The following is a 229448-nucleotide window of genomic DNA, read 5'->3' as shown; positions in this document are numbered from 1 at the left end:
GCAAACGTGTGGCGCATCAGGCAAGCAGGTATCGATATGTCAGTTGACTTCAATGGAATTGGCCCCGGCCAGGTCAACACCCAGAGAACCACGGCCGACAAGGGCGCTGGCGCTCAGAGCAGCCAGCCGGCGACCAACGAGCAGGCAAAAACTCAGACCCGGGGAGCCCGGGGTGAAAACGTGAGCCTGAGCAGTCAGGCCAGGAATCTCAAACAGCTGGAACAGAAGCTGGGTGATTATCCTGAGATGGATGATGACCGTATTGAGCAGATCCGTTCCGCTCTCGAAAACGGGACCTACAAAATTGACGCCGAAAAACTGGCCCAGAAAATGCTTGAGATGGATGAAAGCATTTTCGGGTGAGTAAATCATGGCAGCAATCGATGATCTGAAGGCTCTTCTATCCCAGGATGTCAGCCAGCTGGACACACTCGCTGACATTCTCGGCAGGGAAAAAACCTGCCTTGCCACCTCCGATCTCCAGGCTCTGAACGAATTGACCAGAGAGAAAAACGATCTTCTCGGGGCCATTCGTGAGCGGGCAAAGCAGAAAATCCGGACGCTGGTTCAGATGGGCTATCGCCCCGAGAGCGGAGAGCCCTCCCGCTTTATTCGCAGTGCGGGCCTTTCTGAGCTTTATCAGCTCTGGCAGGAAGCGGACCAGAAACTGCGAGCCTGTCAGACCCTGAACCAGAACAACGGTCGGGTGATCACCCATCTGCAAAAACGCCTGACCCGGCTGGCCGACATTTTCCGGGGCGCCAATAGCCAGCAGAAGCTCTACGGAGCACGTGGTGAGCACACGACAGTTTCAAGCCGGACAGTGCTCGCAAGCGCCTGAAAACCGCGCTGGCCTTGGCCCATAACCGTTTCTATCGGGTGTAAATGGTCATCCGGGAGTCCGGGTGGAACCGGATATCCTGAATGGTCACGTTGCCCATTGACGCGCCCTGGCCTCCGGTAACACGGATATTGTCCATGCGGATTTCTTCAATACGTTCCGGAAAGGCCAGCATCAGCGCCCCGTCTTCCCGAACCGCGTAACGGGGCTCACCCTCCCGGTAGTGAACGCCGGAAATGGTAAGGTCTGAATCCAGGAAGTTCAGAACCGGCACGAAGATATTTGCCGTCAGTTTCATCCCCTCAATAACGTCAGCCGCCGGGCTTCCTCCCTGGCTGTCGCCACCGGCCGGATTCTCTGCCATCGCCCCGACCAGTCCGATCCGGTCTAGCAGGGTCGGATCACCCTGCCCCGATACGGCCGCCAGCTCGGTCTCGGTCAGCGGCGCAAGATTCCCTCTCTCATAGAGTTCGCCGGCTTCCAACGCCGACTGGGAGGTATCTGCACTGTTACTGGCCGCAAACGTCACCAGCGGCTGGAACGGAAGCGTAACCATGGTCACCAGGGCCGCCGCGTTACGATAGCGGGACTGGTGCTTGAGAACCCGGTGAAGTTCCTTATCCGTGATCCAACCGGCCTGAATGAGCACTTCACCGAGGCGTTGGCCGGTTTCGCGCTGAATTCTCAGGCCTTCATCCAGCTGGCCTTCAGACAGATACCCGCGATTGACAAGTAATCGCCCAAGGCGTGACTTTTCTTCAAATCCCTGGCGGATTCTCACCCAGTTTCTCCTTATTCAACAGTGAAAACCGTACAACCCTGCCCGGCGAATGTGATGCACTCATTCCTGCATCCGAAAAGGTTAGCTGATCACAATCAAATGTGCGTGGATACAGTCCCCGTTTTACAATCACGTTCTGCTAAGATCACGCACCGGAAAACAGAATTCACTGAATTGTCGCAGGAAAAGCCCCTGCGAATAACACAGAGAGCGGCCGAAAATGACAAATCTGGTAAAACCCTTGAAAAGTGTGACTCCCGTACTGTTGATACTTCTCTCTTTGCTTTTGCCCGCTGGCACTGCTCTGGCCCAGAGCAGTGGCCAACCAGCCGATGAACCGCTTCCGAAAGTCCGGATGGTGACCAGTGAAGGTGCCCTTGAACTGCAGCTCCGCCCGGATGTTGCCCCTGCAACCGTTGCCAACTTTCTGGAGTACGCACGGGCCGGATTCTTCGACGACACCATCTTTCATCGGGTCATTCCCGGCTTCATGATCCAAGGTGGCGGGTTTACCGATGACCTCTCCCGCAAACCGACCCGCGCCCCCATCAAGAACGAAGCCAGATCCACACTTCCCAACCTCCGTGGAACCATTGCCATGGCCCGGACCAGCTCTCCGGATTCCGCCACCTCACAGTTCTTCATCAATCTGTCAGACAACGATTTCCTCAATGCCGGCGTCCGTGGCCCTGGCTATGCCGTCTTCGGCAAGGTGACCGAGGGCATGGGTGCCGTTGATGCTATCGCCCGCAAGCAGACGACCCGGAAGCGGGGCATGGCCGATGTTCCGGTTGAAGCCGTGATCATTAAGAAGGTAACCGTGCTGGATACTGCTGACTGACACCATGCGCTCACCAATGCTGCCTCCCGGAATCGAGCCCGCAGAGCTGGCCTGGCGCGAGGGTGTGCCAGAGTCTGTCCGGTTTGGTGATGTCTACTTCAACCGTGACAACGGGCTGGAGGAAACGCGCCATGTGTTTCTTCGGCACAACAATTTGCCGGAGCGGTTTGCCAGTGTCGCCCAGGGCGGCCACTTTGTTATCGCGGAGAACGGGTTCGGGACCGGCCTGAATTTTCTGGCAGCGTGGCAGGCCTGGCAAAACCACGGCCCGGCGCATCAGGCAACCCTCCACTTTGTATCCGTTGAGCGATTCCCCCTGATCCGGGAGGATCTCACCCGCGCGCTGGCACTGTGGCCGGAGTTGCACCCCATGGCTCGGGAGCTCATTCGAAAATACCCGCCGCTGGTCCGGGGCGTCCACCGCCTGGTACTGGCACAGGGGCGGGTCCGCCTCACCCTCTGTTTCGGCGATATCGCCGACGCCTGGCAATCTCTCGATTTTCTTGCCGACGCCTGGTTCATGGACGGCTTTGCCCCTGCCCGCAATCCATCCATGTGGCTGGACGAGACGATCGACCAGGTCCGCGCCCACAGCAAGCCCGGCACCACCCTGGCGACCTTTACCTCCGTTGGCAGGGTTCGGCGCGCCCTGGCAGCGGCCGGATTCGACGTGCGGAAGACGCCCGGCTTTGGCCGCAAGCGGGATATGCTCCGGGGCGTGTTACCGGCAGACGGACAAACGGAAGCAAACCGGCCCGGTTCCATTGCAATCATCGGAGCGGGTATTGCGGGGTGCACCCTGGCAAGAAACCTGGCCGAACGGGGGGTCCCGGTTACCCTGATTGATTCCGCCAACGGGCCCGGCACCGAAGCCTCGGGCAATGTTCAGGGCGCCATGTACGTGAAGCTTGGTGTCGAATTCAATGATCAGACCGAACTGGCATTGCAGGCGCTGACCTTTGCCCAGCGGTTCTACGAAACCTGGCGCGGAGAATACTGGCATCCGACTGGCCTGCTCCAGCTCGCTCAGACAGCCCAGGAAGCAGACCGGCAGCATCGGTTCCTACGGCGCAATCTCTACCCACGGGAGGTTCTGTATCCGGTGAACAGAGAGCAAGCCAGCGAGCTTTCCGGTGTGCCTACGGAATCTGGAGGCCTCTGGTTCCCCGGCAATGGCTGGCTAGAGCCAAAGAGGCTGTGCCAGGCGCTGGCCGACCATCCGATGATAACCCACGCGTGGGGTGTCAATGTGGACCGGTTGCTGCCTTGCAGTGGGAAATGGCACATCTCGGGTGCCGACGGAACGACCATCGTTGCCGACCGCGTAGTGATCTGCGCCGGACACCTCAGTGCCGGACTCATTCCGGTCAAGGGGAAATTCCGACTTAAAAGCATCCGGGGCCAGGTAACACACCTGCCGAAGACTGGCCTCCGGAATCCGCGGGTGGTCATTTGTGGCAACCGGTATATGAACCCTGCCTTGGGGCAAATCGCAGTAACCGGAGCCACCTTTGATCTGCATGATGCAAACCCTTTAACCACGAGCGAGAGCCATCAGGAAAATATCCGTGAACTCACGGCGATGTTGCCGGCCGTTCTGAAGCGAAAAGATGCTGAAAAACTGGACACCTCCAACCTGGATGGCCGGGTAGCCTTTCGCAGCACAACCCACGATTATCAGCCTGTGGCCGGCCCGGTTTTTAATGGACAGGACGATGAACTTGAGGACCTGTTTTTGTTGACAGGCCTTGGCAGCAAGGGTTTGACCTACGCCCCCTTACTGGCCGAATACCTGGCCGACCGACTGACGGGGCAGCCCGCGTGTCTGTCGGCAAAGCTCGCGCGGCGCCTGGAAACCCGACGCCTGTACCAGACGGATGTGGTGATTTCGTAATAAACCTGGTCTGGAGATTTCGGTCTGACTGCCGATAACCGATGATGATAAGGTGTTGTCAGGGAGAACCACATGTCCATTTTTGTCAGCGAACCCGGCCGGCCGCTCGGAACCCGGCTACCGGAAGCATTCCGGGCCCGGCGCGTGGGCGATGTCACCGAGCTGGCAGAAACCCAGGCTACGAATCCAGGCCGAAGTGAACCAACAGATTCGGAGTTTCAGCTCGCCGCCAATGCAGGCCGGCACAGAGCCCTTGAGGAATATGGCGCTGCCGCCGGAGAGCAACGGGAAGACCGCCCTTACCTTCCGGTATCGAGGATTTCTTCTCCTGCGCTCTATTCGGTGCCCGCTACTGCAACCATTTCCGAGGCGTTATCAGTGATGGACGAGCACCAGGTCAGTCACCTGGTGATTACGTCGGGAGACAACATTGCAGGCCTTGTGGATCTTCGCTGGCTGCTTGGCTGGCTCCGCGAACAGGAAGCCAATGCCATGAGCGAGAGCCTGCTGTATATCGAACTTCCTGCTTTCCTCACCGCGTCACCGGAGACAGACGCCCATCAGCTTGCGAGGCTGATGCTCGCCCACCAACTGAATGCCGCTCTGGTCGTCAACGCCAAGGGCGCCGCCGCCGGTATAGTCACCAGCACCGACTACCTTCGCCTGTACGCCAACGCAGGCCGGCACGAGGGAATCGTCTAGTTCCTGCCCGGCTAGTTCAGCGGTGTCAGGAGTTCGCCTTCAGGGCTGAACAACAACACGAACCAGTCGCTCCCCACCCGGGACAGGGCAACCACCTCGTCGTCCCGGAAATTCTCCAGATCCAGAATTTCCGAGTTATCCCCATCAAGCTGGTAACGCCAGTTATTCCTGAAGGTAGTGTCTTCGGTGTCGCTGCCTGCCTCCGGAACCAGCGATACCCGGGCCAAAATGCCCTGAGTTGTGCCGGAAACAACACCATCGTTGGCAAAATCGCCATCGGTGGAACCGGCAACGACCATGTCGCCATCAAACCCGGTAAGCCCCGAAAGCCGCACGTTCGCCTGATCATTCTCATCATTGAGGGAAAACACCCTGCCCGGGGTGCCGGTGGAGGAGTAGCCAAGAAGGAAACCGGCCGTGCTGGACAGTGGATCCCTCTCAAGAACGGGATCCTCTTCTTCCCGTTCCAGAACCGAGTAAAGACCATCACTGCTGCCGATCAGCCACAGAGCGCCGGCAAAAAACAGCCCGCCGGAGACGACCTCGTCGCCTTCTGTGCCAACCTGGTACACATTGAGTTCAGCGTTCGCACCGAAGGTATTGTAGAAGAAGGCATCAATACCTCCGATAACCGGAGCTCCTTCCACCGACCCGGCAGCGGAGCCGAACAGCAGCGGCATCACTGAATCGGCGCTGCCCCCGGCAACACTGTCGTCGGCTGCGGATCCGGCCTGGCGGGTCCAGGCCACAGCAGGAAGCTGGCTGTTGCCGTCAAGCTCGGTGTCGATCCTCTGGAGGAAACTGTCCCGGCCCCCCGATCCCTGCTGGCCATCGAAAACGCCATTGGTTTCGCCCGCCAGCAACACATAACCGGCGTCCCTGCTGATTCCGGCCCACCGGACCTGATCTTCTGCAGCGGTGCCTGTGCGGATGCTCCAGGACGAGACATACTCACCACCGTTGCTGGCAACGTCAAACCAGTAAAGAGATGTCACGATGTCCTCTGCCCCGAGCGCGTTTGTCCCTGCAACCGGCTGGTCGGTACTGTAGGAAACAACGAACTCGAAACGGTCGACTTTGATGTTGCCCTGGGAAACCTTACGCTGAACGACGTTGATCACAGGATTCGGTGTCACCAGGCTGTCGCCGGCGGCAGACACCGCCACTTGCTGCAGCAGGTTACCCCGCTGGTCAAAAATCCTTACCTGCACCCGATCGTTGTCCTGACCATCATAACCGGAAACAAACACTCGGCCCTCGTGTCCCACGGCCATATCAGTGGCCACAAACCCGTCAGCCCCATTCAGAGCGAGCGGTGTTGTCAGTTCGTTGAGACTGACCCGGATCAGGTTGTCGCTTTCACCCCGGGCATAATCCTCTCTGCCAGCCTGAAAGTCCTGGTTGACTCCCAGCAGTATGAACCGGTCACTGAACGCGGGATTCGTATAGCCGGCTGCAGGAACGCGGATCCGGAACGGCACCTCGTCCGTCCCGTTCGGAAAAACCAGTTCATCGTTTTCAACCCAGTTACCGTCTTCCAGGCGCTCAATCACAAATTCGGTACCAAGCCGGGCTGTCGAGCCTTCGGTGTGGGTCAGTTTGGCGAAGATATCCCGGTCACGCTCACCCGGGAGTCTGGCCAGGTACTCCCGCACATCGCCAACATTAAGGGTATCCCGGGAGCCACCTTTGACGGTCTCAATCGAAAGAACCGGCTCGTTGTCCTGAATTGACAGATTGGAAACCACGCCGCCGTTGCCACTGCCCAGGCCCGCCAGACCAGAGCGCACCTCGGTCAATGCCAGCCTGAGTGACTCTGCAGGTTCGGGAAAGCTGTCTTCAACAACCTCCAGGGGAAGATAACACTCGGTAATGCCGGGCTCGAGCGTGATGACGCCACGGGTAAAGAAACCCTCTTCATCCAGTTCATAGTCGATGTAGCTGAGCTCATTTTCTCCGGACTCGTCCCGCGGCATGGGGCTGTTGCTTCCAAGCCCGACAATATCCTTGCCCGGAGTGGCATCGCCCACATTGGAATTACTCTGCTCGCAATTCTGGTGCGGGGGCGAAAAGCCGGCATCGCAACTGGTCGCGTCGTAATCCGACTGTAACTCAAAGGCAACTGCAACCCGGGTCACGGAAGGTTGGTCCAGATTCACCTTCACGAAGACCCTGCGTGTTGGCAGAGTCAGCTCGCGGGTGCCGGACACAGAACCATCATCGTTATACAGGTTGACCGTAAAACTGTGTTCGCCCTCTGTTTCCAGGTCCGGCAAGGCACACTGTTCCCGGTTGCTTCCCGGGATTTCAGGGCTTTCACCTTCGGTAAAGGGCTCAGATTCCAGGGACATCACGTTGTACTTGACATCAACCCCAAAGGGCTGAACGCCTGACATCTGCCCGTCTGTTGTCACCAGATTGATGCCTTCGGTCTTGCCAAGATCCGCCTCACCCCGGTTGCCCCCCGTTAAACCCGGAACGCCCCGCAGGATAATACCCTGCCGGGCCTTGTTGCTGATGTCTTCCAGGGCCAGCCAGGAAGGCGCGTTGGTCAGGGAGTAATCAAGTATACCCTCTCCCCCGTAGGCGCCGAAGTTGTAGGAATACTCCACTCCCAGATAGGCAGACACCGGGGGCACACCCAGAACCGTGGGTTGATCGGCGTCTTTCTCGGTTTTGCAGGCGGAGAGCCCCCAAAAAAACAGACCAAGAATGGCAATGCGAACGACGGGATGAATGCGGGAGTAAAAATCGGCGCCCATGAAAAAATCCGTTTAAACCGTTGTTGTTATGGCTGCGACGCCCGATGGAAACACCGGGCGATTTACACACCGTTACAGAACAACACCATGGTAGCCAATTTGATCTGCAGGGGATCTGCGCGAGTTCTCAGATTCAGTCAGCCCGGCTCCAGGCCATGTTCTTTCAACAACGCCAGCAAACCCGCTTCATCCAGGACCGGCACTTCCAGTTGCTCGGCCCTGGCCAGTTTGGAGCCGGCGGCTTCACCGGCCACAACGCAAGCCGTTTTCCTGGATACGCTTCCGGCCACCCTGGCGCCAAGGGACTCCAGTCTTTCCCTGGCCTCATCCCGGGTCATTTCCGAGAGCGTTCCCGTCAGCACCCAGGTCTGGCCCTTGAGGGGCTGATCGCCCTGTTGTATCGGTTCTTCCTGCCAGTTAACGCCCGCTTCCCGGAGCGCATCCAGCGTCTCCCGGTTGTGGGTCTGATCAAAGAAACTCCGGATATGCCCCGCCACAATGGGACCGACATCCGGGACCGTTTGCAGGGTTTCCTCGTCTGCGGCGGCAATGGCTTCCAGGGTTCCAAAATGGGAAGCCAGGGCTTTTGCCGTAGCCTCTCCGACCTCCCGGATTCCGAGCGCGTAGAGGAACCGCCAGAGTACTGGGTTTCTGGCGCGGTCGATGGCATCCACAAGATTCGAGGCAGATTTCTCGCCCATCCGTTCCAGGCGCATCAGATCGTCGGCGGTCAGGCGATACAGGTCCGCAACGGTCTCAACCATGCCCCGATCGACCAGAATATCGATCCACTTGTCCCCTAACCCTTCGATATCGAGGGCCTTGCGGGAGGCGTAGTGCCGGATCGCCTCTTTGCGCTGGGCCGGGCAGAACAGGCCGCCGGAGCAACGGGCCACGGCCTCCCCTTCAATCTGGATAACATCGGAATCACAAACCGGACACGTTGCCGGCAGCTCAACCTGCCGGGCGTTTACCGGCCTCTTTTCCGTAACGACCTTGACCACTTGAGGAATAACGTCACCAGCCCTGCGGATAAACACGGTGTCGCCAATGTGAACATCGAGACGGCGGATTTCGTCCATGTTATGCAGGGTGGCATTGCTCACTGTGACACCGCCTACAAATACCGGCTTCAGCCGCGCCACAGGGGTTACCGCGCCGGTCCGGCCAACCTGGAATTCAACGTCCTCAACGACGGTCAGCTCTTCCTGGGCCGGGAATTTTTGGGCGATGGCCCAGCGCGGCGCCCGGGACACAAATCCCAGCGCTTTCTGCTGATCCAGGCGGTTGACCTTGAACACAATGCCATCAATTTCGTAGGGCAAGGTGTCCCGTTTTGCCATCAGTTCGTTATAGGCCTCAAGACACTCATCCACACCCCGCGCCTTGCGCATCTCCGGATTGATCCGGAACCCCCAGCTGCGGACCCGCTGAAGACCATCCCACTGGGTCTCCGGAAGCAGGCTTTCATCCGTAACTGCCACACTGTAGGCGCACATTTCCAGAGGACGCTTGGCGGTGACCGTGGATTTTTTCTGTCTCAGGCTACCAGCCGCCGCGTTTCGGGGATTTACAAAGGTTTTCTCGCCGCGGTCGGCAAGCCGGCGATTGAGCTGCTCAAAGCCCTCCCTGGGCATGTAGACTTCGCCCCGCACCTCGACAAGCTCTGGCACATCGTCACCACGCAGTTTGAGCGGAACCGACGGAATGGTCCGGATGTTGGCGGTGATATCTTCACCGGAATAGCCGTCGCCACGGGTTGCGGCGGTTGTCAGCGAGCCATTTTCGTAATGCAGGCTGACTGCCAGCCCGTCCAGCTTGGGCTCACAGACGTATTCCACTTCCTCGCTGACGCCCAGCCGATCCCGCACGCGCCGGTCAAAATCCCGGAGTTCATCGTCACTGAACGCGTTGTCCAGAGACAGCATGGGCAACCGGTGAACCACTTCCTCGAAACTGGTTTCCACGGCACTGCCAACCCGGCGGGTTGGTGAATTGTCCGATGCCAGCTCCGGGTAATCCGATTCCAGCCTCTGCAATTCCCGGAACAGACGGTCGTACTCCGCATCCGGAATACGGGGATCGTCGAGGACGTAGTAATGGTAATTGTGGTCGTCGATAACCGAACGGAGTTCTTCAACACGCTGGATGGTCTCGGGCGTGGCTTTGCTCATGGACTGGCACTCTCGTCTGTCAAAAAAATGCCCGGATCAAACCGGGCATTACTCAGTCTTGTTTCGCCTGGCTTCAGGTCCGTTGGGAGCGCTGTTTGCGCTCAAACTCCCGGATCCGTTGGCGGCAGTGCTCTATGGTTTGCGGGGTCATGACACTCCGGCGCTCATCCTTCAGTTCTCCCCCCAGGTTCCGAACCACGCATTGGGCGGTCTCAAGCATAAAATCAAAGGCCTGCAACGCGTTGGAGGGCCCTGGCATACTCATGAAGAAACTGATGCCCGGGGTCGCCAGTGCCGGCATGTCCCGAGGTTTGAACGTGCCGGGCTCCACGGCATTGGCAACACTGAACTGGACCGGGCTGGTGGTATCTGACTGTTCATGACGGTGGTAAATGTCCATGTCGCCATGCTCAAGGCCGCAGGCTTCAAACAGCTTTTTCAGAGCCGGCCCCTTAAACTCTTCGCCGTTACGGGCAAGCACATTGATAACCACCACTTCCCGGGCCTCCGGGCGATTGGCTCCCGCCAAAGGCTGGCCACTGTCGGGGCGGGAAGGCTCGCGCCGGGCCGTGTCTTCTTCCACTTCCGTGGTGACGGTCGGCGGTACCGCTCCGGTGTCGTCATGTCCGGCTTCGGGCTCACCGGCGGCCGTGTCCGGCTCGGAAAGCTGTTCCGACCGGATTACCCGCGGCTCTCCGACTACTTCATCATCCGGCTCAATCTCATCCTCCGTGGCACCCCAGCCGGAATCCGGCTCCATCCCGGCGGACTCGTGGTCGAAGGGCTCGTGGCTGGACAGACCATAGTCCAGATCGGTGTCGGACAAATCGTGTCCGGATTCAGGGGCAGCACCCTGCTCTGGAGATTTGTTACTGGCCGCTGTGACGGGACGGGTCGGTTTGGGCTTGGGGGAACCGAATCGGCTCGATTTCTCACGTTTGACGTAGCCACGCTCTTCAAGCGTATCCCGGGAGATGGTCCGTGCGCCGCCGTTTGGCAACTCGGGATTGAATTCGTCATCCAGTGGCGAGTCCTTGAGCTCATCTGCGCCCATCCCCGATGAAATCGCCATGGATTCCTTTCGGGCACGCCGCATGCGGCGGACTCCGTCAATAACAATGCCGATGATAACCAGGGTACCGATGGCAATTAACCATTCCCTAAGTGACATAGTGCTGCTGTCCTGTTTGCAGATCCCGTAACATTGTTACTCTAAGAAAAGCCCGTAATGAATACAACGCACACCCGGGCCAGATGGCCGTTTTGTCATGCTCGCCGGTTTTGTAGCCAGCCGGCCTCAGGCCTCCGCCAGGGCTGCGGCCTCGTCCACATCCACGGATACCAGCCGCGAACAGCCCGGCTCATGCATGGTCACACCCATCAGCTGGTCTGCCATTTCCATGGCAATCTTGTTGTGGGTAATGTAGATGAACTGGACCTGTTTCGACATCTCTTTAACCATATTGGCATAGCGACCAACGTTGGCATCATCCAGCGGAGCGTCCACTTCATCCAGCATACAGAAAGGCGCCGGGTTCAGCTGGAAAATGGAGAACACCAGGGCGATGGCCGTCAGTGCCTTTTCGCCACCGGATAACAGATGGATGGTGCTGTTCTTCTTGCCCGGAGGGCGTGCCATGATCGCCACGCCGGTCTCCAGCAGATCCTCGCCGGTGAGCTCGAGATAGGCGTTACCGCCACCGAAGACCTTCGGGAACAGAGCCTGGAGCCCGCCATTGACCTGATCAAAGGTTTCCTTGAAGCGTTGCCGGGTCTCCCGGTCAATCTTGCGGATGGCGGTGTCCAGCGTTTCCAGCGCTTCCATCAGGTCTTCGTGCTGGGAATCCAGGTAGCTTTTCCGTTCGCTCTGGACCTGGTACTCCTCGATGGCCGCGAGGTTGATGGCACCAAGGCGCTGTATCCGGTTACCGATCCGTTCGAGCTCCTCCGCCCAGTCTTCCTCGCTGGCTCCCTCCGGCAACTGCTGCAAGATATCCTGCAGCTTAACATCCAGCTCCCTGAGCTGGTCGATGTGGTTGCCGGAACGGATTTCGAGGGCCTGGGATTCCATTTTCAGCTTCTCCAGCCGGGACCGGACATCCTGGATTCGGTGATCGGTGCCGCTTCGGCCCTGCTCCTTTTCCCGCACTTCCCGGTCTATCTCCTCAAGCGCGTCGCGGGCCGCGCCGAGCTTTTCTTCCTCTGCCAGACGCCGGTCCAGCAGGCCTTCGAGCTGCATCTGCAGATCCTCGATCGGCTCCTCGGCACTCTCCCGGGATTCCCGCAGAATCTCCAGGCGCTCATCAATGCGTTCCTTCTGCATCTGCATCCGGTCGATGGTCTGCCGCAGGCCTTCGCGCTGGCTGTGCAGTGACTGCAACTGGAGTTGCAACTGGTGGGCATGATCCCTGTCGTGCCGGGCTTCCTGACGAAGACGGTCAAGGTTCTCGCGGAGGCTGTCCCGCTGCTCAAGCAGTCGTTCTTTCTCTTCGTCGCTGTCTTCGGTGGAAGCCAGGGCCTGCTGCCACTCCTCACGGGCGTCCTGCAGGCACTCCTGCTGGCCTTCAAGATTCCCGGCAATATCCGAGACATCTTCCCGGATTCGCTGCAGCCGGGCGTCAATCTGTTCGGCGCGGGCACGCAGACCACTGACCCGGGATGACAGGGCACTCAGTTCCCGGTCGGCCTCGCTCAGACGGGCCTGGGCTTCGTCCCGGGCCGATTCGGACCGCTCGGCACGCTCCTGGAGGCTGTCCATGTGCTCACAGGCGGATTCCAGGGTTTCCTCGGCCTCCGCCAGTTGCGAGGTCAGTTCCGTGACTTTCTTCTGCCTTTCGATAGCACCGACCTGGCCGGCGTCTGAATCCGGCATCAGTACCCAGTCCCGGGACACCCAGACCCCCTCTGGAGTGATCACACTCTGGCCATCCTGCAGTCCGGATCGCATGCCCATGGCATCGGAGAGAGTCTCTATCGCATCAATACCCCGAAGCAAAGCAGCAACGGCCGGAACTCCGGACACTTTTTCCGCCAGCCCGGCGGTCATGTCGCCGGCAGGAACTCCGGAATCAACCAGAGCCAGGCCCTTGGGCGCGTCCTTCATGGCCAGTGAGAGCTGATCGATGCCCGGAAGGCACAAGCCCTGGGTAAACCGCCCGATCACCTGCTCAACCGCAAACTCCCAGCCATCATCAATCTGCAACTGGCTGGCAACACGGGGCATATCGCTCAACGAATTCTCTGACAGCCAGGTTTGCAGGACATCGTCCTGGGACCCCATCTGCTCATCCAGCAGCGCCTGCTGCGATTCCAGTGACGCCCGCAGGCTCTGGACCCGCTGGCGCTCTTCAGACACGGATTGCTCGGCATCACGCTGGCTCTGGCGGGCTTCATAGAGCTCATCCTGAATTCCGGCGATCCGTTCGGCAGCCTCTTCCCGTTGCAGCTCCAGGGTTTCCTGCTGTTCCAGCAATTCTTCCAGCTCAGCCCGGTCCATCTGGCCTTCCAGCACTTCCCGTTCATCCTGGAGTTTGCGCTGGCGATTCAGCAATTGCTCAATGGCATCCTCGAGGGACCGGATCCGGGACTGGGCGAGTTCGGCCTGGCGGCGGGCATCCGAGGAGCGAGCGCTGAAATCTTCCCATTTGTGCTGCCAGTCGCCCATGGCATCTTCGGCCTGCTGCAATTTCTCGCCGGATTCCTCGGAGCGTATGGTGAGCGCCTCCTGTTCAGGCTCCACCATGTCCAGCTCTTCCTGGATACCGGCCAGCTTGTCCTGGTCCTGTTCCAGTTCCCGGGCCAGTTCGCGCTGGTTCGCCAGGGCCTGATCAAGCTCCGTGGCCATCTGGCGGCTGCGCTCCCTTTGGTGCTCGAGACTTTGTTCAATACGGGCAATATCGGCGCCAGCCTCATAATAACGGGCCTGGGCGCGATTGAAGTGTTCGGTGCGATCCTGGTGGCTGTCTCGCAGGGATTCCAGCGACGTTTCCAGGCTGACCCGCTCGGTCAGATACTTCTCCAACTCGAGTTCGGTGTCGCGGATTTTACCCCGCCAGGTCTGGAGGTCGTTGTCCAGGGATTGCCAGCGGAGAACTGCCAGCTCGGCCTTTTTCTGGCGCTCTTCCTGTTTGTAGGCCTTGTACTTTTCCGCTGCAGCTGCCTGGCGTTCAAGATGCTGGAGCTGGCGCCCAAGTTCTTCACGCAGATCCGTCAGGCGCTCCAGATTCTCCTGGGTCCTGCGTATCCGGTTTTCCGTTTCCCGGCGACGCTCCTTGTACTTGGAGATGCCGGCGGCTTCCTCAATGTAGATTCGGAGCTCTTCGGGCTTTGCCTCAATCAGCCGGGAAATCATGCCCTGCTCAATGATGGCATAACTGCGGGGCCCGAGGCCGGTACCGAGGAACAGGTCAGTGATGTCCCGGCGCCGACACTTGGAACCGTTCAGAAAATATTCGGACTGGCCTTCACGGGACACCCGGCGGCGAACTGAAATTTCGTTGAACCGAACAAATTCACCGGGGGCGGAGCCGTCGCTGTTATCAAACACCAGCTCAATGGACGCCTGACCCACCGGCTTCCGGGCGCTTGAACCATTGAAGATCACGTCGGTCATGGACTCGCCGCGCAGGTATTTCGCGGAGCTTTCGCCCATCACCCAACGGACCGCGTCAATAATGTTGGATTTACCGCACCCGTTAGGCCCGACGACGGCGGTCATATTCGATGGAAACGGCACGGTCGTCGGATCGACGAACGATTTGAAACCGGACAGTTTGATGGACTTCAGACGCATATCAGGCGCTCTCCTCCTGTCGGAGAATGGTCAGGACCTGCTGTCGCTGATGTTCTCCGAATGCCTGGATAACTGCCTGTAAGCGCTCGGCATCGTCGCTGACCGCGGCGTCTTCCAGTTGCCGGAAGAAGGTCGCCGTTTCCCCGGTTTCATCCCGGAAATGTTCGAGTGCCACAAAATAGGTGCGACTGATGGCGGGACGGAAATTCTCGAGGGTTTCCTCAAGAAACGGGTTCTCAACCAGACCATAGGCATAGCGCATCACACCGAAGCCGGCGTCAATCACCTGCTCGGCCGCATCTGCCCTGGTGGCATTCAGGGCGTCAATTACCGCCTGCAGTTCGCGCACCTGCCCCATTACCCCGCCAAGCTCCTTACCGGACCAGCGCTCCAGGACCTTGCGCCCGAGCATGCACAACAAATCAATGTAGATATCGTACAGGCTGTTAACGCTTTCGGGGGTCAGGCTTGAGACCACCGCTCCCCGGCGGGGGAAGATCTCTATCAGGTGGCGTCTTTCGAGAATGAGCAACGCCTCGCGGACCGAACCACGACTGACATTCAGCTCCCCCGCCACTTTCAGTTCCTGAATGCGCTCTCCGGGTTTGAGATCTCGCGTGATAATCCGCTGCCCGAGATGCTGGGCAATTTGTTCGGATAGACTTTCCGGGGCCTGAAACCTCATAAAGTTGGTCGCTCACTTCTGCAGACAGCTCAATTACAAGCGCAGAAGTTTACCACACGCACTATTCAGCCCCATCCCCTTGTCTGATATTTTGCTAAGGCGTTGAAGAAGCAGCGGCAAAACGCTGCCGGTTTTTTGACGACGGCGTGTGTATTAAGCTCCACTACCTGGCCCCAATTCTTGGACACCATCCTTACTAACTGTTTTTGTTACTTTTTTATCCTTCCGGAATGGTTTCTGCAGAAAATTAGAACACTGTAAACTTCTGCGACAGAGTGAGCTGTAGTGAAAAACATACCGTCAATCCACAAGTCGGGTTCTCAGCCCCAGAAACTGGCTGCGCTGCGCCAGGCTCATCAGGATTGGAATAGTACCCCGGATGTCCTCACCAGGCTGACCCGTCGCCTGTCTACCACACTTTCCCTGGAACAGCAGCTTGCGATTCTGGCCGACGAGCTGGGCGCGATTGTGCCCTTCGACACGCTCAATTACCGTCACAGAATCGGAAACCAGGATTTCATTTACGCCACCGGCATGGGCGGCCCCCACCGTTGCGAATACCGTTTGGGACTTGAGGGAACGAATTACGGAACTCTGGTATTGCACCGCCGGCAGAGGTTCTCCGAACAGGAGCTTGAGGGTGTCGAGATGATTCTCAGTGCCGCCATCTGCCCGATTCGGAATGCTTGCCAGTACATTGCCATAGAACAGGCCTCCCTGACTGATTCACTGACCGGCATCCCCAACAAGCGTGCAATGGACGACGCCTTGCGGCGTGCCAGCCTGTTATCCGAACGGCATAGTGAGCCCTACTCACTCATCCTGTGCGATCTGGACCATTTCAAGGCCGTCAACGACACCCACGGGCATGTGGTCGGCGACCATCTTCTCCAGATTACTGCCGCAGAACTTGAAAAGGCCGTGCGAACGTCCGACAGCGTCTACCGGTTTGGCGGCGAGGAGTTTGCCATTCTCCTGCCTCACACTGCTGAGCAGGATGCCAAAGACGTAGCCGAACGGGTTCGCGAGGCAATTGCGGCGATTCGGATTGATGGGGGCGAAAAAGAACTTCGGGTAACAACCAGCTGCGGGGTGGCCACCTTCCTGCCCAAAGAATCGGCCCAGGAGTGGCTGGCGCGGGCCGACGAGGCCCTTTACCGCGCCAAACACCAGGGCCGGAACTGCACCCGGGTGTTTGCCACCATTTCCTGAGCCTCAGCTCCGGGGCGTTTTGCTCCGCGGCCGATCGGATTTTGAGGCTCGGCCGGCAGGTTTGGCCGGCCTGGTATCACTGACCGCCCATTTGTTGCCTGACGTCTTCTTGCCGGATCGCCCCGGACTCTTCCGGCGCGAGCGATCATGGGCCGCCTTCTCATCCGGCGTCTTCTGTGGGATATCAACGGTATCGAGCCCGACGCTGCGGCTGAGGGTATCCACAGCCCTCTGGTCGAGTTCCTCCCACTTACCCACTGTCAGGCGACTGGGCAGGAAAACCGGTCCGTAGCGCACCCGCTTCAGTCGGCTGACCCGAACGCCCTGGGATTCCCAGAGACGACGGACTTCCCGGTTACGACCTTCCAGCAAGGTAACGTGGAACCAGCGATTCATGCCACTGCCACCCGCCGGCGAAAGGTCGGTGAACTTAGCCATACCGTCTTCGAGCAAAACACCCTGAAGCAGGCGCTCAATCATGGCATCGTCCACTTCCCCGAAGATACGCACCGCATATTCCCGGTCAATCTGGCTGGAGGGATGCATTAGCCGGTTAGCAAGCTCTCCGTCTGTGGTGAAAAGCACCAGACCGGTGGTGTTGATGTCGAGCCGGCCGATGGAAATCCAGCGGTGTTCCTTCAGCCTTGGCAGGCGATCAAATACCGTCGGCCTGCCCTCCGGATCCTTTCGGGTAGTTACTTCGCCTTCGGGCTTGTTGTAGATCAGCACACGACGCAGCACTTCCGAGGCGCCGGAAACCTCGAGACGTTTGCCGTCAAGTTCAAAACGGTCTTCCACGGTGGCTTTCTGGCCCGGAGCAACGGCCAGGCCGTTTACCGTCAGGCGGCCGGCTTCCATCCAGCCTTCAATTTCCCGGCGTGAACCGATACCCGCCCTGGCAAGCAGCTTCTGGATGCGTTCGGGGCCCTCATGGGTAACCTTGTCTTTTGCGTGTTTAGCTGGGTTTTTCGCCGCTCTGGCGGGTTTTTCGGGGCGCTCTGCCGCCATGAAATCAATCCTTAGTCTCTGACTGATACCCGAATGGCATCAGTGAAGTGTCTGACCCGGAGACTCGTCATCGTTCTCCGCGGCGGGCGACTCAAATTCGATCTCCGCCTGCATGTTCTTTTCGATTTCCCGGCCAATTTCTTCGAGATCCCGGACGTCAGACAGAGGCGGCATCTGATCCAGCCCCGTCAGGTTGAAATAGTCCAGAAACTGCCTGGTGGTCGCGTACATGGCCGGCCGGCCGGGAACATCACGATGGCCGACAACGCGCACCCACTCTCGCTCAAGCAGGGTACGAATGATATTGCTGCTTACCGTAACACCCCGAATATCTTCAATTTCGCCCCGGGTAACCGGTTGCCGATAGGCGATCAGCGCGAGGGTTTCCAGCAATGCCCGGGAATAACGCTGGGGCTTCTCCTCGAACAGGCGGCCAACCCAGGGTGCATACTCCTGCCGGACCTGAAGACGGTAACCGCTGGCCACCCTTTTCAGCTCGAACCCACGGCCCTCGCAGGCACTTTCCAGCAGCACCATGACGTGCTCCATAACCTGCCGGGCCGGCCGCTCCTGTTCAGGAAACAACTCCCGCAACTGGTCAAGAGACAACGGCTTGCCGGCCGCCAGCAGGGCGGCTTCGGCAATCGCCTGGATTCTCAGCAGATGTTCTTCGTTCATGATGATTATCCGTGTTTCCGTGCTTTCGGCCTTGAACAGGACGCTAACTGACCGCCCGGGCGCGTACATGAATCGGCCCCAGGACCTCGGCCTGCACAACCTCAATCAATTGCTCTTTCACCAGCTCAAGCGTGGCCAGGAACGTCACAACAACACCAAGGCGTCCCTCTTCCGCGGTGAACAGGCTTTCGAACGTCACAAAGTGGTCATCCTGCAAAGCAGACAGAATGGCGGACATACGCTCGCGGGTCGACAGCCGCTCCCGTTCCACATGGTGGCTGGTAAACAGGTCCGCCCGCCTCAGTACACCCTGCAGGGCGAGCAGCATTTCCCTCAGATCCACATCCGGATGGGGCTGACTTGAGGGCATTCCCGGCAAAGCCGCAGAGGCGGCAAAGGAATCCCGTTCCAGACGGGGCAACGCGTCAATATCCTCGGCCGCCTGCTTGAACCGCTCATACTGCTGCAGCCGGCGAATCAGCTCGGCCCTCGGATCGACCTCCTCGTCATCGTCGCTCTCCTGCCTGGGGAGAAGCATTCTGGACTTGATCTCTGCCAGGGTTGCTGCCATCACCAGGTACTCTGCCGCCAACTCGAAGCGCATGGCTTCCACGGCGCCGATGTAGTCCATGTACTGCCGGGTGATCTCGCTGACGTCGATATCCAGAATGTTCATGTTCTGGCGGCGGATGAGATAAAGCAGAAGATCCAGGGGCCCCTCAAAGGCCTCCAGGAAAACCGCCAGGGCATCTGGCGGAATGTAGAGATCCCTGGGAAGATCCACCACCGGTTTGCCGGAAACCCGGGCCAGCGGCGACGGATCGGGTGTCGCTTCCTGCCCTTCTGGCGTTACCGGATTAGTGGATTCTTCCGTCATAACCTCTCCCTCCGGACCGGGACTGCATCGTGCAGCACCGGATGGCCGGCCTGTACGGATTCAGCGGTGATGAAGCCCCATGGCCGCCCGGACTTCCTCAAGGGTATCCCGGGCGGCATCACGGGCGTGCTCACGGCCTTCCTGCAGAATCGAATGGACCAGATCCGGGTTGCCCTCATACTCACGCGCACGCTCGTGCAAAGGCCGCTGCTCCTCGACAATGGCGTCGATCACGGGCTTCTTGCAGTCAAGGCAGCCAATACCGGCGCTCCGGCAGCCATTCTGGACCCATTCCTGGGTGTCGGCGTCCGAATAGATCTTGTGCATACCCCAGACAGGGCACTTCTCGGGCTCGCCCGGGTCGGTGCGACGAACCCGCTGAGGATCCGTCTGCATGGTGCGGACCTTCCGGGCAACACTGTCCGGCTCTTCGCGCAGGCCAATGTAGTTGTTGTAGGACTTGGACATTTTCTGCCCGTCCAGCCCGGGCAACCTGGATTCTGGCGTCAGCAACGGCTGCGGTTCGGGCAGAATCACCTTGCCACCACCTTCGATGTAGCCATACAGGCGCTCACGATCGCCCAGGGAGATGTTCTGCTGCTCTTTCAGCAGAGCGCGGGCGGTTTCCAGCGCTTCCATATCGCCCTCTTCCTGATAGCGTTTCTTGAGGGCGCGATACAGTTTGGCGTTCTTCTTGCCCATCTTGACGATGGCGCCTTCCGCCTGTTCCTCAAACCCTGGCTCACGGCCGTAGATATGATTGAACCGACGGGCAATCTCACGGGTAATCTCAACATGGGACACCTGATCAGCACCCACCGGCACCTTGCCTGCCCGGTACACCAGGATATCGGCACTTTGCAGCAGCGGATAACCCAGGAAACCGTAGGTAGCCAGATCTTTTTCCCGCAACTTCTCCTGCTGGTCCTTGAAGGTCGGGATACGTTCCAGCCAGCCAAGAGGCGTGATCATGGACAACAGCAGATGCAATTCAGCATGCTCGGGCACCTGGGACTGAATGAACATGGTGGAGGAACCAGGGTTCACACCGGCCGCCAGCCAATCAATAACCATATCCCACACACTCTGCTCAATCCCCGAGGGATCGTCGTAGTTCGTGGTAAGCGCATGCCAGTCTGCCACAAAAAAGAAGCACTCGAATTCGTGCTGGAGTTTCACCCAGTTTTTCAGCACACCATGATAGTGGCCAAGGTGAAGCTTGCCGGTCGGACGCATGCCGGACAAAACCCTTTGCTGGGAATCTACAGAACTCAAAGCACGAACTCCTTATTTGGTATCGGAACCGCCATCATAGTTCAGGCGACCCGGCATTATAAATAAAAAACCCCCGCTCTGCAGGGCAGAAACGGGGGTTTTTACTGAAAGAAGGCCAGCTTACCAGCCAGTCACTTCCTTCAGGGCCTTGCCGATCTCGGCCAGGCTGCGGACAGTGCGCACACCGGCGTCTTCCAGGGCTGCAAACTTCTCGTCTGCCGTACCCTTACCACCGGAGATGATGGCGCCAGCGTGGCCCATGCGCTTGCCCGGAGGCGCAGTAACACCCGCGATGTAGGAGACCACCGGCTTGGTGACGTTCTGCTTGATGTAGGCCGCCGCTTCTTCCTCGGCGGTACCGCCGATCTCGCCGATCATCACAATGGCTTCGGTTTCAGGATCTTCCTGAAGCAGCGCCAGGATGTCGATGAAGTTGGAGCCGGGGATCGGGTCACCACCGATACCGATACAGGTGGACTGACCGTAACCGAAGTCCGTGGTCTGCTTGACCGCTTCGTACGTCAGGGTGCCTGAACGGGACACGATACCAACCTTGCCCTTCTTGTGGATGTGGCCAGGCATGATGCCGATCTTGCACTCGTCCGGAGTGATAACCCCCGGGCAGTTGGGACCAATCATGCGAACGCCCTTGCGATCCACATATTCCTTGGCGTACAGCATATCGATGGTCGGGATGCCTTCAGTGATACAGACGATCAGCTGAATACCGGCATCGGCCGCTTCGATGATGGCGTCTTTACAGAACGGCGCCGGAACGTAGATAACGGTCGCTTCGGCACCGGTTTTCTCAACCGCGTCACGCACGGTGTTGAACACCGGCAGTCCCAGATGCTCAGTGCCGCCCTTGCCGGGGCTTACACCGCCAACCATCTTTGTGCCGTAGGCAATCGCCTGCTCTGAGTGGAAGGTGCCCTGCGCGCCGGTAAAGCCCTGACAGATAACCTTGGTGTCTTTGTTGATCAGGATGCTCATTATTTACCCCCTGCGGCTTTAACGACTTGCTCTGCCGCATTCGACAGACTGGTGGCGGCAATGATATTCAGGCCGCTTTCGGCGAGTACCTTGATGCCTACTTCGGCGTTATTGCCTTCAAGGCGAACCACCACAGGAACCTTAACGCCCACTTCCTTGACGGCACCGATAATGCCCTCTGCGATCATGTCGCAGCGAACGATACCACCGAAGATGTTGACCAGAACCGCCTGGACATTGTCGTCAGACAGGATGATCTTGAACGCTTCGGAAACGCGCTCTTTGGTCGCACCGCCCCCAACATCCAGGAAGTTGGCAGGCTGGCCACCGGACAGCTTGATGATGTCCATGGTACCCATGGCCAGGCCGGCACCGTTAACCATACAACCGATGTTGCCTTCCAGGGCTACGTAGTTGAGTTCCCACTTGGCCGCTTCCGCTTCACGGGAATCTTCCTGGGAAGGATCGTGCATCTCGTGGATTTTCTTTTGACGGTACAACGCGTTACCGTCGACACCGATCTTGGCGTCCAGGCAGTGCAGATCACCGGCCGGCGTGATCACCAGCGGGTTGATCTCAACCAGTGCCAGATCGCACTCTTCAAACAGCTTGGCCAGACCCAGGAAAATCTTGGTGAACTGTCCGATCTGCTTGCCTTCGAGACCCAGCTTGAACGCCAGTTCGCGGCCCTGGTAAGGCTGCGCGCCGACCAGCGGATCGATTTCCGCTTTCAGGATCTTCTCGGGGGTTTCCTCGGCAACCTTCTCGATCTCAACACCGCCTTCGGTGGAGGCCATGAACACGATACGGCGGGTGCCACGGTCTACAACGGCTCCGAGGTACAGTTCCTGGTCGATGTCAGTGAGGGATTCAACCAGAATCTTGCTGACCGGCTGGCCATTTTCGTCAGTCTGATAGGTTACCAGCTTCTTGCCCAGCCAGTTCTCGGCAAACTCACGGATCTCGTCTTTGCTCTTGACCAGCTTGACACCGCCAGCCTTACCACGGCCACCCGCGTGCACCTGAGCCTTGACCACCCATGCGTCACCGCCGATTTCACCGGCTGCGTCGACTGCTTCTTTCGGAGTATCACAGGCAATGCCCTTGGATACTGGCAGGCCATATTCAGCGAAAAGCTGCTTGCCCTGATATTCATGCAAATTCATAGTTAATGTCCCGAATTAAAAAATTCCTGGTTTGCGTTACTTCTTCTTGCGGCGGTTGGCAATATGAATCGCGCCACCACCGACGGCCAGAGCTGCCTCATGCACGGACTCGGACAGAGTCGGATGTGCGAAGCAGGTCAGGGCCAGATCTTCGGCACTGGAACCGAATTCCATGGCGATTACGCCCTGGGCAACGATCTCTGAAGCCTGGGGACCAACCACATGGAACCCGACGATACGGTCGGTTTTCGCATCAGCAATGATCTTGACCAGGCCGGATGCCGAGTTTGCAGCCATGGCACGGCCATTGGCGGCAAACGGGAAGGTACCCACGTTGTATTCCTCACCTTCGGCCTTGAGCTGCTCTTCAGTCTTGCCGACCCAGGCCACTTCCGGCGCGGTGTAGATCACGTTCGGGATGCAGTCGTAATTGACCTGAGGCTTGTGCCCGGCAATACGCTCGGCAACCATAATGCCTTCTTCAGAAGCCTTGTGAGCCAGCATCGGGCCACGAACCACGTCACCTATAGCCCAGACACCCGGCGCTTCGGTTTTGCAGTTATCATCCACGAAGATAAAGCCACGCTCGTCCATCTGGACACCGGCATCCTCAGACAGCAGGTTGTCGGTGTAAGGACGACGACCAACGGCAACAATCAGCTTATCGAACTTGGCTTCGTGCTTGCCCTTGGAATCCTCATAGGTCACGTTCACCAGCTTGCGCTTCACTTCCGCGCCAGTCATTCGCGCGCCCATGACAATGTTCAGCCCCTGTTTCTGGAACTGCTTCATTGCGTCCTTCGCAACCTGCTGGTCCACCACCGGCAGGAAGGTGTCCTGGGCTTCCAGGACGGTTACTTCAGAACCCAGACGGGCCCATACACTGCCGAGCTCGAGGCCGATAACACCGGCGCCGATAACACCAAGACGCTTGGGTACTTCGCTGAACTCCAGAGCACCCTCAGAATCGACGATGTAGTCGCCATCAAATGGCGCAGGCGGAATCTGGATCGGCTTGGAGCCGGTCGCCAGAATCACGTTTTCGGCTTCGTAGGTCTTGGCCTTGCCGTCTTTGTCGGTTACTTCCACCTTTCGGTTTGCCAGCAGTTTGCCGTGACCGTGGATGGATGTCACACCGTTGGACTTGAACAGACCCGCGATCCCGCCGGTCAGCTGCTTAACGATGCCACTCTTGCGCTCCATCATCTTCGAGATGTCCATTTTGACATCCTTCGCGATGATGCCCTGCATCTCGTAGTCGTGGTTGGCCTCCTCAAACTTGTGAGAAATCTCCAGCAGCGCCTTGGAGGGAATGCAACCAACATTCAGACAGGTGCCGCCAAGCACCTGCGCTTTGCCGTCTTCTGCGGTCCAGGATTCAACACACGCGGTCTTGAGACCGAGCTGCGCCGCTTTGATGGCGGCCACGTAGCCCCCCGGGCCTGCACCAATGACAATGACGTCGTACTTATCAGACATAATTAATCCCGTTTTCCGATTCGTTAAGTGTCGGCTCAGACGTCCAGCAGAATACGTGCCGGGTCTTCAAGCATTTCCTTGATCGCAACAAGGAACTGAACTGCTTCCTTGCCATCAATCATACGGTGGTCGTAGGAAAGCGCCAGATACATCATTGGCTGGATTTCCACCTTCCCGTTTACTGCCATCGGACGCTCCTGAATCTTGTGCATACCCAGAATAGCGGTTTGCGGCGGATTCAGGATTGGCGTGGAAATCAGGGAACCGAAAATACCACCGTTAGTAATGGTGAAGGTTCCGCCAGTCATATCCTCAATGGCAAGCTTGCCCTCTTTGGCCTTGGTGCCGTACTCGACAATCTTTTTCTCGATGTCGGCCAGACCCATGGCGTCGGAATCGCGAAGTACCGGAACGACGAGACCACGATCGGTGGATACCGCCACACCAATATCCTGATAACCGTGGTAAACCATGTCGTTACCGTCAATAGACGCGTTTACCGCAGGGAAGCGCTTCAGGGCTTCGGTCGCCGCCTTGGTAAAGAAGGACATGAAGCCCAGCTTGATACCGTGGCGTTTGACGAAGCTGTCCTGGTATTGCTTGCGCAGCTCCATGATCGGTGCCATGTTGACTTCGTTGAAGGTTGTCAGCATGGCAGCGCTCTGCTGCGCGTTAACCAGTCGCTTGGCGATGCTGGCACGCAGGCGGGTCATCGGGACACGCTTCTCCGGCCGTTCGCCGGAGGACACACTCACCTCTGGCATATCGGCAGCCGGCTTGGGCACTGCTGCACCGCTGGAAGACTTCGCGCTTTCCACGTGGCTCTGAACGTCTTCCTTGGTTACACGGCCATCTTTGCCGGTACCCTTGACCGCGTTCGGGTCAACGTTGTTTTCTTCGGCCAGCTTACGGGCCGCCGGGCTCAGGATGGCATCGCCGGAAGCGGCATCGCTCTTGGCCTCTTCCTTCGGAGCCTCTTCCCTGCTCTCTTCTTTCTTGCTTTCCGCAGGCTTGGATTCGCCCACTGCGCCTGCCTTGAACTTGCCGACGACTTCACCGCTTTCAACGGTATCGCCTTCGTTCTTGAGAATTTCTTCAATAACGCCATCAGCAGGCGCTACAACTTCAAGAACGACCTTGTCGGTTTCGATATCGACAATCAGCTCGTCGCGTGAACAGGCTTCACCCGGCTGCTTGTGCCAGGTCGCGACAGTACCCTCTGCGACCGACTCCGGGAAAACGGGGGCTTTAATCTCAGTTGACATTACAGATCCTTAGTTCGGTAGCTCGTCAAATTTCAAACGCGTCGTTAACCAGTTTCTTCTGCTCTTCAATGTGCGCAGACATATGCCCACAGGCAGGCGCAGCGGAAGCATCACGACCGGCATACTGAAGGTACAGCTTGGGATTCTTGCGATGCAGGGCATTACGCATGTGATGCTGGCTGCAGTACCAGGCACCCTGGTTCATCGGCTCTTCCTGGCACCAGACAACGTGCTTGAGCTTGCTGTAATGGCTCAGGAGTTCATCAAGATCATCACCCGGGAACGGATAGAGCTGCTCGATGCGAACGATGGCGACGTCGTCGCGCTCGGCGGCTTTCTTTTTCTCCAGGAGATCGAAATACACCTTGCCGCTGCACATGATCAGGCGCGTCACTTTCTTCGGGTCCGACGGCTCCTTCTCGGGAAGTACCGTCTGGAAGGTGCCGCTGGTCAGATCATCCAGATCAGACGTAGCTTCCTTGTGCCGCAACAGGCTCTTCGGCGTAATTGCGACCAATGGCTTGCGCAGTGGGCGCTTGACCTGACGACGAAGCATGTGGAACACCTGGGACGGCGTTGTCGGCACACATACCTGGATGTTGTGTTCGGCAGACAGCTGCAGGAACCGCTCAAGACGTGCCGAACTGTGCTCTGGCCCCTGACCTTCGTAGCCGTGCGGCAGCAGCAGGGTCAAACCACAGAGGCGCCCCCACTTGTGCTCACCACTGGTCAGGAACTGGTCGATCACCACCTGGGCGCCGTTGGCAAAGTCACCGAATTGCGCTTCCCAGACCACAAGGCCGTCCGGCGCGGTGGTTGAATAGCCGTACTCGAACGCCATGACGGCTTCTTCAGAGAGCAGTGAGTCGTAGAGCTCGAACTTCGGCTGGTCTTCGGACAGTTGCTCAAGCGCAATGTGCGTTGAACCATCTTTCTGATTATGCAACACCGCGTGACGATGGGAGAACGTACCCCGGCCGACGTCCTGACCCGTAATACGAATCGGATGGCCCTCGTTTATCAGCGTTGCATAAGCCATAACCTCGCCATAACCCCAGTTAATGGGCAAGGCACCTGCCGTCATCTTCTCGCGATCTGAAACAATCTTGGAAACCTGACGCTGGATACTGAACCCCTCCGGAACCGAGGTCAGCTTCTTACCGAGCTTCTGGATCGTCTTCAGGGCCACACTGGATTTGCACTTGGCGGTCCACTCGTGACCGAGGTACGGCGTCCAGTCGACATAGAGCTCCTTGTTGGGCTCCTTGACCAGCGACTTGACCACGTGCTCGCCGTTATCCAGCGCATCACGGTAGTCGTTCTCCATCTGCTTGGCTTCGTTCTCGCTGATCACACCAGCCTCCATCAGCTGGTCAGCATAGAGGTTGCGGGTCGTTTTCAGCTTGCGGATCTTCCCATACATGACCGGCTGGGTCGCTGCAGGCTCATCCGCTTCGTTATGACCGCGGCGGCGGTAGCACACCAGATCAATAACCACGTCGTTTTTGAACTCGTTGCGGTAATCCATGGCCATCTGGGTAACGAACATAACCGCTTCAGGATCGTCCGCATTCACGTGCAGGATCGGTGCCTGGATCATCTTGGCGACGTCGGTACAGTATTCCGTAGACCGCGCGTCTTCCTGCTTGCTGGTGGTGAAGCCGACCTGGTTGTTGATGACGATATGGATGGTGCCGCCAACACCGAAACCACGGGTCTGGGACATCTGGAAAGTCTCCATCACCACGCCCTGACCGGCAAAGGCCGCATCGCCGTGCATGATGATCGGAACGACCTTGCTGCCTTCATTGTCATTGCGACGGGTCTGGCGGGCGCGAACAGAACCTTCAACCACCGGAGACACGATCTCCAGGTGAGACGGGTTAAAGGCCATGGCAAGGTGAACCTCACCGCCGGGGGTCATCACGTTGGATGAGAAGCCCTGATGGTATTTCACGTCACCGGAACCGGAAGCAGCCAGCTTCTTGCCTTCAAACTCGTCGAACAGTTCTTTCGGGTTTTTGCCGAGGGTGTTCACCAGAACGTTCAGGCGGCCACGGTGTGCCATACCAAGAACAATCTCTTTGGCGCCGTATGAGCCTGCACGCTGGATCAGCTCATCCAGGCAGGGAATCAGACTCTCGCCACCTTCAAGGCCAAAACGCTTCACGCCCGGATAACGGGAGCCCAGGTATTTCTCCAGACCCTCGGCGGCGGTCAGGCGCTCCAGGATATGCTTGCGGGTCTTCGCCTCGTACTCCGGCCGTGAGCGAACCGGTTCCATACGCTGCTGAAACCAACGCTTGATGCGGGTATCGACGACGTGCATGTATTCCGCGCCGATACTCTCGCAATAAGTCTGACGCAGCCCCTTAACGATGTCTCCGAGCTTCATGGTCTCGGAGCCAAGATTCAGGGAGCCGGTATGGAATTCGAGATCGTTATCGGAATCCGAAAGTTCGTGAAACGACGGATCCAGATCCTCTACCTGAGGACGCTGCCATACGCCGAGCGGATCCAGCTTTGCTTCCTGATGACCACGGAAACGGAAGGCGTTGATCAGCTGGAGAACACGAATCTGCTTTTTGTCTGCGTCGGACGTAGCACTGGCGGGAACACCGCCGCTGGTGAGAAAGCGCTGATTGCGAGAGATGTGTTCAAACTGTTCGCGGATGGAAGAGTGCGCAATGTCACGGCCCTGATAGCCATCGACACTGGGAAGCTTGTCAAAATAGCTTCGCCATTCTTCAGGAACGGCATTGGGGTCTGTCAGGTAGGTTTCAAAAAGCTGTTCAACATAGGCGAGATTACCACCCTGCAGGTGGGAAGTCTGCCATAACTGCTCCATTATGCTTTCGTGCATCTTGAATAGCTCACCTTGGGCTGGTGCGGGGAGCCCGGTATGGTCGGCCAGGGGTAATTCTCAGTCAATACGGGTTTTTACGGGATCGACTTTGGCCACCACACCCGACATGGATGTTTTCCGTTCCCCGGTGGTTTTTGTACTCAGCAAAGCGGGGTGAAAACTTGATAAGTTCCCGCCACGGCTTGCGTAGTGTGCACCCGGGTAAGACTTTTGACTATAAGCCTTTGGTTGAAGGCCCCGCAAATTGCGGGGCCTTCCGGGTACTAACCTTGTCAGAACAGTATAGCGTCTGTCTGAACTCCTGCCGCTTAAGTGGCCCGTTGCAGCAGAAGATTCCGAATGTGGCCGATAGCCCTTGTGGGGTTCAGGCCCTTCGGGCAGACACTGACACAGTTCATGATGCCCCGGCAGCGGAAAACACTGAACGGGTCATCCAGATTGGCAAGACGCTCTGCCTGAGCGGTGTCGCGGCTATCTGCGAGGAAGCGGTAAGCCTGCAGCAGCCCTGCCGGGCCGATAAACTTGTCCGGATTCCACCAGAACGACGGGCAGGCTGTGGAACAGCAGGCACAGAGAATACACTCGTACAGGCCGTCCAGCTTTTCCCGGTCCTCGGGAGACTGAAGGCGTTCGATGGCTGGCGCCGGCTTGTCGTTCACCAGGTACGGCATGACCTTTTCGTACTGCTTGTAGAAGAGGCTCATATCGACCACCAGATCACGAATGACAGGCAGACCCGGCAGCGGCCGTAGCACCAGCTTGTCATTCTTCACAACCTGGGAAACGGGCGTGATGCAGGCCAGGCCGTTCCTGCCGTTCATGTTCATGCCATCCGAGCCACAAACGCCTTCACGGCAGGAACGGCGGTAGGCCATCGAGGGATCACGCTCCTTGATGAGGTTCAGAACATCGAGGACCATCAGATCCTTACCTGCCGGAATCTCGACATCCACGTCCTGCATATAAGGCGCATTGTCGGTTTCCGGGTTATAACGATAAAGGCTTACTAACATTTTCAACGTCCCCCTTAGTAAGTCCGGATCTTCGGCTCAAACGTGTCTACGGTCTTCGGCGCAAAATTCACATCACGCTTACCAACACGCTTGTCCAGCGGGAAGTACATGGAGTGCTTCAGCCAGTTTTCATCGTCACGTTCGGTGAAGTCATTCCGGGCATGGGCACCCCGGCTTTCCTTACGCTCAATGGCTGAAATGGCGGTAGCCAAAGCCACTTCGTACAGGTTGTCCAACTCCAGCGCTTCAATGCGGGCAGTGTTAAAGGCGTTGCTGGTATCTGCCAGTCTGGTGTTACGAACACGCTCACCGATGGCTTCCAGCTTTTTCAGACCCTCTTCCATGCTCTTACCGTCACGGAATACACCAAAATACAGCTGCATGCAGTTCTGGAGATCCTTGCGAACCTCGGCCACACTTTCACCCTCAGAGGCATTGCTCAGACGGTCGAGGCGAGCCATGGCACGCTTGATGTCCTCCTCGCTGGCGCCGTCTACCTCGAATCCGCCACGCAGCTGCTCTTCGATGTGCAGACCAGCTGCGCGACCAAACACAACCAGATCCAGAAGGGAGTTACCGCCCAAACGGTTGGCACCGTGTACCGATACACAGGCCGCCTCACCACACGCGAACAGCCCGGGAATTGCCTTGTCATTACCATTTTCGTCCTGGGTCAGGGCCTGACCACCGACGTTGGTCGGGATGCCGCCCATCATGTAGTGACAGGTCGGAACCACCGGAATCGGCTCTTTCACCGGATCCACATGGGCAAAGGTACGGGACAGCTCGCAGATGCCTGGCAGACGCAGATTCAGGGTTTCTTCACCCAGATGGTCCAGCTTCAGCAGAACGTGGTCCTTCTCGGGTCCACAACCGCGCCCCTCCAGAATCTCGATGACCATCGCCCGGGCGACAACATCACGGCCCGCCAGATCTTTTGCGTTCGGAGCATAGCGCTCCATGAAGCGTTCACCTTCAGCGTTGATCAGGTAACCGCCCTCACCCCGACAACCTTCCGTTACCAGCGTACCGGCACCGTAGATACCAGTCGGGTGGAACTGCCACATCTCCATATCCTGCATCGGGAAACCGGCGCGCAGCGCCATGCCGGCTCCATCACCAGTATTAATCAGGGCATTCGTTGTCGATGCGTAAATACGGCCTGCACCGCCTGTCGCCAGAACCGTCGCCTTGGACTTGATGTAAACCACTTCACCGGTTTCAACCTCAATGGCAACAACACCAACAACCTCATCCTTGCTGTTCTTGACGAGATCTACCGCATACCACTCATTAAGGAAGGTGGTCCCACCCTTGATGTTGGCTTGATAGAGAGTGTGCAGAAGCGCATGACCGGTACGGTCGGCCGCGGCACAGGTACGCGCCGCCTGAGTCGGGTTATCCGGACCCTTGGACTGGCCACCAAACGGACGCTGATAGATACGACCCTGTTCGGTACGGGAGAACGGCAGCCCCATGTGCTCCAGCTCAAAGACGGCCTGAGGGCCGACCGAGCACATATATTCAACGGCGTCCTGGTCGGCGATGTAGTCCGAACCTTTCACCGTGTCATACATGTGCCAGCGCCAGTCGTCGTTGGGATCGGCACTTGCGATCGCGCAGGTAATCCCGCCCTGGGCAGACACCGTGTGCGAGCGGGTCGGGAATACCTTGGTAATACATGCAGTATTGACACCAGACTCTGTCAGCTGCAGCGCAGCACGCATTCCAGAACCGCCACCACCGATAACGATCGCGTCGTAAGACATGGTCTTGATATTAGCCATCAATTAAAGCCCCCAAAGAATCTGAATGCCCCAGACCACATATACAAACATGGTCAGACCACAAGCTGCCTGCACTATAAACCTCGGGCCCACGGCCTTGATGTAGTCAGTGGTTACCGTCCAGAGACCTACCCAAGCGTGCGCACCGATAGAAAGCAGTGCCAGCAGGGTAAAGATACGGAACCAGGTCTGATCAAACAGGGCCGACCAGGTGTCGTAGTTGACATCAGAGGTCAGCAGAAAGCCGAACAGGAAAATTGTATACAAAGCAAGTACGTAGGCAGTTACCCGCTGGATCAGCCAGTCGAAAACACCACTGCGACCCAGGTTCGTGACGCTGTTTACCATACCCAGACTCCTGCCAGAACGATGAGAATAACGGAAACCACAATCGTGATCTTCGAGGCGAGGCGCCCGCTCTCGAGCTCTTCACCAATGCCCATATCCATGAACAGGTGCTTGATACCTGCAACCAGGTGGTACAACAGAGCAGACAAGATGCCCCAGGTGATCAGCCTGGCAAGGAAGCTGTCCAGCAGTTCACTTACGCGGCTGAAGCCCTCTTCCCCGGACAGGGAAAGCTGGAGTCCGTATAGCATGAACGCAACACCAACAAAAATGATGATGCCGGTGATGCGGTGCAATATGGACGTAATGGCTGGCAGCGGAAAATGAAACTTGCTGAGATCGAGATTTACTGGTCGTTTGCTATTCACAGCGCTCTCACACTCTCTCTTGGATCCGCGGGACCGGAAAACCGGGTGCGGATGGTTGGTATGTAAGGATCAGCGTGCAGATACGAAACCGGCACACGATTGGCTCAGGAGGGAGGAAGTCTCGCCGGCAACCCGCCAATTACAGGCACCGTAAAAAGATTTATCCCCGATTCCGGGCTAGGGATTATAAGGAGTACCCTAAGCAATTACAAACCTGCAACGTCGCACAGGCCGGGTATTTCAGGGGGTTAAGCAAGCCTTATGGATGATTGACAAATTTTTTTCCTGCCCGGATCCGCTGCTATTCGGGATATCCCTCATTTACATCCGCCGTCAAATTCCGGCTTTTCCTGACTCTTCCATTGACAAAAAAAGCCAACGCCCTATATTTTGCCGCCAGTTTTGCGATAATACGCGCCTTCTAGCGCATCTATAAATGTAGATAAAGCTGTCAAAGCTGATAAATAGGAGAGCACCATGACCGACAGGAAAGCCACGCTCTCGGTGGGGGACAAGTCCATTGAGCTACCGGTTTATTCCGGCACCGTCGGCCCTGACGTTATCGACGTACGAGGCCTAGTCCAGGAAGGCGTTTTCACATACGATCCGGGATTCGTATCCACAGCAGCCTGCGAATCGGCCATTACTTACATTGACGGTGAAAACGGTGTTCTCCTGCACCGCGGCTACCCGATTGAACAGCTGGCCGAGCACTCGGACTACCTTGAGGTCTGCTATCTCCTGCTCCATGGCGAGCTGCCCAGCGCCGAAGAGAACAAGCAGTTCCACGACACCATCAAGAACCACACCATGCTGCACGACCAGATGCGGAACTTCTTCCAGGGTTTCCGCCGTGACGCGCACCCGATGGCCATCATGTGTGGTGTTGTGGGTGCATTGTCGGCGTTCTACCACGACCAGATGGATGTGACCGACGAGAAACAGCGCCAGATTACGGCCCATCGCCTGATCGCGAAAATGCCGACCATCGCTGCCTGGTGCTACAAGTACAGCCTCGGCCAGCCATTCATGTATCCGCGCAATGATCTGTCCTACTCCGAGAACTTCCTGCAGATGATGTTTGGCGTGCCCTGCGCGGAGTACAAGCCAAATCCGATCCTGTCCAAGGCCATGGACAAGATCTTCATCCTGCACGCGGATCACGAGCAGAACGCGTCCACGTCCACCGTACGCCTTGCCGGATCTACCGGCGCCAACCCCTACGCCTGCATTGCGTCCGGCATTGCAGCCCTCTGGGGGCCGGCTCACGGCGGCGCTAACGAAGCCGTTCTGGACATGCTGGCGGAAATCGGCGACGAATCCAATATCGAGAAGTTCATTGCCAAAGCCAAGGACAAGGACGACCCGTTCCGGCTGATGGGCTTCGGTCACCGCGTTTACAAGAACTTCGACCCGCGCGCCAAGGTCATGGCCGAAACCGCTCGCGAAGTCCTGACCGAACTGGGCCTGGAGAACGATCCGCAGCTGAAGATCGCCCGGCGCCTCGAGAAAATTGCGCTGGAAGACGAGTATTTCGTCCAGCGCAAACTTTACCCGAACGTGGACTTCTACTCCGGCCTGATTCTCAAGGCTATTGGCATCCCCACATCCATGTTCACCGTTATCTTTGCCATGTCGCGGACCATCGGCTGGTTCTCGCACTGGAACGAGATGGTCAGCGGCGATTACCGCATCGGCCGTCCGCGCCAGCTGTATACCGGCTCAGACAAGCGGGACTACCCGAAAACATAAATCCGGCCCACCGGATTCGCCATGCAAAGGCCGCTGATTCAGCGGCCTTTTTTATTCACCGCCTGCCCCACTCTTCTATGATAAGTTAACCCGACAAAAACACAGGAGGAGAAAGCAATGTCTACAGCAGCATTTATCGGCCTGGGGGTCATGGGGTATCCGATGGCGGGTCACCTGGCCAAAGCCGGGCTCACCGTCAGGGTCTGGAACCGGACATCCGCCAAATCCGGGCAATGGGCCAATGATTACCCCGGAACCAGCTGCGCCACCATTGCTGAGGCGGTTAAAGGCGCGGATATCGTCCTGACCTGCGTTGGCGCCGATACCGACCTGAAGGCCGTGTACGAAGGCGATGAAGGCATTCTTGCCAATGCCCCCGAGGGCGCTGTCCTGGTCGACCACACCACGGCCTCCGCCAGCATTGCCGAACACCTCGCCGAGGCCGCCCGCCGCAACGGGATGGGTTTTGTCGATGCGCCGGTTTCCGGTGGCCAGCAGGGCGCTGAAAACGGCAAACTGACCATCATGTGCGGCGGTTCCGAAGCAGACTACGCCAAAGCCGAACCCGTCATGAAACACTACGCCCGTGCGCTCAACCTGATGGGCCCTGCCGGCAGCGGCCAGAAAACCAAGATGGTGAACCAGATTGCCATTGCCGGCCTGGTACAGGGCCTGTCAGAGGCACTGCATTTTGCCGAACAGGCGGAACTGGATGTCGCCAAAGTGGTGAACGTCATTTCCAAAGGCGCCGCCCAATCCTGGCAAATGGAAAACCGCTCCGGCACCATGATTGCCGGGGAGTTTGAGCATGGCTTCGCGGTGGACTGGATGCGGAAGGATCTGGGGATCTGTCTGGAGGAGGCGCGCAAGGTGAACGCGTCGCTGCCGGTGACCGCTCTGGTGGATCAGTTCTACGCCGATGTACAGTCGATGGGCGGCAAACGCTGGGATACGTCGTCGCTCATTCAGAGGTTGAGGAAGTTCCGGTAAAGGCTGAAAACGGGGTCAGATGAAACGGGGTCAGATGAAAGTTTCATCTGACCCCGTTTCATCTGACCCCGTTTCATCTGACCCCATGTTCAACCGAACTACTTTTTCTTGTCCTGCGGCTGCCATTTCCCGTTTACATACCACGCAGACCAGCCCGTCGCCTTGCCGTCCTTCTCGGACATGACGTACTGCTCCCTGGTCTTTCGGCTGTAGCGGATCACCGTCGGATTGCCTTCCGGATCATGCTCGGGCGCATCCATCAGGTAGTCGTATTTCGGGTCGATCTCCTTCCGGTGCGGTTTGATCTCCATCACCAGCGGCGGCCGGGTTTCCCGGTTTTTCGGGAATTTGCTGGCCGCGAGGAACAAGCCTGAGGCGCCATCCCGGAGTACATAAGTGTCATCCACCTTCTGGCACTGCAACTCCGGCATCGGCACCGGATCCATCTTGGGCGGTGCCGGCTCCCCGCTTTTCAGTAGCTTACGAGTATTCTTGCACTCAGTGTTGGTGCAGCCAAAATACTTGCCGAACCGGCCTGTTTTAAGCTGCATTTCGGAACCGCACTTGTCGCACTCGAGTGTCGGACCGTCGTAACCCTTAATGCGGAAGGTGCCCTTTTCCACTTCGTAGCCTGAACAATCCGGGTTGTTACCACACACGTGCAATTTTCGGGTTTCGTCAATGAGGTAGCTGTCCATGGCAGTACCGCATTTCGGACAACGCCGTTTCTTCCGAAGCAGGCGGGTTTCACCTTCACCCTCGACATCATCATCCGCACTGACCACTTCATCACCTGAAACCAGGTTAATGGTGGTTTTACAACGCTCTTTCGGAGGCAATGAATACCCAGAACAGCCCAGGAACACGCCCGTGCTGGCGACCCGGATCTGCATGTTGCGACCACAGCTGGGGCATGGAATATCGGTTTCTGTAGGCGTGTTGGCGCGCATGCCGCCATCTTCCGCACTTTCGGCCTTTTCCAGCTGTTGCCGGAAACGGCCGTAAAAATCATTCAGTACCTTTTTCCACTGGACCTCACCTTCGGCAATCTCATCCAGCTCGTCCTCCATCTTCGCGGTGAAGTCGAAATCCATCAGGTTCGGGAACGACTCCGACAGTCGCTCGGTAACGATTTCGCCCATCTTTTCGGCATAGAACCGGCGGTTCTGTAACCGCACATAGCCACGATCCTGGATGGTGGAAATGATGGAGGCATAAGTCGAAGGACGGCCAATACCCTGCTTTTCAAGCTCTTTAACCAGACTGGCTTCCGTGTACCTGGGTGCAGGCTTGGTAAAGTGCTGGCTCGGGTCCAGTTTTTTCAGATCCAGAACGTCGTCCACCTGAATATCCGGCAACGAGACGTCCTCGTCTTTTTTGGCAGCCTGGGGGGCCGCCTTGAGAAAACCGTCAAACCTGATGATCCGGCCACGGGTACGCAGCTCGTAATCTCCATTCGCCACCACAATGGATGTACTCAGGAACTCGGCATCCGACATCTGGCAGGCAATAAACTGTCGCCAGATCAGGTCGTAAAGCTTCTCTGCATCCTTCTCAAGGCCGCTGATATCCGCCGGGCGACGACTGACTTCGGTTGGGCGAATCGCCTCGTGGGCCTCCTGGGCACCCTCCTTGCTGCCGTAAACCCGCGGCTTCTCTGGCAGGTACTTGCCCCCGAACTGCTTTTGAATGAAATCCCGGCAACCGTTGACCGCGTCCTGACTCAGGTTGGTGGAGTCGGTACGCATGTAGGTAATGAAGCCAGCTTCGTACAAGCGCTGTGCCAGCATCATCGTTTTCTTGACACTAAACCCCATGCGGTTGCTTGCAGCCTGCTGCAGCGTAGAGGTAATAAAGGGTGCCGACGGCCGGGACCGGGTCGGTTTGTCCTCGCGCTTGGCAACCTTGAAGTCGCCGGCCTTCAGGCGATTAACGTGCTCGGTGCTTTGTTGCTCGTTAACGGGCCGGTAGGGCTTGTCATCATAGCGGGTTACTTCAAACCGAACCGGTTGGTCAGCTCTTTCGGACGCGAGGTCGGCATGGAGCTGCCAGAACTCCTCCGGTACAAATTTCCGGATCTCCCGTTCCCGCTCCGCAATCATCCGCACTGCGACCGACTGAACCCGGCCCGCCGACAAGCCACGGGCAATCTTGGCCCACAACAGCGGAGATACCATATAGCCCACGACACGGTCCAGGAACCGCCTTGCCTGCTGGGCATTCACACGGTTTGTGTCGAGATTGCCGGGGTCCTTGAACGCTTCCTGAATGGCGCGCTTGGTGATCTCATTGAACACCACGCGCCGGTATTTTTCCGGCTCACCACCAATCGCTTCCTGCAAGTGCCAGGCGATGGCCTCCCCTTCACGGTCCAAATCCGTTGCCAGATAGATATGGTCTGCAGACTTCGCCAGGCGCTTGAGTTCGCTGACCACCTTTTCCTTGCCGGGAAGAATCTCATAACGGGCACTCCAGTCCTGATCCGGATCCACACCCATCCGCGCGACCAGCTGTTCCCGGGCCTTACGCTTCTTGTGCGTGGCCTTCTCGTCCGGGCTCATCTTCCGGGTGGCCGCAGCCTGTCTGGCCCGCTCCTTGGGATCGGACTGCGACCCGCTACCACTGACGGGGAGATCACGAATATGCCCGACGCTCGACTTGACGATGAAGTCGGAGCCCAGGTATTTGTTGATGGTCTTCGCTTTCGCTGGCGACTCGACAATAACGAGACTTTTACCCATATCAGAGATCTGTGTCCTTGGCGATAATCGGTTAAAAAATCAGCAAACCGTAAACTCGCTGTAAAATCAGTCGGCTAGAAAACACTCAATAGCCGCCACATTGGTATAGGTGCATTGTTTTACAGGGTCAAGAAAAGCAAGACAACCCATTCTTCTGTTTATGACCGGCTTTTTTACACGGTCAGAGACAGGAAAGCCCGGCATTTGCCGGGCCTCCTGAGAGCTTGTTTCCAATTCAGCTTACCGAATCAGAGCCGCTCCCACACAGTCGCAATGCCCTGACCAAGGCCGATACACATGGTGGATACACCAAGCTTACCGCCTTTGGCCTGCATGACGTTCAGCAGGGTTGTGGAGATACGTGCACCAGAGCAGCCCAGCGGATGGCCCAGGGCAATCGCACCGCCGTTCAGGTTCACTTTCTCCTCCATGACACCCAGCAGCTTCAGGTCTTTCAGCACCGGCAGGGACTGACCAGCGAAGGCTTCGTTCAGTTCCCAGAAGTCGATATCCTCAACCTTCAGGCCTGCACGCTTGAGCGCCTTCTTGGTAGCCGGAACCGGGCCGTAGCCCATGATTGCGGGATCACAACCGGCAACGGCCATGCCGCGGATTCTGGCAACCGGTTTCAGGCCCAGGGCTTCAGCACGTTCTGCCGACATGAGAACCATGGCGGCAGCGCCGTCGGTCAACTGGGAAGAAGTACCGGCAGTCACCGTGCCGTTCTTCGGGTCGAAAGCCGGCTTCAACTGGCCAAGCGACTCGGCAGTTGTTTCCGGACGAATGGTCTCGTCTTCTTCGATCAGCTTCACAAAACCATTTTCGTCGTGACCCTGAATGGGCACGATTTCATTCTTGAAGCGGCCTTCTACGGTCGCTTCGTGGGCCAGGCGGTGAGACCGGGCGCCGAACTCATCCTGCTGCTCACGGGTGATGCCGTGCATCTTTGCCAACATCTCCGCGGTCAGGCCCATCATGTTGGACGCCTTGGCGGAGTATTTGGACGCCGCCGGGTTGTGGTCGAAACCTTCGGTCATGGGTACGTGCCCCATGTGCTCGACACCACCAACAACGAACACATCGCCGTTGCCGGTCATGATGGCCTGGGCAGCGGTATGGATCGCGCTCATGGCAGAACCACACAGACGATTCACGGTCTGGGCCGCGGACTCGTGGGGAATGCGGGTCAGCAGGGAAATCTGGCGCGCCACGTTGAAGCCCTGTTCCTTGGTCTGGTTCACACAGCCCCAGATCACATCTTCAACTTCTTTCGGGTCGAGCTTCGGGTTGCGCTCAAACAGCGCTTCAATCAGAGCGGCGGACAGGGTTTCTGCGCGCACGTTCCGGAAACAGCCGTTTTTGGCACGACCCATCGGAGTCCGCACGCAATCGACGACGACAACGTCTCTCGGATTAAGGCTCATAGATCTTTCTCCGTTCGGAATCAGGGTTAGCCAAAGAACTTTTTGCCAGTTTTGGCCATTTCACGCAGTTTCTCAGTCGGATGATACAGAGGACCGAGATCTGCAAACTTGTCTGCCAGTTCGACGAACTTGTCTACACCCATGTCATCGATGTAGCGCAGGGCACCACCACGGAACGGCGGGAAGCCGATACCGAAAATCAGGCCCATATCAGCATCTGCCGGATCTTCGACAATGCCGTCTTCCAGGCAGCGAACGGTTTCCATGCACAGAGGAATCATCATGCGGGCGATGATATCTTCCTCACTGAACTCGTTTTTACCCTGAACAACCGGCTCGAGCAGCTTGTAGGTCTCTTCGTCGACGACCTTCTTCTGCTTGCCCTTGCGGTCCAGTTCGTACTTGTAGAAGCCCTTCTCGTTCTTCTGTCCGTAACGGTTGTTGTCGAACATCACGTCAATGGCGGTTGTGCCTTCGTGCTTCATCCGGTCCGGGAAGCCTTCGGCCATCACTTCGCCGGCGTGCTTGCCGGTATCCATGCCAACAACGTCCAACAGGTACGCAGGACCCATCGGCCAGCCGAACTTTTCCATCACCTTGTCAACATGCTGGAAGTCAGCACCGTCACGCACCAGGCCAATAAAGCCACCGAAGTACGGGAACAGAACGCGGTTAACCAGGAAGCCCGGGCAATCATTAACAACGATCGGAGTCTTGCCCATGGCTTTGGCGTAGGCCACGGTGGTCGCGATGGCGCGATCACTGGTCTTCTCGCCGCGAATAACCTCAACCAGCGGCATCATGTGTACCGGGTTGAAGAAGTGCATGCCACAGAAGTTTTCCGGCCGCTTCAGGTTCTTGGCCAGCAGGTCGATGGAAATGGTAGAGGTGTTCGAGGTCAGGATGGCGTCGTCGCGAACCGCATCTTCGGTCTCACGCAGAACAGCATCTTTTACTTTCGGGTTCTCGACAACAGCCTCAACAACCAGGTCTACGTTCTTGAAATCACCATAGTTCAGGGTTGGCGTGATGCTGTTGAGTACATCGGCCATCTGGTCAGGTTTCATCTTGCCTTTTTCAACCCGCTTGACCAGAAGCTTCTTGGCTTCCTTCAGACCCAGTGCGATACCGTCCTGGTTGATGTCCTTCATGATGATCGGGGTGCCCTTCAGGGCAGACTGGAATGCGACACCACCACCCATGATGCCGGCGCCGAGGACGGCAGCCAGGTTCACGTCATTGGCTTCCTTCTCCCAGGCCTTGGCCTTCTTCTTGAGCTCCTGATCGTTCAGGAACAGGCCAACCAGGCAAGCCGCAACGTTGGTTTTGGCCATCTTGGCGAAGCCTTTGGCTTCCACTTCGATCGCCTTGTCGCGGGTCATGCCGGCGTGTTTCTGCATCACCTTGATGGCTTCAACGGGCGCCGGGTAGTTCTTGCCAGCCTTGCCGGCAACAAACGCCTTGGATATCTCGAATGCCATCATGCTTTCCATGGCATTGAGTTTGATCTTGCCCTTCTTCTCTTCACGACGGGCTTCGTTGTCCAGCTTGCCTTCGTTGCACTGGCTAATGATGGCAACGGCGGCTTCGACCAGCTTGTCGGACTCAACCACGGCGTCAACGGCACCAACCTTCAGTGCCGCATCCGCGCGGTTCTCAGTGCCGCCACTGATCCACTCAACCGCGTTGTCGACACCCACCAGACGGGACAGACGCACAGTACCGCCGAAGCCCGGGAAGATCCCCAGCTTCACTTCCGGAAGACCAACCCTGGCCGTCTTGTCCATAACCCGATAGTCGGTCGCAAGGCACATCTCGAAACCGCCACCCAGGGCCATACCATTTATAGCGGTAACGGTCGGGAACGGCAGGTCTTCAACGGCGCTGAAGACTTCATTGGCCTTGAGGTTGTTGGCTACCAGATCCTCTTCCGAACCGGCAAACAGCTCGGTGAATTCGGTAATGTCGGCACCAACAATGAAGCTGTCCTTGGAGCTGGTAACCACCAGACCCTTCAGGTTCTTTTTCACTTTCAATGCGTCAGTCGCGGCGCGGAGCTCTTCAATAGTGAGACGGTTGAACTTGTTTACGGACTCGCCCTGCAAGTCGAAGTTCAACTGAGCGATCCCGCCTTCGATCTCTTTAACCGTGATGGCTTTACCTTCGTAAATCATCAACTGATCTCCAGTCTGTGTTTGGAACTGCTTCCAGCCAGGTGGCGCTGTCAGTTCGCCAGCGCGGCCGGCTGTTTGTGCAGCGAGATTTCGGTCACTGCCCGGTCATTCGATTCAAAAAATTCATACAGTCGTTTGAATCGTGAGGGCACACGATGAAAAAAAACGGCGCGTTTGTCAATTTGTTTCTTTCGGACGGGCTGCAAAAGTCCCCGAAAAGCTGGAGGCAGCCGAAGAAAAACGCAGCAGAATTGTTATGATTCAGTTAACTGGAAGCCACTTCTAAGAAAAAACCGGAACTTCATCACGCAAATTTCAAAGTTGTTTACATTTACAGACACCGAGGCCGCCAAAACTGCTTGATTGGCCGGCGCAGTTACTTTACCTTCGATCTACGACTTTGGTCCACAATAATAAAACCGCATGTACGGAGACCCATCCGATGAAAGACGCTAACCTGCGGATACGCTCTCTTGTAGCCGCGCTTATTCTCCTTGCACTGACTTCCCTGGGTGCCCGCGCCCAGGATGGCGCCGACGGATTCCTCTCCGACCTCCATAATTTCCGGGTCAGCAATTACATGGCCCTGGACGCCTACTACCGTTTCAGTGGAACCGGCGATACCGATACCCTGAACGAGATTGTGCAGGGCATCAACTCAGCCAACGACTCCATGAATTCTATCGCCGGCAGTAATTCCGGGGTGCTGTCTGCCGAAGATATTGAAGGGCTGAACCAGGAGTTCGACAAGTTCAAGAACCTGATGCGCAGCAACATCAATGATGTGCGTAACCAGGGCTATCCGGACTTGCGGCTGGTTTCCGATATGGCGAACCAGGCCCTCACCATGAACGAGAAGGCGACCGGGTTATATCGGGTAGCCCAGGAAAGCTCCCAGACGGCTACAAGCCCCCGGGTCGAGGCGGCGCGTTCTGCCGCTGTAAAAATGGCCCAGATGATGGCCAAGTATTCGGTACGCACCAACTCCTCGGTTTCCCAGACCTTCCAGGGCTCCTCTACCGAAACACCGCTCGACGAGCAAGCCAGGGAACTGGATGCATTGCTGGAATCTGTTATGCAGGGCCAGGGCTCGCCGGAATTAAACGCGGCACTTAACAGCATCTCATCCAAGTGGCAGTTTATCCGCGGCTCTTATATCAACTATAACGAGAAGAATGTGGGCTTCGTGATCGACCGGTATTCCAAGGGTATCCTGAAGGGGCTGGCCAACATCATAGAGCTCTTACAAGGCAACGTCTGACCCTCTCCTCTTTTTCTGGCGGGCCTAATTGCCTGCCAGAAAAGCGCTTTTCCGCCGTCTTTATTGATACCCGTCAGTTTCCCGCTACACTTTTCCGATTAGATTTAAAGTACTATCCTCAAGACAATATCACCCCGCGCGCGAAGGAGCGATGCCATGTCCGCCTACAAGAAAATGCTTGTTGCCATTGACCTGACGGAAGAAGCCCCACAGGTGCTCAACAAGGCGAAAGCCATGAGCGAGGCCCATGGGGCGGAGCTGATGCTGGTTCATGTGGTTGAGCCCGTTGGCTACGCCTATGGCGGTGATATACCGATGGACCTGACCGAACTTCAGGATCAGCTCGACAAAGCCGCCCGTGAGCAACTGGGCACCTACGGTGACCAATACGGAGTTTCCAGGACAAACCAGGTAGTTACGGTCGGGCGCCCGGAATCAGAAATTCACAGGCTTGCCAAAGAGCAGGACGTGGACCTCGTGATTGTTGGCAGCCATGGGCGAAAGGGCTTCCAGCTTTTGTTGGGCTCAACTGCCAACGGTGTTCTGCACGGTACTGAGTGCGACGTTCTGGCCATCAGGATTCACTAAGGGTTCCGGAACCGAAAGCCCGGGCGTTGTCCCGGGCCTGGTCTGTCGCCCGGGACTGCTACCCCCCTTCCCCGCCCATTTTTGCCTCGAGCTTCCGAAGCTGGCTTTCCAGGGAGAAGCTGACGCTCGACGCCATCGAAAAGAAGTTCAGTAACGCTTTCAGATTACTGTCGCCCTTGCAGACCGAATGAATACGCTGCCAAAGGGCCTGATTGACCAGCTGCAACCTCTGGTTCCTTTCAACAAGCCCCGTCAGATCCCAGTCCGGCGCCTGGTGATTGCGCTTGGCGAAGTACTGCTGCAGCAGATAATGGGACACACTGCGCATAATAAATTCATCGGTATTGGCAAAAGGCAGGTGGTGCACAGCCATCGGCTTGAGCTCTGACAGTACCGGGCACCCGCTGGTTGCCATTTTCAGCCCGAGCAAAGACCTGAGGGCTTCTTCCAGGGCAGTCTGTTTCAGGTAGCTGCGCCGCTCATCAGTAACCTTCACCTCAACCTTCTGGTAGGCATCTTCCGCCTGAAATGCTTCGACAACAGGCAGCATTTCAGTGGCTGCAGGGCAATAAGGCGTATCTGAAGCCTTCAACGGGCAGTTACTGCACTGACAATGCCCGAGTTTGGTCCACGAGGGCAAAGGCCCGGACGCCGGTGACGGTCGATCAGTGACTGTAAACTCGACGGTACGCCCGTCCTGAAACCTGAAATCGTAATTGATATTCATTGGCTTGCCTGTTCTTCCAGCTCCATCCACCGCTCGATAACCTTCTCCAGACGGTTTTCCTTTTCCGTCAATGCTTCCAGAGTGGCCGAGACTTCGTTCGGTGGGCCTGAGTAAAAATCAGCCGAGGAAATCTTTTCCTTCAGGCCGGCGACTTCCTGCTCCAGCGCCCCGATCTGCCCGGGCAGCTGTTCGAGCTCCAGTTTGAGTTTATAGCTCAGCTTGACAGGCTTGCTCTTTTCCGAGGGCGCTGCCTGTCTTGCGCTTCCTGGCACCTTTTGTTCACGTTCTTTGGCGGTTTCCTTACCGGATTTTCTGGCTTTGTCCTGTTTGTCCGGCCTATTACCCGTCGCTTCCGAGGGGAAACGCCCGCCCTGCCGGCGCCAGTCGGTGTAACCACCGACAAACTCCCGCACTTTGCCCGATCCATCCAGGAAAACCGTTTCAGTGATCACATTATCAAGAAACTCCCGGTCGTGACTGATCACGATCACTGTTCCGGCAAATTCCGCCAACTGTTCTTCCAGCAGTTCCAGGGTTTCCACATCCAGATCGTTGGTCGGTTCATCAAGCACCAGAATGTTCGCTGGCTTGCTGAACAGCTTGGCAAGAAGCAGCCTCGCACGTTCACCACCAGAGAACACACTGACCGGTGACCTGGCCCGCTCCGGTGTGAACAGGAACTCCTGCAAATAACCAAGCACGTGCTTGCTCTGACCGTTAATATCAATGAATTCCCGACCCTCGGAAAGGTTATCCAGGGCATTCCGGGTCAGATCCAGCTCCCCGCGAAGCTGATCGAAATAGGCCACTTGCAGATTGGTACCCAGACGCACCGACCCTTCAGTTGGTTCCAGGTCTCCGAGCAAAAGCCGAACCAAAGTCGTTTTGCCGGTTCCGTTTTCCCCCACAAGGCCGATCTTGTCACCCCTGAGGATAGTCAGGTTCATATCGCTGATCACCGGCGTACCATCAGGATAGGCGAAGCCTGCATCCCGGGTTTCAACAACCAGTTTGCCGGAACGGGCTGCATCCTCCACCGCGAAGCTTGCGGTACCGCCACGGACTCTCCGTTGCCGGTGTTCCTCGCGCATGGCCCGGAGGGCGCGCACCCGGCCCATGTTGCGAGTTCTGCGTGCCTTGATACCCTGGCGAATCCAGGCTTCTTCCTGCTTAAGCCGCTTGTCGAACAGCGCGTTCTGACGCTCTTCCTCTTCCAGCGCTTTTTCCTTCAGTTCAAGGTAGCGGTCATAGGTGGCGGCAAAGCTCACGAGCCTGCCCCGATCCAGCTCAACAATCCGGGTGGCCATGCGCCGGATAAACGCCCGGTCGTGGCTGACAAACAGCATGGCGCCACGGAACTGGCCCAGAGCCTCTTCCAGCCAGGCGATGGCAGGCACATCGAGGTGGTTGGTGGGTTCATCCAGCAACAGGATGTCCGGATCCGCAACCAGGGCTTTTGCCAGCAACACACGGCGTTGCCAGCCGCCGGACAGCGTGTTCAGTGTCTGATCGGGATCGACACCGTACTGACCGAGAATGGTGGTTACCTTCTGATCCAGCCGCCAGCCATCCAGGGCTTCCAGACGCTCCTGGACTTTCATCAGGCGGTCCAGGCTGGACTCATCCGCATGCTGGGAAAGCTGATGGAATTCCGCCAGCAAGGTTCCGGTTTCCGGAAACGCACCGGCAACCACTTCATAGGCTGTGCGGGAATCCTCCGATGGCAGGTTCTGCGGCAGCACTGCAAGCACTGCGCCGTCGTCCAGGCGCACCACCCCGCCATCAGGCACCACTTCCCCAGTGACAATCCTGAGCAGGGTCGACTTGCCTTCGCCATTGCGTCCCAACAGGCACACACGCTCTCCGGCGTCGATTACCAGCGATGCCTGGTCCAGCAGCGGGTGCATTCCAAAAGCCAGGGAGACTGAGTCCAGCGTTAACAAAGGCACGTTTATTTTGACTCCGATTTGTTGATGGTAACAGGATCACCAACCCGGATACTTCCCGGTGATTCATGAATGGCGTTCTGGCCGAAGATCACGCCGTCCGGCGTCCTGCGATAGCCTGACAGGGTTCTGAGCGGCTGCAAGGCGGCGTCCTTTTTGCCCGTTGCGGGATCCACGGTGGTCACCACACAGCGGGAACAGGGCTTCACAACACTCAGACGGTTGTTGCCAATGGTCAGCTGCTGCCAGCTGTCCTCATCCCAGGGCTGCGCACCCTCCACCACGATGTTGGGCCGGAACCTGCGCATCTCTACCGGAGCATCGAGGCGCCCGTTCAGCTCCATCAGCGAAGCGGTATTGGTAATCAGGAACGGAAAACCGTCAGCAAAGCCTACACGCCGGTATTCATCCACCCGTCCGGCATCAACACGGCGAAATGAACTGTCCGGCATATAGACAAACCGGAGAGACTTGCCGCAGAACCGGCTTAACGCCTCGCCGGCTTCAGGCTGTCCCATAACGGCCTTGACCCAGTCACGCCAGACCAGGACCCGAACCTCTGCGCCGGCCGCATCTGTCTCATCAATAGCCATCAGGGGAAACGCACCCTCACCCGGAATGTCGACAACCACATTGCCACCCTCCAGCGCGGTAGCAACCAGCGCCAGCTCCGGATGCTCCCTCTGGGTCACAAAACGGCGGTCATCGTCGACAATCATCCAGCGTCTGTCGGCGACCGGGCCGAAATCATCAGTGTCAAAGCTGCTTACCTCAATGCCGGACAGGGACTTGACGGGGTATATAAACAGTGAATGTACCTTCATGGCGGACATGCCTCCCCCACAGAATCAGGATATGAAACAGGCTGCCGAGTATACCTGACCACGAGCCATGGCGCCGGGTTTGTGGTGGTTGAATACGAAAAAACCCGGCCTTTTTCAAGACCGGGTTTTCTGAATCTGGAGCGGGAAACGAGATTCGAACTCGCGACCCCAACCTTGGCAAGGTTGTGCTCTACCAACTGAGCTATTCCCGCAATGCTGATCGGCTGTTACCGACAACGGAGGCGTATTCTACGGATCCAACCGGCGCCGTCAACCACTTTTTTCCAGGTTTTTTCCCGCCAGAGTTGTGTTGTCGCACTTGAGGAAACCTGAACTGTGCAGCCACTCCTGATCGGGATAGTACTTGAAAACAAGCTGACCACCCTTGAGATTATCAACCACCTGGCGGATGGCCTGATTGTCCACCGCAGGACAACCGTGGCTTCGGCCTATCCGGCCGTATTTGCTGACCCAGCTGTCACTCACATAGTCCGCACCGTGAATAACAATCGCGCGCTGCCGGGCGTGATCGTTGATGCCAGGTTCAAGTCCATCGAGCCGGACGGCATATCCATGTTTTCCGTAGTAGGACTCTCGCGCCTGAAAGAGACCGATACTGGACTTATGGCTGCCTTCGACGTTGGAGAACTCGGTCGGCTCGAAATTCCCGGAATTCTTACCATGGGCCACAAGATCCCGGAGCAGCAGCTCGCCTTTCTCCAGATCAAAAATCCACAACCGCTCTTCACTGGAGGGTAACGAAAAATCGATAACCGCCAGCCGCTGTGGCATCTCGACACCACTGGAAACAGCACAGCGTGATGCCTTAAACGCCGTCTTGAGCACAGTCCTGTCGAGCTTTGGGGCTGCGCCACTCAATTGGTCCAGCAGCTTATCGTCGAGAGAAGCAGCAAACGATGAAACAGGAAGCACAGCCCATACGGCCGCAAAAAGCCCGGCGGGCAGGGAACGCCGCGAGTTCACCATCACAAATCCCCGATAGAATACGTGCAGGTGGCGGCGAAACGCCGCGCACCCGGTTCAAAGTAAGTGTTGCGTATTCTATCAGGCAAAATAGCCAACCCCGTCAGAATGTACATTTTTCATACAAAACCTTAAGGAAGCCGCCAATTCCGTCATCTGGCCAATCAGGGCTGACAAAAAGCAGCTCTATTGGCCAAATCGCCGGCCAATCTGTAAGTAAACCTCTTCTTCTGCCGTAGACGCACGCCCCAGAGCCTTGTTCCGGTGTGGGAAACGGCCAAACCTGATGGTAATGTCGCGGTGATCCCGGGCGGACTGAAGAAAGCTACCCATAAAATCTGCCAGGAGCCCCTGGGTACTCCGGGCAAGCTGCTCGTAGCATTCCACAGATGTGTCCTGGTCTTCCTTACGCTCGGAGTGCTGCAGGGGCATATATAGGAAAGCCCTCTGAACCGGAGGAAGCAGCATATCCTGCCCCTTCCGCATGGCCTGCCTGCAGAGTTTCCGGGCCTGCCGATCCTGATCAAATGCCATAGCGCCGCCCCGGAAGATGTTTCTGGAAAACTGATCAAGCAGCAGAATCTCTGCCAGTATGCCACCGGCTTCCCGCCGCCAATGCTCCAGCCCCTGCTCCGAAGCGAACAGCACCAGGGAAAGAAAGCGGCGGCGGATCTCCTGATCGAACCTACGGTCTGACCGGAACCATTTGTTTCTGTGGTCACTGTCTGGCAACCCGTGCTCATCCAGTTCACCAAACCAGAAATCCAGAATCTCTTTCCAATCGAACATTCTGTGTCACCCTGTTACTTTAGATTCTGTTATACCCGCTTCCGGGGCTGACGCTCCGGACTTACGACAGGCCCCATCAAACTGACCACTCAGGAGAGGCAATGAACAGCCCCCGCATTATTCTGTTGGCACACGGAAGCAGTGACAAGCGCTGGTGTGAAACCTTCGAACAGCTTGCCGGACCCACACTCAAGGCTGTCGATAATGCCCGGATTGCCTACATGGAACTGGCCGATCCATCCATGGACACTGTCATTGCAGAAGGAGTCGCGGAAGGGGCCAAAAGCTTTACCATCGTTCCCCTGTTCCTGGCGGCCGGGCGCCATCTGCGCAAGGATGTTCCCGCGATGATCGAAGAACTCGAGCGCGCCCATGGCACCAACATCCACCTGGCGCCGCCGATCGGCGAAAATCCACTTCTCGGACAGGCCATCCGGGATGCTGTTATGCTTGAACTGGAACAGACACCGTCCTGAACCGGACGCTTGGAAAGCACGCGTGTCGACCAGACCGCGACGGGAGGGAACATCATGACAAAGAGGATTCTGATTACCGGCGGTACCGGATTTATCGGGCACGTACTGTGCCGTGAACTGCTGGCGCGCGGCCATGAACTGACCGTTTTCAGCCGGCAACCGTCAGAAACCGTCAAGGCCTGCTGCGGCCGGGTTGAAGCCGTCCGTGATTTGCAACAACTCCGTTCCCACCCCGGGTTCGATTCCGTCATCAACCTGGCTGGTGAAGGCATTGCTGACAAACGCTGGTCCAAAGCTCGCAAACAGCAACTCCGGGACAGCCGGATCAATGTCACCGAAACACTCGTTGACGTGATACGCAGCTGGAAACAGGCTCCCGAGGTCATGGTCTCGGGCTCGGCGGTCGGTTTTTATGGAGACCAGGGCCCGGCCATGGTAACGGAAGAGACCAACCCACATGATGAGTTTACCCACCGCCTTTGCCGGGACTGGGAAAATGCCGCGCTCCGCCTTGCCGACAACGGCGTAAGAGTGTGCCTGTCGCGAACAGGTGTCGTGGCCGGCCCCGGAGGCGGCTTTCTGGAGCGCATGATTCTGCCCTTCAAACTTGGCCTCGGTGGCCGGCTGGGCAGTGGCACGCAGTATATGCCATGGGTCCACCGGGACGACGTTGTCGAAGCCCTGATCTGGATGGTCGAGAACACCAGCGCTTCAGGACCGTTCAACGTGGTCAGCCCCAACCCGGTGACCAACGCCGAATTCACCCGTTGCCTCGGCAAGGTTCTGCACCGCCCCGCTCTGTTGCCCGCACCGGCACCGGTGCTCAAGGTCGCACTGGGGGAAATGGCGCGTCTCCTCCTGACCGGCCAGCAGGCCATTCCGGCAAGACTCACCAAGGCAGGATTCCAGTTCCAGTATCCCGAACTGGAGAAGGCGCTGGCCCATTCCGTTAATCCGGGGGCGGCAAGGTGACAGTAGCCCGCGTATGGACCGACGCCTCACAGCTGCCGGCCGCGGCCTTCAGCTGGGGCATTTCACCAGTCAACGCCCGTAACTTTTCAAAAAAAGGCGTTGACACTCCCCGGAGCCTTACTTAATATACGCGCCACCTCGACGAGGCAAGGTATTGAAAACGTTGCGTCCCCTTCGTCTAGTGGCCTAGGACTCCGCCCTTTCACGGCGGCAACAGGGGTTCGAACCCCCTAGGGGACGCCAATTTTCCTAACCTGATGCTCCGGCAGCTCTTACTTGCCCGGCAAGGTCAAACCGGTTTCTGGCCGTGCTCGCCTTCTTTTCTGCCCTCATGTCCGTGCGCCTTCTGATCCCTCATCACGAAGATGCCAACACCAACGAAAAACCCAACCACCAGCAATACAGTCGCAATACCTGCGATAACAACGGCGTCCATATACATTTTTCTTCTCCTTCCTGCAGTAAACTTGATTAAACTCAGATTACGCCCGGTACGCCTGCATGTTATTGATCCAGGTCAACAGAGTACTTTCAGGTTGTGTACGCTTTAGTACTGAATCACAACAAATTTCTCCCCATTTTTCCTGCATTTGCAAGGCATTCGAAAGAAACTGCTGCTATAGTCGCAATCAAAGGTAATTCTCCGATCTCCTAACCGGTTTGGGTGGCTGAAGTTTACGACATGCCAAAACTGTCGACGCGTCTCCAACGTTTTCGCACAGGCTCTCCCCTGTCCTTCAGGCTGCTGGCCTGGATTCTTTTGTTCAGCTCCGCCTTCACCCTGGTCGCTTCAGCCCTGCAGATCTATTCCGATTACCGCAAGGAACTTTCCCAGATTGACAACCGTATGCAAATCATCGAATCCGGTTATGCATCCAGCCTGGCGCGGAGTCTGTGGGCCCTGGACCAAAAACTGCTGCAGACCCAGATGGAAGGCATTCTCAGCCTCCCCTACGTGATCCACCTGCGACTGCGGATCGAACCGGATTCCGAGCTGATAATGGGTGACATTCCCCGGGGAGCAAAAACCACGTCCCACAGTTTCAGCCTGGCTCACCAGGGCGATGAAATGTTCAAACTGGGCGAGCTTACCGTCACAGCGGGCCTTGACCCGGTCTACGATGAGCTGCAGCGCAAAGTAGGGGTCATCCTGTTCACTCAGTTCCTGAAAACCTTCTTTGTTTCCATACTGATTATCTGGATCTTCCAGCATTTCGTGGTACGCCACCTGACAACGATGGCCAACTATGCCCGCGACTTTTCACTGAAAACCACCTCGAAACCTCTCACTCTTGACCGGCCGAACACCCCAGCAAACCGTCATGATGAGCTCGGGCGGGTTACCGATGCCATCAATCAGATGCGCGAACGTCTCAACGTGGATATGGAACGGCAGCAAAAAGATGCGGCTGAAATCCGAAAATTTTCCAAGGCCATTGAACAAAGCCCTTCCTCCGTTCTGATCTGTGACCGGCAGTGGCGTATTGAATTTGCCAACCAGAAATTCACCCAACTGACCGGTTACGAAGCCCGATCCATTCTCGGCAAGCATCCCGGCGCACTGGGTGAGAACGATATTGAAAACCGGCAAAACCGGCACCTGTGGCAGTCCATTCGACTGCAGGTGCAACGTGTCGGAGTGTGGCAGGGGGAAATAAACAGCGTTCGGCGCAACGGCGAACGATTCTGGGAACAGCTGATTGTTACCCCCATCAAGGATGAGTCAGGCGGCACGACCGGCTACCTGATCCTCGGCGAAGACATCAGCATCAGAAAACGGTATGAGCAGCAACTGCTGCGCCAGGCCAACTACGACATCCTAACCGGCCTGCCCAACCGGATGCTGGCCCTGGATCGCCTGAAGCTGGCGCTGGCCCAGGCTCGACGCGAGAGCACCCTGGTGGGTGTGATGTTCCTGGACCTGGACAACTTCAAGCACATCAACGACACCCTTGGCCACGACGCCGGCGACAATCTACTGATTGAAGCGGCACGCCGGATCTCCAGCTGCCTGCGGGGCACCAGTACGGTTGCCCGACTCGGTGGCGATGAGTTTCTTGTCATACTGCCTGGTTTGACCGGCCCGGAGGCCTCATCTCAGGTTGCAGAACGTATTCTCAAGACGTTCGCACCACCCTACATACTGAATGGTCAGGAAGTATTCGTAACTACGAGTATCGGGATTGCGATCTTCCCGACAGACTCCGACAACAGTGGCACCCTGCTTCAGCACGCCGATGCCGCCATGTACCAGGCCAAGCACAAGGGCAAGAGCTCCTACGCCCATTTTGCCCCGGAAATGACCGAGGTGTCCCACGAGCGTCTGAAGATGGAATCCAGTATGCGGCGTGCCCTGGAGCTAAAGGAATTCGAGCTCTACTTCCAGCCCATCGTGAATACGAATTCCGGCAACCTTTTTGCTGTCGAAGCGCTGCTGCGCTGGAATAATCCCGCCATGGGCATGGTGATGCCGGATCGTTTCATCCCGTTGGCGGAGGAAACCGGCCTGATCACGCCCATCGGCGAGTGGGTTCTCGAGGAGGCCTGCCGGGCGGCAATGGGTTGGAAACAGTCTACCGGTAAGGACATCGGTATCTCCGTCAATGTCTCCCCCCGCCAGTTCCGGGATCCCGGATTTACCGAGACCGTAATGCATGCGCTCTCAGCCAGCGGCCTGGCGCCGGAACAGCTGGAACTGGAAATTACCGAACGCCTGATCCTGGACAACTCCATCGAGACAGCGGAAATCCTGCGCCAGCTCGACAAAGCCGGCATTCGCTTGTCGGTCGACGATTTTGGTACCGGCTACTCCGCGCTCAGCTATCTGAAAAGCTATCCGTTTGATACCCTGAAAATTGACAAGTCCTTTGTCCAGGATGTCATAAAGGAGCCTGAAGATGCCTCCCTTGTCCGGGCGATCATCAACATGGCCCATAGCCTGGGCCTGCGAGTCATCGCTGAAGGAGTGGAAGAAGAAGCACAGACCCATTTCCTGAAAAAGGAAAACTGCGACTTCTCCCAGGGTTATTTCTACAGCCGCCCTCTGCCAGCCCCGGACTTTGATGTCTGGCTCACCAACAATCATCGGGTATAGATTCAAAACCGCCGGAACCTCATTTCCATGGAAGATACCGTACTTGTCGTTAACTGCGGCAGCTCATCACTCAAACTGGCACTGTTTGACGGCCAGCACCGTAAACTGGCGTCGGCTCTGGCCGAGCGTCTTAATCAGAACGATGCTTTTGCCTGCATTGCTGGCGATAAGGACACAATTCCCCTGAAGCCGGGCACATCGCATGATGCGGCACTTGAGGCAATGGTCAGCGCATTCCGGGACCGTCAGCTGATAACATCCGTACCCGCGGCCATCGGCCATCGGGTGGTTCATGGTGGAGAAACCTTTCGCGAAGCGGTCCTTATCAACGAGGACGTTGTCAGCGCCATTGAAGAGTGCGCCGGGCTGGCTCCCCTGCACAACCCGGTCAATCTTTCGGGTATCCGGGCAACCCTCGCGCTGTTTCCCGGTGTCCCCCAGGCGGCGGTTTTCGACACCGCCTTTCACCAGACCCTGCCAAGACACGCGTTCCTATACGCCCTTCCGAAAGCCTGGTATCAGGACTGGGGCGTACGCCGCTACGGATTTCACGGCACCAGCCACGCCTTTATGGCCGTCGAAGCCGCCCGCTTGCTGGGCAGGACACCGGCAACCACGTCCATCATTTCTGCTCATCTGGGCAACGGTTGCAGCATTGCCGCCATCCGCGACGGCATCAGCGTGGATACCAGCATGGGGTTGACACCTCTGGAAGGCCTGGTGATGGGCACCCGGAGCGGAGATATCGACCCGGGCCTGTTTGATTTTCTCGGTAGTAAGGGCATTCCCGGCGACGAGGTTCATCGGGTTTTGAACCAGGAAAGCGGCCTGCTGGGCCTGTCCGGGCAGACCAATGATATGCGCTCATTATGCGAGCTCGCCGACCACGGCCATGAACCCTCTAAAACAGCGATTGATGTTTTCTGCTTCCGTCTGGCCAGATACATTGGTGCCATGATGGCATCGCTCAGGCAACTGGACGCCCTGGTTTTCACGGGCGGCATCGGCGAGAACAGTGCCCGGGTGAGGCAGGACACCATCAGCCATTTGCACCTCATGGGTTTTGAGCTCAGCGAGGATCTTAACAAACACCATGGTGAATTCAGCGACGGCCGGATTGAAAGTGCCGGTTCCCGGTTCCCGGTTCTGGTGATTCCCACCAACGAGGAGCTGGTTATTGCGCGGGAGGCCTCACGGCTTGCCGGCGCGGCAGATCCGGCCTGACCACCACGCGTTACCAGGAACACGATAATGGCAAAAAGTCTCTTTGTTGCACCAACCTCCATGGAGTCCGGCCTGACCTCCGTTTGCCTCGGGCTGTTACGCGCCCTTGAACGGGTTGGCGTGAGTGTCGGTTTCTATAAACCCTTCTGCCAGTCCGTCCACCGTGCTGAATCCATGCATAACGACGGCCAGGATTCATCGACGGCCTTTGTCCGGACCAGCAGTCACCTGAATCCACCGGACCCGATTCCTTTAAAGCAAGCCCAGCAACTGCTCAACCGGGGCAAATCCGATTTCCTGCTCGAGACAGTGGTGGGCGAGTACCAGAAGGTCGCCAAAAAGGTGGATGTGGTGATTATCGAAGGGCTGGTACCCGATCGCAGTGAGGCCTATATCGCACGGCTCAATGTGGAGGTTGCCCGGAATCTGGGCTCAGACGTCATCCTTGTCAGCACCACGAAAACCCTTGACGCACGCCAGATGGATGAGGAGCTGGACTTCGCCGCACGCCTCTTCGCCAGCCCGAGCGATCCCGATGTCATCGGGGTGATCCTGAACAAGGTCGGCGAGCCGGAGCAGTCCGGCCTTGAACCCCGTTCCAATACCAGTCACCCATGCACGACGGCCATCGATTACCGGGCCAGCTGTAAGGTGTTCCTCGAAGGCCGGTTTCGACTGATCGCGGAGATACCCTGGCAGCCGGAGCTTCTCGCGCCACGAGTGTCCGATATCGCCCGGGAGCTCGGGCTACCCGTGCTGAACGAAGGCCAGATGCACTCCCGGCGGGTTCAGAAGGTTTCGGTGTGTGCAAGAAGCATCCGGAACATGACAGAAACACTGAGGCCAGGCACGTTAATGGTAACGCCGGGAGACCGTGAAGACATTGTGGTCACAACAGCAGTTGCCGCGCTAAATGGTGTTCCACTGGCGGGATTGATGCTCACCGGCGGATTCATGCCGGACCAACGGGTGATAGATCTGTGCCACCGGGCCCTGGATACCGGCCTGCCGGTTCTCGGTTCCGATGCCAACACCTACGAGACAGCCCACATGCTGGCTAACCTGTCTTCCGCTATCCCCATCGATGATCCGGACCGCATCGAAAAGGCCATGGAAGCGGTTGCGACCCGAATAGACACAGACTGGCTGCAGCAGCACCTCAAGGTCGAACGCCAGAGCCGGCTTTCTCCCCCGGCTTTCCGGTATCAGCTTTCAGAACGCGCCCGCGCTGCCAATAAACGAATTGTCCTGCCGGAGGGCAGCGAACCACGAACCGTTCAGGCGGCCATCATCTGTCACCAGCGCAAGCTGGCCCGGTGTGCCCTGATTGGGAACGCGTCCGAGATTCGTCGGGTTGCCGCTTCCCAGGATCAGGAGCTGCCGGAAGATATCGAGATCATCAATCCTTCCGAAGTACGTGAGCGCTATATCGGGCCGATGGTGGAACTGCGCAAACACAAGGGCCTTACCCCGGACATGGCCGAAGCCATGCTCGAGGACAACGTTGTCCTGGGCACCATGATGGTGGCTCTGGATGAAGCCGATGGGTTGGTGTCAGGCGCCATTCACACCACCGCCAACACCGTTCGCCCTGCCCTGCAGCTGATCAAGACCCACGACCACGCGAAAGTCGTGTCATCCGTGTTTTTCATGTTGCTTCCGCAACAGGTGGTGGTTTACGGGGACTGCGCCATCAACCCGGACCCGAACGCCGAGGAGTTGGCAGATATTGCCATCCAGAGCGCCGAATCCGCCGAAGCCTTCGGCATTGAGCCTCTGGTTGCGATGATCAGCTACAGTACCGGTGAATCAGGAAGCGGTCAGGACGTCGACAAGGTAAGAGAAGCCACCCGGATTGCCCGCCAGCGCAGGCCGGATCTGCTGATTGACGGACCCTTGCAGTACGACGCCGCAGCGATAGAGAGTGTCGCCAGAAGCAAAGCACCTGACAGCAAAGTGGCGGGCAAGGCCACGGTGTTTGTATTCCCGGATCTGAACACCGGGAACACCACCTATAAAGCGGTTCAGCGCAGCGCCAATGTCGTCAGTATCGGCCCGATGCTGCAGGGCCTCCGGAAACCGGTCAACGATCTCTCCAGGGGTGCGCTGGTCGAAGACATCGTCTTTACCATCGCACTCACTGCGGTCCAGGCAAAACAGGTTGAAAACGCGGGGCTCAACGGAAGCTGAGGCTATACCCCGGAATCAGCGCTTGAGACTCTTCTGGCGCTTTTTCTTCGGGCTGGGCCCCTGTTTCTGGTCGTTATCCTTTTTCACCTTCTGGCGCGGCGTCAGCCGATCAACCTTGCTGGCAAACGGGTTTTCCCCGGCCCGGAATTGAAACCGGATGGGCGATCCGGTAACGTTCAGCACCTTGCGGAAGGTGTTTTCCAGATACCGCTTGTAAGCGCCTGGCAGCGCGTCCACCTGATTGCCATGAACAACAACGACCGGCGGATTCGAGCCACCCTGGTGGGCGTAACGGAGTTTGATCCGCCGCCCCTGCACCATCGGTGGCTGATGCTGGGCAACGGCGTCCTGCAATAGTGCGGTCAGGCGATTGGTCGGCCACTTGGCCATGGCAGAGTCGTAGCAGGCCTCGACCGATTCATACATAACGCCAACGCCGGATCCGTGAAGCGCGGAGATATAGTGCTTGTCGGCGTAATCGAGAAAATCGAGGCGGCGCTTAACCTGCTCCTTCACCCTGGCCCGGTCTTCGGGGTCCATACCGTCCCATTTGTTCACAGCGATGACCAGTGAGCGGCCCGCATCCAGAACAAAGCCGATCAGGTGCAAATCCTGATCCACCAGTCCCTGCCGGGCATCAATCACCAGAATCACTACGTGGGCATCATCAATCGCTTGCAGCGTTTTGATAATTGAAAACTTCTCGACCACTTCGCTGACATTCTTGCGACGGCGAACACCGGCGGTGTCAATCAGCGTGTACTGTTTGCCCTGGCGCTCGTAGGGGACGTACACGCTGTCACGGGTTGTGCCCGGCATGTCGAAAACGACCACCCGATCCTCGCCAAGCATGCGGTTCACAAGGGTCGACTTGCCCACATTCGGGCGCCCCACCACGCCAATGCGAATACCCGGATATCGATCTGCCCGGTCCTCTTCTGCCCGATCTTCCTCGGAGGGCAAGAGAATCTCCAGCATTGACCGGATACCCCGGTTATGGGAGGCAGCTATCAGGAAGGTGGATGCGAAGCCCAGGCTGTAAAAATCGGCTGCCGCAATGTCCGGGTTCTGACCATCGGTCTTGTTCACGACCAGGTGAGCCTGCTTACCAGAACGGCGCATATGATCTGCAATGAGTTCATCGCCCGCTGTCAGCCCGGCACGGCCATCCACCAGAAACAGAACAATGTCGGCCTCTTCCACGGCCTGCATGGACTGCCGTGCCATCTCGAGATCAAGACCCTGCTCGTCTCCCGTGAGACCGCCGGTATCAATCACAATGAAACGCTGGCCCTCGTAGCTGCCCTCACCGTATTTGCGGTCCCGGGTGAGGCCGGGGAAGTCCGCAACCAGGGCATCCCTGGAGCGGGTCATCTGGTTGAACAAAGTCGATTTGCCAACGTTGGGACGTCCGACAAGGGCAATTACTGGGGTCATAATGGGTAATTAATCCTGCGGCTGAACCTGGAATACGGCCATCTTTCCGCTGTTGCCAAAAACCAGCAGGTTACCATTGGCTAGCCGCTGGGCCGGTACGCGGATACCCTCATCATCGAACTCAAGCTGCCCGACCAGGCTGCCGTCTTCACGATCGAGGACGTGCAGATAGCCTTCATAGTCACCGACCACCAGATAGCCTTCGTAGACCATTGGCTGAGTCAGCTGGCGCCACGCCAGACGATCCTGCATCCAGAGTTCCTTCCGGTCAGAGCCGCGAAGGGCAACCAGTTCGCCATTTGCCGATGCGAGGTATATGTCACCCCCGGCTATCATGGGCGAGTATAGGCTGGATGCTTCGCGGCTCCAGATTTCCTGCCCTGTGCGGATATCAACCAGCGCAAGCTTACCCTGGTAGCCTACCACCAACACGGCTGTTTCGATCACTAATGGCTGGCCCGCTACATCAACCAGTCGCTCAAGCTCGGTACGCCCCTTCGGCTGACCGACCTCATATTGCCACAGAGGCTGGCCCGAGTCCGCAGCCAGCGCCATCAGCTTGCCGTTGGCAAATGAAGCGATGACGACATCACCACCCACCAGGGGTGCTGCGGCCGCCCTGATCGAAAGCACGGGAACCGAGCCATCATACTGCCAGCGCTTTTCCCCATCCGCGGCATTGAAACCCAGCACCTGGCCACTAATTGTCTGGGCAACCACCAGTGAACCGTTTGACTGGGGTGCAGAGAGCACTTCAGTCGGCAGTGACTGCCGCCAGACTTCAGAGCCATCCTCTCGGGAAAGCGCAACCAGTTCAGCATTCTGAGTGGTGAGGTAAAGGTGTTCACCGTCGCCCCCGAGGCCGGAAAAAACCCGATCATCAAACTCGGTTTCCCAGATTACGCTGCCGGATTCGGGGTCAACAGCGTAAAGCTCGCCGTCTGCCGCGGCGGCGAAAATCCTGTCACCCGCGTTGAGGGGCGCAAGGTAGAGAAAATCGCCATCATGTCCGTCCCCGACCGACATGCTCCAAACCTTTTTAAACTCGGCGGACGCTTCAATGTCGGGCACCGGAACGGGCTGCTCAAAGGTATCGGTGGTGCTGCAACCGGACAGCCCGGCGAAAATCATCAGCCCAATGAGCAGTGCGCGACTCAACAACCTGTTGCGAAAATCCGGCATCAGGCGTCCTCCCCGACACCAAGGTCAGCCAGTTTCATTTCCAATACACCGCTCCGTCCCTGCTGGTTCTGTTCGCGGGCAGCAAGATAGGCCTCTCGAGCCCCCTCGCGGTTGCCCTGCGCCAGAAGAATATCACCGCGAAGTTCGGAATACATGGCGTCGAAAGCGTCGGCACTGCCTGCGGCATCAATTGTTGAAAGGGCTTCATCGTGCTGGCCGGAAGAAAACTGGGCCCGGGCAAGACGATTCCGGACAACCAACGCCAGAGCCTTGTTTTCGCCGGTCTTCTCCAGTGCCCATTTGAGAGAATCTATGGCCGCCTGAGCATCCGCTGCTTCCATCAGCTGCTGGCGGGCAAGAATCAGATTGCCATATACCGCATAGGCGCTATCCGAGTAGTCTTCCCGCAGTGTTTTTGCCACGAAGGCAACAGTTTCACCGCTGGTTTCATCGGCCTGGTTGCTGAAGGCATTGAGGAGGTTGGCAAACTGGTTAGCCGCTTCGGTCCGTTGCTGCGCCTGGTAGTTTTGCCAGGCCTGCCAGCCAAACACGATGGCCAGTGCGGCACCGATACCGAGAAGCAGTGAGCTGCCATTTCTCTTCCACCAGTCCTTGATCGCCTGGATCTGTTCTTCTTCGGTGCGCATCTCAGCCATGGGGACTCCTGTAGTCGTATTTTTTGCTTTTATATCGTGGATTTTTTATCAGATTCAGTTGGCCAGGGCCTTCGCCAGTGCTGAGGCAAGTTCGTCCTGGGCAATCTCGGTTTGGGGTTCATCGGCCCGCATGGGCTTCAGCCCGGCGGTGCCGTTGGCAATCTCGTTCTCCCCGAGAATCACCGTGTATTTCGCACCACTGCGATCGGCTTTTTTCATCTGGCTCTTGAAGCTGCCGCCGCCGCAATGGGAAACAATCACCCTGTCTGGCAACGCCGCTCGCAGATTTTCAGCGAGCGCCAATGCCGGCGCCAGCACCCCGTCACCCATTGCCGTAACGTAGACATCCGCGTCGCTGTTCACGTAACCGGGAACCAGATCCAGCGTTTCAAGGAGGAGAATAAGCCGCTCGAGGCCCATTGCAAAGCCAACCGCAACGGTTGCTTTTCCGCCAAGCTGCTCAACCAGACCATCATACCGGCCCCCGGCACACACGGTGCCCTGGGCGCCAAGGCTGTCGGTAATCCATTCGAACACTGTCTTGCCATAGTAATCGAGGCCCCGAACCAGCGCAGGATTAACGGAATAGCGGACACCCGCTGCACCCAGTAACGCTTTCAGGCGCTCAAAGTGATCCCGGGATTCGTCATCCAGGAAATCGTCCAGGCTTGGCGCACCTTCAAGGATCTTGCGGGTGGCCGGATCCTTGCTGTCGAGAATACGCAGCGGATTGGTGTCCAGCCGCCGCTGGCTGTCCGCATCCAGTTCAGCCTTGAACTGACCAAGGTAGTCCACCAGTGCCGAACGATAGACCCTGCGGGATTCGGAAGTGCCAATGGAATTGATCTCGAGGCGGGTGTGCCCGGCAAGACCCAGTTCTTTCCACAGCCTGGCCGTCAGAATCAGCAACTCGGCATCAATATCCGGACCGCTCATACCAAAGCATTCCACGCCAATCTGGTGGAACTGGCGATACCGGCCTTTCTGTGGCCGCTCGTGCCGGAACATGGGGCCGGTGTACCAGAGCCGCCGGGTCTGGTTAAACAGCAGACCATGTTCTTCCGCCGCCCGCACACAACCGGCTGTGCCCTCGGGGCGCAAAGTCAGACTATCCCCGTTGCGGTCCTCAAAGGTGTACATTTCCTTTTCGACAATGTCCGTCACTTCACCGATCGATCGCTTGAACAGGTCCGTCTGCTCAACGATAGGCATGCGGATTTCCTGATAGCCATACTGGGCCAACACCTTACGTACCGTGGATTCCACAAACTGCCATACGGGTGTCTGTTCCGGCAGGATATCGTTCATCCCGCGAACCGCCTGAATCTTAGCCAATTTAAACCCTTAACTCTGTCTGGATGGTGGTGCCTGAAAACGGAAACGGATCAGTGGTCGGAACGGGCAATAATCGACTCTTCCTGCTCCTTGCGACGTGCCACTTCTTCACGAATCAGACGTTCCAGATCGTCAGTCAGTGTGGCGTTCTCCAGCTTCTGGCTGGGCTTGCCCGCCATGTAAAACAGGTTTTTCGGGCTGCCGCCGGTCAGGCCGATATCGGCTACCTTGGCCTCTCCGGGGCCGTTAACAATACAGCCGATAATTGCCACATCCAGTGACGTGTTTACATCCTCAAGTCGCGCCTCCAGATCGTTCATGGTCTGAATCACATCAAAGTTCTGGCGGGAACAACTGGGACAGGCAATAAAGTTGATGCCCCGGCTACGCAGACGGAGGCTTTTGAGAATATCAAAACCAACCTTGATTTCCTGAACCGGGTCAGCCGCCAGTGACACGCGGATGGTGTCGCCGATGCCATCCATCAGCAGCATACCGAGGCCGATGGAGGATTTTACCGTTCCTGAACGGAAACCGCCTGCCTCGGTGATGCCCAGATGAAGTGGCTGCTCAATCTGGGACGCGATCTTGCGGTAAGCCGCCACCGTCATGAACACTTCCGACGCTTTCAGGCTGACCTTGTAATCCTGGAAATCGTGACGATCCAGGATATCAATGTGGCGCATGGCGGATTCCACCAGGGCGTCGGGCGTCGGCTCTCCGTATTTGCGCTGAAGGGATTTCTCAAGGGAGCCGGCGTTCACACCGATACGGATCGGAATATTTCCGTCCCGGGCCGCGCTGATAACTGCACTGACACGATCATCACGACCGATATTGCCCGGGTTGATACGCAGGCAATCCACGCCAAGCTCCGCAACTCGCAACGCGATCTTGTAATCGAAGTGGATGTCGGCCACCAATGGCAGCGATACCTGCTCACGAATCTTGCCGAACGCCTCAGCGGCGTCCATGGACGGCACCGAGACCCTTACAATATCTGCACCGGCCTCCTGCAACGCCCGGATCTGGCCAACCGTGGCCTCGACATCACAGGTGTTGGTGTTGGTCATGCTCTGCACCGCTATCGGGGCATCACCACCCACAGGAACATTGCCCACCATGATCTGGCGGGATTTGCGTCTGATAATCGGGGAATCCTGTTTCATGTCTTACTGACCGATATGGAAAATGTGATCAAATTTCAGATTGTCAGGGAAAACTCTGACCGGTTGTTGACGGCACGATAGTCACCCAGATCCAGCGGTTCACCCTGGAAACGGATGGATCCAACGGCATCAACGGCACCGATGACAACCCTGAGCGGTGCCTGACCGGAAACGTCAATCTCGTCTCCGTCACGCAGAAGGGAATTCACCAGCAGGTTCCCGGTCGCATCACTTACCTGAACCCAGCAGTCATCGATGAAACTGATCTGAAGCCGGACAATGTCAGTGGCCTCCGCCAGTCCGGAGCGGTTTTCCAGAACCGGATCCGGAGTCTCTACAACCGTCGGAATCTGTTCCGTCAGAGGCCCGGAGGACCTGTCCTCAGCGACCAGATTCTCAACATCCGGATCCTCTGAAGTGCCCGGTTCGCCTGGTTCCGCAACAGAGCCCGGCAACACTGACTGCCCTGAGGCGATACTTTCTCCGGAATCCGGGCCTGCCGGCACTTCGTCCTGATCTGCAGCGGGAACTTCCGAATTGGCATCGGTCGATTCTGCCAGCGCCGGCACCTCGGCGTTTTCGCCCTGGCCCTGGACGGCTTCGGATGCCCCTGACTGTACCCCGCCCGCTTCAGGTTCCGGCATCAGGAAAGCAAACGCCAGATAACCGGCGATACCCAGAATCACCAGGAAAAAGAGGGTCTTGGCGAGCTGACGTTTTCTGCGCCTGCGGCGTTCAATGTCCACCAACGGGTTGGCCTCGTGCTCCTGCTCACGCTGCTGACGGATCGGCTCCAGTTCCTGGTCAAGATCTGCTATCACTGCGTCGGCATCCAGCCCTACCTGCTTTGCATAGGTCCTGGCATACCCTTTGAGAAAGAGTTCACTGTCAATCTGGCTGTAATCCCCGGACTCGATAGCCTGGATCACCGACGGTCGCAGATGCTGCGCCCCGGCCACATCGCTGACACTTAAACCGGACGCTTCTCTTGCTTTCTGAAGCTGCCGCCCGACGGGCTCTTTCATCGCTGGCTGTGAATTCTCATCAGTTGCCATTAGAAATCAGCACCTTATATTGTTGATATTCCACTGACTCCGGAAAATTGTTTCTGAGCTGAAGCGCCAGACTCCCTTCCTGGTCACCGTTGTTGAAATAACGGGCAATGCGGATTCCGGTGAAAAGACTCTCTGCGGAATGGACGAGGCGTGGGTTCCGCTGCATCATGGACGTCAGCCTTGAGTAATATCCGGCGGCGCTTTCATAGTTGCCCACCTCGACAGACACCCGGGCAAGCGCCAAAAGCGGACGTGCATCGCCTCTCATTAACTCCACCGCCCGCCGGTAAGAAGTAGTCGCTGCTTCCAGTTCACCAAGTCTCTCCTGAGTCATACCCAGGTTAAAAAACACCGAGCCCCGATCGCCATACCCGGTATCCCTTGAAGCTGCGCGAAACTGATCCCTGGCGTCGTCCATCCGCCCCTGAGCAAAGAGAAAAGCACCATAATAGACCCGTGCGCGTGTGTACCCCGGATCCTCGGAGATGGACTTTTTGAAATTCCGTTCTGCCAGCTCGGGCTCGCCCTCAGCGTTGTATATGAGCCCCATCGCGGCCCTTGCGCTGGCGTCGTCCGCATCAAGCTTGAGGGCCCGGTCGAGGTGATGGCGGGCCCGTTCAAGATTGCCTTGCCCGATGTAGGCGGTGGCAAGCTTTACATAATTATCAACAGCTTTCTGGCGATCTGCTTCCCGGGAGAACCGACTGTCAGTGGTAGTGACACAGCCTGTGACAAGCAGGGTGCACAGCATAACGGCCAACACTGAGAAACGTCGGTTTGCTGGTTTGTTTGTCACAGTCTCCCCTTCCTCAATTGGGCTGTTTCAGGTTCCCGGCTCAGGAATTAACCTGCTGAGCCTGGATGTACCGCTGGCTCCGGCGTGTTCTGTCTTCAACCCTTCCCACAAGCTGTCCACATGCGGCATCGATGTCATCACCGCGGGTGGTTCTGATTGTCGCGATATAGCCGGCCTCATTGAGAACGGCCTGGAACCGACGGGTGGCGTTCATGCTCGGCCGGCGGAAATCACTCTCCGGAAACGGGTTAAATGGTATCAGATTGATCTTGCATGGCAGATCCCGTAACAACACCGCAAGCTCCCGCGCATGTTCCGGCTGATCGTTCATTCCCTCAATCACTGTGTACTCAATGGTCACCTTGCGTTTGTCCGGTAACCGGGCAAAGTACCGCTTGGTGGCAGCCAGCAACTCAGCAATCGGGTACTTTTTGTTCAATGGAACCAGCTTGTTACGCAGTTCATCATTCGGGGCGTGCAACGAAATGGCCAGTGAAACATCGGTAACTTCCGACAGGCGGTCCAGCGCGGGAACAAGGCCAGAGGTACTGAGGGTTACCCGACGCTTGGAAATCCCATAGGCCAGATCTTCCATCATCAGGTTCATGGCATCGACAACATTGTCGAAGTTGAGCAGAGGTTCCCCCATGCCCATCATCACAACGTTGGTGATCGGCCGGTCCGGGCCTGGTTCAAACGGCATGAAGGCTTTCCGGGCCACCCACACCTGGCCAATGACTTCCGCCGCCGTGAGGTTACGGTTAAAGCCTCGCTTGCCGGTGGAACAGAAAGTACAGTCCAGACTGCAACCGATCTGGGAAGAAACGCAAAGCGTGCCACGCTCCCCGTCCGGTATCAGAACGGTCTCAACACTGTTGCCGTTGTCCATACGCATCACCCACTTGCGGGTGCCGTCTTTGGACGTCTCGTCGTAAACCACTTCGGGGCCACGGATTTCTGCGACTTCTTTCAGCTTTTCCCGTAACGCCTTACTCATATTGGTCATTTGATCGAAGTCATCAGCGCCACGCTGATGAATCCACTGTAAAACCTGAGTGGCACGAAAGCGCTTTTCTCCCAGGGATTCGAAGAAAGCCTCGAGTTTTGCCTTCGGCATCCCCAGAAGATTGGTTTTTTCAGCGGCCGCTGTCATTTCATAACCTCGATCAGATAACCCATTCGGAGACGACCACCCGGTCGCCTCCGATCAACTAATCAGCCCCGCGGGCAGATTTCGTTGTCATTAAAGAAATAAGCGATTTCGCGCTCGGCAGAAGCCGCGGAATCAGAGCCGTGAACGGCATTGGCATCGATGGAAGATGCGAAATCGGCACGGATGGTACCAGCTTCAGCTTCCTTCGGGTTGGTCGCACCCATCAGATCACGGTTCTTCAGGACGGCGCCTTCGCCCTCCAGGGCCTGCACAACAACCGGGCCAGAGGTCATGAAGGCAACCAGATCGTTAAAGAACGGGCGCTCTTTGTGCTCTGCGTAGAACCCTTCTGCCTGCTCCTGGGTCAGGTGCATCATCTTGGCAGCTACAATGCTCAGGCCGGCTTTTTCAAAACGGCTGTAAATTTCGCCGATCACGTTTTTTGCTACCGCATCGGGCTTGATAATGGAGAGCGTGCGCTCAGTTGCCATGGTCTTTCTCCAGTTTGTTTATGGTAAAAATTCTGGCCTGCGATTATACGCAGTCCGGGGCAAACTTCCTACCGCACTGCACGGAGGCGGCTAACAACATCAACAATTTGCGAGCTGGCAAAAGCGACGTCCTCTTCCGTTGTAAAGCGGCCAAAGGAAAAACGCAGTGCGCGATGGGCCTGCTCATCGTTCAGGCCAATGCCACGAAGCACATAGGAGGGTTCTATTGTGGCCGAAGCACAGGCCGATCCGGAGGAAACCGCCAGATCCCGCAGCCCCAGCATCAGGGATTCCGCCTCAACACCGTCGAACGACAGGTTCACAATGCCGGGCACACGCCGGGACTCGCTCCCATTCAAACTGACACCCTCTAGGGGCCCCAGACCTGCCAGGAATGATTCGCGCAGTGTTTCCAGCTTTCGGACTTCATCCTCAAGCCCGGACTGGGCAATCGAAAACGCCTTCCCCATTCCGACAATCTGATGAGTTGGCAGGGTTCCGGAGCGCATCCCCCGCTCATGGCCGCCGCCATGGATCTGGGCCTCGATGCGAACATTGGGAGAGCGCCTGACATAAAGGGCGCCCACCCCCTTGGGCCCGTACACCTTGTGCCCGGAGAGTGCCAGCAGGTCGACGGGCATCGACGTAACATCGACCGCCATTTTGCCGGCCGCCTGAGCAGCATCGACATGAAACAGCACGCCCCGCTGCCGTAACTCGGAGCCGATAGCCGCGATGTCCGTGATAGTTCCCAGTTCGTTATTCACCAGCATGAGGCTGACCAGCACGGTATTGTCCCTGAGCGCATCCACCACCTGCTGACAGCTGATGGTGCCATCCGGCGCGGGATCCAGCCAGGTCACGTCTGTGCCATGCTGCTCCAGCCACTTGCAGGTATCGAGAACCGCCTTGTGCTCGATTTTCGACGTTACGATGTGGGCATCCTGGCGACCAGCAACAGCCCCCTTGATTGCCAGGTTATCCGATTCCGTGGCGCCGGAGGTCCAGACGATTTCCCGGGGATCGGCGTGAATCAGGCTGGCAACCTGCTTGCGCGACGACTCGACCGCCGCTTCCGCTTGCCAGCCAAAGGCGTGGGAGCGCGAAGCGGGATTGCCAAACACACCATCCGGCGTCAGGTACTTCAGCATTTCATCGGCGACAGAAGGATCAACGGGCGTCGTGGCCGCGTAGTCCAGATATACGGGCTTTTTCATGGCTTCCAGGAGTTTGTTGGTGTCAGGCCGGCGCCTGGTCAGACAGGCGTTCGGTATTGATCGTTTCAGAGCTGCTGTCAGACTGACGGCGGTTCTGCCGGTCCGCAACCTGGCGGATTTCATGTTTTCTCATCAGGTCTCCGAGACTGATCTCGCTGAGAAACTGATGAATCTGATCACTCAGATCAGACCAGAGATGGTGGGTCAGGCACTTCTCGCCGTTCTGGCAATCGCCTTTGTTGCCGCACCGTGTGGTATCCAGTGACTCACTGACGGCATCGACAACCTCGGCAATATAGACATCAGCCGCCGGACGGCTGAGCCGATAGCCTCCACCAGGACCACGAATGCTGGTAACCAGTTTCTGGCGGCGGAGACGGGAGAAAAGCTGTTCCAGGTAGGACAGAGAGATTTCCTGACGGGCCGAAATGTCGGCGAGACTCACCGGCCCCTGGTCTCCATGCAGAGCCAGATCAAGCATTGCCGTGACGGCATAGCGGCCTTTGGTGGTCAACTTCATAATGTCAGCCCCGTGACGGGAATGAATCTCGAAACGCAGGGACGAGTATGAATTGACCCACTAATCCAGTCAAGTATTCAGCTCCGGGTGTCACCTTCATCGCGAACGCAGTCAAAGTCCTCTTCATGCAGCGGTGGCAGCTCCCCATTCTGGTATTCGCTGTTCACCTTGCGGAGGGCCTTGCACATGTTCTCGATACGGTCATCCACCGCGTGCATGTGGTCGAGCAGCGACCGCATGGCCCGGGCGACCGGATCCGGCATCTCTTCGGTAACCCCGTAGGCATCGAACCCCATGCGCTCTTCCATTTCCTTGCGGCGAACATCGTCCTCGTTGTAGCTTTTAACAATAACGCGGCCGGGAATACCAACAACCGTTGCCCCGGCAGGGACCGCCTTGGTAACCACCGAATTGGAGCCGATTTTGGCCCCCTCACCCACTTCGAAGGGCCCGAGGATCTTGGCTCCGGCGCCAACCACCACGCTGTTGCCAATGGTAGGATGACGCTTACCCTTGTTCCAGCTGGTTCCTCCGAGCGTAACGCCCTGGTAGAGCGTTACGTCGTCGCCTATCACGGTAGTTTCGCCAATCACCACACCCATGCCATGGTCGATAAAAAAGCGGCGTCCGATCGTTGCTCCGGGATGGATTTCAATGCCGGTCAGCCATCGGGCTATGGTCGAAATCGTACGCGCCAGCCACTTCAGACCGAGCCCCCACAACCAGTGGCAAAACCGATGGAAGAGCAGCGCATGCAACCCCGGATAGTTGGTCAGCACCTCAAAGGTGTTCCTGGCGGCAGGATCCCGATGGAACACGCTGTTAATATCTTCCCGCAAACGCTCAAACATGGCCATTGTCCTGTTCCGTCGCCGTGCTACCGGCCTCAGCTGGTTTACTGTTGCCCCGGGCGCCCGCTGCCTTCTGTACGGCAGTAAGAATGCCCCGGAGAATATTGATTTCCATCTGATCAAGTCTGGCTCGCTGAAACAGTCGCCGCAAGCGTGTCATCAGTTGCCTGGGATTCTCGCGTCGATGAAAATCCACATCAATCAGCATCTGCTCCAGGTGCCCGAAAAACCCTTCCACATCCTCAACTCTGGCCGGCGGCACATCCCAACCCTCATCCCCGGGCCGGGTCATCGACTTCAGATATGGGCTCCCCTCCCCACCTTCAAGGCTGCGCAGGTAATACATCCGCAATTCATAGCACATCACCTGCACCGCCATCGCCAGATTCAGGGAGCTGTAATCCGGATTGGAGGGTATGTGAATGTGATAATGGCAGCGCTGCAACTCGTCGTTGCTCAGGCCATGGTTCTCCCGGCCGAACACCAGGGCAACCGGCCCGTCTTCCGCATGCCCGGCGGCGGCAGCGGCTGCCTCTGGCGGCGCGCAGACCGGCCAGGGCACCTTTCTTCCCCGGGCGCTTGTACCCATCACCAGAACACAATCCGCCAGCGCCTCATCCAGCGAGGAAACCACCTGCGCACGATCGAGAACATCGGATGCGCCCGCTGCACGGGCATAGGAGGTCTCATCCGGAAAAGTGCACGGATTAACCAGCCAGAGATTACCCAATCCCATATTCTTCATGGCCCGGGCCACAGCACCAATGTTGCCCGAATGGGAGGTCTCCACCAGAACAATCCGGATCTGATCCTGAAATGTCTCCGTCCCTTCCTGTGGAAGTGCGCTTTTGTGCATTGTAATCGGGCCCAAGGTTGTTGATCAGGGCGGCAATGATATCAGAAACCACCGGCACCCTGCCCCTCCAGAGAACCCGCAACCTCTGGTTATCCGTGCTATTGCTGAGTCAAAAAACATACAAGCGGGGTGATCTTTTGCTATCATACCCGGCCTCCACACACCCGGATAATGAACACTCAGATGCAACCAGCGATTAAAATGGCCCTGCGCGTCGCGCGTCAGGGGTCCGATTATCTGAAAGCCCATTTCGAGCGCCAGGAACCCACCGGCAAAGACGACTCAGAACACCGTCTCCAGCTGGAGCGGGTTGAGCAGTCAATATACGACAATTTTGCCGAGCAACTCGAAAAGGCCTACAAGGACCACAGCATCGCCCCTCTGAATGAAGCGAATGCCGGCACCAGCGAGAAAAGCTGGCATATTTTCCCGGTTCTGGGCCGTGAAAACTTCCTCAGGGGCATCCCTGAATTTGCCCTGGCCCTTGCCCAGAAAAAGAATAACCGTGTTGAAAACCTGCTTCTGGTGAACCCCGTCACCGGCGAGGAATACTCTGCCAGCCGGGGCCATGGCGCTGCCCTGAACAGCCGTCGCGTACGCGCGTCGGAAATCAGGCAAGCGGGAAATGCAGCCATCGCCACCAACCTGCTCGACCAGGCACGCAAGAGCGAAGATCCTCTGCTCTGGGGTGAAATGGCCGCGGTTCTCGCGCGGGACTCCGGCATGTTCCGCACCTCCGGCTGCGTGGTACTCGATATCGCCCGTGTATCTGCCGGGCTTATGGACGCCGCAATCATTTTCCGTCCGGAAGCCGCGGAACTCGATCTCGGTGTCACACTGGCGATGGAATCCGGCGCACTGACTGGCGATTTTTCGGGCAACCCATCCACCGGCAACGCACGCCAACTGGTGGTAGCCAATCCGAAACTGTTCCGCGAAATCCTAAAGGTGCTTCATCCCTTCCGGGGGCGTTTACCCCGCTAAGACTTCAGACTCTTCCGGACACAAAAAAACCGCCAACGTTATGTGGCGGTTTTTTTGTGTCTGTGTCTACTAAGGGCGCAGAAGCTCCTATCCTACATCCGGTTCAGCCACTCCGGCGGCTGCTCTTCCTCGTCCGCATCCGCAACACCTTCTTTCGGCGGTATGATCAGATCTTCACGGGAAACACCCATCACCATCAGGAGGTTTGCAGACACATAGATCGACGAGTAGGTACCAACCACCACCCCGATAATCAGGGCAAGCGCGAAGTTATTGATCGCCTCACCGCCCCAAAAGTACAGCGCAAGCAGAACCACCAAGGTAGTCCCGGAGGTATTGATTGTCCGGCTAATGGTCTGGTGAATGGACTGGTTGATAACATCCCAGGGCTCACCAACCCGTATCTTCCGGAAGTTCTCACGAATACGGTCAGCGACAACAATGGTGTCGTTCAGAGAGTAACCGATGACCGCCAAAAGTGCCGCCAGAACGGTAAGATCAAACGTCCACTGAAACAGTGCGAACACACCAAGTACAATAATGACATCGTGAGCCAGCGGCAAGACCGATGCGATACCGAACTTGAACTGAAAGCGCATGCCCACATAAATCAGCACCACCGCCAGAGCGATCAGCAACCCCAGACCGCTGTCCTCTTTGAGCTGTTTGCCCACCTGAGAGCCAACGAACTCGGAACTGATCAATTCAAGCTCAACTCCGCCGGCTTGGAGCGTGCGGGTAACGTCAGGGGCAAGCTTATCGTTGCCGCCCTCGGCCATCCGTACCAGAACAATGGTGTCCGCGCCGAAATTCTGCACGGAAAACTGGTCATAACCCGCGGCGTCCAGCCTGGAGCGTATTTCATCGAGCTGCGGCGCCTCCGCATACTCGAACTCGACCGATGTGCCGCCAGTGAAATCCATGCCAAAGTTCAATCCACGGGTGGCCAGCAGGGCAACGGACACCAGGATAAGTGCGATCGAGACGACGGAAGCAATCTTCCGAAGCCCCATAAAATCAAACGGTTGTTTCTGATCTTCAGACATTGGCGAGCTTTCCTCCGATCGACAGGTTCTCGACCCTTCGGCCGCCATAAACCAGGTTAACAATGCTGCGGCTGATCATCAGGCCAGAGAACATTGACGTCAGGATACCGATACACAATGTTATCGCGAAGCCTTTGACCGGCCCGGAGCCCATGGCAAAGAGGATAACGGCCACCAACAGCGTAGTGATATTGGCATCAAATATAGACACGAACGCCCGGGAGTAACCGGCGTTGATCGCGGTCTGGGGCGGAGCGCCGGCCTTCAGCTCTTCCTTTATCCGCTCAAAGATAAGCACATTGGCATCCACGGCCATCCCGACCGTAAGAACGATACCGGCAATACCCGGCAAGGTGAGGGTGGCTGACAGAATGGACATGGACGCGATCAGCAACATCAGGTTGAGGGCCAGTGATGTATTCGCGATCATGCCAAAGCCCCGGTAGTAGGCCAGCATGTAAAGCATGACCAGGCCAAAGCCGAGTAAAACTGACATCATCCCGGCGTCAATATTTTTCTGCCCGAGGCTTGGCCCTATGGTGCGTTCCTGAACGAAATACATGGGAGCGGCAAGCGCACCGGCACGCAACAGAAGCGCCAGTTCCGCAGCCTCCGGGATCGAATCCAGCCCGGTGATACGGAAGCTGCTGCCCAGAGCGGATTGCACAGTGGCAAGGCTGATAATGCCCTTCTCCACAACGCGCTCTTCAAATTCTTTTGGTTCACCGTCGACCATGCGGGTTCCGGTCTCTGTCCGATACTCGATAAAGAGTACCGCCATCCTGCGGCCGATCGCGTTGCGCGTGGCCCGATTCATCAGGTCGCCACCTACCGAATCCATGGTGATATTAACCTGGGGCTGACCGTTTTCATCGAAGGCCTGCTGGGCGTTGGCCACGTTATTACCAGTGGCAATAACGTCCCGCTCAAGTCGTGCGGTTCGCTGGGGCTGGTCCCGGAAACTGAACTGTTCCGTTTCACTGGCCGGCGCATCCGGACGGGCTTCCATCCGGAATTCGAGGTTCGCCGTGGCACCGAGAACCCGCTTGGCCTGGGCGGTATCCTGCACGCCCGGAAGCTCGACAATGATTCGATCATTGCCTTGCTGCTGAACCAGCGGCTCGGCCACGCCCAGTTCGTTAACCCGATTCCGGATCGTTGTGAGGTTTTGCTCCAGAGCGTAATCCTGGATGGCCTGGACCTCAGCTTCGGACAGCCTCAGCTCCAGCAGGAATTCATCCCCCTCGGTCTGTTCATCCAGCAGAAACTCATTGTACTGATCGCGCACCAGATCGAAGGCTTCCGCACGGGAAGCTTCATCCCGGAAGGTGAGAACAATCTTGCGGTCGTTCTCGAGATCACCGCCGCGATAACGAATGCGCGCTTCCCGCAATTCCCGCTTGATCTGGCCGGACATGGCCTCAAGGCGCTGGCTTACCGCCGTTTCCATATCCACTTCAAGGAGGAAGTGCACGCCACCACGCAGATCAAGACCAAGCTTCATCGGACCTGCACCGAGGCTTCTCAGCCAATCGGGTGTGGACGCTGCCATATTCAGGGCAGCCAGATACTCATTACCCAGGGCGGCCTGCACAAGGGGGCGGGCCCGCAGTTGGTCATCAGAACTGGTCAGGCGGATCAGAGCATCCCGATCCTGAAGAGTACTGCTTTTCACCTCAATTCCCTGACTCTCGAGGACATTAACGGCCCTGTCGAGCACACCGGCATTCACTTCGGTGCTGCTGCGCGCGCCGGTAATCTGGATGGCGTAGTCGTCAGGAAAGAGGTTGGGTAAAGCGTAGATAAACCCGATCACAAGCGCGACCAGGATAACCAGGTTTTTCCAAAGCGGATACTTGTTCAGCATGGGATCCCTTGTAGCCGACCAACGGGCCGGCCTTGGTGTTTCAGCCAGGAGGATTCAGTCCGGCCACCATGGATGGCCGGCCAAATGGCCCTCGCTCAGATGTCCTTGAGCGTGCCCTTGGGCAGGGCTGCGGCAACAGCGACTTTCTGGACCTTGATTTCGACATTGTCGGCAATTTCAACAACGATAAAATCGTCCGTTACCTTGGTGATCTTGCCGGCAACACCACCGGAGGTCACGACTTCGTCACCCTTGTTCAGGCCAGACATCAACGCCTTGTGCTCTTTCGCACGCTTGGACTGCGGACGCCAGATCAGGAAGTAGAAAATCAAGATGAAGCCGCCGAAAAAGATTACCTGACCCATAACGCCCATCCCCGGCGCACCCGGGTCCTGAGCCATGGCCAGCGCAGGCATCAGAGCCATCAGGCCGGCAACGAGCATTTTAATTGATTTCATTGAATATCTCCGTTGGTTAAGCGAATAGATCAAACATTGCCCAATGGCGGAGCTGTCTCTCCGCGCTGAGTATAGAAGTCGGTTACAAAGTCCGACAATGTACCTGCTTCAATGGCCCCACGCAATCCGGCCATCAGGTTCTGGTAGAACCGCAGGTTATGAATCGTGTTCAGTTGAGCGCCCAGCATTTCTCCACATTTATCCAGATGATGCAGATAACTTCTCGAAAAATTCTGGCAGGTGTAACAGTCACAACGCTCATCGAGCGGCGCGGTGTCATGACGGTGCCTGGCATTGCGGATCTTGACGATGCCGGTGGAGGTAAAGAGGTAGCCATTTCTGGCATTCCGGGTCGGCATTACGCAGTCAAACATATCGACTCCGCGCCGCACTGCCTCAACGATATCCTCAGGCCGACCAACGCCCATCAGGTATCTGGGCTTGCCTTCCGGCATTTTGGGCGGCAGATGGTCCAGAATCCTGATCATGTCTTCCTTTGGCTCGCCAACGGAAAGACCACCAATGGCATAGCCATCAAAGCCAATGTCTGTCAGTCCTTCCAGGGAACGGTCACGCAGGTTCTCATACATACCGCCCTGAACAATACCGAACAGTGCCGCCGGATTACCTTCGTGGGCATCCTTGCTGCGCTGAGCCCAACGCAGGGACAGCTCCATGGAATCCCTGGCCTGGCACTCTGTCGCAGGGTAAGGGGTACACTCATCAAAAATCATGACGATGTCCGAGCCCAGGTCACGCTGAACCTGAATGGCGATCTCCGGAGACAACTCTACAGGAGAGCCGTCAACCGGTGAGCGGAAAGTGACGCCCTCTTCCGTAATCTTGCGCATTTCCCCCAGGCTGAATACCTGGAAGCCACCGGAGTCGGTCAGGATTGGTCCCTGCCACTGGGTGAAATCGTGCAGATCCCCATGGGCCCTGACCACCTCCGTACCCGGACGCAGCATCAGGTGAAAGGTATTGCCCAGAATAATTTCTGCACCAATTTCATGGATGTCCCGCGGTAGCATGCCCTTGACAGTGCCGTAGGTCCCCACCGGCATGAAGGCAGGCGTTTCAACCGTGCCCCGCGGAAAGGTCAGCCGGCCGCGGCGAGCACGGCCATCCTCACCCAGCTTCTCGAACGACATGAAACAGGTCTGTGTCACAAAGCCTCCCCGGCGTTACCAATACCGGTATCTATGGATTCCACGGCTGGGCCCAGCAACATACCGCGACTGGGTTCCTGGCCGGTAATGAGCATGGCGTCGCCGTAGCTGAAGAAACGGTAGCGTTCCCCGACTGCCTCCTTGTAGGCGCCCATCACATTGCTGTAACCGGCAAAGGCACTGACCAGCATGATCAGCGTGGATTCCGGCAAATGGAAGTTGGTCACCAGGGCATCAACTGCCTGAAAACGGTACCCCGGGTATATAAAAATATCCGTCTCGCCGGTGAATGCCGTGAGACGACCACCACGGCTTGCCGATTCAAGAGAGCGAACAGATGTCGTACCCACGGCGACCACGCGCCCTCCCCGGGCTCGGGTTCGCTCGACAGCATCAACCGCTTCCCGGGGAACGTGCACAATCTCGCTGTGCATTGCATGGTCTTCTATCTTGTCTACCCGCACCGGCTGGAAGGTGCCTGCGCCAACGTGCAGCGTGACAAAGGTACTTTCAATGCCGCAGGCGGCCAGTTTTTCCAGCAGTGCCTCGTCGAAATGCAGGCCGGCGGTGGGCGCAGCCACAGCACCGGCTTCCCGGGCGTACACCGTCTGGTACCGGTCCCGGTCAGTGGATTCGTCTGAGCGATCAATATAGGGCGGCAACGGCATGTGACCAATGCGCTCAAGTATATCCAGTATGGGTTCTTCAGATTCACACACCAAATGAAACAGTGTCTCGTCCCGGCCGGACATCCTTAAATATGTACCATCTTCAAGGATGACGTTCTGCCCCTCTTTCAGCGCCTTTGAAGCCCGGACATGGGCAATAATTTCGTGCTCTCCGGTTATCCGCTCAACCAGCACCTCTACCTGCCCGCCCGTTTCCTTTTTGCCAAACAGGCGCGCAGGAATCACCCGGGTGTTGTTGAACACCAGCAGGTCGCCGGGCTGAAGCAGTTCGGGAAGGTCGCTGAAGATCCGGTGATCGAGCTTGCCGGAAAGACCATCCAGACAGAGCAAGCGGGACGCACTGCGTTCTTTGAGCGGATAGCGGGCGATCAGTTCGTCCGGCAGGTCAAAATGAAAATCGGAGACATTCATGGAATGGACTGTTAACGACGCCGAAGGAAAAAAAGATGGTAGCGGCGGGCGGACTCGAACCGCCACGGGTTTTACCCCAACGGATTTTGAATCCGTCGTGTCTACCAATTTCACCACGCCGCCATCGGAGAGTGTGGGGGATTATACTGAGCTTAATCGCGAAAGCAATAAGCCAGCAGACACAACTGTCCACAGCTTCAGATATTTACAACCGATCAAACAGAGACAGCTGCGAAACCTGCGCAAAGGACTGCTGGGCCGCCTGAAGCACGAAGCTCTGGAAACTCAGGTTACTGATTGCTTCGGCGTAGTCCACATCCTGCAGTTGGGACCGGATTTCGTTGGTATAGACGGACGAATCCTCAAGAAAGGTCTTGGTAGACTCCACGGCGTTCATCCGGCCGCCCAGCTCGGTCTGCTTCAGGATGATACTTTCCTGGGCGTTGTCGAGGTTGGTCAGCGACTCGGCGATCAGGGCATCGTATTCGGCATCACCACGGGGGGAACCTTTGGCAATGCCCTCAAGCCCGTCAATCAGGTTTTTTATGGTGCCGAAGACGGATTGCCTATCGTTAATCCCCAGGGTGAACGAGTCCTGATCTTGCGAATCATTGATGGTGAGCTTTATACCCGCCACTTGAAACTCTTCTCCGACTACGGGATTCAGAGGCTCAGTTTGAATAGTGTTACCTGTTCTCGGATCTGTGACCGTAATTTCTAATACGCCGGAGCCATCATCATCGACACTAACTTCAAGGTCATCTGGCACATCGCTGCCAAAGGCATCCCTTAGATCTTTCGGCGCCACAACCTCAAGCCCCGAAATATAACCAGGAGGAGTAGGAGGGGTTGCACCATTAGACTTTGCCGTTACTGAGACCGCCTTGGGCACGTCTACAAAAATACCCTTACCGTGATCACTGATCGGCACGGTTACGCCATCATCAATTTCCAGTACCCGCTGACCTTCATCACCCTGATATGTCCAGTCACCTGCGCCATCCTTTGCGAAAGCAGGTGTCTGGCCCTGAAATCCACTGAAGATGTATTCACCCGAAGCATCCCGGGTATTGGCGATGTTTGCCAACTGCCCCAGACGCTCCTCCAGCTCTGAGGAAATGGAACGCCTGTCATCGGCTGACAACGACCCATTGCCCGCCTGCACCGTCAGTTCGCGGATGCGCTGGATCACGTCAATCGAGCTGGCCAACGCACTCTCTTCCTGCTTCAGGCGGTTGTCAGCCAAAGTGGCGTTGCGCTGATAGGTCTCGACCCGCGACAATTCCTGATCCAGTTTTAGAATACGGGCGGCCGCCACCGGATCATCTGAGGGCTTATTCACCCGTTTGCCAGTGGAGATTTGCTGCTGGGTGTTATTCAGGCTGGTATTGAGCTCCTGAAGGCGGTTGATGCCGCCGGAAAAAATCTGTTGTGATGAAATTCTGATCATGTCACATCACCTCAACCGTTACCGGAAACTCTGTAACAGGGTATTGAACAGGTCCTGAGCCACCGACATCACCTGGGCTGAGGCATTGTATGCGGCCTGGTATTGAATGAGCCGGCCGGCTTCCTCGTCCAGGTTGACTCCGGACACCGATTCCCGCTGGTTGGTTGACTGCTCCAGCAGGGTTTTGCCGGCATCCACATCCAACTGGCTCTGACGGGTTTTTACCCCGATGTCTTCCACCAGACCGGCATAACCCTCGGTAAAATTCTGGGTGCCACCATTCATGGTGTTCTGGGTACCCAAAGCCGCAAGTAGCTCGGCGTTGCGATTGTCGGATATGCCATTGTCGTTGTATTCAACAGTAAAAACATCGCCATTGGCGGGCTCACCCGTCATCTCGAACTGATAGCCCTGGTAAAGAGCACCGTCTGACGTGTCACCGCCAAAAACCAGATTGATCTTCTGAGGATCATAAGGCACCCCTGTTGGGTAATCAGAGGCACTGATTTCCGTGTCAGACCCGTCGTAAACCCGGTACACGATGTCCGTACCATTATTTTCGAACGCGATTTTCATTGGCCCATTAGCCAGCTCGCCGCTATTCCTGAACCCCTCAAGCAATCCATTGGTATTAGGATTACGGACGTTCAGCATCTTCCCCTGATTAATCTGCCCGGTGCCCAGGTTATTTTCCCGAGTCTCAGTTGTATCGGGGTTATACCCCCCTTCCCTCGCCCGAATCGGGCTGGCAAGCGCCAAGTCTTCCTCGCGTCTCACTTCCAGGCCAATACTTTCGGCCGCATTCCGGCCGGGCTGGATCAGGTATTTGTCACCGGCGCTGAAGGTACCGCCCTCCACCCGGATGTTGAACCCGGGCATACTGATTTCGGACTGCACCGGATCCGGCAAACGTCCCTGGTTTTCGGTCTTGCCGGTTTCCTGATTGATCAGCTCATAGCTCCGGCCGTCACCGCTGAACTGTAATGTCCATCGGCCGGCTGGCAGCGCGGAACTGTCGGTTATTTCCACCGCCAGCTGGCCAGCGCCGGACACCTGATTGTTGCCATTGGGCACCACTCTGCCACGCTGGGCTTCAATTGAGTTGATATCGGTGAAGAACAGCCCCCCCAGGTCGCCCTCCAGATCCATGCCAATTTCATGCTGTTGGTTCATGGTATCCGACAGTGCAATGGCAATCCGGCCCAGCTCATCAAATGCCGGCTTGAGCCCCTCGTTATCAAACCGCAGGAGACCTCCGAGTTTACCCCCGGCAATCTGTTCGTCGACGTTCAATGTGCGCCCGCCATTACTGAGCGTAAACTCCAGACGCGTCGGATCCTCGGCATTTTCCCGGGTTCCGAAGGTTGCCGCGTTGCTGCCAACCACCAGGGAAAGACCGTTCGAGAGCGATACGTTCACCTGGCTGCCATCTGTGGGCGTCACCTTGATATTCACCAGTTCCGAAAGCTGGCGCAGTTTTTCGTCGCGCTTGTCCAGCAACTCATTGGGCATCCTGCCCTGGGCGATGCCCGGGGACTCGGATATCGCCAGGTTCAGTTCTGCGATGCTCCTGATCAGGGTATTGGCATCCTTTACACCCTGCTGCATCTGAGTCTTGATGGATTCCCGCTGCTGGATGAACTCCTGGTTCAGCGCCTGGAACCGGTTAACGACCTGCTGGGCCTCGCTCAGCACCAGTTGGCGCTGAGGCAAAGACGTCGGGTCCTCGGCGGCATTCTGGAGACTGGCAAAAAAGTTATTCAGGGCTGTGTTCAGACCGGTGGACTCGCCCCCAAGCAGGTTATCAAGCCGGGAAAGCTCTGAATTGAGAGCTTCCTGTTCACCATAAAGGGTGCTGTCTTCCCGCACCTGCTGAACCAGATACTCATTGGCAAGGCGGCGGATATTGGCGACGTTAACGCCACTACCAATGGTTCCGGCTCCGGTACGCTGTCCTTTCTGGGTTTCAAACTGGACTTCCTGTCTGCTGTAGCCAGGTGTGTTGGCATTTGTGATGTTGTTACCCGTGGTATTCAGTGCCGCCTGATTACTGAGGATGCCGGTCAGACCAATGCCTATCAGCCCTGCCATAACGTTTACTCCTTCATCCCGTCACTGCCCATGGACAGTGTCATCAGTGAATCACGGTTCATGATCTGGCGGATTTTGCTGCCATAGTTCGGGTCGGTTGCGTAGCCGGCCTCCTGAAGTTTCTCCGCAAACACTTCAGGCTTGTCCGCCGCCGACAGCACTTCCCGGTAACGGGGGTTGGATTCGAGGAACGAAACATAGTCCCGGAAGCTGGATTCGTAATCCCGGTAGGCCCGGAAACTGGCCTGCTCTTTCATGGGCAGACCCTCGCGGTATTCCGTGGTGGTGAGGGAAACGGCATCGCCCTTCCACCGGCCATCCGCTTTGATACCAAAGAGGTTAAAGCTTGGCTCGCCCTGCTCTCCCCGGATCATATGCCGGCCCCAGCCGGTTTCCAGGGCCGCCTGGGCCACCATCAGTTTCGGGTCGATGCCGGTATCCCGGCTGATTCGCTTCGCTACCGGAAGCAAGGCACTCACGAAATGCTCCGGTGAGTCGAACCGGTCCGGCAATTCGGACACGTTTTTTCCCGGGGCCACGGCAGACTCTTGTGCCACCGAGGCGACTTTCTGAACCTGCCCGGGCAAGCTTGCCGAAAGCGCCGGCAAACTCCGGTCATAATCCGCGAGAGAAGCCTTGTGGCCAGCCAGCTTATCGCCTTCACTGTCCAGGCCGGGAATTTGTCGGCTCAGTTGCCGGACCAGCGCCTCGGCGAGACCGGTTCCCTGCCCACCGGCCATGGTCAGACTCATCTGGTTATCGAACATGTCGCGATACAGATCCGACTGATTGCTTTTCAGATAATTACCTTCGGAAAGCACGTCACCGGCCTTGCGCATGGACTTCAGCATCTCAGAAAGGAACAGGCTCTCGAACTGGCGTGCAACTTCTTCCAGCGCCGCCCTTTTGTCGGTTCGGGCCTGCGTTTTCAGCGCGTTCAGGCCGCTGAAATCGGTATACACCCGGGCCTGCTGAAGCGAATAGTCCTGCATCATGCCACCTAGATAACAATCAGCTCGGCACGCAGCGCACCGGCCTGTTTAAGAGCTTCAAGTACCGCCATAACGTCCCCCGGAGCGGCACCCACCTGGTTCACCGCCTGAACAATCTCGTTCAGGGTGACAGCCGGACCAAACTTGAACATCCTGGCCGGCTCCTCGGTGATTGCAATCTGGCTATCCGGCTCGAGGGCGGTGTCACCGCCGGCAAACGGATTAGGCTGTTTCACTGCGGGATTTTCCTGAATGGTCACCGTCAGGTTGCCGTGGGTCACCGCTGCCGGGCTGACTTTGACATTCTGCCCGACCACGATGGTGCCAGTGCGGCTGTTGATCACCACTTTGGCGGCGTCCTGGGCCGGGGCGACCTCAACGTTCTCAAGTATCGAAAGAAAGCTTACCCGCTGGGACGGATCCCGCGGCGCACGCACGGAAACCGATGTCGCATCGTGAGCGTACGCCATGTCCGGGCCGAGGCGTGCATTCACAGCCTCGACCACACGGCGGGCCGTAGTGAAATCTGGGCGCAGAAGGTGGAAGGTAATGGTGTCGCCCTGACTAAAAGGCGAGACCACTTCCCGCTCGATGGTGGCACCGTTGGGAATCCGGCCGACGCTCGGTACGTTCACGGTAATTCTGGAGCCATCCTGCCCCTGGGCACCAAAACCGCCAACCACCAGACTGCCCTGAGCCATGGCGTAGACGTTGTTGTCAGCGCCCTTCAGCGGGGTCATCAGCAGGGTACCGCCGCGCAGGCTGTCGGCGTTGCCGATGGAGGAAACCGTGATATCAATCTCCTGCCCGGCCTTGGCAAACGGTGGCAATGTGGCACTCACGGTTACGGCGGCGACATTGGTGAGTTTCGGGTTCACGCCTTCAGACAGAGTGATACCGAACTGGTTCATCATGTTCCGGAAGGTCTGATTGGTGAACGGTGCCTTGTCGCCGGTCCCGTCAAGGCCAACCACCAGTCCGTAGCCCACCAGCTGGTTGTTCCTTACCCCTTTGATGCGGGACAGGTCCTTCAGCCGGTCCGCCATCACCGGTGCCGCGACCACCGTCAGGGCAAGTATCCAGGCAAAAAAATGCCGCGGGCTCATAGCAGCCACCACTCACTGTTAAAGAAACGGGCAAGCCAGCCCATCTGGTTTGCCTGGTCGAAATCACCGGTACCGCCATAGGCAATACGCGCATCGGCAATACGGTTTGAGGCAACAGCGTTGTCCGGCTGGATATCCCGGGGACGAACCAGCCCGGTCAGGCGGATGTACTCCTCGCCATTGGTCAGCGACAGCCATTTCTCGCCCCGGATCCGCAGCACGCCGTTGGGCAGCACCTCGGTGACCGTGACGGTGATGCTGCCAGCAAGACTGTTGCTCTGATCAGCCCTAGCCTTGGTTTTAAAATCGCGCTCGTTGTTCAGTGAAGTGCCGATCCCGAAGTTGTTCTTACCCAGAATGTTTGGCTCCGGCAGCGTGATTTCGTTGTCCTTGGTGATGCGGGTGTCGGCATTCTTTTTGGCACGGGTGGATTCCTGGAGATTCACTGTCAGTACATCACCCACGTTGAGAGCGACGGTATCCCCGTAAAAGTTATAATTTCGGGAAACCTGGTAAATCGAACCAGACGCCCTGTCTCTCTGTGTCATGGCCTCAGGGCGTACCGGTGCAAACTCGGGATCATCCGGCATCGCCCGGGGCCGGCTCATGGCCGTGCAACCCTGTAGCAGGATCAGCACCACCAAGGTCACCAGGGTACTGGCGCCCCGGGTTATCCGGCTGGATGTCATCGGATTCATGACGTCACCTCTGGCGGCATTAGCCAATGTTGTTGGTAATGAACTGGAGCATCTGGTCCGTCGTGGAGACCACCTTCGAGTTCATTTCATAGGCGCGCTGGGTGGTAATCATGTTCACCAGTTCTTCCACAACCTCAACGTTGGAGGCCTCCACAGAACCCTGTTCGATGGTGCCAAGCCCGAGCAGACCCGCCTCCCCCTCAACGGGGTTCCCGCTGGCAATGGTTTCCTTGAACAGGTTGTTTCCGATGGCCTGAAGGCCCTGGGGATTGATGAAATCCACCAGGGTGATCTGGCCAAGGTTTACCGGCGCCGCCTGGTCGTCCGTTACCGCCGTTACCGTGCCGTCCTTGCCAATGGTGATATTGGTGGCGTTATCGGGAATATTGATGGCCGGCTCCAGGGGGTACCCGTCCGGATTCACCACATCACCGTTGGAGTTCAACTGGAACTGACCGTCCCGGGTGTAGGCAATCTGGCCATCCGGCAGCAGAATCTGCAGAAAACCCCGGCCATTAATGGCCATGTCCAGCGGCTGCTCGGTAATCTGGAGGTTGCCCTGGGAGAACTGCTTGACCGTGCCCACAACCCGGACACCCGTACCCAATTGCAGGCCGGAAGGCAGTTCGGAGTTCTGGGTAGTCAGGCCACCGGGCTGTCGGTTGATCTGGTACAGGAGGTCCTGGAAGACCGCCTTGTCCCGTTTGAAGCCGGTGGTGTTGACGTTGGCCAGGTTGTTGGAAATGGTGGACATGTTGGTGTCCTGCGCGCTCAAGCCGGTCTTGCTGACCCAAAGTGCTGGATTCATGCTGCTTACTCCATACCGGGGGGGGCAATCAGGCGGCCAGTTTTTGCCGCTTCAGGCCCGCCAGGCCAATGTGTTCGGTTGTTACTTAAAGGTTCTGCAACAGCCGTGCCGTTGCTTCGGAATTCTCGTTGGCGGTGGTCATTACCTTCACCTGCATTTCGTATTGCCGGGAAAGCTGCAGATTGGAAATCATCTCTTCCACCGCATTCACGTTGGAGCTCTCAAGAAACCCCGAGACCACTCTGAGATTTGCATCCGGGGGCTCAGGGCCATCGATTGCCTGGTCCGGTTTTCGGCGCATATGCCCGTCTAACCCCTTCTCCAGAGCTTCCGGTGGCGGGTTGACCAGCTTCAGACGATCCACCTCGACCAGCTGATTCGGCGGGCCGCCAACAGGAACAACAGAAATCGTGCCGTCAGTGCCGATTTGCACGTTGTCGAAAGGCGGCAGCGCAACCGGTCCACCATTGCCAAGCACAAGTTCACCATTGGCCAGGCGCACCAGACCATTCACATCAACCTGAAGACTGCCGCTGCGGGTAAACACCTCTTCGCCCTGATCGTTCTGGATGGCAAGCCACCCTTCACCTTCAACCGCCACATCCAGTTTGCGGCCGGTGTCCATCAGGGCGCCTGCGGAAAGGTCCGTGCCGGGTCGCTCTGTCATGGCATAGGCCCGGGTGGGATGGTGTTCCCCGAAGACAGGCATGCTACGGGCCTGGGCGAAGTCCTTCTTGAAGCCGGTGGTGCTGACATTCGCCAGGTTGTTGGCATGGGCTTGCTGGGCCAGCATGTTCTGCTTGGCGCCAGACATACCGATGTAGAGGGCTTTGTCCATGGGAAAACTCCTGCCGGAATTTTGACTGTTTCCAGTCTCCATGCAGGAGTCATGCCATGTTCGCTAGCTCACGAACTTAACGAAGGTTGATGATGGTCTGGGTGACCGCATCGGAGGTTTCAATGGTCTTGGCGTTCGCCTGATAGTTGCGTTGTGCAATAATCAGGTTCACCAATTCAGCAGACAGGTCCACGTTGGATTCCTCGACGGAGCTTGACGCAATCGAACCGAGGGTACCGGTGTCCGGCGCGCCAATGACAGGCTGCCCTGATTCAAAGGTTTCGACCCAGGAGGTATCACCCACCGGAGACAGGCCATCGGTGTTGCTGAATGTGGCGAGCGCCACCTGACCAAGCGCATTGGATTGCCCGTTGGTATACCGGGCGAATATGACACCATCATCCGACACATCCAGCCCGGACAGGCGACCCGTGGTATAACCATTCTGCTGCTGGTCATTGACACCGAATGCCGCGCCGTATTGGGTGGCATCGCTCAGATTCAGAACGAACGCGGAGCTGGTGGGTGGCTCCGGAATCGGGCTCACGACCGAGGTGGGATCTGCCGGAGGACCGTCCGCCCCATTAGGGTCACCGCTGGGATCCTTGGGAATCCAGTCAGCCACGATAATCTCACCACTGGGATTACCGTTGATGGAAGCCAGGACACCGTCCTGATCGAATATTGCAGTGTAAGGAGTCTGATCCGTGCCACCTACCGGCTCGCCGTCTACCTGAAGGTAAACAGACCACTGACTCTGGCCAACACCATTCCCGGGCGATGGCTCTTTGACATAGAACTGAGTCATCTCATGGGCGTTGCCCAGACTGTCGTAGATGGTGGTTGATGTGGCGTGGTTGTAAGTACGCTGATCAATGGGGTTGAAAGCGTTGATGCGCGTGGGCTGCGTGTTGTTATATGTCGCCACGAACTGAGAACCCACGGCGTCAGAGGCCACAGTATCCACACTGCGATTTGTGCTTACCGCGATCTCTCCAACGGTGTTCTCAATCGGGTTCGTACTACTACCGTCTCCCCACTGAACCTCAAGCGGTTCACCCGAACTGTCCCGGACTAAAAGGTTGTCGCCATCCACATTGGCTGAGATGGAGTTATTGCCGAAGCTGGAAATAACGTTCGCCAGCTCATCCAGTGTCGTCACAGCGCTTACATTCAGGGGCTGACCATTGATTGAGAACTCCAGGTTGCGAGACGCAATCGTATTACTGAGAGTATCACCGGTCGTGACGCGATTGGCCGTAGAGTCTATTTCAGCTGTTGTGGTGCCGGAAGCACTGACACCGGAGGCCGCGGAAATCGCATCGGCAATCTGGCCCGCAGACGTTATCGGGCTGGGGATCACAACAGTCTCATCGGCTGAACCGTCAGAATAGGAAAAAGTCAGCGTTTCACCCGCCGTAAAGTCACCGGTCTGCAGGGAAAGGTCTCTCACCCTGCGTTCCAGCACGGATTCACGGGAATCCAGATTCACATCGGTCTGCAGGTTCGTGGTCCTGCGCGGAGCCAGGTTGGCGGTCTCAATCTGCAGGTCACCACGCACACCGGACAGGTTGCCATCACCATCAGCGGTATAACCCTGCACCTTCATGCCCTGGTTGTTGACCACAAAGCCGTCTTTGTCTACTCCGAACTGGCCGGCCCGGGAGTATCGCACTTCGCCGCCATTGTTCAGAATAAAGAAGCCATCACCGTCAATCGCCATATCCAGGCCGCTATCGGTGAAGCTGATATTGCCCTGGCCGAACGACTGCTTCACGCCCTGAACCCGGACACCGTCCCCGATCGGATTGGTGCCTGCGCTCAGGAAACCACTGGCATAAAGATCGCCGAACTGGGCCTTGCTGCCTTTGAACCCCACGGTACTGGCGTTGGCAATATTGTTACCGGTGACGTCCAGATCCACCGATGCCGCGCGAAGACCACTCAAACCCGTATTAAATCCCATGGTTCACCCCTTGGTGTTTCACCGGTATCAGTTAATTTGTTTTACATCAGACAGGGCGATGGAGCCCATACCTGCAAGATTCAGGGTAATGGAGCCACCCTGGCCCAGGGACACGCTGTCAACATTGGCACTTACCATCGTACCCAACTGCTGCGGCCCATCCGGGTAGGAAGCCTCGGCTACAATCTGGTAGGGTCCCGGCGGCAAGGGATTGCCGTTGCCGTCCTGGCCATCCCAGCGGAACGAGGTCACCCCCGCCGGACTACTACCCATGTCAATCTGGCGAACCCGTTCACCATTCTGACCCTGAATCGAAAGCCGAAGCCCGCCGGTCGATGCCGGCACTTCAACGGTGCCACTGATCTCACCGTCCGCACCCAGAATCCCGATCTGGGAAGGGGCAAGCACGGTTTTGCCGACCATGGCAGAGGCCTGCAGCGCCTGGGTGGAACGGAACTGGCCCGCCACATCCTCAACCGTACCGGAGAGGTTCTGCATCTCCTCCAGCGAGCTGAACTGGGCCAGTTGGGAGATGAATTCACCGTTGTCCTGGGGTTCCAGCGGGTTCTGGTTTTTCAGCTGTGCCAGCATCAGTTCCATGAACTCATTCCGGCCAAGCTCACTGGTGCCCTGGCCGCCATCCTGTTGCTTCAGCTGGTACTGGCTCAGAACATCCGACGCGTCTGTTGCATTTACTGCAGTCATGTTGTGCTCCTCACCGTATTACTGCTGACCAAGGGTCAGAATGCGCTGCATCATGGACTTGGCTGTGTTCATGACATCCACATTCATCTGGAAACTTCTGGACGACGACATCATGTCAGCCATCTCCTCAACCACGTTCACGTTGGGATAGAAGACATAACCGTCTTCATTGGCCGCCGGATGGTGGGGCTCGTAGCGCACCTGTAACTCCGCATCACTCTCAACAATGCCTTCAACCCTGACGCCGGCACCGGGACCTTCATCGGCAGCCATCGGCATGCCACCCTGCCCCGGGTTCAGGAGTGATTGCTGAACGGCTGAGAACACCGGCTTTCTGGCCCGGTAGGTTTCACCGGTACTGGAGCTGGCTGTTTCGGCATTGGCAATGTTGGACGCGGTTGTATTCAGCCGCAGCGATTGCGCTGTCATGCCGGAACCGGCGATATCAAAAATGCTGCCCAGTGACATGATAATTCTCCTTCGCTAACCCTGTGACTGCGGCTTATTCGCCCTTCAGGGCTTTGGTCAAACCGCTGAACTTGCTGTTCAGGAACTGGAAACTGGCCTGGAAGTCCATGGCGTTACGCATGAAGCGCGACTGCTCCTGCTGGGCATCCACAGTATTGCCGTCGACCGACGGCTGATGTGGCATCCGGTACAAAAGGTCGCTGTCTGAGGCAGACCGGGAGGTATCCATGTGGGCCTCGTTCGTTTTCGCCATCTGGAAGCCGCTGACGGACTCCTGGGCCTTCTGCATCATCGCCTGGAAATCCACATCACGGGCCTTGAAACCCGGGGTGTCAGCATTGGCCAGATTGTTTGCCAGAACTTCGGCACGCTTGACCCGCGCTTCCACCGCGTGCTGATGAATGCCCAGAGCCTTATCGAACGAAATTGCCATGTTGCCTCCCGAAAACTGCACCAGTACGCCGACCTGATTTTGCCGGCTGTGCTCTCTGACAGAACTAAAGCAAGGTAGATGCCAGAATTCGAAAGGCGCTCTGAAAAGGCGCCCTAAATAGCGCATAACCCCAGTATTGGCGGGATTAGCTGGGCTGTTGAGAGAAAGCGGGAGCGGATAAAGGGAAAGAAAGTCCTCGAAAGCGGCAAACCGCTTCCCCCGCCCACGCCGGGGGAAGCGACAGTTACCCGTTAAGGCCAGTGACGGACAAACTCGTCAACCCCGGGCCGGAGAACGGCAGGCTTTACAGCGGAGACACTCCCCGTATAAAGAAAGCCGACAATCTGCTCGTGGTCATCCAGCCCCAGCCCTTTGTGCACGGCTGAATGATAGGCGACAGCACCGGTGCGCCACATCACACCATAACCGGCATCCTGAAGGGCCAGCCCGAGAAAGCTCATGCCAGCAGCCGCAGACATCACCTGCTCCACTTCCGGAACTTTGGGGTGGGGGCTCGGCGAGGCAATACCAATAATGACCATGGGTGCCCGCAGAGGGGCGCGCCGGAGCTTTTCGATTTCCCGCTCGTCACTGTTGTTGGCACAGGTGGAGGCAAACAGTTCCCCGAGGGCCTCCAGCCCCTCACCTTCTACGACCAGATAACGCCATGGCCGCAACAAGGCATGATCCGGAGCGCGAGCGGCGCAGGCAAAGGCCTTGTTCAGGGTTTCCCTGTCCGGCGCGGGCGCCTCCAGCCTGGGTTCGGAGGACCGGTTAAGCAGGAAATCAGTAACTGCTGTCATATCGTCTCGCTATTTTATGACTGTGTGAAAATGGGCACGGGCACAATTGCTGGCTGTGAATTGTGGGTTGTACGTAATGCTGTTAATCTTTAGTCGTAGTCGGCGCTGCCAACAATTATAAAATGCCGCAGTCCTGCAACGGTGAGAAGCAACACAATGAGCAACCAGCGAACCTTCAACAGCTTTTCCGAATTCTATCCTTACTACCTTGAAGAACACAGCGATGTAATCTGTCGCAGGCTGCACTTTGTCGGTAGTCTTCTGGTTTTTCTGGTCGCTGTCTGGGCGATCACCTCCGGAAAACTTGCGTGGCTTCTGACCCTGCCGGTCATCGGCTATGGGTTTGCCTGGGTCGGCCATTTCAAGTTCGAGAAAAACCGCCCTGCAACCTTCAAGTACCCACTGTACAGCCTGATGGGTGACTGGGTCATGTTCCGGGACATGCTCATTGGCAGGATCCGTTTCTGAAATGATGAGCGTACCGGCCGATCTGCGCAATGCCAGCACCTCCGCTGTCAAGTCGATGGCTGCTGAAGGCCCCGGCAGTCCGATAGCCATACCGCCAATGCCGGATTACAACGGCCGAATACTGGCGTACACGTCTACGGCGGCAATTATCGTAACCGGTGTTCTCCAGGGTGCCTTTCCGCAGCCGTTACTGTGGCTGGTAGCAGGTGCTCTCACATGGCCACACATAGCCCATATACTCACCCGTAGAACCTTCCTGAGACATTCCGCACGCATCCGTCAGAAAATGCTCATTGTGGATTGTGTGATTGGCGGCGGGTTCATCGGTTTCATCGGCCTGATTGTCATACCCTCCCTGTCCGTGGCCCTGATGCTGATGTTCAGTTGCCTGATTGTTGGCGGCATCCGGCAGTGGCTGATCGGCACCGGTTTCATGGCCGCGGCAATTGCGATTGCTGTTGCCATCCTCGGCCTGGCCGACGGCCCCCACGCGCCGCTTTTGACCAGCATGGTGTCGATTCTTTCCACCGGGCTGTATATCTGCGTTACCGCCTATTACTCTCACCAGCAGGCCCGGGCACTGATGCTGGCCAAGACCCAGATCCAAAATCAGCGGGAACAGTCAATTGCCTTGTCCCACAAGCTGTCCAAGTACCTCTCACCCCAGGTGTGGCAATCCATCTTTACCGGGGAGCGGGATGTACGGCTGGAAACCCAGCGCAAGAAACTGGCGGTATTCTTTTCAGACATCAAAGGCTTCACCGAACTCTCCGAAGAGATGGAGCCGGAGGCGCTGACCGAGCTGTTGAATCACTACTTTAATGAAATGTCTGAAGTGGCCCTCAAATATGGCGGCACCATCGACAAATTCGTGGGCGACTCTATCATGGTATTCTTCGGCGACCCCACCAGCCGGGGCCAGCGGGAAGACGCCTTTGCCTGCGTGTCCATGGCCATTGAAATGCGCAAGCACATGAAGATCATGCGCCAGAAGTGGCGAAGCCAGGGCATCAAGACCCCCCTGGAAATCCGTATGGGGATCAGCACCGGTTACACTACAGTGGGTAACTTCGGTGCTGAAAACCGGATGGATTACACCATCATCGGCAAGGAAGTGAATCTGGCCAGCCGCCTTGAATCCCTGGCGGAACCCGGTGAGATCCTGGTGTCCTACGAGACCTTTTCGCTGATCAAGAACAAGATCATGTGCCGGGACAAAGGTGAAATAACCGTGAAAGGATTCGGCAAACCGGTGCCGATTTACGAGGTGGTGGATTTCCGGCGGGATATGGGGCCAAACCGCAGCTTCATGGAACACGAACACAGCGGCTTTGCCATGTATCTGGATTCGGACAAGATCACCGAAAAGGAACGGCAGGCCATTCTCACCGCGCTGGAAGATGCCGCGGACCGCCTCAGGCGGGAAGAAGACGTCTCCTGAGGCGCCGCCGGTGCCTCATTTCACCCTGGTTACTGACGGATCAGCCGCGGCCCGGCACCCTGGCCGGTTTCGGTACTTCTCCAGGGATTGATATCCAGCCCGCCCCTTCGGGTGTATCGGGCGCAGACTGTGAGCGACTCCGGCTTGCAGCGGCCCATCAAATCCGTAAACACGGTTTCCACGCAGTGTTCGTGGAAATCCTGCTTCTGCCGAAAACTCACCACATACCGCAGCAACCCGGCCCGGTCGATTTTCGGGCCGGTGTAATGGATCAGCAGGGTTGCCCAGTCCGGTTGCCCTGTCACCGGGCAATTGCTCTTCAGCAGATGGGAACAGAGGTGCTCTGTCACTATTCCGTCGCCGGCGGAAAGTGAGTCCGGTGCATAGTCATAAACCACATCACTCACCGGTTCATCATCGATCAGCTCAAATCCCCCGGGGCGGCCAACCGCTTTGCCCGACTCATCAACGCTCAAAAGCCTCACCTGCACCGCGCCACCACAGGCACTGGAGAGATCCTGGGTGATCGTCTTCGCCATCTGGTCCCCGGTTGAATAGACAGCCTGATTCAACGAGTTCAGGTAGAGCTTAAGCGACTTGGACTCAATAATTGAGGGCGACGCAGCAGGAAAGACAATCTCTGCCCACGCCACCTCAGGCACGCCGCCCGGCCTCAGCCAGGAAATCTCCCAGGCCTGCCACAGGTCTTCCCCAAACCAGGGCCAGCGGCCATCGTCCAGGCCAAGGCGGCGACGGTTTTCCTCTCTCGCCACGGGGAACAGCAGGCCAGGGTTGTAGCTGTCCGGGTAGTCACTTGTTTTGCCAAGCGGTGCATCATTAAGTGCCATAGGTGTTCCCGAAATCAGTAGCGAATGCCTTTGCCCCGCTCCAGCATTTTCAATGCAATGACTGCCAGCACGGTGATGAAAACCAGAATCATACCAAGAGAAATGAACGGATTAACGTCTGACACACCCAGAATCCCGTAACGGAAGCCGTTTACCATGTACAGGATCGGATTGATCAAGGATACGCCCTGCCAGAACCCCGGCAACAGATCGATGCTGTAGAACACCCCGCCCAGATAGGTCAGCGGCGTCAGTATGAAGGTTGGGACAATGGAAATATCATCAAACTTGGTCGCCAGCATGGCGTTGATGAATCCGCCCAGGGCAAACAGGGCCGAGGTCAGAAACACCGTCAGAATCATCATTGGCAGGTTGTGTATCGAAAGCTGGGTAAATACCAGGGACAGCAGGGTAACAATAAGGCCGATCCCCAGCCCCCGGGCCATGCCCCCGGTCACATAACCGGCCAGGATGACCCAGTTCGGCACCGGTGAAACCAGCAACTCCTCGATACTGCGCTGGAATTTCATCGAAAAAAAAGACGACACCACGTTCGCGTAGGAACTGGTGATTACCGCCATCATGATAAGGCCCGGCACGATAAAGGACATGTAATCGAACCCGCCCATCTGGCCGATACGGGAGCCGATCAGATTGCCGAAAATAATGAAATAGAGCGTCATGGTGACTGCCGGCGGCAGCAGTGTCTGAGGCCAGATCCGGGTAAACCGGCGAACCTCCCGGATAACGATAGTGCCGAATGCCGTGAACAAGGCCTGTGGTGTCATGCTGCACCCTCCACATTCTTGCGGGAATCGACGGCGTTCTGCTCCACCATGCGAATAAACAGCTCTTCCAGTCGGTTGGCCTTGGTTCTCATGCTGATCACCTTGATGCCCATCTGATCCAGCTGCACAAACACCTGGTTCAGCCCCTGGCCTTTCTGGACCTCAACCTCCAGGGCCCCTTCCCCGTCCAGCCGGGTGTGGAAATCGCCCAGCTCGGGCGCGGCATCCAGAGGTGTCTCGGTATCCAGCACGAATGTCTCCAGGCTAAGCTGCTGAAGCAGCGCCTTTTTGCTGGTGTGCTTGAGGATCTTGCCGTGGTCGATAATGGCAATGTTGCGGCAGAGCGCCTCCGCCTCCTCAAGGTAATGAGTGGTCAGGATAATGGTGGTGCCCTGGCGGTTCATTTCCTCAAGGAAGGTCCACATCGAGCGGCGCAGCTCGATATCCACACCGGCAGTCGGCTCGTCCAGGATCAGCAGTTTCGGTTCGTGAACCAGGGCCCGGGCAATCATCAACCGGCGCTTCATCCCCCCGGACAGCATCCGGGCCGGGGTGTTACGCTTGCCCCAGAGACCAAGCTTTTTCAGATACTTTTCTGCGGAAACCGACGCCTGCTTCAGCGGAATCCCGTAATAGCCCGCCTGGGTGGTAACGATATCGAACACTTTCTCGAACTGGTTGAAGTTGAACTCCTGGGGCACAACCCCGAGGTTCAGCTTGGCATCGGAAAGGTGGGTGTCGATGTCGTACCCGAAAACCCGCACCTTGCCGGCTGTCTTGTTTACTAATGAACAGACGATACCCAGTGTGGTTGATTTGCCTGCTCCGTTGGGCCCGAGCAGGGCGAAGAAATCCCCCTCGGCTACGTGCAGATCAATCCCCTTGAGGGCCTCGAAACCGTCACCGTAAGTTTTGGTGAGGCCCTCAATTTCCAGTGCATTGGACATAAACGATCCCGATTCGGTAAAAAAACGGCAGGAAACGGCCCGCGCCCGCCCGCCAGAATTCAGATTGTTGTTTATTGTGACAAAGCCGCTTATTTCAAGGCCTTTGACGGCCTGAAAGTGTTCACCGGCCAAAACCGGAAACTGCGACAGGAATCCCGATATGAGGCAGTCCCCGCCCCTATAATGCGGTTACAATAATTTACAAAAGGGGCTGCCGCACCGCGAGTGCAGGCGCGCTGAATTGAAGGGAATATACGACAAACCATGAGATCCGTTCACCGCATCCGATTGTCACTCGCGCTTCTGAGCGCACTTGCATTCACCGGCTGCCTTGATGACGATAGCGGCTCTGGCGATGACACCAACGCAGGCCGGCTAAACTTCAATGGTTTCAGTGGTCTCAGCTACCAGACAGCCAGCCAGGCCGGTACCACCAACGCCGCGGGGGAATTCCGCTACTATCCCGGCGAAACCCTGGAATTCCGGGTTGGCGACCTGCCACTGAGCCGTGGGGTTCCTGCACAGCAATACGTCACCCTCCTCGAATTCTTTGAGACCACACGTACCACCCTGCAAACGCCCATGGTGGATGAAGAAGGCCTGACAACGCACACCCTTACCGAGCAACAGGTGCTGGAAAACACTACCCTGATGAATCTGACCCGATTCCTGATGCTGCTGAACTGGAGCGAGAACATCCCGGAGGGCGAAGGCATCGAACTCCGTAAGCGGGTCATCAGCCAGTTGAATGCTGCGCTGCCGAATCTGACCGGGCCCATCGACTTTACCGCGAGCGAATCGGAATTCACTGCCACAACCCCCTCGCTCTCCCCGGCCAACCAGCTTCTGGCGGCGATTTGCTTCTATCCGGAAGATGACGAGCGGTGCGAGGAGCCACCCTCCCAGGCTGAGATCGACAACGCGCCACCCAGGCCGGAAGACGCCGATGAGCGCGATCCGGATGTCGAGTACAAGGAAGATCTGCAAGCCAAGAAAGAGCGAATCGACAACTCGGTACGCTCGATGGAGGACACCAGTACCGAAGACGCCCAGACTTACCTCACGCGGGAACTGAAGGGCATCAGCACGGCCGTTGCCAAGCGTTACTACCTGGATGACGATGTTGCCAGCTATCCGGCCAGCGATACCGCCATCAAACAGGTGGCTGTGCGCCGGATTGGCGGGGGCCTGGCACTGGCTGAGCTGGAAGCGATAAGCACCCGCCCTCAGGATATTCAGGTGCATTCAACAGACTGGCAGAGCGCCGAGGTGGAGTACTTTGTGGCGGGCCCCACGGGCGGAGAGTCAGAACTGCTGCTGAGTTTCCGCCCGGAGAACACTTATCGGTGGGTTCGCAAGCAGCTGCGAGTGATTATCCGCTGATCAGCCTGGAGAGATTCCAGCGGGATTCCACTCCCGTCACGTCGTAGCGCGAGGGGTCCAGCCCTTCGGTGCCATGGGGTAGGCAACCCCGGACCCGGATCGTTTCTGCCGCCTCTTTTCCTTCGTTGTACCGGGCAAGATCGATAATTTTGGCGGTTTTAAGGGGCCTGGCGATGTTATCGGTCATCACCATCACCTGAGGCCAGAGCCTGCGCTCGGGAGAATGGGAAACAACAATCCCCCGCTGGCCGTCTGTCAGCTCCACCAGGCTGCCCGTGGGGTATATACCGATAGCCTGGATGAAGCTCTCCACCAGATCTTCCTGGAACTCGATGTTGCGCATCTCGTACAGCAAAGTCACCGCCTTGGCGGGTGTCATTGGCTCGGCGTGATCCCTTGGCCCAATCAATGATTCAAAAAACTCCGCAACCCCCGCAACCTTCGCCAGCAGCGGAATGCGATCACCCCGAACGCCTTCAGGGAAACCTGACCCGTTATGACGCTCCCGGTGGCCCTGAACAACACTCAGAACGGCCCGGGACAGCCCGCTGCCATCCAGCATACGAACTCCAAGGTTCACGTAACCCCGAAAGGTAATATATTCCTCAGCGCTTAACTGCCCTTCCCGGGCCAGCATGTCTGCCGGCAGTGCCGTTTTGCCAACCTGGGACAGCAAACAGCCCAGACCAAGATGGTTCAGAAGACCTTCGTTCAACCCCAGGTGACGCCCACACACCAGTGCCCACACCGCAGCGTTCAGAGCATGCCGGTACAGATAACTGTCGTGTGCGCGGGTGCGACTGAGCCACAACAGGGCATCCGGCTGACGAATCACACTGCTCACCATCTTGCTGGTGATGGTTGCAATGGTCTTCAGATCAGCCACGTCTCCTGAGCGAAGTGCCTCAAACAGGCCGGCCAGCGCAACTTCAACATCATCAAGCAGCCGCTTTGATGTCTTTATTTCCTTCTTGAGGCTGGTGTCCGTATCGTAAGTAACCGGCTCCCGGATGCTCAACGGTGGCAACTGCAGTTGTTCACGCCCACCACCACGCCTATTGGAGCTCTTGCCAAACACCGGCTTGTTACCGAGTTTGACTTCTTTGGATTCCCTGGCTTCTGCAATATCCACCATTACCCACTTGCAGTGGGAAACCAGCGCACGGATATCATCCTGGGAACGGATATGGAAACCCTGAATCGGGAAAGGAGTCTGGTGCCAGGGCCTGTCCAGATCAGACACGAACATGCCCACTTCCAGATCATGTACTGCCACTTTTTTCTGTTGGACACCCACGGCCCACCTCACAAACCAACTTGTCGATGGTTACCATTCTGACTGAACCGCGGGAAGACACAATTACAATATCGTATCGCCAGGCAACTCAAATGAGACAAAGCGTAACGATAATGTTCACGAGGAAACAAAATGTAGCAATGTGATGATGGTCACACATCAACGTCAGAAAGTGTCACTCAGCGTCACATGCCATTTCGTCGAACTCTGGCGGCCGTGCGTGCATGGCGCCACGGGGCGCCTTGCGTACGTAGACGGTGTAGGGCACCGACGACGCCCGGATGTAATCCAGGTTACGCGACTCGTCACCAGAACCTTCAGTAACAACGGCCGGCGTGCAGGAAACCAGCAATTCCAGTTTTCCGCCAACATCCGGGATACGGGCACCGGGATCCTCCGCCTTGATCGCCATGCACCGGGTGGATTCCGTGGCAGGTTTTCCTGTCCTGGCAACGAGGTCCATGCCGCTCTCCCCGCAGGCCCGGATGCCGGTGCTGCAGGAACCGGCATCCGCATCGTCGCCATCCCGCACACGCCAGACCCGGTCGCTGCACTGGGTCTCAACCTTTACCGACGTAGCCTCGTTGCGGGCAAACCACCAGCCAGGATACTCAGCACTCTGCCAGGACAGCCGTACCTGTCTGGATTCGCCGGAGGAATTCTCCGCAGGAAACATCGCAAAATGCGAATAATAGCTGGCACACCCCGGCATGGATGCCGCGATGAGAATTGCGATAACTGGCTTGTAAGCTCTGAAGAAGACTGAAAAGATCATCTGGCTGGCGCATTCCCTGACAGCAAATTCGTTGGCCCGCTCATTATCCACAACGGGCCTCGGGAATCCGCCTATCAGTTACCATTTTGATCAAACTGAAGGCCGTAACCGTCATTGGTTTTGCGCACCACCACCATATCCAGCACCGGAGCCGGCACAGGCAGGCCCTGCACCTGCACGGCCACCTTGTCGCCGATCCGCGGTGCAAAAGGCTCCGTGTCGACGACGACAAATACGCCGCCATCGGAAATATCGCGGGTTGAGAATATGAAGTCCCCAAGCTCCTCATGGACCAGCTTTACCTTCGCGCTCATGGTAGTGCGCATATGCTCTCTTCGATCGTTCCCAGCCATCTGCGGTTTCCACTACTTTTTGCATAGTTTTTATAGCCTTCCGAAGCATAACACCATTTTCAGGAAAATATGCCAAAGGAGATATTGACTACACACTTAATACAAATGAGAATGGTTGACGTTTTTAAAAACCCGTGGATCTCAGCCATGGGCCGAACATTCAGCACCACCCCAAAAGGATGCGACTATGCGAATGAAACTGGCTGCAACCGCCGCAATCGCCCTCACTGCCATGCCGATGTCCGCCTCTGCTGACGGCGAAGTAAACATCTATTCATACCGCCAGGCCTATTTGCTTAAACCGCTACTGAGTGCGTTTGAAAAGGAAACCGGCATCGAGAGCAATGTGGTATTTGCCAAACAGGGCCTGGCCGAGCGCCTTGAGCGTGAAGGCCGCAACAGCCCGGCTGACGTGGTAATGACTGTCGATATTTCCCGCCTCAACGAACTGGTCGAGCGGGATCTGGTTCAGAGTGTCGACAACGAGGTACTGGAAGACAACATTCCTGAAAACCTGCGCCATCCGGACGGCAAGTGGTTCGCCCTGACTACCCGCGGCCGCCTGATCTTCGTGTCCAAAGAGCGGGTTAAAGAAGGTGAAATCACTACCTACGAACAACTGGCAGACGACAAATGGGACAACCGCATCTGCACCCGCAGCGGCAAGCACCCGTACAACATTGCGCTGATCTCTGCCATGATCGCACACCACGGTGAAGCGGAAACCGAGAAGTGGCTCGCTGGCGTGAAAGACAACCTGGCTCGCAGACCCCAGGGTGGCGACCGCGACCAGATCAAGGCCATTGCCGAAGGCGTTTGCGATGTTTCCATCGGCAACAGCTATTACTACGGCAACATGCTGCAGGATGAGAATCAGCGTCCGATCGCAGAGCAGGTGCGCCTGGTGTTCCCGAACGCCGAAGGCCGCGGCACCCACGTAAACATCAGTGGCATCTCTCTGACCAGGAGCGCGCCCAACCGCGAAAACGCGATCAAGCTGATGGAATTCCTGTCGTCACCGGAAGCCCAGCGCATCTATGCAGAGGCCAATGCCGAATACCCGGCTAACCCGAAAGTAAAGCCTACCGGGCTGGTGGCCGAGTGGGGTGAGATCAACCCGGACAGCCTCTCACTGCAGGAAATCGCCAAAAACCGCGAAGCCGCAGTCAAACTGGTTGACCGGGTCGATTACGACGGCGAATAAGCCTCTTTATGGCGGGCGGGGGTGGTTCCGCCACCCTCCGCCCTGCTTTCCCCCGTTCTTTCCGGGGCCAACCATGACGCCAGTCATTGCAGGCATCAGGCCAGGTGTCTACAATCTGCACCCCTCAAACGGACAGCACACCCATTCACACACAGGACAGCTATGAGCGAGGCCGCAACCAGCGTTAACCCCGGGCTATCCCAGCCCCTGCTGGCAAAGCGCACCTCTCGCAAATGGCTTATCAGCGCCTTGCTGACCACCGCCATTGTTGCCTTGCCGGTCCTCTCGGTTATCTTTCTCGCGCTTTCTCCCGAAGAGAATATCTGGCCACACCTTATTGAAACCACACTGCCCCGCTATCTGATCACCACCATCCAACTGATGGCAGGCGTGGGCGCAATCACCCTGGCCATTGGCCTGGCCTCCGCCTGGGCCGTGACCATGTGCGAGTTTCCTGGCCGCAAGTTCTTCGAGTGGGCCATGCTTCTGCCTTTCGCGGTACCGGCCTATGTTATCGCCTATGTGTACACCAGCCTGCTGGATTATGCCGGCCCGATCCAGGGTGCCCTGAGGGATTGGTTTGGCTGGGAAAACGCCTCCGATTACTGGTTCCCGGAAATCCGCAGCCTGGAAGGCGCCACGCTCATGCTTGGCCTGGTGCTCTACCCCTATGTGTATTTGCTGGCCCGGGCTGCGTTCCTGGAGCAGTCACCCTCCCTGTTTGCTGTCAGCCGCAGCCTTGGCCACTCGGCCCTGAGCACCTTCTTCAAGGTAGTCCTGCCCATAGCTCGCCCGGCAGTTGCCGTAGGGCTCTCCCTGGTACTCATGGAAACCCTGAACGATTTCGGCACCGTCGATTTCTTCGCGGTACAAACCCTCACCGCCGGCCTGTTCGATACCTGGATGAATCTCGGCAACCTCGGCGGCGCCGCCCAGATTGCCACCACCATGCTCATCTTCGTGGTGATTCTGGTAACCCTCGAACGCTATTCCCGCAGGCGCCAACAGCAATACGCCGCCCGGGACAACCGGGAACCGATCCACCGTTTCACCATGTCGCTCCCGCGCCAGATGATCTGCGTGGCCGTGTGCGCGTTGCCTGTGCTGTTCGGGTTTGTGATTCCCGGTGCCACCCTCGGTCTCTACGCCTGGGAATACTTTGGTGAAAGCTGGAACCCGGACTTTATCCGCAACACTTTTAACAGCCTGTTTCTGTCTGGCACTGCTGCGCTGACAACCCTGCTGATCGGCATTACCCTTGCCTACAGCCGCCGCCTGCACAATACCCGGGGCATGCAGATACTGATGCGTCTCTCCAGCCTGGGCTACGCCATGCCCGGTGCGGTACTGGCGGTGGGTGTGATTGTGCCCCTGGCCGGGTTCGACAACTGGCTGGATAGCCTGATGCGGGATTTCTTCGGCATCAGCACCGGGCTGTTGCTCAGCGGATCGGCCTTTGCCCTGGTGTTTGCCTATACCGTGCGGTTCCTGGCGGTTTCCGCAGGCAGCGTGGAAAGTGCATTGCAGAAGATCACACCCAGTATGGACATGGCTTCCCGCTCACTGGGCCACAGCCCCGGTAAAACCCTGGTAAAGGTTCACCTGCCCATGCTGAGGGGAACATTGCTGACGGCTGCGCTGGTGGTTTTCGTGGACTGTATGAAGGAGTTGCCGGCCACCCTGATTCTCAGGCCGTTCAACTTTGAGACCCTGGCCACCTACGTGTACCAGTTTGCCTCTGATGAGCGCCTGTACCACAGCGCCCTGCCCGCCCTGATCATTGTTCTGGCGGGCATCATCCCGATTATTCTGATGAGCCGGTCAATCTCCAACACCCGCTCGATTGCCTGAAAGCCGGGCCCTGAAGGTTCAGGGCATCAGGAATTCATCCGTGACTCCACATCCTGCACCACAAACCGTCCCTGGAAGACCGCCACGGGTTCAACCTCCGGCATGGCCCTGGGTTCGCCACAGAACACCTCGGCCGTGAGGTCCAGCCGGCCCTTGCCGTGCCGCGCCAGGCTTTTTCGGAAACGCCCGGGCACCTCATCACCGGGCAGGCGACAGATTACGTAAAAATCCGAACTGACCGGCTCCAGGTAATCAATGTTTCCGCTCTGGACCACCACATTCCCTCGCAACCCCAGATCCCAAAGTGCAAGTTCTGTCAGGCTCCAGGCGGCGGTGACCGCGGCGCAATAGATACTGCCGCCGAACCCGGTGCCCTGATGGTTGCGGTTGGGTTCCAAAGGCGCGCTAAGCAGCAGAGAATGGCCGTCCCACGAATGCAGTTTAATCCCCAGCGCCCGAGACAGAGGAATCTCGTCGTGGATACGTTTCTGGAAAAGAGACAACTGGCTCATAACATCCTCCTGATATCGTTCCAGTTTAGGCCGGCTTATTCCTTTTCCCTATGCGACTAACGTCGGTTTTTCCACTATGAAAAAGGCCCGGCAAAGCCGGGCCTGATTACAGTCCGAAAAACAACCGCAGATGTTTACTGCCAGATAACGGGCTGGCGCTGCGCATACCAGTTGTCCACTTTTTCCTGGTAGGCATCTTCAACCACATTACGTTTGAGCTTCATGGTCGGTGTCAGGAAGCTGTTTTCGATGGACCACTCTTCGCTGACAACGGTGATGAAAGCCAGTTGCTCATGGGGATCCACCGTTTTGTTCACATCGGCGATCAGCTGCCTGAAGCTTTTCTCGATTTCCTTGCGGAAGGCTTCATCAGCCATCTTCGGCCGGGACTCCTCGGACAGCATAACCAGCGCATGTGGCTGGGTCTGATTGGCGCCGGAGACACACACCATCTCAATGGCATCGTGCGACATCAGCCGGTTCTCGATGGGTGCCGGAGCAATATACTTGCCCTTGCTGGTCTTGAAGATTTCCTTGATACGGCCAGTAATCTTCAGGCGGCCCATCTCGTCAATCTCACCCTTGTCACCGGTTTTCAGGAAACCGTCCTCAGTGAAGGCTTCGCGGGTCTTCTCCTCATCCTTGTAGTAACCCATCATGGTTGCCGGGCTATTGATCTGAATCTCGCCTTCTGGGCTGATCCTGGTCTCGACACCGGGCAGGGATTCACCGACGTAACCGATCCGGGAGCGGCCAGGTTTGCTCATGTGCGAGTAGGCAAAATTCTCAGACATGCCGTAGCCTTCCAGCAGTTCCAGGCCCAGATTGCGATACCATTCCAGCACATCGCTGGCGAGCGGTGCAGACCCGCTTCCCGCCAACTTGACTTTGTCCAGGCCAAGGCCCTTCAGGATCTTCTTCTTGATCAGCTTGTTCACCACCGGAATCTTGAGCAACCGGTCCAGCTTCTTCTTCGGCAGCTTCTGGAGCACACCATGCTGGAACTTTACCCACAGCCGCGGCACAGACAGGAAGAGCGTTGGCTGGGCACGCCGCAGATCCTGCACGAACGTCTCCAACGACTCGGCAAAAAAGAGCTGGAAGCCGGCATAAAGAGAAGCCAGCTCCACAAAGGTCCGTTCGAATACGTGAGCAAGAGGCAGGTAAGACAACATGCGCTCCTCGGAGCCGACACCCAGCACCTCCATGCCGCCTTCCGCAGCAAAGGCCATGTTGCCAAAACTGAGCATCACGCCCTTGGGCTTGCCGGTGCTTCCGGAGGTATACACGATAGTGGCCAGCTCATCCGCATCGCGGTGCACGTCCTCCTCGAGGGGCGGGTACTTGGCAACGATGTCGTCCCAGGTTTCAAAATCGTTGGGCGGGCTCAGCGGGAAAGAAATGCAGCGCACGGATTCCGGCACACCCGGCTTCATCATGTCCCAGTCATCCAGCTTGCCGACAAAAAGAACGTCGCACTCCGCATGGTTCAGTATGTAGTTCACGGTATCTGCGTTCAGGGTGGGATACAGCGGCACCGAAATATGGCCGGCCATCCAGATAGCCCAGTCGGTCATAATCCAGTGGGCGCAGTTCTTGGAGATCAGACCGATGCGGCTCTTCTCCGGGAGGTTCAGGGATTTCAGGTAAGACGCCATGCGCCTTGCCTCATCCACTGCCCGGCCCCAGGTATACTCCACCACTTTGCCGTTCCCGATGGGCTGCGTCATATACAGCGAGTTGGTCTTGGATTTTTCCCAGTGGCAGACCATATCCAGGGGAAGCTTGTTTGTTGTGTCCATGGACCTTCCTTGTAGTTCATTATTCGAGTTATTGATGACTTATTATTAGACTTTCGTAGGGTATTTCAACATAACCTGCGGCGTCAAAACGTGAAACAAGCGAAATTATTTTCAACTGCACCTATTTACGTCAAGCCGGGAGCCGGTTTACCGCAAGTTCAGTAGCCCTCAAACCCTGTGCCTGTGGTAAACTTCCGCTCCTTTTTGAAGTGCAACATACCAGTTAACCTACCCGGAGATGGGCATATGGCCAAGAGAACCCTGCGCACCCTGTTTGGTGCCACCCTGCTGGCAATGGCAACCCTCGTTCAGGCACAGGAACCCCGCATTGTCGCCATCACACAGATTGTGGAGCACCCGGCGCTGGACGCCGTCTACCAGGGCGTGAAAGACGAACTCGCAGAGCGTGGCTATAAGGAAGGTGAAAATCTCACCATCATGCACGAGAGCGCTCAGGGCAATGCCGCCATTGCCTCCCAGATTGCCCGCAAGTTCATCGGAGAACAACCCGATGTGATCGTTGCCATCGCAACCCCCTCGGCGCAAACCGTGGCCGCGGCGGCTCGCAACACCTCAGTGGTGTTCTCGGCGGTTACCGATCCGGTCGGCGCCAAGCTGGTCAGCAGCCTGGAAGCCCCCGGCGCCAACATCAGCGGCGTGAGCGACATGCTGCCCATCGACAAACACCTGGATATGCTCCTGCGTGTGATGCCAGATGCCAGACGTATCGGCACCGTCTATAACCCGGGCGAAGCCAACGCCGTGTCTCTGGTTAACCTGCTGGAAGAGCGGTTGAAAGCCCGGGGGCTGACTCTGGAGAGAGCCGCCGCCACCAAAACCTCCGAGGTGCTGGGCGCCGCCCGCTCCCTGGTGGGCAAGGCCGATGCCATTTACCTGACTACCGATAACACCGTGATCAGCGCGGCAGAAGCCGTGATTGCCGTCGGCGAACGGGCGGACATCCCGGTTTTCGCCGCTGACACCGCCACCGTTCAGCGCGGAGCTGTCGCTGCCCTCGGGTTTGACTACTACGATCACGGTCGCCAAACCGGCATGATGGTCGCCCGGGTACTGGACGGCAAAAAACCCGGCGGCATGCCGGTAGAAACCATGGAAAAACTGGACCTGTTCGTTAACCCGACAGCGGCCAGGCGCATGGGCATCACCCTGTCCGATACGCTGGTTGCTGAAGCCGAAAAAGTCATCGACAGCGCCAAGTAACCCCTGAACCCCACGGGCGGCCCTCACAAGGGGCCGCCCGTTTTCATTAATGGTGATACCCGACCATGCTGAGTGACATTGCCCTTTACGGCGCCATCGAAACCGGCCTGATATACGGCCTCGTGGCCTTTGGCGTCTACATTTCCTTCCGAGTTCTGGATTTTCCCGACCTCACAGTGGACGGCAGCTTTCCGCTGGGCGCCGCAGTGGCTGCGATCCTGATAATCGACGGCGTAAACCCCTGGCTGGCCACTGGCGCCGCCGTATTGGCCGGCATGGCGGCCGGCGCAGTAACCGCCATCCTGAACGTAAAGCTGAAAATCCTGAACCTGCTGGCCTCCATCCTCACCATGATCGCGCTTTACTCCGTAAACCTGCGCATCATGGGCCGCCCGAACGTGGCGCTGCTTACCGAAGAAACCGTACTCACACCCTGGTATGACCTGGGGCTGGCCTACCATCAGGTACCGGTGGTGCTGTTTATCATCGTGATCGCCATTTCCCTGGTGCTGCTGTGGCGGTTCATGAAATCAGAAACCGGTCTGGCCATGCGCGCCACCGGCGCCAACGCGCGCATGGCAAGAGCCCAGGGCATTGCTACCGGTGCCATGATCATCCTCGGCGTGGCACTTTCCAACGGCCTGGTGGGCCTCGCCGGCGCCCTGTTCGCCCAGAGCCAGGGCGCAGCGGACGTCACCATGGGCGTGGGCGTGATCGTAATCGGCCTGGCCTCCCTGATTGGTGGCGAAGCGGTTATTACCCCCTCCTCGGTGCTTCGGGCGCTGATTGCCTGCGTGGCGGGTGCCATTATTTACCGCCTGGCCATCGCCTTCGCACTGAACGCCGACATGCTGGGGCTGCAGGCCCAGGATCTGAACCTGATTACCGCCGTGCTTGTGACCCTGGCCATCGTATTGCCGGGCGTGCGCAATTCCGTGGTTAGCAAATTCACGCGCGACAAGGCCTGAGGAGGCAACATGATCAGTGCAACCGATCTCCGGCTGACCTTTGGCAAAGGCACACCGCTGGAAAACCCCGCGCTCCGGGGCATGAGCCTGACGGTTAACCAGGGCGAATTTGTAACCGTGATTGGCAGCAACGGCGCGGGCAAATCCACCTTTCTGAATGCCCTGGCCGGCGAAGTGCTGGTCGACACTGGCCAGATCATCGTGGACAACCTGGACGTGACCAAACTGCCCACCCATAAACGGGCTGGCCGCGTTGCCCGGGTATTTCAGGACCCACTGGCCGGCACCTGTGAAGGCCTCACTATTGAGGAAAATCTGGCCCTCGCCATCAAACGGGGCCAGCCCCTGGGCCTGACCACCGCTGTGAAAAAGCAGTACATGGAACAGTTCCGGGACAGCCTCTCGTCCCTCAATCTGGGCCTGGAGAAACGCCTTGGCGACAAAATGGGCCTGCTCTCCGGCGGCCAGCGCCAGGCCGTGAGCCTGCTGATGGCCAGCCTGACCCCCTCCAGCATTCTGCTGCTGGACGAACACACCGCGGCTCTGGATCCGAAAACCGCTGCTTTCGTACTGGAACTCACTACAAAGATCATCGAGGAACAGGAACTCACCGCCCTGATGGTGACCCACAGCATGAAACAGGCACTGGAAGTTGGCAGTCGCACCGTGATGCTGCACCAGGGCCAGGTCGTGTTTGATATCGAAGGACGAGACCGCGAAGGCCTTGAGGTGAAAGACCTGCTCGGCCTGTTCGAGAAACAGCGCGGGCTGGAAGTGGACGACGACAGCCTGCTATTGGGCTAGACTGATGCATGCAGGGAAGCGGAAAACGGGGCCTTGTTCGGCCCCGTTTTTTGCTGGAAACACTCAGTGCCCGTATATACGCATGGCGGTATTGGATATCGCCAGGTTGTCCAGCGCGACCGAGCCGATGGATGTGCCACCAATCAGCACCCCACCAATTCTCATGTCTGCCTCGAACGTTTCCATATCCACAGCCAGCACCTCTGTACCGGCTGCGTTGGCGGCCTTGTAGATATCCAGCTCCACGTTCGCAAACACCCTCAGCGGCTGCGGTGCAGACAGATCATAATCTGCCCCGGTGAGCTCAAGATCCCGGATGCCCATTGCGAGAAACGGCACGTCGAAATCCATGTCGTCAATCGCGATATCCGTGAGCAGGTTGAGTTTGTCCGTCGCGGTATCGATCCGGATGGTGCCGGAGCCAATCAGCATGTCCATATTGAAGTTATCAAGAATGGTCGTACTGCCTCCGGTTCCGGTCAGATTCCAGGCGCCCGTGCTCATCCGAAAATCCACGGCGTTGAAAGTGATCGGCAGGAGGTTGATGATGGCGTCACCGTCCCGGGCAATATCAATGTTGATCCGGATGTTATCCAGCCGGTCATTGGCTTGACCATTGAGGTTCAGATTCATCTCGGAAAACATGTCGGTTCGGTTGGCACCTCCCACGAAGATATTATTGACCTCCAGCGACCCTTCATCGGTATAGATGAAGCGATCGATGTTCAGCTTGGTTTCCAGCTCAATGGTCACACCGGCCTGGCCGGTGATCATGCCCATCGCTGAATCATCCAGACTGTGGATCTCGGCCATGGCTGCAGGTGGAACACCCGCAACGCAGAGCGCTAGCAAGGTAGGTTTCAGGCCTTTCATTTTTGTTTCCTTGTTTTTAGTCTTTGTCACATCCTGTGGGCCACTGCAGTTTTCGACACCACATCAGTACTTTAGCGACACGTTCAGACCGGGTACGTGCAGGTGTCACAATTTGTATGACTTTTCTAATCGCTTAGGGCCTGACCGGTTTTTTAACCACAACATGTAGTGGTTTTGAACCTTTTCATCCAAATCGCTGTTTTAGAAAAAATTTCCCCTTTTCAAGCCGGTTTTGATTGATTTTCTTTGCCTGGAAGCGTCTGTCAATAGTTGCGTTCTTATTCACAGAACACTATATCCTGTTATACTCATCAAAGAATAAACCCATATATAGTGGTTAAAAAGAAAACAGGGCCCAGGCCCAATGCACGAATTCAAAGGGGTATGGCGCCGCCGGCACAAGGGGGCGCCATCAAAAGAAGACATACCGGAAGACAGAGGGCGGCAATGAACGCTAAGGCACAGGCAGTGGTTACAACAATCCCGATGCAGGAAGCCTCGATCGACATCTGGCACAGCAAGTACCAGCTGAAGACCAAGACCGGCGAGCCCGTGGACAAGGACATCAACGCAACCTACGAACGTGTTGCCAAAGCCCTTGCCGAGGTGGAAAACAAATCCGTACGTACCCAGCACATGAAGAACTTCATCTGGGCCCTGCAGAACGGCGCTATTCCGGCCGGCCGGATTACCTCCAACGCCGGTGCCGAAGCGCACAAGCCGGCCACCTCCACCATTAACTGCACCGTTTCCGGCACGGTTCAGGACTCCATGAACGACATCCTGGAAAAGAACCACGAAGCTGGCCTTACCCTCAAGGCAGGTTGTGGTATCGGTTATGAGTTCTCCACCCTGCGCCCGAAAGGCGCCTACGTGGCCGGCGCCGGTGCCACCACCTCCGGCCCGCTGTCGTTTATGGATATCTTCGACCGCATGTGCTTCACCGTGTCGTCTGCCGGTGGCCGCCGCGGCGCCCAGATGGCCACGTTTGATGTACACCACCCGGATGTCATCGACTTCATCCAGGCCAAGCGTGAAGACGGCCGCCTGCGCCAGTTCAACCTCTCCCTGCTGATCACCGAAGACTTCATCGAAGCCGTGCGCAACGGCGACGACTGGCACCTCTCCTTCCCCGTTACCGAAAAAGAAGTGGAAGACGAGCAACTGGACCTGAGCGATGAAAGCCGGTTTGTCTACCGTGATTTCCCGGTGCAGAAAGGCTATGTAATTAACGATGAGGGCAAGGTTGCCTGCCGCATCTACCGCACCCTGAAAGCCCAGTTCATCTGGGACACCATCATGACCAGCACCTACGACTACGCCGAGCCGGGTTTCATCCTGATCGACAAGGTCAACCAGATGAACAACAACTGGTTCTGTGAAGACATCCGCGCCACCAACCCCTGTGGCGAACAACCCCTGCCCCCGTACGGCAGCTGCCTGCTGGGCTCCGTGAACCTGACCAAGTTTGTGGACTACCCGTTCACCGACAAGGCCAGCTTCAACTACGAGAAATACCGCAAGGTCGTGGGCATCTTCACCCGCATGCTCGATAACGTGGTAGAGATCAACGGTCTGCCGCTGGCCGAGCAGCGCCACGAGATTACCTACAAGCGCCGCCACGGCATGGGCATCCTGGGCCTGGGTTCCACCCTGGCCATGCTGCGCATGCCCTACGGTTCTGAAGAATCCGTACAGTTCACTGAAGAAGTTGTGCGTGAAATGGCCGTGGAAGGCTGGCGCCAGTCCCTCACCCTGGCCGAAGAGAAAGGCGTGGCGCCGATCATGGACGATGAGTTTGAAGTAACGCCGAAGATGCTGGGCAAGTGCCCGCAGCTGTCTGAAGACGGCTACAAACTGGGCGACAAAATCAAAGGCCGCATCCTGCACGCCAAATACAGCCGCTACATGCAGCAGATTGCCAACGTAGAGCCGAAGCTGGTGGAAGAACTGGCCGAAAAAGGTGGCCGCTTCACCCACCACACCTCCATCGCGCCCACCGGCACCATCAGCCTGTCACTGGCCAACAACGCCAGTAACGGCATCGAGCCGAGCTTCTCGCACCACTACGCGCGCAACATCATCCGCGAAGGGCGCAAGACCAAGGAAAAAGTCGACGTATTCTCCTTCGAGCTGCTGGCCTACCGCCACCTGGTGAACCCGGGCGCCATGCCATTCTCCGAAGAGGACGACAAAAAGCTGCCGCCCTACTTCACCACCTCTGACGACGTAACGCCGGCGCAGCACGTAGACATTCAGGCCGCTGCCCAGAAGTGGGTGGATTCCTCGATTTCCAAAACCGCCAACGTTCCGACAGACTTCGACTATCAGGACTTCAAGGGCATCTACCTCTACGCCTACGACAAGGGCCTGAAGGGTTGCACCACCTTCCGCTTTAACCCGGAAGCCTTCCAGGGCGTACTGGTTAAGGAAAAGGACCTGGAGAACACGATGTACGAGTTCACCCTGGACGACGGTAGCAAGGTGACCCTCAAGGGCAACGAACAGGTAGAGTACGACGGCGAAATCCACAACGCCGCCAACCTGTTTGACGCGCTTAAAGAAGGCACCTACGGCAAATACTGACCCGGGAACCGACACAGGACAACGAACATGACCGTTAAAATCAGCAACAAAATCGTCGGCTACCGCGTAAAGAAAGCCGACCCAGAAGCCACCATCGAACACCCGGCACCGGTGCAGGCGGAAGCCAAACCCGTTCAGATGAACGAATACATCGAGCGGCCGGACTTCCTCCTGGGCACCACTTATAAGATCAAGCCGCCGATCGCCGAGCATGCGATGTACATCACCATCAACGACATCCTGCTCAACGAAGGCACCGACCACGAAAGCCGGCAGCCGTACGAAGTGTTCATCAACTCCAAGTCGATGGAACACTTCCAGTGGGTTATCGCCCTCACCCGCGTAATCTCTGCGGTATTCCGCAAGGGTGGCGACGTGACCTTCCTGGTGGAAGAGCTACGCAGCGTGTACGACCCCAACGGCGGCTACTTCAAGAAAGGCGGCGTGTTCATGCCCTCCCTGGTGGCTGAAATCGGCGCTGTGATCGAAAAGCACCTGAAGGCCATCGGCCTGCTGGAAAGCGAGGAAATGAGCGAAACCACCAAGCGCATCCTCGCCGAAAAACGCGCCGAGTTCGAAGCCAGCCACAGCACGGCCACGAACGACGAAAGAGCCAGCGACTACCCGCCCAATGCCACCATGTGCGGCAAATGCAGCACCAAGGCGGTGATCGTGATGGACGGGTGTGCGACCTGCCTGTCTTGTGGCGACAGTAAGTGCGGTTGAGGTGATTGACCTATAAGTGGCGAGAAGGCCTGGAGTGAAAGCTTCGGGCCTTTTTGTTTGGAGTGATTGTTTTTACCAACGACCGGAACGACTCATAGCATTGCGGCAAAAAATGATCGTAACGACCGTTTTTGTCGGCCACTTTGAGACAAAATTCGGCCACAAGACTTTGAACTTACGCGCTTTTCGGCTAAGTTGAACGTAATTTCGTGTTGAAATAGTGGTCGCGGAAAAACGGTCACCGAGACCATGATACAAATGTTAAATCAGTAGTGGTACCGCAGCTGGGCAATGAACAAAGCATCATCCGTGACCTTGTAAACGATGCGGTGTTCTTCGTTAATTCGGCGGGACCAGTAATCAGCGAGGCTATGCTTGAGCGGTTCTGGTTTACCGACACCTTCAAATGGTCCGCGCTTGGTTTCTTTGATCAGCTTGTTGATTCGGTTAAGGATCTTTTTGTCAGTTTTCTGCCAATACAGATAGTCTTCCCAGGCGTTCTCGGAGAAGATGAGTTTCATTCAAGAAGTTCCTTTTCCTGACCACCGCCTTGCTCAAGTTCGGCAACCGATTCCAGCAAACGACGGGCGTTCTTTGGTGTGCGCAGGAGGTATGCGGTCTCTTGCAACGCCTCATAGTCCTCAAGAGAGATCATGACCACGGATTGCGACTTGCTCCGGGTGATGATCACAGGAGAATGGTCTTCACAGACCTGCTCCATGGTTTTTGCTAGATTGGTTCTAGCGGCTGTGTAGCTAATGGCATCCATGAGGTTGCTCCTGTACAGAATGTTGTTCCTGTGCAGAATAACGTACATAAAAGGATTTAATCGGGTAGCCGAGGGTATCTAACCCTCAGCCCCCACAACACCCTGCATGCGGGACCGCACAGGGCGTTTCCCGGAAATGTTTAAAGTAAAATGGCCGATTAGCTCCGCTTACCCCAATGATGGCTTCACCGACTGAGCGGTGATCTTCCCACAGGGGACTTTCACCCCATTAGTTCATGCCCATGCTGGGCGTACACCAAGCCATGCACCGGATGCCGTACCCTCCGCTTCGCTGCGGTTTTGTTACCGGTGATGGCCAAGGCCAGAAAGATGGTCTTCCATACTGGAAGCCAGTTTTGGCTTCTTTCGGGGTATCGGCAACGTGCCCAGGTTGTGGGGCCACACAGGTACAACACCTCAGCCTCCATGAACGCCCACTTCGGATGGGCGTTGCCGATCTTGTTGCCCTGGGTGCCATAGCCCTTGCCAGCGGATTCCGCCTTGCACTTGATGAGTTAGGTGCCATTATACCTCCCGGAGCCTTGCTATTGTGGGCTTTGCAGGCAATTCAAGCCGTGCGAAGTGACGGATTCAGGGTTGTGTCAGGCGGTGTTGTTTATCGACTTCGCGAAGCGGAAGCAATCCGGCATCGGAGGTGATATGGCCGCCGGAAGAACCGGCTTCAATCTGGCGGCGGGACAGTGGCGAGAAGGTCAGTTTTCCAGGTATCATTTTGGATAGCGGCGGTTGGTGTTGGTTCCGTGTGTAGCACCTTGAAATTATAGTACTTTCCGCCGTTTTCTTTTATCCCTTTATGAGAAATCCGGGCTGGGGACCAGGGATCTTTCAAGATGGTCTTTGTCGTTGTTTGTGGGGCGAATCACTTCAGGCTCTACAAACTCCGGCAAACAGAACTATCTGGTTCCAGGCATTCATGCACCACTTTTCAAAGAGTCCGTTGAAACTATGCTTTCCCAATTGTTCCAGGCCATTGATAACCAGGATGCCACCGCCTTCGCCGGTTTTCTAACTGAAGATTGCACCTTCTCGTTCGGCAATCAGCCTGCCGTTTGTGGCAAGGAGGCGGTGCGTGATTTTGTTGCCGGCTTCTTCGCCTCCATCGAAGCCGTGTCTCACAGCCTTTCGGAATCCTGGGAGGTGGAGGACGGCTCCATCTGCCAAGGTACCGTCACCTATACCCGTAAGGATGGCTCTACCCTCACCATACCCTTTGCAAACATTCTGAAATTCAAAGAATGTCTGGTCTGCGACTATCGGATATTTGCTGACACCTCGGAGCTATATCGGCCAAGGTGAGGGAAAAACCGGGACAGATCTATTTTTCCCGTCCTGGCCAAGAACGAAGACCGTCCGGTCACAGAGATTATCAACGGGCTCCGGCCTGAGCCGGACAAATTTCAGGCAGACTGGCCGGATGGATACAGCTACTCGGTAGGCGGCGAAACCGAAGAAGCCGCGGAAACGTTTGACTCCGCTGGGACCGCACTCGTGGTGGCGATCATTCAGATTTTCGGTGTGCTGGTATTGCTGTTTGGCTCCTTCCGTCAGGCACTGATTCTGCTGGCGAGCCTTCTCTTGGCGATCGGTAACGAAATGTGGCGCCCATTGTGTTTTGCGGTCATATTCGGGTTGCTGGCGTCCACCGTGTTGTCGTTGATTATCATACCCTGCCTGTACAGGCTGTTTACGCCGCCAGAAGCCGGGTAGGAAGTCAGCCTTGATTAGTGAGCGAGAAAGCTGATGGCCAAGAAACGAACTCAGCATGGCACTGCGGGGCGTTATTGCGCTGTTTCCGCGTACCTGATTTTAGCGTTGAGTCTGTCAGGTTTTGCACAGGGGGCAGACAGCGCTGAGCCCGTGATGCCTGAGCTTTCCCCTATCGAGGTTCCGGAGGCTCCGGAAACGCCCGCACCGGTGGCGATTGATGCGTTGTCAGAGTCCCGGTCGGGTATCCAGGCAGAGATTCGTTCGTTGGAGGAAGCGCTGACACAGCGGCAACAGGCACTGGAGAATACACGGGAACGACTTGCCTTTGCCGAAACCTGGCGGGAGCGACTGGATGCTGAGTACCAGGGGCTGCAACGGCGGCTTGAAACCGCCGGCCTGGATCTGACCCAAGAGTACGCCAATCTGCTTCGCCGCCGGTTGGACCGGCTGGAACGGCAGCACCTGGCCGACAATCTGACGGCGACCATCAAAAGCCAATTGGAAGCGGCACGCATGGAGCAGTTCCGTCTGGAGGAATTCGATGCCCTCCTGCGGCCACCGGCCACAGCCAATAATCGCCTGGCTCAGCGCAGGGCGGACCTTCTGGCGAAACTCGGTACAGCCGTAACGGCCCATCTTGAAGCACTGAATAACTATTTTGTGTCGGTCAATGCCACCCAGGAACTCATTATCGCCTATCAATCCCTGTTGCGGCAGCGACTGTTCTGGCTGCCCAGCACCGAGCCCATACGCGTTCAGTCTTTCCCAGAGCTGGCCGCCGCCACCGGGTGGTTGCTGAGCCCCACCCAGTGGTACGAGCTATTGCAATCAACGCCGAAGGCATTGCGGACCCATCCGGTTCCGTTGGTGGTACTGACATTACTTTTGGCAGGGTTTGTGGCCACCAGGGCCAGGGCCCGGCACGCGCTGGCAGCGGCAGGGGAGAATATTGGCAACGTCGCCCGGGATCGCTTCCGCCATACCTTTGCGGGCCTGGGTTACTCCATCATCCTGGCTCTGATGGGCACAGTTGCGCTGGTGTTTCTGGCATTACTGGTCTCGCAGGGGGGAGAATTTGGCGCGGCCCTGTCCACGGGGCTCGGGAACGCCGCGTTTCTGTTTTTTCTGCTCAGCATGGTTTACCAGGTTGCCCGTTCCGGCGGACTTGGCGAGCGTCACTTCAAGTGGCATGCCGACACCCTCAAGGCCATCCGCCGCGGTATGCCCAGGCTCATGGTTGTTATGGTGCCAGCGGCAATACTGACCCCCTTGACCGAGGCCGCCATCGGAGAGTCGTTTCGGGACAGTCTTGGCCGTGTCATCTTCGCACTGGCGTCCATCGCGCTGTCGCTGTTCGCCCACCGGGTTCTGAAACCCGGTCTGGCGCGAGATGTGGACGGCAGGGTGCGCCTGATGTCATGGCTGATCTATCTGGCTGTTGTCGCCACACCACTCGTTCTCATGGGGTTCTCGCTCTATGGCTACCATTACACAGCGGTCCAGCTTGAGGGCACCCTGTTTATAACTGCCTGCTGGGTGGCCATCGTCGCCCTGCTTTACTACCTGGCCCTGAGAGCACTGTCGGTGCGGGAACGGCGAATGGCGCTTGAGCGGCTGAGAGAGAAACGCGCCGCCCAGCAGGAACTGGCGGCGGCAAGAGAAGCCGCCGATGCATCCGGAGAGGGGCTGCCGACGACGCTGGACATGCCGGAGATGGACTTGCAGGCCATCAGCAGCCAGAGCAAGGCGTTGTTGCGGATACTTGCTGGGGCGCTGATCGCCGTCGGCCTCTGGCTGCTTTGGGCCAATGTCTTTCCCGCCTTCCGGTTCTTGAATGAAATCACCCTCTGGACCGTTGCGCCCCTGACCGAAGGGGGCCAGGCCCTGGCGGTAACACTGGAAGATCTGCTGCTATCGTTATTGTTCGGTTTGGCAACGGTTCTGGCGGCCCGTAACCTTCCCGGCACCCTGGAAGTGGCGGTGCTCAGCCGAATGAAGCTCGCGCCGGGCACTGGCTATGCCATCACCACACTGGTCACCTACGTGATCATCATCGTTGGTGTTGTGGTGACTTTCGGTGCCCTTGGCGCCCAGTGGTCCAAGCTTCAGTGGCTGGTCGCTGCGCTGGGCGTGGGGCTCGGTTTCGGGTTGCAGGAAATCGTTGCCAATTTTGTCTCCGGCATCATTATCCTGTTCGAGCGGCCCATTCGTGTGGGTGATACCGTGACCGTGGGTGGAAAAACCGGCACCGTTGCGCGAATCCGTATCCGGGCAACCACGCTGATCGACTGGGACCGGAAAGAACAGATTGTTCCCAACAAGACCTTTGTGACTCAGGATCTCACCAACTGGACACTCTCGGATTCCATTACCCGTGTCATCGTGCAGGTGGGCGTGGCCTACGGTTCGGATATCGACACGGTCCAGAGTCTGCTCAACGATGTCGCCACGGCCAACAGCCGGGTGGTCAAGGATCCGCCTCCGGCGGTGTTCTGCGTGGCACTGGCGGACAGCAGCATCAACTTTGAAATGAGGGTGTTCGTGAAATCCATGCTCGACATCATGCCAGTCTCTCACGAGCTGCATGCCGCCATCACCCGGACCTTGCGCGAGGCGGGCATTCAGATTCCGTTCCCGCAGCGGGATATCCACATAATAACCGGCGCTCAGAGCACAGACTCGTGACTCAACATGAGTAGCAACTCGTCCTTGGTTGCCGGCTTGGCCAGATAGTCGTCCATTCCGGCCTTGAGAAACGTTTCCTGATCTCCAGGGATGGTATTGGCCGTCAGGGCAATAATGGGCTTGCCGTTCATTTTGCCGGCATTACGAATAATTCGCGTAGCTTCCAGGCCGCCCATCTCCGGCATGAATATATCCATGAGGATAACATCGTAATCAAGAGTGCGCAGTGCCTCGACGGCTTAAAGATGTCTTCCAATGCCGCCAAGGAATGGTTCGGTACCTTCAAGGAGCTGGGCGAAAAGCGGGACAAGCTGATACAACTGATTCGCCACAATCGGCGTGAACATCACGAACGGGATGAAGCCGAAACCGAAGCTGAGCTGGACCGGGATATCCGCCGGGCAAAGACCGCCCTCTCCCTGGACGAATCCTTGAAGAAAGTGGACCATTTCCTAAAGACGAACCGCCCAAGGATGGGCCAGGGGCAGCTATACTGTCTGGCGCATAGTATTGAGAAGTTGGCGAATTATGGACAGTTACGTCCAATGGCAGATTCAACCAGACTAAGCAGATCGTAGCTGTGAGGAAATCATGAATGAGTCAATCATTCAGAAGTCCGCAGTGGCCTCCATGGTCAAGGATCTGAAATTGCAGGTCTCCGGCGGAGTTCGGTGCATAGCATGGTGTGCAGGGCTGGTGTTTGCGAGTCTTGCCACCCTCACCCTGGCCCAATCACCATGCCCCGGAATTCACGTGAAGATTCTGGACATCAGAAACAGCGCTGGAGCGGTAGCTTGCGCGCTTTTCGAATCACCAGAGGGTTTTCCTACTGAGTTTCTGCGCTCCGCAAGCAATATCATGATAATAAAAGTTCGGGATACGCAGGCGCGTTGCGACTTTGAAGACATCCCGCCGGGAACGTATGCGCTTGCCGTCATTCATGATGAAGATTTGGACGGCAAACTTGGCACCAACTGGCTGGGGATCCCCACGGAAGGCTACGGTTTTTCAAACGACGCAAAAGCCTTTATGGGTGCACCTTCGTTCGATGCCGCCAGCTTTCCGTACGATGGGCGAAACCTGGATCTGACCATCAGCTTGAATTACTGAGTGCTTGTTGTGTGAACACCGGAGGTTTTTGCTTTCCTGCTTCAATCCAGCACACCCATTCACGGTTGTTACTCTTTAGATCAAGTGGGGCGAGACAGAGGTTGCCCGCATTATTGAAATCATTTTTCGGGCATCCTGATCTGATCTATATTAATAGAGTGACATTCGCGTACGTTGTTTCGGATTAGTATCAAGTGCAGGCACGGCGACGCCCTTTACATTGCGCCTTCGTCTCCCTTCCAGGGGCGCGCATGATGCAGGCGCCAGCTGGGAAAAAATAAGGAGCAGTGATGCAGAACCCGACGGAACCAAAATACGTGCCAGCACTGGGCTACCACTGGCTTACTCCCTACTACGACGCTGTCGTTGGAACCACAACACGGGAGCGTAGTTTCAAACACGCCCTCATCAAACAAGCTGGCTTCGAGCCGGGGCAGCAAGTACTTGATCTGGCGTCTGGAACAGGCACCCTGGCAATCTGGATAAAACAATACCAGCCACAAGTCCACGTTACCGGAGTTGACGGCGATCCGGCCATCTTGTCTCTTGCGACCCGCAAGGCACAAAAAGCAAAGGTCTCGGTGCAGTTCGAACGCGCACTGTCCTACAGCCTGCCATATCCGGCGGCACATTTTGATCGGGTTGTTTCAAGCTTATTTTTTCACCACCTGTCATGGGAAAACAAACAACGCACAGTGCAGGAGCTGTTCCGGGTTCTCAAACCGGGAGCAGAGCTGCACGTCGCCGATTGGGGACGTGCCAGCAACATTTTGATGCGAGGGTTGTTTCTGTTCGTTCAGCTTCTCGATGGTTTTAAAAACACCCAGGATAACGTGTCGGGAAAACTCGTCACACTCTTCGAGCAAGCCGGGTTTGTTGACGTAACGCAGCGACAAACCTTCAGCACCATCTACGGAACAATGGCGCTCTATAGTGCGGTCAAACCCTGTTAACACGACGCTCAACCTGACTCGCTGCGTCGGCGTTGATGTTGAGCACACAACCCCTGGCCAGCAAGTCACTGTTAACAGATAGGTTTTCTGGCTTTTTTTGGGCGTCAGGCTGCAACACGAGGTACGCCATGGGCGCAAACAGACAGCACGAAGAGCAAGCGCCCATCGTGAAGGAGTACGCCCGGCTCGCGGTGGAATACGACACGAGGTGGTCATTCTACATCGAGGCCACGACACGGGAGACCATGAAACGGCTAAGCTTGCTGCCGACAGACCGGTTGCTCGATGTTGGCTGTGGCACTGGCGCTTTGCTTCACCATTTGTCGACAACACATCCGGCCGCGCAGCTGTCCGGCGTTGATCCCGTACCGGAGATGCTGGCAATCGCACGCCGCAGGCTTTCGCCATCCATCGAGCTCCGTGAGGGGTGGGCTGAGCACCTGCCATTCGCGGAGCAACAGTTCGATGTCATCGTTTCATGCAACATGTTTCACTATATTCGTAAGCCCGTCGCCGCGTTGCTCGAAATGAAGCGGGTGTTGCGTCCAGGCGGTCAGCTGATCATCACGGACTGGTGCGACGACTACTGGGCTTGCCGGGTTTGCAATCTGTACCTGCGTCTGTTCAGTCGCACCTACGTCAAGACCTATCACGAGCGGGAGTGTGTTCAGCTAATGAAGGAAGCCGGGTACACGGTCAAGACTATTGATCGCTACAAAATCAACTGGCTGTGGGGAATGATGACGGTCAAAGCTACGAAAGACGCACCCAGACAAGTCGGTTGAATACCGGGGTCGGGTTCCCGATACACTGGCGCCTTGGGTTACGAATCCGATTCACGGGACTGTTGTCCCGCCAGGGAACCCGCGGCAAAACAACATTGGTAATGTCCACTGCAAAGAAGGCAAAACGCTATGCAATGCGCTCTCGTCTATGACTTCGACGGCACCCTCGCCCGCGGAAACTGCGCCGAGCATGGTCTGATGCCGGCTTTGGGTTTGAGCGAACAGTCCGATTTCTGGCCCGAAGTGAACCGAAAGAACCGCGAGCGGGATGGCGATGAGATCCTCACCTACCTCGGCGAGCTGGCCAAGCGCGCCCGCGATGTGGGCAAGCACGATGAGTTGACCCCTGAAAGACTCCGGATGCACGGCCAGTCCATTCCCCTGTTCCCCGGTGTGGTGGACTGGTTTGATGCCATCAATCGCTTTGCCAGCGACCAGGGCATTGCCCTGAGCCATTACATCGTCTCAAGCGGGCTGGAGGAGATGATTCGCGGAACGCCGGTGGCGAAGCATTTCAAGAAAATCTTCGGCTGCCGCTACCACTACGATGAAAACACCGGGCACGCGAAGTGGCCCGCCGTTGCCATCGACTATACCACCAAGACCCAGTACCTGTTCCGCATCAACAAGGGCATTGAGAACAGCTGGGATAACGTCACCATCAATGAATACATCGAACCCGGGGAACGCCCCTTCCCCTTTGATCACGTTATTTATTTTGGTGACGGCGACACGGATATTCCGGCCATGAAAATGGTGAAGACGCAAGGCGGATGCAGTCTCGCGGTGTTCGACGGTGAGAAATGGGGCGAGCGGAGCACACAGGAAAAGATCGGGAAGCTCATCTCTGAAGAGAGAGCAAACTATGTGGTGCCGGGTGATTACTCCACAGGCAGTCAGTTGGACGTTACTGTGAGGGGTATCCTTCGGCTGTACAAACGAAAGCACGGCTGAATCTCATATCAACACCGGCGCCCGACCCTCAGGTGGTAGCATTGTGAAGAAACTCTTGCTGATTCTCGGTGTGGCATTGCTGATCGCGCTCATCTCGGCCGTCAGCTCCAGCCCCATGCCCATCGAGGAAAGGCTGATCAGAATTCAGGCGGAGGATACCCTCCGCGAGTTCCCCCGGATCGAAAACGAACCGCTGGAAGTGCAGGCGGCTTTGCTGGACATGGCGGACGACGAATTGCTCCTGCTCAAGGCCCGCGCCGCGTACCTCCGGTACCCGGAAATGACCCGGGAGATCTTTCCCCTGTATGGCCCAGAGGATGAATTCCGTGAAATCCTTCGGCGCTATGGCGAAAACATCCTCCCTCCCATCCACTATTTCCTGGGCAGGCCCATCGGCTCGATCGAGCTGATGAACACCCTGGCCAACAAGTACCAGAAGGCCAAGGGCTACTTCACGGGAAGCGACAAATCACAGTCTGCTGAAGAACAAGGCACCGCTGAAACCGACAACCTGAGTCCGGCGGAGCGTGGCTGGTACGCCGTCCGCTTCATCCAGGAGGAAGGCCACGATTTCCTGGGCCAGTTTGTTGTCAGTGCGCAGGGAGAGATCACCTGGGTAAGGACTGAACGGGTACTGGAGAACATAAACCAGTTTTTCGCCAGCGGAATCCGCAACCTTGAGATCCGGCACCGCACGGGTGAAGACGTGTCCGCAGCGGACATTGGCTGGGCGTCGGTGGATGTGCTCGTGTTCGCCAGCGCATTGAAGGTACTGCGCGTGGGACGCACTGTGGCGGTTTCCACTAAAGGTGCCGCCAGAAGCACCCGCTCAGCAGCCCTCGCCACCCGAGTGGCCAACAGCGGCCGGATGTTGCTGAACAGCGCCCGATACGCGAAATGGCCAGCGGCAATAGCCGTTGGGTACCTTGTGGTCTCCCACCCCAGTATCATTAATGACTTTTTCGCCGAGGTGGCTGACGTGCTGGGCTATCCCGTTAAGCTGGTGCAGTTTCTGGGTTGGTTGGTGATACTGCTGCCGGCGCTTTACGTCGGCAGTTGGGTTATGCGGCTTCTGGTTCGGCCCACGATTGCGCTGCTGCATGTTGGCGGAGGTAAATAAACCACTCCCTGCTACTAACCCTGTTTTACAGGCCCGGAGATATTGAGGATATCGAGGTTCGGCTTGTAAACATCGGTACGCACATCAAACAGCCCCAGCAGCGTGTGGAATACCCAATCCTGATTCATGGTCCGGTCCTTGCTGGCTTGCAGGGCTTTCTCGTTCACGCCGGAAAAGTTGTCGGAGAACCACATGACCACCGGAACATGACGCTGGGCCTCGGGCGCAATAAACAGCGGCAGGCCGTGCAGGTACATGTCAAATTCACCCAATGATTCACCGTGGTCACTCAGGTAGAACAGCCCGGTTTCAAACTCGGCCGTATTACGCCTGAGCACATCAATCACTTTTGACAGAAAAAAATCGGTATACAGAATCGCGTTGTCGTAGGCATTGTTGATGGATTCCTTGCTGCAGTCCTCTAGCTGGTTGGTTTGGCAGACCGGCGTATACTTTTCGAACGCCTTTGGGTAACGCTTGTAATAAGCTGGCCCGTGATTGCCCATCTGGTGCAGCACGATCAGGATATCCCCTTTCGGATGGGCATCAATGTACTCCTGCAGGTCCGTCAGCATTCCGGTGTCCCGGCACTCTTCATCATTACACTCCGGATTGTTCTCCGATGTTTTGAAATCATGGTACGTTATCCGATCGGCCACGCCCTTGGAGTCGGAATTATTGTCGAGCCACAGTACGTTAACGCCGGTGCGAGCCAGAATATCCAGTACGTTTTCGGTAGATTCGGCTTTTTTCTGATCGTAGTCCGACTGGCCATACACGGAAAACATGCAGGGTACAGACACAGCCGTCGACGTTCCGCAGGACCAGAAGTCCGAAAAGCTGATAACATTGTCCTTCGCCAGTTCCGGGTTGGTCTCACGCTCATAGCCATTCAGTGAAAACCGATCCGCTCTTGCGGTCTCGCCAACCACCATAATAATCAGCTCACGCGAGCGCTCCGCCGGTGCGGCCTTAGCATCCTGGGCAATCATTTTAAACGGCAGGCTGCTGCTTTCAATGGCGCTACCGGCAAACTTGAAGGTCGAGACAAGGTAAAAAGACGGATTGGCATAATACCTCAGTATCTTATGTTCCCGGATAAAAGAGGCATAGAAATTACTGAAGATCACGACGGTCAGCACGCCAACACCCAGAGAGATTGACGCCAGTTTGACGGTTGACAGAATATCCCGCCGAACCGTTCCGGTAGTGAGTTGGACGCGGTACACAAACAATGACGGCAGAATACCCAGCAAAATCACGTACACCGCCAGGGTGCCTGACATCAGATCCGACGCTTCAGACACATTAGTCTGCGCCACGTTACGCAGCATGTCGGTATCGATCACCGTGTTATAGCTGTCCATGAAATAGGCGGCAAAGGAGGAGAGCATCAGGATCGTGATCAATACCGGCTTGGTGGAATAGCGATAACACACCAGAGAAAGAATCACGATCAGGGCAGCACCGAAGACTACCGCCAGGGAGACCAGAAACGCGGCATTATCCAGGTTAAGCGGATAGACCTCAGTTATGTTCGAAAAGAACGCACGGTTATCGAACGCCATCAGGAATATGGACACCAGAACAATCAGTGTCGATTTATTCATGACAGTCAGATTCTGCCAGAAACGTTTCATGCTACCTCAGATAAAAAAACAGGTTGTCCGCGACCATCGGGGCGGGACTGCGGAAAACCCGCAGGCCCTTACCAGACGCCGACAGTTTGGCAGACAAACCTTAATTGAAACTTAACTGCGGTCTCGGAGGAATGGCCAGGATTTGATGCTACCCGCCGGCCCGCTCGGAAACCCCCAAACATCCCCGATGGGGTTTTCCAGCAGCCTGTCGGACTTAAGTGATCGTCACGAGCAAGGTGGGAAAGCGAGCGCAAATTTTTTGGAATTTGAGGCGCATAGTGGTTCTATGTAACGAAAAATCCGGAAAATTTGAGCCGCTTTCCCACCGGCACAGTAGATCAGCCTTAAGTCCGACAGGCTGCTGGGATTGAGCAAACGTAAGAACCGGTTCAGCGACACCAGTGATGCTTCCGATGCGTTTCAGGACAATGGAGCCTGGGCTTATAGGTAGGTCTGGGTTACAACTTGTGTTAAAGCGCTGGCTTAAAGAGATGGGGGTCGGGGCCGTTGGCCAGTTGGCCATCATTGGCGCCACGCCCATAGAGCCGCTGGACGCCGCGCAGATCGCCGGGCTGCAGCTCGGCGAACGCTTCGGTATATCGAAACCCCATCACTTGCCCGGATGGTCCTGGGTGATCCAGGCCAATGGCGTGACCGATTTCATGAATCAGCGTATAGCGGATATCGTAGACATCGTTGTCGCCGTCAAACCCGACCTTCCACTTGTGGTCGGGGTTCAGGCACACGAGGGACTGGCCGATGGCGCGCACGCCCTCTTTCTCATCGGGCCCGTAGGACACATTGGCGAAAGCCTGCATGCGCGGCTGACCTTGTGCACCGAGAATGATATCCGCATCCCGGATATCGGCAACCCGGTGGAATGAGAGATCAGCAGCGCGTTCCCAAACCCGAAACGCCTCTTCCGTCTCCCGCACCAGCCTCTCGAAGGGGATATCCTGCCCGGAAAGCGCCTTCATCGGCGCCAGATCACGACAGTTGCGCGCATCATCGAACCGCAGCGTCTCGTCGGCAAAGGCGTAGCTGATGCTTGCCCCTACCCCTAATGTCTGCTCGCCCCACTTGACCTTGTAGCCGTCCAGTTCAAGTAGCCGATAACCGCCTTCTCCGTTATCGGCAGACGATGGAAGCGCCAGTGGCAGGAGAACGGCCATTATCAACGTTTGCTTGAAAAGGCGTGCAGCCGTGACTGTTCGCACTGCAGTCTCCGAACAGAGATAACTGAAAACACCGGAATCGACCCAGTCAGAGCGCTTTTTTGAAGGTGCGTGGGGACTCAGGTACCGGACAACGAGTAGGTGCACCACCGCACCGACAAAGCCTTCGCTTATGCCCAAACCAGATGGGGCATTCCCGCGATATCAAGACTCGAGTCGCCAGGTAAGGTTACTGACAACCCCAAGACGTGTCGATCGTAGATTGGTAAGGAAATGTTGTTCGGAAAACGACCATCCCAGCCGGGTAAAGGCAAACAATCCGGTCAATGAATGCGCGCGGCGTTCGATCTGCGCACGCAGCAAGCCGGCCCTATTTTCTCTTTTTTTACTCTGTGTGATAGCGAACAGACCAGATAACACTAATAACCTATTCTGTGCCTGGATGAGGCGAAGGAACAGCCTAAACAGGACGTTACATCATGCGCCGCAAGGACGAGGGCGCAACCAGGATTCGGGATTTGGAAGCCAAGGAGGTGCGCGTGAACAATATCATCTATATCGTCGGTGCCGTGGTTATCGTTTTGGTGATTCTTTCCTTTGTTGGCATTGGTTGAGTTGGGTGCCTTTAAAGGCCCCTAATAGCAGAATGGCTATGGACCCTCCAAGAGCCTTTTCTCAACGGCCTCGCCCCCAGCGACGGCCGTTTTTTCTTATGAAGCCAACAATCTGCTTTACCACTGTCCGGTTTCCGGATATCCAACTCCTATATTGAGGATGAAGCAGACAGCAGAGGCTTTCGCCCCTGCTGTTTACTCATCCGCCCCCTAAATGAGGGGCCAGGTTTCACTTCTGCTTTTTATACTCCGGTGCAGAGAGCAGAGCGTCACGGCTCTCGTCAATCCGCAGTTCCTGCTTATCAGCAGTGCCGGATTTCATCACTTTATCCCAGCTAATCGCCACGTTTTTCTCACCCATGCCCAGAAATCCGCCGACGCCAACTACGATAGCAACGACTTGACCGTTCTTGTCAATAATCAGGTCACTAACCGACCCCACGTTTTCCTCACCGGTGGTTTTAACCTCAGCACCAATCAGCTTGCTCGCGTGCATACCATTAGCCGGGGCAGCGTCCATATAACTCCGGCTCTGCATGCCGGCCTGGTCGTTCATTTTCTTGTCAGCTTGAAGATTCGCGGTCGTTGACTTGGTCGCGTCCTGATCCTGCTTGTAACCCTGCTGTCCCTGGGAAACCTCCGAGCCAGTCGTTGGCTGGGCAGCAAGTACTACGCCTGAACCTAACGCTATGGTCGGTGTAACCAACACATAAAATGCGAATGTATGTAATCTTTTCATAGGATTCTCCATCGAATTGGGTATGCAAGTCAGACAAAATGTCCTGGATAGGCGGTACGGGGCCGCTCCCTCAGAAGGAGTCAGTATCGAAAATGTTATCCAAGGTGTACTCTGAATAACCGGGCCAGTCATCCGCTCTGATCTCCAGGAGCCTGCCCCATGCCTCAGGAGTTTTTGAAGGTAAACCTGCTGGCATGGGGTAAAGAGCTATGTGTCCGGCGTCTTACTCATAACTTGCAGCCCAACTGGTGCGGCCGAGCTCTGTGGCGCGCGCAACGTCTGTTTCCGGAACCACCGACCTGTCCCCCAGTTCTCTCGGGTCGTAATGAAATACACACAAACGCGAAGCAAACTCTGCGAATGGCAGCGACGCTTCGCCATGGCGCTCACCATTCTTTTCGGTTGAGCAGCTAATGCCCTGGCCCCAATCCTGGCCGCTGTCGTTATTGGGATTGAAAAAGTAGGTGCGCATCTCGCCGTGGCTATCAAGGTTAACCCGGATGATTGTTATGGCATGGCGTCCAACGAGTCGCCCTCCACTATCGGTTACCGCGATGCCGGCGGGTTGCGGATGAATAACGGGAATATTGCCGTTGAAATACGGGTGATAGCAGGCATAGAAGTGGCGGATGAACTCGTCGTACTCATGGATCTTCCCTGTCTCCCGACTAATGACGCTTAGAAAGCCATGCCCTACCCACCAGCCATAAATTTCCGGATTGATCCAGCGATGCAGGTCGTCATCGCGTACCCCGCATAGTCGCCCCATTTCGGCATAAATCCGGTCAAGATGAGGTGTCAGAATCAGTGAAACCGGATCGACATCGGTTGGAGGTTCTTTCGCAAGGCCTGCTTCCAGGTGTTGCGAGGTGATCGTTTGGCCCTCAAAGCGCATAACGACATCGTCATCACGGGCGGCCCAGGCCACCAACTGCAGCAGAAAATCGGCGTCGTTGAACGACCACATGGAAAGGCCGATGACCGATTGGCAGGTCGGGTTATTACCCTGGCCAACACCCAACGGCTGCCCCAGAAGGCTCAGTATACCAGCCAGCAAATACACCCTTGGAGGGTGCGCATCACCGAAAACTGCGCTCAGTCTGTCGGACGCCGCTTGGCACAATTTCAGTTCGAGTTGCCGCCACAGGCCTGCAGCTACTGGAGGTGTGAACAGAGAGCCGCGTTCAAGAAACATAGCCAGGCCATAGACAGCCTGACTGGTTTCCGGATGAACAACTTCGTCAATCAGTTTGAGCACGATCTGACGATAGCTTTGGAGGACATCGTTGCCGGTGATACTCAGGCCCAATGCCAGAGGTATCAGGTCATCCCGGTGTCCCCGAAAGTGTCGTAACAGCATAGGATGATAAGAGGAAACCATGCCCGTATCATGCATCGCGCTGGCAAAGCCTTGCGCCTCTTCAGCTAACGCGTGTTCGTCCATGGCGGCCAGACGTTCGCCGTAGATCGCAAAGCCCGGATCATCGCGGCAGCCTATCGTTGGACCGAACAAAGCGCTGACAAGACGAGCGGCTTTGTCCATGCCCGATGTCTCGATTGCCGGATCAAACAGGCATTTGGCAATCTGGCTGACCATCTGCTTGATGCTGTCTGTTTGTATTGGGCGCTGGGCCAGCAGACGGCGTACTTCATCCACCAGGCTGTCGAGAATACTCTCATAGCCAAGCCTGTTGAGCAGGTACTGGTAGAGCAAATTGACGATGTGTCCAAGCCCTTGTGGCCGCTCTCTATCCGCTTCGCTCATCTGACCTGATAGCAGGTCCAGGTTCAGCGCGGTCACTTGGGTCAGAAAGTTTCTGGCCTGTTCCGCTGAAATTCCGGGGTGGCGATAATCACCCATGGCCACGGCAAGCAGGCGAAGCTCACTCAGGGCTTCGATGGATGTATAGGCCGGAGCCCCATGCCGTAACGTTCGCACGGCCAGCGCAGGCCGCAGAATGACAGGCTGGTCCCAGTCACTGTTGGTAAATACGCCCTTGGCTTCCATCGCCGGTACCCGAGCGTACAACGCGTCTAGTCCGTCGGGCGCTTCTATAACATGAAGTGCCGCTTCCAGCACCTCTGTATTAGGCGCCTCGGGGTCGCTCTGGTGCGTAAGCGCAAGCTGCTCCAGGGCCTCGTCAAACGCCTCTACAATGGCGTTGGTGTCGGGATCGGAACCGGGATTAGCCACAATAATTTCCTTGCCTGCCATAAGCCGTTTGGGATCACCCAAAGATGCTCTTAAGGCGTGTCGGAAGCAAATGATTCCAGGGCTTTCGTTTCTATTTAGTGCCCATCCAGAAACTAACTACGGACAGTATTTTAAGAAGCTGTCAGGTGTCTGCGATGTCGGGGGCTTGCCACAGCCCGGTTTTTACTGCGATCCACTCCGGATATGCAGGTTAAAATTGTGATGAAATTATTACTGAGCCTTCAAATTATGGAATCGCGTTCGTTCCGGTTTCTGGTTGATTCCGGCGGTCATGGCCAGCGTGGATTTCTCGATGACGTTGGCCGCCCTTTCGCAGCCTGTCGGACTTAAGTGATCGTCACGAGCAAGGTGAGAAAGCGAGCGCAAATTTTTTGGATTTTGAGGCGCATAGTGGTTCTATGCAACGAAAAATCCGGGAAATTTGAGCCGCTTTCCCACCGGCACAGTAGATCAGCCTTAAGTCCGACAGGCTGCTGGTGTCCCGTCTCAGTTGGGACCCCGTTTGCACGGCCCTTCAGCCGTATAAACGAAAACATGGCTGATTCGCACATATAAAGGACAGCCTGCAGGTTATTCTTCTTCCTCATCGCTGAAAGCAGAGCGGTGGAATTCTGCCGCATTTTCTGCTTCCCTGACGCCCATTTCCCAGACTTTCGGCACGTCGCCGCCTGCCAGCGTCTCAAGCACCGCATGCACCCCTTTAGAAAGCGACGTCAGGCTGTAACCGCCTTCCAGAACCAGTGCCAGTCGTCCTTCACAGTGCTTTTCGGCGATCTCCTGAACGATTCGGGTGATCACCCGGAAGCCGTCGTAGGTCAGGTTCAGCGCCATATCGTTACGGTGTGGGTCGAACCCGGCCGAGACCAGCACAAGATCCGGTTTAAAGTAATCGGCAGCCAACGTCATCAACTTAAGCCCCGCAGAGTCCAAAATCCAGTTCCAGCCGAAGCCATGGGCGGGGTTTGGTGGCATCATCGTAACGATATCGCGGCAATGAGCGCCAGCTGAAGCGATTTGTTGGGGGATGGACCGGATTTCAGGCGGGTCGTGACCTGTACAGGTGGGGATGCGCGTTTTCAGGGCGAGCGGAAGCCGACCGCTCCGGAAGCAGCCTGTTGGTTGGGTGAGTGGTGGGGTCCGGGTTGTTAACGCAACTTAGCGGGTGGGCTTATACCCCTCGCAGCCTTTGGTGGCGCACCGCCGGCGTTTTCGCGAGCTGGAGCGGCCGGGGCGGATGGCGCCCAGGGCGCTGGCCATCAGTTCCAGCAGGCCTGAGAGCAGCGCGCGGGTGGGGTTGAGCAGTAGCCGGACGAGGCTGTTCTTGAGGCAGGACAGCCCCTGGGTGAAGTTGGGCTGCCAACGGTGTTTGCGCTGGGCGTGACGCCGGTCGATCTCGGGTTGCTGCAGGGTTTGCATCAGCAGTGCCAGGTTCTTGAGCAGGATGCGGGCGTGCAGGTCCTGCTGGACGGCCTGGGGGGAACGGCCACTGAAGTTCTCCAGGTTCAGGGTTTGCTTGAGGCGCCGGTAGTCGGTTTCGATGCCCCAGCGGCGGTGATACAGGTCGGCAAAGTCTGCCGCAGGAAACGCCTGCGCATCCAGCAGGGAGGTGGCGAGCACTTCCGTGGTGCCCCCCGGCAGGTCCACCCGCACCAGGCGCAGGGTCACCGGGCCGTCTAGATCCGTCCCGGACTGCTGGCACACCTGGCGCGAGAGCCAGTTGGTGCAGGTGAAGGTGTGTTGGGTTTCCCGGTCGCCGGACTGGACAAAGTCCCGCACGGCGCGATTGAAGTTCAGGCGCAGGCGCATCACGAACGGAATCCGGCGTTGCGCCAGATCGGCGAACAGCCAGTGGGCGGGATAGCCGCGATCAAACAGGATCAGGCTGCCTGAGGGGGCGTGATCGAGATGGCTTTGGGCACAGCCGCGCTCACAGATCGTCGGGGAGACGAGCAGGCTGTGCAGGGTCTGGCCGTCGCCCAGGTCGATCAACTGGGACAAGCGGGCCACCGGCAGGCCCTGGTGGGTGCCGAAATGGCTGGCCTGTCTGTCTTCCAGGGGGAGATGGACACTGGAGCCGTCGATGCCCAGCAGGCGCAGGCCGCGCCAGCGGTATCGCAGACCCTGCGCATCCAGTTGTGCCTGAACCACCTGGTTCAGGGCCTCGAACACGGTCGGATCCAGCTTGTGGCGGGCCTTGCAGAAGGCCGAGGCGGTCACCTGACAGGATTCCAGGGCCGCGCCGGTGACCTGCTGGAAAAAGCCGTTCAATTCGGTTTGCAAGGCAGACTGGGGCTGATTGAGCAGGAACAGGGCCAGGTGTTTGAAGTTCAGGTGGCAGCGGCGGGTGAAATCCTGGGGACGTTGGCGGTGTTCGGCGATAAAGGCGGGGTCATCCAGTAGACTGGTTATTTTATGTACAATTTTCAGTCAGGATCTCGCTGGGCGTGTCAACCGTTAGTTTTGGCGGAAGTTTCATGAGGCGTTTTCCTCGTGTGTTTGTGAACCGTAATTATATGATATCTCTGGATAAACGTCACTAATTCAATGACGTTGAATCGGCAGCAGGCACCAGAATGTCGCGAAAGACTTTCTCAAAGGCAACGTCACCCGCAGTTTCCGGCAGCGGAACATTGATGGTGTAACCCTCCCCGAGACCGTCACCGACCTCCTCGATGTGGCCCGAACCCGGATAAAAGGGCGCCTCGCAATGGGTGTCAAAGAACAGCACATCCGGCTCTGCCCAGAAGATATCCTGGGTACCGTTACCGTGGTGGGCGTCCCAGTCAATGATCAGGATACGTTCACAGCCCAGTTTGGCCTGGGCATGGGCCGCCGCTACGGCAACGTTGTTGAGCAGACAGAAACCCCGAGCCCGCACCGGCTCAGCGTGATGCCCGGGGGGGCGCACCAGGGCGAACGCGCTATTGCATTCACCCTTCAAGACACTTTCTACGGCAGCAATGGCATTTCCGGCCGCTGCGGTGGCCGCGTTAATGCTTTCCGGTGAAACGGCTGTTGTATCCTTGTCGAGCCAGGCACGCTTGCCCGCCAGTGAAAACATGTGATCCAGGTAGGAGGCGGTGTGTACTCGCGCCAGTTGGTTGTACATTGCAGAGGCGGCTCCGGTCCTGACCTGGACACCCTTTATGGGATGCTCATCGAGGTACGCCTTGATTGCAGTCAGCCGGCCCGGATGTTCCGGATAACTCCATTTGAAATCCAGCCCCTTGAGAATGGACCTGACGCGCTTTTCCACCCGGCTGGGCATGAACGGCAGATCCACCTCAGGGTTGTGTCCCAGCATTACCTCATCATAAAACACATGTACACTGCGATCGCCGATCATGAGACCTTCCCTTTCTTTGTCATTGCCACTACGCCAGGGCTTGTTTCACCGTTGAGGTGAAAGCCGCGGCGCGAATGCCCGTGGGCCTGAAACCCAATTTGGTCCACGCGGCCCTGGCCTCTTCGTTAGAGGCGGAATATTCGAGAATCAGCTCGGGAACGTTGTGGCTCTCCGCAAACGCCACCAAATCCCGAAGCAGAGCTTTAAAAATACCGCGATTCCGGAATTCGGGCTCGACCCAGACATCATCAATCATTCCCGACTTGAACTCCACTGGCTCAGTCTGCGCCCAGATGCCCTGGCTACTCCAGACATAAACGTAGCCCATTCCTACCAGTCCTGCCTCGGTACTATCTGCCACAACCAGGTGTTTATCCTGAGCCTTCAAAGAGGAGCTCAAAGCCTTGAGAAGCCGTTTGCGCTCGCTCTCCCTGAGATCCTGCGGTTCTTCCCCTGAGACATGCAGCGCCAGTTTGACGAGGAAGCCTACCATTAACGGGAGGTCCTCTTCCCGGGCCTCCCTTATGACGAACCCGTTATCAGTTTTCTTTCTGCCCATAAATAACTCCTGTAACCCCATCGCGCAGAGCAAACCGAGGAACAATCGGGGCCGGCTTCGCCTTTTCCAGACAGGTACCAATCCGAGACACTATCAGTAGTCTAGTCGCTCTCCATACCCGGGACAAAAGTCCGGTCCCTGGAACTGCACTTGGCATAGAATCCGGATCATCCAGCGGGTAACAGCGCCGATATGCCAAATGGCCGGTGGTGGTGGGTGGGCTACCTTGTGGTCACCCACCCCGGCATCATTAGTGACTTTCTCGCCGAGGTACCGGAAGTTCTGGGCTATTCGGTATGGCTGGTGCAGTTTCTCGGCTGGCTGGTGATACTACTGCCGGTGCTGTACATCGGCAGTTGGGTAATGCGGCTAATCGTACGGCCCACCATTGCTGTGCTGAGTGGCCTGGTTGCTGGATTGTCGCGGCTGAACCGGCGTAAATCTCTCAACCGGATCGACTGGCAGGCCGGAACCAGGCATCATTGAAAAAAACAGTACTACAACATCTTCATTGGGGAACTAGCTTGACCGTCGCCCTCTGGTTTGTATTGATCGGAAGCCTGTTGATCATGATCGGTCTGCGGTCATCCCTTCTGAAGCGTTACCACCTGACACCGACGCTGGTCTACCTGGCTGTTGGCGTTGCCCTGGGACCGACAGTGTTTGGTGCCTTTCATTTCAACCCGCTGAAACAAGCGCATTTTCTGCAAGTACTGGCCGAAGTCGCGGTGCTGGTGTCGTTGTTCATTGCTGGCATGAAGATGCCAGTCTCATTCCATTGGCGGGAATGGCATGTTCCCGTGCGGCTCGCATTTGTTTCCATGACCATCAGTGTCGCCCTGACTGCCGTTTTTGGTTACTACGTCCTGGCCCTGCCTCTGGGGGCGGCCATTCTTCTCGGTGGCATTCTGGCGCCCACCGACCCCGTGTTGGCGACGGAGGTTCAGGTTCGGCATGCGGGTGATAAGGACCCGTTGCGATTCACCCTGACCAGTGAAGCCGGCATGAATGATGGCAGTGCCTTCCCGTTTGTCATGCTCGGGCTGGCCCTGATTAGCGCCCCGGCAAGTTTTGAACTGCTGGGCACCTGGGTGTTGAAGGACGTATTGTGGTCGACGCTCTCTGCCCTGGTTGTTGGGCTGGTGATGGGGCGATTGTTGGCGCAAATTGCACATAAACAACGCTTTCTGGAAAGCGAGGGCCCGTTGCTGGATGACTTTCTTGGTCTGGGCTTGATCGGAGTGGTTTATGGCATCTGCCTGGTGCTTGATGCCTGGGGGTTTCTGGCGGTTTTTGTGGCGGCTATTTCTCTCCGGCAATCGGAACTCAGACTCGCCGGTGAAAACGCCTCTGACCATAACGCTGACGCGGTATCCGAATATCCTGATGACACGGCGAGACCGAAGCCGCAACTGAACCCCCAGGTGTCCCAAGGTTCCCTGCTTTTCAAGGAACCCCTGGAGCGGCTCTCAGAACTGGTGCTCGTTCTGTTACTGGGCGGGATGCTGTTTGTTAACTCCTGGAGCTTCAGAGCCGTCGGCTTGGCGCTGTTCCTCTTTGTAATCGTTCGCCCTGTCAGCGTTTTCCTCGGCCTGCTGGGTTCCGGAACCCCGTTCAGGCTGCAGATGCTGGTCGGCTGGTTCGGCGTGCGCGGCATCGGCTCGATCTATTACCTGATGTTCGCAATCGTCTTTGGCCTGCCGGAAGAGCTCTCCGTAGAGTTCATCCACATTACGCTGGTTGTTATCGTGCTCTCGATCATCATCCATGGCATGACTGCCAGGCCGATGATCCTGAAATGGTGGCCGTAAGAAGAGCTGTGTGTCAGGCTTCCGGGTGGTGCAAGCAACCTTACGAGGCCCTGTGTGTTTCCCTCCCTGACTACCGGCATTATCGCTTTTGTCATTGCTTCCATCGTCATTGTTACCGCCGGCAGCCGGCTGGCGCGGGTGGCGGATGAACTGGCTGATCGAACAGGCCTGGGTGAGGCGCTGTTCGGGATCTTTCTGCTGGCAGGGGTAACCTCACTGCCTGATTTCGCCGCCACGCTCAGCGCAGCGATGGATTCCAGGCCCGACCTTGCCATGAGCAATATTATGGGCAGCATGGCGGCGAACCTCGTTTTTCTGGGCATTGCGGATATCATTTACCGCAAGGCCAACCTGGAACACGCGGCCGCCTCTCCCACCAACCTGATGCTGGCCGCCTTGCTGATCGTACTGCTGACGCTGCCGCTGCTGGCAATCGCCAGCCCGCCGGTTTCCCTGTGGGGAGTGCATCCGATCACACCGGTGATTGCCGCGGCCTATCTGTTCGGGCTGCACCTGGTTCGCAGCACTGACAGTAAACCCATGTGGTTTCCTCGTCTTACCCATCAAACCGTGCCCGACACGCCCGAGCATTATCTGCGTGGCGGCCTGGCCCAGGCCTGGATCAGTTTCATCGTGCTGGCTGCAGTAACAGGCGTTGCCGGCTGGGTACTGATGGAAGGTGCCAAGGTCATCAGTGACGAAACGGGCCTGTCCGATACCCTGATCGGCGGTCTGTTTACAGCGCTCGCCACATCTTCGCCCGAACTGGTCACTACCATTGCAGCCATTCGCAGGGGCGCTCTCACCCTCGCGGTGAGCAACATCTTCGGCACCAACTGCTTTAATATGCTGGTGATCGCTTCCGCCGATGTGGGCTACCCGGGCGGTTCCATCTATCACGACATCACGCCAATCCAGATGACCTGGGGCCTTGTAACCATTCTGATGACGGCTACGCTGCTGATGGGAATGGTGCGGCGCCAACTATATGGCATTGGCCGGATCGGCTTTGAAAGTGCACTAATACTGACGGTTTATACCGTGGCGTTAGTCATAGTGATAGTGAGCGGATAGTACCGGTTGATCAACGAGGACGCGTGAGCAGGCATTGAATCATCCGTAGAAGACCGACCAAGACGAACGCCTGCAAAAACTGGATAATGGCCGCCATTAAAACCCATGGCGCGCCAAATTCTCCGATCCAGGTATCTTTGTAATGGAAATCAACGTCAACTTTCTCGAGAACCTAAGACTTGAAGCCAGGTTTGACGATTTCACGGTCGTGACCGACCAGCCCATCCGCTACAAGGGCGACGGCTCGGCGCCCAGCCCGTTTGATTACTTCCTGGCTTCCTCGGCGCTGTGTGCGGCCTATTTTGTTCGGGTTTACTGCCTGGCGCGGGACATTCCCACAGAGAACATCCGGCTGTCCCAGAACAACATCGTCGACCCGGAGAACCGCTACAACCAGATCTTCAAGATTTCCGTGGAGCTGCCGGAAGACATCTCCGAGAAAGACCGCCAGGGCATTCTGCGCTCCATCGACCGCTGCACCGTGAAAAAGGTGGTACAGACCGGCCCGACCTTTGAGATTGAAACCGTCGAAAACCTGGATGCAGACGCCCAGGCGCTACTGATGACGCAACCGGAAGGCGGCAGCCAGACCTTTATCGAAGGTAAGGACCTGCCCCTGGAGCAGACCATCGCCAACATGACCGGCATCCTTAAAGATCTGGGCATGAAGATCGAGATTGCCTCCTGGCGCAACATTGTGCCGCATGTGTGGTCCCTGCATATCCGCGATGCGGCCTCGCCCATGTGCTTCACCAACGGCAAGGGCGCCACCAAGGAGAGTGCCCTGTGCTCAGCACTGGGAGAGTTTATCGAGCGGCTCAGCTGCAACTTCTTCTACAATGACCAGTTTTTCGGGGAAGCGATTGCCAGCAGCGAGTTCGTCCACTACCCGAACGAAAAATGGTTCAAGCCGGGACCGGATGACGAGTTGCCGGAGGGCATTCTGGATGATCACTGCCTGGCCATCTACAACCCGGATGGCGAGCTGTGCGGCTCCAACCTGATCGACACCAATTCCGGCAAAGCCGAGCGCGGAATCGTATCCCTGCCCTTCGTGCGCCAGTCCGATGGCGAAGTGGTGTATTTCCCCTCCAACCTGATCGAGAACCTGTTTCTCAGCAACGGCATGAGTGCCGGTAACACCCTGAACGAGGCAGAGGTGCAGTGCCTCTCGGAAATTTTTGAGCGGGCGGTGAAGAAGCAGATTATCGAAGAGGAAATTGCCCTGCCGGATGTGCCCCGGGAAGTACTGGAGAAATACCCGGACATCCTCGAAGGCATTGAAGCCCTTGAAGCCCAGGGCTTCCCGACACTGGTGAAAGATGCCTCCCTGGGCGGCCAGTTCCCGGTGATGTGCGTCACCCTGATGAACCCGGGAACCGGTGGCGTGTTTGCCTCCTTCGGTGCCCACCCGAGCTTTGAAGTGGCCCTTGAGCGGAGCCTGACCGAACTGCTGCAGGGTCGCAGTTTCGAAGGTCTGAACGATGTGCCAGCGCCGACGTTCAACAGCCTCGCGGTCACCGAACCGAACAACTTCGTGGAGCACTTCATTGATTCCACCGGGGTGGTTTCCTGGCGTTTCTTCAGCGCGAAAGCCGATTACGACTTCGTCGAGTGGGACTTCTCTGGCACCAATGTGGAGGAAGCTGCGTGTCTGTTCGGAATCCTCCGGGAGTTGGGCAAGGAAGTGTATGTCGCAATTTATGAGGAACTGGGCGCACCGGTCTGCCGGATTCTGGTACCGGGGTATTCCGAGGTGTATCCGGTCGAGGACCTGATCATGGATAACACCAACATGGCCCTGGACTACCGGGAGGACATCCTCAACCTGCACCGTCTGAATAATGAGCAGCTGGCCGATCTGGTGGAGCGCCTGGAAGCCAGCCAGCTCGACAACTACATGACGATCATCACCCTGATCGGCGTGGAGTTCGATGAGAACACCGTGTGGGGCCAGCTCACCATCCTGGAGCTGAAAATCCTGATCTGCCTTGCCCTGCAATGGCATGAGGAAGCGCTCGAGTTTGTCGACATGTTCCTGCAGTTCAACGACAACACCGTCGAGCGTGGCCTGTTCTACCGCGCGATGTATGCGGTACTGGAAGTCACCCTCGACGACGACATGGGGCTGGGCGACTACCTCACCAACTTCACACGCATGTTCGGTGAGAAAACCATGGAGGCCGTTGTGGGCTCGGTGGATGGCACCGTACGTTTCCATGGCCTGGAGCCCACCAACATGAAGCTGGAGGGGCTTGAGAAGCACCAGCGGTTAATCGAAAGCTACAGGAAACTGCATACCGCCCGTGCTGTAAAAGCCGGTCTGCGATAATTTCCGGATTTTTTCTGGAATAAATCCTTACCTGGTACGTCCTCCTGATGAAAGCAACCCGAAACGGGAAAACAGGAGGACGTAACCATGAAAAAACACCTACTGACACTCGCAATCTGCTCACTTCTGTCCACCGGCGCCTTTGCAGCTGAAGGCGCTGCCAGCGCCAACGCAAAAGCGGACGCCAACATGAGTGCCGAAGCCAGCACACAGAACGGCGTTTCCGCCCAGGGTGGCGCATCAGCCAGTGCCCAGGGCAATGCGGATGGCAAAGCCGCCCGGGACGAAGCACGCCAGAGTGCCAGCCAGGCCATCAGCGCCGGTGTTGAGGCCGGTCAGCAGGTACGGAGCACAGCTTCGGCAACGGCAACCGCCGCCAGAGGCGAGGCCAATGAAAGAGCCGATCAGGCGAAAGACCGGATCAACAAAGCCCGAAACGCCGGGATCCGCGCTGAAACCAATCAGCAGATCGGCACGTCTGTCTCCGACAGCGTTAAAAGCGAGGTCCGGAATTCCGTGCGGAGCACTATGAAAGGTTCCGCCAGCGGTGGGCTGCTTTAAGAAGTCCGCAAAATCCGGACAGCCGGGCCTTTCTGGCCCGGCTCCTTTTTTCCAGCTCAGGAGGAACACGCAGCCATGCAGCTCACGCGACCCGCCCCCTATGTCGTCTCGGTTTTCAGCCTCATGGTACCCCTTGCATCTTCTGCCGGGGCCGTCGATCAGGCGGCTCTGAACGGCCACCTCTCAACCGGTTTCGAGCAAGACAGCAATGTCTCGGTCGATGACCTGAATGCCGCCTCGAACAAAAGTGACCAAGCCTGGGTTTTTGATGCGGGCCTCGAAGGCGTGCTGAAGCCAGTGGAGCGACTGAATCTTACCCTCGGTTATTCCCTGTCCGGCAGTCGCTATCAGAATCTTGACCAGTTCGACCAGGACATTCACCTGCTCTCTGCAGACCTCAGTTACGATTTCGACCCGGTGACCATTGGAACCAGTTATCACTACTCGCAATCTACCCTCGGCTCAGAACCCTTCCTCGATTTCCGCAGGGCCAGCGCCTACCTTGGCAGTCTCATCGGTGACGACGTGTACCTGTTGGCCAGCCTGCAGGAAAAGCAAAAAGAGTATGAGCAGAGCAACGCCCGCGACGCAGACATCCGAGGGGCGAGCCTGGATTCGTTTTTCTTTTTCAACAACGCCCGGAGTCATTTCCTGATCGGCCTGGACTACGATCAGGAAGATGCCCAGGCGGACGCTTTCGACAACGATCTCTGGCGTGTCAGGGCGGTTTTGCTCAACCGGTTCTCGCTGGGCGGCGAGGAGAACCGGTTTCGCCTTGGCTGGAGGTATGAAACCCGGGAGTATGACCAGCCTGCGGTCTCTGCCTCCAATCCCTTTCTGGACAACCCGTTCACTGGCGATTTCGTGGATGCGTCAACCAGCCGTCGGGCGGAGCGGGTCCATGTATTTGAAGCCAGCTGGCGAATTGGCCTGAATGAGACCTTCAGCCTAGAGCCCTCGGTATCGCACGGTATCTACCGGTCGGACGAGGATTCGACCGATTACACGCAGACCATTGCCGGCCTGACGTTCAGGGCGGGTTTCTGACCACGGCTGTTCAATACGGCAGGAAACCGAAGCCAAACAGACTGTCACGACCAGGCTCACCCAGATCCTGGGCCTGGTCAATCAGCGCCGCCAGAGCCGCCTCTGAATCACCACCACTAACGCTACAGGCCAGGGCAGCCGTAACCACGGGAGCCGCCAGCGAGGTTCCGCTATCCGTTATCACGCCACCGTCTGGATGGGGAACGTCAACCGCGACACCATGTGCCGCAAACATCACCTGTTCTCCCCGGTTTGCCCACCGGTACAAATCGCCCGTTCGGGACGCTGCGGTAACACCCACGACCTCGGGATAGGCAGCCGGATAAAGTGGTGGCGCGGCAGGCCCCTCATTGCCTACCGCAGCAACCAGCAACGTGCCCTGTTCCCGCAGCTTTCTGACGGCTCCTGCCAACAGCAGGTTATCCGGGCCGGTAAGGCTGATATTGATCACGGGCAGTTTCTGAGTTGCCAACCAGTCCAAGCCCTCTAACAGATGCCCCAGCGTGGCACCGGAGAGGTCTTTCGTTCGGCTGTAAAAAACCGAGGCGTTAAACAGGGTTGCCGCTGGCAATCGGGCCTTCCCCGATTCGCCCCTGCGACCAACCAGTTGGCCCGCGACCGCTGTACCATGCTCCGTCACAGGGGCGAGGTCTCCCCTCCCACCCTCAGTCGACAAAAAACGTTGCTCAATGATCCGGGCATCCTGAAAAGCGGGATGTTCGGTTGCCACCGAGGTGTCAATCATTCCTATCCTGACGGGGCCCTCACACAGGCTTTCACCCGGGCTGGCCTCAGCCTCTCCCGGGTACTGGGACTGGCTAATCTGTGGGCTGTAGACGTGATTACGGTCCAGGCGGTCTGCCAGTCCTGGCAGAAGGGTTCGCAGGGTCTCGAGTGAGTCCATGTCGGCACGAACCCTGAATCTCGCGACCATCATGCCGAGCCCGGATAACGTCGTCCGTTCCAGAACCGTAATCCCGGGACGATCCAGGCCTTCAATCTCCTCCGCTGTGCCTGTCACCAGCCATTGCCGCTCTACCGCCCTGAATCCATCCTTGAGCGCGACATCATTGAACGCTTTGTGCCCCGTTGCCGTGTAGACAGGCAGGACCTCGGGCAACGTCTTGAGGCTGCCCTTGAGGGAGTCAGTCTGTTTCTTTAAACGGTTATCGATTCGCCGGTTTGCTGCCCGCTCAACCAGGCGCTCTGCATTTCTCTCCACCTGCCGGCTGATGCTGCCGGCCGGGTTGTCCAATACCCCGCCTCCGGTCAGCGCCACCCCCGGTATCGGCGCGCAGAAGAAAACCACAACAGACAAAACCGTCGGTTTGAAAACTGGCTTCATTTTTACAATCCAAATTCCGGAACGTTTCATTTACTCTAACGGCCCGACCTGAAAAAAATTCCATCCAGCATGGAATAAACCGTTTGCCAGATCGTCTATCCGGTAACTCCGACTCAAAAGAGCACTATGCAACAGGAAATCACCGAACTGCTACCAGGTCTTCGAAGGTTTGCCTACTCGCTGACCGGCTCAATGGCAGATGCCGACGACCTGCTCCAGAATACCGTTGAACGACTTCTGACGCGCGCCATGCCGGGTGATGTTGATCTCACCAAGTGGGCCTTCCGGATATGCCGCAATGTCTGGATCGACGAGTGCCGGGCCCGAAAGGTTCGCCGTGAGGCCGCCGAGCAGCCGGAACTGAGCGATGGCCTGGTGACCAATGGCGAACACCAGACAACCAAAGAAATCGAGTGGAACCGGGTGGAGTCCGCCATGTCGCGGTTACCCGAAGACCAGCGCCAGATCATTTCGCTTGTTGCTATCCAGGGTATGCCCTACAAGATGGTGGCGGAAATACTCGAGGTGCCCAAAGGCACTGTCATGAGCCGGCTGGCCCGCGCCAGGGCCGCACTGAGCCACGCCCTGTCACCTACAACCTTGAGGACCGATTCATGAAGATAACAGACGAAACCCTGTCAGCTTTCCTTGACAGTGAACTCAGTTCAGCGGAAATGGCCGCGGTCAGGGAACAACTCGCCGTTGACCCTTCGCTGGCTGACCGGTTGGCAGAGCTGGCAGCCGTGGATTCGGAACTTCAGGGACACTACAGCTCAATTGACGACCGCCCCCTGCCAGCAGCCGTGAGCAGGATGCTGGCAGAAGAAGACCGGAGGGCCGCGTCAGGGGCGAATGATCATGTCATCGCATTTCCGTGGTGGCGGAGACTGCGCGAGCACTCCGGCAAAGCAATTGCCGCCGCCGTGGTTGCAGGATTTGCGTTGGCTCAGTGGCTGACACTGCCATCTGACGGCAATCCTGCGTGGCCAGCGGTCGCTGAAATACTGGAGAGCCAGCCCAGTGGCCAGGCGTATTCCGCCAGTGACGATGCCATGCTGACGCCCCGCTTAACCTTCAGGAACCAAACCGGAGAATGGTGCCGACAGTTCGGGCTCGACGCCGGAAACACTGCCTCGGAGCAGATTGCCTGCCGCACGCAATCAGGCACCTGGGAACAGAGAGTTCAGGTAGAAACCGGCCAGCCAGTTACTGCGGACGGCTACCAAACCGCCAGCGGTGGGAGCCTTCTTGACGACCAGCTCGACCAGATGATGTCCGGGCCACCGCTTGGGCCTGAGGCCGAAAGCGCATTGCTTGGGCAGCAATGGAAACGGTGATCATCAGCGGCGTGCGTTACGCCGGCGTGCTTGATCCTTCCGCCTGATCCTCTTTACTGGCCGCCAGAACCCGAACCCGTTCGAAATCCTCCTCGGCAAAGACTCCGTTCACCCCGGAGATGGCGGCCAGCTTCATGCCATGTTTCAGGCCCAGCCTGTAGATCTCCCTTACCTTCTCCCACTCGATATTGCGGCCCAGGGTGAAGTTCTCAAAGCGCGCTTCCAGCGCCAGCACCACGGTTTCCGCCAGGCAGGCATAGGCGATCCCTTTGGGCAGGCCGATGTCTTTCATGCGCACCTCGCCCGGTAGCTGGATCTCGCCGGATTCAATCACCAGTACATCCGGGCGCTTGGCCACATCTTCCGCGGGAATATCCAGCGGCCGGGCCACGTCGGTAATCACGCAACCCGGCTTCACTTTCATGATGTCCAGGATACGTTTGCCAGCGCCGGAGGTGGCGGTCACGATCATGTCCATGTCTGCCAGATCGCGCTCCGCGGAACCGGCAACGTGCACAATGGCGCCTGGTGTTTCCTGCTCAATGCTTTCCTTCAGTGCGAGCAGCTTCGCAGGCTCCGGCGCTGCGAGATAGACTTCGTCCACTGCCTTGGCCAGCAGGCGCGCGCAGACAGACCCAATGGCACCGGTGGCGCCCACGACCATGGCCTTGCCGGCTGCTTTGCCACTAGGGCCGATACTGACCCGCCCTATTATCTTCATGGCATCATGGGCCGCCCAGAGGGCGCCGGAGGCACTGTAGCTGTTGCCGGTGGTGATCGGCAGCGGCGCCCGCTTGGCCACCGTAATACCGGCATCACCCACGACCTTGGTAAACGCGCCGAGGCCCATGATCTGGGCACCAAGCTTTTTCGCCAGTTTTGCCGCCTGCAGCAGCCTTGCGTAGGTAAACTCCGGGCCGTGCGCCATGATCTCCCGGGGCGTGCCACCGACAGTAATCAGCCAGCCCTCCACTTCATCGCCCGTGGGTGACCTGATGCCGGAAACCTTCGAGTAGATAAACGGCGGTGTATAGGCCACGGCCTTCTCAACCAGATTCATCACCATCGGAGGCGACACATTGGCAATCCAGTCCAGGGGCGGCGTCTTGGTGAGGTACTGCTGCGAAAGCGGGTGGATCACAAAAGCGAAGCGGTTCACCCGGCGGTATCCGTTGGGGTACAGAATTCTGGGCTCGATACCAAGGCTCTGGATCACATCCAGATAGTCATCCGGCCCCAGTTGCTCCGGCGTCCGGGAGAGCGCCGCACTGATCATCGCTTCCATCACGTTGACCCCAACCGGCCGGCCTTCCAGCCAGGGGCTGTAGTCCACCACCATGGCCACTCGCCTGGAACGCATCCAGTCAAGGGAGGACTCAGTAACCCGAGACGTGATTACGGTTTTGCCATCCAGCTCTTTCTGGCTGAAGTGCTCCAGGTCTCCGATAGCCGCCACAATCACGTGGGCTTCGGACACCGCGTGATGCAGGGAACCCTTAACAAGACCCTCTCCGAGGCGGTACAGCGGTGTGCGCAGAATGGTCTCGACGGTTTTCACCGCCGCAGGCCGGAACATGATGGGCGCGGTCAGCGAGGTGTAGGTTTCGAGCTGTTTCAGGGACGTAAGCAACCTTGGCACGCCGAAATCGGTGTAGGGGTCGGCAAAAAACAGGTTTTCAGTGTGTTCGGATAACGCCCTGGCAATGCGATAACCCGCCTGCCCGTTCATGAAGACCACCCGGGCGTTATCAAAGAAATGCCCGAGTCCGGACTGGGTGTGGCGCACCGCCCACTCCTGCAGAATACCCCGCAGGCCCGCGCCGGTTGTGACCGGCTTATCCGGAACGCAGGCCTCCAGCCGGGCGGTATCCGGGTGTTCAAGCTGTTCCCGGCCCACCTCGTAGTGGTCGTGAATCATGCTCAGGCCGATGGCGTCTGCCTGGGAATGCACCGATTCCAGCACCGCTTCCGCCCGGGACAGATCACCGTCTGTGCCGATGCGGATAATCCGGAAAGGCTGGCCCAGAAACTCGGTTTCCAGATCGTAATCGTATTCGGATGATCCCTGGCTGACACTGACAACGGTTTTCATACTCAGGCCTTCCCTTTTCCTGTTGTTATTAAATACAGCCTAATGCAGTACCTCGGTTTCTGCCTTAGCCCAGATCAAATTCCAGACCGCTATTCAGCGTCTACAATTAGGTGGCGGGCCGAACGACCACTCAGACTGTTACGGATCAATCAGGAGCTTACTATGACCATTCAGGAAGAACTGAACGCCACCGTCCGGGAACTGGTGCAGCCGGGCAAGGGAATTCTCGCCGCCGATGAGAGCCACCCCACCATCGCCAAGCGCTTCAAGGCCGTTGGGGTTGAGTCCAGCGAAGAAAAACGCCGGGAGTACCGCAGCCTGATTTTCTCAGCCTCGGGTCTTGGGGAGTTTATCAGCGGTGTGATTCTGTTTGAGGAAACTCTGGGCCAGAACAGCCTGGACAATGAGCCCATGCCAAAACTGCTTGCCAGCAAGGGCATTGTGCCGGGCATCAAGGTGGACAAGGGCAAGCAGCCCCTGATTAACGCTCCGGGTGACGAGATCACAGTTGGGTTGGATGGCCTTGAAGACCGCCTGGAAATCTACAAGCACCAGGGCACCCGGTTTGCCAAGTGGCGCGATGTGTTCCACATCTCGGACACCCTGCCCTCGCGGCAGGCCATAGAGGCCAATGCCGAGGTTCTCGCCCGCTATGCCGCTATCTGCCAGTCCCTGGGCATCGTGCCCATTGTGGAGCCGGAGGTACTGATTGATGGCAACCACACCATCGAGCGCTGCGCGGAAGTGAGTGAAGCAGTGATTCGCGAGGTATTCCACGCCCTTTACCGCCACAAAGTGGCGCTCGAACAGATGATCCTGAAGCCCAGCATGGTGACACCCGGCAAGGAAAGCCCGAAGGCCTCGCCGGAACAAGTGGCAACGGCAACCCTTGGCGTTTTTCGTCGGGCGGTGCCGGCAGCGGTACCGGGCATCTGCTTCCTCTCAGGAGGCCAGACCCCGGAAGAAGCCACCATCAACCTGAATGCTATGAACAGTATGGGCGCCCAGCCCTGGGAGCTGAGCTTCTCCTACGGCCGGGCCTTGCAGGAGCCGGCCCAGAAGGCCTGGGCCGGCAACCTGGATAACGGCCCGGACGCTCAGGCCGCACTGATCAAGCGCGCCCGCCTGAACGGGGCCGCCCGCTCGGGCAAGTACCGGCCAGAGATGGAAGACTGATTATCCCCGGCCGCGAGCCAGGCTTTTCTTCAGTTGCAGCCAGAGGCTCAGTCGTCCGCACCATTAAACGCCATGGCGCGGCCACTCAGCGATGATACCGGTAGGCAGGACAACGCTGGCACCCGTCCTGGCTGCTTCAGGCAGGCCATCATGGGGGCCACCCGGCGGATCTTGCGGGCCTCTGGCCAGAGGGCTTCAGCCTCGGCGAAACCCTGGCGCAGGAAGTTGAGCCATTGCTTGATGCGGCCGGTCACGTAGCGGTCCTCCAGCCAGCCTTGCAGAACCGTGGCGTACTCACGAACCAGGGCCACAGCTTCCTGCCAGGTCATATCCGGTACCGTTTCGCCCTCCTGGCTTGCCTTGATCTGCCGGGCCAGGTCTGGCCGCGCAATCAGGCCACGGCCGATCATCACATCGTCGCAACCGGACACCTCACGGCATCGCCAGTAGTCCGCGACGGTCCAGATCTCGCCGTTGGCAATAATATGGGTCTTCACCGCTTCCCGTGCTTGGGCGATTTCCTCCCAGTAGGCAGGCGGTTTGTAGCCATCCACTTTGCTGCGGGCATGGATAACAATCTCTTCCGCTCCGGCCGCTTCCAGGGCCTGGGCGCAGGCCACGCCCATGGATCGATCGTCATAACCCAGGCGCATCTTGGCCGTTACCGGCACCCGCTTTGGCACGGCCTGGCGCACCGCAGCCACAATCTCATGCATCAGCTCCGGCTCACGCATCAACACGCACCCTCCCTTGTGCTTGTTCACGGTTTTGGCCGGGCAGCCAAAATTGATATCCACCTGGGTTGCGCCAAGTTCCGCGGCACGCACGCCATGGCGGGCCATCTGCTGCGGGTCTGAACCCAGCAACTGGACAGCCACGGGCGTGCCCACTTCGGTGAGCGACTGGTTATGAAGTTCCGGGGCGTATTTGTAGAACACTCTCGGCGGCAGCATGCCATGGGTTACGCGAACGAATTCCGTCACGCACCGGTCAATCCCACCGACCTTGGTCAGTGTTTCACGGATAGGTGCGTCGACCAGCCCTTCCATCGGGGCGAGAATGATTCGCATGAGTGCTCCAGCAGAAAGAGGGGCTGTTCAGGGTGAGACTGATCAATAATCAGACGGAGCGGATTGTAAGGAATTTGGCGGGAAGTTGGTAGACGGGCACCCCGGTACCGGGATGCCCATTCACTTACCGGCAGGTCTTATTTAACGTCAAAACGGTCGGCGTTCATGACCTTGGTCCAGGCGGCAACAAAGTCCTTCACGAACTTCTCCTCGTTGTCGTCCTGGGCGTACAGCTCTGCGTAGGCACGCAGGATGGAGTTGGAACCGAACACAAGATCAACACGGGTCGCGGTGAATTTGGTATTGCCGTTCTTGCGATCCACAATGTTGTACGAGTTCTTGCCAGTGGGCTCCCAACGGTTGGCCATGTCGGTCAGATTCACGAAGAAGTCGTTGGTCAGCTGGCCAACGCGATCCGTGAATACGCCGTGCTTGGTGCCACCGTGGTTGGTGCCCAGCACCCGCATACCCCCGAGCAGAACGGTCATTTCAGGCGCGGTCAGGCCCATCAGCTGGGCGCGGTCCAGAAGCATTTCTTCCGGCTTGACCACGTAATCCTTCTTCTGCCAGTTACGGAAGCCGTCAGACAGCGGCTCCATGGGATCAAAGGATTCAGCATCCGTCATTTCGTCGGTGGCATCGCCACGGCCCTTCAGGAAAGGAACGTGAACCTCGTGGCCGGCGGCTTTTGCTGCCATCTCGATACCCAGGTTGCCGCCGAGCACGATGACATCAGCGACGCTGGCGCCGGTGTCCGCAGAGATTTTCTCGTAAACCTTCAGCACCCTGGCCAAGCGATCTGGCTCATTGCCTTCCCAGCCCTTTTGCGGAGCCAGGCGAATGCGCGCACCGTTGGCGCCACCGCGCATGTCCGAACCGCGGAACGTACGGGCGCTGTCCCACGCGGTGCAGACCAGCTCGTTCAGGCTCAGGCCGGCTTCGGCGATTTTCTCTTTGACCACTTCCTCAATGTAGTTGGTCTCGCCCTGGGGAACCGGATCCTGCCAGATCAGATCTTCGGTCGGTACGTCCGGGCCGATATAACGGGCTTTCGGGCCCATGTCCCGGTGAGTCAGCTTGAACCAGGCGCGGGCGAAGCAGTCCTTGAAGTATTCGGGATCTGCCATGAACTTTTCACAGATCGCACGGTACTTCGGGTCCACCTTCATGCCCATGTCCGCATCCGTCATCATCGGCTTGCGGCGCACAGAGGGATCGGTGGGATCAACCGGCATGTGCTCTTCTTTGATATCCACCGGTTCCCACTGGTTTGCACCCGCCGGGCTCTTGGTCAACTGCCACTCGTAGCCGAACAGCAGATCGAAGTAGCCCATGTCAAACTTGGTGGGGTTTGTGGTCCAGGCGCCCTCAATGCCAGAGGTAACGGCATTGGTCGCCTTTCCCTGCAAGTTGGGGTTTATCCAGCCAAAGCCCTGGGTTTCCACGTCTGCACCTTCCGGCTCTGGCCCCAGGGCATCGGCGTCACCGTTACCATGGGCCTTGCCGACGGTGTGGCCGCCAGCCGTCAGCGCAGCGGTTTCTTCGTCATTCATCGCCATACGAGCAAAGGTCACACGTACCTGCTCAGCGGTTTTCTGCGGATCCGGCTGACCGTTGACCCCTTCCGGGTTCACGTAGATCAGTCCCATCTGGACTGCGGCCAGCGGGTTTTCCATGGTGTCGGGCTTTTCGACGTCTTCGTAACGGCTGTCGGACGGCGCCAGCCACTCTTTTTCAGCCCCCCAGTAAATGTCTTTCTCCGGGTGCCAGATGTCCTCACGGCCGTAGGAGAAACCGAATGTCTTAAAGCCAAAGGACTCGTAAGCAACGTTGCCGGCCAGGATAAACAGGTCAGCCCAGCTCACTTTGTTGCCGTACTTTTTCTTGAGCGGCCACAGCAGACGCCGGGCTTTATCGAGGTTACCGTTATCAGGCCAGGAGTTCAGTGGTGCAAATCGCTGGTTACCCGTACCTGCGCCGCCACGGCCATCGGCCAGTCGGTAGGTACCGGCAGCGTGCCACGCCATACGGATCATCAGGCCGCCATAGTGCCCCCAGTCAGCAGGCCACCATTCCTGGCTGTTGGTCATCAGCTCGTGCATGTCTTTTTCAAGCGCTTCGTAGTCGAGCTTTTTGACCTCGTCCCGATAATCGAATTCCTCACCGAGGGGATTCGTTTTGCGGTCGTGCTGATGAAGAATGTCAAGATTGAGGTTTTCAGGCCACCAACCGGCTACGTCGGCCTTCTCCTGCGTGTTCGAGCCATGCATTACGGGGCACTTTCCACCCGTACTGTTGTTGTCTGTCATTTCTCTCTCCTCATTGGGGTTGGCAAAACGACACTGCTTCGATTTCGGCACCTCTAACTATAGGACACAACAAACACTCTGCTCTGAGTATTTCTTATATCCGGGATAGCGTGTGCCTATAGGGTTTCCCGCAGACTCTGCGGGCTTCATTCCGGTTACTGGGCACAAGCATAATCGCTCGAGTAATCTGCCAGGATTCCGAGAAAATCCGGCCAGGCGATAGAATGACTGAGTGAAAACACATCTGACATGGACCTGCTCCTGCCTGACGAGAACAATCTCACCATAGCGTGAGGCAGAGCGCGCAATACAATTAATTAAAAATAAAATTGTGAAAGCTTTTGTTTATGGATGGTGTATTCGGCTGATCAAAGCCGTTCGATGGAGGAGAACTTGCCGGCATCGTCAAACACAATGCGGAAACTGCCGCGAATACCATCGCGAAGGTAGAAACGGGAAAGGATACGGGCCGGGAACCGGACAGAGCGTCCGTCCCGGGCCGTGGTGTGAACATCGGTGGCAACGCCCTGATAGAGTTTGATCCACTCATCAGGGCTGATGCTGATATCCACTATGATCTGCTGCATAGGCGCTTAGTTCGCCAGTTCCAGCAACAGACGGTTCAGGCGGGTTACGTAGGCCCCCGGGTCCTGGAGCTGCTCACCGCTGGCAAGGGTGGCTTGGTCAAGCAGTACCGCCGAGAGCTCGCTGAACCGCTCATCGCCCTTCTCGCTTTCCAGGCGCTGGACCAGCGGATGGTCCACGTTGATTTCAAAGATTGGCTTGCTGTCCGGCACTTTCTGGCCGGCGGCTTCCATGATCTTTTTCATCTGCGCGCCCATGTCGAAGTCACCCACAACCAGGCACGCCGGTGAGTCGGTCAGGCGGTTGGTAACACGCACTTCCTGAACCCGGTCGTTCAGGGCGTTCTTGATGCGCTCAAGCAGGTCCTTGTGCTCCTCGGCGGCCTCTTCCTTGTGCTTTTTGTCTTCCTCGGTTTCCACTTCGCCAAGGTCCAGATCCCCCCGGGCCACGTCCTGGAACTGCTTGTCATCGTATTCGTTGAGGTAACCCATCATCCATTCGTCGATACGGTCAGACAGGATCAGTACCTCAATGCCCTTCTTGCGGAACACTTCAAGATGCGGGCTGCTCTTGGCGGCGGTGAAGTTGTCGGCAGTAATGTAGTAGAGCTTCTTCTGACCTTCCTTCATGCGGCCGATGTACTCATCCAGAGACACGTTCTGGGTGCTCTCGCCGGTATGGGTAGAGGCAAAACGCAGCAGGCCGGCAATTTTCTCGCGGTTGCTGAAATCCTCCGCCGGGCCTTCCTTGAGAACGGTGCCAAACTCGCCCCAGAACTTCTGGTACTGCTCCGGATCCTTCTTCGCCAGCTTGGACAGCATGTCCAGAACCCGCTTGGTGACCGCGGTACGGATGCTTTCCACCGTGCTGTCGTTCTGCAGGATCTCCCGGGACACGTTCAGGGACAGATCGTTGGAATCGATCACGCCCTTGGCAAAGCGCAGGTACAGGGGCAGGAACTGCTCGGCGTCGTCCATGATGAACACACGCTGCACGTACAGCTTCAGGCCACGGGGCGCTTCCCGGTTGTACAGGTCAAACGGCGCACGGGCCGGAATGTACAGCAGGCTGGTGTAGTCCAGCTTGCCTTCCACCTTGTTGTGGGACCAGGTCAGCGGGTCTTCGAAATCGTGGGCGATGTGCTTGTAGAACTCCTTGTACTCCTCGTCCTTGATCTCGGTACGCGGAAGGGTCCAGAGCGCCGTCGCATCGTTGACGGTCTCGTACTCGTCTTTCTTTTCGCCCTCGTCGGATTCGGCTTTCATCACCACCGGGAAGGAAATGTGATCCGAGTACTTCTTCACCAGACTGCGCAGTTTCCAGCCGTTGGCAAATTCCTTGGCGTCGGGTTTCAGGTGGAGGACGATCTGGGTGCCCCGGTTCTCCAGGTTCACCTGCTCAATGGAGAACTCACCGTCGCCTTTGGATTCCCAATGCACGCCCTCTTCGCCAGGCGCACCGGCACGACGGGTGAACACATCAACTTTGTCGGACACGATAAACGCTGAGTAGAAACCGACACCGAACTGACCGATCAGCTTGCTGTCCTTTTTCTCATCACCGGACAACTGCTGCAGGAATTCGGCCGTTCCGGAACGGGCAATGGTGCCGAGGTTCTGGATAACGTCGTCACGGGTCATACCGATGCCGTTGTCGGTCAGCGTGACGGTATTGGCCTCTTCATCGAAATCCAGACGAATCTTCAGCTCAGGATCGCTTTCATACAGGCCGTCATCCTTCAGCGCCGCGAAACGCAGTTTGTCTTCGGCATCCGAGGCGTTCGAAATCAGCTCGCGAAGAAAGATTTCCTTGTTGGAATACAGGGAATGGATCATCAAATGAAGCAGCTGCTTCACTTCGGTCTGAAAACCCAGGGTCTCTTTTTGCGTTTCAACCGTCATGGCGTTTGGCACTCCTGCTTTGTTTCAATCGGTGGAGCGGCGCGGGTAGGAAGGGCTTTCCAAAACACGCTGTGAATACTTCCCTGTACGCTCGGCTCCGCCATCCATGGCTCCGCACGGTTTTGGAAAGCCCTTCCTACCCGCGCCACCTGGCTATCGAGTTCGTGTTGAACAGGAATTGGGGGCACACCGGGGCATTTCAAGCCCCGGTGTATCGGCAAAGTCAGTCTTCGAGGAGGAAGTGGGCCCGGGCAGTTGCTATGGGTTGCGAACGGGATTTCTGCCAGGCGCTGACCATCACGTTGGCCACACGATTGCCCTGGCGGGTCAGGCGGCATTCGGCGTAGGTTTCGCGGTTGAGGCCCGCCCGGAGGTAATCCAGGGAGAAGTCGACGATGCGGGGCATGCGAAGGCTTTCCTGGGACATAATCAGGTAGATATTGGCGGCCATTTCCATAAAGCCACCAATCACACCGCCGTGGATGGCCGGCAGGATCGGGTTGCCGAGGTTGGAATCCTTGCAGGGCAGGCGGAAAATCAGGTCGTCTCCGAACCGCTCACAGTGCAGGCCGATCCAGGTGGCGTAGGGAATACTTTCAAGCATCCGGCTGAAGTCGCCGGTTTCCTGGGTATACCGGAGGATTTCCGGATCGGTCATTCTTCACCTCCTGTAATCAGGTCCCGGTAATGTCTGGGGCTGGCATCCTTTCCAATGCGCATGAAGGTGGCTACGCAGTTTGCAATCGTTTCACCCCCCTCCTGGTAAGCCTCACAGCGGGTAAAGATAATGTTACGGGTTACCCGGTAGGTTTCGGCCCGGGCATAAACCGGCTGGCGGGGCTGCGCCGGGCGCATGTAGTCCACCCGCAGGTCCAGCGTCGGGCAGAGTTCGAAGTCCTCCAGGGTGCACAGAATCACGCAACCTGAGGTTGTATCCATCAATGTCGTTATGGCACCGCCATGAATCACGCCCGTGTCCGGATTTCCGATGATCCGGTCACTGTAGGGCAGGCACAGTGTCAGGTTGCCTTTTTTGGCCCTGGTAACCGTGAGGCCGAGCTCTTTGGCCTGGTTGAGCGTATCGATAAAACGGGTAACCCGCTTCCGTCGGATGTCATCGTTCATTCAGGTTCAACCTGTCGGTCAGCTTTTGGGTTTGGGACTGCTCTCGGGCTTGCCGGGGACCGGTTCATCGAACACTTTCCCGGCCCGCAGGGCCTCAAGGGCATTGGAACAGAATTCCCGGCGGTAAAGTACGATAACCACCAGCGTCGAGGCGGCCATGAAAACGAGCGGGTGAATAAACCAGCCAACCACAGCCAATGCATAATAGTAGGAGCGCAGGCCAAGGTTGAAGGCGTCCCCAGCCAGATTACAGACGTTGCCGGCACTCCGGGCGAAGGCTTCGCGGCCCGCCGGGCTGGTTTTGGTGTCGTCCGGCGGCGGCGCACTGCCGACCATCACCGACACAAAGTTGTACATTCGCATCGACCAGGTGAATTTGAAAAAAGCGTAAATAAAGACGACGAGCAGCACCACCATGCGCAGCTCCCAGATTTCGCGAGTTGGCAGTTTGCCGAATGGCATGGTGCTGAACACTTCCATGACTTCCTGGGTATAACCCAGGGCAGTGATAATACCGGCCAGAATCAACAGGCAGCTGGAGGCGAAAAAGGCGCCATTGCGTTCGAGATTGCCAACCACGGAAGCATCGGCAATGCGGTTCTCCCGCCGCAGCATGACCCGCATCCAGTCTTCCCGGTACATATCGAGGGTGTTGGACAGGCAAGGGCGATCAGCAGCCCGGCGCTTGGAGTATTCGGTGTAGCCAAGCCAGCAAGTCAGGAACCAGAGCAATGCAATCAGTTCGAGCAAATTACCCATTGGCGGCCTTAGAGTGAAAAGTGCGAAACGGCGCGGGAACAGAAGCTTATGATACGCCAAGGACCTGCTTGCCACCACCGCTGAGACATGCCGGGTAATCCAACTCCAGGCAAAGTTGTGCTATAAACAGGCCATTCAGGATTCGGGCACCCGACGCAATCCGTGCCCATCATTGCATCATTAATAGGGAGTTCACTGTGAACCTGTCCGCTATAAAAATCAGCCTATTCACAATTGCCCTGACTTTCACACTGGGCGGTTGTTCGGTCAACCCGGTTACCGGAGAAAAGCAGCTTTCGCTGATCGGAGAGAACCAGGAACTCGCCATGGGCGCGGAGCAATACGTGCCCACCCAGCAAATCCAGGGCGGCCAGTTTTACATTGATCCCGAGCTGACACTGTATGTGCGGGAAGTCGGCCAGAAAATGGCGGCGGTAAGCGATCGTCCGGATCTGCCCTATGAGTTCGTGGTTCTTAACAGCAGCGTTCCCAACGCCTGGGCCCTGCCCGGAGGAAAGATTGCCATCAACCGAGGCCTGCTGACAGAGCTCGGCGACGAGGCCCAGCTGGCGTCGGTCCTGGGCCATGAGATTGTTCACGCGGCGGCGAGGCACAGTGTCCAGCGAATGCAGCAGGGCATGTTAATCAGCGCAGGTGTTGCCGGCCTTGGTTTTGCACTCTCGGATAACGAGTGGGCCGGTCTGATTATGGGTGGCGCTGCGCTGGGCACCCAGCTTGCATTGGCGCAATACAGCCAGGGCGATGAACTGGAATCCGATCACTACGGCATTCTCTATATGAAAGAAGCGGGCTACGATCCGGCCGCCGCGGTTGAACTCCAGGAAATCTTCCTGAAATTGTCGGAAGGCAGGCAGTCCGGTTTTATCGACGGCCTGTTCGCCACTCACCCGCCCTCTGCGAAACGGGTGGAGGAAAACCGGCAACTCGCCCGGAAAATCGGGACTGGCGGCTACCGTGGCAAGGATGTTTACGACCGCAGAATGGCCAAACTTCGCTCACTGCAACCTGCCTATGATGCCCACGACAAAGCCATGGAACTGGCTTCCAAGGGCGAGATGAAAGCGGCTCTGGACAAGGTGAATGAAGCCATTCGCCTGCTGCCACGGGAAGCGATGTTTTACGCCCTGCGCGGCCGCATTTATCAGGAGCAGAAACAGGATGACAAAGCGAGTACCGATTTCGAGAAGGCGGTGGAACTCTACCCCGAGATGTTCAAGTATCGCCTTTACAACGGCCTGAACGCCCTGAGGCTCAACAATCTGGACAAGGCCCGGGAGAACCTCACGAAAGCCAATGAGACGGTCCCCACATCCATTGCCTTCCTGCGCCTGGGCGATGTTGCCGTTAAACAGAACAACCGTAATGAGGCAATCGCCTACTACAGCAAGGCCGCTGAAGCCGGCGGTGATGTTGCCGAAGAGGCCAAACGGAAACTGGCTGCGTTGACTCAGTAATTTCCTGTCAGATCAACTCCTTGAAAAGGCCGGAGTCCAGCGGGATTCCGGCCTTTTTGGTTTCACCGAAGGCTGGTTGCCGGTGCGACGCGCATCTTCTGTCATCGTCTCCATTGACTTTTAGAGCAATAACTCTAAAAATCACATGACATCAACAACGATTGGATGACGGACATGTTAGCGAAACGTATCCAGCCCATGGTTTTCCAGGCGCGGCGCATGTATGTGGAACTGATGTTCCAGGTGATGGGGCGGGCCCTGCAGGCGGTGAGCGAGGTGGATGAGAACGTCCAGAATGAAACACGGGCCCTGCCCGACGGCTTTCTGTTTGAAATGATGGTGATGCCCAATGGCTCCCGGCTGATTGTGGAACATACCGGCCAGGGGCGATTCCGCTACCACGGCAACACCGCCCCCCGTCCGGTGGACCTGTCGATTCGGTTCAAACACGTTGCCCATGCCTTTCTGGTGCTGTCCTTCCAGGAGAAAACGTCGGTGGCGTTCGCCAATGACCGCATGCTGGTAGACGGCGACATCAGCCACGCCGTGCGGATGACCCGGGTTCTCAATCGCCTGGAATCCTTCATCCTGCCAAAACTGGTTGCCCGGCGTGCCGTCAAGGAATACCCGGCGGACCTGCACCTGCCGGAAAAACTGATCAGTGCCGCACGTATTTACCTGAAAGTCGCCACCAATTTCATCGAGACAGCGAGAGCATAATGACCAACAAATACTATGAGTTCTTCTGCCCGGTAAAAGTGATTGCCGGCAAGGCCGCCCTCGAGCACATTCCTTATGAGCTGACTGGCATGGCCGCCAAACGACCAATGATTGTCACTGACAAGGGCGTACGCGCCGCAGGCCTGCTGGAGCCGGTGATTGCCGCCTGCGAGGAAAGCGGGCTGGAAATCACCGCCATCTACGATGACGTGCCACCGGATTCCTCCACCACCGTGGTGCGCGATATTGCCGGTATTTACCGCCAGGAAAAATGCGACTCCATCATCGCTGTCGGGGGTGGTTCGGCCATAGATACCGGCAAGGCGGTCAACATCCTGGTGTCCGAGGGTGGTGACGACATTGCCAGGTACAGCGGCGCTGGCGTGCTCAAACATCCCCTGAAACCGTTTCTGGTGGTTCCGACCACCGCCGGCACTGGCTCCGAAGTAACCTCGGTGGCGGTGATTACCGACGAGGGCAAGGGCGTAAAGCTCCCGTTTACCTCCTCGTTCCTGCTGCCCAATGCCGCGATCATTGATCCGCGCATGACCCTCACCCTGCCGCCGCATATCACGGCGGCAACGGCGATGGATGCCATGACCCATGCAACGGAAGCCTTTACCTGCATGGCCAAGAATCCGCTGAGCGATGCCTACGCTACGGCGGCAATCAAAAAGGTCAGCAATTCCCTTCTGAAGGTCATGGACAACCCAAAAGACAGTGACGGCCGGCTGGAACTGGCCCAGGCTTCCACCATGGCAGGCATTGCCTTCTCTAACTCAATGGTGGGCCTGGTGCATGCTCTCGGACATGCAACCGGTGCCATCTGCCACCTGCCCCATGGGTTGTGTATGAGCCTGTACCTGCCTTACGTGCTCGAGTACAACCTCGAAACGATCCGGGAGCCCCTGGGCGAGTTGCTGCTATACCTGGAAGGACCGGAAGTCTACGCCGCTACCCCGGCAAGCCGCCGGGCCGAGGCCAGTATTTCCGCAATCCGGAAATTACGGGATGCTCTGTACAAACGGTGTCAGCTGCCGCGCACGCTGAAAGAAACCGGCAAGGTGACGGAAGCGCAGCTGGACGCTATCGCGGAGATGGCACTGGATGACGGTTCCATCATGTTCAACCCGAAGGAAGTCAGTCTTGAAGATGCCCGCGCCGTACTGCGTCGCGCCTGGGCCTGACCATTGCTGTTTATTCGTTAAACGGGGCCGTTCATCGGCCCCCTTCCTCCGGTTGTCTGAACATAGATTTCAAGTCATTGAAATTGGCCAACAAAGGAGTGACAATCCCTGCTACTGGCAGGAATCTTAGCCGGGTTCGTTTTTCCACCTACAGTTCTTTCCGTAGAGAGCCCCTCCGCATGAAATACCGACGCTCCTGCCGTCTCCCCACTGTTCTCAGCGCCCTGCTCCTCACGCTGGCGCCCCTTATATTCAGTGCCGCCGACGCCCGGGAACAGAAAGTCTTCCACCTGAACATTTCGCCCAATGGCTACCCGCCGTACCTGATTGTGGATCAGGGCGCGCCCTCGGGAATCATCTGGGATGTGGTTTCCCTGATTACTCAGCGGCTTGGTTACAGCGTGGTTGCCGAGCAGATTCCCCGGAAGCGAGTCGACGAGATGCTGCTTGGCGGGCACATCGACTGCACGCCAAGGGCCAGGGAGTGGACAGACGATCCCGACAACTTCGTGTTTACCGACCCGATTGTGACCATCGAGGAAGTGTTTTTCTTTCCGAAGCGCTCCGAGTTTGTCTATGAGACTCCGGAAGATCTTTTTTCCAGAACCGTCGTCACCCATCTGGGGTATCTCTACCCACAGCTGGAGCCCTATTTCTCTGAAGGCAAGATTCGCCGCTTCGATGTCTCCCGGCACCGTGATATGTTCACTTTCGTGCTTCACGGCGACCGGTTTGACGTCGCCGTCGCAGACAGGCTGGTCGGGCAATGGATCTTGCGTAACGAAGGCTTGCAGGACCAGTTCTCAACGTCCCGCAAGGGCATCAGAGAGTACGGACTCCGGCTGATGCTCCGGCCGGAATGGCAGTCCTTTGCCAATGAGTTCAATACTGAACTCGCCCGCATCCGGGCAAGCGGCGAACTGGATGCCATCCTGGCCAATTACCGTTAACCCTCCGGTCCCGCCCGGAGTTTATTCCAGGCGTCTCAGCAAGAGCATCGGCGACACGCTCAACACCGGCCGCAATTGCCATCGGCCAAACAGCGCCAATACAACCGCGCTGATCAGAGGGATCGACAAGACCACACGCCAGTGCCATTGGAAGGCTCCTTCAAACATCTGGAACTGAAGTGCCCAGACGGCAGCCTCGGCCGCAACCACCCCCAGAATCCCGGCGAAACCGCCTAGCAAGGCAAACTCGAGCATGGTGCTGCGCACCAGCAGGCTCTGCTGGCCGCCCAGGGTTCTCAGCAGGGCGCCCTCCCGCTGCCGGTCACGGAGCGTGGCGCTGACCACAGCGGCCATCACCACCAGTGCGGCGGCAAGAATAAGCGCCAGAATCGCTTCAATGGCCTGGGTAACCTGCCGGACGATCTCCTGAATCCGGTCGATGATGTGGTCAATCTCCAGTACGGACACCGTCGGGAATCTTCGGGAGAATGCATTCAGGGCATCTTTTTTGTCCATGGGCAGATAGAAACTGGTGATCCAGGTTGCTGGCATATCCGACAGACCGCCGCCAGGCGGAAAAGCCATGTAGAAGTTGGGCTTCATGCTGTCCCATTGAACAGTGCGAATACTGGTCACGGTTTCGGTGACTTTTTCGGAGCCGATGGTAAACGTCAGCGCATCACCCAGAACGAGACCCAGCTTTCCCGCCAGTTCGGACTCCACAGAAACCCCGCCTTTCTGCCCCTGCCGGAACCAGCTGCCCTCCACAATCCGGTTATCGTCTGGCAGTTCCGACATCCAGGTGAGGTTCAGCTCTCGGTTGAGGGCACCAATACGCTCATCCTTGCTGACCACCTCCTTCACCGGCTGGCCATTGAGCCCGGTCAGACGGCCGCGAACCATGGGATAAAGTTTATCCAGTGGCTGACCACGCTCCTGCCAGAAGGCGTCGATTTCATCGACCGTATCGGGCGCAATATTGATCAGGAAGTGATTGGGCGCGTTGTCGGGCAGTTGTGCCTGCCAGTCCGCCAGCAACGATGTCCGCACCAGAATCAGCGTGGCTGCCAGCATAAGGGTCATCGCAAAGACCGCAATCTGGGACAGGCTGGCTTTGCGGTGTCGGTAAAGACCGACAAGAGCCAGGCGCCAGGAATTGCTGCCACCACGGACCCGGTGAAGGGTCGCAACCAGCAGCCAGCCGGCCAACCCGAGCGCTCCCAGCAACAATGCGAGACCACCGAGCAGAGACACCACCAACGCCAGTTCACCGGCGTACACCCACACCAGGCCGAACACCGCCACGATGGCGATAACCAGATCCGGCAGCGCTTCACGGCCGGTTTCCCCGGGCTGACTACGCAACACCCGCATGGCCGGTACGTTTCGGAGCCGGCGCACCGGAGGGTAGGCAAAGGCGAACAGGGAGACCAGTGCAGTGAGCAAGGCGGGCACCAGAGCTGAGGGGTCAAGCTGAAAACCCACCGGGCGCTCCAGCACCTCGCTCAGCATACGGGTCAGCAGCCAATACAGCGGAAGTGCAACCAAAAGGCCGCCGACAATCCCGGCCACCCCCCAGAGCGCCAGCCGCCGGAGATACAGGCCTCCGATACCGGCACCACTCAGGCCAAGAGTCTTGAGCAGGGCCACGGTGTCACGCTGGGATAACGCGTATTGCCGGCTCGCCACTGCAACAGCCACGGCGGCGAGCAGCACGGCCAGGCTGCCACCGAGCAACAGGAAACGTTCTGCGCGCTCCAGCGACTGGGAGAAGGTTTCGCCGTCACGTACACTCTCCCATTCATGGCTGGGCTCAAGCCGGGGCTGAAGCCATTGGTAATAGGCGTCGAGAGAGGCCTCTTCGCCGGCAAACAGATACACAAACTCAACCCGGCTACCTTCCTGAACAACGCCGGTAGAGGACACATCGTCGACATGCATCATGACCCGGGGGGCCAGGGCTGAAAGACGGAAACCGCCGTCCGGCTCGCGAATCAGCAGGCCAGATACAGTCAGGCTTCGGCTTCCCACTTCCAGACTGTCACCGATTTCCAGTTCCAGGAGACGCAACAGGCGAGGATTGATCCATACTTCACCTGGCGCCGGGCCCTGTTTTACCCGCTCCCTCGGCCCCTCAGGGTTCTGCTGGATCTCAATATCGCCTCTCAGGGGGTACTCGTTACTCACCGCCTTGACGGACACCAGCTGGAAGTTGTCAGCACCGAACACCATGGTCGAGAACTCCACCATGCGACCGGTTTCAAGGCCACGCTCCGTTGCCTGCTCCAGCCAGGATTCCGGAATCGGACGGCCGTTTTCAGCTTCGAGCTGACGGTCGGCGGCCAGAAAGGAACTGGCCGAGGTCACCAGGGTGCGCTGCAGCTGGCTGGCAAAAAGGGCAATGGTGGCAACCGTGGCAACCGCAATGATCAGTGCCGCCAAAACAACGCGCACATCCCGCTCCCGCCAGTCCCGGCGGACAGACATCAGTTTTTTTGCAGCGGCCATCAGTGCGCCATCTCCTGCGCCGCTTCAGGTTCGGTAAGGACGCCGGCTTCGATATGCAGCTGCCGGCTGCAGCGAGCCGCCAGGTGCTCATCGTGGGTTACCATCACCAGTGTGGTGCCCTGCTCCCGGTTCAGCGCCATCAGCAGGTCGGAGACCGCCTGGCCGGTGCGGTTATCCAGGTTGCCCGTGGGCTCATCGGCAAACAGGATCAGGGGGTCCGAGGCGAACGCCCGGGCAATCGCCACCCGCTGTTGCTCACCGCCGGAGAGCTGCCTTGGTGTGTGGGTCAGGCGCTCGCCCAGCCCTACCCGTTCCAGGAGCTCCCGCGCCCGCTTCTCCGGCGCTTCCATTCCGGCCAACTCCAGTGGCAGCATAACGTTCTCAAGCGCCGTCAGAGCTGGCAGCAGTTGAAATGACTGAAACACAAATCCAACCCGGTGGGCGCGGAGTTTCGCCCGCTCGTCCTCGCTGAGCTTACTGATCACCGATCCGTCCAGCTCAACCGTTCCGTCGCTTGGTGTATCAAGACCCGCCAGTAGTCCCAGCAACGTGGTCTTGCCGGAACCGGAGCGACCGATAATGGCTACGGACTCTCCCCGATTGATTTCCAGACTGACCCCCTGCAGGATCGTTAGCGTATCGGTTTCGAGGCTGACGCGATGAGTCAGGTTTTCCACCCGTAACATGGGGCTCTGGCTTTCCGGGTTAACATTGGTCATCTGATTCACGGAATCTCCCGATCCTGGGTCCTGAAAACGGAATAAGGTGTATTAACTTTCTATGCATACGGCATCGGCGTACGTCAGATCAATTCTTTTTCTCGCGGTTGCCCTGCTGGCCCTGCCGGCAATGGCCAGCCAGAACACACTGCTTATTGTCGGTGACAGCCTCAGCGCAGCCTATGGCGTACCCTCCGAGACTGCCTGGGTGCAGTTACTGCGCAACCGTCTGCAGAGCAACGGGCTGGCCGGCTGGGAAGTGGTCAATGCCAGCATCAGCGGGGAAACCACCGATGGCGGTGCTCGCCGGCTGCCAGAACTGATAGCGGAAAACGACCCCGAGGTTGTGATTATCGAACTTGGCGGCAACGATGGCCTTCGCGGCTTCCCTCCCAACGTCATCGAATCCAATCTCGCCTCCATGATCGAACAGGTTCAGGACTCCGGCGCCCGCGCCGTGCTTGTCGGCATGCAGATACCACCGAATTACGGACAACGCTACACGGAAATGTTTGCCGAAATATACCCGAAGCTGTCAGACCGCTATAACACCGATCTGGTTCCCTTCTTTCTTGATGGCATCTACAACGAGGATGGACTGATGCAGGATGACGGCATCCACCCAACCGAAGAAGCCCAGGCCAGGCTGCTGGAAAATGTCTGGCCGGTAATCGGGCCGATTCTGGAGTGATGCAGGTTCACGCTAATGCCTGAAGGAATGCCAGAGCCCGACGTTCTGACCAGTAGAAACCATCACGGCCATGCTCAACGAAGCCAACATGCCCGCCCCAGCGCGGGGACTCCAGCCGAACGTGCGCACCCAGCACGCTGCGGGATTCCGGAAAGCACTGCGCGGAGAGGAAGGGATCATCCGCCGCATTCACCATCAGTGCCGGAACGCGGATATCCCTTAGCCTCCCGAGCGCCGAACACTGGGCCCAGTAGTCCTGGGCATCCCGGAACCCGTGCAACGGGGCCGTGTAGCGGTCATCGAATTGGTGAAAACTACGGATCGAATCAAAACCGGAAACATCAATCAGATCCGGGAATTTTTCTGCTTTTTCCTGAATCTTGACCTTAAGATCCCGAAGAAATCGCTGCATGTAGATCTTCCGGCTGGGCAGTGCCAGCATGTCCGCGCTGCCTGCGAGGTCACAGGGCACGGAATAAGCAACAGCGCCGCAGATTCTGCTGTCTACCTGCTCGCCCTTTTCGCCGAGATAGAGCAACGTCAGGTTACCGCCCATGCTGAAACCAGACATAAACAATGCCTCGTAAGAGTCAGCCAACCCCCGATTAATCACCAAACTCAGATCCTCAGTGGCGCCGCTGTGATAGAACCGTGGCTGGTGGTTCATCACGCCGCCGCAAGAGCGGAAATTCCAGGCCAGGACGTCCCATCCCTCACGCAGCAGAGCCCTGGTCAGGCCCAGAACGTAAGGCCGACGGCTATGCCCCTCCAGGCCATGGGAGACAATCGCCAGGCGGCTACTCCCCTGGCGGTACCAGTCAAGGTGCAGCTCATCATGGTCTGGCGTGGACAGTATTTCGGGCTCTGGATCCATTATCGGCACCCGACGAAACAGCGTGGGCCAGACAGACTGAACATGGCCATTACGCAACCAGGGCGGCGGACGGTAGTGAAGTGTCTTACTTTCGTACAATTTTTAGCCTTTCATATCAGGGGGTTGACCCCGCAAACCAAAGCGCTTAATATGCGCGCCACTTGATACTGTTCCCCGATAGCTCAGTTGGTAGAGCAACGGACTGTTAATCCGTTTGTCGCTGGTTCGAGCCCAGCTCGGGGAGCCACTTCTTCCGAAATGCCGCTGTTTCTTTTGAACCAGCGGCATTTTTCGTATCAGGCTTCAGAAAACCTGCTCACGCTGCATGAACTCCGTCAGCACACGGAACAGGGTGAAGCCGTCCTCTGTGCCAATCAGCTCGCGGATGGAGTGCATCCCGAACTGGGGCACACCAATATCCAGCGTGGTCACGCCCAGGTTACCCGCTGTCAGCGGACCAATGGTACTGCCACAGCCCATGTCGCTTCGCACCACAAAGGTCTGATGCGGCAGCCCCAGCTCGTCACTGATATGGCGATACACCGCGGCCGAGCGGCTGTTGGTGGCATAGCGCTGGTTGTGATTGACCTTGATCACAGGCCCCTGATTCAGGATCGGCCCGTGATTCTCATCGTGTTTGTCCATGTAATTCGGGTGAACACCATGGGCGTTGTCGGCCGACACCATCATGGAACGGGCAATGGCCCTGGCTTTGCCCGGACCGGCCCAGCGGTCCAGAACGGCAGTCAGGAACGGGCCCTGGGCACCCTCGGCCGACATGCTTCCAACTTCTTCGTGATCGTTACATACCAGCAGTGCGGCCTCGTCGCCCGACGCCTTCAGCAAGGACTGAAGACCAATGTAACAGCTCAGCAGGTTATCCAGCCGGGCGGAGGCAATGAATTCGTCCCGCAACCCAACGAACGAAGCCTCACGGGCATCGTAGAAACTCAGTTCATAACCCAGCACCTTGCGGACATGGAGGCCGGATTCGGCCTCAATCTGATGCGAGAGCATATCAGCGAAACTGGTGGTGTCGCTTTCCGGAACCTGCATCAGTATCGGCGGCAGGTCGGTCTGGGCGTTGACGGTGCGATTGCTGTTGGCCTCACGATCCAGGTGAATGGCCAGGCTCGGAATAAAGGCCACGGGTTTGCGGAAATCCACCAGGGTGTCCCGAACCTTGCCGTCCCCATCGAGCACCGTTACCCGGCCGGCCAGCGAAAGATCCCGATCAAACCAGGGATTGAGCAGAGCGCCACCATAAACCTCAACGCCAAGCTGGAAAAAACCCTTGCGGCGCAGCTCTGGGTTTGGTTTCACCTTCAGGCAGGGACTGTCAGTGTGGGCACCCACCATACGGATACCGGATATGGTGACGTCCTTGCCGCCGGTGCGAAACGCCACAATCGACGACCCGTTGCGAATCACGTAATAGCCCTGCCCCTGCGCCAGAGACCAGTCCTCCCGCTCATCCAGTTCCTGAAACCCGGCCGCTTCAAGCCGTTGCTTCATCGTCGCCACGGCATGCCAGGGTGTGGGGGAAGTGTTCAGAAACTTCAATAAATCTTTGTTGAATTCAGCGTGTTCCATGATGTCCCTGATTGAAAGATAATTGCCACAACAGTATGGCATGAAGCCGTAAAGCCTCATACTGGGTCAACGGACTTTCCCCATAACCGGGCCACAAACCAACCACCACCGGGAGCCCACTGTGCCTGCACCAAGATTTCTCGATATCGAATATTGCCAGACCGACGACGCCCTGTTTCCCACCGCCATGGCCTGGTCGCTGGAAGATGGCCGCATAAAAACCGTCGTGATCGCCCCTTCCGATGACTGGCTCCCGGAAGACGGCGACCTGGGCGACGTCGACCTGCGGTATCTTGAAGAACAGGGCGTGCCCCTGATCGAACTGACCCGGGAACTGCACCAGGACCTGCCAGACCTGACCGTGTACGTCGATGGCCTGGACCCGGACGAAATCCTGATCGACCTCATTTTCACCGCCGTTGCCCAGGAAGCTCCGTTTGAAATTGCGCCCATCGGAGAACTCATCACAGGCCTGGACAGTGAAGCCCTGGAAGACCGCCGCCGCCAGCTCCTGTTCGAAGAGAGCCTGGAACCCCAGCTGCCGGAAAACGGCGTCTACGCCCTACTCCTGATGGCCCGTGAAGAAAACCTGCTCGACGAGGACCTGTAACGGGGACAAAACCGACACAGGGAAGTGTGACACGGGTCGACGTAACAAACGGTTACACGAGGCAGAATCAGCCCGTATTCGCCTACGTCAGGAAACCCCATAACAATGAACACGGTTGTGCGAACGCCCCTAACCACCGCATTGGTAACCGCCCTGCTTCTCGCGCCCCAGGCCGCTCTGGCCGAGGAAACACCCAGGGCAGACAAACACTACATTGGCCTGATGGCGACCACCTTCAATCACCGCACCATCGGCGAAGGCAGAAAAGAAACCGCCTGGGGCAGCGGCGGCACTCTTGTGGTAGGTGGCCATATAACCGATCTGTTCCACGCCGAACTCCGCGCCGGCGGTGGCTTCAAAGACGCCGAAGTCCCCAACAGCGACCTCAGCCTCGCCGTAGACTACTACGCCAGCTGGTACATGGGCCTGCACTACCCCATCACCGACTACGCCAACGTCTACGGCCAGTTCGGCTTCTCCTATATCCAGGGTGAAGCTGAAATCAGCGACCCTGAGAACGACCGCAACAAGGCCTTCCTCGACCTCGAAGGTGAATTCCCGGACAGCGGCTTCAGCGTAAGCTGGCTTGCCGGCCTCGATTTTGAAGTGATGGACGACACCTACCTGGTGTTTGAAGGTGGGAAGCTGTTCAAGGACACCGGTTCGGATGTGAATACATTCCAGTTCTCTGGTGGCTTAAGGTACGAGTTCTAGAGAACGGCTGGCCCATGAGTTTGCAGAGGCAGGAGGGCCAGCCCCTCCTGCCGATACTCTAATATTCAGGCCTTGTGGCGAATATGCCAGCACCGATGAATCCGCGGGTTCCGCTGGAAATCCCTATCCAGGGTATCCCGCGTAACCTCAACAACCTCAAACTCGCTCTCCAACTCATCATCCAGCCTGAACCGCCGGAAATTGTTGGAAAAAATCAGCAACCCATCGGAACTCAGCCGTTCCATGGCCTGCCTGACCAGCCTCGGGTGATCTTTCTGGATATCCAGTACCCCCGCCATCCTGGCTGAATTCGAAAAAGTCGGAGGGTCCATGAAGATCAGATCAAACCGCTGGTCTGCAGATGGCCTCTCCGCCAGCCAGGCCAGGCAGTCAGCCTGCTCTACCCGGTGCTTCTTCGGATCAGCGCGATTCAGGGCCAGATTGTCCTCAGCCCAGCTAACATAAGTCTTCGACATATCCAGGCTTAGCGAACGGCTCGCGCCACCCACCGCCGCATGCACTGTCGCTGCACCGGTGTAACAGAACAGATTCAGGAACCGTTTGTTGGCCGCATGCTGCTGAATCCAGTGACGCACAGGCCGGTGATCCAAAAACAGCCCGGTATCCAGATAGTCCTTCAGGTTCACCTTAAGTACACAGCCGTATTCGTGCACCTTGAAAAACTCACCGCTGGCCGCCTGCTTCTCGTACTGATTAGTACCTGTCTGACGCTGGCGCTGCTTACACACCATGTTCTCACGCTCAATATCCAGAGCCTCCGGGATCACCGCAAGGGCTTCCGCCAGGCGTTCACGGGCTGAGCGCTCGTCTACCGACTTTGGCGCCGCATACTCCTGAACGTGTACCCGCCCCTCATAGACATCGATAGCCAGAGCAAACTCCGGCATATCCGCATCGTATAACCGGTAGCAGCCAATGCCCTGCTTTCTCGCCCACTGGCCGATGGTCCTCATGTTCTTCTTCAAACGGTTGCGCAGCATAGCGGCGCGCTCCTCGCTGGCAATACGAGGCGTGACCTCTCCGGGAACGTTGGGCTCCCTCGGGGTCATGGCGCTGACCTCATCCACCTGAAACAACAGCAACTGAGCCGGCAACTTCCCGTTGAACAACCGATACTGCTTGTAACTACGCAGACCAATGGACTTACCGAACTCCGGCACACCCGTAAACACGCCGAGACGCCAGCCGGGCACGGTCCGTTTCACTGTGTCGCCCAGAGCCCGATAGAGTGCTCCCAGTTCCTTGCGCTCACTCAGACGCTCGCCGTAAGGGGGATTGGTCAACACCAGTCCCTGTTCCGACCACTCAGCTTCCAGTTGCAGGGCATCCACAGGGCAGGTTTCAACGTGCACAACGCCCTCCAGCCCTGCCCGTTGAATGTTTTTCCAGGCTGCCTCAATCACCCGGCTGTCCTGATCAAACCCGGCCAGCCTGGGAATGCGGCCCTGCTTGCCTTCGTGGGCACGACGCTCCGCTTCCTGCCGGAGAGACAGCCAGAGATCAGGCTGATGGCCCGGCCAATGCTCGAACCCGAACCGTTCCTGCTTCCGACCCGGAGCCATATCAAGCGCCATCATGGCGGCTTCAATCACCAACGTGCCGGAGCCGCACATGGGGTCTACGAAGTCACCACCGGCGGCGGCGATCTCTGGCCAGCCCGCTCGTATCAGCAGAGCCGCTGCGAGATTTTCCTTCAGCGGCGCGATGCCTTTGTCGGTCCGATACCCCCGCATGTGCAGACTGTGACCGCTGAGGTCGATGCCGAGCGCCAACCGACCCCGGTTAAGGCGGGCCGATACAGTCACATCAGGATTTTTGGCATCCACCGAGGGCCGTGGGCCACCATTGGCCTGGAACCGGTCAACAATGCCGTCCTTGACTCGCTGGGCGCCATACTGGGTGTTGCGGATGGCATCGTTCTGCCCCAGGAAGGTAACCCGAAAACTGCCCTGTACCGGAATGTGCTGCTGCCAGTCCATGTGCACCACGCCGTCATAGAGCTCATCGCCACTGGTGGCACCAACTTCATCTATGTGAAGGATCACCCGGTTGGCCAGGCGCGACCAGAGACAGGCCCGGTAACCGCTCTCCAGGGGGCCTTCCACCCAGACGCCAGCCGGCGCATTGCGCACGGTGTCCAGCCCGAACGTGTTGAGTTCGTCCGCCAGAAGGTATTCCACACCTTTCGGACAGGTTACGAAAAAGACAGATTTGGACAAGATCAACTCCTGGTTCATTGGCGGCTTGGGGGTAAGTTTCGGGAATAGCAGCCGTTACCGGATTCCAGCGCCATTCGTTATTTCATAAAACTATAAAAAAGTCGTCACATAGACGAAATAAATAGTGTACATCCGCGCGAGCTTCGAATTACCTTGTAAATGACGCGTCGTTCCGGAAGGCAAAAACCTTCCGTTAACAGGATCCTGACTGCTCTGGCTTGAGCTGACAATAGTGGGTTATCCCTGAGTGGATAACACTCGTCATGGCCACTGCAGATGTGTACACGCTTGTTCTGTTAATCCATCAGTGAGGAACGGCATGAAAAGACAGAAAAGAGACATGTACGCTCGTGCATATAAGCGGGGTTATCTCGCTGGCGTGTCCGGTAAATCCAAAGAAAGCTGCCCGCTCGAACAAGCGGAAGTCCGCCAGGAATGGCTGAACGGGTGGCGAGAAGGCCGTACAGATCAATGGGAGGGCATGACCGGCGTATCCGGCATCCACAAACTGGCCAATGTTACGACGGCGTGACGCCTGAACTAACCCCGACTATCTTAATCTGATCTTTTTCCACACAATTTGACGCAGTACTCAGAGCAACCCAAACGGGGCCTCCCGCCCCGTACCATGCGATGAAGCGCCACGGGGTTCATTCCCCGCAAGGGCCCGCTCAGCGGGCCCATCTTCGTTTTATGGCACTCAGATTATTTCACCTGGATTATTTCACCTGCCTGATGGCTTCCACCGCTTCCCGAATCAGATCTGGACCACGGTAAATAAAGCCGGTATACACCTGCACCAGTTTTGCGCCTGCACGAATCTTTTCCGCAGCGCTCTCGCCATCAATAATGCCACCCACTCCGATAATTGGCAGGGAATCACCCAGCTCAGCGTAAAGCCCCCTGATGACTCTCAGAGAGGCCTCGCGAACCGGTGCACCACTGAGGCCGCCAGCTTCGTCGGCATGGCGATGGCCTGCAACGGCATCGCGGTTGATGGTGGTGTTGGTCGCGATCACACCGTCCAGACCGGTTTCCCGCAATGCGGTAGCGACAAACCGGATGCCCTCGTCGTCCATGTCCGGAGCAATTTTCACGGCCACAGGCACGTACCGGCCATGCTGTTTCTCACATTTGAGCTGCTCATCCTTGATCGCCACCAGCAGACCCTTCAGGGAATCACCGAATTGCAGATCGCGAAGCCCCGGTGTATTAGGCGAGGATACATTCACCGTAATATAGTCAGCCCGGGTATAGACCGCGGAAATGCCCTTGCGGTAGTCCGACTCGGATTCGTCGTTGGGCGTATCCTTGTTCTTGCCCACGTTGATTCCGAGCACGCCCTTATAATGGCGGTTATCCACACGCTCCAGCAGGTGTTCCAATCCTTCGTTATTGAAACCCATGCGATTAATGATGGCCCGATGCTCCGGCAATCTGAACATACGAGGCTTGGGGTTGCCAGGCTGCGCAATTGGCGTAACCGTACCCACCTCTATAAATCCGAAGCCCAGGCCCCCCAGGGCATCGAGATGGTCGGCGTTTTTATCCAGTCCCGCAGCCAGCCCGACCGGGTTCGGAAAGTCCAGCCCCATAACATTTACTGGCAATGAATCTATCTTGGGCGCGAAAGCGCTCAAAACGCCCAACCGTTGCGCAAGATCAAGACCGCTCAAGGCAATATTGTGGGCCTGCTCCGGTGGTAACCGGAAAAGCAGGTTACGGATAACGCCGTACATCTGAAAAACTCCCTTAGTCCAAGTGGGCGGAGTATACCGGAAGTTTTCCACAGCATCCCGGAGCAGAACAAAATCAGCGCTAAATGACTGTATGATGGCAGTCTCACAACCTTTTCCACGGAATCTGTGGATAACCCTGTTGAAAATAGCGGGGCAACGTTTGCCATCCCTTGATAACTGCGCCAGCCTACAGATTGATCATTTTTTGATCAGTTATTTTTATCTTTATTTTCAACATGTTATATGTTTTTCGTATTGCTATCGACAAAACCTGTACAAAATGTTAACCCATCACCATTCTGCAATGATGTGTATAAATCACAGCAATTCCGGGCCTTGAGCAGACCTGCCACAACCGGACCGAATAACGTTATACTGCCTCCTGTCGTCTGATCCGGAGTGCCCCTATGCAACAACCCATCTCCCCCGCACAACAACACCGGGATAACCTGGCAGTTGAAATGAAAGAGGCATCGCGGGTCACGATTATCGGAATGATTCTGGATGCCGTTCTCGGTATCATTAAAGTCATTGCCGGGGCTCTTTTTCATTCCCAGGCCTTGATCGTGGATGGCATTCACTCGTTTACCGACGTCGCCTCGGATCTGGTTGTCCTGGGCGTGATGAAGGTTTCCCGCCAGGAGCCTGACGAGGATCACCCCTACGGCCACCAGCGAATCGAAACCTTTGGCACCCTGGTACTGGGCAGCATCCTCATTGCCGTCGGTGCCGCCCTGGCCTGGGAAAATACCCTGCGCCTCATCGAGGGCGGCGTAGAAACCGTTCCGGGCTGGCCGGTTCTGGTGGCTGCAGCGGCGTCCGTTGTGGGCAAGGAATGGATTTACCGTTACACCCGCCAGGTCGGCCTGGCCATACGGTCAGACCTGATTATTGCCAATGCCTGGCACAGCCGTACCGATGCATTTTCTTCCGTGGTAGTCGTGGTCTCCACCGCCGGGGCGATGCTTGGACTGGTGTGGCTGGATGTGTTTGCGGCCGTGATAATTGCAGGGATCATTATTCACATTGGCTGGAAATTCACCTGGGACAGCGTCAAAGAGCTGGTGGACACGGGGCTCTCTCCCGAAGACACGGAAATGCTCAAGAGCATCGCCCGGGATACCGATGGTGTCCGGAACGTTCATGAACTCCGCAGCCGCCGGATGGGCCATGATATCCTGCTGGACATTCATCTTGTGGTGCGGCCGGAAATCAGCGTCTCGGAAGGGCATCAGATTGGTATGCAGGTAGTCTCTGGAATGAGGGATGCCCTGGACAACATCCGGGACATCAACTTCCACATTGATGCCGAAAATGACGAAGATCAGCCCCCAACCTCGGAACGCCTGCCTTCAAGGGAAGATATCCGGGCCATCCTGGCCCGGCATTTGGGGGAACTGCCCCAGCACAGCCGATTGCGACTTCATTACCTGAAGAACAAGGTGCACCTGGAGCTGTTCCTGGACGAGCCGGAAACAAAGACCCCCTTTACCTCGGAAAATATCCGGGATCAGCTACGGGACTATCCGTGGTTTGGCAGTATCCGGGTCTGGGTAGCTGGTGGCCCCTGAGATCGACCCGGCGCCTGCTAACGGCGCCGATTCTCCTCCATCCGGGACAGGAACTCCTGCATGATCAGGGTGTACAGCTCCCCTCCCAGAAATTTGTCTTCAACACCGGCATCAATGCTCGGGTTGTCATTCACTTCGATCACGGCAACCCGGTTTCCGGATTGCTTGATATCCACGCCATAAAGTCCGTTACCAATCAGCTTTGTTGCGTTCAGCGCGGCCTGAATGACGTTCCTTGGCACCTCATAGGTCGGCATGGTCTCGAAACCACCACTTTCGCTTGCGGATTCGCCGTGCTGGTATATCTGCCAGTGGCCTTTCACCATCATGTACTTGCAGGCGTAGATAGCCCGCCCGCCCAGTACACCGATTCGCCAGTCGTAATCCGTGTACAGGTATTCCTGGGCCAGCACCAGCGCCGACTGCTTGAACAGGTCCCGGAGGCCGGCACGCAGGGACTTTTCATCTTCGGCCTTGGTGACTCCCCTTGAAAAAGCCCCGTCCGGGATCTTGATCACTGCCGGAAAACCCAATTCCCTGATAACCTGCTCAACCGCATCCTTCTGGTCCTTTGAAAGGATCAGAGTCTTGGGCGTCGGAACCTTGTTATTCTTCAGCAGATCCGCCAGGAAAACCTTGTTGGTGCATTTGAGGATCGATACCGGATCATCGATCACCACCATACCCTCGGCATCCGCCTTGCGGGCAAACCGATAGGTGTGGTGGTCAATGGCCGTGGTTTCCCGGATGAAAAGACCATCGTATTCCGGCAACCGCATGTAATCCCGCCGGGTGATCTGTTCCACATTGATACCCAGCTTCCGTCCGGCCTTCACAAATCGTTTCAGGGCAACCTTGTCGCTTGGCGGCATTTCCTCATCCGGGTTCACCAGCACGGCCAGGTCGTAACGGTAGCGACGGCGCGTTCGGGGCTTGCGCCACACCATGCTGCTGAAGCGGTCCAGGGCGGCCGCAAACACGTCCTGTTCATGCTCACCCAGATCCGCCGGGGCCGCCGGTTTCATGGATTCAATCTGCCACTGCTTGCGGCGCTTGAATACGATCTCGAGAATCGGGCAGGGGAAGCGCTCGAACAGAGCCCGGGCAACAGGCTTGAGCTCCGGGTGCTCAGACTGTCCGAAGCAGGTCCGGACCTTCACCTCGTGGGTCGCCTCGCGCTCATCGCTGGCCGGGTTAATGGCCGAACCAGCGGCTTCGAGCCAGTTAATCACGCTGGCGTCCAGCTCTTCCAGCTCCAGGGAAAACAGTCCCTTTCGACTCAGATCGTTCAGAGTCATGACCGAGGGCACCACATGGTGGCCACGGGCCTCCGCCAGCAGCGAGCAGTAGTAGCCCCGGCTCAGGTATTTTGCACTCTGACAAAGGTTAATAACGCGCACCCGGCTGGCAGGTGGCGCCGAGAACTGAAGATATTGATCGAAGGTCAGCACATCTTCACTGGGATAATACGGTGCCCAGTCTTTGGCGCGGTCCACTACAATGAGCAAGCGGGACATTAAAGGCGATCCTCCCTGAAGGTTATTGCCTGTGTTATCTGCCGCAACAATACGCCGGTAACAAAACCGGTACAATCGGCGCATGATGCGTGCTTTTACGCATGTTTGCACACTTTGCGAACCCTGGACTCTCTACCATAATAGCCGGATCAGGGAAGCCTGCCTGCACGCCCTCAAAGCTCTTCTCAAGGCCGCATTACGATGCCTGATTTCCAGCTCCGACAAGCTTCCAGCATGGACCTTGACGCCCTGGTGTTGCTTGAAAACCGGTGTTTCACCGAGGACCGGTTGTCCCGGCGCAGTTTCCGCCGTTTCCTGGAAATGCCCAGAGACCGGCTGATCGTCGCTGAAGCCGGCGAAGACCTGGTGGGTTACTGTCTGGTTCTGATGAGCGCTGCCACCCGCCTTGCCCGGATCTACTCCATTGCCGTCTCGCCGTCCGTGCGCGGCCAGGGTGTAGGTGAAAAGCTGGTTCAGGAGGCGGAAGAGGAAGCCGTTAAAGCGGGTCGCATCATCATGCGGCTGGAAGTCCGGGAGGACAACCGGGGCGCCATCAATCTGTATAAACGCCTCGGGTACCGCCAGTTCGGAACCTACCGGGACTATTACGAAGACCACGGTGATGCCCTGCGCTTTGAGCGGCGGATCCTGTTCTATGAGCCCTCCCGTGAATTTCAGGCCGTGCCCTATTACCCGCAGACAACGGATTTTTCCTGTGGCCCGGCAGCGCTGATCATGGCCATGGCTGCCCTGGATGAGCAGCAACTGCTCACAACCCTGGAAGAGCTGAGAATCTGGCGAGAGGCGACCACCATCTTCATGCTTGCCGGCCACGGCGGCTGCGGCCCTCACGGGCTGGCACTGTCTGCCTGGAATCGGGGCTTTGAAGCCAGTGCATGGATCAGCATGGAGGGTGCCCTGTTCAAAGACACGGTCAGGAATGAGGACAAGAAACGGGTTCTGGAACTGGTCCACGAAGGCTTCCTGCACGACATCGGCCAGACTGGCATTCAGCTCCACCACGACCCGCTAACCCTGGAAGCCATGGAAGAAGCACTGCACGAAGGTCGGGTACCGGTTATCCTGATCAGCACCTGGCAGCTGAACCGGAGCCGCGTCCCGCACTGGGTGACTGTGTGTGCCATCGACGACCAGTTCGTATACCTGCACGATCCGGAAATAGACGTGGACGCCGGAGAAACCGTCGCCGATAAGCAATACCTGCCCGTCGACAAACGGGTGTTCAGCCAGATGTCCCGCTATGGCCGCAACCAGCCTTTACAGGCGGCTGTTATCGTGGGACCCAAACGGCCGGGCTAACTACCCGGTCCGCAAAGCCGCCTCTTTCAATTCGGAGATATCGTCCCGCAGGCGTGCAGCAGTCTCGAAATCCAGTTCCGAAGCCGCCTTGTACATCTCGTCCTCCAGGCGGGAAACTTCCTTGAGGACTTGCTCGGGAGACCGGTTGCCCAATTTCGCCCGGTACTGCTCCGCTTCCTCCGCCGCCTTCTGACCCGGGCGCTCCGCCTTGCGACGTCCGCGGCCACCACCGCCGGCACCTTCCATGATATCGGCAATCTTCTTATTCAGGCCCTGGGGCGTAATGCCGTGTTCTTCGTTGTGGGCTTCCTGCTTCGCCCGCCGACGACCAGTCTCGTCGATAGCCCGCTGCATGGAACCGGTAACCCGATCACCGTAAAGAATGGCTTTGCCGTGGAGATTCCGCGCCGCCCGGCCCATGGTCTGGATCAGTGAGCGCTCGGAACGCAGGAAACCTTCCTTGTCCGCATCGAGAATGGCAACCAGCGACACCTCAGGCATATCAAGCCCTTCCCGTAACAGGTTGATGCCCACCAGCACATCAAATTCACCCCGGCGGAGATCCCGGATGATCTCCACCCGCTCGACGGTGTCGATGTCCGAGTGCAGATACCGGACTTTTACGTCGTGTTCCATCATGAAGTCCGTCAGGTCTTCCGCCATCCGCTTGGTGAGGGTGGTCACCAGAACCCGCTCCTTCACCTTCACCCGGGTGTGGATTTCGGAAAGCAGATCATCCACCTGCGTGGAGGCCGGACGAACCTCGATTTCCGGATCCAGCAGGCCGGTGGGCCGTACCACCTGCTCCACCACCTGGCCGGTATGCTCGGCTTCGTAGTTGCCCGGCGTCGCAGAGACAAAAATCATCTGCGGCGCGATGCGCTCCCACTCCTCGAACCGCATCGGCCGGTTATCCAGCGCCGAAGGCAGCCGGAAACCGTACTCCACCAGGGTTTCCTTGCGCGAACGGTCGCCCTTGTACATGGCACCGATCTGGGGAATGGTCACATGGGATTCATCCACCACCAGCAACGCATTGGGTGGCAGATAATCAAACAGGGTTGGTGGCGCCTCACCCGGGCGGCGGCCAGAAAGATAACGTGAGTAGTTCTCGATGCCATTGCAGTAACCCAGCTCCATCATCATTTCGATGTCGTACCGGGTGCGCTCCTCAAGCCGTTGAGCTTCCACCAGCCGATTATTGTCCCGCAGTTGCTGGAGCCGCTCATCCAGCTCCACCTTGATGAGCTCAATCGCATCCAGCACCTTCTGCCGGGGCGTCACATAGTGGGACTTCGGATAGATGGTTACCCGGGGAACCCGACGCAGAACCTCGCCTGTAAGCGGGTCGAAATAGCTGAGATTCTCCACCTCATCATCGAACAGCTCGATGCGGATGGCCTCCTTCTCGGATTCCGCCGGAAATACATCGATCACATCGCCCCGCACCCGGTAATTGGCCCGGTGGAATTCAATATCGTTGCGGGTGTACTGCAGTTCGGCAAGGCGACGCAGGATAAAGCGCTGATCGATCTGATCACCCCGGTCCAGGTGCAGCATCATCTTCAGGTAGGACTGGGGATCACCAAGGCCGTAGATTGAGGACACCGTCGCCACGATGATTGCATCCGACCGCTCCAGCAGGGCCTTGGTGGCGGAAAGACGCATCTGTTCGATGTGCTCATTGATGGAGGCGTCTTTCTCGATAAAGGTGTCCGACGACGGCACATAGGCTTCCGGCTGGTAGTAGTCGTAGTAGGAAACGAAATACTCCACCGCATTGTCCGGAAAGAATTCGCGGAACTCGCCATACAACTGGGCAGCCAGGGTCTTGTTGTGGGCCATGATGATGGTTGGCCGCTGCACCTGCTGGATTACGTTGGCAATGGTGAAGGTTTTACCGGAGCCGGTTACCCCCAGCAGGGTCTGGTGCGCCAGGCCGGAGTGGATGCCATCCACCAGCCCCTCGATCGCCTTGGGCTGATCACCCGCCGGCTGGAACGGTGAATCGACTTTAAACACACCCTCTCTGGTGGAAACGCTGGGCTGATTACTGGCCATAACTGGCGGGAACCTCCGGTAGAACTGAAGCAGGGACAAAACAGCCCCTGCCATTAGAGAAATTTAGCGATACGCTGGCTTCATGATACCATCAGTGCGATCGACGGCTGGGCGAAAATCAGCCAGCAGCTCTGGCGCCCGGCGGTCGCAGCCCTATCAGACGCAGCTTTAAGGAGCGCAAGTTTGGACCTTCAACTTTCCAGCCGAGTACAGGCGATCAAGCCCTCTCCCACCCTCGCAGTCACCAACAAGGCCGCGGAACTCCGCGCAGCCGGCCAGGATATTATTGGCCTGGGTGCCGGCGAGCCGGACTTCGATACCCCTGATCACATCAAACAGGCTGCCATTGAAGCCATCGACAACGGCCAGACCAAATACACTGCCGTTGATGGTACGCCAGCCCTGAAGAAAGCGATTATTGCGAAGTTCAAACGGGACAACGGCCTGGAATACGAAGCCAACCAGATCTTGGTAAGCAGTGGTGGCAAACAGAGCTTTTTCAACCTCGCACTGGCCACCCTGAACAAGGGTGACGAAGCCATCATCCCGGCGCCATACTGGGTATCCTACCCGGATATGGTACTGGTGGCCGAAGGTAAGCCGGTTATCATTGAAACCGGTGCCAAGACCCGCTTCAAGATCACCCCGGAACAGCTGGAAAACGCCATCACCGAGCGTACCCGCCTGTTCGTGATTAACAGCCCCTCGAACCCGAGCGGCATGGCCTACACCCTGGAAGAGTTGCAGGCCATCGGCGAGGTGCTGAAGAAGCACCCGAACATCATGATCGCCACCGACGACATGTATGAGCCGATCCTCTGGACCGGCAAGCCGTTCTGCAACATCCTGAACGCCACCCCGGAACTGTACGACCGCACCTTCGTGCTCAACGGTGTGTCCAAGGCCTACTCCATGACTGGCTGGCGTATCGGCTACGCCGCTGGCCCGGCGAAGATCATCGGCGCCATGAAGAAAATCCAGTCCCAGAGCACCTCCAACCCGGCGTCTATCTCCCAGGCGGCAGCAAAGGCTGCGCTTGATGGCAACCAGGCCTGCGTGGGCGACATGGTAAAGGCGTTCAAAGAACGCCACGACTGGCTGGTAGAGGCCCTGAACAAACTGCCGGGCGTTGAATGCCTGAATGGCGACGGAACCTTTTACGTGTTTCCGAGCTTCCAGGGCGCCATTGATGCTGATACCAGTGTCAGTACGGACGTGGAATTCGCCGAAAAGCTACTGACTGACGCCGGCGTGGCACTGGTTCCAGGATCCGCCTTCGGCTGCCCTGGCCACATGCGCCTGAGCTTCGCCACCAGCATGGATAACCTGCACAAGGCGATTGAACGTCTTCAGAAAGTACTTGGCTAAAAAAGTTCTGGCCAAGGGTTGACGGGGCGGTATAGCCAACTTAATATACGCGCCTCGTCACACGACGACGTTCCCCGATAGCTCAGTTGGTAGAGCAACGGACTGTTAATCCGTTTGTCGCTGGTTCGAGCCCAGCTCGGGGAGCCACTATTTTAAAAGCCCGCTAATTCTTTGAGTTAGCGGGTTTTTTATTACCTCTGTGTTTGTTTTCGAAATTGGGGTCAGATGAAGGTTTTCATCTGACCCCGCGTTCACAGACTATATCTCAAAGGTTCGACACGGTGGTGTGGGGCCTCCCTCCCAAAAAATGTTGGAGGCCATGGATGGCCGGAAACAAGCGCACAGGGATGTGCTCGTAGCGGTTTTTTGGGAGGGAGGCCCCACACCACCAGGCTCCAAACCTATCAGGCTAGGGCTCAAGCAAAATACCCACCAAATGCTAGAGGCCAATCACCTCAGCGTGAACAGCCTCCAAAGCAGCCAACGGATCCGCAGCCTGGGTAATCGGGCGGCCGATCACAAGATAATCGGAACCCGCCTTGAGGGCATCGCTTGGGGTCATGATGCGTTGTTGGTCGCCTTTATCGGCAGTCAACGGACGAATCCCCGGGGTGATCAGCTTGAAGTCGGCGCCCTGCTCCGCTTTCAGTTTCGGGGCTTCCCGGGCGGAGCAGACGACACCGTCGAGGCCGCAGTTTTTAGTGAGGGTTGCCAGACGTGATACCTGGACTTCCGGGGAATCGGTAATGCCAATACCGGCCAGGTCGTCGGCGTTCATGCTGGTGAGAACGGTGACGGCAATCAGCAACGGCCGGTCTGCTCCGAAGGTTTCCAGGCGCTCCCGGCAGGCGGTCATCATTTTTTCACCGCCCGAGGCGTGGACGTTTACCATCCAGACGCCGAGATCTGCGGCTGCCGCTACCGCCGCCGAGGTGGTGTTGGGGATGTCGTGGAATTTCAGGTCCAGGAACACATCGAATCCGCGCTTTTGAAGCCCCTCGACTAACTGGGGGCCGGAACGGGTGAACAGCTCCTTGCCCACCTTCAACCGGCATTTGGCCGGATCCAGTTTATCAACCAGTTCCAGGGCCGATTTCCCGGAGGGAAAGTCCAGGGCTACGATGATTTTGGGATCGTTTGCGGTTTGCACGTTCAATTATCCTGCGGAGATTCAGTAAAGGTTTATTCAGCTTCAACGCCCTGGATCGGGCGGACGGTTTCCCATTGCTTGCAGCTTGGGCACAGCCAGTGCAGCTGGCGACCGGAGAAACCACAGCTGACACAGCGATAGACCGGGCGGTTGGCAAGAATCAGGTGGCCAATGCGGCTGACAAGCCGGCCCTCGTCTGTGGTCATACCTTTCTCGTAGCCCGCCATCTCCACCAGCCGCAACAGGCCGCGGACGCTTGGGCGGATCTCCAGTTCCTGCCGTAGCAGATCGATCGCAGCAGGTCGGCCAGAGGCCCGCTCCACGGATTCGACCAGTGCCAGCAATAGACTTGTGCTCGGATAATTCTCGTAAAGCTTGCGCAGTTTTTTCGCCAGGCGTCCGATATCACCGTGCTCGTGCTCAAGCTTCATCAGACGGTCAACCGCTTCCGGACCGAACTCCGGGTTCTGGTCGAAGACTTTCAGGCCCTGATTGCCAGCCTCGCGGAAACTGCCCTGGCGAACCAGCAGCTTCATCAGTATCAGGGTGGCACGCACACAGGAACGGTCGTAATCCAGCGCTTCCCGGGCGAGTTTCTGGGCCTCCCAACGATCATCCTGTTTCAGCGCTTCCTCGGCAAGCTCACAAGTCAGGTATGCCAGAACTTTGAACATGGCGGGGTCAGCATCGCCACGGGTCAGTGTTCGGGCAACCTCCGACGCTTTACCCCACTCCTTTTCCTGCTGGTACAGATCAATCAGCTGCTGGGAAGAATGCCGGCCATATTCCCGGTCACCCATGAGCTGATGCAGCAATGCCTCGGCGCGGTCCAGCAGGCCGGCGTTGAGGTAATCCCGTGCCAGCTCCAGGGTAACCTGTGGCGAAAAGCGTGGCGGCAATTCAGGCCTTGCCAGGAGATTCTGATGAATCAATATGGCTCTGTCCGTTTCGCCCTTATTGCGAAAATGACTGCCAATCGAGAGGTGCAGGCTGACGGTGTCCTTGTTAACAGCAAGGGACTGCACGAAGTTTTCGACCGCCTGGTCGGAATAGTTGGTAAAGAGGAACTGGAGGCGATCCTTTACCGATTCCTCGTCGGAAATGGTTGCCTTTGAGCGGCTTTCATTGCTTCCCAGCCGGCCAACCAGCCAACCAACGGCAACTGCAACTGTCAGCAGCAGCCACTGAAGTACAATATCCATTAAAGCGTCCGGTCGTTCTGGGCCCTGGATTTCTCCAATGCCTGCTCCGCACGATCAAGTCGTTTCTGAAGGGCTCGCCGGGACACCGAGGTACGGACGGTGGCCAGCATGGTAATCAGTACGCCAACCAGCGCACCGATAACAAAGGCCATGATGATCCAGACGGCTACGCCATGAGGCTGGGTTTCAAAAAGCAGAAAATTGAGGGACACCGCCATTTGGTTATTAAGCGAGAACACCAGTGCCAGCAGAACCAGGACCAAAACCAACAGGATAATGAGGATCTTCTGCAATCCTGCCATAGAGGTAGCACTCCCAAAGGGCTGACTAAGCCTGAATTATACGCATTCCCTGAGCAGCGGTTAAAAGCCTTTCTTCAGACTGTCGTTAACCTGCTCTCTCAATTCCTTTCCCGGTTTGAAATGCGGCACAAACTTGGCCGGTAACTGGACAGCCTCACCGGTTTTCGGATTGCGACCGGTACGCGCTGCCCGGTGATGAAGAGAAAAACTGCCAAATCCCCGGATCTCAATTCTCTGACCATCGGCGAGCGACTGGGACATGTGCTCAATGATGGTTTTTACAGCCAGTTCGACATCTTTAACGGAGAGCTGTGTTTGCTTGGACGCAATCAACTCGACCAGTTCGGACTTCGTCATGAGGCGTTTCCCTCTTTCGTTATTGTTCAGCCGTCGGTTGCCGGATTCCCATGACTATCTAGTTTAGCCAAACCAGAAAAAAACACAAAAAAAACGGGCTCTTAGAGCCCGTTTTTTTCACACCAACCGGAAATTCATTCCTTATTGGCGTTTTGCTGCTGCATCTGCTCCTTGATGAGATCACCGATGGTGGTCGCACCAGAAGAGGTTTCGGCAGTCTTGGTCCGCACATTTTCCAGGGCCTGCTTGTCGTCCTCAACATCCTTGGACTTCACAGACAGGTTAATGATGCGGTTCTTGCGATCGATGCTGATGATCTTCGCTTCTACTTCTTCGCCTTCCTTCAGCGCGTTACGTGCGTCTTCAACACGGTCACGACTGATTTCAGAGGCTTTCAGTACCGCTTCAACTTCGTCGTTCAGGGCAATGGTAGCGGCCTTGGCATCAACTGCAGACACGGTGCCCTTAACAATAGAGCCCTTGTCGTTCAGCTGCACAAACTCGGCGAACGGATCGCTCTCAAGCTGCTTGATACCCAGGGAGATACGCTCTCGCTCCGGATCAACAGACAGGATAACGGTTTCAACTTCGTCACCCTTCTTGTATTCGCGAACCGCTTCTTCGCCAGTCTCGTTCCAGCTGATGTCAGACAGGTGAACCAGACCGTCGATGCCGCCGTCCAGACCGATGAAGATACCGAAGTCAGTGATTGACTTGATCTTACCGGAGATGCGGTCGCCCTTGTTGAAGTTGCTGGAGAAATCTTCCCATGGGTTGGATACGCACTGTTTGATACCCAGGGAAATACGACGACGCTCTTCGTCGATATCCAGAATCATCACGCCCACTTCGTCGCCTACCTGGACAACCTTGGACGGATGGATATTCTTGTTGGTCCAGTCCATTTCGGACACGTGAACCAGACCTTCAACACCTTCTTCCAGCTCGGCAAAGCAGCCGTAGTCGGTCAGGTTGGTAACGCGTGCAGTCACCTTGCTGCCTTCCGGATAACGACCCTTGATATCAACCCAGGGATCTTCGCCCAGCTGCTTCAGGCCGAGGGACACACGGTTGCGCTCACGATCAAACTTCAGAACCTTGACACTGATCTCATCGCCCACGTTAACGATTTCGCTCGGATGCTTGATGCGCTTCCAGGCCATATCGGTAATGTGCAGCAGGCCGTCAACGCCGCCCAGATCCACGAACGCGCCGTAGTCGGTCAGGTTCTTGACGATACCCTTGATTTCCATACCTTCGGTCAGGGTTTCCAACAGAGCTTCGCGCTCAGCGCTGTTTTCAGCTTCCAGAACGGCGCGGCGGGAAACAACCACGTTGTTACGCTTCTGATCCAGCTTGATAACCTTGAATTCGAGTTCCTTGTTCTCCAGGTGCGCGGTATCGCGGACCGGACGAACATCTACCAGAGAGCCCGGCAGGAAGGCGCGGATACCGGCCAGATCGACAGTGAAACCGCCTTTGACCTTGCCATTGATAACACCCTTAACCACTTCCTCAGCTTCGAAGGACTTCTCGAGTACCTTCCAGGCTTCTGCACGCTTGGCCTTTTCACGGGACAGACGGGTTTCACCGAAACCGTCTTCCACAGCGTCGAGAGCTACATCGACAACATCGCCGATAGCAATTTCCAACTCGCCTTTTTCGTTCAGGAACTGGGAGGCGGGGATAACGCCTTCGGACTTCAGTCCGGCGTTAACGGTGACCCAGTCGTTGTCGACGTCAACTACGGTTCCCTGGACGATGGAACCCGGCTGCATGTCAATTTCTTTCAGGCTTTCTTCAAAAAGATCCGCAAAGCTCTCGCTCATTATGAGTCCTATATGATCAACGCAAGTGTGCTCCGTGCCACCAGCAACACGGTCTGTTAATAAGTTCCGGATCAAGCCTGTGGCTGGCAGATAACGCTACATCCGGCATTTCAACGACAAAAAGGTGTAGTCAGGCCTGGCCTGCCGCGGCCATACACCTGTCTAGCACCTCTCCTATACCCAACCCCGTAGAATCAATGACTTGCGCATCATCTGCGGGCTTGAGAGGGGCTGCGGAACGGTTCATATCCCGTTCATCACGAACCCGTATCTCCTCTAAAAGGGCGTCAATATTAACATCGACACCCGCGTCCTTCAACTGGCTGTAACGCCTTCTGGCTCTCTCCTCGGCGCTTGCCGTCAGGAAAATCTTGACCGGCGCATCCGGGAACACCACGGTTCCCATATCCCGGCCATCGGCCACCAGGCCCGGAGCCTGCCGGAAGTCCCGCTGGCGCTGCAACAGCGCGTCCCGGACCGGCTGCATCACGGCCACTTTCGACGCGTTATCCCCGGCGGACTCCGTACGTATATCTGCCGTCACGTCCTGCCCTGCCAGAATAACCCGGACCGGCTCACCCTCGGGCGTGGGTTCGAACGCCACATCCAGCCCGGCAGCCACTTTGACCAGCCCTTCCTCGTCGTCCAGGGCGACACCCTGCCGGACGGCGGCCAGAGCCGTCAGCCGGTACAAGGCCCCGCTATCCAGCAAATGCCAACCCAGCTTCCTGGCCAGCATTTGGGTAACGGTGCCCTTGCCGGATCCTCCGGGGCCATCCACCGTGATCACCGGCGCTCTGTTATCCGCCATTATTCAGCCCCCTCGGCTGAAATATTGATTCCCGTACTCTTTGCGAGCTCCACAAATCCCGGGAAAGACGTTGCCACATTGGCGCAGTCGGTCACGGTAATATCGCCTTTGGCCCGCAGCGATGCCACTGCGAAAGACATGGCAATACGGTGGTCGCCCTGGCTGTTGACGGTGCCGCCGCCAATGGTCTGGCCACCATCAATGATGATGCCGTCCGGCGTAACGGTGGTTTCCACACCCAGGGCGGCAAGGCCGTCTGCCATCACCTGGATCCGGTCACTTTCCTTGACCCGCAGCTCCTCGGCGCCTCGCAGAACCGTTCGGCCGGTGGCGCAGGTTGCCGCGATGAACAGCACCGGGAATTCGTCAATCGCCAGTGGCACCTGGTCTTCGGGAATATCAATACCCTGAAGTTCCGCCGAACGCACGCGCAGATCGGCTACAGGCTCACCACCGATTTCGCGCTCATCCAGAACCTCAATACTGGCGCCCATCCGGCGTAGAATGTTGATCACCCCCACCCGGGTCGGGTTCATACCTACATGGCGAAGGATCAGGTCGGAACCGGGCGCAATGCTCGCAGCCACCAGAAAAAAGGCCGAGGAAGAAATGTCGGCAGGTACGTCAATGTTTGTGGCCGTCAGCTTGCCACCACCACTGACACTGGCCGTCGCGCCGTCACGGTGTACGTGGTAGCCGAAGCCCGCCAGCATGCGCTCGGTATGATCCCGCGTGGGTGCCGGCTCGGTAACCGATGTGCTGCCTTCAGCGTAGAGCCCGGCCAGCAAGAGGCAGGACTTCACCTGGGCGCTGGCTACCGGCATTTCATAATGGATACCGGACAGCTTCTGGCCACCGCGTATCTTCAGCGGCGGGCGACCACCTTCGGCCGTGTCAATCACTGCCCCCATGGCTCGCAACGGGTCTGCAACCCGGCCCATGGGGCGGCCGGAGAGACTGGCGTCGCCGGTCAGCTCAGAGTCAAACGGCTGGGCTGCCAGCAGGCCTGCAAACAGGCGCATCGCGGTTCCGGAATTACCAAGATACAACGGGCCACGGGGCGCCTGCAGCCCATGCATGCCAACACCGTGAATCCGGACGAAGCCATCTTCCGGGCCTTCGATCGTGACACCCATATCCCGGAACGCCTGAAGCGTCGCCAGGCTGTCCTCACCCTCCAGGAATCCCTTAACCTCGGTGACGCCGTTGGCAAGCGCACCCATCATGATGGAACGGTGCGACATGGATTTGTCACCGGGTACCCGGATATCACCGGAAATAGCGCCACCGGGCTGAAGACGGAACCTTACCTGCTTTTCACTGTTTTTTGTCACGTAAGCCTGTCCTGAGAGCATCTTTGAAAAATGTTCACGCGCCGCTTTGGCGCGACTGAAAACCCTTAACAGGGTCGCACTGTCCTGGTTAGCAATGGCCGTGCGCAGCTGTTCCAGGTCGTGAGTAAAATGGTCGATTACCCGAAGAACCGCCTCGCGATTCGAGAGAAAGATATCGTGCCACATCACCGGATCACTGGCAGCAATCCGGGTAAAGTCCCTGAATCCACCGGCCGCATAACGGAAAATGTCCATGTTCTCGTCTTCACCCGCCAGGGTGTCGACCAGAGAAAAGGCAATCAGATGGGGCAAATGGCTGGTGGCCGCCAGCACTTCGTCGTGATAGGCCACAGACATGGTCAGCACTGTCGCGCCACAGCCTTCCCAGAGTCCTTTCAGACGTGCCAGATGCGGCTCACTGACATTGTCCGGAGGCGTAAGAATCACCTTGTGGTTGGCGAACAGCTCCGGACTGGCCGCCCGGATGCCGCTCTTTTCAGAGCCCGCGATCGGGTGGCCGGGAATCACCAGCGGCGAAAGGCCACCAAACACGGCCTCAACATCGGCGACAAAGCTGGACTTGGTACTACCCACATCCGTTAGCACTGCTCCGGGCTCCAGGCAGGAGCGAACTTCTTCCAGAACCGCGCGGGTTGCCCTTACCGGCACCGCAAGCACCACCAGATCGGCACCCTTGACGGCATCAGCCACGGTAGGCGCGGCCTCATCTATAACACCAAGCTCTTTGCCGAGTTGCAGCTCCTCGCCGCGCTGGTCTGCACCAACCACCCTGCCAGCCAGGCCATTACGCCGGATAGCACTGGCCAGGGAGCCGCCAATCAGCCCCAGACCAATCACTGCAACCCGCTTAAAAAGAGGTTCGGAAAGCGCCATGTCAGTCGCTCAGCCCCGAGGATGTCAGTGCCTGCGCCAGCGCGTCGATAAACCGCTCGTTCTCTTCCGGAAGCCCAACCGAGACACGGAGATGGCGCGGCATGCCATAACCTGCAATCGGGCGGACAATCACACCGTGGGCCAGAAGAGTCTGGTATACCCCCATGGCCTGCTCACCCACTTCCACCGCAATAAAGTTGCCGGCAGAGGGAATGTAACTGAGCCCCATGCGATCGAATGCCTGCTCAAGCTGGCGCAGGCCGGCACTGTTCACCTCCCGGGAGCGCTGAAGGTAGTCTTCATCATCCAGCACCGCCGTGGCCGCAGAGAGCGCAACCGTGTCGACGTTAAAGGGCTGACGCACGCGGTTGAGGGTGTCGGCAATGGCTGCGGAGCTGACGCTGTAGCCCACCCGCAAACCGGCAAGCCCCCAGGCTTTGGAGAAGGTCCGGCACACGAGCAGGTTCGGGAACCGGGAAAGCAGTTCCACACCGTCAGGATAGTCGTTACCGGTGAGGTATTCGCAGTAGGCCTCATCCAGCACCACGAGGACCTCGGCCGGAATCTTCTTCAGGAAGGCCTCAATGGCATCGGCCTTGTGCACCGTACCCGTGGGATTGTTCGGGTTGGCGACAAAAACCAGCCTGGTACGGTCGGTGACCGCCGCCGCCATCGCCTCCAGATCATGCCCCCATTCCCGGGCAGGCACGGACACGCCCTTTGCGCCAATGGCCCGGGTCACCAGAGGATAAATGGCGAACGCATACTGGGAGAAAATGACTTCCGAATCGGCATCGGCAAAACAGCGGGTGATGACTTCCAGAACGTCATTGGAGCCATTGCCGAGGGTGATCCGGTCCAGCCCGACACCCAGGCGCCTTGACAGCGCCTGCTTGAGATTGAAGCCGTTGCCGTCCGGATACAGGCACAGTTCAGACAATGCCTGGCGGGCGGCAGAAAGCGCCTTTTCGCTAGGCCCAAGCGGATTTTCATTGCTGGCAAGCTTGATGATTTCAGCGGGATTCAGCCCCAGCTCCCGCGCCAGTTCCTCAATCGGTTTTCCTGGCTGGTAGGGCGACAACGCCTGCACGCCCCGGACCGCCAGACTCTGGTAATCAATGGCCATAAATCGTCCTCGACACTCCGTACTCAAAAAAACTGCCGGTTCGGGTACTCAAAGAACGCCAATCGGGTAGGAACCCAACCGCTTGAGCTCAACGGCTTCGTCCTCCACTTCTGCGAGAACCTTGCACACCTGATCGCCCTCCATGTGCCCTTCAAAATCGATGTAGAACACATAGGCCCAGGTACCACTGGGCGACGGCCGGGTTTCGATACGGGTCAGGCTGAGGCCATGGCGATGAAACGGCTCAAGCAGCTGGTACAGTGCACCCGGCTTGTTTCGCATGGAAACCAGAATGGAGGTCTTATCGTGACCGCTGGCAGGGACTTCTTCCCGGCCGATGATCAGGAAACGTGTGGTATTGTCCGGACGGTCTTCAATGCTGTTGGCCAGTTTTTCCAGGCCATAGAGCTCAGCCGCCATGTCGCCGGCAATCGCCGCCGATCCGGGCTCCGCGCCCGCACGTCGCGCCGCTTCGGCGTTGCTGGAAACTGTCACCCGCTCAATACCATAGCGATGGGTGTCCAGCCACTGGCGACACTGGGCAAACGACTGCTGATGGGAATAGATCCGGGTAATTTCCTGATCCTTGTGCTTCGGAGACACCAGCAGGTGGTGGTGAATCCGCAGTTGCACTTCACCACAGATTTTCAGGGGCGAGGACATGAACATATCGAGGGTATGATTGATCATGCCCTCGGTGGAGTTCTCCACCGGCACCACACCGTAATGGGCAGCGCCGGATTCAACCTCCCGGAATACCGCATCAATCGCGGGCAGCGGCACGCTGATCACCGAGTGACCAAAATGCTTGAGCGCTGCTGCCTGGGTGAAGGTACCCACCGGCCCCAGGAAGGCAATGTGCATGGGCTTTTCCAGCGCCAGGCAGGCCGACATGATTTCCCGGAACAGACGGGCCATTTCCTCACCGGACAATGGCCCCGGGTTCTGCTCCTTGATTCGGCGCAGCACCTGGGCTTCCCGCTCCGGGCGATAGAAAAATACGTCCTGCCCCGGATTGGCTGTGGTCTTGACGTGGGCGACTTCCTGGGCACAGGTTGCCCGGGCGCTGATCAGCTCCATGAGCTTCTGATCAATCTGATCAATCTCGTCCCTCAGCTCTGCGAGCCGGACCTGCTCATCACTCATGGTCAGCCACGCTCCTTCGCAAATTCAGTCATATATTCGATCAGCGCATCAACACCAGCCTCGGGCATCGCGTTGTAAATACTCGCCCGCATACCACCCACCGAGCGGTGGCCGGCCAGGTTCAGCAGGCCACGGGCATTGGCTCCTTTCAGGAATTCACCGTTCAAGGCGTCGTCTGCCAGGGTAAACGGCACGTTCATCCAGGACCGGAAACGCGGTTCAATGGGGTTGGCGTAGAAATCATTGGTGTCGATGAACCCATAGAGCTTTCTGGCCTTGCGCAGGTTCACTTCACCCATGGCCGTTACACCACCCTGCTCTTTCAGCCACTGGAACACCAGGCCCGCCAGATACCAGGAATAGGTCGCGGGGGTGTTGTACATGGACCCGTTATCGGCAATCACCTGATAGTTCATCATGGTGGGGGTCTCCCTGCGGGCCTTACCCAGCAGATCCTTGCGGATAATGACCACCACCAGGCCCGAGGGGCCGATGTTTTTCTGGGCGCCGGCGTAGATCACGCCAAACCTGGAAACGTCCACCGGCCGGGAAAGCATGGATGAGGACATATCCGCCACCAGCGGGACCGACGGGCTCTCCGGAACAAAGTCGAACTCCAGACCGCCAATGGTCTCGTTCGGCGTGTAGTGCAGGTACGCTGCATCTGCACTGGTCTGCCAGGAGGACTGGTCAGGAATCGTGGCAAAACCGCTGTCTTCCGAGCTGGCCACCACGTTCACAGTGCCATAGCGGCTCGCCTCGGCAATGGCTTTCTTGGACCAGATGCCCGTATTCACATAGTCAGCAGCGTTTTTTTCACCCAGCAGGTTCAGGGGAATGGTGGAAAACTGGCTGGACGCCCCACCCTGCATAAAGAGAACGGCGTAATCGTCCGACACGCCGGCCAGTTCACGCAGATCTTTTTCTGCAGTTTCGGCAATCCGGACAAACTCGTCGCTGCGATGGCTCATTTCCATCACCGACATGCCGGTACCGCGCCAGTCGAGCATTTCATCCCGCGCCTGACGAAGCACGCTTTCCGGCAAGGTTGCCGGGCCTGCACAAAAATTATACGCCCTGCTCATGTTGCTGTGATCTCTCAAGTCTTGCTGAATCTGTCTATGGCAGGGCCGGCTTATTCTTCGCCGGCACCTTCACCTTCTTCCGTGCTGCTGTCTGTCGCTGCGTCTTCGCCTTCACCGTCAAGTGCTTCGTCATCGGTTTCAGCAATGCGCTCTACGCCTACCAGGCGCTCATCTTCCTGACCAAGCTTGATCAGACGCACACCCTGAGTGTTCCGGCTCAGAACGGACACTTCGTCGGTACGAGTCCGCACCAGTGTACCCTTATCCGAAATCAGCATCATTTCATCACCATCAAACAGCTGCAGGGCTGTTACCAGGTTGCCGTTCCGCTCAGAGCACTGCATGGCAATAACGCCCTGGCTGCCCCGGCCATAGGTCGGGAATTCGTCGATGGCGGTACGCTTGCCGTAACCGTTCTCACTGGCGGTCAGAATCACACCGCCTTCCTGCGGAATAATCAGGGACACCACATGGTGACCTTCCGGCATCCTGATACCGCGAACACCGCGGGCTGTCCGGCTCATCGGACGCACCGCCCCCTCGGCAAAGCGAACGGCCTTGCCGGCAGTGGAGAACAGCATGACTTCGGCGTCGCCCTCGGTAATGGCAGCGCCAATCAGGGTATCGCCTTCATCAAGGGACAGGGCAATCAGGCCGCTGCTGCGCGGACGTGAGAAGTTCGGCAGCGGGGTTTTCTTGACCACACCGTTAGAGGTGGCCATCAGCACAAACTGGTCTTCCGGATAGTCACGTACTGGCAGGAAGGTGGTGATACGCTCACCCTCTTCCAGTGGCAGGATGTTGACCATCGGACGACCGCGGGAAGCCCGGCTGGCCCGCGGAATCTCGAACACCCGCAACCAGTAGACCTTGCCGCGGTTCGAGAAGCACAGAATGGTGTCGTGGGAATTGGCGACGAGCAACTTCTCAACGAAGTCTTCGTCCTTCATGGAGGTTGCGGCCTTGCCCCGGCCACCACGGCGCTGTGCCTGGTAATCTTCCACGGCCTGGGTCTTGGCGTAACCGCTGTGGGAAATGGTGACCACGAGATCTTCTTCGTCAATCAGGTCTGCAATCGTCAGATCACGCTGGGAGCTGGTGATCTCGGTACGGCGCTCATCACCGAATTCGGAAACAACCGCTTCCAGTTCTTCACGGATAACCTGCATCAGGCGGTCCGGGTCGCCCAGAATTTCCAGCAGGCCGGCAATCTTTTCAAGGATGTCCTTGTATTCGTTCTGCAGCTTCTCGGTTTCAAGGCCGGTCAGGCGGTGCAGACGCATATCCAGGATCGCCTGAGTCTGCTCCGGAGACAGGTAGTACAGGCCGTTACGCAGGCCATAGATTTCCGGCAGGTCGTCCGGGCGACAGGCGTCTTCGCCGGCACGCTCCAGCATGGCCAGGACATCGCCCGGGGCCCAGCCCTTGGCCATCAGCTTTTCTTTGGCTTCCACCGAACTGGGCGAGGCCTTGATCAGTTCGATCATCTCATCGATGTTGGCCAGCGCAACCGTGAGGCCTTCGAGGATATGGCCACGTTCGCGGGCCTTGCGCAGCTCATAGATAGTCCGGCGGGTAACCACCTCACGGCGGTGGCGCACGAACGCATCGAGCATCTGCTTGAGGTTCAGCGTTTTAGGCTCGCCATTGATCAGCGCCACCATGTTGATACCAAACACCGTCTGCAACTGGGTGTGGGCGAACAGGTTATTGACCACCACATCCGGATTTTCGCCCCGGCGCAGTTCGATCACAACCCGGATACCTTCCTTGTTGGATTCATCCCGCAGTTCGGTAATACCCTCAAGGCGCTTCTCTTTCACCAGCTCGGCGATCTTTTCGATCAGGCGAGCCTTGTTCAGCTGATACGGCAGCTCGGTGATAATGACAGCGTCGCGATTGGTTTTGTTATCGTGCTCGATTTCATGACGGGCACGGACATAGATGCGGCCACGGCCGGTGCGATAGGCCTCGACAATGCCCGCACGGCCATTGATGATGCCCTCGGTCGGGAAGTCAGGGCCGGGAATGAAGCCCATCAGCTCATCAATAGTAAGATCCGGATTGTCAATCAACGCCAGGCAGCCGTTGACCACTTCCGTCAGGTTGTGGGGCGGAATATTGGTGGCCATTCCCACGGCAATACCGGAGGAACCATTCACCAGCAGGTTCGGAACCCGGGTAGGCAGAACCTCGGGGATCCGCTCGGTGCCGTCATAGTTATCAACGAAATCGACGGTTTCCTTGTCCAGATCCGCCAGCAGGGAGTGGGCGATCTTCTCCATGCGAATCTCGGTGTAACGCATGGCTGCGGCGTTATCACCATCAATGGAACCGAAGTTGCCCTGGCCGTCTACCAGCGGGTAGCGCAGCGAGAACGGCTGGGCCATACGTACGATGGTGTCGTAAACCGCAGAGTCACCGTGAGGGTGATATTTACCGATAACGTCACCCACCACACGGGCGGACTTCTTGTAGGCTTTGTTCCAGTCGTTGTTCAGTTCGGACATGGCGAACAGAACACGGCGGTGAACCGGCTTGAGGCCATCCCTCACATCCGGAAGCGCCCGCCCGACGATAACGCTCATGGCGTAATCGAGGTAGGACTGTTTTAACTCGTCTTCAATATTGACCGGCAGGATCTCTTTGGCTAACTCACCCATCGAGAAAGGTTCCTTTGCGTTATCTGGAAGTCGTATCGGAGCCGTGTCCGGGCCCCATAGTTATGCTTCAACAAGCCGCCAAGTCTATCACAGTCGCACCCTTTCCGGGGCAACTGTGAGGCAGCCCTAATCAAACACCACAGTCTTGTTTTCGAAGGTAATCACCCGGTCTTCGATGTGCGAACGCAGACCGCGGGCCAGCACGTTCTTTTCCACGTCCTTGCCCAGGCGAACCATATCCTCAATGGAGTCACTGTGGGTGATGCGGATGACGTCCTGCTCGATGATCGGGCCCTCGTCGAGGTCCTGGGTCACGTAGTGGCAGGTCGCGCCAATCAGCTTTACTCCCCGGCTGTAGGCCTGGTGGTAGGGGCGGGCACCGGCAAAAGACGGCAGGAAGCTGTGGTGGATGTTAATCACCTTGCCAGCGTATTTTTCACACAGTTCGCCCGGAAGGATCTGCATGTACCGGGCCAGCACCACCACATCCACTTCGTATTTGTGGAAGAGGTCATTGATGTGGGCGAAGGCATCTGCTTTGTTTTCCTTGCTGACTGGCACGTGGTGGTAAGGAATCTCGTGCCATTCCACCATTCTGCGAAGGTCATCGTGGTTGGAAATCACCGCCACGATCTCGGCATTGATCTCCTTGCTGTGCCACCGGTACAGCAGATCTGCCACACAGTGGGATTCCTTGCTGCACATCAGGATGACTTTCTTCGGCTGGGCCGAATCGGCAATGTGCCAGTGCATATTGAATTCACGGGCAATGGGCTCGAACGCGGCACGGAACTGATCCAGGCCAAACGGAATCGAGCTGGCCTTGATTTCGTGCCGCATGAAAAACCAGCCGGTATGGGTGTCCGAGTGGTGACTCGCCTCGGTAATCCAGCCATTGTATGTCGACAGAAAATTACTCACCTTGGCGACAATTCCCACCCGATCGGGGCAGGAAATCACAAGACGATAGGTATGCTCCATGAAAGCCTTTCCTTAACTGAAACCCGGGAAAGCAGGTGCGTCGGGGAATCACCACCGGCATTAACGGCAGGTTAACGATACGCACCTATGAAAATGACCGGCTATCATAGCCTATCTGAACGCCAGAAACGAGGAATGGAGATATGGGCAGAGACCTCTACCAACACACAACCAAAAACCTCGCCAGAGCACGCTCAGGCCGCCTTTCGATTGCAACGACCCTCGCCTTTCTTGTGGTTATCGGGCCGGCGTTCGGGCAGGCCATTCTCGAGGGAGAACGGTTTCACCCCGCCACCGCGAAACAGGGCATGGTAGCAACCAGCCACACCCTGGCCACCGAAGTGGCCCTGGACGTACTCAGGGACGGAGGCAACGCAGTTGATGCCGCGGTCACGGCCGGATTTGCCCTGGCAGTAACCCAGCCCCGCTCCGGCAACATTGGCGGCGGCGGTTTCATGCTGATATCCAGAGGCGATGGCTCAGAGCCGGAAGCCATTGATTACCGCGAGAAAGCGCCCGCCGCCGCTACAGAGACGATGTTTCAGGACAAATCCGGCAATGTGGTCCGCGATCGCAGCCGCTTCACCCATCTGGCCGCAGGTGTCCCCGGAACCGTGGCCGGCCTTGCGCTGGCGCTGGAGCGCCACGGCACTATCTCCCTGGAACGGGCACTGGCTCCGGCCATCAGACTGGCCCGGGAAGGATTTATTGTCCCCCACCGCTTTACCGAAGGCCTGGAACAGGCCCGTGAAAGGCTCGAACGCTGGCCCGCCACTCTTGCCACCTTTTATAGGCCGGATGGCAGCGCCTGGCAGCCTGGCGAGCGGTTTCACCAGCCGGAACTGGCGGACACCCTGCAGCGGATTGCGGATCACGGCGTAAAAGGCTTTTACGCGGGCGAAACCGCCAGGCTGATCGCCGACGAAATGGCCCGGCACGGCGGCCCGATCACCCTTGAGGATCTGAAAGACTATCGCCCGGAGGTCCGCACTCCAGTTCACGGTACCTATCGCGGGTACGATATCTTTTCCATGTCGCCGCCCTCCTCCGGCGGCACTCACATTGTCCAGATCCTCAACATTCTGGAAGGCTTTCCGATGGCCGACTTCGGCCATAATTCGGCCGATGCGATTCATCACATGGCCGAAGCCATGAAGCTGGCCTACGCCGATCGCTCGAAATACCTCGGCGATACCGACTACGTAGACGTACCCCTGGAAGGCCTTACCAGCAAGGGCTATGCAGAAGAACTCCGAAAAACCATTAATTCAGAAAAAGCCCGCCCTGCCAGCGACATCAATCCCGGCCAGCCGGCCGCCTGGGAAAGCCCCGAAACCACCCACTTCTCGGTGGTGGACAAATGGGGCAACGCGGTCTCTAACACCTACACCATCAATTTCAGTTATGGCTCCGGTATCACGGTCGAAGGTGCCGGTTTTCTGCTCAACAATGAAATGGATGATTTCAGCGCCAGGCCGGGCGTGCCTAACGCTTACGGGTTGATCGGCGGTGAAGCCAACAAGGTTGAGCCCGGCAAACGCATGCTGAGCTCCATGTCGCCCACCATCGTCAGGAAGGACGGCAAAAATGTGCTGGTAACGGGCAGCCCGGGGGGCTCGCGGATTATTACCACCACCTTGCAGGTGATCCTGAATGTGATTGATCATGGCATGAACATCCAGACGGCGGTAAGCGTGCCGCGAATGCACCATCAGTGGCTGCCGGATGAGATTCGCATTGAGCAGGGCATCAGCCCGGACACAATTCGCCTGCTGGAAGATCGGGGCCACACCGTTGTCCGTGGTTCGGCAATGGGCGCCATCCAGAGTATTATGATTGATGAAGACGGTACTCTGTACGGTGGCGCAGATCCAAGGCGAAGCACATCATCAGCCATGGGCTACTGATGACCGTAATTGACCAGGGTCACTGACCTGACCGGAGGCATTATGTATCTTTCTGTACAACTAAGCTGTTATCCCCTGAAAGAAGAGTATAAACAGCCTATACGGGACCTCATCGCCCGGCTCGAGCAAACCGGGCTGGAAGTTTATCCCGGGCGCATGAGCACGGAAATTTTCGGCGGCTATGATGAGGTTATGAAGGTTCTCTCGGATACCATGAAATGGTCATTCGAGACTTACGGCAAATCCGTCTTCGTGGCAAAGATCATGGAGGGCGACCGGAGACCGAAATGACAGCACCGAACGGGCCAGGCAATCCGCAAAAGCCGGAGAACAATCCGCAACCGGCGATACCCAACCAGTACTCGTTCCTGTGGCTCAGTGCCGCCATTTTCCTGATGGTGCTCTGGCTGCAGGACGGTGGGCAGCCACGGCTTCAGGAACTGGCCTATTCCGACTTCAAAACCGCGGTGGTGAACGATCAGGTTTCAGAAGTCACACTCAAGGAAGAGGCTATTACCGGCCTGTTCACCGACAGTGGCGCGGCGTCATTCAGTTCTGACAACCCGTCCAAGGCAAGCACGCCGGGGTTTCACACCATACGCCCGCCCATGGAAGATCCCTCGCTGCTGAGCCTGCTGGAGGAACGCCAGGTGACCATCAGGGCGATGCCTTCGGGCCTGCCCTGGTGGCAGGAGCTGATTCGTGGATTCCTGCCCTGGATACTGCTGCTGGCGCTGATGTTCTGGTTCTGGGGCGCAGCTCAGAAGCGTATGGCCCAGGGGGGCGGCCCCTTTGATTTCAGCCGCTCGAAGGCCCGGAGAGCCCGCAAGGAAACCTCTACAGCCACACTCGATGATGTGGCCGGCATCGAGTCTGCCAAGCGGGAAATCGCGGAGATTATCGACTTCCTGAAATCCCCCGAAAAATATCGGGCCCTGGGCGCCATTATGCCCAAGGGTGTTCTGCTGGTTGGCCCGCCTGGCACCGGCAAGACCCTGCTGGCCAGGGCCATCGCCGGCGAAGCAGAAGTGCCCTTTTACAGCATCAGCGCCTCGGAATTTATTGAAATGTTCGTGGGTGTGGGCGCGGCCCGGGTGCGGGATATGTTCCAGGAAGCCCGGAAGGAAGCGCCAGCTCTGATCTTCATCGACGAGCTGGACGCCATCGGCCGCTCCCGGGGCGCCGGCCTGGGCGGTGGCCACGATGAGCGGGAACAGACCCTGAACCAGATCCTGACCGAAATGGACGGCTTCGAGGCCCACGAAAATGTTCTGGTACTGGCCGCCACCAACCGGCCCGATGTTCTGGACAGCGCTCTGCTTCGCCCGGGCCGGTTTGACCGCAAGGTCACCCTGGACCGGCCCCACAAGGACGCACGCACCGCGATCCTGCAGGTTCACGTTCGCAAGGTGCCGCTGGCCAGTGATGTCGACCTGGAGCAGCTGGCCGCCCGGACCATCGGTTTCTCCGGCGCAGATCTGAAGAACCTGGTAAACGAGGCCGCGCTCACTGCAGCCCGGGAAAACCTCCATGAAGTGAACGCCCACTGCTTTGAGGTCGCCCGGGACCGAATTATCCTTGGCGAGGAGCGGGATGCCCGGCTGTCTCCCGAAGAGCGAAAAGCGGTGGCCTATCACGAATGTGGCCACGCCATCATGGCCTATTACATGCCCAACGCCGACCCGCTCACCAAGCTCACTATCATTCCTCACGGCATGGCCATGGGTGTCACTGAACAGACCCCGAGGGAAGACCACTACACCTATACGGAAAGCTACCTGAAGGATCGAATCAAGGTAATGCTCGGAGGTCGCTGTGCGGAAAAACTGGTTTATGGCGAAGTAAGCACCGGAGCCCAGAACGACCTGAAGGAAGCCACGACACTGATTCGCCGCATGATTGGCCAGTGGGGGATGAGCGAGAAGATCGGCCCCCTCGGCCTGAGCATCGGAGAAGAGCATGTATTCCTCGGCCGGGAAATGGGGCTGCCAAGAGAGTTCAGTGAAAAAATGGCAGAAATGATCGATGGGGAAATCCAGTCACAACTCCTGGCACTGGAGAAAGCGACCCTGGACTTTCTGACTGAGCACCGAAACCAGCTCGAAGCGCTCGCCAAAGCGGTACTGAAAAACGAAACCCTGTCTGCTGAGGATGTCGAGGAAATCCTCCGCAAGGAAGATGCCCGCAAAATTGCCTGACCGGCCGGGTCAGACCTGGCCCAAGAGGTCATGACTGAACAGCGCCATGCAGAAACCCACCACGGCTCCCAGTGGTGGGCCCCAGTGGTGCTCGAGCCTGGATTGCGGAGCGATATCCTGAAAAATCAGGTAGAGAATACCGCCCGAAGCCACCAACATGATCGCGCCCAACGCAATGGGACGCTCAGACAGGAAGAAATATCCGAGCAAGCCGGCCAGCGGCCCCGTAATCACGAGGCAGCCCATGAATCCCAGAGTTTTCCGGGAAGTATAACCCGGCAGACTGGATATCTCCCGATAGGCGTTGAACCCTTCGGGCAGATTCTGCATCGCAATCAGTACCGCCATGAGCACTGCGGTTTCAGGACTCACCACCGCAAGCCCGCCCAGCGCGGTCGCTTCCGGAATGAAATCCAGCATCACACCCATCAGCTGCGGGGAGTCCCTGCGCTGCAGGCCCAGAATACGTTCAATAACAAAGAACAGAAGCCCGCCGGCGATAATGGCAGGGATTGCCCAAATAGAGCCCCCCATACTGGACTGGCCTTCCGGGATCAGAACCACCGAAACCGCCCCAAGCAAGATGCCACCACCCAGAGCAATCAGGAAATGGCGGAACTCCTCTTCCAGCCAATTGGGGCCGATCCGCTCAAAACTGGCAAGCAAACCGCCCAGTGGAATGCAGGCACCGGCAAGAATGGTTAGACCAACAATGTAGAGAATATCCGGGAACATCAGAGAATCTGACCTTTCGAAAAACGAGGGGCTTTCATGGAGTGACCGTTACCGGAAGATTCAGGGCCTCCAGCAGCTGCTCCGCGCCGGGTTCCCGAAGCAAGGTACATTCCCGGCTGAGCACCAGCTGGGCCGCCTTCTCCTGACGCAAAACCTGAGCAACGGTAACAGGATCGGTCGCTGGAAGCGACCGTACACGAAGGTCTGACTCCCGAATACCGAGGTCCTGCCTGATGGCCTGAAAGGCTTCCGGTGGCATCTCCGAATCCGAACCCAGTAACAGCGTCACAGGCTGATGGGAATGCCTGACAGCCTCTGCCGTCGCCCTGATAGCGCGGCGATTTGCATCCTCGTGGTCATTGAGAAAGACCACAACCCTACCCTGTGGCAAAACCCGTCTTTCACACCAGAGCAATACCCTGCCCGGCGACCTGCGAAGAAGGCCCCTCGCAGTGGAGCCCAGCCGCGCCCCCGGTGCCGAGGACCAGCCAACTCGACCAAGAACCAGAAGATCCTGGGGCCCCGCCAGCGCGAGCACCTCTTCAACAACACTACCACGGGCAATGCTCAGAGTATGCCGGCCACCGTAGTGGGCCACGGCGCCAGCAAGAGCACGACGAGCCCGGCTAGCCAACCTCTGCATGCGCTGCTCAAGCTCGGTCGGATCAAAGGGCCGGCTGACGCCGGACTCCGAGCCGACCTCTCTGGCAAAACCATAGCCCGCACTGCGCAGCAGGTTCAGTTCCTCAACGAACACACCCAGCACATCGGCACCTGTATTCGCAGCAATTTCTGCCGCTGCCTCCAGTGCGGCGCAACTCATTCTGGAGCCATCCAGCAGCACCAGCACACGTCCGGCTGCCGTGCCGGGGTTAGCCTGATCTGCAGGTGCGTCAGTCACTGTCCTTGCCCCCACTGCTGTTCGCGTCTGCGTTGTCATCCCGCTTCTTACTGGCTTCAGCGAACCTCGCCAGCCGCTCGGCAACCCGCCGGTTGAAGCTGTTCTCGGGAAAATCCCCGCTACTGTCGGGTTCCCCGGCCTCCAGGCCGGTTAAAAGCTCAATGGCCTGATTGATGTCAGAGACTGGATAAATCCGGAACCGGTCCTCGGCAATCGCCTGGCGCACGTCCGCTCTGAGCATCAGATGCTCCACATTACTCGCCGGCAGCAAGACCCCTTGCCCCCCTATGTCACCAGCCTCCCGGCAGACCTCAAAAAAGCCCTCTATTTTTTCATTGACACCACCCACCGCCTGAACCTCACCATGCTGATTCATGGATCCGGTCACGGCAAAGGACTGCTTCAGCGGAACCCGGGAAATTGCGGAAAGCAGCACACAGGTTTCCGCCACCGAGGCGGAATCCCCCTCTACGCCGCCGTAAGACTGCTCAAAAGCCAGGCTTGCCGACAGGGACAAATCACCCTCGCCCGCATAACGGCTCGCCAGAAACCGGGAAAGAATCATCACAGCCTTGCTGTGAATCGGACCACCCAGCTTGGCCTCTCTCTCTATATCCACAACCTGACCTTTCCCCGGCCGGGCCGTTGCCGTAATCCTCGCCGGCTGCCCGAACATGGAAGCGCCAAGCCTGAGCACCGACAAACCGTTGACCCGGGCCACTTCCTCACCTTCCGTGGCTATCATCACAATGCCCCGGCTGATCTGCTCCCGGCTTCGCTCCCGAACCCGGCTGGCACGGTATTCCCGCTCATCGATGGCCTGCTGGATGTGGCTGGCTTCAACGGTATCGGCACCGGACTGGCCAGCCCAGTGGTCTGACTCACTCAGAATGTCCCGAAGCACCCGATCGTGGGCGGTCAGCTTGCGCTGATCCGCCGCCAGCCGGCTGGCATGCTCAATCAGCCTCGCCACTGCGTCACGTTCCAGAGCCCGTATTTCGAGTGCTCTGGCCATGGTGGCGATCATCCGGGAATACAGCTCGTAGCAGTCGTCGTTCCGGTCCAGATCATCCTCGAAATCCGCTTCCACCTTGAACAGGTCCAGAAAATCGGGGTCATAATGGGAGAGCAGGTAATACAGCATCCGATCCCCCAGCAGCACCACCTTGACCGAAACCGGAATCGGTTCCGGTTGCAGGCTGACGGTGCTGACAAGCCCATAAAGCCGCTCCAGCGACTCGATCCGGATTTCACCAGAGAGAAGGATTCGCTTAAGACTCTCCCATGCCATTGGCTGGGCCAGCACACGACGGGCGTCGATGATCAGATAACCACCGTTGGCCCGGTGCATGGAACCGCCGCGAATAAGGGTGAAATCGGTGTAGAGATTACCCTGGCGGGCCCGGTGCTCAATCTGTCCGGCCAAGTGCTGGTGATTGGGCAAGTCCTCATAAATGACCGGTGCCCCTAAAGTATCCGCATTGTCCACCAGGAGGTTGACCCTGTAGCGCGCCAGCAAACCGGCCGGGGGACCGTTATCGCTGTCCTGAAAGGCTTCTGCGTGCTCAACCACGTCTTCCCGCACTGCATCCAGGTAGTCAACAACGTCCGGGAGATGCGACCATCGCTCCCGCAGCTCGCCAATGGGGCCACCCAGGGTCAGTTGCACCATTTCCTCATTCAGGGCGTGCACCCGCTCCCGAACTTCCTTCCGCAACCTGGGAATCTGCTGGATGGTTTGCTGGAGTTTCTTTTGTAGCTCCTCAACCTTGGATTCGATCAGCTGCTTCTCTTCATCAGAGAAGGTTTTGTATTCTTCAGGGTCAATCACTTCGCCCTTTCGCATGGGCGCAAAGGTAAAGCCAGCCGGTGTGGTGATCATCGCAATGTTATTGCGGTTTGCCTCCTCCTGGATTTCAAACAGGCCCTGGTGCTGGCGTTTTGCCATTTCTTCCTGCAGTTCCTGCAGCCGTGCCTGGTATTCCTCACTCTCAAAGGCCGCAGGGATGGCCGTGCGCAATTCCTCCGCCAGGTCATCCATGCCTTTCTTGAACTGCTGCCCCTCCCCGGCCGGTAACTGGATGGCCTTCGGACGGTCTGAAAACCGAAAGTTAAAAACATGGCACCAGTCGGGGGGTACCGGCTGTCTCGCCGCATGTTGCGCCAGGAAGCGCTCCGCCAGTTCGTGCTTGCCGGCCCCAGAAGGGCCCAGGACAAACAGATTGAAGCCACTGGCCTGCATACTTGCCCCGAACTCCAGCGCCCTCAGAACCCGATCCTGCCCGCAGGGCTGCTCCAGATCTTCAAGATCGTCCGTGGTGATGAAATCCAGCTTTTCCGTTGGGCAACCGTGGTAAACCTGTTCTTCGGATAACGGGGCGGGTAATGGCATTACATCCTCCTGATGGATTCGACGGTATAGCGAAGTGCCTTGATAGCACCGGACCAGCCCTCTGGCGCCAGCCCTGCTTTCTGCTTCAGGTGGCGAAGAAATTCCTGCGGCTCCGGCAGGCTCTCCCATACCGACGGCAAAAAGGTGGCACGATGATCGCCCTTTACAAGCACCAAGCCATCCGTACCTGGACGCAACTGGGAGAGCAGATCATCCTCGGACTCAGAATACAGAGGTGCGGGCACACTCAAGACCGACACCTGATAGTCCAACAGATCCAGCTCCTGCGCTGCAACCGGGGGAAAGCGGAAGTCCCGAAAAGCCGCAGCAAAGGCATTTTCCGCACAGTCCTGAATAAGGGGGCGCCAGGCCTCCAGAGAACCGACGCAGCCTCTCAAACGGCCAGAGATTGTCAGTGTGACAAAACAGGCTCCGGGCTTTGCCAGCTTTTCGGGATATTCCTCCGGCTCCACCGGCAACGGCTGCCCGCGGTCGAGACCTCGGTAGACAGAGGCTGAAGCCGCCTGTAACAGAGCCTGGCGTTCCTGTTCATTGAGCATGTCAGGCCAGCGCTTCGGTTACAGCATAGGCTCCATAGCCTACGACACGATCCCTCGGCCCAGCCGTGTCACCAGAATTACGCAGATCCAGGGTGGTGACTTTCAGGCCTCTTTTCTGTGCCAGATACAACAGGCCGTTAACCGGGTTTCGCCCGCAGGCATCGTCGTATCCGATATGGCGGTAGTCCAGATTCTCGATGTTTCTGGTGGTATTACTGTCCAGCTCCCGGGCAACCGGGTAGCTGTGGTAGTGGCTCAAATCGGAACTGATGACTATCAGGGTTTCGCCGCCGCCCCAGAGTGTTTCCAGCACTTCGGCCACTTCCTCGGGAGACGTTTCTCCGACAACAAGCGGGACCAGGGTAAAGCGGTCAAAAACCGACTGCAGGAACGGCAAATGCACCTCCAGACTGTGTTCAAGCCGATGAGGCGAATCCAGATACCCGACCTGGGGCAAGGATTGCAGCATCGCCAAGGTGCTTTGCTCCACTTCCACATTGCCCAGCGGTGTCTCGAAGAAATCCGACGTCGGAGCTGCAATGCCTCTCAAAGGCACACGATGAGAGGGCCCCAGAAGTACAATCCGGTGTATGCGGTCATGAAGTTGCGCAAGTTGCGCGTACGCGGTGGCGGCAACCGGGCCGGAGAACTGGTATCCGGCATGGGGAACAATAATGGCTTTGGGAGCCGGTCCTTTCACAGGCACCTGTTTCAGGAAACCGTCCACCATGGTTCTGAGCTGGGCAGGATCGTCCGGATAGAACATACCCGCGACAGCGGCTTTTCGTATGTTGGCAGACATAGCTGGTCACCTGCTTAACAGAGCGATCCGGAACGAGCACGCCCTGGCTATGGAAGAAATTGACACACCTTCGTGAGGAAACTATAGATTATTTGAGGCAATTCGGAAGCGAAATCGCGAGGGATCTCACTGTGGGCGATGTACCCGTTCTTCAGGGCCGCGAGGTTGGGTTCTGGCATTGGCTTGATGACGGCCGCATCCAGTGCGACCTTTGCCCGAGGTTTTGCAAACTGCACGAAGGGCAGCGAGGTCTTTGCTTCGTTCGTGGGCGCCTCAACGATACATTGGTGCTCACTACCTACGGGCGCTCCAGTGGTTACTGCATCGACCCGATCGAAAAGAAACCTCTCAACCATTTTCTGCCCGGCACCCCGACCCTTTCGTTTGGCACAGCAGGCTGCAATCTGGCCTGCAAGTTCTGCCAGAACTGGGACATGACCAAATCCCGGGAAACCGATGAACTGGCAGACCAGGCCAGCCCCGAAGACATTGCCCGGGCCGCTCAGGCGCTGGGTTGCAAAAGCGTTGCGTACACCTACAACAACCCGGTGGTTTTCCACGAGTACGCCATTGATGTGGCCAAAGCCTGCCACGAAGTCGGAGTACGCTCGGTTGCGGTAACCGCAGGATATGTAACCGAAGAACCCCGCCGGGAATTCTACCGTTGCATAGATGCCGCCAACGTCGATCTAAAGGCCTTCTCCGAACGCTTCTACCACAAGGTTACCGGCGGGCACCTGCAACCGGTTCTGGAAACACTCGAATATATAAAACTCGAAACCAGCGTATGGCTGGAACTGACTACCCTGCTCATCCCGGGCGAAAACGATTCGGAGCAGGAGCTGAATGAGATGACTCAATGGGTGGTGGAGAAACTTGGGCCAGACGTACCCATGCATTTCACTGCATTCCACCCGGACTGGAAAATGATGGATACTCCACCAACCCCGCCCGAGACCCTGACCCGGGCCCGCCAGATTGCCATGGCTAATGGCGTTCGCTACGCCTATACCGGCAATGTGCATGATAAGTCCGGCGGTAGTACCTATTGCCACAACTGCGGAGAACGACTCATAGGCCGTGACTGGTATGTACTGAGTACCTGGAACCTGACCGGTGACGGCCACTGCAAATCCTGCGGTACCGCCTGTGCCGGTGTATTTGAAGGTCCGCCAGGGCATTGGGGGGCAAGGAGGCAGCCGGTGCGGCTTAGTGATCACCGGGTGTAACTCATTATGCACAGTGGCTCACTCCGCCGATTCGGCGGCTACCTGCGAACTCGATGGATCAACCCGCGCCGGGTCCGGTTCTGGTTGCTCGTGCTGGTCGCCACTTACACCTTGCTGGGTTTTCTTGCGCTGCCCTGGATTGTTCAGTACGTTGCAGTGAACACAGCGAAGGAGGACCTCGGACGCGACCTTCGCATTGAGTCGGTACACGTCAACCCGTATACGCTGACGCTCCAGATCGACGGGTTCGCACTCGATGATACCGACGATCGGCAACTGATCGCCTGGAAGCAGCTGTTCATCGACCTCAGCTGGTCGAGCGTCATCAACAGGGCCTGGATCTTCCAGACAATTCGTCTCGACGAACCGGTTATTCAGGAGGAACGCTTCGCATCGGGTGAAACCCGTCTCTTGCGGCTGCTCCCCGAGCCCGCCAACAAGGTTCCGGAGGAAGACGAGCCCGCTTCACTACCGGCACTGCGGGTAAAAGACCTGGGCGTAGAGGGCGCTGATCTGCGCTTCGCTGACAATCTCCCGGACGAGACGACTCCCGCCGGTGATAAGCCGAACCGGGTGACGCTGGCGCTGCAGGATGTCGGGCTATCCGTGAAGGAATTCTCGCTGCAGGAAGGCGCACGCTTTCCGGTGCGTATGGGTGGAAAGCTCGCGGGAGGCGGTGTGCTCGCCTTCGACGGCACGCTTGGGCTTCGACCGGTCCTCATCCTTGAGGGCGAAGCCCGTATCGATGAACTGGCACTGGCGCAGGCCGAACCGTACCTGCGGCAGCTCGCGGCTGTGCGGATCGACAGCGGGGTACTGAACCTGAGCGGGCATATGCGTACAGAGGCGCAGGAGCCCCTTGCCTTTCAGGGTGCCGCCGGGATCGACGCGCTGAACATTGGCGATGGTTCCAATGACGAACCGCTTATCGGCTGGGACAGCGTCCGGACCGAACAGCTCGATCTGAGTCTCGGAGACAGGCAACTCGAGACTGCCCCCATCACCATTGACGGCCTGTCCGGTCGAGTGGTCGTCCATGAGGATCGGACCACCAATTTCGGACGACTTATAGCGAAGGATACGCCACCCAGCGCTGAGGAGGATGGCGGCGCTGCGCGTTCGAACGAGGGGGCAGACCCGTTCGGTATCACCATTGAGGGCATCACGCTCACCGACAGCACCCTCCAGTTTGCGGATCACTCTCTGCCACTGCCGTTCTCAACGAGCATCCACTCGTTGGACGGACAGATATCAACGCTGAGCTCCACCTCGGCCCAGCCGGCGCAGGTAAATCTGGAAGGCCAGGTCGCAGACTACGGCCTGGCGCGTATCGGCGGTACCGTACATGTCTGGAATCCCATGCGGGAGACCAACCTGGTACTGACCTTCCGCAATCTTGAGGTCCCGGGATACTCTCCCTATACAGTGCAATTTGCCGGCCGCAAGATCGCCGGGGGAACCATGGACCTCGATCTCGACTATAGCATCAATGACCAGCAGTTGGACGGCCGCAACAACCTGGTGCTCCGTGATCTGAAGCTTGGCGAGAAGATGGCCTCTGCCGATGCAATGGACCTGCCGCTCGACCTTGTTATAGCACTGCTCAAGGACCGCAATGGCGTCATCGATCTTGACATCCCGGTGAACGGGGATGTTGGCGAGCCCGAATTCGACATCGGCCAGGTCATCCGCCAGGCACTCAGCCAGACCCTCGTGTCCATCGTCCAATTCCCGTTTCGTTTTCTCGCGAGCCTCGTCGGCGTCGACTCTGAGGAATTTGGCCGGATTGATTTCCCGGAGGGGCGCAGCGATCTCACTCCTCCCCAACGCGAGCGCGTTGCCAAGCTCCGCAATGCCATCAACCAGCGACCGGCGCTGAACCTGGAGCTTACTGGTCCCTTCAACCCGACTCTGGACGGTCCGCACCTGCAGCACGGGAAAGCTGTGGAAGCCCTTCAACAACGCCTGATCGAAGCGGGTCGTGAAGTCCCGGATCCCAGCCTGACGAGCGCGTCCACCCAGGATGTTGTCGAGACGATGTTCGCCACCCTTTACCCGAATACGGATCTGAAGGCAGTCCAGACACGTTTCACCGGGACTCAGGATGGCTCATCGGACCGAACCGGATTTGACGCTCTCGCCTATCGTAACCACCTGGCCGAGCGGGTCATTGCGGCACAATCCGTTACCGACGCCGACCTCAAGGCTCTCGCCAACGCCCGAGCAGCGACGGTGCGGGACGCCTTGGCCGACGTGGGTGCGGATAGCAGCATCTCGGCTGATCGGGTGCGCATTCTGGATCCAGAAGAGGTCGATTCAAAGGAGGGCGGACAGGTTACCATGGAAGTCGGGATCGCCGCGGATTGAGACATGGCAAGCCCGGAAAAGCACACCAACGTCCCGGAGCAATATCTGAGTATTGTTGCCTGACCTGATGATGGCCGCGTTCTGCTGATGAAGGGACGTCACCGGTTTTATACGGGTGCCCAGTATGAGGTCAGTGGTGTCGGCCCTATGGTGTCGACCGCACAATGGGAACACTTGCTCGACCAATTCGAGACCCATTGCAGTGAGGGGCTGGGGGTTATCACCGGCTCGTTACAGCAGGGCTTGCCGAAGGACCTGTATGCCGAGGCGGTGCGTCGGGTGCGGGCATCCGGGGGGCGTGCGGTCGTCGACTCGCACAATGAGCTGCTACTGCACGCGATCAAAGCCCAACCTTTCCTGATTAAGCCCAACCGTTTCGAATTGGAAGCCCTGGTCGGGCAGCCTCTGACGAATCAACAGAATATCGTTCGGGAAGCCCGCCAGTTGCAGGAGCGGGGCGTGACCTGGGTCTGCGTCTCTATGGGGGCTGAGGGTGCGTTGCTGGTGACGTCGTCAAGTGTCCTTAAAGGCGAAGCGCCTTCGGTCCCCGTGATCTCCACGGTCGGGGCCGGTGATTCGATGGTGGCCGGTATGGCGGGGCTATTGGCGCAGGGCGCGGCGGACCGGGATGCGTTACGTGAGGGCATTGCCTGCAGCGCGGCAACGGTGATGCAGCCAGGGACCGAGTTGTTCGATAAGGAAACGGTTGATCGGCTGCGTGGTGAGGTTCGGGTGACGCAGCTTTCGATGTGAACGGGTAAAAACGAAAAAAACGCGACAGATCTTTTTTAAAGTCAGCCCAGAGGACACTCAAAAAATAAATCCAAAAAATAAATCTGAAAATGGGTGTCCCGCTTTTCCATGTAGATTCATCTCCTTGGTGTGATCGCTACTCACCACATTATTGTCTAATTCCAAGTCTGACTCTCCATAGTCTGTATAACCAAGAGCTTTGCGGCAACTTTGGAGCCGCGAAGCGGTGAAAAAATTTTTCGGCAACAGTGACGGCTGCCGCATTTCGATTGATTTTTGACCAACCCGCGGGGGTCAGGCAATCGCGATTCGTCCCGATCACGTTCGTCAGGTGGGCTCAGGTAGCGAGTCACCGGGATTATCTACCCGGGTGAGGCAAGGCCTCGATAGAGGTCCCGGTAAACGGCAAAGCCCGGGCAGTACCGGCCGAAGCGCAGGAACCACTGTCGACTGCTGGGATTGGTTAGCACTTGTTGACGCCTGCGTATATGTTGATAATATACTTTTATGATCAATTGGGCACAAGTTACTGGCTTTGACTGGGACAGAGGCAACTCTCGCAAAAACGCGGAGAAACATGGCGTCAGCCAGTCTCAAACGGAAGAAGTTTTCTTTAATGAACCGCTTCTGGTGCTGGAGGATTCTAACCACAGCCAAACTGAGGCCCGTTTTCATGCCCTTGGTGAAACTGATGATGAGAGGCTACTCCACATCACGTTCACTCTAAGGCAGCACGGCACGCTAATCCGAGTGATTTCCGCTCGCGACATGCACCGCAAAGAGAGGGCTGTTTATGAGCAAGCTAAAAAAGATGCCTGAGTTCAAAACAGAAGCGGAAGAACGGGAATTCTGGGAAACTCACGATTCCTCTGACTACCTGGACTGGAGCCAGGCAAAACCGGCCTCTTTCCCGAAGTTGAAGCCCTCAACCAAGACTATTTCACTTCGCTTGCCCGAGGCCCTGCTCGACCGGATCAAAATCGAGGCTAACAAGCGGGATATGCCCTATCAGTCGCTGATCAAGGCCTGGCTTGCGGATGACGTGAACGACAATCGTCGGGCCTGAAGTGCTAACGCCCCGCTCACGCGCCGGTTCGGAGCTGCGAAGCGGCGGGAAATCGGTCGCTGTGCAGCTGATTGTTATGTTCTCCATGACATGTTAGTTTGTGTATGAAAGCAAGAGATCATACACATAGGTGCATCATGAGAACAAACATCGTCATTGACGACCAACTGATGGCTGAAGCACTAAAGGCCTCCGGATACGAAACCAAAAAAGAGGCCGTTGAGCAAGGCCTGAAACTTCTGGTTCAGCGTAGCAAGCAGCAGGAAATCCGAAAGCTGCGGGGCAAGATCAAGTGGGAAGGCGACCTGAATGAAATGCGGAGTGCCGGATGATACTGGTGGATACCAGCGTCTGGATCGACTATTTCAATGGAGTCGAAAACCCGCAAACTGATCTACTGGATGCCTCGATAATCCAAGGATCGGTTGCTATCGGCGACCTTATATTTCTGGAAATACTGCAAGGCATCCGCAACGACAAACAATACCGCCAGACCAAGCAAAGCCTGCTCACGCTGGATCAGTATGAAATGTTTGGCAAAGAAATGGCAGCTAAGTGCGCCGATAATTATCGGGCTCTACGCAAAAAAGGCATCACGATCAGAAAAACCGCCGACGTGATCATCGCGACGTTCTGCATAGAGAAAGAGCTACCACTGCTGTTCCTGGATCGCGACTTTATCCCTTTTGTTGATCACCTTGGACTTGAGCCTGCCCTGAGTGGAACATAATCGGGATAGGGAGGCATCTCACGATGCCCTTCCCCCCACACCACCGGGTATACGGATCACGTACCACGGCGGTTCGGTTGAGCTAGGCTTGGTGAACGCCCCGGTCTGAAGCCATAGCTGGAATGGGAGAAGCTTCCATCCCACTCCGCCGGCAAGACCTGGAGCAACGCCGGTTGAATCAGGCGGTCAGGTCGTCAACGGTCATGCCGTCTATCCCCGCGCTTCCCTTGTTAGCTACCGATCCTCATGCAAGCGACCTTCGACATACTTGTGGAGGATGCTGGCAACAAGTGTTTGGTAGGGAATACCCTCAGCCAGCGCTTTTTTCTGCAGCCCCCGAAGATCCTTGGAAGAAAGCCTGATGTTGATGCGGGCATCTTTCTTGAACATGGCCTCGGCGTACTGTTGATGCCGCGCTTTTCGATCCTCAATATCTGGCGCCCGCTGCAACTCCCCAGCATCGAACGCGTCCGGAATTTCCTGCTCTTCTTTATCCAGCCTGCTCATTTCGGACCTCCCAAATAGGTCTTGGTCGCTTTCCGGCTCGGAATGATCGTTTTCAGAAAAACTTCATCTTCCGATTCTACAAAGGGCACGAGATAGGCGTACCCCTCTATTTCAATCACATGAATCTGCTGGCCCGGATACCGTTCCTGATTCGGATGCTCGAACGCATCCAGGATACCTCCGATCGAGATATGCAAAACCACATCCTCGAATGAGATATTCCTTTCCTCTTGGAGAAGCTTGTTCCTCTCTGAATTCCATGTGATCGGTTTCATGAGCGGACTATAGCGCATTGTGTGCTTTTTGTACTCAAGAGCTAACCTTATTTGTTAGCAGTTTCTGCACGAAGGCGCTCAACCAGCCACACCTTTATGATCGATTGGCGGGTAACACCAATGCGCGCTGCCTCACGGTCCAGCGACTCGACAACCCAAGCCGGAAAATCAACGTTGATTCGCTTTTGGTCCTGATTGACGCGGCGAGCCGAAGAAAGATCAAGATCATCAACGATATCTTCCTGACCTTCCTCAAATTTTTTATCGAAGTCTTTAGCTTTCATAGAGCTCAACCTCCTTCTTGCGAGAGCGCCTGACTGAAATCAGGCGAATACAGCCTACCCTGTAAGTGACGACAGCCGACCAGTGCTTTCCGCCAATATTGCCGATCAGCAAGAACCTTGGCTCATCCTCTGATTTTGCACGGATTTCCAGCAGGTACGGATCTTCCCACAGTTTTTGGGCCGCTTCGAAATCAATATCGTGCTTTTCCAGATTGGCCTGGCTTTTGGTTTCGTCGAGCTCAAACTCATCCATGAGTACAAATTATTCCTTTTTTACTCAGATCGCAAGATGTGGGGAGGAGTAGTGCAACTGCTAACGCTTGTAGCATGCGCGCCCTTGGAAAGGAGCCGAAGGCGCAATGTAAAGGGCGTCCGGTGGCCATCGGCCGCGTACTACAGCGACTGGTTTTATGTGCCAACGCACTCCGATCTAACTCCTGGCCGCAAATACCCCCAAACACGGATACCCTCTTTTCTTACACTCACCCCGCGCTTGCGCAACTGGCGGTAGCCGGATCGCCCCCATTGCTTCAGGTGATAGCACCGGAGCTTGCGGCGCACCCACTTTTCCAGATTCTGGATCGGCGATTTCACTTGCGCAAAACCGTAGTAGCCTTTCCAGCCCCTCAAGTACACCGCTAACTCGTCGATCACCGTTTGCATGGCCCGACCTCGACGGGTAAACGTGAACCCCGGGAACACTTGCTCCCAGGAGCGACCAACCGCGCTCTTCTCCTCGTTTACCGTCAATTTCAACCGGCGACGAAGATAGTCGGTGAGGCTCGCCAGTACTCGTTGCCCTGAACGCTGGCTTTTGACGTAGATGTTGCAGTCGTCCGCGTAGCGGACGAACCGATGGCCACGCCGTTCCAGATCCATGTCCACGGTCCATCGATACCCATCGTTTATGTAGCGTTGGGCTTACTTCCGGCCGGCACTCCGGAGACATCCCCTCGCGGGTTTGCCCCTGCCCTTCGCTAACCTTCGGCTCTGCGAATACCTGGTATCGGGACTTTCACCCGACAAGTCTGGTGCCATGCCTGGCACACACGCCCGCCAGCATGCGCGGCGGAATTGAGGCGAAGCCGCAATGGAGTAGCCGTCGCCGTGCCTGGCCTTGTTAGGGCCTTTGAATCGGGATAGCATAAAAGTATTGCCACTCGCGGAGGCACCATGACTACCGAAACATTAGACCAGCTACGCTCCCAGATTTCGACTCTCTCCGAGTCGGAGCGTGCGGCGCTGGCGCGCGAGCTCATAATGAGCCTGGACGGTCCCCGGGACGACGCTGTCGAGCAAGCCTGGAACGACGAAATTGCTCGCCGCGTGTCCAAGGTCCAAAGCGGAAAGGCCACGCTACTCAGCCGTGAAGAATTCCGATCAAAGATGCGAGCGAGGTTAGGCCAGTAACAGTGCGAACGGTAAGGATACTGGATGATGCCTCGCAGGAAGCTATAGAGGCTGCAGCATGGTACGAATATGAACAGCCTGGACTCGGAGCCGAGTTTTTCGCTGCCGTTGATGCCGCCATAGACATAATTGAAGAAAACTTCATCCCCTTATCACCTCTCCCCGAAGAAGCTGGCAATACCGGTGCAAAACGACTGATTCTAGAACGCTTCCCGTACGATATAGTCGCGATTGAGTTGCCAGAAGAAACGGTTGTAATCGCCATTGCTCACCACTCTCGAAAGCCCGGCTATTGGCTGGAACGCGGCAAGCCCTAACACCTAAGCATTTAATGGTCGTGCGCAGCATGACCTTTAAATGTCTGTTGGACTAAGCCGCCGGCACCGAAGCTGCCGGGCGACGCATAAGGGTAAAGTAATCGGGAGGCAAGGCTCGGAACGGTGAGGCTGGCTGCCGACGGACCTCAGCACCAGTGAACATTAGCCGTGTTATATACATCATTGGCCGATTCCTTACGGTGATTTAACTCAGACTACCCCGCAGATGCCGCATTTTCCAGTCTCAAGCCGCACACGGGCCCAGCTCACAAGGAACTGTAAGCGATCACCCGCCAGATCAAGAGCCGCGTGCGGGCTAGCCGGTTGGCACGGCTACTATTCTGAAGCGCGGGATCTGACGAACCATGTGAACCAGACCCTCATCGCAGCGCGGGCAAGGCCAACAACGATGGGGTTCCTGGTTCACTCGGTTTGTCTCTGGTTGGGGTGGCTGCAACAGACACTGCCGGATAACAGCCAACTTTTGTCGTCGCGTTCGGTTACTCAGGTAACCAAAGTGGCGGATGCGCATGAACCCTTTTGGCAGAATGTGCATCAGGAACCGCCTGACGAACTCCCGCCCTTCCAGCCACTGGGTCTTTAGCCGTCCTTGATCCCGGTAATCCTTGTATCGGAACGAGACCCGGTCACCTTCCATCGACAACAACCGCCCGTTGCTGATGGCAATCCGGTGAGTGTAACGAGCCAGATAATCCACTACGGACTCAGCCTGGTTCAGGCAATGCCGGGTGTAGACAACCCACTCTTGTCGCATCAGGCCGTTGAGCACGTCATCAACCTCACCGCTGTTGGTCACCCGATGCAACTCACCAGCGTTCGACGACGCTCTGAGCAACGACACCATTCGCCCGCGAAAACGCCGTGATAATGCCCGCACCGGGAACAGGTAGTGGCTCTTTGCTCTGTGCCATTCACCCCTGCCTGTCAGTACACCTCCAGGGATTAGACAATGCACATGAACATGGCGACTCAGGTTCTGCCCCCATGTATGCAGCACCGCCGTCATGCCCAGTTCGCCCTGCAGATGCTGCGTATTGCGGCCGAACTGATTGAGCGTATTCCAGACGGCCTGGAAGAGGCAGCGGTAGAGTACCTCGGGATGCAGTTGAACCCAGCCATTCAGGGTATGGGGCAATGTAAACACCAGATGGAAGTAGGGTACCGGTAACAACAACGCCCTTTGCCGGTCACTCCATCGCTGGCTGGCACGGCCCTGGCACTGCGGACAGTGCCGATCCCGGCAGCCGTAATAACAGACGGAGCGGGCCTTGCAGTGATCACACTGCATCTCCATACCGCCCATGCGGGCCGTCCGGCACCCGGTTAACCGGGCACAGACCTTGCGGCGATGGCCGTCCAGTGGCTCATCGGGGAGGAACTGGTCCAGAATTGTCTGGACGGTTAGTGAACTGGCCATCATCCACCTCCCAGACCTGCAATCAGGTCGACAGGTCCACGGTTTTGGGGTGTCACGCCCGGCAGCCAATGCAGATACCGTTGTGTGCTGCGCAGGTCGCTATGCCCCAGCAGCCGTTGCAACTCATGGAGGGGAACGCCCTGCTCTAACTGATGGGTGGCGTAAGCATGGCGCAAGGCATGAATGCCTCCACGTTTGTGAATGCCACTGGCTCTCTTGGCCTGATGGAACACCTTCTGGGGCGTGGTGATATGAAGGTGCTTGTCTGGCAGCAAATCACTGGGAAATAACCACGGCATGGGACGACGAATCCGCCAATATTGACGAAGCACCTGGAGCAGTCCCGGTGCCAGAGGCACCATCCGGTCCTTGGCTCCCTTGCCCTGGGCAACCCGAAGCAGATGACGTTCCCCATCAAGGTCCTTCACCTGCAATGCCACCGCTTCACTGACTCGCAAGCCACAGCCATAGATGATGGACAGCAACGCCTGATGCTTGGGGTTGGAGACGCCCGCTAGTAGGCGAGAGACTTCCTGACGGGTCAGCAATTCCGGAATGCGCTGGGGGCGCTTGGGTAAGACCAGCGTCACATCGAAATGCGCCCAGTGCAGCACTTGCAGGTACAAAAACCGGATGCCGTGTAGGTAGAGGCGACAACTGGCTGGTGACAGGGCGCGCTCCTGGACCAGGTAGTTGAAATAGACCTGCAGGTCATCGACTTGCAGTTGATCCGGCGAGCGCCGGTAGTATCGAGCCAGCTCGGTTACAACGTACAGATAACTTTGCTGGGTTCGGGGGGAAAAGCCATGTTGGCACATGGCCTGGATCATGGTCTGACGTAACGGTGTCATGACGGATTCTCCTCTTCTGAAAAGCCCACCTGGGCTCATCAAAAGTATCCGTCAATCCACCTGATCTCGCGGGAAACTCCCCGGCTTACTCGCTACCGCGAAGCGGTTTAGTTCAACACCTAAGCATTTAATGGTCGTGCGCAGCATGACCTTTAAATGTCTGTTGGACTAAGCCGCCGGCACCGAAGCTGCCGGGCGACGCATAAGGGTAAAGTAATCGGGAGGCAAGGCTCGGAACGGTGAGGCTGGCTGCCGACGGACCTCAGCACCAGTGAACATTAGCCGTGTTATATACATCATTGGCCGATTCCTTACGGTGATTTAACTCAGACTACCCCGCAGATGCCGCATTTTCCAGTCTCAAGCCGCACACGGGCCCAGCTCACAAGGAACTGTAAGCGATCACCCGCCAGATCAAGAGCCGCGTGCGGGCTAGCCGGTTGGCACGGCTACTATTCTGAAGCGCGGGATCTGACGAACCATGTGAACCAGACCCTCATCGCAGCGCGGGCAAGGCCAACAACGATGGGGTTCCTGGTTCACTCGGTTTGTCTCTGGTTGGGGTGGCTGCAACAGACACTGCCGGATAACAGCCAACTTTTGTCGTCGCGTTCGGTTACTCAGGTAACCAAAGTGGCGGATGCGCATGAACCCTTTTGGCAGAATGTGCATCAGGAACCGCCTGACGAACTCCCGCCCTTCCAGCCACTGGGTCTTTAGCCGTCCTTGATCCCGGTAATCCTTGTATCGGAACGAGACCCGGTCACCTTCCATCGACAACAACCGCCCGTTGCTGATGGCAATCCGGTGAGTGTAACGAGCCAGATAATCCACTACGGACTCAGCCTGGTTCAGGCAATGCCGGGTGTAGACAACCCACTCTTGTCGCATCAGGCCGTTGAGCACGTCATCAACCTCACCGCTGTTGGTCACCCGATGCAACTCACCAGCGTTCGACGACGCTCTGAGCAACGACACCATTCGCCCGCGAAAACGCCGTGATAATGCCCGCACCGGGAACAGGTAGTGGCTCTTTGCTCTGTGCCATTCACCCCTGCCTGTCAGTACACCTCCAGGGATTAGACAATGCACATGAACATGGCGACTCAGGTTCTGCCCCCATGTATGCAGCACCGCCGTCATGCCCAGTTCGCCCTGCAGATGCTGCGTATTGCGGCCGAACTGATTGAGCGTATTCCAGACGGCCTGGAAGAGGCAGCGGTAGAGTACCTCGGGATGCAGTTGAACCCAGCCATTCAGGGTATGGGGCAATGTAAACACCAGATGGAAGTAGGGTACCGGTAACAACAACGCCCTTTGCCGGTCACTCCATCGCTGGCTGGCACGGCCCTGGCACTGCGGACAGTGCCGATCCCGGCAGCCGTAATAACAGACGGAGCGGGCCTTGCAGTGATCACACTGCATCTCCATACCGCCCATGCGGGCCGTCCGGCACCCGGTTAACCGGGCACAGACCTTGCGGCGATGGCCGTCCAGTGGCTCATCGGGGAGGAACTGGTCCAGAATTGTCTGGACGGTTAGTGAACTGGCCATCATCCACCTCCCAGACCTGCAATCAGGTCGACAGGTCCACGGTTTTGGGGTGTCACGCCCGGCAGCCAATGCAGATACCGTTGTGTGCTGCGCAGGTCGCTATGCCCCAGCAGCCGTTGCAACTCATGGAGGGGAACGCCCTGCTCTAACTGATGGGTGGCGTAAGCATGGCGCAAGGCATGAATGCCTCCACGTTTGTGAATGCCACTGGCTCTCTTGGCCTGATGGAACACCTTCTGGGGCGTGGTGATATGAAGGTGCTTGTCTGGCAGCAAATCACTGGGAAATAACCACGGCATGGGACGACGAATCCGCCAATATTGACGAAGCACCTGGAGCAGTCCCGGTGCCAGAGGCACCATCCGGTCCTTGGCTCCCTTGCCCTGGGCAACCCGAAGCAGATGACGTTCCCCATCAAGGTCCTTCACCTGCAATGCCACCGCTTCACTGACTCGCAAGCCACAGCCATAGATGATGGACAGCAACGCCTGATGCTTGGGGTTGGAGACGCCCGCTAGTAGGCGAGAGACTTCCTGACGGGTCAGCAATTCCGGAATGCGCTGGGGGCGCTTGGGTAAGACCAGCGTCACATCGAAATGCGCCCAGTGCAGCACTTGCAGGTACAAAAACCGGATGCCGTGTAGGTAGAGGCGACAACTGGCTGGTGACAGGGCGCGCTCCTGGACCAGGTAGTTGAAATAGACCTGCAGGTCATCGACTTGCAGTTGATCCGGCGAGCGCCGGTAGTATCGAGCCAGCTCGGTTACAACGTACAGATAACTTTGCTGGGTTCGGGGGGAAAAGCCATGTTGGCACATGGCCTGGATCATGGTCTGACGTAACGGTGTCATGACGGATTCTCCTCTTCTGAAAAGCCCACCTGGGCTCATCAAAAGTATCCGTCAATCCACCTGATCTCGCGGGAAACTCCCCGGCTTACTCGCTACCGCGAAGCGGTTTAGTTCAACAGCAACTAGACCGGATTCCACGATATTGCAAAAAAGTGCGTTCTAGATAGTTCCCATCCAGAAACACGCGTTTTCAACCAGTTTGGCTCATTTCTGGGAATAGGAGCTTAGCTGAGTGCCTTCAAAAAATTGAAGGCGATTGAATACCGGTCAGTTTGGCCACTATCTGATCAATCAGTCCAAATTCAGGCCACAGGTATGCACTGCAAGGCCTGTCCATGCATCCTTTCAACAGCTTTTGAGGCCCAAGCCGTAGGCTAATCGGGGCCGAGTCGTGCCAGCCGAACCAGGTTGTAACTCAGAGCCGAGGCCCAGACAAACGCCTTGAAGCCATCGTGACCTTTCCACATCGCTTTCGCGGCTCTGAAGGCCCGCTTTAATTCCGAGATATTGCCCCGATGCCGGCTCGAAAATGATGCAAGGCATTAGAGGTCTTCGACTTCACGCCCATAGCGGTGAGCGATACGCCCACGGGCTTGTGAAATACAACGTGCTTAAGCCCCATGGCGCGTCCGGCCGCGACGTTCGCCTGACTGGCGTAGCCGCCATCGGCAACCACTGAGCGGGGCAACTTGCCCAGAACAGAACGGTGATAATCCAGAACCGGCAGGAACAGGGTCTTGTCACCGGGATTGCCCTCTTCAATGGTTAACGCGGTAATAAAACCTCTCACTTCGCTGCTCAGGTTGATCTTGTGGCCGTACTGCACATCCCGGAATCCCATGACGATAATATCTGTGTGCGGCTCGAACAGGCTGATGATTTTGTCCCCCGAGGGCACCCGCTCGCCCTGGATGACTCGACGTTACGTTTGCTCGATCACCCGCGCGGTCAGGTCTCTGTAGTGTGCCAGAGCCTCCAGCCATTTCCGTGTGGCGGGGGAAGCCTCGGCACCGTCAACGACCTGCTGATGTCCGCGATCCGCCTGCTTCACGACCCATCGAGCGATCTTCAGCAACTCGGGATAGAGTTCGTTCTTGACCGCCTGCTTTGCGTTGAATATGCGAAAGGCCAGTGACTTTGCCGCTTTGCGCTTGTCAGTAAAGCGGACCTTCAGGCCGGTGTCGGTTTTGCTTTTTGCCAGCAGCCGGCTGATCACACGCACGCCATCATTCAGCAACTGGCTGTCACTGGGCGGAGCAATAGGGCTGGCCACCACGGTACTGTCGATGCGCAGCTTATCCAGGGAAGCCACCCCCGTGTCCAGCAGGCTTCTTGTCAGTACCTGGTGCGCCCGCTCCAGGGTTTCCGGCTTGATGCCCCGGATCGTGGACTGCAGGCAGGACCGGCTGGGTGCCTGTCCAGGACCTCCGACAGCTTCTGGAGCCGGATGCCATACTCGTGATTCGAGTAATGTTCGAATATACTGGCCTGAGCATTGCGGGTTTCTCGCATGCGGGATTCTCTTGGTTGTTGATGTTTTTTGTTCGCACCTAAAACATACCAGAACCAAGAGGATTTTTTATCCATTCTCAGAATTATTATTTGAAAATCAACCGTTTATTAGTTTCTGGATGGGCACTAACTGGAGCCATGCAGCCCGACGTTTGAATAGTGCCAGTGACCGGTTAACCGATGAATGTCTGGTGCCCCTGATCCACCGATGGAACGACCGGTCAGGCTGTGGCCTGAAGCCACGTAAGAGAGCCCCTATATGTGTTTGCTGTAAGTGCCTGAAGCTCGATGAGACTAACGAAGCAGGCGTTCTTGCTCATGGGTTTAGGTTAGCCGCTGGTGCGGCCAAAAAAATGACTATTGCCTATTGATTCCGAGAAGGCTCATATGGGTTATGGCTTTTTGGCATTTTCGATAGCATTCAGAATAGCAATATCATCGAATGGCTTATCAAAATAATCCGTTTTCTTCAAAATATTTTGGACACTCACTGGAAGCTCGAGATATTTCTTTTTCAAGCCCCAAGTTGCTTCGCCAAAAACCAATTGTTTTATATTCTGTACAATCTCTTTCGGTGTCCCAGAAATATCGGCACCCTCCAAAACACCAATTGCGTAAGCCAATTCAGTCAACTCTGGCTTTTCGCAAATCTCCGAGACAAGCGAACTTCGCGTGATGAGAAAAATTCTTACATCATCGATACTATAATCACGCAACTGTTCGATCACTGATTCATCGGGTAAGGGACGACTAGCAGCTATTTTTTCACACCGCTCTACGGCTTCTCCATATTGTGCAATTCTCTCAGAAATGTAGCGATGTGCAGTAGGTTCGTTGTTACCACCAGCAAAAGCAGAAGTGGCGGCGAGCAGCAAAGGGCATGCGAGTTTGAAATTAACTTTCATATTAATAGCCCCCGCAACCATTATCCACGGCTTTCCAGAACTGCCGTTGTTCGTATGACAACCCTGCTCTGAGCCTTTGCATTTGGGCAATTTCGGATATTGTTTTTCTGACAACAGGCTGAATCTTGCTCATTGACTGTGCGAACAGAACCCAGTCGGTGGAATGAACATTGAAAGTCACTTGCGCAGAGTTGTTGCCAAGAAATATCGTTGTTAAAACCCCAGCGGGCAAAAGAATCTCTAGCATGTTTCCATTGCGCTGAGCCTTCCTTATTGCTTCCAGCGCGTCCTGATCTTCAGAGTCCAGCTTCAAGCCCGAAATTGTGGGACAGTCCATTGCGTTTCCTCCTTTCCATGGTTTTTCCAAAAACGGAAATTACCCAGTGGCTTGCAGTCCAGCAACCACTGCCATAACGCTGAAGCACAGCGGCGCCCTTGTAATGAAGGCGAAGCCGATCGAGTAGGAGGGGGAGTTACCTCCCCCGTCCTCTCACACCACCGTACGTACGGTTCCGTATACGGCGGTTCATGGCTGGCTCTGAAGCCGAGTCATCGTATCCAACAAGCTTACCAGAGACAGGCGGTTAAAGACCTTCTTGGGGAGTGCGGCATTCATATGCGATGCCCCGCTATTCCACCAAGGCCCGCGCCCGTTTGTCGCGCTTTTCCAAGCCCGTTCCTCCACCAGTCCAAGCCGCATCAGGTTGCGAGCTCGAGTGTGAACTCGCTTCCATTGTCGCCACAGGATCAGGCGGAGTCGTCGCCGTACCCACCCGTCCATCGCCTCTACCGAGCGCTTTGAGTCGGTCAGGCGGTAGTAGTTCGCCCACCCTCGCAGCACTGGATTCAGGTGTTGGATGGTGGTCAGCAGCGATCGCCCCCGTGATCGTCGGAGCAACTGACGCAGGTTGGCCTGATGAGCTTTCAGGCTCTTGGGCGCAATCCTCAGCCGAACCTGTTTGTGCCAGCTTACGCTGTAACCCAGATAGCTCCGGCGCCAAGGCCGATCCACGGCGCTTTTCTCCGTGTTGATCTTCAGGCGCAAGTGCGTTTCCAGATAGTGGGTGAGGCTGGCCATGATCCGGTGCCCGGCTCGCTTGCTACGAACGTAGATATTGCAGTCGTCCGCGTAGCGGCAGAACCGATGGCCCCGGCGCTCCAGCTCCCTGTCCAGTTCGGTCAAAAGAACATTGGAGAGCAGAGGCGAGAGCGGGCCGCCTTGTGGCGTCCCTTCCCGTCTCGGGCTGACCACCCCACCGTCCAGCATGCCGGCTTCCAGATAACGTCGGATCAGGGTCAGTATCCGGCGGTCGGTGATGCGACGAGCCAGCAGGCTCATCAGCACATCGTGGTTGACCCGGTCAAAGAACTGGGCCAGATCCAGATCGACCACCCAACGGTGGCCCTCATTGATGTGCTGCTGCATCGCCTTGACCGCCTGATGGGCACTTCTCCCAGGCCGGAAGCCGTAACTGTGATCCGAGAAGGTCGGTTCCAGCATCGGGCTCAGCACTTGGTGAAGGGCTTGTTGAATCAGGCGATCTTGTACCGTCGGAATACCCAGTACCCGTTCGCCGCCTTGCGGCTTGAGGATACTGACCCGGCGTATGGGCTGAGGATGGTAGCGTCCGGCCAATAAGCGCTCACGCACCGTTGGCCAATGCTGTTGCAGGTGGCCTTTCAGGGCCGTTGTGGGCATCTGATCGACGCCAGCTGCGCCCTTGTTGGACACCACCCGCTGATACGCACGCATCAGGTTCGGGCGCTCAAGCACCTGTTCCATCCGCGCGTTCGGCTCCGCGTTCGTCCACGAATGAGCCTCCGCGTCTGCCTCGACACGGGCACCAGTCTCTGCCGGATTCCGTCCGGCGCCTCCCTGATTGCCCTGACCCATCCGGGCCGCTTCTGTCTTCATAAGCACACCACGAGCACTCATCGCCTACTTGCGGTCAACCATGTTCAGCCCTTCAGTGTGCGGTGACACACCTACTATGGCCTCTGCTGAGTTCTGGCTTCCCATCCCCACCCCTCACGAGGTGAGTAGCACGGTGGCAGAAAACCAGACTTCCCAGGGTAAGACGCGTGACCTTCACACTTATACCCGCCGCATCTACGTTCACACCTTCTGTGCAAGTATCGGGCTTTGACGATATTGGCCGCCTTACCCGGTGTGACCGCCTCGTATGCGATTTCTGTTCGTCAGGTCAGTGTTTTGCCTGCGGCTTCCTTCAGATTCCACCTCGCGATGGACACCCTTGCCGTCCGGCTAGTGGTTCCCCTTACCGGGCCCACAGGGGACTTGCACCCCCAAGTCATCCGGCCAGCACCACCTGTACCGGAACAGCGCCCGTCAAGGCGCTACGCGCCATGCCTGGCGCACCAATGAAAAGGGCGTCCGGCGGCCACCGGCCGCGTACTACAGCGACTGTTATAACCGGCGCTGCCAATAACCCGGCTGGCGGCTTTGGTGCATAACTGCAACTACATGGCAAGTTGAAGTGGAAGGCGTGTAGACAACGGCGTAGGGAAATTTTGTCAGCAGAAATCTGCGGGTTCGCTTGCCGAATTTGGGCCACGTTTCTGGCAGTGACCGTATCGATTCATAGGCAGCCTCCAGCTCTCCGATGAAATCTTCTCCAAGGCCAGCCGCCTGCTGCTCATACCATGAGTACGCTTCCTGGACTTCTTGATAAATCGAAGGATGAAAATTCAGTTCAGCCATTAAGGAGAGCGCTTGAGCTGGTTTTTAATTTCATCCCACGACACAGCCTGGACATTGCCAGCTTCGAGTTCATCAATTCGCTGCTCAGCGAGGGCCGACCACGCCGCATCAACACCCTCGTCGTGCTGGGTTTCAAGACTGGATATCAGACAATGGGCAAGCAAAGCCCGATCATTTGCTGAGAGAACCTTTGTCTCTTCAATAACTTGCTCAAGCTTCATCTTTGGGGACCTCATCATGCATTTCAGTCTACTGACAAAGTTTAGCATGCCTGCAATGCAGGCCTGAAAGAGCCGTTATAACGCCCGCAATCACGCGCTTGTCGCGTGGATTGCATTGTTATGCCACCTGGACCAAAATATACCAATTATTGGTACTAGCGAGGTGGCATCATGCAAAAGAACACCAGCATCACTTTAGGCCAACATTTTGATGCGTTTATTGCAGAACAGCTCAAAAATGGCCGATACAGCTCAACCAGCGAGGTCGTTCGTGCCGCATTGCGCCTGCTTGAAGAGTCTGAAACCCGCCTGACTACACTTCGTAAATTGCTCAAGGAAGGCGAGGACAGTGGTTTCGAAGACTACTCCTATGACTCGTTTATTCGTGAACTGGACAACGAAGGGCGCTGATGCCAAGTTTCAAGCTTTCCAGAAAAGCCAAGGCTGACCTCAAATCAATTGCCCTATACACGGAGCGTGAATGGGGCCGGGATCAACGAAACCACTATATTCTTCAGTTCGATCAATGCTTCCACCTTCTGGGTGAAAATCCAAACCTGGGGCAAGCCTGCGATGAGATAAGTCTAGGCTACCGGCAGTACCCTCAGGGAAGCCACATCATTTATCGGCTAGCCACCGACGATGTTGTTGAAATTATCCGCATCCTACACAAACGCATGTTGCCTGAAGGGCATCTGATTTAGGGCATAATCGGGATAGGGCGAGGCCTCACAGCCCCGCTCCCCCCACACCACCGGGCATACGGATCACGTACCACGGCGGTTCGGTTGATTGAGTTGTTCAACGCTCAACAAGATCCGGCAGCCCCAGCGACAGGAAATACTGTCGGGGCAAGGCTTGCGCCAATCCCGGACTGCGGCTCAAACGCCACGGGCCATGAGCCGACTTGGCCGTATTCCAGGCCAGTCTTACACTCACTCCGCGCTTGCACAACTGGCGGTAGCCGGATCGTCCCCATTGCTTCAGGTGATAGCAACGTAGCTTGCGCACCCACTTTTCCAGGTCCTGGATCGGCGATTTCACTTGCGCAAAACCGTAGTAGCCTTTCCAGCCCCTCAGGTACACCGCCAACTCGTCAATCACCGTTTGCATGGTTCGACCCCGCGTTCGCCGGGTGATTTTCCGGACACGATTCTTGAACTGCGTGATCACATCGTCACTCACCTTACGCCGCTTTTCCCGACCTCGACGGGTAAACGTGAACCCCAGGAACACTCGCTCCCAGGGGCGACCAACCGCGCTCTTGTCCTCGTTTACCGTCAATTTCAATCGGCGACACATCAGGCGGTCGAGTACAGTCGGAAGGCACGGCGCAGGTTGTCCCTCTCCAGCACCCGTTCCATCAGTCGATCGTGAACAACCGGAGTGTCTTCTCTATCGGATCCAGCCCATCGGGCCGAAACAAACTTAATGCATTTGTTAAACTAAAGAACAAATTATCATATTGCGACAAAAAAATTGCAGGATAAAAAATCGGCAATCGTTTTAGATCTCAGAATGACACTATATCTATAATAAAAAGCCCCACAAATTGCGGGGCTTTTTATCTACTAAGATGATCGAAGATCAAACGTGCTGCAATATCTTCATTGCAGCATCTGCTAAGAACTTCGATCGATCCTTGTAGTCCTTATGTGTATCAACGAAGCGGTCGATCTGAGTAATCAGGCGATTCGGCAGCGAGATATTGATTCGTTGGGCTGTGCCAAGATAACGAACCACATCCACTTGAACCATTACCCAAACGCCGTTGGCGTAATTCGGATTACCTGTTAGCTCTCCCAGATCACTGGCGGCCGGAATCTCTATCCCCTCTTCCGCCATGGTTTCCATGTGAAAATCAATCGCTTCTGCTGCATTTTCTACTGCTTCATTAAAGGTATCTCCTGCAGAGTGACAGCCGGGAAGATCCGGCACAATCACACCGTAGGCACTGTCCCCTTCTTGTTGGATCAGGATGGGATAAAACATATCACCACCTCCACACTCCACTTAGATTTCATTTAAAGGTCTATTTATTAAATGACAATTTACTTCGCTTAAGTTAACAGTCAATTCAACGTATTTAGTTGATGAATTTTAAAGTTGCGCGTGTCTCAATCACCTCGCGCTTCCCTCCTTTTTTGAATTTACCCCCCAATTGGCTCGGAAAAGCGGCCGGGCTTTAAAGCCCGGCTTGCTTCAAGATGCTCTTAACAGTGCCAGTCGGAAGATCTTTCTTCGGGTGGGGAATCGTCACCAGTCCAAGCTTTTCTGGGTGCTTGAACTGCTGATGGCTCCCCCTCGTTCGAATGAGCTGCCAACCATCTGCTTCGATCATCTTGACAAGTTTCCGACTATCCATAAGCGGGTCCTTAATCAAAATAACAGGTAGAGTTTACACACGCAACACACGAAAATCAAGATTTTTACACACAATACACACTAAATTGTAACGCATTGCGTCGGTATCGCAGGGAGGTGAAGCCTTTGATCTCGGGAGAAAAACAGCGCAGGGTCATTTAATCGGGATAGGGCGAGGCCTCACAGCCCCGCTCCCCCCACACCACCGGGCATACGGATCACGTACCACGGCGGTTCGGTTGATTGAGTTGTTAGGACTTTGGGATCGGGATAGCATTACGGTATCGCTACTCGCGGAGGCACCATGACTACCGAAACATTTAATCACCTACGCTCCCAGATTTCGCCCCTCTCCGAGGCGGAGCGTGCAGCGTTGGCTCGCGAGCTTATAATGAGCTTGGACGGCCCCCGTGACGACTCTGTTGAGCAAGCCTGGAATGATGAAATTATTCATCGTGTGTCCAAGGTCAAAAGCGGTAAGGCCACGCTGCTCAGCCGCGAAGAATTCCGAACAAAGATGCGAGCGAGGATAGGCATGTAACAGTGCGAATAGTAAGGATACTGGAAGAAGCGTCGCAGGAAGCGATAGAAGCTGCAGCATGGTACGAATCAGAGCAACCTGGACTTGGCGCCGAGTTTTCCGCTGCGGTTGATGCCACCATCGATGTTATTGAAGAAAACGTCATCCCTTTGTCACCCCTACCCCAAGAAGTCGGCGATACCGGTGCAAAACGACTGATTCTGGAGCGCTTCCCTTACGATATCGTCGCGATTGAGTTACCCGAAGAAGCCGTCGTAATTGCCGTTGCTCATCACTCCCGAAAGCCTGGCTACTGGCGGAAACGCAGTCAGTCCTAACGCTGATGGTAACCGGCGCCGGAGCGAAGCGGAGGGAACCAAAAGCGGCACGCTTTTGGCGTCCGGTTGACCGCCTTGAAACCAAGACTTCGATGAACCACTTAGCCCTTAGGCTGGAGAGACAGGCAAGCTAGGGAAGCCTATCCCGCCTCCGCTGAGCCAAAACGGGAACCTAAGCATTCTTGTTTCGGGTTCCGGAGCTATCTACGCGGATGCTGGCCAAGGGCCTCCGTCAGCTGCGGGTGGACTTTACTTCATGGACCCAGTCACACTCGATTCCGGCCTTCGCATGATGCTTGTGGATCGCTTCGGCGTTCGGGGCATCCAGCACGCAATAAATCTTGTTGTCCTTCTCGCTGAACAGGATGTCGTGGTGCGTGACCCCAAACTCGTCCGGGGGCGCGTTTTGAAACTTGTTTAGCTCGTCCGCCGTGAACGGCTTCATGGGATGTGCATCGATAAACTTTGGCATGGTTTTCTCCTCCTCCCGCCGAAGGCCTGAACCCGGAAATCAATGAGGAGCCTGTGCAGCTCAACTGCTCTATATCCGACCGGACCCAGGAGCGTTGGCGCAAAATCAGAAGCCGTCATTGGGGTAAGAAGGAGGTAATCGGCCATTTTACTTTAAACATTTCCGGGAAACGCCCTGTGCGGACCCGCATGCAGGGTGTTGTGGGGGCTGGGGGCTAGATACCCCCGGCTACCCGATTAGGCTATCCGTTCTTAATTATTTCAATCAAATTTGGCGGAGCAACAAAAACATCCGTTTTAGCGACTTTATACTTTCTCAAGAGTTTGAATTCGTCCGATAGAGCTAGCAAGTCTGTCCGTGCTGTTTGGTATGATACCCCATGCGAATTTTTATGGGATTTAATAGTATATTCTTGTCCTGGGTTATCTAGTGCATTTTTTAGCAAGCCAAGCTGCCTATGGTTTAAAGCACCACTTAGCTTTGATTTTTCCAATAATCTAGCGGCTTTTCTGTACTCACCAGTTTTATATGCAAGATAACTATGAAGATCTCTTATAGCTTTTTTTATAACCTCAAGCTGATGAATGATGAAGTATGTAACATCATTGCTATCAGTTTCCGTATGTAGGTAAGCATACATATACTGGGCTGGTGCCATTTTTATGACCCTAGATATGGAGATATACTCCATCAGCCAGTATCCTTCCCTCGCCATAATCCAATAAAAAAGTGCACGAGCCGTTCTACCGTTACCATCGACAAAAGGATGATCATAACCAATCATAAAATGAACGACGATTGCTTTTATGACTGGAGGAATAAACTGGTTTTCCTTATCACTTTCAGCATTTACAAAGTCACATATCATCTGGATCCGATCGTCCAGCTCGTCCGGCGATGGAGGAGTGTGAAGTAATTTTTCATCATGAGAATAGACTCTAATGTCATCATCCTTTCCGCGAAAAACACCTGACTTCTCAGAGTCCTCTTCTGAAAGAGAATCCTCAGTCACAATACTATGCAGCTCGAAAATCATTGATTTTGTGAGCAATTCATCCTTATATTCCCTGATGAAATTCATGGCATTGTAGTTATTAAGAATCATCTTTTCTGAATGATCCATCGGAGACCTACCCGTTCTAAGCATCTCCTTCGCTACCCTGCGAGTGGTGGAAGCACCCTCCAATTGGCTAGAATTAATAGCCTCTTCTATGAGCGAGTTAATGAGATAGGTCTGCTTGGTTTTAGGATCTGAGATTTTACTATCAGCTTGTATCGCTCCTGTGGCGTTTTCACTTATCCAGAGTATGTCTCTCATTACTGTATCTGGAATACAAAATTGAAACGGCTTTCCTCCCTTATCTCGAAAAGAAAGCTCTTTCGAAATTCTCGACCGGGAATCCCGCATTGCTAGCCAGTACAATTCGGCATCATACCCTTCGGGCATAGTGAGATGCCTGAGCTTATCCCAGTGCAGATAACGCCCTTTAGAATCACAAGGTCCGATGGACCTATCGAAAAGCTGCGCGATCTTGTCTCCGTCGCCGCTTCTAATAATTTCGACGAGTCTCTCTCGCGAGGGAGGAGTAACAGGAATTTTCATGCAATTCGCCTCAAATACTGATTTTTCCGAAATTAGTATACACCTCAACATACGAGCCATCTACTAACTTTTCAAAAATTAGTATAAGAGCCTGTTCTGTGGCTTAACGCCCGCCATCACCGGTGACAAAGCCGCAGCGAAGCGGAGGGTTTGGCATCCGGTGCATGGCATTGATATGTGGTGCCTGACTCATTGGCCTGAGGGACTCACCAACCTTCGTACCGTATTCCATTTTGTTGCAGGAAGTTCCCCTCTCTTTTGAGGTAACTTTCCGTCCGGCGAGTATAGTCCTCTCCTTCTTTTTTATGATCGTAAGGTTTTGCCTGATATCGCCCAACCTCAATGGCATTTTCCCCACGATTCATGATCCAGAGCACCACAGTGCCGCCCGGTGCCAACCCAAAAACAAGGTTATGCCGGGGGCGTTCAACAACTTCTCCAAACCGTTCGAATGGGGCTACTTCCTTCATCATTTCTGCAATCTCACCAGGATTTTCGAGTTTGATCACGGCCTCGTAGGACTGCTGCTCCGCGAAGGAAAACCATCGGATAAGAAATAGCTCCGGGATTGTCTGCCACTTTGCCCGGGAGAGCGGAGAGCTTTTCCAGCAACAAGAAACAATTCCAAAAGGGCGGCGCCAACCCATATCCTCCGACAGGGACTCAATAAAGAACTTATCCACCCAGACATCGTAATGCCTAGGTGCCACAACACCGATACTCCGATAAGTCGAGTCGGGACCTGGCTTTGATCCTTCGGAGGCTGTCTGCTCCGAGCACCCTGACAGCATAAGAAGGCATACAATGAGCACAAGGTTTTGCATCTTCATGGCGTTTCCCCTTTTGCTCACTTGGTCTTGTTTGGATGGACAACACGTCGACCATATTTGGCCGGCTGGAAAGGATATAGCGGCCCAAGTCTAAGGTAATGATCGGAATGGTGAATATAGCGTTGCTTCAGCAGCGCCCTGGATTCTGGGTTCATCAGCAATTCGCTGCCATGCCATACGTGGGCGGCGAGGTTTCTTGCGACGGTTATTAACTCACCTGGAAGAGAAAGTGACGAGTCTTCAGGATCAATTACATCAAAAGGTACACCTGCATCAACCGCTAACTTGTGCATCAGGTAAAGCGGAATTCGGGAATATTCGCCCCGAACTTCTCGATCCAGCCACAGGCGAAGCGTGACATCTCCGCCAGGCAAACCACGTTGGCGCTCCTGTTCTGTCTCCAGCGTAGCAAGCGGATTCAGTGGCCCAATCCAGCCCTCGCTTTTAATCAGTGCCCGCTCCTGCAACATGCGCGAAAATTCGAAGCTCGCTTCGGGATTGCGGCGGTCCTTTCCTTTGGCCACCAACGGCGGACGGACTTCGACACGCTCATGAAAGCGATCAGGGTATCCACCGCCAATATCGGAATGAGCACCCGGCAACACCCATTCGCTAAAATGTTCAGGTAAGTTTCCAGATTCGTTTCGCAGGCTGTTCAGTGAAAAGTTGTGTCGACGTTCATCTCGGGCAGCAAATTGCACGGCTCGCTCGACGTGCTCCGGTTTTACGTTCACATTGACGCGCCCCGTATCGGCATCGTGCGCAGAAAAATCGAGATTATCTAAGTCGGCAACCGCAGCAACAGTGTCAAATAGCCCTAGAAAACGGACAGTAACCTTATTCGGCCAGGGAATTCCCTCCCGCTCGAAGGCCTTGACCAACCTACCTTTATACTCGCCGTATAAAGAGCCGGTGGTGTCATAGATCTCTCGGCTGACGAAATGCCGGGCGGTGGCCGCCCCACGGCTGAAGCCAAAGACGTCAAGGACCAGTTCGCCGATAGGTTCCTTAACGAGTTCACCAATCGCAAGCGCCAATTCTCTGGAACCTTCGTCTATCTTTTTGAGGATGCCCTGTTCGCCAAGGCCAAGCCCCATGCTCGGACCGTCATCAGGCTCACTTGATTTTGTACCCACACCAGGCACATAGGCCGACAAGGTAACTATAACGTCGCCATTCTCGCCTTGGGCCTCAGTTCGCTGATACAGATTCTCAAGCTTGGACACATTGGTTTCGGCATTGAGGTAGCTACCACCCATAATCTGCGACAGTTCGCTGCTGCACTCTTCTTCTGAGATAGCTCCGGCGGCATTTGCCGTCAGGCACTCATCCATTTGCTGCTGATAGGTTTGGGTGTTGTTACGGTTGTTGCCGGTGCCATCGAAAAAGATGCCAGCCTCGACCCGAATTTTGGGACGCTCTTCTTCTGACGAGTCATCTGGTGATTTGTCCGGCAAGCCCTCGTCAATCAGGGCGCCTTTCTGGGCGGCCCGCCGCACAAACTCCTGCGGATCTTTATCCAGCAGCTCTTTGGCGGCAGGGGTAAGCTGCCCTTTGTCATCCAATGCCCCAGATATGGCAAAATCCACTACGGGTGCGGTAGTTGTGGCAACGCCAAGTATTACTCGCTGATTACCACTGACAATAGACCCCCCATGACTCGTGGGACTGCCAAGGTAGGCCACCGGCATACCATCGGCCAACGCCAACGGATAGCCTTGGGTAATGACAGCACCGCAGCCAGTAACATCACCAACTCGGGCAATGGGTTTACCTTCAACAAGGATACTGGAGCCATTTGGCATGATGGGGGAAGAGCCGTGCCCTTTGATCGGGCAGACGTGCATGTCGCCAACACAGGCGGCAATCAGATTGCTCATAGCCAGAGTTCCTTTCTATTAAGGGGTAGCTTCCTGGCTACCCGTGATTAATCAATGTTCAAAACCCGTGAGTGTAGCATGGTTGGCACCACATAACGAAAGAGGTTAAGCGGCCCTGGCGCCAGCCAGGGTCCGACTTAACGTGTGGTGTACGCCCAGCATGGGCATGAACTAATGGGGTGAAAGTCCCCTGTGGGAAGATCTGAGGTCAGCCGGTTTTACCCGATTGAACGCTAACCACTAGCGAATGGCAAGGGCCAACCCGTGAGGGGCGGTCTGGAGGAAGCCGCTAGCAAAACTGCGAGCTGATGAACAAGAACATCATATGAGGCGTAGGCCGGAGGCGAGTTGGCACCAGACGACGAAGCCACGTGATCTAACGGCCACCGTAAATGATGCAGTTGTGCAGTGACAGTGCATGCTCTTATCTGGGGCGGTCCGACGCATCGGGATCTGCTCAACGAGCGATCGGTTAATTACCAGTCAGGCCACTGGTCGATCAAGCCTGGGCGCAGCCGTTGCCATCGGCGGTTGCGAGCGAACAAGGTGGACACCGATAGCGCCGCTGGGGGTAACCCCACCAGTGATTGAGCAGAAGTCAGCAGACGGCATAGTAGCCAAATGCCCAGCGTAATGGCTGGGACACGGTGAAGGCCTGAACCCGGAAATCAATGAGGAGCCTGTGCAGCTCAACTGCTCTATATCCGACCGGACCCAGGAGCGTTGGCGCAAAATCAGAAGCCGTCATTGGGGTAAGAAGGAGGTAATCGGCCATTTTACTTTAAACATTTCCGGGAAACGCCCTGTGCGGACCCGCATGCAGGGTGTTGTGGGGGCTGGGGCTAGATACCCCCGGCTACCCGATTATGTGGTGCCTGACTCCCAGGCTATCAGGACATGCGCCTACCAGCCATCCAGTTTGATCCCGTTTTCCCGGAGATATTCGCCTTCTTTTTCCAGATATTCATCTACCCATTGAGAATAATCTGACTTCTCGTTGGTGAACGGTGTGGCCTCGTATCGCCCCACCTCAATCGCATTTTCCGCCCCGTTCATAATCCAGACAACTACCGTGCCGCCCGGTGCCAGGCCAAATACAAGGTTGTAACGAGGAACCTCAAAATTCTTTCCGTAACGCTCATAGGGAGCGATTTCTTTCATTTTCTCCTCAATTTCGCGGGCATTCTCAAGCTGGATCAACGCCCGGTAAGATTGCTGTTCGGCAAACGAGAACCACTTGATAAGCACCAGTCCCGGCATCGCCTGCCACTCCGCGCTCTTGCCAGAGGGGTGTTCCCAGCAGCAGGTGATTATCCCAATGGGTGCTCGCCAACCGATTTCCCCCGACACAGATTCCAGGATTAAAGTCTCGACCCACGCATCGTAATGCTGGGGCACCACAACAGAGATACTTCGGTAAGTCGGGTCGGGGCCATACGCTGGCCCTTCCGATTCACTCTGATCCGAACACCCCAGCAACACCAGGACACAGAAGCTAATGGCAAGCGACTTAATACTCATGGTACTCCCCCTCTGCCCATTGCCCCTTATTCGGATGCACAGTTCGGCGGCCATACTTGCCGGGTCTGAAAGGGTACAACGGGCCGAGCCGCAAGTAATGATCGGAATGGTGGATATATCGCTGTTTCAGTAACGCTCTGGATTCCGGTGTCATCAATAGCTCACTGCCATGCCACACATGGGCGGCGAGATTTCTGGCGACGGTCATTAATTCTTGCGGTAGAGAAAGGCCGTCCACTTCTGGGTTGATAGATTGGAAAGGCACACCAGCATCCACCGCCAACTTGTGCATTAGATACAGCGGAATACGGGAATATTCACCACGAACCTCGCGGTCCAGCCAAAGGCGAAGCGTGATGTCTCCGCCCGGCAAACCGGGTGGGCGCTCCTGCTCGATATCCAATGTGGCGAGTGGGTTCAGCGGCCCGATCCAGCCTTCGTTTTTGATCAGTGCACGTTCCTGCAACATGCGCGAAAATTCGAAACTGGCTTCGGGATTGCGGCGATCTTTCCCTCTGACTACCAGAGGTGGGCGCACCTCGACACGCTCATGAAAGCGATCCGGGTAACCACCGCCAATATCGGAATGGGCACCAGGCAGCGTCCATTCGCTGAAGTGGTCGGGCAAGTTGCCGGACTCACCCCGAAGACTGTTGAGTGAAAAGTTGTGGCGGCGCTCATCCCGTGCCGCAAACTGAACAAGCCGTTCGGCATGCTCCGGCCTCAGGTTGACGTTGATGCGTCCGGTTTCTGCATCGTGTGCTGAAAAGTCCAGATTGCCGAGATCGGCAATCCCCGCAACGGTATCGAACAGACCTACAAAGCGAACGGTGATCTTCTTCGGCCAAGGAATGCCCTGCTGTTTAAACGCGGCGGCCAGCGCACCGCCTTCATCCTGAACTTCCCGGCTGATGAAATGCCGGGCCGTGGCCGCGCCACGGCTGAAACCGAAAACGTCGAGAATCAATTCGTCGATGGGGGCGCTAACATAGTCACGAACATCAGTCGCCAAATCGCCGGACCCTTCGGCAATTTTCTTGAGTATGCCTTGCTCACCAAGTCCAAGCCCCATGCTGGGACCATCATCCGATTCGCCGGACTTGGTGCCAACACCGGAAACGTAGGTCGAGATGCGGTGAGCTTCCTTCCATTCCTCACTCTGGAATTGACCCTGCTGATACATTCGCTCCAGCTTGGAGACATTGGTTTCCGCACTGAGGTAACTGCCTTCCATCACCTGCGACAGTTCGGCACTGCACTCGTCCTCGGAGATGGCCCCAGCCGCATTGGCCGTAAGACATTCGTCCATCTGTCGCTGGTACGTCTGTGTGTTATCGCGGTTGTTGCCGGTGCCATCGAAAAAGATGCCAGCCTCCACCCGGACCTTAGGACGGTTCTCTTCTTCGGGCGAATCCTCTGGCGATTCGTCAGAAACACCTTCGTCAATCAATGCGCCTTTCTGAGCAGCTTTGCGTACAAACTCCTGTGGATCTTTGTCCAGCAATTCTTTAGCGGCAGGAGTAAGCTGGCCTTTGTCATCCAGTGCGCCCGCCATGGCAAAATCCACAACCGGTGCAGTATTGGTGGCGACGCCCAAAAGCACCCGTGGATTGCCGCTGACAATGGAACCGCCATGGCTGGTCGGGCTGCCAAGGTACGCCACAGGCATACCATCGGCCAACGCCAATGGATAGCCCTGGGTAATGACAGCGCCGCAACCGGTGACATCACCCACTCGGGCAATCGGTTTGCCTTCAACGAGGATGCTGGAGCCGTTTGGCATGATGGGGGAAGAGCTGTGCCCTTTGATCGGGCAAACGTGCATGTCGCCGACGCAGGCGGCAATCAGATTGCTCATAGCCAGAGTTCCTTTCTGTGATGAGTAGCGTCCGGGCTACCCGTGGTTAAACATTGTTCAAAACCCGCGATTTTAGCATGATTGGCACCAAACCTGGTAGCTAAGGGCCTTCCGGCCCTTCGCCCCATAAGAACTGTACGTGATAGTTTCCCATCATACAGCTCAAGCCCTTTAAAGGCCGCCCAGGCGACCCACCTATTCACATCCAATAACGCATCCATTCAGGCGGCCAGTTTCTCGTAGGACGAGCTGTTCAAGAAGACTCGGTCCCGGCGCGCGTGCATTCGCTGCCTTGCGGTTCTCGCCTTATAGTAGTCGCTGTCGGCCAGGTCATAAGGATTGGCGTCACTGCGAACTTTGCTGTGATACCGGATCGGTAAGTCTCCAGCCTTGAACAAGCGTATGAGTTTCATGCCCGATGTTGTCGGGTAGTGGCACCCATACTCTATGCGACCCTTGAAGCAACCCCGGTAGCGTTTCCTTATCCATGCCCACGTCTTGGATCGGTGTTCCCGTTGTAGCCACTTTTTCACCAGTGGGTAGATCCTGTCATCGACGTAACTCAGGCGTTGTTTCGCTACCACGTGTCGGTACGCATAGGCCCAGCCCCGGATCACGGCATTGAGTTTGGCCAGCAGAGCATGGAAGGGGATGCCTCGGTATTTCTTTAACACCCCTCGCACTTTCGCCAGCACTTCTCCGGTCTTGCCGTCCTCGGGCTGGATCAGCAGGGTTTTCCGGTACTTCTTGAAGTGAAAGCCCAGAAAGTTGAAACCCTGATCAATATGACTTAAACGTGTTTTCTCTACTGACAACTGTAGCCCACGCTCCGCCAGAAAGCGCTCGACCTTGGGCCGGACTTCGTGCTCCAGAATGGCGGGGGTGGTCCCGGTGATGATAAAGTCGTCCGCATATCGAATGATATGCAGTTTGCTGCGCCCCTGACTGCGGGACGCCGGCACAACCAGATCTTCCAGGCCATCCAGTGTCATGTTGCAGAGGGTGGGCGAGATAATGCCACCTTGCGGGGTGCCGTCTTCCGTCTCGTAGCGTGCTTCCTTGTCCAAGTACCCCGATTTAAGCCACTGCCCTAACACCCGCCTGGGCAGCGGGATATGCGTCACGTCGTCTGTCAAGGTAGTTGGCACCTGATTCAGTTGGGCTCTAATGAGCCACGCATTGTTCTTTAACAGTTTGCTCTTCTGGTAATGGATTCAACCACACAGCTCCGATCGGCTCACAGTTCCGGATGCTGGTTGACCAGCGGCCAGGGTTCTTTTCTCTGGCCTTTAGCAAGGTGATCTTTCGGCGTGCCAGTATGTCAGCGTCTTTGCCTGCATGGCGGTCTGCCGGTGTCACATAGCGGATAGCGCTGTGACGGTGTTCTTCGTTATACCAGCCGATGAACTTCC

208 protein-coding genes, 5 tRNA genes and 4 pseudogenes (1 of these 217 only partly in view) are annotated in these 229448 nt (G+C 57.0%); 75 read left to right on the top strand and 142 right to left on the bottom strand.

The window, feature by feature from the left end; translation table 11 throughout:
- Nucleotides 1-36 precede the first annotated feature (36 nt).
- Together flgM and NLK58_RS01625 are read left to right on the top strand one after the other, a co-directional pair.
- On the top strand, nt 37-363 hold the full coding sequence (flgM, locus tag NLK58_RS01630; RefSeq protein ID WP_117616970.1) for a flagellar biosynthesis anti-sigma factor FlgM: 327 nt from the start codon (nt 37-39) through the stop codon (nt 361-363).
- A 7-nt stretch (nt 364-370) separates the two neighbouring features.
- Nucleotides 371-841 carry a flagellar protein FlgN gene (locus NLK58_RS01625; RefSeq protein ID WP_341581890.1) on the top strand — a complete coding sequence of 157 codons (471 nt, stop codon included), beginning with the start codon at nt 371-373 and terminating at the stop codon, nt 839-841.
- A gap of 31 nt (nt 842-872) precedes the next feature.
- On the opposite strand, the gene NLK58_RS01620 is transcribed toward NLK58_RS01625, so the two are convergent.
- Nucleotides 873-1622: a pilus assembly protein PilB gene (locus tag NLK58_RS01620; protein ID WP_117616968.1), complete on the bottom strand. Its 750-nt coding sequence runs from the start codon at nt 1620-1622 to the stop codon at nt 873-875.
- 220 nt (nt 1623-1842) lie between these two features.
- Between NLK58_RS01620 and NLK58_RS01615 the strand changes: the two genes are divergently transcribed.
- The 3 genes from NLK58_RS01615 to NLK58_RS01605 all read left to right on the top strand — a co-directional run bounded on the left by NLK58_RS01615 (nt 1843) and on the right by NLK58_RS01605 (nt 5059).
- Complete coding sequence (locus NLK58_RS01615) at nt 1843-2463, top strand: peptidylprolyl isomerase (protein ID WP_117616967.1); 621 nt, start codon at nt 1843-1845, stop codon at nt 2461-2463.
- A gap of 4 nt (nt 2464-2467) precedes the next feature.
- The gene (gene mnmC / locus NLK58_RS01610; RefSeq protein WP_341581889.1) at nt 2468-4357 is read left to right on the top strand and encodes a bifunctional tRNA (5-methylaminomethyl-2-thiouridine)(34)-methyltransferase MnmD/FAD-dependent 5-carboxymethylaminomethyl-2-thiouridine(34) oxidoreductase MnmC; all 1890 of its coding nucleotides are present in this window, start codon (nt 2468-2470) and stop codon (nt 4355-4357) included.
- 72 nt (nt 4358-4429) lie between these two features.
- Nucleotides 4430-5059, top strand: coding sequence for an HPP family protein (locus NLK58_RS01605; RefSeq protein WP_117616965.1), 630 nt, complete (start codon nt 4430-4432; stop codon nt 5057-5059).
- Between the two features lie 11 nt (nt 5060-5070).
- Here the strand turns inward: NLK58_RS01605 and NLK58_RS01600 are convergent, their stop codons facing one another.
- From NLK58_RS01600 to NLK58_RS01580, 5 genes are all read right to left on the bottom strand, one after another.
- Nucleotides 5071-7821 (bottom strand): hypothetical protein, encoded by a 2751-nt coding sequence (locus NLK58_RS01600; RefSeq protein ID WP_341581888.1) that lies wholly within the window; start codon nt 7819-7821, stop codon nt 5071-5073.
- A gap of 137 nt (nt 7822-7958) precedes the next feature.
- Nucleotides 7959-9995 (bottom strand): NAD-dependent DNA ligase LigA, encoded by a 2037-nt coding sequence (ligA, locus tag NLK58_RS01595; RefSeq protein ID WP_117616963.1) that lies wholly within the window; start codon nt 9993-9995, stop codon nt 7959-7961.
- 73 nt (nt 9996-10068) lie between these two features.
- Nucleotides 10069-11166, bottom strand: a complete 1098-nt coding sequence (gene zipA, locus NLK58_RS01590) for a cell division protein ZipA (protein ID WP_117616962.1) — start codon at nt 11164-11166, stop codon at nt 10069-10071.
- A 126-nt stretch (nt 11167-11292) separates the two neighbouring features.
- Nucleotides 11293-14787: a chromosome segregation protein SMC gene (smc, locus tag NLK58_RS01585; protein WP_341581887.1), complete on the bottom strand. Its 3495-nt coding sequence runs from the start codon at nt 14785-14787 to the stop codon at nt 11293-11295.
- 1 nt (nt 14788) lies between these two features.
- Complete coding sequence (locus NLK58_RS01580; RefSeq protein WP_117616960.1) at nt 14789-15472, bottom strand: GntR family transcriptional regulator; 684 nt, start codon at nt 15470-15472, stop codon at nt 14789-14791.
- A gap of 285 nt (nt 15473-15757) precedes the next feature.
- On the opposite strand from NLK58_RS01580, the gene NLK58_RS01575 reads away from it, so the two are divergent.
- Nucleotides 15758-16684: a GGDEF domain-containing protein gene (locus tag NLK58_RS01575; protein ID WP_117616959.1), complete on the top strand. Its 927-nt coding sequence runs from the start codon at nt 15758-15760 to the stop codon at nt 16682-16684.
- Nucleotides 16685-16687: 3 nt separating this feature from the next.
- On the opposite strand, the gene rluB is transcribed toward NLK58_RS01575, so the two are convergent.
- The 13 genes from rluB to sdhC all read right to left on the bottom strand — a co-directional run bounded on the left by rluB (nt 16688) and on the right by sdhC (nt 31807).
- Complete coding sequence (gene rluB, locus NLK58_RS01570; RefSeq protein WP_117616958.1) at nt 16688-17692, bottom strand: 23S rRNA pseudouridine(2605) synthase RluB; 1005 nt, start codon at nt 17690-17692, stop codon at nt 16688-16690.
- Between the two features lie 39 nt (nt 17693-17731).
- Nucleotides 17732-18370: an SMC-Scp complex subunit ScpB gene (gene scpB / locus NLK58_RS01565; RefSeq protein WP_117620231.1), complete on the bottom strand. Its 639-nt coding sequence runs from the start codon at nt 18368-18370 to the stop codon at nt 17732-17734.
- Nucleotides 18371-18413: 43 nt separating this feature from the next.
- Nucleotides 18414-19247, bottom strand: coding sequence for a ScpA family protein (locus NLK58_RS01560; RefSeq protein ID WP_117616957.1), 834 nt, complete (start codon nt 19245-19247; stop codon nt 18414-18416).
- Between the two features lie 60 nt (nt 19248-19307).
- Nucleotides 19308-20483, bottom strand: a complete 1176-nt coding sequence (locus NLK58_RS01555; protein ID WP_341582757.1) for a tryptophan--tRNA ligase — start codon at nt 20481-20483, stop codon at nt 19308-19310.
- Nucleotides 20484-20642: 159 nt separating this feature from the next.
- Nucleotides 20643-21515, bottom strand: a complete 873-nt coding sequence (sucD, locus tag NLK58_RS01550; RefSeq protein ID WP_117616955.1) for a succinate--CoA ligase subunit alpha — start codon at nt 21513-21515, stop codon at nt 20643-20645.
- A complete protein-coding gene (gene sucC, locus NLK58_RS01545) occupies nt 21515-22681 on the bottom strand; it encodes an ADP-forming succinate--CoA ligase subunit beta (protein ID WP_117616954.1) in 1167 nt (388 codons plus the stop codon). The genes sucD and sucC overlap by 1 nt, the downstream gene beginning before the upstream one ends.
- A 36-nt stretch (nt 22682-22717) precedes the next feature.
- Nucleotides 22718-24160, bottom strand: coding sequence for a dihydrolipoyl dehydrogenase (gene lpdA, locus NLK58_RS01540; RefSeq protein ID WP_117616953.1), 1443 nt, complete (start codon nt 24158-24160; stop codon nt 22718-22720).
- A gap of 35 nt (nt 24161-24195) precedes the next feature.
- Nucleotides 24196-25425, bottom strand: a complete 1230-nt coding sequence (odhB, locus tag NLK58_RS01535) for a 2-oxoglutarate dehydrogenase complex dihydrolipoyllysine-residue succinyltransferase (RefSeq protein ID WP_117616952.1) — start codon at nt 25423-25425, stop codon at nt 24196-24198.
- Between the two features lie 25 nt (nt 25426-25450).
- On the bottom strand, nt 25451-28288 hold the full coding sequence (locus NLK58_RS01530) for a 2-oxoglutarate dehydrogenase E1 component (protein WP_117616951.1): 2838 nt from the start codon (nt 28286-28288) through the stop codon (nt 25451-25453).
- A gap of 311 nt (nt 28289-28599) precedes the next feature.
- Nucleotides 28600-29304 (bottom strand): succinate dehydrogenase iron-sulfur subunit, encoded by a 705-nt coding sequence (locus NLK58_RS01525; protein WP_117616950.1) that lies wholly within the window; start codon nt 29302-29304, stop codon nt 28600-28602.
- Between the two features lie 14 nt (nt 29305-29318).
- Nucleotides 29319-31091 carry a succinate dehydrogenase flavoprotein subunit gene (gene sdhA / locus NLK58_RS01520; RefSeq protein WP_117616949.1) on the bottom strand — a complete coding sequence of 591 codons (1773 nt, stop codon included), beginning with the start codon at nt 31089-31091 and terminating at the stop codon, nt 29319-29321.
- Nucleotides 31092-31094: 3 nt separating this feature from the next.
- Nucleotides 31095-31439, bottom strand: coding sequence for a succinate dehydrogenase, hydrophobic membrane anchor protein (sdhD, locus tag NLK58_RS01515; protein ID WP_117616948.1), 345 nt, complete (start codon nt 31437-31439; stop codon nt 31095-31097).
- The gene (gene sdhC, locus NLK58_RS01510) at nt 31433-31807 is read right to left on the bottom strand and encodes a succinate dehydrogenase, cytochrome b556 subunit (RefSeq protein WP_117616947.1); all 375 of its coding nucleotides are present in this window, start codon (nt 31805-31807) and stop codon (nt 31433-31435) included. Before sdhC ends, sdhD begins: the two co-directional genes overlap by 7 nt.
- 477 nt (nt 31808-32284) lie before the next feature.
- Between sdhC and gltA the strand changes: the two genes are divergently transcribed.
- Entirely contained in the window at nt 32285-33559 is a 1275-nt protein-coding gene (gene gltA / locus NLK58_RS01505; RefSeq protein WP_117616946.1) for a citrate synthase, read from the top strand.
- A 117-nt stretch (nt 33560-33676) separates the two neighbouring features.
- On the top strand, nt 33677-34549 hold the full coding sequence (locus tag NLK58_RS01500; protein ID WP_117616945.1) for an NAD(P)-dependent oxidoreductase: 873 nt from the start codon (nt 33677-33679) through the stop codon (nt 34547-34549).
- 98 nt (nt 34550-34647) lie between these two features.
- Here the strand turns inward: NLK58_RS01500 and topA are convergent, their stop codons facing one another.
- The 3 genes from topA to fadB form a co-directional block, all read right to left on the bottom strand.
- Nucleotides 34648-37290, bottom strand: a complete 2643-nt coding sequence (gene topA / locus NLK58_RS01495; protein ID WP_341581886.1) for a type I DNA topoisomerase — start codon at nt 37288-37290, stop codon at nt 34648-34650.
- A gap of 248 nt (nt 37291-37538) precedes the next feature.
- Nucleotides 37539-38714 carry an acetyl-CoA C-acyltransferase FadA gene (fadA, locus tag NLK58_RS01490; protein ID WP_117616943.1) on the bottom strand — a complete coding sequence of 392 codons (1176 nt, stop codon included), beginning with the start codon at nt 38712-38714 and terminating at the stop codon, nt 37539-37541.
- Nucleotides 38715-38740: 26 nt separating this feature from the next.
- Nucleotides 38741-40888 carry a fatty acid oxidation complex subunit alpha FadB gene (gene fadB / locus NLK58_RS01485; RefSeq protein ID WP_117616942.1) on the bottom strand — a complete coding sequence of 716 codons (2148 nt, stop codon included), beginning with the start codon at nt 40886-40888 and terminating at the stop codon, nt 38741-38743.
- A 442-nt stretch (nt 40889-41330) separates the two neighbouring features.
- Between fadB and NLK58_RS01480 the strand changes: the two genes are divergently transcribed.
- Together NLK58_RS01480 and NLK58_RS01475 are read left to right on the top strand one after the other, a co-directional pair.
- Nucleotides 41331-42149, top strand: coding sequence for a hypothetical protein (locus NLK58_RS01480; protein WP_117616941.1), 819 nt, complete (start codon nt 41331-41333; stop codon nt 42147-42149).
- Nucleotides 42150-42305: 156 nt separating this feature from the next.
- Nucleotides 42306-42737 (top strand): universal stress protein, encoded by a 432-nt coding sequence (locus tag NLK58_RS01475; RefSeq protein ID WP_117616940.1) that lies wholly within the window; start codon nt 42306-42308, stop codon nt 42735-42737.
- 58 nt (nt 42738-42795) lie between these two features.
- Here the strand turns inward: NLK58_RS01475 and NLK58_RS01470 are convergent, their stop codons facing one another.
- From NLK58_RS01470 to NLK58_RS01445, 6 genes are all read right to left on the bottom strand, one after another.
- Nucleotides 42796-43464: a DUF6901 family protein gene (locus tag NLK58_RS01470; protein WP_117616939.1), complete on the bottom strand. Its 669-nt coding sequence runs from the start codon at nt 43462-43464 to the stop codon at nt 42796-42798.
- Nucleotides 43461-45413, bottom strand: coding sequence for an ATP-binding cassette domain-containing protein (locus tag NLK58_RS01465; protein ID WP_117616938.1), 1953 nt, complete (start codon nt 45411-45413; stop codon nt 43461-43463). Before NLK58_RS01465 ends, NLK58_RS01470 begins: the two co-directional genes overlap by 4 nt.
- A gap of 2 nt (nt 45414-45415) precedes the next feature.
- A complete protein-coding gene (locus NLK58_RS01460) occupies nt 45416-46234 on the bottom strand; it encodes an MOSC domain-containing protein (protein WP_117616937.1) in 819 nt (272 codons plus the stop codon).
- A 136-nt stretch (nt 46235-46370) separates the two neighbouring features.
- Nucleotides 46371-46446 (bottom strand) — tRNA-Gly (locus tag NLK58_RS01455).
- Between the two features lie 58 nt (nt 46447-46504).
- Nucleotides 46505-47221 carry a murein L,D-transpeptidase catalytic domain family protein gene (locus NLK58_RS01450; protein WP_341581885.1) on the bottom strand — a complete coding sequence of 239 codons (717 nt, stop codon included), beginning with the start codon at nt 47219-47221 and terminating at the stop codon, nt 46505-46507.
- A 183-nt stretch (nt 47222-47404) separates the two neighbouring features.
- Nucleotides 47405-48007: a DUF924 family protein gene (locus tag NLK58_RS01445; RefSeq protein WP_117616935.1), complete on the bottom strand. Its 603-nt coding sequence runs from the start codon at nt 48005-48007 to the stop codon at nt 47405-47407.
- Nucleotides 48008-48108: 101 nt separating this feature from the next.
- Between NLK58_RS01445 and NLK58_RS01440 the strand changes: the two genes are divergently transcribed.
- From NLK58_RS01440 to NLK58_RS01430, 3 genes are all read left to right on the top strand, one after another.
- Complete coding sequence (locus NLK58_RS01440; protein ID WP_117616934.1) at nt 48109-48483, top strand: sirohydrochlorin chelatase; 375 nt, start codon at nt 48109-48111, stop codon at nt 48481-48483.
- Nucleotides 48484-48537: 54 nt separating this feature from the next.
- On the top strand, nt 48538-49455 hold the full coding sequence (locus NLK58_RS01435) for a TIGR01777 family oxidoreductase (protein ID WP_117616933.1): 918 nt from the start codon (nt 48538-48540) through the stop codon (nt 49453-49455).
- A 167-nt stretch (nt 49456-49622) separates the two neighbouring features.
- Nucleotides 49623-49698 (top strand) — tRNA-Glu (locus NLK58_RS01430).
- A 46-nt stretch (nt 49699-49744) separates the two neighbouring features.
- Here NLK58_RS01430 and ccoM read toward each other — a convergent pair.
- A complete protein-coding gene (ccoM, locus tag NLK58_RS20565) occupies nt 49745-49897 on the bottom strand; it encodes a cytochrome c oxidase subunit CcoM (protein WP_162893654.1) in 153 nt (50 codons plus the stop codon).
- A gap of 240 nt (nt 49898-50137) precedes the next feature.
- Between ccoM and NLK58_RS01420 the strand changes: the two genes are divergently transcribed.
- From NLK58_RS01420 to pta, 3 genes are read left to right on the top strand one after another with little or no spacing between them, the layout of a single operon-like run.
- The gene (locus tag NLK58_RS01420) at nt 50138-52549 is read left to right on the top strand and encodes an EAL domain-containing protein (RefSeq protein WP_341581884.1); all 2412 of its coding nucleotides are present in this window, start codon (nt 50138-50140) and stop codon (nt 52547-52549) included.
- 27 nt (nt 52550-52576) lie between these two features.
- The gene (locus NLK58_RS01415; RefSeq protein ID WP_341581883.1) at nt 52577-53773 is read left to right on the top strand and encodes an acetate kinase; all 1197 of its coding nucleotides are present in this window, start codon (nt 52577-52579) and stop codon (nt 53771-53773) included.
- 27 nt (nt 53774-53800) lie between these two features.
- Nucleotides 53801-55963 (top strand): phosphate acetyltransferase, encoded by a 2163-nt coding sequence (gene pta, locus NLK58_RS01410; RefSeq protein ID WP_117616931.1) that lies wholly within the window; start codon nt 53801-53803, stop codon nt 55961-55963.
- 15 nt (nt 55964-55978) lie between these two features.
- Here pta and der read toward each other — a convergent pair whose 3' ends face one another.
- The 13 genes from der to trmJ all read right to left on the bottom strand — a co-directional run bounded on the left by der (nt 55979) and on the right by trmJ (nt 68681).
- Nucleotides 55979-57400, bottom strand: a complete 1422-nt coding sequence (gene der / locus NLK58_RS01405) for a ribosome biogenesis GTPase Der (protein WP_117616930.1) — start codon at nt 57398-57400, stop codon at nt 55979-55981.
- 9 nt (nt 57401-57409) lie between these two features.
- Entirely contained in the window at nt 57410-58582 is a 1173-nt protein-coding gene (gene bamB, locus NLK58_RS01400; RefSeq protein WP_117616929.1) for an outer membrane protein assembly factor BamB, read from the bottom strand.
- A complete protein-coding gene (locus tag NLK58_RS01395; protein WP_341581882.1) occupies nt 58582-59238 on the bottom strand; it encodes a tetratricopeptide repeat protein in 657 nt (218 codons plus the stop codon). The genes bamB and NLK58_RS01395 overlap by 1 nt, the downstream gene beginning before the upstream one ends.
- A gap of 54 nt (nt 59239-59292) precedes the next feature.
- Entirely contained in the window at nt 59293-60546 is a 1254-nt protein-coding gene (gene hisS, locus NLK58_RS01390; RefSeq protein ID WP_376788075.1) for a histidine--tRNA ligase, read from the bottom strand.
- Nucleotides 60547-60623: 77 nt separating this feature from the next.
- Nucleotides 60624-61742: a flavodoxin-dependent (E)-4-hydroxy-3-methylbut-2-enyl-diphosphate synthase gene (gene ispG, locus NLK58_RS01385; RefSeq protein WP_117616926.1), complete on the bottom strand. Its 1119-nt coding sequence runs from the start codon at nt 61740-61742 to the stop codon at nt 60624-60626.
- 35 nt (nt 61743-61777) lie between these two features.
- Entirely contained in the window at nt 61778-62797 is a 1020-nt protein-coding gene (locus NLK58_RS01380) for a RodZ domain-containing protein (RefSeq protein WP_117616925.1), read from the bottom strand.
- The gene (gene pilW / locus NLK58_RS01375) at nt 62787-63548 is read right to left on the bottom strand and encodes a type IV pilus biogenesis/stability protein PilW (protein WP_205422310.1); all 762 of its coding nucleotides are present in this window, start codon (nt 63546-63548) and stop codon (nt 62787-62789) included. Before pilW ends, NLK58_RS01380 begins: the two co-directional genes overlap by 11 nt.
- 85 nt (nt 63549-63633) lie before the next feature.
- On the bottom strand, nt 63634-64746 hold the full coding sequence (gene rlmN, locus NLK58_RS01370) for a 23S rRNA (adenine(2503)-C(2))-methyltransferase RlmN (protein WP_117616924.1): 1113 nt from the start codon (nt 64744-64746) through the stop codon (nt 63634-63636).
- Between the two features lie 62 nt (nt 64747-64808).
- Entirely contained in the window at nt 64809-65237 is a 429-nt protein-coding gene (gene ndk / locus NLK58_RS01365; RefSeq protein WP_117616923.1) for a nucleoside-diphosphate kinase, read from the bottom strand.
- Between the two features lie 68 nt (nt 65238-65305).
- Nucleotides 65306-66454, bottom strand: coding sequence for an IscS subfamily cysteine desulfurase (locus NLK58_RS01360; RefSeq protein WP_117616922.1), 1149 nt, complete (start codon nt 66452-66454; stop codon nt 65306-65308).
- 22 nt (nt 66455-66476) lie between these two features.
- Entirely contained in the window at nt 66477-66974 is a 498-nt protein-coding gene (gene iscR, locus NLK58_RS01355; protein WP_117616921.1) for a Fe-S cluster assembly transcriptional regulator IscR, read from the bottom strand.
- A gap of 77 nt (nt 66975-67051) precedes the next feature.
- Nucleotides 67052-67825 (bottom strand): serine O-acetyltransferase, encoded by a 774-nt coding sequence (gene cysE / locus NLK58_RS01350; protein ID WP_117620228.1) that lies wholly within the window; start codon nt 67823-67825, stop codon nt 67052-67054.
- Entirely contained in the window at nt 67818-68681 is an 864-nt protein-coding gene (gene trmJ, locus NLK58_RS01345) for a tRNA (cytosine(32)/uridine(32)-2'-O)-methyltransferase TrmJ (protein ID WP_341581881.1), read from the bottom strand. Before trmJ ends, cysE begins: the two co-directional genes overlap by 8 nt.
- A 183-nt stretch (nt 68682-68864) precedes the next feature.
- Here trmJ and NLK58_RS01340 point away from each other — a divergent pair, with 183 nt between their 5' ends.
- Nucleotides 68865-69665, top strand: a complete 801-nt coding sequence (locus tag NLK58_RS01340; protein WP_341581880.1) for an inositol monophosphatase family protein — start codon at nt 68865-68867, stop codon at nt 69663-69665.
- 92 nt (nt 69666-69757) lie between these two features.
- Here NLK58_RS01340 and secF read toward each other — a convergent pair whose 3' ends face one another.
- The 18 genes from secF to NLK58_RS01250 form a co-directional block, all read right to left on the bottom strand.
- Nucleotides 69758-70711, bottom strand: coding sequence for a protein translocase subunit SecF (gene secF / locus NLK58_RS01335; RefSeq protein WP_341581879.1), 954 nt, complete (start codon nt 70709-70711; stop codon nt 69758-69760).
- On the bottom strand, nt 70704-72578 hold the full coding sequence (secD, locus tag NLK58_RS01330) for a protein translocase subunit SecD (protein WP_341581878.1): 1875 nt from the start codon (nt 72576-72578) through the stop codon (nt 70704-70706). The genes secF and secD overlap by 8 nt, the downstream gene beginning before the upstream one ends.
- A gap of 95 nt (nt 72579-72673) precedes the next feature.
- The gene (yajC, locus tag NLK58_RS01325; protein WP_376788074.1) at nt 72674-72979 is read right to left on the bottom strand and encodes a preprotein translocase subunit YajC; all 306 of its coding nucleotides are present in this window, start codon (nt 72977-72979) and stop codon (nt 72674-72676) included.
- An 86-nt stretch (nt 72980-73065) separates the two neighbouring features.
- Complete coding sequence (gene tgt, locus NLK58_RS01320) at nt 73066-74187, bottom strand: tRNA guanosine(34) transglycosylase Tgt (RefSeq protein ID WP_341582756.1); 1122 nt, start codon at nt 74185-74187, stop codon at nt 73066-73068.
- A gap of 14 nt (nt 74188-74201) precedes the next feature.
- Nucleotides 74202-75305, bottom strand: a complete 1104-nt coding sequence (gene queA, locus NLK58_RS01315) for a tRNA preQ1(34) S-adenosylmethionine ribosyltransferase-isomerase QueA (RefSeq protein ID WP_341581877.1) — start codon at nt 75303-75305, stop codon at nt 74202-74204.
- A gap of 36 nt (nt 75306-75341) precedes the next feature.
- Nucleotides 75342-75428, bottom strand: a tRNA-Leu gene (locus NLK58_RS01310).
- 82 nt (nt 75429-75510) lie between these two features.
- Complete coding sequence (gene flgL, locus NLK58_RS01305; protein ID WP_117616914.1) at nt 75511-76755, bottom strand: flagellar hook-associated protein FlgL; 1245 nt, start codon at nt 76753-76755, stop codon at nt 75511-75513.
- A gap of 18 nt (nt 76756-76773) precedes the next feature.
- Nucleotides 76774-78846, bottom strand: coding sequence for a flagellar hook-associated protein FlgK (gene flgK / locus NLK58_RS01300; RefSeq protein WP_117616913.1), 2073 nt, complete (start codon nt 78844-78846; stop codon nt 76774-76776).
- 5 nt (nt 78847-78851) lie between these two features.
- On the bottom strand, nt 78852-79838 hold the full coding sequence (gene flgJ, locus NLK58_RS01295; RefSeq protein WP_117620226.1) for a flagellar assembly peptidoglycan hydrolase FlgJ: 987 nt from the start codon (nt 79836-79838) through the stop codon (nt 78852-78854).
- An 8-nt stretch (nt 79839-79846) separates the two neighbouring features.
- Entirely contained in the window at nt 79847-80944 is a 1098-nt protein-coding gene (locus NLK58_RS01290; protein ID WP_341581876.1) for a flagellar basal body P-ring protein FlgI, read from the bottom strand.
- The gene (flgH, locus tag NLK58_RS01285) at nt 80941-81642 is read right to left on the bottom strand and encodes a flagellar basal body L-ring protein FlgH (protein WP_376788061.1); all 702 of its coding nucleotides are present in this window, start codon (nt 81640-81642) and stop codon (nt 80941-80943) included. The genes NLK58_RS01290 and flgH overlap by 4 nt, the downstream gene beginning before the upstream one ends.
- A 19-nt stretch (nt 81643-81661) precedes the next feature.
- On the bottom strand, nt 81662-82450 hold the full coding sequence (flgG, locus tag NLK58_RS01280; RefSeq protein ID WP_117616911.1) for a flagellar basal-body rod protein FlgG: 789 nt from the start codon (nt 82448-82450) through the stop codon (nt 81662-81664).
- Nucleotides 82451-82535: 85 nt separating this feature from the next.
- On the bottom strand, nt 82536-83288 hold the full coding sequence (locus NLK58_RS01275; RefSeq protein WP_117616910.1) for a flagellar basal body rod protein FlgF: 753 nt from the start codon (nt 83286-83288) through the stop codon (nt 82536-82538).
- A 76-nt stretch (nt 83289-83364) separates the two neighbouring features.
- The gene (locus tag NLK58_RS01270) at nt 83365-85254 is read right to left on the bottom strand and encodes a flagellar hook protein FlgE (protein WP_341581875.1); all 1890 of its coding nucleotides are present in this window, start codon (nt 85252-85254) and stop codon (nt 83365-83367) included.
- A 27-nt stretch (nt 85255-85281) separates the two neighbouring features.
- Nucleotides 85282-85959, bottom strand: coding sequence for a flagellar hook assembly protein FlgD (locus NLK58_RS01265; protein WP_117616908.1), 678 nt, complete (start codon nt 85957-85959; stop codon nt 85282-85284).
- A gap of 18 nt (nt 85960-85977) precedes the next feature.
- On the bottom strand, nt 85978-86427 hold the full coding sequence (gene flgC, locus NLK58_RS01260; RefSeq protein ID WP_341581874.1) for a flagellar basal body rod protein FlgC: 450 nt from the start codon (nt 86425-86427) through the stop codon (nt 85978-85980).
- Nucleotides 86428-86461: 34 nt separating this feature from the next.
- Nucleotides 86462-86860: a flagellar basal body rod protein FlgB gene (flgB, locus tag NLK58_RS01255; RefSeq protein ID WP_117616906.1), complete on the bottom strand. Its 399-nt coding sequence runs from the start codon at nt 86858-86860 to the stop codon at nt 86462-86464.
- Nucleotides 86861-87111: 251 nt separating this feature from the next.
- Nucleotides 87112-87663, bottom strand: coding sequence for a nitroreductase family protein (locus tag NLK58_RS01250; protein WP_117616905.1), 552 nt, complete (start codon nt 87661-87663; stop codon nt 87112-87114).
- Nucleotides 87664-87819: 156 nt separating this feature from the next.
- On the opposite strand from NLK58_RS01250, the gene NLK58_RS01245 reads away from it, so the two are divergent.
- Together NLK58_RS01245 and NLK58_RS01240 are read left to right on the top strand one after the other, a co-directional pair.
- A complete protein-coding gene (locus NLK58_RS01245) occupies nt 87820-88131 on the top strand; it encodes a DUF962 domain-containing protein (RefSeq protein ID WP_117616904.1) in 312 nt (103 codons plus the stop codon).
- Between the two features lies 1 nt (nt 88132).
- Nucleotides 88133-89572 carry an adenylate/guanylate cyclase domain-containing protein gene (locus NLK58_RS01240; RefSeq protein ID WP_117616903.1) on the top strand — a complete coding sequence of 480 codons (1440 nt, stop codon included), beginning with the start codon at nt 88133-88135 and terminating at the stop codon, nt 89570-89572.
- 29 nt (nt 89573-89601) lie between these two features.
- Here the strand turns inward: NLK58_RS01240 and queF are convergent, their stop codons facing one another.
- From queF to NLK58_RS01225, 3 genes are read right to left on the bottom strand one after another with little or no spacing between them, the layout of a single operon-like run.
- On the bottom strand, nt 89602-90420 hold the full coding sequence (queF, locus tag NLK58_RS01235) for an NADPH-dependent 7-cyano-7-deazaguanine reductase QueF (RefSeq protein WP_341581873.1): 819 nt from the start codon (nt 90418-90420) through the stop codon (nt 89602-89604).
- Between the two features lie 14 nt (nt 90421-90434).
- Entirely contained in the window at nt 90435-91208 is a 774-nt protein-coding gene (locus NLK58_RS01230) for an ABC transporter permease (protein ID WP_117616901.1), read from the bottom strand.
- The gene (locus NLK58_RS01225; protein WP_341581872.1) at nt 91205-92155 is read right to left on the bottom strand and encodes an ABC transporter ATP-binding protein; all 951 of its coding nucleotides are present in this window, start codon (nt 92153-92155) and stop codon (nt 91205-91207) included. Before NLK58_RS01225 ends, NLK58_RS01230 begins: the two co-directional genes overlap by 4 nt.
- A 264-nt stretch (nt 92156-92419) precedes the next feature.
- On the opposite strand from NLK58_RS01225, the gene NLK58_RS01220 reads away from it, so the two are divergent.
- The gene (locus NLK58_RS01220) at nt 92420-93538 is read left to right on the top strand and encodes an organic solvent ABC transporter permease (RefSeq protein WP_341581871.1); all 1119 of its coding nucleotides are present in this window, start codon (nt 92420-92422) and stop codon (nt 93536-93538) included.
- On the opposite strand, the gene NLK58_RS01215 is transcribed toward NLK58_RS01220, so the two are convergent.
- The 3 genes from NLK58_RS01215 to NLK58_RS01205 all read right to left on the bottom strand — a co-directional run bounded on the left by NLK58_RS01215 (nt 93528) and on the right by NLK58_RS01205 (nt 95963).
- Complete coding sequence (locus NLK58_RS01215; protein ID WP_341581870.1) at nt 93528-94835, bottom strand: HD domain-containing phosphohydrolase; 1308 nt, start codon at nt 94833-94835, stop codon at nt 93528-93530. The two genes, NLK58_RS01220 and NLK58_RS01215, sit on opposite strands and share 11 nt — an antisense overlap.
- 175 nt (nt 94836-95010) lie before the next feature.
- A complete protein-coding gene (locus tag NLK58_RS01210) occupies nt 95011-95661 on the bottom strand; it encodes a hypothetical protein (protein ID WP_227539388.1) in 651 nt (216 codons plus the stop codon).
- Nucleotides 95662-95684: 23 nt separating this feature from the next.
- The gene (locus NLK58_RS01205) at nt 95685-95963 is read right to left on the bottom strand and encodes a PilZ domain-containing protein (RefSeq protein WP_341581868.1); all 279 of its coding nucleotides are present in this window, start codon (nt 95961-95963) and stop codon (nt 95685-95687) included.
- 187 nt (nt 95964-96150) lie between these two features.
- Here NLK58_RS01205 and NLK58_RS01200 point away from each other — a divergent pair, with 187 nt between their 5' ends.
- Nucleotides 96151-97167, top strand: coding sequence for a Fe(3+) ABC transporter substrate-binding protein (locus tag NLK58_RS01200; RefSeq protein WP_341581866.1), 1017 nt, complete (start codon nt 96151-96153; stop codon nt 97165-97167).
- Nucleotides 97168-97329: 162 nt separating this feature from the next.
- Nucleotides 97330-99018: an iron ABC transporter permease gene (locus NLK58_RS01195; RefSeq protein WP_117616896.1), complete on the top strand. Its 1689-nt coding sequence runs from the start codon at nt 97330-97332 to the stop codon at nt 99016-99018.
- A gap of 26 nt (nt 99019-99044) precedes the next feature.
- Here the strand turns inward: NLK58_RS01195 and NLK58_RS01190 are convergent, their stop codons facing one another.
- Both NLK58_RS01190 and NLK58_RS01185 read right to left on the bottom strand, forming a co-directional pair.
- Nucleotides 99045-99530, bottom strand: a complete 486-nt coding sequence (locus tag NLK58_RS01190) for a thioesterase domain-containing protein (RefSeq protein ID WP_117616895.1) — start codon at nt 99528-99530, stop codon at nt 99045-99047.
- 134 nt (nt 99531-99664) lie between these two features.
- Nucleotides 99665-101332 carry an AMP-binding protein gene (locus NLK58_RS01185; protein ID WP_341581862.1) on the bottom strand — a complete coding sequence of 556 codons (1668 nt, stop codon included), beginning with the start codon at nt 101330-101332 and terminating at the stop codon, nt 99665-99667.
- 246 nt (nt 101333-101578) lie between these two features.
- Here NLK58_RS01185 and NLK58_RS01180 point away from each other — a divergent pair, with 246 nt between their 5' ends.
- The 3 genes from NLK58_RS01180 to NLK58_RS01170 all read left to right on the top strand — a co-directional run bounded on the left by NLK58_RS01180 (nt 101579) and on the right by NLK58_RS01170 (nt 104325).
- Nucleotides 101579-102553, top strand: coding sequence for an ABC transporter substrate-binding protein (locus tag NLK58_RS01180; RefSeq protein ID WP_117616893.1), 975 nt, complete (start codon nt 101579-101581; stop codon nt 102551-102553).
- A gap of 65 nt (nt 102554-102618) precedes the next feature.
- Nucleotides 102619-103521 carry an ABC transporter permease gene (locus tag NLK58_RS01175; RefSeq protein ID WP_117616892.1) on the top strand — a complete coding sequence of 301 codons (903 nt, stop codon included), beginning with the start codon at nt 102619-102621 and terminating at the stop codon, nt 103519-103521.
- A 9-nt stretch (nt 103522-103530) separates the two neighbouring features.
- Entirely contained in the window at nt 103531-104325 is a 795-nt protein-coding gene (locus NLK58_RS01170; RefSeq protein WP_341581858.1) for an ABC transporter ATP-binding protein, read from the top strand.
- A gap of 63 nt (nt 104326-104388) precedes the next feature.
- Here NLK58_RS01170 and NLK58_RS01165 read toward each other — a convergent pair whose 3' ends face one another.
- A complete protein-coding gene (locus tag NLK58_RS01165; protein WP_117616890.1) occupies nt 104389-105198 on the bottom strand; it encodes a DUF6160 family protein in 810 nt (269 codons plus the stop codon).
- Nucleotides 105199-105645: 447 nt separating this feature from the next.
- Between NLK58_RS01165 and NLK58_RS01160 the strand changes: the two genes are divergently transcribed.
- Nucleotides 105646-107784 carry an adenosylcobalamin-dependent ribonucleoside-diphosphate reductase gene (locus tag NLK58_RS01160; protein ID WP_341581855.1) on the top strand — a complete coding sequence of 713 codons (2139 nt, stop codon included), beginning with the start codon at nt 105646-105648 and terminating at the stop codon, nt 107782-107784.
- 27 nt (nt 107785-107811) lie between these two features.
- Nucleotides 107812-108510 (top strand): NrdJb, encoded by a 699-nt coding sequence (locus NLK58_RS01155; protein WP_341581853.1) that lies wholly within the window; start codon nt 107812-107814, stop codon nt 108508-108510.
- Nucleotides 108511-108776: 266 nt separating this feature from the next.
- Here NLK58_RS01155 and NLK58_RS01150 read toward each other — a convergent pair whose 3' ends face one another.
- The 4 genes and pseudogenes from NLK58_RS01150 to NLK58_RS01135 all read right to left on the bottom strand — a co-directional run.
- Nucleotides 108777-109031, bottom strand: coding sequence for a Txe/YoeB family addiction module toxin (locus tag NLK58_RS01150; protein ID WP_341581851.1), 255 nt, complete (start codon nt 109029-109031; stop codon nt 108777-108779).
- On the bottom strand, nt 109028-109279 hold the full coding sequence (locus NLK58_RS01145) for a type II toxin-antitoxin system Phd/YefM family antitoxin (RefSeq protein WP_117616886.1): 252 nt from the start codon (nt 109277-109279) through the stop codon (nt 109028-109030). Before NLK58_RS01145 ends, NLK58_RS01150 begins: the two co-directional genes overlap by 4 nt.
- A 398-nt stretch (nt 109280-109677) precedes the next feature.
- Nucleotides 109678-109794: pseudogene (locus tag NLK58_RS01140) on the bottom strand (IS110 family transposase); the annotation flags it as partial.
- An 82-nt stretch (nt 109795-109876) separates the two neighbouring features.
- A pseudogene (locus NLK58_RS01135) lies at nt 109877-110011 on the bottom strand (IS1380 family transposase); the annotation flags it as partial.
- 234 nt (nt 110012-110245) lie between these two features.
- Here NLK58_RS01135 and NLK58_RS01130 point away from each other — a divergent pair.
- From NLK58_RS01130 to NLK58_RS01120, 3 genes are all read left to right on the top strand, one after another.
- Complete coding sequence (locus NLK58_RS01130; RefSeq protein ID WP_341581849.1) at nt 110246-110596, top strand: nuclear transport factor 2 family protein; 351 nt, start codon at nt 110246-110248, stop codon at nt 110594-110596.
- A gap of 192 nt (nt 110597-110788) precedes the next feature.
- Nucleotides 110789-111007: a hypothetical protein gene (locus NLK58_RS01125; RefSeq protein ID WP_341581847.1), complete on the top strand. Its 219-nt coding sequence runs from the start codon at nt 110789-110791 to the stop codon at nt 111005-111007.
- Nucleotides 111008-111040: 33 nt separating this feature from the next.
- The gene (locus NLK58_RS01120) at nt 111041-113692 is read left to right on the top strand and encodes a mechanosensitive ion channel domain-containing protein (RefSeq protein ID WP_341581845.1); all 2652 of its coding nucleotides are present in this window, start codon (nt 111041-111043) and stop codon (nt 113690-113692) included.
- Here NLK58_RS01120 and NLK58_RS01115 read toward each other — a convergent pair.
- The gene (locus tag NLK58_RS01115) at nt 113674-113889 is read right to left on the bottom strand and encodes a response regulator (protein WP_341581843.1); all 216 of its coding nucleotides are present in this window, start codon (nt 113887-113889) and stop codon (nt 113674-113676) included. The two genes, NLK58_RS01120 and NLK58_RS01115, sit on opposite strands and share 19 nt — an antisense overlap.
- Before the next feature lie 36 nt (nt 113890-113925).
- Here NLK58_RS01115 and NLK58_RS01110 point away from each other — a divergent pair.
- From NLK58_RS01110 to NLK58_RS01085, 6 genes and pseudogenes are all read left to right on the top strand, one after another.
- Nucleotides 113926-114180: pseudogene (locus NLK58_RS01110) on the top strand (IS1182 family transposase); the annotation flags it as partial.
- A gap of 103 nt (nt 114181-114283) precedes the next feature.
- The gene (locus NLK58_RS01105; RefSeq protein WP_341581841.1) at nt 114284-114802 is read left to right on the top strand and encodes a DUF2141 domain-containing protein; all 519 of its coding nucleotides are present in this window, start codon (nt 114284-114286) and stop codon (nt 114800-114802) included.
- Nucleotides 114803-115092: 290 nt separating this feature from the next.
- Nucleotides 115093-115755 carry a class I SAM-dependent methyltransferase gene (locus NLK58_RS01100; protein ID WP_117616883.1) on the top strand — a complete coding sequence of 221 codons (663 nt, stop codon included), beginning with the start codon at nt 115093-115095 and terminating at the stop codon, nt 115753-115755.
- 128 nt (nt 115756-115883) lie between these two features.
- Entirely contained in the window at nt 115884-116540 is a 657-nt protein-coding gene (locus tag NLK58_RS01095) for a class I SAM-dependent methyltransferase (RefSeq protein ID WP_341581838.1), read from the top strand.
- Between the two features lie 129 nt (nt 116541-116669).
- Nucleotides 116670-117494, top strand: a complete 825-nt coding sequence (locus NLK58_RS01090; protein ID WP_117616881.1) for a haloacid dehalogenase-like hydrolase — start codon at nt 116670-116672, stop codon at nt 117492-117494.
- A 43-nt stretch (nt 117495-117537) separates the two neighbouring features.
- Nucleotides 117538-118614 (top strand): hypothetical protein, encoded by a 1077-nt coding sequence (locus tag NLK58_RS01085; RefSeq protein ID WP_117616880.1) that lies wholly within the window; start codon nt 117538-117540, stop codon nt 118612-118614.
- Between the two features lie 14 nt (nt 118615-118628).
- Here NLK58_RS01085 and NLK58_RS01080 read toward each other — a convergent pair whose 3' ends face one another.
- Together NLK58_RS01080 and NLK58_RS01075 are read right to left on the bottom strand one after the other, a co-directional pair.
- Nucleotides 118629-120254 (bottom strand): phosphoethanolamine--lipid A transferase, encoded by a 1626-nt coding sequence (locus NLK58_RS01080; RefSeq protein ID WP_341581833.1) that lies wholly within the window; start codon nt 120252-120254, stop codon nt 118629-118631.
- Between the two features lie 470 nt (nt 120255-120724).
- Entirely contained in the window at nt 120725-121426 is a 702-nt protein-coding gene (locus NLK58_RS01075; protein ID WP_341581831.1) for a matrixin family metalloprotease, read from the bottom strand.
- A gap of 482 nt (nt 121427-121908) precedes the next feature.
- Between NLK58_RS01075 and NLK58_RS01070 the strand changes: the two genes are divergently transcribed.
- Nucleotides 121909-122043, top strand: coding sequence for a hypothetical protein (locus tag NLK58_RS01070; RefSeq protein WP_264756457.1), 135 nt, complete (start codon nt 121909-121911; stop codon nt 122041-122043).
- A 229-nt stretch (nt 122044-122272) separates the two neighbouring features.
- On the opposite strand, the gene NLK58_RS01065 is transcribed toward NLK58_RS01070, so the two are convergent.
- The 6 genes from NLK58_RS01065 to NLK58_RS01040 all read right to left on the bottom strand — a co-directional run bounded on the left by NLK58_RS01065 (nt 122273) and on the right by NLK58_RS01040 (nt 128902).
- A complete protein-coding gene (locus tag NLK58_RS01065; protein ID WP_341581829.1) occupies nt 122273-122782 on the bottom strand; it encodes a PRC-barrel domain-containing protein in 510 nt (169 codons plus the stop codon).
- A gap of 223 nt (nt 122783-123005) precedes the next feature.
- Nucleotides 123006-124997 (bottom strand): hypothetical protein, encoded by a 1992-nt coding sequence (locus tag NLK58_RS01060; RefSeq protein ID WP_341582754.1) that lies wholly within the window; start codon nt 124995-124997, stop codon nt 123006-123008.
- A 570-nt stretch (nt 124998-125567) separates the two neighbouring features.
- Nucleotides 125568-125903 (bottom strand): hypothetical protein, encoded by a 336-nt coding sequence (locus tag NLK58_RS01055; RefSeq protein WP_341581827.1) that lies wholly within the window; start codon nt 125901-125903, stop codon nt 125568-125570.
- A gap of 249 nt (nt 125904-126152) precedes the next feature.
- Nucleotides 126153-127424, bottom strand: coding sequence for an IS4 family transposase (locus tag NLK58_RS01050; RefSeq protein WP_339779678.1), 1272 nt, complete (start codon nt 127422-127424; stop codon nt 126153-126155).
- 109 nt (nt 127425-127533) lie between these two features.
- Nucleotides 127534-128343, bottom strand: coding sequence for a histone deacetylase (locus NLK58_RS01045; protein WP_341581825.1), 810 nt, complete (start codon nt 128341-128343; stop codon nt 127534-127536).
- 28 nt (nt 128344-128371) lie between these two features.
- Nucleotides 128372-128902, bottom strand: coding sequence for a GNAT family N-acetyltransferase (locus tag NLK58_RS01040; protein ID WP_227539384.1), 531 nt, complete (start codon nt 128900-128902; stop codon nt 128372-128374).
- A gap of 192 nt (nt 128903-129094) precedes the next feature.
- Between NLK58_RS01040 and NLK58_RS01035 the strand changes: the two genes are divergently transcribed.
- From NLK58_RS01035 to NLK58_RS01010, 6 genes are all read left to right on the top strand, one after another.
- Nucleotides 129095-129388, top strand: coding sequence for a hypothetical protein (locus NLK58_RS01035; protein ID WP_227539383.1), 294 nt, complete (start codon nt 129095-129097; stop codon nt 129386-129388).
- Between the two features lie 38 nt (nt 129389-129426).
- Complete coding sequence (locus NLK58_RS01030; protein WP_117616875.1) at nt 129427-130713, top strand: sodium:proton antiporter; 1287 nt, start codon at nt 129427-129429, stop codon at nt 130711-130713.
- Nucleotides 130714-130767: 54 nt separating this feature from the next.
- On the top strand, nt 130768-131787 hold the full coding sequence (locus tag NLK58_RS01025; protein WP_117616874.1) for a sodium:calcium antiporter: 1020 nt from the start codon (nt 130768-130770) through the stop codon (nt 131785-131787).
- 142 nt (nt 131788-131929) lie between these two features.
- Nucleotides 131930-134119, top strand: a complete 2190-nt coding sequence (locus NLK58_RS01020) for an OsmC domain/YcaO domain-containing protein (protein WP_341581821.1) — start codon at nt 131930-131932, stop codon at nt 134117-134119.
- 87 nt (nt 134120-134206) lie between these two features.
- Nucleotides 134207-134680 (top strand): hypothetical protein, encoded by a 474-nt coding sequence (locus tag NLK58_RS01015; RefSeq protein WP_117616872.1) that lies wholly within the window; start codon nt 134207-134209, stop codon nt 134678-134680.
- 75 nt (nt 134681-134755) lie between these two features.
- Nucleotides 134756-135727, top strand: a complete 972-nt coding sequence (locus tag NLK58_RS01010) for a surface lipoprotein assembly modifier (protein WP_341581818.1) — start codon at nt 134756-134758, stop codon at nt 135725-135727.
- Nucleotides 135728-135737: 10 nt separating this feature from the next.
- Here the strand turns inward: NLK58_RS01010 and NLK58_RS01005 are convergent, their stop codons facing one another.
- A complete protein-coding gene (locus NLK58_RS01005) occupies nt 135738-137072 on the bottom strand; it encodes a S8 family serine peptidase (protein WP_341581816.1) in 1335 nt (444 codons plus the stop codon).
- A gap of 126 nt (nt 137073-137198) precedes the next feature.
- Between NLK58_RS01005 and NLK58_RS01000 the strand changes: the two genes are divergently transcribed.
- A complete protein-coding gene (locus tag NLK58_RS01000) occupies nt 137199-137690 on the top strand; it encodes an RNA polymerase sigma factor (protein ID WP_341581814.1) in 492 nt (163 codons plus the stop codon).
- Nucleotides 137687-138409 carry a hypothetical protein gene (locus tag NLK58_RS00995; RefSeq protein ID WP_341581812.1) on the top strand — a complete coding sequence of 241 codons (723 nt, stop codon included), beginning with the start codon at nt 137687-137689 and terminating at the stop codon, nt 138407-138409. Before NLK58_RS01000 ends, NLK58_RS00995 begins: the two co-directional genes overlap by 4 nt.
- A 16-nt stretch (nt 138410-138425) precedes the next feature.
- Here the strand turns inward: NLK58_RS00995 and NLK58_RS00990 are convergent, their stop codons facing one another.
- On the bottom strand, nt 138426-140501 hold the full coding sequence (locus NLK58_RS00990) for a dehydrogenase (RefSeq protein ID WP_341581810.1): 2076 nt from the start codon (nt 140499-140501) through the stop codon (nt 138426-138428).
- A 162-nt stretch (nt 140502-140663) separates the two neighbouring features.
- Here NLK58_RS00990 and NLK58_RS00985 point away from each other — a divergent pair, with 162 nt between their 5' ends.
- Nucleotides 140664-141677 (top strand): class I fructose-bisphosphate aldolase, encoded by a 1014-nt coding sequence (locus tag NLK58_RS00985; RefSeq protein ID WP_341581808.1) that lies wholly within the window; start codon nt 140664-140666, stop codon nt 141675-141677.
- 47 nt (nt 141678-141724) lie between these two features.
- Here NLK58_RS00985 and NLK58_RS00980 read toward each other — a convergent pair whose 3' ends face one another.
- From NLK58_RS00980 to NLK58_RS00950, 7 genes are all read right to left on the bottom strand, one after another.
- Complete coding sequence (locus NLK58_RS00980; RefSeq protein ID WP_341581806.1) at nt 141725-142747, bottom strand: tRNA-dihydrouridine synthase; 1023 nt, start codon at nt 142745-142747, stop codon at nt 141725-141727.
- Between the two features lie 137 nt (nt 142748-142884).
- Entirely contained in the window at nt 142885-145056 is a 2172-nt protein-coding gene (gene katG / locus NLK58_RS00975; protein ID WP_341581804.1) for a catalase/peroxidase HPI, read from the bottom strand.
- 368 nt (nt 145057-145424) lie between these two features.
- The gene (locus NLK58_RS00970; RefSeq protein WP_008172004.1) at nt 145425-145643 is read right to left on the bottom strand and encodes a DUF2835 domain-containing protein; all 219 of its coding nucleotides are present in this window, start codon (nt 145641-145643) and stop codon (nt 145425-145427) included.
- A 6-nt stretch (nt 145644-145649) separates the two neighbouring features.
- Nucleotides 145650-147542, bottom strand: a complete 1893-nt coding sequence (gene htpG, locus NLK58_RS00965) for a molecular chaperone HtpG (protein ID WP_341581801.1) — start codon at nt 147540-147542, stop codon at nt 145650-145652.
- Nucleotides 147543-147765: 223 nt separating this feature from the next.
- Nucleotides 147766-148200 carry a PaaI family thioesterase gene (locus NLK58_RS00960; RefSeq protein WP_117616863.1) on the bottom strand — a complete coding sequence of 145 codons (435 nt, stop codon included), beginning with the start codon at nt 148198-148200 and terminating at the stop codon, nt 147766-147768.
- On the bottom strand, nt 148197-148667 hold the full coding sequence (locus tag NLK58_RS00955; protein ID WP_117616862.1) for a PaaI family thioesterase: 471 nt from the start codon (nt 148665-148667) through the stop codon (nt 148197-148199). The genes NLK58_RS00960 and NLK58_RS00955 overlap by 4 nt, the downstream gene beginning before the upstream one ends.
- 18 nt (nt 148668-148685) lie before the next feature.
- A complete protein-coding gene (locus NLK58_RS00950; RefSeq protein WP_341581798.1) occupies nt 148686-149426 on the bottom strand; it encodes a DUF599 domain-containing protein in 741 nt (246 codons plus the stop codon).
- A 197-nt stretch (nt 149427-149623) separates the two neighbouring features.
- On the opposite strand from NLK58_RS00950, the gene NLK58_RS00945 reads away from it, so the two are divergent.
- From NLK58_RS00945 to NLK58_RS00930, 4 genes are all read left to right on the top strand, one after another.
- Entirely contained in the window at nt 149624-150901 is a 1278-nt protein-coding gene (locus tag NLK58_RS00945) for a M48 family metalloprotease (RefSeq protein WP_341581796.1), read from the top strand.
- A 174-nt stretch (nt 150902-151075) separates the two neighbouring features.
- Nucleotides 151076-151621, top strand: coding sequence for a hypothetical protein (locus NLK58_RS00940; protein WP_341581795.1), 546 nt, complete (start codon nt 151076-151078; stop codon nt 151619-151621).
- Nucleotides 151621-152808: an iron-containing alcohol dehydrogenase gene (locus tag NLK58_RS00935; protein ID WP_117616859.1), complete on the top strand. Its 1188-nt coding sequence runs from the start codon at nt 151621-151623 to the stop codon at nt 152806-152808. Before NLK58_RS00940 ends, NLK58_RS00935 begins: the two co-directional genes overlap by 1 nt.
- Before the next feature lie 179 nt (nt 152809-152987).
- A complete protein-coding gene (locus tag NLK58_RS00930) occupies nt 152988-153758 on the top strand; it encodes a transporter substrate-binding domain-containing protein (protein ID WP_341581792.1) in 771 nt (256 codons plus the stop codon).
- 21 nt (nt 153759-153779) lie between these two features.
- On the opposite strand, the gene NLK58_RS00925 is transcribed toward NLK58_RS00930, so the two are convergent.
- Entirely contained in the window at nt 153780-156266 is a 2487-nt protein-coding gene (locus NLK58_RS00925; RefSeq protein ID WP_341581790.1) for an FtsX-like permease family protein, read from the bottom strand.
- Nucleotides 156266-156985 (bottom strand): ABC transporter ATP-binding protein, encoded by a 720-nt coding sequence (locus tag NLK58_RS00920; RefSeq protein ID WP_117616856.1) that lies wholly within the window; start codon nt 156983-156985, stop codon nt 156266-156268. Before NLK58_RS00920 ends, NLK58_RS00925 begins: the two co-directional genes overlap by 1 nt.
- Nucleotides 156986-157046: 61 nt before the next feature.
- On the opposite strand from NLK58_RS00920, the gene NLK58_RS00915 reads away from it, so the two are divergent.
- Nucleotides 157047-157676, top strand: coding sequence for an arylesterase (locus tag NLK58_RS00915; protein WP_117616855.1), 630 nt, complete (start codon nt 157047-157049; stop codon nt 157674-157676).
- 7 nt (nt 157677-157683) lie between these two features.
- On the opposite strand, the gene NLK58_RS00910 is transcribed toward NLK58_RS00915, so the two are convergent.
- Nucleotides 157684-158550 carry an alpha/beta fold hydrolase gene (locus tag NLK58_RS00910; RefSeq protein WP_341581788.1) on the bottom strand — a complete coding sequence of 289 codons (867 nt, stop codon included), beginning with the start codon at nt 158548-158550 and terminating at the stop codon, nt 157684-157686.
- Nucleotides 158551-158721: 171 nt separating this feature from the next.
- On the opposite strand from NLK58_RS00910, the gene NLK58_RS00905 reads away from it, so the two are divergent.
- Nucleotides 158722-158797, top strand: a tRNA-Asn gene (locus NLK58_RS00905).
- Between the two features lie 56 nt (nt 158798-158853).
- Here NLK58_RS00905 and NLK58_RS00900 read toward each other — a convergent pair.
- Entirely contained in the window at nt 158854-160143 is a 1290-nt protein-coding gene (locus tag NLK58_RS00900; protein ID WP_341581786.1) for a M18 family aminopeptidase, read from the bottom strand.
- 121 nt (nt 160144-160264) lie between these two features.
- On the opposite strand from NLK58_RS00900, the gene NLK58_RS00895 reads away from it, so the two are divergent.
- Together NLK58_RS00895 and NLK58_RS00890 are read left to right on the top strand one after the other, a co-directional pair.
- Nucleotides 160265-160753, top strand: a complete 489-nt coding sequence (locus NLK58_RS00895) for a hypothetical protein (protein WP_341581784.1) — start codon at nt 160265-160267, stop codon at nt 160751-160753.
- A gap of 105 nt (nt 160754-160858) precedes the next feature.
- Nucleotides 160859-161467, top strand: coding sequence for an outer membrane beta-barrel protein (locus NLK58_RS00890; RefSeq protein WP_341581782.1), 609 nt, complete (start codon nt 160859-160861; stop codon nt 161465-161467).
- Between the two features lie 65 nt (nt 161468-161532).
- Here NLK58_RS00890 and rlmKL read toward each other — a convergent pair whose 3' ends face one another.
- The gene (gene rlmKL, locus NLK58_RS00885; protein ID WP_341581780.1) at nt 161533-163725 is read right to left on the bottom strand and encodes a bifunctional 23S rRNA (guanine(2069)-N(7))-methyltransferase RlmK/23S rRNA (guanine(2445)-N(2))-methyltransferase RlmL; all 2193 of its coding nucleotides are present in this window, start codon (nt 163723-163725) and stop codon (nt 161533-161535) included.
- A gap of 301 nt (nt 163726-164026) precedes the next feature.
- Between rlmKL and rmf the strand changes: the two genes are divergently transcribed.
- Entirely contained in the window at nt 164027-164239 is a 213-nt protein-coding gene (gene rmf / locus NLK58_RS00880; RefSeq protein ID WP_117616851.1) for a ribosome modulation factor, read from the top strand.
- A 187-nt stretch (nt 164240-164426) separates the two neighbouring features.
- Here the strand turns inward: rmf and NLK58_RS00875 are convergent, their stop codons facing one another.
- Nucleotides 164427-165446 carry a quinone-dependent dihydroorotate dehydrogenase gene (locus NLK58_RS00875; RefSeq protein WP_117616850.1) on the bottom strand — a complete coding sequence of 340 codons (1020 nt, stop codon included), beginning with the start codon at nt 165444-165446 and terminating at the stop codon, nt 164427-164429.
- Between the two features lie 407 nt (nt 165447-165853).
- Between NLK58_RS00875 and NLK58_RS00870 the strand changes: the two genes are divergently transcribed.
- Nucleotides 165854-167017, top strand: a complete 1164-nt coding sequence (locus NLK58_RS00870) for a cation diffusion facilitator family transporter (protein ID WP_117616849.1) — start codon at nt 165854-165856, stop codon at nt 167015-167017.
- Between the two features lie 17 nt (nt 167018-167034).
- On the opposite strand, the gene NLK58_RS00865 is transcribed toward NLK58_RS00870, so the two are convergent.
- On the bottom strand, nt 167035-168534 hold the full coding sequence (locus tag NLK58_RS00865) for a RimK family protein (protein ID WP_117616848.1): 1500 nt from the start codon (nt 168532-168534) through the stop codon (nt 167035-167037).
- Nucleotides 168535-168735: 201 nt separating this feature from the next.
- Between NLK58_RS00865 and rimI the strand changes: the two genes are divergently transcribed.
- Nucleotides 168736-169854 carry a ribosomal protein S18-alanine N-acetyltransferase gene (gene rimI / locus NLK58_RS00860; RefSeq protein WP_117616847.1) on the top strand — a complete coding sequence of 373 codons (1119 nt, stop codon included), beginning with the start codon at nt 168736-168738 and terminating at the stop codon, nt 169852-169854.
- Here rimI and uvrB read toward each other — a convergent pair whose 3' ends face one another.
- Nucleotides 169855-171915 (bottom strand): excinuclease ABC subunit UvrB, encoded by a 2061-nt coding sequence (uvrB, locus tag NLK58_RS00855; protein ID WP_117616846.1) that lies wholly within the window; start codon nt 171913-171915, stop codon nt 169855-169857.
- 183 nt (nt 171916-172098) lie between these two features.
- Here uvrB and NLK58_RS00850 point away from each other — a divergent pair, with 183 nt between their 5' ends.
- Both NLK58_RS00850 and NLK58_RS00845 read left to right on the top strand, forming a co-directional pair.
- Nucleotides 172099-173283, top strand: coding sequence for a pyridoxal phosphate-dependent aminotransferase (locus NLK58_RS00850; protein WP_117616845.1), 1185 nt, complete (start codon nt 172099-172101; stop codon nt 173281-173283).
- Nucleotides 173284-173354: 71 nt separating this feature from the next.
- Nucleotides 173355-173430, top strand: a tRNA-Asn gene (locus tag NLK58_RS00845).
- 292 nt (nt 173431-173722) lie between these two features.
- Here the strand turns inward: NLK58_RS00845 and pyrF are convergent.
- The 12 genes from pyrF to purU form a co-directional block, all read right to left on the bottom strand.
- On the bottom strand, nt 173723-174433 hold the full coding sequence (gene pyrF, locus NLK58_RS00840) for an orotidine-5'-phosphate decarboxylase (RefSeq protein WP_341581772.1): 711 nt from the start codon (nt 174431-174433) through the stop codon (nt 173723-173725).
- Nucleotides 174434-174465: 32 nt separating this feature from the next.
- Nucleotides 174466-175635, bottom strand: a complete 1170-nt coding sequence (gene lapB / locus NLK58_RS00835) for a lipopolysaccharide assembly protein LapB (RefSeq protein ID WP_117616843.1) — start codon at nt 175633-175635, stop codon at nt 174466-174468.
- Nucleotides 175635-175937 (bottom strand): LapA family protein, encoded by a 303-nt coding sequence (locus tag NLK58_RS00830; protein WP_218634117.1) that lies wholly within the window; start codon nt 175935-175937, stop codon nt 175635-175637. The genes lapB and NLK58_RS00830 overlap by 1 nt, the downstream gene beginning before the upstream one ends.
- Nucleotides 175938-175997: 60 nt before the next feature.
- Nucleotides 175998-176294, bottom strand: a complete 297-nt coding sequence (locus tag NLK58_RS00825; RefSeq protein ID WP_007154691.1) for an integration host factor subunit beta — start codon at nt 176292-176294, stop codon at nt 175998-176000.
- Nucleotides 176295-176428: 134 nt separating this feature from the next.
- Nucleotides 176429-178123: a 30S ribosomal protein S1 gene (gene rpsA, locus NLK58_RS00820; RefSeq protein WP_117616841.1), complete on the bottom strand. Its 1695-nt coding sequence runs from the start codon at nt 178121-178123 to the stop codon at nt 176429-176431.
- Between the two features lie 130 nt (nt 178124-178253).
- A complete protein-coding gene (gene cmk / locus NLK58_RS00815; RefSeq protein ID WP_117616840.1) occupies nt 178254-178934 on the bottom strand; it encodes a (d)CMP kinase in 681 nt (226 codons plus the stop codon).
- The gene (locus NLK58_RS00810) at nt 178934-181162 is read right to left on the bottom strand and encodes a bifunctional prephenate dehydrogenase/3-phosphoshikimate 1-carboxyvinyltransferase (protein ID WP_117616839.1); all 2229 of its coding nucleotides are present in this window, start codon (nt 181160-181162) and stop codon (nt 178934-178936) included. Before NLK58_RS00810 ends, cmk begins: the two co-directional genes overlap by 1 nt.
- Before the next feature lies 1 nt (nt 181163).
- On the bottom strand, nt 181164-182288 hold the full coding sequence (hisC, locus tag NLK58_RS00805) for a histidinol-phosphate transaminase (protein ID WP_341581761.1): 1125 nt from the start codon (nt 182286-182288) through the stop codon (nt 181164-181166).
- 48 nt (nt 182289-182336) lie between these two features.
- Nucleotides 182337-183434 (bottom strand): prephenate dehydratase, encoded by a 1098-nt coding sequence (gene pheA / locus NLK58_RS00800; RefSeq protein WP_341581759.1) that lies wholly within the window; start codon nt 183432-183434, stop codon nt 182337-182339.
- 2 nt (nt 183435-183436) lie between these two features.
- Nucleotides 183437-184519 (bottom strand): 3-phosphoserine/phosphohydroxythreonine transaminase, encoded by a 1083-nt coding sequence (gene serC / locus NLK58_RS00795; protein WP_117616836.1) that lies wholly within the window; start codon nt 184517-184519, stop codon nt 183437-183439.
- A 50-nt stretch (nt 184520-184569) separates the two neighbouring features.
- Nucleotides 184570-187182 carry a DNA gyrase subunit A gene (gene gyrA / locus NLK58_RS00790; RefSeq protein WP_341581756.1) on the bottom strand — a complete coding sequence of 871 codons (2613 nt, stop codon included), beginning with the start codon at nt 187180-187182 and terminating at the stop codon, nt 184570-184572.
- A gap of 126 nt (nt 187183-187308) precedes the next feature.
- Nucleotides 187309-188163: a formyltetrahydrofolate deformylase gene (purU, locus tag NLK58_RS00785; protein WP_117616834.1), complete on the bottom strand. Its 855-nt coding sequence runs from the start codon at nt 188161-188163 to the stop codon at nt 187309-187311.
- Nucleotides 188164-188306: 143 nt separating this feature from the next.
- Here purU and ggt point away from each other — a divergent pair, with 143 nt between their 5' ends.
- From ggt to ftsH, 3 genes are read left to right on the top strand one after another with little or no spacing between them, the layout of a single operon-like run.
- Entirely contained in the window at nt 188307-190070 is a 1764-nt protein-coding gene (gene ggt, locus NLK58_RS00780; RefSeq protein ID WP_117616833.1) for a gamma-glutamyltransferase, read from the top strand.
- Between the two features lie 42 nt (nt 190071-190112).
- Nucleotides 190113-190361, top strand: coding sequence for a thiamine-binding protein (locus tag NLK58_RS00775; RefSeq protein WP_117616832.1), 249 nt, complete (start codon nt 190113-190115; stop codon nt 190359-190361).
- A complete protein-coding gene (gene ftsH / locus NLK58_RS00770) occupies nt 190358-192268 on the top strand; it encodes an ATP-dependent zinc metalloprotease FtsH (protein ID WP_117616831.1) in 1911 nt (636 codons plus the stop codon). The genes NLK58_RS00775 and ftsH overlap by 4 nt, the downstream gene beginning before the upstream one ends.
- A 9-nt stretch (nt 192269-192277) precedes the next feature.
- Here ftsH and NLK58_RS00765 read toward each other — a convergent pair whose 3' ends face one another.
- Genes NLK58_RS00765 through amrB form a run of 5 tightly spaced genes read right to left on the bottom strand, consistent with a single transcriptional unit; the run spans nt 192278 to nt 197658 of the window.
- The gene (locus tag NLK58_RS00765) at nt 192278-193003 is read right to left on the bottom strand and encodes a divalent cation transporter (RefSeq protein ID WP_341581751.1); all 726 of its coding nucleotides are present in this window, start codon (nt 193001-193003) and stop codon (nt 192278-192280) included.
- 34 nt (nt 193004-193037) lie between these two features.
- The gene (locus NLK58_RS00760; RefSeq protein ID WP_117616829.1) at nt 193038-193904 is read right to left on the bottom strand and encodes a universal stress protein; all 867 of its coding nucleotides are present in this window, start codon (nt 193902-193904) and stop codon (nt 193038-193040) included.
- Nucleotides 193897-196296, bottom strand: coding sequence for an ATP-binding protein (locus NLK58_RS00755; protein WP_341581747.1), 2400 nt, complete (start codon nt 196294-196296; stop codon nt 193897-193899). The genes NLK58_RS00760 and NLK58_RS00755 overlap by 8 nt, the downstream gene beginning before the upstream one ends.
- Nucleotides 196296-196856, bottom strand: a complete 561-nt coding sequence (gene amrA / locus NLK58_RS00750) for an AmmeMemoRadiSam system protein A (protein ID WP_341581745.1) — start codon at nt 196854-196856, stop codon at nt 196296-196298. Before amrA ends, NLK58_RS00755 begins: the two co-directional genes overlap by 1 nt.
- Before the next feature lies 1 nt (nt 196857).
- Nucleotides 196858-197658 carry an AmmeMemoRadiSam system protein B gene (amrB, locus tag NLK58_RS00745; RefSeq protein ID WP_117616826.1) on the bottom strand — a complete coding sequence of 267 codons (801 nt, stop codon included), beginning with the start codon at nt 197656-197658 and terminating at the stop codon, nt 196858-196860.
- Between the two features lie 131 nt (nt 197659-197789).
- Between amrB and amrS the strand changes: the two genes are divergently transcribed.
- From amrS to NLK58_RS00710, 7 genes are all read left to right on the top strand, one after another.
- The gene (amrS, locus tag NLK58_RS00740) at nt 197790-198887 is read left to right on the top strand and encodes an AmmeMemoRadiSam system radical SAM enzyme (protein WP_341581742.1); all 1098 of its coding nucleotides are present in this window, start codon (nt 197790-197792) and stop codon (nt 198885-198887) included.
- A gap of 6 nt (nt 198888-198893) precedes the next feature.
- On the top strand, nt 198894-201254 hold the full coding sequence (locus NLK58_RS00735) for a DUF748 domain-containing protein (protein ID WP_117616824.1): 2361 nt from the start codon (nt 198894-198896) through the stop codon (nt 201252-201254).
- Between the two features lie 87 nt (nt 201255-201341).
- The gene (locus tag NLK58_RS00730; RefSeq protein WP_117616823.1) at nt 201342-202007 is read left to right on the top strand and encodes a 1-phosphofructokinase family hexose kinase; all 666 of its coding nucleotides are present in this window, start codon (nt 201342-201344) and stop codon (nt 202005-202007) included.
- 507 nt (nt 202008-202514) lie between these two features.
- Complete coding sequence (locus NLK58_RS00725) at nt 202515-202826, top strand: BrnT family toxin (RefSeq protein WP_117616822.1); 312 nt, start codon at nt 202515-202517, stop codon at nt 202824-202826.
- Nucleotides 202801-203073: a BrnA antitoxin family protein gene (locus NLK58_RS00720; RefSeq protein ID WP_117616821.1), complete on the top strand. Its 273-nt coding sequence runs from the start codon at nt 202801-202803 to the stop codon at nt 203071-203073. The genes NLK58_RS00725 and NLK58_RS00720 overlap by 26 nt, the downstream gene beginning before the upstream one ends.
- Before the next feature lie 137 nt (nt 203074-203210).
- The gene (locus NLK58_RS00715) at nt 203211-203405 is read left to right on the top strand and encodes a type II toxin-antitoxin system VapB family antitoxin (protein ID WP_117616820.1); all 195 of its coding nucleotides are present in this window, start codon (nt 203211-203213) and stop codon (nt 203403-203405) included.
- Complete coding sequence (locus NLK58_RS00710; RefSeq protein WP_117616819.1) at nt 203402-203803, top strand: PIN domain nuclease; 402 nt, start codon at nt 203402-203404, stop codon at nt 203801-203803. The genes NLK58_RS00715 and NLK58_RS00710 overlap by 4 nt, the downstream gene beginning before the upstream one ends.
- Before the next feature lie 234 nt (nt 203804-204037).
- Here NLK58_RS00710 and NLK58_RS00705 read toward each other — a convergent pair whose 3' ends face one another.
- The 5 genes from NLK58_RS00705 to NLK58_RS00685 all read right to left on the bottom strand — a co-directional run bounded on the left by NLK58_RS00705 (nt 204038) and on the right by NLK58_RS00685 (nt 205748).
- Nucleotides 204038-204310, bottom strand: a complete 273-nt coding sequence (locus NLK58_RS00705; RefSeq protein WP_117616818.1) for an antitoxin — start codon at nt 204308-204310, stop codon at nt 204038-204040.
- Nucleotides 204307-204507 carry a hypothetical protein gene (locus tag NLK58_RS00700; RefSeq protein ID WP_227539380.1) on the bottom strand — a complete coding sequence of 67 codons (201 nt, stop codon included), beginning with the start codon at nt 204505-204507 and terminating at the stop codon, nt 204307-204309. Before NLK58_RS00700 ends, NLK58_RS00705 begins: the two co-directional genes overlap by 4 nt.
- A gap of 125 nt (nt 204508-204632) precedes the next feature.
- On the bottom strand, nt 204633-204869 hold the full coding sequence (gene brnA, locus NLK58_RS00695) for a type II toxin-antitoxin system BrnA family antitoxin (protein WP_117616816.1): 237 nt from the start codon (nt 204867-204869) through the stop codon (nt 204633-204635).
- Nucleotides 204859-205122: a BrnT family toxin gene (locus tag NLK58_RS00690; protein WP_117616815.1), complete on the bottom strand. Its 264-nt coding sequence runs from the start codon at nt 205120-205122 to the stop codon at nt 204859-204861. The genes brnA and NLK58_RS00690 overlap by 11 nt, the downstream gene beginning before the upstream one ends.
- A gap of 155 nt (nt 205123-205277) precedes the next feature.
- Nucleotides 205278-205748 carry a group II intron maturase-specific domain-containing protein gene (locus NLK58_RS00685; protein ID WP_227539379.1) on the bottom strand — a complete coding sequence of 157 codons (471 nt, stop codon included), beginning with the start codon at nt 205746-205748 and terminating at the stop codon, nt 205278-205280.
- A gap of 294 nt (nt 205749-206042) precedes the next feature.
- On the opposite strand from NLK58_RS00685, the gene NLK58_RS00680 reads away from it, so the two are divergent.
- Complete coding sequence (locus NLK58_RS00680; RefSeq protein ID WP_117616813.1) at nt 206043-206279, top strand: addiction module protein; 237 nt, start codon at nt 206043-206045, stop codon at nt 206277-206279.
- Between the two features lie 2 nt (nt 206280-206281).
- Nucleotides 206282-206596 carry a type II toxin-antitoxin system RelE/ParE family toxin gene (locus NLK58_RS00675; RefSeq protein WP_117616812.1) on the top strand — a complete coding sequence of 105 codons (315 nt, stop codon included), beginning with the start codon at nt 206282-206284 and terminating at the stop codon, nt 206594-206596.
- A gap of 316 nt (nt 206597-206912) precedes the next feature.
- On the opposite strand, the gene NLK58_RS00670 is transcribed toward NLK58_RS00675, so the two are convergent.
- The 10 genes and pseudogenes from NLK58_RS00670 to NLK58_RS00625 all read right to left on the bottom strand — a co-directional run bounded on the left by NLK58_RS00670 (nt 206913) and on the right by NLK58_RS00625 (nt 216650).
- Nucleotides 206913-208037 carry an IS91 family transposase gene (locus NLK58_RS00670; protein WP_341581386.1) on the bottom strand — a complete coding sequence of 375 codons (1125 nt, stop codon included), beginning with the start codon at nt 208035-208037 and terminating at the stop codon, nt 206913-206915.
- Complete coding sequence (locus NLK58_RS00665; RefSeq protein ID WP_273070137.1) at nt 208034-208885, bottom strand: site-specific integrase; 852 nt, start codon at nt 208883-208885, stop codon at nt 208034-208036. Before NLK58_RS00665 ends, NLK58_RS00670 begins: the two co-directional genes overlap by 4 nt.
- A gap of 432 nt (nt 208886-209317) precedes the next feature.
- Entirely contained in the window at nt 209318-210442 is a 1125-nt protein-coding gene (locus NLK58_RS00660; protein ID WP_341581386.1) for an IS91 family transposase, read from the bottom strand.
- Nucleotides 210439-211290, bottom strand: a complete 852-nt coding sequence (locus NLK58_RS00655; protein ID WP_273070137.1) for a site-specific integrase — start codon at nt 211288-211290, stop codon at nt 210439-210441. Before NLK58_RS00655 ends, NLK58_RS00660 begins: the two co-directional genes overlap by 4 nt.
- A 374-nt stretch (nt 211291-211664) precedes the next feature.
- Nucleotides 211665-212802, bottom strand: a pseudogene (locus NLK58_RS00650) (ISNCY family transposase).
- Between the two features lie 392 nt (nt 212803-213194).
- Nucleotides 213195-213707: a hypothetical protein gene (locus NLK58_RS00645; RefSeq protein ID WP_341581730.1), complete on the bottom strand. Its 513-nt coding sequence runs from the start codon at nt 213705-213707 to the stop codon at nt 213195-213197.
- Nucleotide 213708: 1 nt separating this feature from the next.
- On the bottom strand, nt 213709-214044 hold the full coding sequence (locus NLK58_RS00640) for a hypothetical protein (protein ID WP_341581728.1): 336 nt from the start codon (nt 214042-214044) through the stop codon (nt 213709-213711).
- A 189-nt stretch (nt 214045-214233) separates the two neighbouring features.
- On the bottom strand, nt 214234-215622 hold the full coding sequence (gene ltrA, locus NLK58_RS00635; RefSeq protein WP_117620284.1) for a group II intron reverse transcriptase/maturase: 1389 nt from the start codon (nt 215620-215622) through the stop codon (nt 214234-214236).
- A gap of 513 nt (nt 215623-216135) precedes the next feature.
- Complete coding sequence (locus NLK58_RS00630; RefSeq protein ID WP_341581726.1) at nt 216136-216429, bottom strand: type II toxin-antitoxin system RelE/ParE family toxin; 294 nt, start codon at nt 216427-216429, stop codon at nt 216136-216138.
- Entirely contained in the window at nt 216429-216650 is a 222-nt protein-coding gene (locus tag NLK58_RS00625) for an addiction module protein (RefSeq protein ID WP_117620215.1), read from the bottom strand. Before NLK58_RS00625 ends, NLK58_RS00630 begins: the two co-directional genes overlap by 1 nt.
- 171 nt (nt 216651-216821) lie before the next feature.
- Between NLK58_RS00625 and NLK58_RS00620 the strand changes: the two genes are divergently transcribed.
- Together NLK58_RS00620 and NLK58_RS00615 are read left to right on the top strand one after the other, a co-directional pair.
- Entirely contained in the window at nt 216822-217061 is a 240-nt protein-coding gene (locus NLK58_RS00620) for a type II toxin-antitoxin system ParD family antitoxin (RefSeq protein ID WP_012140687.1), read from the top strand.
- The gene (locus NLK58_RS00615; protein ID WP_341581723.1) at nt 217061-217354 is read left to right on the top strand and encodes a type II toxin-antitoxin system RelE/ParE family toxin; all 294 of its coding nucleotides are present in this window, start codon (nt 217061-217063) and stop codon (nt 217352-217354) included. The genes NLK58_RS00620 and NLK58_RS00615 overlap by 1 nt, the downstream gene beginning before the upstream one ends.
- Before the next feature lie 97 nt (nt 217355-217451).
- Here NLK58_RS00615 and NLK58_RS00610 read toward each other — a convergent pair whose 3' ends face one another.
- The 3 genes from NLK58_RS00610 to NLK58_RS00600 all read right to left on the bottom strand — a co-directional run bounded on the left by NLK58_RS00610 (nt 217452) and on the right by NLK58_RS00600 (nt 219015).
- The gene (locus NLK58_RS00610) at nt 217452-217940 is read right to left on the bottom strand and encodes a group II intron maturase-specific domain-containing protein (protein WP_341581722.1); all 489 of its coding nucleotides are present in this window, start codon (nt 217938-217940) and stop codon (nt 217452-217454) included.
- A gap of 297 nt (nt 217941-218237) precedes the next feature.
- The gene (locus tag NLK58_RS00605) at nt 218238-218642 is read right to left on the bottom strand and encodes a type II toxin-antitoxin system HicB family antitoxin (protein WP_117616808.1); all 405 of its coding nucleotides are present in this window, start codon (nt 218640-218642) and stop codon (nt 218238-218240) included.
- A gap of 193 nt (nt 218643-218835) precedes the next feature.
- Nucleotides 218836-219015, bottom strand: coding sequence for a type II toxin-antitoxin system HicA family toxin (locus tag NLK58_RS00600; RefSeq protein ID WP_048494339.1), 180 nt, complete (start codon nt 219013-219015; stop codon nt 218836-218838).
- Between the two features lie 303 nt (nt 219016-219318).
- Between NLK58_RS00600 and NLK58_RS00595 the strand changes: the two genes are divergently transcribed.
- Both NLK58_RS00595 and NLK58_RS00590 read left to right on the top strand, forming a co-directional pair.
- Complete coding sequence (locus NLK58_RS00595) at nt 219319-219555, top strand: addiction module protein (RefSeq protein WP_341581720.1); 237 nt, start codon at nt 219319-219321, stop codon at nt 219553-219555.
- 2 nt (nt 219556-219557) lie between these two features.
- Nucleotides 219558-219872, top strand: a complete 315-nt coding sequence (locus tag NLK58_RS00590; RefSeq protein ID WP_341581718.1) for a hypothetical protein — start codon at nt 219558-219560, stop codon at nt 219870-219872.
- A 232-nt stretch (nt 219873-220104) separates the two neighbouring features.
- On the opposite strand, the gene NLK58_RS00585 is transcribed toward NLK58_RS00590, so the two are convergent.
- The 8 genes from NLK58_RS00585 to NLK58_RS00550 form a co-directional block, all read right to left on the bottom strand.
- Entirely contained in the window at nt 220105-220344 is a 240-nt protein-coding gene (locus NLK58_RS00585) for a nickel-binding protein (RefSeq protein WP_341581717.1), read from the bottom strand.
- 241 nt (nt 220345-220585) lie between these two features.
- Nucleotides 220586-221947 (bottom strand): Fic family protein, encoded by a 1362-nt coding sequence (locus NLK58_RS00580; RefSeq protein ID WP_341581716.1) that lies wholly within the window; start codon nt 221945-221947, stop codon nt 220586-220588.
- A 206-nt stretch (nt 221948-222153) separates the two neighbouring features.
- The gene (locus NLK58_RS00575; RefSeq protein WP_341581714.1) at nt 222154-222777 is read right to left on the bottom strand and encodes a DUF2931 family protein; all 624 of its coding nucleotides are present in this window, start codon (nt 222775-222777) and stop codon (nt 222154-222156) included.
- Between the two features lie 17 nt (nt 222778-222794).
- Nucleotides 222795-224657: a phospholipase effector Tle1 domain-containing protein gene (locus tag NLK58_RS00570; protein ID WP_341581712.1), complete on the bottom strand. Its 1863-nt coding sequence runs from the start codon at nt 224655-224657 to the stop codon at nt 222795-222797.
- A gap of 903 nt (nt 224658-225560) precedes the next feature.
- Nucleotides 225561-226178 carry a DUF2931 family protein gene (locus NLK58_RS00565; protein ID WP_341581711.1) on the bottom strand — a complete coding sequence of 206 codons (618 nt, stop codon included), beginning with the start codon at nt 226176-226178 and terminating at the stop codon, nt 225561-225563.
- The gene (locus NLK58_RS00560) at nt 226168-228036 is read right to left on the bottom strand and encodes a phospholipase effector Tle1 domain-containing protein (protein WP_341581709.1); all 1869 of its coding nucleotides are present in this window, start codon (nt 228034-228036) and stop codon (nt 226168-226170) included. The genes NLK58_RS00565 and NLK58_RS00560 overlap by 11 nt, the downstream gene beginning before the upstream one ends.
- A 221-nt stretch (nt 228037-228257) precedes the next feature.
- The gene (locus tag NLK58_RS00555) at nt 228258-229172 is read right to left on the bottom strand and encodes a reverse transcriptase domain-containing protein (protein ID WP_341581707.1); all 915 of its coding nucleotides are present in this window, start codon (nt 229170-229172) and stop codon (nt 228258-228260) included.
- Nucleotides 229173-229200: 28 nt separating this feature from the next.
- Nucleotides 229201-229448, bottom strand: partial view of an IS3 family transposase gene (locus NLK58_RS00550; RefSeq protein WP_341581705.1) — the 3' end only. It continues 1294 nt past the right edge of the window; the window shows 248 of its 1542 coding nt (coding positions 1295-1542); its start codon lies off the right edge, out of view — the gene reads right to left on this strand; its stop codon occupies nt 229201-229203.

Source organism: Marinobacter metalliresistant (assembly GCF_038098645.1).
Classification (GTDB): domain Bacteria; phylum Pseudomonadota; class Gammaproteobacteria; order Pseudomonadales; family Oleiphilaceae; genus Marinobacter; species Marinobacter metalliresistant.
This window is presented reverse-complemented; position numbering and strand designations above follow the sequence as displayed.

What these genes read in the sequence shown, in the direction of transcription:
- flgC (WP_341581874.1), bottom strand. Translation starts at nt 86,427, where the DNA reads ATGTCACTGGGCAGCATTTTTGATATCGCCGGTTCCGGCATGACAGCG.
- NLK58_RS00990 (WP_341581810.1), bottom strand. Translation starts at nt 140,501, where the DNA reads ATGAAAACCGTTGTCAGTGTCAGCCAGGGATCATCCGAATACGATTAC.
- NLK58_RS00630 (WP_341581726.1), bottom strand. Translation starts at nt 216,429, where the DNA reads ATGGCTGAACTGAATTTTCATCCTTCGATTTATCAAGAAGTCCAGGAA.
- NLK58_RS01175 (WP_117616892.1), top strand. Translation starts at nt 102,619, where the DNA reads ATGCTGAGTGACATTGCCCTTTACGGCGCCATCGAAACCGGCCTGATA.
- purU (WP_117616834.1), bottom strand. Translation starts at nt 188,163, where the DNA reads ATGGAGCATACCTATCGTCTTGTGATTTCCTGCCCCGATCGGGTGGGA.
- flgB (WP_117616906.1), bottom strand. Translation starts at nt 86,860, where the DNA reads ATGGCAATTTCGTTCGATAAGGCTCTGGGCATTCATCAGCACGCGGTG.
- ltrA (WP_117620284.1), bottom strand. Translation starts at nt 215,622, where the DNA reads ATGAAGACAGAAGCGGCCCGGATGGGTCAGGGCAATCAGGGAGGCGCC.
- NLK58_RS01395 (WP_341581882.1), bottom strand. Translation starts at nt 59,238, where the DNA reads ATGGCTGAGATGCGCACCGAAGAAGAACAGATCCAGGCGATCAAGGAC.
- NLK58_RS01380 (WP_117616925.1), bottom strand. Translation starts at nt 62,797, where the DNA reads ATGGCAACTGATGAGAATTCACAGCCAGCGATGAAAGAGCCCGTCGGG.
- NLK58_RS00565 (WP_341581711.1), bottom strand. Translation starts at nt 226,178, where the DNA reads ATGAGTATTAAGTCGCTTGCCATTAGCTTCTGTGTCCTGGTGTTGCTG.
- NLK58_RS01075 (WP_341581831.1), bottom strand. Translation starts at nt 121,426, where the DNA reads ATGGCCGTTCTCCTGCCACTGGCGCTTCCATCGTCTGCCGATAACGGA.
- gltA (WP_117616946.1), top strand. Translation starts at nt 32,285, where the DNA reads ATGACCGACAGGAAAGCCACGCTCTCGGTGGGGGACAAGTCCATTGAG.
- NLK58_RS00950 (WP_341581798.1), bottom strand. Translation starts at nt 149,426, where the DNA reads ATGGGTAATTTGCTCGAACTGATTGCATTGCTCTGGTTCCTGACTTGC.
- sucC (WP_117616954.1), bottom strand. Translation starts at nt 22,681, where the DNA reads ATGAATTTGCATGAATATCAGGGCAAGCAGCTTTTCGCTGAATATGGC.
- NLK58_RS01145 (WP_117616886.1), bottom strand. Translation starts at nt 109,279, where the DNA reads ATGGATGCCATTAGCTACACAGCCGCTAGAACCAATCTAGCAAAAACC.
- NLK58_RS00595 (WP_341581720.1), top strand. Translation starts at nt 219,319, where the DNA reads ATGACTACCGAAACATTTAATCACCTACGCTCCCAGATTTCGCCCCTC.
- NLK58_RS00605 (WP_117616808.1), bottom strand. Translation starts at nt 218,642, where the DNA reads ATGTTTTATCCCATCCTGATCCAACAAGAAGGGGACAGTGCCTACGGT.
- NLK58_RS01010 (WP_341581818.1), top strand. Translation starts at nt 134,756, where the DNA reads ATGCAGCTCACGCGACCCGCCCCCTATGTCGTCTCGGTTTTCAGCCTC.
- queA (WP_341581877.1), bottom strand. Translation starts at nt 75,305, where the DNA reads ATGAATGTCTCCGATTTTCATTTTGACCTGCCGGACGAACTGATCGCC.
- NLK58_RS01470 (WP_117616939.1), bottom strand. Translation starts at nt 43,464, where the DNA reads ATGAATATCAATTACGATTTCAGGTTTCAGGACGGGCGTACCGTCGAG.
- htpG (WP_341581801.1), bottom strand. Translation starts at nt 147,542, where the DNA reads ATGACGGTTGAAACGCAAAAAGAGACCCTGGGTTTTCAGACCGAAGTG.
- secD (WP_341581878.1), bottom strand. Translation starts at nt 72,578, where the DNA reads ATGCTGAACAAGTATCCGCTTTGGAAAAACCTGGTTATCCTGGTCGCG.
- queF (WP_341581873.1), bottom strand. Translation starts at nt 90,420, where the DNA reads ATGGCACTTAATGATGCACCGCTTGGCAAAACAAGTGACTACCCGGAC.
- topA (WP_341581886.1), bottom strand. Translation starts at nt 37,290, where the DNA reads ATGGGTAAAAGTCTCGTTATTGTCGAGTCGCCAGCGAAAGCGAAGACC.
- pilW (WP_205422310.1), bottom strand. Translation starts at nt 63,548, where the DNA reads ATGCTGTGCACCCTGCTTGTCACAGGCTGTGTCACTACCACTGACAGT.
- NLK58_RS00935 (WP_117616859.1), top strand. Translation starts at nt 151,621, where the DNA reads ATGACCAACAAATACTATGAGTTCTTCTGCCCGGTAAAAGTGATTGCC.
- pheA (WP_341581759.1), bottom strand. Translation starts at nt 183,434, where the DNA reads ATGAGTGATGAGCAGGTCCGGCTCGCAGAGCTGAGGGACGAGATTGAT.
- NLK58_RS01165 (WP_117616890.1), bottom strand. Translation starts at nt 105,198, where the DNA reads ATGAAAGGCCTGAAACCTACCTTGCTAGCGCTCTGCGTTGCGGGTGTT.
- NLK58_RS01615 (WP_117616967.1), top strand. Translation starts at nt 1,843, where the DNA reads ATGACAAATCTGGTAAAACCCTTGAAAAGTGTGACTCCCGTACTGTTG.
- rpsA (WP_117616841.1), bottom strand. Translation starts at nt 178,123, where the DNA reads ATGAGCGAGAGCTTTGCGGATCTTTTTGAAGAAAGCCTGAAAGAAATT.
- flgL (WP_117616914.1), bottom strand. Translation starts at nt 76,755, where the DNA reads ATGATCAGAATTTCATCACAACAGATTTTTTCCGGCGGCATCAACCGC.
- NLK58_RS01245 (WP_117616904.1), top strand. Translation starts at nt 87,820, where the DNA reads ATGAGCAACCAGCGAACCTTCAACAGCTTTTCCGAATTCTATCCTTAC.
- cysE (WP_117620228.1), bottom strand. Translation starts at nt 67,825, where the DNA reads ATGTTTGAGCGTTTGCGGGAAGATATTAACAGCGTGTTCCATCGGGAT.
- NLK58_RS00980 (WP_341581806.1), bottom strand. Translation starts at nt 142,747, where the DNA reads ATGCGAATCATTCTCGCCCCGATGGAAGGGCTGGTCGACGCACCTATC.
- NLK58_RS01580 (WP_117616960.1), bottom strand. Translation starts at nt 15,472, where the DNA reads ATGAGGTTTCAGGCCCCGGAAAGTCTATCCGAACAAATTGCCCAGCAT.
- flgJ (WP_117620226.1), bottom strand. Translation starts at nt 79,838, where the DNA reads ATGCAGGACTATTCGCTTCAGCAGGCCCGGGTGTATACCGATTTCAGC.
- NLK58_RS01005 (WP_341581816.1), bottom strand. Translation starts at nt 137,072, where the DNA reads ATGAAGCCAGTTTTCAAACCGACGGTTTTGTCTGTTGTGGTTTTCTTC.
- NLK58_RS01225 (WP_341581872.1), bottom strand. Translation starts at nt 92,155, where the DNA reads ATGTCCAATGCACTGGAAATTGAGGGCCTCACCAAAACTTACGGTGAC.
- NLK58_RS01555 (WP_341582757.1), bottom strand. Translation starts at nt 20,483, where the DNA reads ATGCGTCCGACCGGCAAGCTTCACCTTGGCCACTATCATGGTGTGCTG.
- NLK58_RS01120 (WP_341581845.1), top strand. Translation starts at nt 111,041, where the DNA reads ATGGCCAAGAAACGAACTCAGCATGGCACTGCGGGGCGTTATTGCGCT.
- NLK58_RS00830 (WP_218634117.1), bottom strand. Translation starts at nt 175,937, where the DNA reads ATGGCAGGATTGCAGAAGATCCTCATTATCCTGTTGGTTTTGGTCCTG.
- ggt (WP_117616833.1), top strand. Translation starts at nt 188,307, where the DNA reads ATGGGCAGAGACCTCTACCAACACACAACCAAAAACCTCGCCAGAGCA.
- NLK58_RS00625 (WP_117620215.1), bottom strand. Translation starts at nt 216,650, where the DNA reads ATGAAGCTTGAGCAAGTTATTGAAGAGACAAAGGTTCTCTCAGCAAAT.
- NLK58_RS01040 (WP_227539384.1), bottom strand. Translation starts at nt 128,902, where the DNA reads ATGGGCAGAAAGAAAACTGATAACGGGTTCGTCATAAGGGAGGCCCGG.
- NLK58_RS01460 (WP_117616937.1), bottom strand. Translation starts at nt 46,234, where the DNA reads ATGAAGGTACATTCACTGTTTATATACCCCGTCAAGTCCCTGTCCGGC.
- NLK58_RS01270 (WP_341581875.1), bottom strand. Translation starts at nt 85,254, where the DNA reads ATGGGATTTAATACGGGTTTGAGTGGTCTTCGCGCGGCATCGGTGGAT.
- NLK58_RS01560 (WP_117616957.1), bottom strand. Translation starts at nt 19,247, where the DNA reads ATGACGGAAGAATCCACTAATCCGGTAACGCCAGAAGGGCAGGAAGCG.
- NLK58_RS01475 (WP_117616940.1), top strand. Translation starts at nt 42,306, where the DNA reads ATGTCCGCCTACAAGAAAATGCTTGTTGCCATTGACCTGACGGAAGAA.
- NLK58_RS01195 (WP_117616896.1), top strand. Translation starts at nt 97,330, where the DNA reads ATGAGCGAGGCCGCAACCAGCGTTAACCCCGGGCTATCCCAGCCCCTG.
- amrB (WP_117616826.1), bottom strand. Translation starts at nt 197,658, where the DNA reads ATGTCTGCCAACATACGAAAAGCCGCTGTCGCGGGTATGTTCTATCCG.
- NLK58_RS01045 (WP_341581825.1), bottom strand. Translation starts at nt 128,343, where the DNA reads ATGATCGGCGATCGCAGTGTACATGTGTTTTATGATGAGGTAATGCTG.
- NLK58_RS00765 (WP_341581751.1), bottom strand. Translation starts at nt 193,003, where the DNA reads ATGTTCCCGGATATTCTCTACATTGTTGGTCTAACCATTCTTGCCGGT.
- odhB (WP_117616952.1), bottom strand. Translation starts at nt 25,425, where the DNA reads ATGTCAACTGAGATTAAAGCCCCCGTTTTCCCGGAGTCGGTCGCAGAG.
- ccoM (WP_162893654.1), bottom strand. Translation starts at nt 49,897, where the DNA reads ATGTATATGGACGCCGTTGTTATCGCAGGTATTGCGACTGTATTGCTG.
- hisC (WP_341581761.1), bottom strand. Translation starts at nt 182,288, where the DNA reads ATGGCCATTGATTACCAGAGTCTGGCGGTCCGGGGCGTGCAGGCGTTG.
- NLK58_RS01240 (WP_117616903.1), top strand. Translation starts at nt 88,133, where the DNA reads ATGATGAGCGTACCGGCCGATCTGCGCAATGCCAGCACCTCCGCTGTC.
- NLK58_RS01440 (WP_117616934.1), top strand. Translation starts at nt 48,109, where the DNA reads ATGAACAGCCCCCGCATTATTCTGTTGGCACACGGAAGCAGTGACAAG.
- NLK58_RS00900 (WP_341581786.1), bottom strand. Translation starts at nt 160,143, where the DNA reads ATGGAACACGCTGAATTCAACAAAGATTTATTGAAGTTTCTGAACACT.
- NLK58_RS01000 (WP_341581814.1), top strand. Translation starts at nt 137,199, where the DNA reads ATGCAACAGGAAATCACCGAACTGCTACCAGGTCTTCGAAGGTTTGCC.
- NLK58_RS01100 (WP_117616883.1), top strand. Translation starts at nt 115,093, where the DNA reads ATGCAGAACCCGACGGAACCAAAATACGTGCCAGCACTGGGCTACCAC.
- NLK58_RS00920 (WP_117616856.1), bottom strand. Translation starts at nt 156,985, where the DNA reads ATGACCAATGTTAACCCGGAAAGCCAGAGCCCCATGTTACGGGTGGAA.
- NLK58_RS01420 (WP_341581884.1), top strand. Translation starts at nt 50,138, where the DNA reads ATGCCAAAACTGTCGACGCGTCTCCAACGTTTTCGCACAGGCTCTCCC.
- NLK58_RS00995 (WP_341581812.1), top strand. Translation starts at nt 137,687, where the DNA reads ATGAAGATAACAGACGAAACCCTGTCAGCTTTCCTTGACAGTGAACTC.
- NLK58_RS01105 (WP_341581841.1), top strand. Translation starts at nt 114,284, where the DNA reads ATGAATGAGTCAATCATTCAGAAGTCCGCAGTGGCCTCCATGGTCAAG.
- gyrA (WP_341581756.1), bottom strand. Translation starts at nt 187,182, where the DNA reads ATGGGTGAGTTAGCCAAAGAGATCCTGCCGGTCAATATTGAAGACGAG.
- NLK58_RS00665 (WP_273070137.1), bottom strand. Translation starts at nt 208,885, where the DNA reads ATGACACCGTTACGTCAGACCATGATCCAGGCCATGTGCCAACATGGC.
- ndk (WP_117616923.1), bottom strand. Translation starts at nt 65,237, where the DNA reads ATGGCAACTGAGCGCACGCTCTCCATTATCAAGCCCGATGCGGTAGCA.
- NLK58_RS01170 (WP_341581858.1), top strand. Translation starts at nt 103,531, where the DNA reads ATGATCAGTGCAACCGATCTCCGGCTGACCTTTGGCAAAGGCACACCG.
- NLK58_RS01530 (WP_117616951.1), bottom strand. Translation starts at nt 28,288, where the DNA reads ATGCACGAAAGCATAATGGAGCAGTTATGGCAGACTTCCCACCTGCAG.
- NLK58_RS00735 (WP_117616824.1), top strand. Translation starts at nt 198,894, where the DNA reads ATGCACAGTGGCTCACTCCGCCGATTCGGCGGCTACCTGCGAACTCGA.
- NLK58_RS00560 (WP_341581709.1), bottom strand. Translation starts at nt 228,036, where the DNA reads ATGAGCAATCTGATTGCCGCCTGCGTCGGCGACATGCACGTTTGCCCG.
- NLK58_RS00645 (WP_341581730.1), bottom strand. Translation starts at nt 213,707, where the DNA reads ATGAAAGTTAATTTCAAACTCGCATGCCCTTTGCTGCTCGCCGCCACT.
- NLK58_RS00615 (WP_341581723.1), top strand. Translation starts at nt 217,061, where the DNA reads ATGCCAAGTTTCAAGCTTTCCAGAAAAGCCAAGGCTGACCTCAAATCA.
- NLK58_RS00720 (WP_117616821.1), top strand. Translation starts at nt 202,801, where the DNA reads ATGAGCAAGCTAAAAAAGATGCCTGAGTTCAAAACAGAAGCGGAAGAA.
- cmk (WP_117616840.1), bottom strand. Translation starts at nt 178,934, where the DNA reads ATGGCGGATAACAGAGCGCCGGTGATCACGGTGGATGGCCCCGGAGGA.
- sdhD (WP_117616948.1), bottom strand. Translation starts at nt 31,439, where the DNA reads ATGGTAAACAGCGTCACGAACCTGGGTCGCAGTGGTGTTTTCGACTGG.
- NLK58_RS00705 (WP_117616818.1), bottom strand. Translation starts at nt 204,310, where the DNA reads ATGAGCAGGCTGGATAAAGAAGAGCAGGAAATTCCGGACGCGTTCGAT.
- NLK58_RS01340 (WP_341581880.1), top strand. Translation starts at nt 68,865, where the DNA reads ATGCAACCAGCGATTAAAATGGCCCTGCGCGTCGCGCGTCAGGGGTCC.
- hisS (WP_376788075.1), bottom strand. Translation starts at nt 60,546, where the DNA reads ATGAACGATATCCTGCCGGAACAGACACCCGTATGGCAGTTTGTGGAA.
- sucD (WP_117616955.1), bottom strand. Translation starts at nt 21,515, where the DNA reads ATGAGCATCCTGATCAACAAAGACACCAAGGTTATCTGTCAGGGCTTT.
- secF (WP_341581879.1), bottom strand. Translation starts at nt 70,711, where the DNA reads ATGTCTGAAGATCAGAAACAACCGTTTGATTTTATGGGGCTTCGGAAG.
- NLK58_RS01055 (WP_341581827.1), bottom strand. Translation starts at nt 125,903, where the DNA reads ATGACGTTGGCTGCCGATTACTTTAAACCGGATCTTGTGCTGGTCTCG.
- NLK58_RS00755 (WP_341581747.1), bottom strand. Translation starts at nt 196,296, where the DNA reads ATGCCATTACCCGCCCCGTTATCCGAAGAACAGGTTTACCACGGTTGC.
- NLK58_RS00955 (WP_117616862.1), bottom strand. Translation starts at nt 148,667, where the DNA reads ATGAACGATGACATCCGACGGAAGCGGGTTACCCGTTTTATCGATACG.
- NLK58_RS00680 (WP_117616813.1), top strand. Translation starts at nt 206,043, where the DNA reads ATGACTACCGAAACATTAGACCAGCTACGCTCCCAGATTTCGACTCTC.
- rmf (WP_117616851.1), top strand. Translation starts at nt 164,027, where the DNA reads ATGAAAAGACAGAAAAGAGACATGTACGCTCGTGCATATAAGCGGGGT.
- NLK58_RS00930 (WP_341581792.1), top strand. Translation starts at nt 152,988, where the DNA reads ATGAAATACCGACGCTCCTGCCGTCTCCCCACTGTTCTCAGCGCCCTG.
- flgG (WP_117616911.1), bottom strand. Translation starts at nt 82,450, where the DNA reads ATGAATCCAGCACTTTGGGTCAGCAAGACCGGCTTGAGCGCGCAGGAC.
- NLK58_RS01205 (WP_341581868.1), bottom strand. Translation starts at nt 95,963, where the DNA reads ATGGCTGGGAACGATCGAAGAGAGCATATGCGCACTACCATGAGCGCG.
- NLK58_RS01605 (WP_117616965.1), top strand. Translation starts at nt 4,430, where the DNA reads ATGTCCATTTTTGTCAGCGAACCCGGCCGGCCGCTCGGAACCCGGCTA.
- NLK58_RS00825 (WP_007154691.1), bottom strand. Translation starts at nt 176,294, where the DNA reads ATGACGAAGTCCGAACTGGTCGAGTTGATTGCGTCCAAGCAAACACAG.
- NLK58_RS00960 (WP_117616863.1), bottom strand. Translation starts at nt 148,200, where the DNA reads ATGACCGATCCGGAAATCCTCCGGTATACCCAGGAAACCGGCGACTTC.
- fadB (WP_117616942.1), bottom strand. Translation starts at nt 40,888, where the DNA reads ATGATTTACGAAGGTAAAGCCATCACGGTTAAAGAGATCGAAGGCGGG.
- NLK58_RS00600 (WP_048494339.1), bottom strand. Translation starts at nt 219,015, where the DNA reads ATGGATAGTCGGAAACTTGTCAAGATGATCGAAGCAGATGGTTGGCAG.
- NLK58_RS00580 (WP_341581716.1), bottom strand. Translation starts at nt 221,947, where the DNA reads ATGAAAATTCCTGTTACTCCTCCCTCGCGAGAGAGACTCGTCGAAATT.
- NLK58_RS00585 (WP_341581717.1), bottom strand. Translation starts at nt 220,344, where the DNA reads ATGCCAAAGTTTATCGATGCACATCCCATGAAGCCGTTCACGGCGGAC.
- ispG (WP_117616926.1), bottom strand. Translation starts at nt 61,742, where the DNA reads ATGAAACAGGATTCCCCGATTATCAGACGCAAATCCCGCCAGATCATG.
- NLK58_RS01155 (WP_341581853.1), top strand. Translation starts at nt 107,812, where the DNA reads ATGACCGTTAAAATCAGCAACAAAATCGTCGGCTACCGCGTAAAGAAA.
- NLK58_RS00710 (WP_117616819.1), top strand. Translation starts at nt 203,402, where the DNA reads ATGATACTGGTGGATACCAGCGTCTGGATCGACTATTTCAATGGAGTC.
- NLK58_RS01080 (WP_341581833.1), bottom strand. Translation starts at nt 120,254, where the DNA reads ATGAAACGTTTCTGGCAGAATCTGACTGTCATGAATAAATCGACACTG.
- NLK58_RS01525 (WP_117616950.1), bottom strand. Translation starts at nt 29,304, where the DNA reads ATGTTAGTAAGCCTTTATCGTTATAACCCGGAAACCGACAATGCGCCT.
- lpdA (WP_117616953.1), bottom strand. Translation starts at nt 24,160, where the DNA reads ATGTCTGATAAGTACGACGTCATTGTCATTGGTGCAGGCCCGGGGGGC.
- NLK58_RS01415 (WP_341581883.1), top strand. Translation starts at nt 52,577, where the DNA reads ATGGAAGATACCGTACTTGTCGTTAACTGCGGCAGCTCATCACTCAAA.
- NLK58_RS00655 (WP_273070137.1), bottom strand. Translation starts at nt 211,290, where the DNA reads ATGACACCGTTACGTCAGACCATGATCCAGGCCATGTGCCAACATGGC.
- rlmKL (WP_341581780.1), bottom strand. Translation starts at nt 163,725, where the DNA reads ATGAACCAGGAGTTGATCTTGTCCAAATCTGTCTTTTTCGTAACCTGT.
- NLK58_RS00940 (WP_341581795.1), top strand. Translation starts at nt 151,076, where the DNA reads ATGTTAGCGAAACGTATCCAGCCCATGGTTTTCCAGGCGCGGCGCATG.
- NLK58_RS01150 (WP_341581851.1), bottom strand. Translation starts at nt 109,031, where the DNA reads ATGAAACTCATCTTCTCCGAGAACGCCTGGGAAGACTATCTGTATTGG.
- NLK58_RS01200 (WP_341581866.1), top strand. Translation starts at nt 96,151, where the DNA reads ATGCGAATGAAACTGGCTGCAACCGCCGCAATCGCCCTCACTGCCATG.
- serC (WP_117616836.1), bottom strand. Translation starts at nt 184,519, where the DNA reads ATGAGCAGGGCGTATAATTTTTGTGCAGGCCCGGCAACCTTGCCGGAA.
- NLK58_RS01070 (WP_264756457.1), top strand. Translation starts at nt 121,909, where the DNA reads ATGCGCCGCAAGGACGAGGGCGCAACCAGGATTCGGGATTTGGAAGCC.
- iscR (WP_117616921.1), bottom strand. Translation starts at nt 66,974, where the DNA reads ATGAAGTTGACCACCAAAGGCCGCTATGCCGTCACGGCAATGCTTGAT.
- pta (WP_117616931.1), top strand. Translation starts at nt 53,801, where the DNA reads ATGGCAAAAAGTCTCTTTGTTGCACCAACCTCCATGGAGTCCGGCCTG.
- ligA (WP_117616963.1), bottom strand. Translation starts at nt 9,995, where the DNA reads ATGAGCAAAGCCACGCCCGAGACCATCCAGCGTGTTGAAGAACTCCGT.
- NLK58_RS01115 (WP_341581843.1), bottom strand. Translation starts at nt 113,889, where the DNA reads ATGGATATATTCATGCCGGAGATGGGCGGCCTGGAAGCTACGCGAATT.
- NLK58_RS00925 (WP_341581790.1), bottom strand. Translation starts at nt 156,266, where the DNA reads ATGGCCGCTGCAAAAAAACTGATGTCTGTCCGCCGGGACTGGCGGGAG.
- NLK58_RS01065 (WP_341581829.1), bottom strand. Translation starts at nt 122,782, where the DNA reads ATGAAAAGATTACATACATTCGCATTTTATGTGTTGGTTACACCGACC.
- NLK58_RS00640 (WP_341581728.1), bottom strand. Translation starts at nt 214,044, where the DNA reads ATGGACTGTCCCACAATTTCGGGCTTGAAGCTGGACTCTGAAGATCAG.
- NLK58_RS00575 (WP_341581714.1), bottom strand. Translation starts at nt 222,777, where the DNA reads ATGAAGATGCAAAACCTTGTGCTCATTGTATGCCTTCTTATGCTGTCA.
- NLK58_RS00890 (WP_341581782.1), top strand. Translation starts at nt 160,859, where the DNA reads ATGAACACGGTTGTGCGAACGCCCCTAACCACCGCATTGGTAACCGCC.
- NLK58_RS00660 (WP_341581386.1), bottom strand. Translation starts at nt 210,442, where the DNA reads ATGATGGCCAGTTCACTAACCGTCCAGACAATTCTGGACCAGTTCCTC.
- NLK58_RS00810 (WP_117616839.1), bottom strand. Translation starts at nt 181,162, where the DNA reads ATGGCGCTTTCCGAACCTCTTTTTAAGCGGGTTGCAGTGATTGGTCTG.
- NLK58_RS01185 (WP_341581862.1), bottom strand. Translation starts at nt 101,332, where the DNA reads ATGGACACAACAAACAAGCTTCCCCTGGATATGGTCTGCCACTGGGAA.
- NLK58_RS00715 (WP_117616820.1), top strand. Translation starts at nt 203,211, where the DNA reads ATGAGAACAAACATCGTCATTGACGACCAACTGATGGCTGAAGCACTA.
- flgK (WP_117616913.1), bottom strand. Translation starts at nt 78,846, where the DNA reads ATGGCAGGGCTGATAGGCATTGGTCTGACCGGCATCCTCAGTAATCAG.
- NLK58_RS00915 (WP_117616855.1), top strand. Translation starts at nt 157,047, where the DNA reads ATGCATACGGCATCGGCGTACGTCAGATCAATTCTTTTTCTCGCGGTT.
- lapB (WP_117616843.1), bottom strand. Translation starts at nt 175,635, where the DNA reads ATGGATATTGTACTTCAGTGGCTGCTGCTGACAGTTGCAGTTGCCGTT.
- NLK58_RS01250 (WP_117616905.1), bottom strand. Translation starts at nt 87,663, where the DNA reads ATGACAGCAGTTACTGATTTCCTGCTTAACCGGTCCTCCGAACCCAGG.
- NLK58_RS01360 (WP_117616922.1), bottom strand. Translation starts at nt 66,454, where the DNA reads ATGAAAAAGCCCGTATATCTGGACTACGCGGCCACGACGCCCGTTGAT.
- NLK58_RS00970 (WP_008172004.1), bottom strand. Translation starts at nt 145,643, where the DNA reads ATGCAGCAGATCATAGTGGATATCAGCATCAGCCCTGATGAGTGGATC.
- NLK58_RS01015 (WP_117616872.1), top strand. Translation starts at nt 134,207, where the DNA reads ATGAAAAAACACCTACTGACACTCGCAATCTGCTCACTTCTGTCCACC.
- NLK58_RS01020 (WP_341581821.1), top strand. Translation starts at nt 131,930, where the DNA reads ATGGAAATCAACGTCAACTTTCTCGAGAACCTAAGACTTGAAGCCAGG.
- NLK58_RS01190 (WP_117616895.1), bottom strand. Translation starts at nt 99,530, where the DNA reads ATGAGCCAGTTGTCTCTTTTCCAGAAACGTATCCACGACGAGATTCCT.
- NLK58_RS01290 (WP_341581876.1), bottom strand. Translation starts at nt 80,944, where the DNA reads ATGAGCCCGCGGCATTTTTTTGCCTGGATACTTGCCCTGACGGTGGTC.
- NLK58_RS00670 (WP_341581386.1), bottom strand. Translation starts at nt 208,037, where the DNA reads ATGATGGCCAGTTCACTAACCGTCCAGACAATTCTGGACCAGTTCCTC.
- NLK58_RS00685 (WP_227539379.1), bottom strand. Translation starts at nt 205,748, where the DNA reads ATGGATCTGGAACGGCGTGGCCATCGGTTCGTCCGCTACGCGGACGAC.
- fadA (WP_117616943.1), bottom strand. Translation starts at nt 38,714, where the DNA reads ATGAGCCTTAATCCGAGAGACGTTGTCGTCGTCGATTGCGTGCGGACT.
- NLK58_RS01500 (WP_117616945.1), top strand. Translation starts at nt 33,677, where the DNA reads ATGTCTACAGCAGCATTTATCGGCCTGGGGGTCATGGGGTATCCGATG.
- brnA (WP_117616816.1), bottom strand. Translation starts at nt 204,869, where the DNA reads ATGAAAGCTAAAGACTTCGATAAAAAATTTGAGGAAGGTCAGGAAGAT.
- ftsH (WP_117616831.1), top strand. Translation starts at nt 190,358, where the DNA reads ATGACAGCACCGAACGGGCCAGGCAATCCGCAAAAGCCGGAGAACAAT.
- NLK58_RS01060 (WP_341582754.1), bottom strand. Translation starts at nt 124,997, where the DNA reads ATGGCAGGCAAGGAAATTATTGTGGCTAATCCCGGTTCCGATCCCGAC.
- NLK58_RS01435 (WP_117616933.1), top strand. Translation starts at nt 48,538, where the DNA reads ATGACAAAGAGGATTCTGATTACCGGCGGTACCGGATTTATCGGGCAC.
- NLK58_RS01625 (WP_341581890.1), top strand. Translation starts at nt 371, where the DNA reads ATGGCAGCAATCGATGATCTGAAGGCTCTTCTATCCCAGGATGTCAGC.
- rlmN (WP_117616924.1), bottom strand. Translation starts at nt 64,746, where the DNA reads ATGACAGCGGCCGCTGAAAAAACCAATCTTCTGGGGATGCCGAAGGCA.
- smc (WP_341581887.1), bottom strand. Translation starts at nt 14,787, where the DNA reads ATGCGTCTGAAGTCCATCAAACTGTCCGGTTTCAAATCGTTCGTCGAT.
- NLK58_RS00730 (WP_117616823.1), top strand. Translation starts at nt 201,342, where the DNA reads ATGAAGGGACGTCACCGGTTTTATACGGGTGCCCAGTATGAGGTCAGT.
- NLK58_RS01095 (WP_341581838.1), top strand. Translation starts at nt 115,884, where the DNA reads ATGGGCGCAAACAGACAGCACGAAGAGCAAGCGCCCATCGTGAAGGAG.
- NLK58_RS01130 (WP_341581849.1), top strand. Translation starts at nt 110,246, where the DNA reads ATGCTTTCCCAATTGTTCCAGGCCATTGATAACCAGGATGCCACCGCC.
- NLK58_RS01265 (WP_117616908.1), bottom strand. Translation starts at nt 85,959, where the DNA reads ATGACTGCAGTAAATGCAACAGACGCGTCGGATGTTCTGAGCCAGTAC.
- mnmC (WP_341581889.1), top strand. Translation starts at nt 2,468, where the DNA reads ATGCGCTCACCAATGCTGCCTCCCGGAATCGAGCCCGCAGAGCTGGCC.
- der (WP_117616930.1), bottom strand. Translation starts at nt 57,400, where the DNA reads ATGACCCCAGTAATTGCCCTTGTCGGACGTCCCAACGTTGGCAAATCG.
- NLK58_RS01090 (WP_117616881.1), top strand. Translation starts at nt 116,670, where the DNA reads ATGCAATGCGCTCTCGTCTATGACTTCGACGGCACCCTCGCCCGCGGA.
- rluB (WP_117616958.1), bottom strand. Translation starts at nt 17,692, where the DNA reads ATGGCGGCAGAGCGCCCCGAAAAACCCGCCAGAGCGGCGAAAAACCCA.
- trmJ (WP_341581881.1), bottom strand. Translation starts at nt 68,681, where the DNA reads ATGCACAAAAGCGCACTTCCACAGGAAGGGACGGAGACATTTCAGGAT.
- NLK58_RS01445 (WP_117616935.1), bottom strand. Translation starts at nt 48,007, where the DNA reads ATGTTCGATTGGAAAGAGATTCTGGATTTCTGGTTTGGTGAACTGGAT.
- katG (WP_341581804.1), bottom strand. Translation starts at nt 145,056, where the DNA reads ATGACAGACAACAACAGTACGGGTGGAAAGTGCCCCGTAATGCATGGC.
- NLK58_RS00985 (WP_341581808.1), top strand. Translation starts at nt 140,664, where the DNA reads ATGACCATTCAGGAAGAACTGAACGCCACCGTCCGGGAACTGGTGCAG.
- NLK58_RS01275 (WP_117616910.1), bottom strand. Translation starts at nt 83,288, where the DNA reads ATGGACAAAGCCCTCTACATCGGTATGTCTGGCGCCAAGCAGAACATG.
- NLK58_RS00725 (WP_117616822.1), top strand. Translation starts at nt 202,515, where the DNA reads ATGATCAATTGGGCACAAGTTACTGGCTTTGACTGGGACAGAGGCAAC.
- uvrB (WP_117616846.1), bottom strand. Translation starts at nt 171,915, where the DNA reads ATGGCCAGTAATCAGCCCAGCGTTTCCACCAGAGAGGGTGTGTTTAAA.
- NLK58_RS00910 (WP_341581788.1), bottom strand. Translation starts at nt 158,550, where the DNA reads ATGGATCCAGAGCCCGAAATACTGTCCACGCCAGACCATGATGAGCTG.
- NLK58_RS00620 (WP_012140687.1), top strand. Translation starts at nt 216,822, where the DNA reads ATGCAAAAGAACACCAGCATCACTTTAGGCCAACATTTTGATGCGTTT.
- NLK58_RS01600 (WP_341581888.1), bottom strand. Translation starts at nt 7,821, where the DNA reads ATGGGCGCCGATTTTTACTCCCGCATTCATCCCGTCGTTCGCATTGCC.
- NLK58_RS01480 (WP_117616941.1), top strand. Translation starts at nt 41,331, where the DNA reads ATGAAAGACGCTAACCTGCGGATACGCTCTCTTGTAGCCGCGCTTATT.
- NLK58_RS00690 (WP_117616815.1), bottom strand. Translation starts at nt 205,122, where the DNA reads ATGGATGAGTTTGAGCTCGACGAAACCAAAAGCCAGGCCAATCTGGAA.
- flgH (WP_376788061.1), bottom strand. Translation starts at nt 81,642, where the DNA reads ATGAATCCGATGACATCCAGCCGGATAACCCGGGGCGCCAGTACCCTG.
- NLK58_RS00865 (WP_117616848.1), bottom strand. Translation starts at nt 168,534, where the DNA reads ATGTCCCGCTTGCTCATTGTAGTGGACCGCGCCAAAGACTGGGCACCG.
- NLK58_RS01230 (WP_117616901.1), bottom strand. Translation starts at nt 91,208, where the DNA reads ATGACACCACAGGCCTTGTTCACGGCATTCGGCACTATCGTTATCCGG.
- rimI (WP_117616847.1), top strand. Translation starts at nt 168,736, where the DNA reads ATGCCTGATTTCCAGCTCCGACAAGCTTCCAGCATGGACCTTGACGCC.
- NLK58_RS01035 (WP_227539383.1), top strand. Translation starts at nt 129,095, where the DNA reads ATGCCAAATGGCCGGTGGTGGTGGGTGGGCTACCTTGTGGTCACCCAC.
- scpB (WP_117620231.1), bottom strand. Translation starts at nt 18,370, where the DNA reads ATGAACGAAGAACATCTGCTGAGAATCCAGGCGATTGCCGAAGCCGCC.
- tgt (WP_341582756.1), bottom strand. Translation starts at nt 74,187, where the DNA reads ATGTCGTTCGAGAAGCTGGGTGAGGATGGCCGTGCTCGCCGCGGCCGG.
- NLK58_RS01160 (WP_341581855.1), top strand. Translation starts at nt 105,646, where the DNA reads ATGAACGCTAAGGCACAGGCAGTGGTTACAACAATCCCGATGCAGGAA.
- NLK58_RS01180 (WP_117616893.1), top strand. Translation starts at nt 101,579, where the DNA reads ATGGCCAAGAGAACCCTGCGCACCCTGTTTGGTGCCACCCTGCTGGCA.
- NLK58_RS01220 (WP_341581871.1), top strand. Translation starts at nt 92,420, where the DNA reads ATGAGATCCGTTCACCGCATCCGATTGTCACTCGCGCTTCTGAGCGCA.
- NLK58_RS01450 (WP_341581885.1), bottom strand. Translation starts at nt 47,221, where the DNA reads ATGGTGAACTCGCGGCGTTCCCTGCCCGCCGGGCTTTTTGCGGCCGTA.
- flgM (WP_117616970.1), top strand. Translation starts at nt 37, where the DNA reads ATGTCAGTTGACTTCAATGGAATTGGCCCCGGCCAGGTCAACACCCAG.
- bamB (WP_117616929.1), bottom strand. Translation starts at nt 58,582, where the DNA reads ATGCCGGATTTTCGCAACAGGTTGTTGAGTCGCGCACTGCTCATTGGG.
- sdhA (WP_117616949.1), bottom strand. Translation starts at nt 31,091, where the DNA reads ATGGCTAATATCAAGACCATGTCTTACGACGCGATCGTTATCGGTGGT.
- amrA (WP_341581745.1), bottom strand. Translation starts at nt 196,856, where the DNA reads ATGCTCAATGAACAGGAACGCCAGGCTCTGTTACAGGCGGCTTCAGCC.
- NLK58_RS00875 (WP_117616850.1), bottom strand. Translation starts at nt 165,446, where the DNA reads ATGTACGGCGTTATCCGTAACCTGCTTTTCCGGTTACCACCGGAGCAG.
- NLK58_RS00870 (WP_117616849.1), top strand. Translation starts at nt 165,854, where the DNA reads ATGCAACAACCCATCTCCCCCGCACAACAACACCGGGATAACCTGGCA.
- NLK58_RS00775 (WP_117616832.1), top strand. Translation starts at nt 190,113, where the DNA reads ATGTATCTTTCTGTACAACTAAGCTGTTATCCCCTGAAAGAAGAGTAT.
- yajC (WP_376788074.1), bottom strand. Translation starts at nt 72,979, where the DNA reads ATGGCTCAGGACCCGGGTGCGCCGGGGATGGGCGTTATGGGTCAGGTA.
- NLK58_RS00570 (WP_341581712.1), bottom strand. Translation starts at nt 224,657, where the DNA reads ATGAGCAATCTGATTGCCGCCTGTGTTGGCGACATGCACGTCTGCCCG.
- zipA (WP_117616962.1), bottom strand. Translation starts at nt 11,166, where the DNA reads ATGTCACTTAGGGAATGGTTAATTGCCATCGGTACCCTGGTTATCATC.